The organism is Peribacillus sp. Hz7 (assembly GCF_042136355.1).
GTDB classification, from domain to species: Bacteria; Bacillota; Bacilli; order Bacillales; family DSM-1321; genus Peribacillus; species Peribacillus asahii_A.
This window is the reverse complement of the sequence record NZ_JBHHJV010000004.1, coordinates 1-230,686: the sequence shown is the minus strand read 5'-3', so window position 1 is coordinate 230,686 and position 230,686 is coordinate 1. Positions and strand designations below refer to the sequence as shown.

The 230,686-nt window shown below is 37.9% G+C and carries 243 protein-coding genes, 1 tRNA gene, 4 pseudogenes and 1 riboswitch; of the genes and pseudogenes, 162 read left to right on the top strand and 86 right to left on the bottom strand.

What is annotated here, in order from left to right; all coding sequences use genetic code 11:
* Nucleotides 1-205 precede the first annotated feature (205 nt).
* A complete protein-coding gene (locus tag ACE199_RS08680) occupies nt 206-1,030 on the top strand; it encodes an MBL fold metallo-hydrolase (RefSeq protein WP_375349392.1) in 825 nt (274 codons plus the stop codon).
* 51 nt (nt 1,031-1,081) lie between these two features.
* On the opposite strand, the gene ACE199_RS08675 is transcribed toward ACE199_RS08680, so the two are convergent.
* From ACE199_RS08675 to ACE199_RS08650, 6 genes are all read right to left on the bottom strand, one after another.
* On the bottom strand, nt 1,082-1,279 hold the full coding sequence (locus ACE199_RS08675) for a hypothetical protein (RefSeq protein ID WP_375349391.1): 198 nt from the start codon (nt 1,277-1,279) through the stop codon (nt 1,082-1,084).
* Between the two features lie 163 nt (nt 1,280-1,442).
* The gene (locus ACE199_RS08670) at nt 1,443-1,652 is read right to left on the bottom strand and encodes a YheE family protein (protein ID WP_375349390.1); all 210 of its coding nucleotides are present in this window, start codon (nt 1,650-1,652) and stop codon (nt 1,443-1,445) included.
* 64 nt (nt 1,653-1,716) lie between these two features.
* Nucleotides 1,717-2,919, bottom strand: coding sequence for a YheC/YheD family endospore coat-associated protein (locus tag ACE199_RS08665; RefSeq protein WP_375349388.1), 1,203 nt, complete (start codon nt 2,917-2,919; stop codon nt 1,717-1,719).
* A complete protein-coding gene (locus tag ACE199_RS08660; protein ID WP_375349387.1) occupies nt 2,916-4,280 on the bottom strand; it encodes a YheC/YheD family endospore coat-associated protein in 1,365 nt (454 codons plus the stop codon). Before ACE199_RS08660 ends, ACE199_RS08665 begins: the two co-directional genes overlap by 4 nt.
* 7 nt (nt 4,281-4,287) lie before the next feature.
* Nucleotides 4,288-5,358 (bottom strand): YheC/YheD family endospore coat-associated protein, encoded by a 1,071-nt coding sequence (locus tag ACE199_RS08655; protein WP_375349386.1) that lies wholly within the window; start codon nt 5,356-5,358, stop codon nt 4,288-4,290.
* A 21-nt stretch (nt 5,359-5,379) separates the two neighbouring features.
* On the bottom strand, nt 5,380-6,738 hold the full coding sequence (locus ACE199_RS08650) for a YheC/YheD family endospore coat-associated protein (RefSeq protein WP_375349385.1): 1,359 nt from the start codon (nt 6,736-6,738) through the stop codon (nt 5,380-5,382).
* 137 nt (nt 6,739-6,875) lie between these two features.
* On the opposite strand from ACE199_RS08650, the gene ACE199_RS08645 reads away from it, so the two are divergent.
* The 3 genes from ACE199_RS08645 (at nt 6,876) to ACE199_RS08635 (ending at nt 9,471) form a co-directional block, all read left to right on the top strand.
* Nucleotides 6,876-8,009 (top strand): DUF445 domain-containing protein, encoded by a 1,134-nt coding sequence (locus ACE199_RS08645; protein WP_375349384.1) that lies wholly within the window; start codon nt 6,876-6,878, stop codon nt 8,007-8,009.
* A gap of 126 nt (nt 8,010-8,135) precedes the next feature.
* Nucleotides 8,136-8,492 carry a YlbF/YmcA family competence regulator gene (locus ACE199_RS08640; RefSeq protein ID WP_127759233.1) on the top strand — a complete coding sequence of 119 codons (357 nt, stop codon included), beginning with the start codon at nt 8,136-8,138 and terminating at the stop codon, nt 8,490-8,492.
* A gap of 112 nt (nt 8,493-8,604) precedes the next feature.
* Nucleotides 8,605-9,471, top strand: coding sequence for a Cof-type HAD-IIB family hydrolase (locus ACE199_RS08635; protein WP_375349383.1), 867 nt, complete (start codon nt 8,605-8,607; stop codon nt 9,469-9,471).
* A gap of 112 nt (nt 9,472-9,583) precedes the next feature.
* Here the strand turns inward: ACE199_RS08635 and ACE199_RS08630 are convergent, their stop codons facing one another.
* Nucleotides 9,584-10,039: a DinB family protein gene (locus ACE199_RS08630; protein ID WP_375349382.1), complete on the bottom strand. Its 456-nt coding sequence runs from the start codon at nt 10,037-10,039 to the stop codon at nt 9,584-9,586.
* Between the two features lie 357 nt (nt 10,040-10,396).
* Here ACE199_RS08630 and ACE199_RS08625 point away from each other — a divergent pair, with 357 nt between their 5' ends.
* From ACE199_RS08625 to ACE199_RS08565, 13 genes and pseudogenes are all read left to right on the top strand, one after another.
* Nucleotides 10,397-10,699, top strand: coding sequence for an urease subunit gamma (locus tag ACE199_RS08625; protein ID WP_252289104.1), 303 nt, complete (start codon nt 10,397-10,399; stop codon nt 10,697-10,699).
* Between the two features lie 12 nt (nt 10,700-10,711).
* Nucleotides 10,712-11,035, top strand: coding sequence for an urease subunit beta (locus ACE199_RS08620; RefSeq protein WP_375349381.1), 324 nt, complete (start codon nt 10,712-10,714; stop codon nt 11,033-11,035).
* Complete coding sequence (gene ureC / locus ACE199_RS08615) at nt 11,032-12,741, top strand: urease subunit alpha (protein ID WP_375349379.1); 1,710 nt, start codon at nt 11,032-11,034, stop codon at nt 12,739-12,741. Before ACE199_RS08620 ends, ureC begins: the two co-directional genes overlap by 4 nt.
* 10 nt (nt 12,742-12,751) lie before the next feature.
* Nucleotides 12,752-13,198 carry an urease accessory protein UreE gene (gene ureE / locus ACE199_RS08610; RefSeq protein WP_252289107.1) on the top strand — a complete coding sequence of 149 codons (447 nt, stop codon included), beginning with the start codon at nt 12,752-12,754 and terminating at the stop codon, nt 13,196-13,198.
* Entirely contained in the window at nt 13,191-13,877 is a 687-nt protein-coding gene (locus tag ACE199_RS08605) for an urease accessory protein UreF (RefSeq protein ID WP_252291332.1), read from the top strand. Before ureE ends, ACE199_RS08605 begins: the two co-directional genes overlap by 8 nt.
* Before the next feature lie 54 nt (nt 13,878-13,931).
* Nucleotides 13,932-14,549 carry an urease accessory protein UreG gene (gene ureG / locus ACE199_RS08600; protein ID WP_127762446.1) on the top strand — a complete coding sequence of 206 codons (618 nt, stop codon included), beginning with the start codon at nt 13,932-13,934 and terminating at the stop codon, nt 14,547-14,549.
* Entirely contained in the window at nt 14,546-15,361 is an 816-nt protein-coding gene (locus ACE199_RS08595) for an urease accessory protein UreD (RefSeq protein ID WP_375349377.1), read from the top strand. The genes ureG and ACE199_RS08595 overlap by 4 nt, the downstream gene beginning before the upstream one ends.
* A 24-nt stretch (nt 15,362-15,385) precedes the next feature.
* Nucleotides 15,386-16,030, top strand: a complete 645-nt coding sequence (locus tag ACE199_RS08590) for a HoxN/HupN/NixA family nickel/cobalt transporter (RefSeq protein WP_375349376.1) — start codon at nt 15,386-15,388, stop codon at nt 16,028-16,030.
* Between the two features lie 319 nt (nt 16,031-16,349).
* Entirely contained in the window at nt 16,350-17,864 is a 1,515-nt protein-coding gene (locus ACE199_RS08585) for a coproporphyrinogen III oxidase (protein ID WP_375349375.1), read from the top strand.
* 411 nt (nt 17,865-18,275) lie between these two features.
* Nucleotides 18,276-18,647 (top strand): annotated as a pseudogene (locus ACE199_RS08580) (CBO0543 family protein); the annotation flags it as partial.
* A 601-nt stretch (nt 18,648-19,248) separates the two neighbouring features.
* Nucleotides 19,249-19,707, top strand: a complete 459-nt coding sequence (locus ACE199_RS08575) for a CBO0543 family protein (RefSeq protein ID WP_375349373.1) — start codon at nt 19,249-19,251, stop codon at nt 19,705-19,707.
* 647 nt (nt 19,708-20,354) lie between these two features.
* Nucleotides 20,355-20,864 carry a YfiT family bacillithiol transferase gene (locus ACE199_RS08570; protein ID WP_375349372.1) on the top strand — a complete coding sequence of 170 codons (510 nt, stop codon included), beginning with the start codon at nt 20,355-20,357 and terminating at the stop codon, nt 20,862-20,864.
* A gap of 266 nt (nt 20,865-21,130) precedes the next feature.
* The gene (locus ACE199_RS08565) at nt 21,131-21,571 is read left to right on the top strand and encodes an SRPBCC family protein (protein ID WP_127759244.1); all 441 of its coding nucleotides are present in this window, start codon (nt 21,131-21,133) and stop codon (nt 21,569-21,571) included.
* A 338-nt stretch (nt 21,572-21,909) separates the two neighbouring features.
* Here the strand turns inward: ACE199_RS08565 and ACE199_RS08560 are convergent, their stop codons facing one another.
* Entirely contained in the window at nt 21,910-22,425 is a 516-nt protein-coding gene (locus ACE199_RS08560) for a tyrosine-type recombinase/integrase (RefSeq protein ID WP_375349370.1), read from the bottom strand.
* 206 nt (nt 22,426-22,631) lie between these two features.
* On the opposite strand from ACE199_RS08560, the gene ACE199_RS08555 reads away from it, so the two are divergent.
* Nucleotides 22,632-22,760, top strand: a complete 129-nt coding sequence (locus ACE199_RS08555; protein ID WP_281271575.1) for a hypothetical protein — start codon at nt 22,632-22,634, stop codon at nt 22,758-22,760.
* Between the two features lie 220 nt (nt 22,761-22,980).
* Here the strand turns inward: ACE199_RS08555 and ACE199_RS08550 are convergent, their stop codons facing one another.
* A complete protein-coding gene (locus tag ACE199_RS08550) occupies nt 22,981-24,204 on the bottom strand; it encodes an IS110 family RNA-guided transposase (protein WP_375349369.1) in 1,224 nt (407 codons plus the stop codon).
* A 397-nt stretch (nt 24,205-24,601) separates the two neighbouring features.
* On the opposite strand from ACE199_RS08550, the gene ACE199_RS08545 reads away from it, so the two are divergent.
* Entirely contained in the window at nt 24,602-25,711 is a 1,110-nt protein-coding gene (locus ACE199_RS08545; RefSeq protein ID WP_375349368.1) for a GerAB/ArcD/ProY family transporter, read from the top strand.
* 676 nt (nt 25,712-26,387) lie between these two features.
* Here the strand turns inward: ACE199_RS08545 and ACE199_RS08540 are convergent.
* Entirely contained in the window at nt 26,388-26,879 is a 492-nt protein-coding gene (locus tag ACE199_RS08540) for an RrF2 family transcriptional regulator (protein ID WP_375349367.1), read from the bottom strand.
* A 234-nt stretch (nt 26,880-27,113) separates the two neighbouring features.
* Here ACE199_RS08540 and ACE199_RS08535 point away from each other — a divergent pair, with 234 nt between their 5' ends.
* The gene (locus tag ACE199_RS08535) at nt 27,114-27,557 is read left to right on the top strand and encodes a carboxymuconolactone decarboxylase family protein (protein WP_375349366.1); all 444 of its coding nucleotides are present in this window, start codon (nt 27,114-27,116) and stop codon (nt 27,555-27,557) included.
* Between the two features lie 450 nt (nt 27,558-28,007).
* Here the strand turns inward: ACE199_RS08535 and ACE199_RS08530 are convergent, their stop codons facing one another.
* On the bottom strand, nt 28,008-28,490 hold the full coding sequence (locus ACE199_RS08530) for a CBO0543 family protein (RefSeq protein ID WP_375349364.1): 483 nt from the start codon (nt 28,488-28,490) through the stop codon (nt 28,008-28,010).
* A 509-nt stretch (nt 28,491-28,999) separates the two neighbouring features.
* Between ACE199_RS08530 and ACE199_RS08525 the strand changes: the two genes are divergently transcribed.
* The 7 genes from ACE199_RS08525 (at nt 29,000) to ACE199_RS08495 (ending at nt 35,450) form a co-directional block, all read left to right on the top strand.
* Complete coding sequence (locus tag ACE199_RS08525; protein WP_375349363.1) at nt 29,000-29,575, top strand: hypothetical protein; 576 nt, start codon at nt 29,000-29,002, stop codon at nt 29,573-29,575.
* Nucleotides 29,576-29,870: 295 nt separating this feature from the next.
* On the top strand, nt 29,871-30,923 hold the full coding sequence (locus ACE199_RS08520) for an NHL repeat-containing protein (protein ID WP_375349362.1): 1,053 nt from the start codon (nt 29,871-29,873) through the stop codon (nt 30,921-30,923).
* A gap of 379 nt (nt 30,924-31,302) precedes the next feature.
* Nucleotides 31,303-31,635, top strand: coding sequence for an ABC transporter (locus ACE199_RS08515; RefSeq protein ID WP_375349360.1), 333 nt, complete (start codon nt 31,303-31,305; stop codon nt 31,633-31,635).
* A 75-nt stretch (nt 31,636-31,710) separates the two neighbouring features.
* On the top strand, nt 31,711-31,938 hold the full coding sequence (locus ACE199_RS08510; protein ID WP_375349359.1) for a hypothetical protein: 228 nt from the start codon (nt 31,711-31,713) through the stop codon (nt 31,936-31,938).
* Between the two features lie 60 nt (nt 31,939-31,998).
* Nucleotides 31,999-32,514, top strand: a complete 516-nt coding sequence (locus ACE199_RS08505; RefSeq protein ID WP_375349358.1) for a hypothetical protein — start codon at nt 31,999-32,001, stop codon at nt 32,512-32,514.
* Nucleotides 32,515-32,858: 344 nt separating this feature from the next.
* Complete coding sequence (locus tag ACE199_RS08500; protein WP_375349357.1) at nt 32,859-33,524, top strand: HAD family hydrolase; 666 nt, start codon at nt 32,859-32,861, stop codon at nt 33,522-33,524.
* A gap of 309 nt (nt 33,525-33,833) precedes the next feature.
* A complete protein-coding gene (locus tag ACE199_RS08495; RefSeq protein ID WP_375349427.1) occupies nt 33,834-35,450 on the top strand; it encodes a long-chain fatty acid--CoA ligase in 1,617 nt (538 codons plus the stop codon).
* A 93-nt stretch (nt 35,451-35,543) separates the two neighbouring features.
* Here ACE199_RS08495 and ACE199_RS08490 read toward each other — a convergent pair whose 3' ends face one another.
* Entirely contained in the window at nt 35,544-35,732 is a 189-nt protein-coding gene (locus tag ACE199_RS08490) for a YhzD family protein (RefSeq protein ID WP_127759252.1), read from the bottom strand.
* Between the two features lie 153 nt (nt 35,733-35,885).
* On the opposite strand from ACE199_RS08490, the gene ACE199_RS08485 reads away from it, so the two are divergent.
* The 5 genes from ACE199_RS08485 (at nt 35,886) to ACE199_RS08465 (ending at nt 40,354) form a co-directional block, all read left to right on the top strand.
* Nucleotides 35,886-36,785 (top strand): ABC transporter ATP-binding protein, encoded by a 900-nt coding sequence (locus ACE199_RS08485; RefSeq protein WP_375349356.1) that lies wholly within the window; start codon nt 35,886-35,888, stop codon nt 36,783-36,785.
* A complete protein-coding gene (locus ACE199_RS08480) occupies nt 36,778-38,022 on the top strand; it encodes an ABC transporter permease (protein ID WP_375349355.1) in 1,245 nt (414 codons plus the stop codon). The genes ACE199_RS08485 and ACE199_RS08480 overlap by 8 nt, the downstream gene beginning before the upstream one ends.
* 69 nt (nt 38,023-38,091) lie before the next feature.
* Complete coding sequence (gene cysK / locus ACE199_RS08475; RefSeq protein WP_375349353.1) at nt 38,092-39,012, top strand: cysteine synthase A; 921 nt, start codon at nt 38,092-38,094, stop codon at nt 39,010-39,012.
* A gap of 125 nt (nt 39,013-39,137) precedes the next feature.
* A complete protein-coding gene (yhaM, locus tag ACE199_RS08470) occupies nt 39,138-40,076 on the top strand; it encodes a 3'-5' exoribonuclease YhaM (RefSeq protein ID WP_252283087.1) in 939 nt (312 codons plus the stop codon).
* Between the two features lie 95 nt (nt 40,077-40,171).
* Complete coding sequence (locus tag ACE199_RS08465) at nt 40,172-40,354, top strand: sporulation YhaL family protein (protein ID WP_127759256.1); 183 nt, start codon at nt 40,172-40,174, stop codon at nt 40,352-40,354.
* A gap of 59 nt (nt 40,355-40,413) precedes the next feature.
* Here the strand turns inward: ACE199_RS08465 and ACE199_RS08460 are convergent, their stop codons facing one another.
* The gene (locus ACE199_RS08460; protein ID WP_252283088.1) at nt 40,414-41,271 is read right to left on the bottom strand and encodes a peptidylprolyl isomerase; all 858 of its coding nucleotides are present in this window, start codon (nt 41,269-41,271) and stop codon (nt 40,414-40,416) included.
* 195 nt (nt 41,272-41,466) lie between these two features.
* Between ACE199_RS08460 and ACE199_RS08455 the strand changes: the two genes are divergently transcribed.
* Together ACE199_RS08455 and ACE199_RS08450 are read left to right on the top strand one after the other, a co-directional pair.
* Nucleotides 41,467-41,553 carry a YjcZ family sporulation protein gene (locus ACE199_RS08455; RefSeq protein ID WP_127762448.1) on the top strand — a complete coding sequence of 29 codons (87 nt, stop codon included), beginning with the start codon at nt 41,467-41,469 and terminating at the stop codon, nt 41,551-41,553.
* Between the two features lie 171 nt (nt 41,554-41,724).
* The gene (locus ACE199_RS08450) at nt 41,725-41,817 is read left to right on the top strand and encodes a YjcZ family sporulation protein (protein WP_127759258.1); all 93 of its coding nucleotides are present in this window, start codon (nt 41,725-41,727) and stop codon (nt 41,815-41,817) included.
* Nucleotides 41,818-41,860: 43 nt separating this feature from the next.
* Here ACE199_RS08450 and ACE199_RS08445 read toward each other — a convergent pair whose 3' ends face one another.
* Nucleotides 41,861-42,043, bottom strand: coding sequence for a hypothetical protein (locus tag ACE199_RS08445; RefSeq protein ID WP_119117098.1), 183 nt, complete (start codon nt 42,041-42,043; stop codon nt 41,861-41,863).
* 361 nt (nt 42,044-42,404) lie between these two features.
* Between ACE199_RS08445 and ACE199_RS08440 the strand changes: the two genes are divergently transcribed.
* Nucleotides 42,405-42,737 (top strand): DUF1878 family protein, encoded by a 333-nt coding sequence (locus ACE199_RS08440; RefSeq protein WP_119117099.1) that lies wholly within the window; start codon nt 42,405-42,407, stop codon nt 42,735-42,737.
* On the opposite strand, the gene ACE199_RS08435 is transcribed toward ACE199_RS08440, so the two are convergent.
* The gene (locus tag ACE199_RS08435; RefSeq protein ID WP_127759259.1) at nt 42,731-43,312 is read right to left on the bottom strand and encodes an HTH-type transcriptional regulator Hpr; all 582 of its coding nucleotides are present in this window, start codon (nt 43,310-43,312) and stop codon (nt 42,731-42,733) included. The genes ACE199_RS08440 and ACE199_RS08435 overlap by 7 nt on opposite strands.
* A gap of 193 nt (nt 43,313-43,505) precedes the next feature.
* Nucleotides 43,506-43,874, bottom strand: coding sequence for a YtxH domain-containing protein (locus tag ACE199_RS08430; RefSeq protein ID WP_127759260.1), 369 nt, complete (start codon nt 43,872-43,874; stop codon nt 43,506-43,508).
* Between the two features lie 327 nt (nt 43,875-44,201).
* On the opposite strand from ACE199_RS08430, the gene yhzF reads away from it, so the two are divergent.
* A complete protein-coding gene (yhzF, locus tag ACE199_RS08425) occupies nt 44,202-44,381 on the top strand; it encodes a membrane protein YhzF (RefSeq protein ID WP_127759261.1) in 180 nt (59 codons plus the stop codon).
* An 82-nt stretch (nt 44,382-44,463) separates the two neighbouring features.
* On the opposite strand, the gene ACE199_RS08420 is transcribed toward yhzF, so the two are convergent.
* From ACE199_RS08420 to ACE199_RS08410, 3 genes are all read right to left on the bottom strand, one after another.
* Nucleotides 44,464-44,988, bottom strand: a complete 525-nt coding sequence (locus ACE199_RS08420; protein WP_252289147.1) for a tryptophan transporter — start codon at nt 44,986-44,988, stop codon at nt 44,464-44,466.
* A gap of 138 nt (nt 44,989-45,126) precedes the next feature.
* On the bottom strand, nt 45,127-46,212 hold the full coding sequence (gene serC / locus ACE199_RS08415; RefSeq protein WP_127759263.1) for a 3-phosphoserine/phosphohydroxythreonine transaminase: 1,086 nt from the start codon (nt 46,210-46,212) through the stop codon (nt 45,127-45,129).
* 294 nt (nt 46,213-46,506) lie between these two features.
* Nucleotides 46,507-46,929: an HIT family protein gene (locus ACE199_RS08410; RefSeq protein ID WP_127759264.1), complete on the bottom strand. Its 423-nt coding sequence runs from the start codon at nt 46,927-46,929 to the stop codon at nt 46,507-46,509.
* 720 nt (nt 46,930-47,649) lie between these two features.
* Between ACE199_RS08410 and ACE199_RS08405 the strand changes: the two genes are divergently transcribed.
* From ACE199_RS08405 to ACE199_RS08390, 4 genes are all read left to right on the top strand, one after another.
* On the top strand, nt 47,650-48,393 hold the full coding sequence (locus ACE199_RS08405; RefSeq protein ID WP_375349352.1) for an ABC transporter ATP-binding protein: 744 nt from the start codon (nt 47,650-47,652) through the stop codon (nt 48,391-48,393).
* The gene (locus ACE199_RS08400; RefSeq protein WP_375349351.1) at nt 48,386-49,594 is read left to right on the top strand and encodes an ABC transporter permease; all 1,209 of its coding nucleotides are present in this window, start codon (nt 48,386-48,388) and stop codon (nt 49,592-49,594) included. Before ACE199_RS08405 ends, ACE199_RS08400 begins: the two co-directional genes overlap by 8 nt.
* A gap of 126 nt (nt 49,595-49,720) precedes the next feature.
* Nucleotides 49,721-50,926, top strand: a complete 1,206-nt coding sequence (locus ACE199_RS08395; protein WP_375349350.1) for an MFS transporter — start codon at nt 49,721-49,723, stop codon at nt 50,924-50,926.
* Nucleotides 50,927-51,148: 222 nt separating this feature from the next.
* Nucleotides 51,149-51,853 (top strand): EcsC family protein, encoded by a 705-nt coding sequence (locus ACE199_RS08390; RefSeq protein WP_375349349.1) that lies wholly within the window; start codon nt 51,149-51,151, stop codon nt 51,851-51,853.
* Nucleotides 51,854-52,081: 228 nt separating this feature from the next.
* Here the strand turns inward: ACE199_RS08390 and ACE199_RS08385 are convergent, their stop codons facing one another.
* On the bottom strand, nt 52,082-52,591 hold the full coding sequence (locus ACE199_RS08385; protein ID WP_375349348.1) for an antibiotic biosynthesis monooxygenase family protein: 510 nt from the start codon (nt 52,589-52,591) through the stop codon (nt 52,082-52,084).
* Between the two features lie 214 nt (nt 52,592-52,805).
* Between ACE199_RS08385 and hemE the strand changes: the two genes are divergently transcribed.
* The 4 genes from hemE to ACE199_RS08365 all read left to right on the top strand — a co-directional run bounded on the left by hemE (nt 52,806) and on the right by ACE199_RS08365 (nt 57,995).
* Complete coding sequence (hemE, locus tag ACE199_RS08380; RefSeq protein WP_375349346.1) at nt 52,806-53,849, top strand: uroporphyrinogen decarboxylase; 1,044 nt, start codon at nt 52,806-52,808, stop codon at nt 53,847-53,849.
* Between the two features lie 37 nt (nt 53,850-53,886).
* Nucleotides 53,887-54,816 carry a ferrochelatase gene (hemH, locus tag ACE199_RS08375; RefSeq protein ID WP_375349345.1) on the top strand — a complete coding sequence of 310 codons (930 nt, stop codon included), beginning with the start codon at nt 53,887-53,889 and terminating at the stop codon, nt 54,814-54,816.
* A 322-nt stretch (nt 54,817-55,138) separates the two neighbouring features.
* Nucleotides 55,139-55,717 (top strand): TetR/AcrR family transcriptional regulator, encoded by a 579-nt coding sequence (locus tag ACE199_RS08370; protein WP_127759273.1) that lies wholly within the window; start codon nt 55,139-55,141, stop codon nt 55,715-55,717.
* A 70-nt stretch (nt 55,718-55,787) separates the two neighbouring features.
* Entirely contained in the window at nt 55,788-57,995 is a 2,208-nt protein-coding gene (locus ACE199_RS08365; RefSeq protein WP_375349344.1) for a YhgE/Pip family protein, read from the top strand.
* Between the two features lie 291 nt (nt 57,996-58,286).
* On the opposite strand, the gene yhfH is transcribed toward ACE199_RS08365, so the two are convergent.
* Nucleotides 58,287-58,415 (bottom strand): protein YhfH, encoded by a 129-nt coding sequence (yhfH, locus tag ACE199_RS08360; RefSeq protein ID WP_127759275.1) that lies wholly within the window; start codon nt 58,413-58,415, stop codon nt 58,287-58,289.
* Between the two features lie 308 nt (nt 58,416-58,723).
* Between yhfH and ACE199_RS08355 the strand changes: the two genes are divergently transcribed.
* From ACE199_RS08355 to ACE199_RS08345, 3 genes are read left to right on the top strand one after another with little or no spacing between them, the layout of a single operon-like run.
* Nucleotides 58,724-59,464, top strand: a complete 741-nt coding sequence (locus ACE199_RS08355) for an MBL fold metallo-hydrolase (protein ID WP_375349343.1) — start codon at nt 58,724-58,726, stop codon at nt 59,462-59,464.
* 25 nt (nt 59,465-59,489) lie between these two features.
* Nucleotides 59,490-60,479 carry a lipoate--protein ligase gene (gene lplA / locus ACE199_RS08350; protein WP_375349342.1) on the top strand — a complete coding sequence of 330 codons (990 nt, stop codon included), beginning with the start codon at nt 59,490-59,492 and terminating at the stop codon, nt 60,477-60,479.
* A 36-nt stretch (nt 60,480-60,515) separates the two neighbouring features.
* On the top strand, nt 60,516-61,013 hold the full coding sequence (locus ACE199_RS08345) for an SDR family NAD(P)-dependent oxidoreductase (RefSeq protein WP_375349341.1): 498 nt from the start codon (nt 60,516-60,518) through the stop codon (nt 61,011-61,013).
* Nucleotides 61,014-61,272: 259 nt separating this feature from the next.
* Here ACE199_RS08345 and ACE199_RS08340 read toward each other — a convergent pair whose 3' ends face one another.
* A complete protein-coding gene (locus ACE199_RS08340) occupies nt 61,273-62,484 on the bottom strand; it encodes a CynX/NimT family MFS transporter (RefSeq protein ID WP_375349340.1) in 1,212 nt (403 codons plus the stop codon).
* A 321-nt stretch (nt 62,485-62,805) separates the two neighbouring features.
* On the opposite strand from ACE199_RS08340, the gene ACE199_RS08335 reads away from it, so the two are divergent.
* From ACE199_RS08335 to ACE199_RS08320, 4 genes are all read left to right on the top strand, one after another.
* Nucleotides 62,806-64,353 (top strand): fatty acid--CoA ligase family protein, encoded by a 1,548-nt coding sequence (locus ACE199_RS08335; RefSeq protein ID WP_375349339.1) that lies wholly within the window; start codon nt 62,806-62,808, stop codon nt 64,351-64,353.
* A gap of 170 nt (nt 64,354-64,523) precedes the next feature.
* Nucleotides 64,524-65,051 (top strand): HD domain-containing protein, encoded by a 528-nt coding sequence (locus tag ACE199_RS08330; RefSeq protein WP_127759281.1) that lies wholly within the window; start codon nt 64,524-64,526, stop codon nt 65,049-65,051.
* Between the two features lie 332 nt (nt 65,052-65,383).
* On the top strand, nt 65,384-66,646 hold the full coding sequence (locus ACE199_RS08325) for a M48 family metallopeptidase (RefSeq protein ID WP_375349338.1): 1,263 nt from the start codon (nt 65,384-65,386) through the stop codon (nt 66,644-66,646).
* Between the two features lie 178 nt (nt 66,647-66,824).
* Nucleotides 66,825-67,634 (top strand): YitT family protein, encoded by an 810-nt coding sequence (locus ACE199_RS08320; protein WP_375349337.1) that lies wholly within the window; start codon nt 66,825-66,827, stop codon nt 67,632-67,634.
* A gap of 163 nt (nt 67,635-67,797) precedes the next feature.
* Here ACE199_RS08320 and ACE199_RS08315 read toward each other — a convergent pair whose 3' ends face one another.
* Nucleotides 67,798-68,034, bottom strand: a complete 237-nt coding sequence (locus ACE199_RS08315) for an IDEAL domain-containing protein (protein ID WP_375349336.1) — start codon at nt 68,032-68,034, stop codon at nt 67,798-67,800.
* 303 nt (nt 68,035-68,337) lie between these two features.
* On the opposite strand from ACE199_RS08315, the gene ACE199_RS08310 reads away from it, so the two are divergent.
* Entirely contained in the window at nt 68,338-68,910 is a 573-nt protein-coding gene (locus ACE199_RS08310) for a competence protein ComK (protein ID WP_375349335.1), read from the top strand.
* Here ACE199_RS08310 and ACE199_RS08305 read toward each other — a convergent pair.
* On the bottom strand, nt 68,893-69,291 hold the full coding sequence (locus tag ACE199_RS08305; RefSeq protein WP_375349334.1) for a YhjD family protein: 399 nt from the start codon (nt 69,289-69,291) through the stop codon (nt 68,893-68,895). The genes ACE199_RS08310 and ACE199_RS08305 overlap by 18 nt on opposite strands.
* A gap of 246 nt (nt 69,292-69,537) precedes the next feature.
* On the opposite strand from ACE199_RS08305, the gene ACE199_RS08300 reads away from it, so the two are divergent.
* The 4 genes from ACE199_RS08300 (at nt 69,538) to ACE199_RS08285 (ending at nt 78,470) form a co-directional block, all read left to right on the top strand.
* Nucleotides 69,538-70,152 (top strand): TVP38/TMEM64 family protein, encoded by a 615-nt coding sequence (locus ACE199_RS08300; protein WP_375349333.1) that lies wholly within the window; start codon nt 69,538-69,540, stop codon nt 70,150-70,152.
* A 256-nt stretch (nt 70,153-70,408) separates the two neighbouring features.
* Nucleotides 70,409-73,900 carry a helicase-exonuclease AddAB subunit AddB gene (gene addB, locus ACE199_RS08295; protein WP_375349332.1) on the top strand — a complete coding sequence of 1,164 codons (3,492 nt, stop codon included), beginning with the start codon at nt 70,409-70,411 and terminating at the stop codon, nt 73,898-73,900.
* Nucleotides 73,897-77,655, top strand: a complete 3,759-nt coding sequence (gene addA, locus ACE199_RS08290; RefSeq protein ID WP_375349331.1) for a helicase-exonuclease AddAB subunit AddA — start codon at nt 73,897-73,899, stop codon at nt 77,653-77,655. Before addB ends, addA begins: the two co-directional genes overlap by 4 nt.
* Before the next feature lie 161 nt (nt 77,656-77,816).
* Nucleotides 77,817-78,470 carry an MOSC domain-containing protein gene (locus ACE199_RS08285; protein WP_375349330.1) on the top strand — a complete coding sequence of 218 codons (654 nt, stop codon included), beginning with the start codon at nt 77,817-77,819 and terminating at the stop codon, nt 78,468-78,470.
* Nucleotides 78,471-78,618: 148 nt separating this feature from the next.
* Here ACE199_RS08285 and ACE199_RS08280 read toward each other — a convergent pair whose 3' ends face one another.
* From ACE199_RS08280 to ACE199_RS08255, 6 genes are all read right to left on the bottom strand, one after another.
* The gene (locus ACE199_RS08280) at nt 78,619-78,834 is read right to left on the bottom strand and encodes a spore germination protein (RefSeq protein WP_252289200.1); all 216 of its coding nucleotides are present in this window, start codon (nt 78,832-78,834) and stop codon (nt 78,619-78,621) included.
* Between the two features lie 25 nt (nt 78,835-78,859).
* On the bottom strand, nt 78,860-79,264 hold the full coding sequence (locus tag ACE199_RS08275; protein ID WP_375349328.1) for a spore germination protein GerPE: 405 nt from the start codon (nt 79,262-79,264) through the stop codon (nt 78,860-78,862).
* 5 nt (nt 79,265-79,269) lie between these two features.
* Nucleotides 79,270-79,446 carry a spore gernimation protein GerPD gene (locus tag ACE199_RS08270; RefSeq protein WP_252289202.1) on the bottom strand — a complete coding sequence of 59 codons (177 nt, stop codon included), beginning with the start codon at nt 79,444-79,446 and terminating at the stop codon, nt 79,270-79,272.
* Complete coding sequence (gerPC, locus tag ACE199_RS08265) at nt 79,436-80,050, bottom strand: spore germination protein GerPC (protein WP_375349327.1); 615 nt, start codon at nt 80,048-80,050, stop codon at nt 79,436-79,438. The genes ACE199_RS08270 and gerPC overlap by 11 nt, the downstream gene beginning before the upstream one ends.
* A 97-nt stretch (nt 80,051-80,147) precedes the next feature.
* Nucleotides 80,148-80,339: a spore germination protein GerPB gene (locus ACE199_RS08260; protein ID WP_252289206.1), complete on the bottom strand. Its 192-nt coding sequence runs from the start codon at nt 80,337-80,339 to the stop codon at nt 80,148-80,150.
* A 17-nt stretch (nt 80,340-80,356) separates the two neighbouring features.
* On the bottom strand, nt 80,357-80,578 hold the full coding sequence (locus tag ACE199_RS08255; protein WP_252289208.1) for a spore germination protein: 222 nt from the start codon (nt 80,576-80,578) through the stop codon (nt 80,357-80,359).
* Nucleotides 80,579-80,837: 259 nt separating this feature from the next.
* On the opposite strand from ACE199_RS08255, the gene ACE199_RS08250 reads away from it, so the two are divergent.
* Together ACE199_RS08250 and ACE199_RS08245 are read left to right on the top strand one after the other, a co-directional pair.
* Nucleotides 80,838-82,040 carry a DUF418 domain-containing protein gene (locus tag ACE199_RS08250; RefSeq protein ID WP_375349325.1) on the top strand — a complete coding sequence of 401 codons (1,203 nt, stop codon included), beginning with the start codon at nt 80,838-80,840 and terminating at the stop codon, nt 82,038-82,040.
* 115 nt (nt 82,041-82,155) lie between these two features.
* Nucleotides 82,156-82,506 (top strand): YisL family protein, encoded by a 351-nt coding sequence (locus ACE199_RS08245; protein WP_127759298.1) that lies wholly within the window; start codon nt 82,156-82,158, stop codon nt 82,504-82,506.
* Between the two features lie 39 nt (nt 82,507-82,545).
* On the opposite strand, the gene ACE199_RS08240 is transcribed toward ACE199_RS08245, so the two are convergent.
* Nucleotides 82,546-83,115, bottom strand: a complete 570-nt coding sequence (locus tag ACE199_RS08240; RefSeq protein WP_127759299.1) for a DUF2777 domain-containing protein — start codon at nt 83,113-83,115, stop codon at nt 82,546-82,548.
* A gap of 186 nt (nt 83,116-83,301) precedes the next feature.
* Here ACE199_RS08240 and asnB point away from each other — a divergent pair, with 186 nt between their 5' ends.
* The 5 genes from asnB to ACE199_RS08215 all read left to right on the top strand — a co-directional run bounded on the left by asnB (nt 83,302) and on the right by ACE199_RS08215 (nt 90,769).
* Nucleotides 83,302-85,149, top strand: coding sequence for an asparagine synthase (glutamine-hydrolyzing) (asnB, locus tag ACE199_RS08235; RefSeq protein ID WP_375349324.1), 1,848 nt, complete (start codon nt 83,302-83,304; stop codon nt 85,147-85,149).
* 232 nt (nt 85,150-85,381) lie between these two features.
* Nucleotides 85,382-86,902: an alpha-amylase family glycosyl hydrolase gene (locus tag ACE199_RS08230; RefSeq protein ID WP_375349323.1), complete on the top strand. Its 1,521-nt coding sequence runs from the start codon at nt 85,382-85,384 to the stop codon at nt 86,900-86,902.
* A gap of 99 nt (nt 86,903-87,001) precedes the next feature.
* A complete protein-coding gene (locus ACE199_RS08225) occupies nt 87,002-88,663 on the top strand; it encodes a glycoside hydrolase family 13 protein (RefSeq protein WP_375349321.1) in 1,662 nt (553 codons plus the stop codon).
* Nucleotides 88,664-88,761: 98 nt separating this feature from the next.
* On the top strand, nt 88,762-89,139 hold the full coding sequence (locus tag ACE199_RS08220) for a VOC family protein (protein WP_127762450.1): 378 nt from the start codon (nt 88,762-88,764) through the stop codon (nt 89,137-89,139).
* Nucleotides 89,140-89,731: 592 nt separating this feature from the next.
* A complete protein-coding gene (locus tag ACE199_RS08215; protein WP_375349320.1) occupies nt 89,732-90,769 on the top strand; it encodes a LacI family DNA-binding transcriptional regulator in 1,038 nt (345 codons plus the stop codon).
* A 50-nt stretch (nt 90,770-90,819) separates the two neighbouring features.
* Here the strand turns inward: ACE199_RS08215 and ACE199_RS08210 are convergent, their stop codons facing one another.
* The gene (locus ACE199_RS08210) at nt 90,820-91,695 is read right to left on the bottom strand and encodes an SDR family oxidoreductase (protein WP_375349319.1); all 876 of its coding nucleotides are present in this window, start codon (nt 91,693-91,695) and stop codon (nt 90,820-90,822) included.
* Between the two features lie 263 nt (nt 91,696-91,958).
* Here ACE199_RS08210 and ACE199_RS08205 point away from each other — a divergent pair, with 263 nt between their 5' ends.
* On the top strand, nt 91,959-92,306 hold the full coding sequence (locus ACE199_RS08205; protein ID WP_252293332.1) for a PadR family transcriptional regulator: 348 nt from the start codon (nt 91,959-91,961) through the stop codon (nt 92,304-92,306).
* Complete coding sequence (locus tag ACE199_RS08200; RefSeq protein ID WP_375349318.1) at nt 92,293-93,276, top strand: HAAS signaling domain-containing protein; 984 nt, start codon at nt 92,293-92,295, stop codon at nt 93,274-93,276. Before ACE199_RS08205 ends, ACE199_RS08200 begins: the two co-directional genes overlap by 14 nt.
* Nucleotides 93,277-93,317: 41 nt before the next feature.
* Here ACE199_RS08200 and ACE199_RS08195 read toward each other — a convergent pair whose 3' ends face one another.
* From ACE199_RS08195 to ACE199_RS08185, 3 genes are all read right to left on the bottom strand, one after another.
* Nucleotides 93,318-93,809 (bottom strand): YajQ family cyclic di-GMP-binding protein, encoded by a 492-nt coding sequence (locus ACE199_RS08195; RefSeq protein WP_375349317.1) that lies wholly within the window; start codon nt 93,807-93,809, stop codon nt 93,318-93,320.
* Between the two features lie 70 nt (nt 93,810-93,879).
* Nucleotides 93,880-94,011: a DUF3941 domain-containing protein gene (locus tag ACE199_RS08190; protein WP_375349316.1), complete on the bottom strand. Its 132-nt coding sequence runs from the start codon at nt 94,009-94,011 to the stop codon at nt 93,880-93,882.
* Between the two features lie 69 nt (nt 94,012-94,080).
* On the bottom strand, nt 94,081-94,938 hold the full coding sequence (locus ACE199_RS08185) for a DegV family protein (RefSeq protein ID WP_375349315.1): 858 nt from the start codon (nt 94,936-94,938) through the stop codon (nt 94,081-94,083).
* A 550-nt stretch (nt 94,939-95,488) separates the two neighbouring features.
* Here ACE199_RS08185 and ACE199_RS08180 point away from each other — a divergent pair.
* The 4 genes from ACE199_RS08180 to ACE199_RS08165 all read left to right on the top strand — a co-directional run bounded on the left by ACE199_RS08180 (nt 95,489) and on the right by ACE199_RS08165 (nt 100,158).
* On the top strand, nt 95,489-95,821 hold the full coding sequence (locus ACE199_RS08180) for a DUF485 domain-containing protein (RefSeq protein ID WP_127762451.1): 333 nt from the start codon (nt 95,489-95,491) through the stop codon (nt 95,819-95,821).
* 14 nt (nt 95,822-95,835) lie between these two features.
* Nucleotides 95,836-97,413, top strand: coding sequence for a solute symporter family protein (locus ACE199_RS08175; RefSeq protein WP_127759310.1), 1,578 nt, complete (start codon nt 95,836-95,838; stop codon nt 97,411-97,413).
* 138 nt (nt 97,414-97,551) lie between these two features.
* Nucleotides 97,552-99,468: a DUF294 nucleotidyltransferase-like domain-containing protein gene (locus tag ACE199_RS08170; RefSeq protein ID WP_375349314.1), complete on the top strand. Its 1,917-nt coding sequence runs from the start codon at nt 97,552-97,554 to the stop codon at nt 99,466-99,468.
* Nucleotides 99,469-99,492: 24 nt separating this feature from the next.
* Nucleotides 99,493-100,158 carry a 3'-5' exonuclease gene (locus ACE199_RS08165; RefSeq protein WP_375349313.1) on the top strand — a complete coding sequence of 222 codons (666 nt, stop codon included), beginning with the start codon at nt 99,493-99,495 and terminating at the stop codon, nt 100,156-100,158.
* 144 nt (nt 100,159-100,302) lie between these two features.
* Here ACE199_RS08165 and ACE199_RS08160 read toward each other — a convergent pair whose 3' ends face one another.
* From ACE199_RS08160 to ACE199_RS08150, 3 genes are all read right to left on the bottom strand, one after another.
* Complete coding sequence (locus tag ACE199_RS08160; RefSeq protein WP_252283099.1) at nt 100,303-100,548, bottom strand: DUF3813 domain-containing protein; 246 nt, start codon at nt 100,546-100,548, stop codon at nt 100,303-100,305.
* Nucleotides 100,548-100,691, bottom strand: a complete 144-nt coding sequence (locus ACE199_RS08155; RefSeq protein ID WP_164853128.1) for a hypothetical protein — start codon at nt 100,689-100,691, stop codon at nt 100,548-100,550. The genes ACE199_RS08160 and ACE199_RS08155 overlap by 1 nt, the downstream gene beginning before the upstream one ends.
* 97 nt (nt 100,692-100,788) lie before the next feature.
* A complete protein-coding gene (locus tag ACE199_RS08150; RefSeq protein ID WP_375349312.1) occupies nt 100,789-101,607 on the bottom strand; it encodes a Cof-type HAD-IIB family hydrolase in 819 nt (272 codons plus the stop codon).
* 188 nt (nt 101,608-101,795) lie between these two features.
* Here ACE199_RS08150 and ACE199_RS08145 point away from each other — a divergent pair, with 188 nt between their 5' ends.
* Both ACE199_RS08145 and ACE199_RS08140 read left to right on the top strand, forming a co-directional pair.
* Nucleotides 101,796-102,584, top strand: a complete 789-nt coding sequence (locus ACE199_RS08145) for an alpha/beta fold hydrolase (protein ID WP_375349311.1) — start codon at nt 101,796-101,798, stop codon at nt 102,582-102,584.
* Between the two features lie 97 nt (nt 102,585-102,681).
* The gene (locus tag ACE199_RS08140) at nt 102,682-102,963 is read left to right on the top strand and encodes a metal-sulfur cluster assembly factor (protein ID WP_373995333.1); all 282 of its coding nucleotides are present in this window, start codon (nt 102,682-102,684) and stop codon (nt 102,961-102,963) included.
* A 503-nt stretch (nt 102,964-103,466) separates the two neighbouring features.
* Here ACE199_RS08140 and ACE199_RS08135 read toward each other — a convergent pair.
* Nucleotides 103,467-104,156 (bottom strand): Crp/Fnr family transcriptional regulator, encoded by a 690-nt coding sequence (locus ACE199_RS08135; protein WP_375349310.1) that lies wholly within the window; start codon nt 104,154-104,156, stop codon nt 103,467-103,469.
* A 220-nt stretch (nt 104,157-104,376) separates the two neighbouring features.
* Here ACE199_RS08135 and argC point away from each other — a divergent pair, with 220 nt between their 5' ends.
* The 7 genes from argC (at nt 104,377) to argF (ending at nt 113,826) form a co-directional block, all read left to right on the top strand.
* Nucleotides 104,377-105,411: an N-acetyl-gamma-glutamyl-phosphate reductase gene (gene argC, locus ACE199_RS08130; RefSeq protein ID WP_375349309.1), complete on the top strand. Its 1,035-nt coding sequence runs from the start codon at nt 104,377-104,379 to the stop codon at nt 105,409-105,411.
* Nucleotides 105,412-105,429: 18 nt separating this feature from the next.
* Nucleotides 105,430-106,662 carry a bifunctional ornithine acetyltransferase/N-acetylglutamate synthase gene (argJ, locus tag ACE199_RS08125; RefSeq protein WP_127759318.1) on the top strand — a complete coding sequence of 411 codons (1,233 nt, stop codon included), beginning with the start codon at nt 105,430-105,432 and terminating at the stop codon, nt 106,660-106,662.
* Between the two features lie 14 nt (nt 106,663-106,676).
* Nucleotides 106,677-107,450, top strand: a complete 774-nt coding sequence (gene argB / locus ACE199_RS08120) for an acetylglutamate kinase (RefSeq protein WP_252293348.1) — start codon at nt 106,677-106,679, stop codon at nt 107,448-107,450.
* On the top strand, nt 107,447-108,586 hold the full coding sequence (locus ACE199_RS08115; RefSeq protein ID WP_375349308.1) for an acetylornithine transaminase: 1,140 nt from the start codon (nt 107,447-107,449) through the stop codon (nt 108,584-108,586). The genes argB and ACE199_RS08115 overlap by 4 nt, the downstream gene beginning before the upstream one ends.
* Nucleotides 108,587-108,678: 92 nt before the next feature.
* Complete coding sequence (locus ACE199_RS08110; protein WP_375349307.1) at nt 108,679-109,761, top strand: carbamoyl phosphate synthase small subunit; 1,083 nt, start codon at nt 108,679-108,681, stop codon at nt 109,759-109,761.
* The gene (locus ACE199_RS08105) at nt 109,754-112,867 is read left to right on the top strand and encodes a carbamoyl-phosphate synthase (glutamine-hydrolyzing) large subunit (protein WP_375349306.1); all 3,114 of its coding nucleotides are present in this window, start codon (nt 109,754-109,756) and stop codon (nt 112,865-112,867) included. Before ACE199_RS08110 ends, ACE199_RS08105 begins: the two co-directional genes overlap by 8 nt.
* Entirely contained in the window at nt 112,864-113,826 is a 963-nt protein-coding gene (gene argF, locus ACE199_RS08100; RefSeq protein ID WP_375349305.1) for an ornithine carbamoyltransferase, read from the top strand. Before ACE199_RS08105 ends, argF begins: the two co-directional genes overlap by 4 nt.
* A 122-nt stretch (nt 113,827-113,948) precedes the next feature.
* Here the strand turns inward: argF and ACE199_RS08095 are convergent, their stop codons facing one another.
* Nucleotides 113,949-114,335, bottom strand: a complete 387-nt coding sequence (locus tag ACE199_RS08095) for an MFS transporter permease (RefSeq protein ID WP_375349304.1) — start codon at nt 114,333-114,335, stop codon at nt 113,949-113,951.
* Nucleotides 114,336-114,467: 132 nt separating this feature from the next.
* Here ACE199_RS08095 and ACE199_RS08090 point away from each other — a divergent pair, with 132 nt between their 5' ends.
* Complete coding sequence (locus tag ACE199_RS08090) at nt 114,468-115,055, top strand: TetR/AcrR family transcriptional regulator (RefSeq protein ID WP_375349303.1); 588 nt, start codon at nt 114,468-114,470, stop codon at nt 115,053-115,055.
* A 69-nt stretch (nt 115,056-115,124) separates the two neighbouring features.
* On the opposite strand, the gene ACE199_RS08085 is transcribed toward ACE199_RS08090, so the two are convergent.
* Nucleotides 115,125-115,283 carry a hypothetical protein gene (locus ACE199_RS08085; RefSeq protein ID WP_375349302.1) on the bottom strand — a complete coding sequence of 53 codons (159 nt, stop codon included), beginning with the start codon at nt 115,281-115,283 and terminating at the stop codon, nt 115,125-115,127.
* Nucleotides 115,284-115,529: 246 nt separating this feature from the next.
* Between ACE199_RS08085 and ACE199_RS08080 the strand changes: the two genes are divergently transcribed.
* Entirely contained in the window at nt 115,530-115,976 is a 447-nt protein-coding gene (locus ACE199_RS08080) for a DNA mismatch repair protein (protein ID WP_375349301.1), read from the top strand.
* Between the two features lie 103 nt (nt 115,977-116,079).
* Here ACE199_RS08080 and ACE199_RS08075 read toward each other — a convergent pair whose 3' ends face one another.
* Both ACE199_RS08075 and ACE199_RS08070 read right to left on the bottom strand, forming a co-directional pair.
* Complete coding sequence (locus ACE199_RS08075) at nt 116,080-116,292, bottom strand: hypothetical protein (protein ID WP_119117163.1); 213 nt, start codon at nt 116,290-116,292, stop codon at nt 116,080-116,082.
* A 159-nt stretch (nt 116,293-116,451) separates the two neighbouring features.
* Nucleotides 116,452-116,835, bottom strand: coding sequence for an SET domain-containing protein (locus ACE199_RS08070; protein ID WP_127759328.1), 384 nt, complete (start codon nt 116,833-116,835; stop codon nt 116,452-116,454).
* 246 nt (nt 116,836-117,081) lie between these two features.
* Here ACE199_RS08070 and ACE199_RS08065 point away from each other — a divergent pair, with 246 nt between their 5' ends.
* The 3 genes from ACE199_RS08065 to ACE199_RS08055 all read left to right on the top strand — a co-directional run bounded on the left by ACE199_RS08065 (nt 117,082) and on the right by ACE199_RS08055 (nt 119,399).
* Nucleotides 117,082-117,837 carry a YqjF family protein gene (locus ACE199_RS08065; RefSeq protein WP_375349300.1) on the top strand — a complete coding sequence of 252 codons (756 nt, stop codon included), beginning with the start codon at nt 117,082-117,084 and terminating at the stop codon, nt 117,835-117,837.
* 93 nt (nt 117,838-117,930) lie between these two features.
* On the top strand, nt 117,931-118,791 hold the full coding sequence (locus tag ACE199_RS08060; RefSeq protein ID WP_375349299.1) for an amidohydrolase family protein: 861 nt from the start codon (nt 117,931-117,933) through the stop codon (nt 118,789-118,791).
* Between the two features lie 44 nt (nt 118,792-118,835).
* Nucleotides 118,836-119,399 carry a maltose acetyltransferase domain-containing protein gene (locus ACE199_RS08055; protein WP_375349298.1) on the top strand — a complete coding sequence of 188 codons (564 nt, stop codon included), beginning with the start codon at nt 118,836-118,838 and terminating at the stop codon, nt 119,397-119,399.
* Nucleotides 119,400-119,486: 87 nt separating this feature from the next.
* Here ACE199_RS08055 and ACE199_RS08050 read toward each other — a convergent pair whose 3' ends face one another.
* Nucleotides 119,487-120,404, bottom strand: coding sequence for a DMT family transporter (locus tag ACE199_RS08050; RefSeq protein WP_375349297.1), 918 nt, complete (start codon nt 120,402-120,404; stop codon nt 119,487-119,489).
* Nucleotides 120,405-120,610: 206 nt separating this feature from the next.
* Between ACE199_RS08050 and ACE199_RS08045 the strand changes: the two genes are divergently transcribed.
* Nucleotides 120,611-120,757 carry a hypothetical protein gene (locus tag ACE199_RS08045; RefSeq protein WP_375349296.1) on the top strand — a complete coding sequence of 49 codons (147 nt, stop codon included), beginning with the start codon at nt 120,611-120,613 and terminating at the stop codon, nt 120,755-120,757.
* Nucleotides 120,758-120,828: 71 nt separating this feature from the next.
* Here ACE199_RS08045 and ACE199_RS08040 read toward each other — a convergent pair whose 3' ends face one another.
* The 4 genes from ACE199_RS08040 to ACE199_RS08025 form a co-directional block, all read right to left on the bottom strand.
* Nucleotides 120,829-122,091 (bottom strand): MFS transporter, encoded by a 1,263-nt coding sequence (locus ACE199_RS08040; RefSeq protein ID WP_375349295.1) that lies wholly within the window; start codon nt 122,089-122,091, stop codon nt 120,829-120,831.
* A 359-nt stretch (nt 122,092-122,450) separates the two neighbouring features.
* Nucleotides 122,451-123,842 carry a sensor histidine kinase gene (locus ACE199_RS08035; protein WP_375349294.1) on the bottom strand — a complete coding sequence of 464 codons (1,392 nt, stop codon included), beginning with the start codon at nt 123,840-123,842 and terminating at the stop codon, nt 122,451-122,453.
* Nucleotides 123,839-124,510, bottom strand: coding sequence for a response regulator transcription factor (locus ACE199_RS08030; protein WP_375349293.1), 672 nt, complete (start codon nt 124,508-124,510; stop codon nt 123,839-123,841). Before ACE199_RS08030 ends, ACE199_RS08035 begins: the two co-directional genes overlap by 4 nt.
* A 51-nt stretch (nt 124,511-124,561) precedes the next feature.
* Complete coding sequence (locus ACE199_RS08025) at nt 124,562-126,682, bottom strand: MMPL family transporter (protein ID WP_375349292.1); 2,121 nt, start codon at nt 126,680-126,682, stop codon at nt 124,562-124,564.
* 146 nt (nt 126,683-126,828) lie between these two features.
* On the opposite strand from ACE199_RS08025, the gene ACE199_RS08020 reads away from it, so the two are divergent.
* The gene (locus tag ACE199_RS08020) at nt 126,829-127,272 is read left to right on the top strand and encodes an SgcJ/EcaC family oxidoreductase (RefSeq protein WP_375349291.1); all 444 of its coding nucleotides are present in this window, start codon (nt 126,829-126,831) and stop codon (nt 127,270-127,272) included.
* Between the two features lie 50 nt (nt 127,273-127,322).
* Here ACE199_RS08020 and ACE199_RS08015 read toward each other — a convergent pair whose 3' ends face one another.
* The 4 genes from ACE199_RS08015 to ACE199_RS08000 form a co-directional block, all read right to left on the bottom strand.
* Nucleotides 127,323-127,607 carry a hypothetical protein gene (locus ACE199_RS08015; RefSeq protein ID WP_375349290.1) on the bottom strand — a complete coding sequence of 95 codons (285 nt, stop codon included), beginning with the start codon at nt 127,605-127,607 and terminating at the stop codon, nt 127,323-127,325.
* A 183-nt stretch (nt 127,608-127,790) separates the two neighbouring features.
* A complete protein-coding gene (locus ACE199_RS08010; protein ID WP_375349289.1) occupies nt 127,791-127,934 on the bottom strand; it encodes a hypothetical protein in 144 nt (47 codons plus the stop codon).
* A gap of 261 nt (nt 127,935-128,195) precedes the next feature.
* Complete coding sequence (locus tag ACE199_RS08005) at nt 128,196-128,705, bottom strand: ferritin (protein ID WP_375349287.1); 510 nt, start codon at nt 128,703-128,705, stop codon at nt 128,196-128,198.
* Nucleotides 128,706-129,151: 446 nt separating this feature from the next.
* A complete protein-coding gene (locus tag ACE199_RS08000) occupies nt 129,152-129,316 on the bottom strand; it encodes a Spo0E family sporulation regulatory protein-aspartic acid phosphatase (protein WP_375349286.1) in 165 nt (54 codons plus the stop codon).
* A gap of 446 nt (nt 129,317-129,762) precedes the next feature.
* Between ACE199_RS08000 and ACE199_RS07995 the strand changes: the two genes are divergently transcribed.
* The gene (locus ACE199_RS07995) at nt 129,763-131,958 is read left to right on the top strand and encodes a transglycosylase domain-containing protein (protein WP_375349426.1); all 2,196 of its coding nucleotides are present in this window, start codon (nt 129,763-129,765) and stop codon (nt 131,956-131,958) included.
* Between the two features lie 163 nt (nt 131,959-132,121).
* On the opposite strand, the gene ACE199_RS07990 is transcribed toward ACE199_RS07995, so the two are convergent.
* Nucleotides 132,122-132,397 carry a hypothetical protein gene (locus tag ACE199_RS07990; RefSeq protein WP_375349285.1) on the bottom strand — a complete coding sequence of 92 codons (276 nt, stop codon included), beginning with the start codon at nt 132,395-132,397 and terminating at the stop codon, nt 132,122-132,124.
* Between the two features lie 388 nt (nt 132,398-132,785).
* On the opposite strand from ACE199_RS07990, the gene ACE199_RS07985 reads away from it, so the two are divergent.
* Both ACE199_RS07985 and ACE199_RS07980 read left to right on the top strand, forming a co-directional pair.
* On the top strand, nt 132,786-133,232 hold the full coding sequence (locus tag ACE199_RS07985) for a hypothetical protein (protein ID WP_375349284.1): 447 nt from the start codon (nt 132,786-132,788) through the stop codon (nt 133,230-133,232).
* Nucleotides 133,233-134,310: 1,078 nt separating this feature from the next.
* Complete coding sequence (locus ACE199_RS07980; protein ID WP_483878200.1) at nt 134,311-135,990, top strand: putative bifunctional diguanylate cyclase/phosphodiesterase; 1,680 nt, start codon at nt 134,311-134,313, stop codon at nt 135,988-135,990.
* A gap of 138 nt (nt 135,991-136,128) precedes the next feature.
* Here the strand turns inward: ACE199_RS07980 and ACE199_RS07975 are convergent, their stop codons facing one another.
* Nucleotides 136,129-136,401, bottom strand: coding sequence for a hypothetical protein (locus tag ACE199_RS07975; RefSeq protein ID WP_375349282.1), 273 nt, complete (start codon nt 136,399-136,401; stop codon nt 136,129-136,131).
* Between the two features lie 806 nt (nt 136,402-137,207).
* Here ACE199_RS07975 and ACE199_RS07970 point away from each other — a divergent pair.
* From ACE199_RS07970 to ACE199_RS07950, 5 genes are all read left to right on the top strand, one after another.
* Nucleotides 137,208-138,473, top strand: coding sequence for a hypothetical protein (locus ACE199_RS07970; protein ID WP_375349281.1), 1,266 nt, complete (start codon nt 137,208-137,210; stop codon nt 138,471-138,473).
* Nucleotides 138,474-138,802: 329 nt separating this feature from the next.
* Nucleotides 138,803-139,684 (top strand): mechanosensitive ion channel family protein, encoded by an 882-nt coding sequence (locus ACE199_RS07965; RefSeq protein ID WP_375349280.1) that lies wholly within the window; start codon nt 138,803-138,805, stop codon nt 139,682-139,684.
* A 276-nt stretch (nt 139,685-139,960) separates the two neighbouring features.
* Nucleotides 139,961-140,290 (top strand): phosphoribosyl-ATP pyrophosphohydrolase, encoded by a 330-nt coding sequence (locus ACE199_RS07960; protein WP_375349425.1) that lies wholly within the window; start codon nt 139,961-139,963, stop codon nt 140,288-140,290.
* A gap of 50 nt (nt 140,291-140,340) precedes the next feature.
* Entirely contained in the window at nt 140,341-141,339 is a 999-nt protein-coding gene (locus tag ACE199_RS07955) for an HNH endonuclease (RefSeq protein ID WP_375349279.1), read from the top strand.
* A 43-nt stretch (nt 141,340-141,382) separates the two neighbouring features.
* Nucleotides 141,383-144,193 carry a DEAD/DEAH box helicase gene (locus ACE199_RS07950; RefSeq protein WP_375349278.1) on the top strand — a complete coding sequence of 937 codons (2,811 nt, stop codon included), beginning with the start codon at nt 141,383-141,385 and terminating at the stop codon, nt 144,191-144,193.
* A 29-nt stretch (nt 144,194-144,222) separates the two neighbouring features.
* Here the strand turns inward: ACE199_RS07950 and ACE199_RS07945 are convergent, their stop codons facing one another.
* Nucleotides 144,223-144,618, bottom strand: coding sequence for a (deoxy)nucleoside triphosphate pyrophosphohydrolase (locus ACE199_RS07945; RefSeq protein WP_375349276.1), 396 nt, complete (start codon nt 144,616-144,618; stop codon nt 144,223-144,225).
* A 215-nt stretch (nt 144,619-144,833) separates the two neighbouring features.
* Between ACE199_RS07945 and ACE199_RS07940 the strand changes: the two genes are divergently transcribed.
* From ACE199_RS07940 to ACE199_RS07895, 10 genes and pseudogenes are all read left to right on the top strand, one after another.
* Entirely contained in the window at nt 144,834-145,028 is a 195-nt protein-coding gene (locus ACE199_RS07940; protein ID WP_375349275.1) for a hypothetical protein, read from the top strand.
* A gap of 93 nt (nt 145,029-145,121) precedes the next feature.
* Nucleotides 145,122-145,958, top strand: a complete 837-nt coding sequence (locus ACE199_RS07935; protein WP_375349274.1) for a protein-glutamine gamma-glutamyltransferase — start codon at nt 145,122-145,124, stop codon at nt 145,956-145,958.
* A gap of 206 nt (nt 145,959-146,164) precedes the next feature.
* Nucleotides 146,165-146,307: riboswitch (cyclic di-AMP (ydaO/yuaA leader) on the top strand.
* Nucleotides 146,308-146,609: 302 nt separating this feature from the next.
* Nucleotides 146,610-147,944, top strand: coding sequence for a TrkH family potassium uptake protein (locus tag ACE199_RS07930; protein WP_375349273.1), 1,335 nt, complete (start codon nt 146,610-146,612; stop codon nt 147,942-147,944).
* Nucleotides 147,945-147,969: 25 nt separating this feature from the next.
* Nucleotides 147,970-148,629 carry a potassium channel family protein gene (locus ACE199_RS07925; protein WP_375349272.1) on the top strand — a complete coding sequence of 220 codons (660 nt, stop codon included), beginning with the start codon at nt 147,970-147,972 and terminating at the stop codon, nt 148,627-148,629.
* 205 nt (nt 148,630-148,834) lie between these two features.
* Nucleotides 148,835-149,671, top strand: coding sequence for a hypothetical protein (locus ACE199_RS07920; RefSeq protein WP_375349271.1), 837 nt, complete (start codon nt 148,835-148,837; stop codon nt 149,669-149,671).
* 109 nt (nt 149,672-149,780) lie between these two features.
* Nucleotides 149,781-150,470, top strand: a complete 690-nt coding sequence (locus ACE199_RS07915; protein ID WP_375349270.1) for a DUF421 domain-containing protein — start codon at nt 149,781-149,783, stop codon at nt 150,468-150,470.
* Nucleotides 150,471-150,650: 180 nt separating this feature from the next.
* Nucleotides 150,651-150,793: pseudogene (locus ACE199_RS07910) on the top strand (integrase); the annotation flags it as partial.
* Between the two features lie 112 nt (nt 150,794-150,905).
* Entirely contained in the window at nt 150,906-151,454 is a 549-nt protein-coding gene (locus ACE199_RS07905; protein ID WP_375349269.1) for a hypothetical protein, read from the top strand.
* Between the two features lie 319 nt (nt 151,455-151,773).
* The gene (locus ACE199_RS07900; RefSeq protein ID WP_375349268.1) at nt 151,774-151,911 is read left to right on the top strand and encodes a hypothetical protein; all 138 of its coding nucleotides are present in this window, start codon (nt 151,774-151,776) and stop codon (nt 151,909-151,911) included.
* Nucleotides 151,912-151,927: 16 nt separating this feature from the next.
* Complete coding sequence (locus tag ACE199_RS07895) at nt 151,928-152,194, top strand: phosphoheptose isomerase family protein (RefSeq protein WP_375349267.1); 267 nt, start codon at nt 151,928-151,930, stop codon at nt 152,192-152,194.
* 128 nt (nt 152,195-152,322) lie between these two features.
* On the opposite strand, the pseudogene ACE199_RS07890 reads toward ACE199_RS07895, so the two are convergent.
* Nucleotides 152,323-152,594, bottom strand: a pseudogene (locus ACE199_RS07890) (Tn3 family transposase); the annotation flags it as partial.
* Nucleotides 152,595-152,807: 213 nt separating this feature from the next.
* On the opposite strand from ACE199_RS07890, the gene ACE199_RS07885 reads away from it, so the two are divergent.
* A complete protein-coding gene (locus ACE199_RS07885) occupies nt 152,808-153,596 on the top strand; it encodes an enoyl-CoA hydratase/isomerase family protein (protein WP_375349266.1) in 789 nt (262 codons plus the stop codon).
* 128 nt (nt 153,597-153,724) lie between these two features.
* Here the strand turns inward: ACE199_RS07885 and ACE199_RS07880 are convergent, their stop codons facing one another.
* A complete protein-coding gene (locus tag ACE199_RS07880; protein ID WP_375349265.1) occupies nt 153,725-154,423 on the bottom strand; it encodes a pirin family protein in 699 nt (232 codons plus the stop codon).
* Between the two features lie 283 nt (nt 154,424-154,706).
* On the opposite strand from ACE199_RS07880, the gene ACE199_RS07875 reads away from it, so the two are divergent.
* The 3 genes from ACE199_RS07875 to ACE199_RS07865 all read left to right on the top strand — a co-directional run bounded on the left by ACE199_RS07875 (nt 154,707) and on the right by ACE199_RS07865 (nt 157,151).
* Entirely contained in the window at nt 154,707-155,123 is a 417-nt protein-coding gene (locus ACE199_RS07875; protein WP_375349264.1) for a PH domain-containing protein, read from the top strand.
* 33 nt (nt 155,124-155,156) lie between these two features.
* Entirely contained in the window at nt 155,157-156,122 is a 966-nt protein-coding gene (locus ACE199_RS07870; RefSeq protein WP_375349263.1) for a 2-hydroxyacid dehydrogenase, read from the top strand.
* 213 nt (nt 156,123-156,335) lie between these two features.
* Nucleotides 156,336-157,151 carry a glycerophosphodiester phosphodiesterase gene (locus tag ACE199_RS07865; protein WP_375349424.1) on the top strand — a complete coding sequence of 272 codons (816 nt, stop codon included), beginning with the start codon at nt 156,336-156,338 and terminating at the stop codon, nt 157,149-157,151.
* A 245-nt stretch (nt 157,152-157,396) separates the two neighbouring features.
* On the opposite strand, the gene ACE199_RS07860 is transcribed toward ACE199_RS07865, so the two are convergent.
* Nucleotides 157,397-158,014: a TetR/AcrR family transcriptional regulator gene (locus ACE199_RS07860; protein WP_375349262.1), complete on the bottom strand. Its 618-nt coding sequence runs from the start codon at nt 158,012-158,014 to the stop codon at nt 157,397-157,399.
* A gap of 166 nt (nt 158,015-158,180) precedes the next feature.
* Between ACE199_RS07860 and ACE199_RS07855 the strand changes: the two genes are divergently transcribed.
* Entirely contained in the window at nt 158,181-159,362 is a 1,182-nt protein-coding gene (locus ACE199_RS07855; protein WP_375349260.1) for a YhgE/Pip domain-containing protein, read from the top strand.
* A gap of 196 nt (nt 159,363-159,558) precedes the next feature.
* Here the strand turns inward: ACE199_RS07855 and ACE199_RS07850 are convergent, their stop codons facing one another.
* Nucleotides 159,559-159,717 carry a hypothetical protein gene (locus ACE199_RS07850; protein WP_164853133.1) on the bottom strand — a complete coding sequence of 53 codons (159 nt, stop codon included), beginning with the start codon at nt 159,715-159,717 and terminating at the stop codon, nt 159,559-159,561.
* Between the two features lie 380 nt (nt 159,718-160,097).
* Between ACE199_RS07850 and ACE199_RS07845 the strand changes: the two genes are divergently transcribed.
* Complete coding sequence (locus ACE199_RS07845) at nt 160,098-161,576, top strand: RNA-guided endonuclease InsQ/TnpB family protein (protein WP_375349259.1); 1,479 nt, start codon at nt 160,098-160,100, stop codon at nt 161,574-161,576.
* On the opposite strand, the gene ACE199_RS07840 is transcribed toward ACE199_RS07845, so the two are convergent.
* Nucleotides 161,559-161,735 carry a XapX domain-containing protein gene (locus ACE199_RS07840; protein ID WP_375349258.1) on the bottom strand — a complete coding sequence of 59 codons (177 nt, stop codon included), beginning with the start codon at nt 161,733-161,735 and terminating at the stop codon, nt 161,559-161,561. The genes ACE199_RS07845 and ACE199_RS07840 overlap by 18 nt on opposite strands.
* A 254-nt stretch (nt 161,736-161,989) precedes the next feature.
* Nucleotides 161,990-162,436, bottom strand: coding sequence for an Lrp/AsnC family transcriptional regulator (locus ACE199_RS07835; protein WP_375349257.1), 447 nt, complete (start codon nt 162,434-162,436; stop codon nt 161,990-161,992).
* Between the two features lie 120 nt (nt 162,437-162,556).
* On the opposite strand from ACE199_RS07835, the gene ACE199_RS07830 reads away from it, so the two are divergent.
* Nucleotides 162,557-163,111 (top strand): cysteine hydrolase family protein, encoded by a 555-nt coding sequence (locus tag ACE199_RS07830; protein ID WP_375349256.1) that lies wholly within the window; start codon nt 162,557-162,559, stop codon nt 163,109-163,111.
* A gap of 444 nt (nt 163,112-163,555) precedes the next feature.
* The gene (locus tag ACE199_RS07825; RefSeq protein WP_127759372.1) at nt 163,556-163,801 is read left to right on the top strand and encodes a DUF2164 domain-containing protein; all 246 of its coding nucleotides are present in this window, start codon (nt 163,556-163,558) and stop codon (nt 163,799-163,801) included.
* Between the two features lie 152 nt (nt 163,802-163,953).
* Here the strand turns inward: ACE199_RS07825 and ACE199_RS07820 are convergent, their stop codons facing one another.
* On the bottom strand, nt 163,954-164,739 hold the full coding sequence (locus ACE199_RS07820) for a TrmB family transcriptional regulator (RefSeq protein WP_375349255.1): 786 nt from the start codon (nt 164,737-164,739) through the stop codon (nt 163,954-163,956).
* Between the two features lie 110 nt (nt 164,740-164,849).
* Between ACE199_RS07820 and ACE199_RS07815 the strand changes: the two genes are divergently transcribed.
* The gene (locus tag ACE199_RS07815; protein WP_252283144.1) at nt 164,850-165,617 is read left to right on the top strand and encodes a TSUP family transporter; all 768 of its coding nucleotides are present in this window, start codon (nt 164,850-164,852) and stop codon (nt 165,615-165,617) included.
* Between the two features lie 544 nt (nt 165,618-166,161).
* On the opposite strand, the gene ACE199_RS07810 is transcribed toward ACE199_RS07815, so the two are convergent.
* Nucleotides 166,162-166,929 carry an SH3 domain-containing protein gene (locus tag ACE199_RS07810; protein WP_375349254.1) on the bottom strand — a complete coding sequence of 256 codons (768 nt, stop codon included), beginning with the start codon at nt 166,927-166,929 and terminating at the stop codon, nt 166,162-166,164.
* Nucleotides 166,930-167,080: 151 nt separating this feature from the next.
* On the opposite strand from ACE199_RS07810, the gene ACE199_RS07805 reads away from it, so the two are divergent.
* The 5 genes from ACE199_RS07805 (at nt 167,081) to clpB (ending at nt 172,771) form a co-directional block, all read left to right on the top strand.
* Entirely contained in the window at nt 167,081-168,133 is a 1,053-nt protein-coding gene (locus tag ACE199_RS07805) for an XdhC family protein (RefSeq protein ID WP_375349253.1), read from the top strand.
* Complete coding sequence (locus tag ACE199_RS07800; RefSeq protein ID WP_375349252.1) at nt 168,126-168,740, top strand: nucleotidyltransferase family protein; 615 nt, start codon at nt 168,126-168,128, stop codon at nt 168,738-168,740. Before ACE199_RS07805 ends, ACE199_RS07800 begins: the two co-directional genes overlap by 8 nt.
* 82 nt (nt 168,741-168,822) lie before the next feature.
* Nucleotides 168,823-169,680, top strand: a complete 858-nt coding sequence (locus ACE199_RS07795; RefSeq protein ID WP_375349251.1) for a hypothetical protein — start codon at nt 168,823-168,825, stop codon at nt 169,678-169,680.
* A gap of 81 nt (nt 169,681-169,761) precedes the next feature.
* Complete coding sequence (locus ACE199_RS07790) at nt 169,762-169,941, top strand: YjzC family protein (RefSeq protein WP_127759379.1); 180 nt, start codon at nt 169,762-169,764, stop codon at nt 169,939-169,941.
* A gap of 238 nt (nt 169,942-170,179) precedes the next feature.
* The gene (clpB, locus tag ACE199_RS07785) at nt 170,180-172,771 is read left to right on the top strand and encodes an ATP-dependent chaperone ClpB (RefSeq protein ID WP_375349250.1); all 2,592 of its coding nucleotides are present in this window, start codon (nt 170,180-170,182) and stop codon (nt 172,769-172,771) included.
* Between the two features lie 48 nt (nt 172,772-172,819).
* Here clpB and ACE199_RS07780 read toward each other — a convergent pair whose 3' ends face one another.
* Entirely contained in the window at nt 172,820-173,008 is a 189-nt protein-coding gene (locus tag ACE199_RS07780; protein WP_127759381.1) for a YjzD family protein, read from the bottom strand.
* A gap of 229 nt (nt 173,009-173,237) precedes the next feature.
* On the opposite strand from ACE199_RS07780, the gene ACE199_RS07775 reads away from it, so the two are divergent.
* The 8 genes from ACE199_RS07775 (at nt 173,238) to ACE199_RS07740 (ending at nt 179,773) form a co-directional block, all read left to right on the top strand.
* Nucleotides 173,238-173,957, top strand: coding sequence for a hydrolase (locus ACE199_RS07775; RefSeq protein WP_375349249.1), 720 nt, complete (start codon nt 173,238-173,240; stop codon nt 173,955-173,957).
* 71 nt (nt 173,958-174,028) lie between these two features.
* A complete protein-coding gene (locus ACE199_RS07770; protein WP_375349248.1) occupies nt 174,029-174,847 on the top strand; it encodes a Rossmann-fold NAD(P)-binding domain-containing protein in 819 nt (272 codons plus the stop codon).
* A gap of 74 nt (nt 174,848-174,921) precedes the next feature.
* The gene (locus ACE199_RS07765; RefSeq protein ID WP_375349247.1) at nt 174,922-175,104 is read left to right on the top strand and encodes a ComZ family protein; all 183 of its coding nucleotides are present in this window, start codon (nt 174,922-174,924) and stop codon (nt 175,102-175,104) included.
* A gap of 191 nt (nt 175,105-175,295) precedes the next feature.
* Nucleotides 175,296-176,231, top strand: a complete 936-nt coding sequence (locus tag ACE199_RS07760) for a beta-ketoacyl-ACP synthase III (RefSeq protein ID WP_375349246.1) — start codon at nt 175,296-175,298, stop codon at nt 176,229-176,231.
* 50 nt (nt 176,232-176,281) lie between these two features.
* Nucleotides 176,282-177,520, top strand: coding sequence for a beta-ketoacyl-ACP synthase II (gene fabF, locus ACE199_RS07755; RefSeq protein ID WP_375349245.1), 1,239 nt, complete (start codon nt 176,282-176,284; stop codon nt 177,518-177,520).
* A gap of 327 nt (nt 177,521-177,847) precedes the next feature.
* Nucleotides 177,848-178,612 (top strand): DUF2268 domain-containing putative Zn-dependent protease, encoded by a 765-nt coding sequence (locus ACE199_RS07750; RefSeq protein ID WP_375349244.1) that lies wholly within the window; start codon nt 177,848-177,850, stop codon nt 178,610-178,612.
* Nucleotides 178,613-178,723: 111 nt separating this feature from the next.
* The gene (locus ACE199_RS07745; RefSeq protein WP_375349242.1) at nt 178,724-179,479 is read left to right on the top strand and encodes a YjbA family protein; all 756 of its coding nucleotides are present in this window, start codon (nt 178,724-178,726) and stop codon (nt 179,477-179,479) included.
* Between the two features lie 141 nt (nt 179,480-179,620).
* Entirely contained in the window at nt 179,621-179,773 is a 153-nt protein-coding gene (locus ACE199_RS07740; protein ID WP_164853136.1) for a YfhD family protein, read from the top strand.
* Nucleotides 179,774-179,844: 71 nt separating this feature from the next.
* Here ACE199_RS07740 and trpS read toward each other — a convergent pair whose 3' ends face one another.
* Entirely contained in the window at nt 179,845-180,834 is a 990-nt protein-coding gene (gene trpS, locus ACE199_RS07735; RefSeq protein ID WP_252289398.1) for a tryptophan--tRNA ligase, read from the bottom strand.
* 601 nt (nt 180,835-181,435) lie between these two features.
* The gene (locus ACE199_RS07730; RefSeq protein WP_127759389.1) at nt 181,436-181,630 is read right to left on the bottom strand and encodes a hypothetical protein; all 195 of its coding nucleotides are present in this window, start codon (nt 181,628-181,630) and stop codon (nt 181,436-181,438) included.
* A gap of 497 nt (nt 181,631-182,127) precedes the next feature.
* Here ACE199_RS07730 and spxA point away from each other — a divergent pair, with 497 nt between their 5' ends.
* Nucleotides 182,128-182,523, top strand: a complete 396-nt coding sequence (spxA, locus tag ACE199_RS07725) for a transcriptional regulator SpxA (RefSeq protein WP_119118144.1) — start codon at nt 182,128-182,130, stop codon at nt 182,521-182,523.
* A gap of 396 nt (nt 182,524-182,919) precedes the next feature.
* A complete protein-coding gene (gene mecA / locus ACE199_RS07720; RefSeq protein WP_375349239.1) occupies nt 182,920-183,588 on the top strand; it encodes an adaptor protein MecA in 669 nt (222 codons plus the stop codon).
* Nucleotides 183,589-183,658: 70 nt separating this feature from the next.
* Here the strand turns inward: mecA and ACE199_RS07715 are convergent, their stop codons facing one another.
* The 3 genes from ACE199_RS07715 to ACE199_RS07705 all read right to left on the bottom strand — a co-directional run bounded on the left by ACE199_RS07715 (nt 183,659) and on the right by ACE199_RS07705 (nt 187,524).
* Nucleotides 183,659-184,789: an iron-containing alcohol dehydrogenase family protein gene (locus ACE199_RS07715; RefSeq protein WP_375349237.1), complete on the bottom strand. Its 1,131-nt coding sequence runs from the start codon at nt 184,787-184,789 to the stop codon at nt 183,659-183,661.
* An 81-nt stretch (nt 184,790-184,870) separates the two neighbouring features.
* A complete protein-coding gene (locus ACE199_RS07710; RefSeq protein ID WP_375349236.1) occupies nt 184,871-186,238 on the bottom strand; it encodes an aminotransferase class III-fold pyridoxal phosphate-dependent enzyme in 1,368 nt (455 codons plus the stop codon).
* Nucleotides 186,239-186,357: 119 nt separating this feature from the next.
* Nucleotides 186,358-187,524, bottom strand: a complete 1,167-nt coding sequence (locus ACE199_RS07705; RefSeq protein ID WP_375349235.1) for a PucR family transcriptional regulator — start codon at nt 187,522-187,524, stop codon at nt 186,358-186,360.
* A 147-nt stretch (nt 187,525-187,671) separates the two neighbouring features.
* Between ACE199_RS07705 and ACE199_RS07700 the strand changes: the two genes are divergently transcribed.
* The 8 genes from ACE199_RS07700 (at nt 187,672) to pepF (ending at nt 198,292) form a co-directional block, all read left to right on the top strand.
* The gene (locus ACE199_RS07700) at nt 187,672-188,916 is read left to right on the top strand and encodes a Zn-dependent hydrolase (RefSeq protein ID WP_375349234.1); all 1,245 of its coding nucleotides are present in this window, start codon (nt 187,672-187,674) and stop codon (nt 188,914-188,916) included.
* 54 nt (nt 188,917-188,970) lie between these two features.
* Nucleotides 188,971-190,389 carry a dihydropyrimidinase gene (hydA, locus tag ACE199_RS07695; RefSeq protein ID WP_375349232.1) on the top strand — a complete coding sequence of 473 codons (1,419 nt, stop codon included), beginning with the start codon at nt 188,971-188,973 and terminating at the stop codon, nt 190,387-190,389.
* Between the two features lie 52 nt (nt 190,390-190,441).
* Complete coding sequence (locus tag ACE199_RS07690; RefSeq protein ID WP_375349231.1) at nt 190,442-191,815, top strand: NAD(P)-dependent oxidoreductase; 1,374 nt, start codon at nt 190,442-190,444, stop codon at nt 191,813-191,815.
* A gap of 27 nt (nt 191,816-191,842) precedes the next feature.
* On the top strand, nt 191,843-193,129 hold the full coding sequence (preA, locus tag ACE199_RS07685; protein WP_375349230.1) for an NAD-dependent dihydropyrimidine dehydrogenase subunit PreA: 1,287 nt from the start codon (nt 191,843-191,845) through the stop codon (nt 193,127-193,129).
* A gap of 128 nt (nt 193,130-193,257) precedes the next feature.
* Nucleotides 193,258-194,730 carry an NCS1 family transporter gene (locus tag ACE199_RS07680; protein WP_375349229.1) on the top strand — a complete coding sequence of 491 codons (1,473 nt, stop codon included), beginning with the start codon at nt 193,258-193,260 and terminating at the stop codon, nt 194,728-194,730.
* 22 nt (nt 194,731-194,752) lie between these two features.
* Nucleotides 194,753-194,989, top strand: coding sequence for a hypothetical protein (locus tag ACE199_RS07675; RefSeq protein WP_375349228.1), 237 nt, complete (start codon nt 194,753-194,755; stop codon nt 194,987-194,989).
* A gap of 146 nt (nt 194,990-195,135) precedes the next feature.
* A complete protein-coding gene (locus tag ACE199_RS07670; protein ID WP_375349227.1) occupies nt 195,136-196,347 on the top strand; it encodes a competence protein CoiA in 1,212 nt (403 codons plus the stop codon).
* A gap of 127 nt (nt 196,348-196,474) precedes the next feature.
* Complete coding sequence (gene pepF, locus ACE199_RS07665) at nt 196,475-198,292, top strand: oligoendopeptidase F (protein WP_375349226.1); 1,818 nt, start codon at nt 196,475-196,477, stop codon at nt 198,290-198,292.
* Nucleotides 198,293-198,343: 51 nt separating this feature from the next.
* Here pepF and ACE199_RS07660 read toward each other — a convergent pair whose 3' ends face one another.
* The 5 genes from ACE199_RS07660 to ACE199_RS07640 form a co-directional block, all read right to left on the bottom strand.
* Entirely contained in the window at nt 198,344-198,511 is a 168-nt protein-coding gene (locus ACE199_RS07660) for a hypothetical protein (RefSeq protein WP_375349225.1), read from the bottom strand.
* 579 nt (nt 198,512-199,090) lie between these two features.
* Nucleotides 199,091-199,990, bottom strand: a complete 900-nt coding sequence (locus ACE199_RS07655; protein WP_375349224.1) for a ClpXP adapter SpxH family protein — start codon at nt 199,988-199,990, stop codon at nt 199,091-199,093.
* A complete protein-coding gene (locus ACE199_RS07650; RefSeq protein WP_375349223.1) occupies nt 199,987-200,391 on the bottom strand; it encodes a globin domain-containing protein in 405 nt (134 codons plus the stop codon). The genes ACE199_RS07655 and ACE199_RS07650 overlap by 4 nt, the downstream gene beginning before the upstream one ends.
* Nucleotides 200,392-200,651: 260 nt before the next feature.
* Nucleotides 200,652-201,275, bottom strand: a complete 624-nt coding sequence (locus ACE199_RS07645) for a lytic transglycosylase domain-containing protein (RefSeq protein ID WP_375349222.1) — start codon at nt 201,273-201,275, stop codon at nt 200,652-200,654.
* A 28-nt stretch (nt 201,276-201,303) separates the two neighbouring features.
* The gene (locus tag ACE199_RS07640; RefSeq protein ID WP_375349221.1) at nt 201,304-201,882 is read right to left on the bottom strand and encodes a CYTH domain-containing protein; all 579 of its coding nucleotides are present in this window, start codon (nt 201,880-201,882) and stop codon (nt 201,304-201,306) included.
* Between the two features lie 324 nt (nt 201,883-202,206).
* Between ACE199_RS07640 and yjbM the strand changes: the two genes are divergently transcribed.
* Genes yjbM through ACE199_RS07625 form a run of 3 tightly spaced genes read left to right on the top strand, consistent with a single transcriptional unit; the run spans nt 202,207 to nt 204,589 of the window.
* On the top strand, nt 202,207-202,836 hold the full coding sequence (gene yjbM, locus ACE199_RS07635; protein WP_127759400.1) for a GTP diphosphokinase: 630 nt from the start codon (nt 202,207-202,209) through the stop codon (nt 202,834-202,836).
* Nucleotides 202,837-202,876: 40 nt separating this feature from the next.
* Nucleotides 202,877-203,671, top strand: coding sequence for an NAD kinase (locus ACE199_RS07630; protein ID WP_127759401.1), 795 nt, complete (start codon nt 202,877-202,879; stop codon nt 203,669-203,671).
* A 15-nt stretch (nt 203,672-203,686) separates the two neighbouring features.
* The gene (locus tag ACE199_RS07625; RefSeq protein ID WP_375349220.1) at nt 203,687-204,589 is read left to right on the top strand and encodes an RluA family pseudouridine synthase; all 903 of its coding nucleotides are present in this window, start codon (nt 203,687-203,689) and stop codon (nt 204,587-204,589) included.
* Between the two features lie 86 nt (nt 204,590-204,675).
* Here ACE199_RS07625 and prpE read toward each other — a convergent pair whose 3' ends face one another.
* Nucleotides 204,676-205,419, bottom strand: a complete 744-nt coding sequence (gene prpE, locus ACE199_RS07620; RefSeq protein ID WP_375349219.1) for a bis(5'-nucleosyl)-tetraphosphatase PrpE — start codon at nt 205,417-205,419, stop codon at nt 204,676-204,678.
* Nucleotides 205,420-205,527: 108 nt separating this feature from the next.
* On the opposite strand from prpE, the gene mgtE reads away from it, so the two are divergent.
* On the top strand, nt 205,528-206,904 hold the full coding sequence (gene mgtE, locus ACE199_RS07615; RefSeq protein WP_375349218.1) for a magnesium transporter: 1,377 nt from the start codon (nt 205,528-205,530) through the stop codon (nt 206,902-206,904).
* A 182-nt stretch (nt 206,905-207,086) separates the two neighbouring features.
* The gene (gene fabI, locus ACE199_RS07610) at nt 207,087-207,860 is read left to right on the top strand and encodes an enoyl-ACP reductase FabI (RefSeq protein WP_252293563.1); all 774 of its coding nucleotides are present in this window, start codon (nt 207,087-207,089) and stop codon (nt 207,858-207,860) included.
* Nucleotides 207,861-208,119: 259 nt separating this feature from the next.
* Here fabI and ACE199_RS07605 read toward each other — a convergent pair whose 3' ends face one another.
* The 3 genes from ACE199_RS07605 to ACE199_RS07595 are packed head-to-tail and all read right to left on the bottom strand — an operon-like array spanning nt 208,120 to nt 211,941.
* A complete protein-coding gene (locus ACE199_RS07605) occupies nt 208,120-209,301 on the bottom strand; it encodes a Ger(x)C family spore germination protein (protein ID WP_375349217.1) in 1,182 nt (393 codons plus the stop codon).
* The gene (locus ACE199_RS07600; RefSeq protein WP_375349216.1) at nt 209,298-210,851 is read right to left on the bottom strand and encodes a spore germination protein; all 1,554 of its coding nucleotides are present in this window, start codon (nt 210,849-210,851) and stop codon (nt 209,298-209,300) included. Before ACE199_RS07600 ends, ACE199_RS07605 begins: the two co-directional genes overlap by 4 nt.
* The gene (locus ACE199_RS07595; protein ID WP_375349215.1) at nt 210,820-211,941 is read right to left on the bottom strand and encodes a GerAB/ArcD/ProY family transporter; all 1,122 of its coding nucleotides are present in this window, start codon (nt 211,939-211,941) and stop codon (nt 210,820-210,822) included. The genes ACE199_RS07600 and ACE199_RS07595 overlap by 32 nt, the downstream gene beginning before the upstream one ends.
* Nucleotides 211,942-212,112: 171 nt before the next feature.
* Here ACE199_RS07595 and ACE199_RS07590 point away from each other — a divergent pair, with 171 nt between their 5' ends.
* From ACE199_RS07590 to spoVIF, 12 genes are all read left to right on the top strand, one after another.
* Complete coding sequence (locus ACE199_RS07590; protein ID WP_375349214.1) at nt 212,113-212,391, top strand: hypothetical protein; 279 nt, start codon at nt 212,113-212,115, stop codon at nt 212,389-212,391.
* A gap of 11 nt (nt 212,392-212,402) precedes the next feature.
* Nucleotides 212,403-212,960 (top strand): hypothetical protein, encoded by a 558-nt coding sequence (locus ACE199_RS07585; protein ID WP_375349213.1) that lies wholly within the window; start codon nt 212,403-212,405, stop codon nt 212,958-212,960.
* Between the two features lie 4 nt (nt 212,961-212,964).
* Complete coding sequence (locus ACE199_RS07580; RefSeq protein ID WP_375349212.1) at nt 212,965-213,330, top strand: DUF1360 domain-containing protein; 366 nt, start codon at nt 212,965-212,967, stop codon at nt 213,328-213,330.
* A gap of 64 nt (nt 213,331-213,394) precedes the next feature.
* Nucleotides 213,395-213,529, top strand: a complete 135-nt coding sequence (locus ACE199_RS07575) for a hypothetical protein (RefSeq protein WP_375349211.1) — start codon at nt 213,395-213,397, stop codon at nt 213,527-213,529.
* A gap of 222 nt (nt 213,530-213,751) precedes the next feature.
* Nucleotides 213,752-214,246 (top strand): YhcN/YlaJ family sporulation lipoprotein, encoded by a 495-nt coding sequence (locus tag ACE199_RS07570; protein WP_375349210.1) that lies wholly within the window; start codon nt 213,752-213,754, stop codon nt 214,244-214,246.
* Nucleotides 214,247-214,268: 22 nt separating this feature from the next.
* Nucleotides 214,269-214,736, top strand: a complete 468-nt coding sequence (gene spoVAC, locus ACE199_RS07565; protein WP_375349209.1) for a stage V sporulation protein AC — start codon at nt 214,269-214,271, stop codon at nt 214,734-214,736.
* 3 nt (nt 214,737-214,739) lie between these two features.
* On the top strand, nt 214,740-215,765 hold the full coding sequence (gene spoVAD, locus ACE199_RS07560) for a stage V sporulation protein AD (protein ID WP_375349208.1): 1,026 nt from the start codon (nt 214,740-214,742) through the stop codon (nt 215,763-215,765).
* Nucleotides 215,766-215,783: 18 nt separating this feature from the next.
* Entirely contained in the window at nt 215,784-216,140 is a 357-nt protein-coding gene (gene spoVAE / locus ACE199_RS07555; protein WP_127759415.1) for a stage V sporulation protein AE, read from the top strand.
* A gap of 98 nt (nt 216,141-216,238) precedes the next feature.
* Nucleotides 216,239-216,376, top strand: coding sequence for a YjcZ family sporulation protein (locus ACE199_RS07550; protein WP_375349423.1), 138 nt, complete (start codon nt 216,239-216,241; stop codon nt 216,374-216,376).
* A gap of 195 nt (nt 216,377-216,571) precedes the next feature.
* Nucleotides 216,572-217,642 carry a transposase gene (locus ACE199_RS07545; protein WP_375349207.1) on the top strand — a complete coding sequence of 357 codons (1,071 nt, stop codon included), beginning with the start codon at nt 216,572-216,574 and terminating at the stop codon, nt 217,640-217,642.
* Nucleotides 217,585-217,938, top strand: coding sequence for a zinc ribbon domain-containing protein (locus ACE199_RS07540; protein ID WP_375349206.1), 354 nt, complete (start codon nt 217,585-217,587; stop codon nt 217,936-217,938). The genes ACE199_RS07545 and ACE199_RS07540 overlap by 58 nt, the downstream gene beginning before the upstream one ends.
* A gap of 212 nt (nt 217,939-218,150) precedes the next feature.
* Entirely contained in the window at nt 218,151-218,405 is a 255-nt protein-coding gene (spoVIF, locus tag ACE199_RS07535; protein WP_375349205.1) for a sporulation-specific transcription regulator SpoVIF, read from the top strand.
* 312 nt (nt 218,406-218,717) lie between these two features.
* On the opposite strand, the gene ACE199_RS07530 is transcribed toward spoVIF, so the two are convergent.
* Nucleotides 218,718-220,988: a UvrD-helicase domain-containing protein gene (locus tag ACE199_RS07530; RefSeq protein WP_375349204.1), complete on the bottom strand. Its 2,271-nt coding sequence runs from the start codon at nt 220,986-220,988 to the stop codon at nt 218,718-218,720.
* Nucleotides 220,989-221,179: 191 nt separating this feature from the next.
* Between ACE199_RS07530 and ACE199_RS07525 the strand changes: the two genes are divergently transcribed.
* The gene (locus ACE199_RS07525; RefSeq protein WP_375349202.1) at nt 221,180-221,479 is read left to right on the top strand and encodes a hypothetical protein; all 300 of its coding nucleotides are present in this window, start codon (nt 221,180-221,182) and stop codon (nt 221,477-221,479) included.
* A 46-nt stretch (nt 221,480-221,525) separates the two neighbouring features.
* On the opposite strand, the gene ACE199_RS07520 is transcribed toward ACE199_RS07525, so the two are convergent.
* From ACE199_RS07520 to ACE199_RS07500, 5 genes are all read right to left on the bottom strand, one after another.
* Entirely contained in the window at nt 221,526-222,014 is a 489-nt protein-coding gene (locus tag ACE199_RS07520) for a spore coat protein (RefSeq protein ID WP_375349201.1), read from the bottom strand.
* 85 nt (nt 222,015-222,099) lie between these two features.
* Nucleotides 222,100-222,348: a hypothetical protein gene (locus ACE199_RS07515; protein ID WP_375349200.1), complete on the bottom strand. Its 249-nt coding sequence runs from the start codon at nt 222,346-222,348 to the stop codon at nt 222,100-222,102.
* Between the two features lie 194 nt (nt 222,349-222,542).
* Nucleotides 222,543-222,968, bottom strand: coding sequence for a GNAT family N-acetyltransferase (locus tag ACE199_RS07510; RefSeq protein WP_375349199.1), 426 nt, complete (start codon nt 222,966-222,968; stop codon nt 222,543-222,545).
* A gap of 4 nt (nt 222,969-222,972) precedes the next feature.
* The gene (locus ACE199_RS07505) at nt 222,973-223,488 is read right to left on the bottom strand and encodes a 2'-5' RNA ligase family protein (RefSeq protein ID WP_375349198.1); all 516 of its coding nucleotides are present in this window, start codon (nt 223,486-223,488) and stop codon (nt 222,973-222,975) included.
* A gap of 80 nt (nt 223,489-223,568) precedes the next feature.
* Nucleotides 223,569-224,291, bottom strand: coding sequence for an alpha/beta hydrolase (locus ACE199_RS07500; protein WP_375349197.1), 723 nt, complete (start codon nt 224,289-224,291; stop codon nt 223,569-223,571).
* Between the two features lie 172 nt (nt 224,292-224,463).
* On the opposite strand from ACE199_RS07500, the gene ACE199_RS07495 reads away from it, so the two are divergent.
* A complete protein-coding gene (locus tag ACE199_RS07495) occupies nt 224,464-225,021 on the top strand; it encodes a phosphatidylglycerophosphatase A family protein (RefSeq protein ID WP_375349196.1) in 558 nt (185 codons plus the stop codon).
* Nucleotides 225,022-225,172: 151 nt separating this feature from the next.
* Nucleotides 225,173-225,245 (top strand) — tRNA-Val (locus ACE199_RS07490).
* Nucleotides 225,246-225,432: 187 nt separating this feature from the next.
* On the opposite strand, the gene ACE199_RS07485 is transcribed toward ACE199_RS07490, so the two are convergent.
* A complete protein-coding gene (locus ACE199_RS07485; protein ID WP_375349195.1) occupies nt 225,433-226,521 on the bottom strand; it encodes a site-specific integrase in 1,089 nt (362 codons plus the stop codon).
* A 116-nt stretch (nt 226,522-226,637) separates the two neighbouring features.
* Nucleotides 226,638-227,069, bottom strand: a complete 432-nt coding sequence (locus tag ACE199_RS07480) for a hypothetical protein (RefSeq protein ID WP_375349194.1) — start codon at nt 227,067-227,069, stop codon at nt 226,638-226,640.
* 59 nt (nt 227,070-227,128) lie between these two features.
* Between ACE199_RS07480 and ACE199_RS07475 the strand changes: the two are divergent.
* From ACE199_RS07475 to ACE199_RS07445, 7 genes and pseudogenes are all read left to right on the top strand, one after another.
* Nucleotides 227,129-227,278, top strand: a pseudogene (locus tag ACE199_RS07475) (HXXEE domain-containing protein); the annotation flags it as partial.
* A 44-nt stretch (nt 227,279-227,322) separates the two neighbouring features.
* Complete coding sequence (locus tag ACE199_RS07470) at nt 227,323-227,541, top strand: tautomerase family protein (RefSeq protein WP_375349193.1); 219 nt, start codon at nt 227,323-227,325, stop codon at nt 227,539-227,541.
* 179 nt (nt 227,542-227,720) lie between these two features.
* Nucleotides 227,721-227,912 (top strand): hypothetical protein, encoded by a 192-nt coding sequence (locus tag ACE199_RS07465; protein WP_375349192.1) that lies wholly within the window; start codon nt 227,721-227,723, stop codon nt 227,910-227,912.
* Nucleotides 227,913-228,049: 137 nt separating this feature from the next.
* Complete coding sequence (gene dfr / locus ACE199_RS07460) at nt 228,050-228,547, top strand: DfrD/DfrG/DfrK family trimethoprim-resistant dihydrofolate reductase (protein WP_375349191.1); 498 nt, start codon at nt 228,050-228,052, stop codon at nt 228,545-228,547.
* A 96-nt stretch (nt 228,548-228,643) separates the two neighbouring features.
* A complete protein-coding gene (locus tag ACE199_RS07455) occupies nt 228,644-229,171 on the top strand; it encodes a GrpB family protein (RefSeq protein WP_375349190.1) in 528 nt (175 codons plus the stop codon).
* 39 nt (nt 229,172-229,210) lie between these two features.
* Complete coding sequence (locus ACE199_RS07450) at nt 229,211-229,723, top strand: GrpB family protein (protein WP_375349189.1); 513 nt, start codon at nt 229,211-229,213, stop codon at nt 229,721-229,723.
* Nucleotides 229,724-230,066: 343 nt separating this feature from the next.
* Nucleotides 230,067-230,654, top strand: coding sequence for a histidine phosphatase family protein (locus tag ACE199_RS07445; protein ID WP_375349188.1), 588 nt, complete (start codon nt 230,067-230,069; stop codon nt 230,652-230,654).
* Nucleotides 230,655-230,686: the final 32 nt, after the last annotated feature.

Below are 230,686 nucleotides of genomic sequence, written 5' to 3'. Positions count from 1 at the left end.
CTATCTGAAAATTGTTAGTTGAAGCTTAGGTGTATTTGTTATTTTTAGATAAGAAATAGATCTGTGATTTTGATGAATTTATTATTAGTTATGGAAGTGTGCCTTTCCATTCTTAATATTTTCCATATATTCCTTGTAAGTGTTATGTGTCTTATATACAGTTAATAGTAATAAGGCTTCATCTGATAGACATCAATAAAAACGAATGGGGGATAAGGATATAGAAAGGAAACGGGTAGGAGATGTAGAATGGGTACATGGAAAAGTAGAATCTGCGCAATCTAAGATGGGTGTAAATGTCTTTGTAACAGATGGTCTAATGATTGATACAGGGTCAGAGTCTTTACTGTCTGACTTGATTCCTTTTTTTCAGTCGGTCGATTTTGATCAAGTAGTGCTTACGCATTATCACGAAGATCATACAGGTGGTTGCGCTTGGATTCAAAAACATAAACAAGTACCATTATTTATTCATTCGATGTCGCTTGATGTTTGTTCAAAACAGGGAGAATATCCGGATTATCGTAAACGGATTTGGGGAGTGCGAGAAGGGTTTCAAGCACGCCCAATTGGAGAAACGATACAATCTCATCATCATACATGGAAGGCTATTTTTACACCGGGACATGCAAGGGATCATATGTCTTATTTGAATCAAAGCAACGGTGTACTTTTCTCAGGAGACTTATTTGTTACGCCAAAAACAAAAGTGATTTTGCAGGAGGAGTCTATTCCGACAATTATACATTCTATTAAGAAGGTATTGCGATATGATTTTCAAGAAGTTTTCTGTTGTCATGCAGGCTATCTTCCAAATGGAAGGGAACTATTTCAAGTTAAGCTTGACTATTTAGAAAATTTACAGGGAGAAATTATTCGACTGCATCAACAAGGGTTAACCGTTGAGGAGATTCAACAGAAGGTTTTCCCGAAGCAGTATCCGATTATAGAGTACTCGGACTATGAATGGGATTCGAAACATATTATTACGTCCATTCTTAGAAAGGCGCAATTCACTAGTGTAAGATGAATAGGTAGTAAATAAATGTGAGCTGACCTTATAGGGCCAGCTCACATTTAATTAATCTAAACTATTTACATTAGGAGGCGCTTCATCATAGAATTCATGAGCTTCTTCGATGTTTTGGTTATTACCTGATGTATAGACATTTCCTCCAGCCATTCCTTCATTGATAATACGGTCAACGTCTAAATAAACAGAGTCCTTTTTATCGTATTCTGAATCTTTCAAAAACGTATATTTTTCTTTGTCGTCCAAAATAATTCCCTCCTTAGCTTCTGTATTTTGCAACATACAGTGCTATCTTTAATTCAACTAGCCATCAGGGCAATGAAATACTGACGGAAGTTGTCATTATAGTTTGAGCAAGGAAGGGTCTTTTTTATTCAGCGTATATTTATAACGCAGAGGACCAGTTGTATCACTCATATACATGAAATAGCATGAGCTCATGTATAGCTTGTTTTAATTCAGCTTCTAAATTATCCGAAGGCTGTATGTTCTTCCATTCAATTTGTCCATCTTTATGGTAAATGGCTTGATAATGTTGTTTGTTTACATAAAAAGAAATTTTCCAGCCAGGTAAAGTATTGTCTTTGAACAACGGTTTCCATTGAAAATGAGTAATCATGAAAAAACCTCCTCTATAGCTATTTCCATTTGTTTCATTATACTGGAAAAAAGAATAGAAGAGGTTATTTTTTATCATCATTTGGGTATTTTAATTCAATAAATAAATTTTTTAATTGATGCAGTCGAGTTGTTTCAATATCGGTTTCATCGAATTGCATCGGTTTTGAATTAACTTCATAAATAAAGAGCTCTCCTGCTTCATTTTCACCAAGATCAATTGAAAATTCACCGATAAAGCCTAATTGATTAGATAGAACGGCACCGCAAGTTTGAGCAATTTCTGTTAATTGTTGATCTAAAGCTGGTGTTGTCACTTCATCGTAAGGAATGATTTTCCCTCCCGTTGGCACATGAGTTGTGATTTCTTGTGTTTGTGACATCCTGACACCTTTCCCGCTTAGCTTGAAACGGCCTTGTTCGTAATGAACAAGCAGACGGTAATCATAGCGGTGTCCATTTTTCCTCTTAGGAACAATCGCTTGTTGAGCTAAATATTTCTTCGATTGAAGCTGCTGTTTGTAAACATCCCAATAGGCTTGAAGAGTAGGGAATGTTTCTACTTCTGTCGGACTTACTAATTGGATGGATTTATCTCGTTTACGAGTTAAGGTATGAATCCCTTTGCCCCGATTTCCATCTCTAGGTTTTAAATAAATGGTTGAATAGATGCGAAGAAAAGAAGCTAATTGATTTACATTGTCGACAACGATAGTTTTCGGTAGAAGCTGCTTAAGCCTTTCGTGTTGTTGAAAGGTTGTATACATCTCATATTTATCAATAAAACAAGGGTTGAACATCTTAATGTGCTTGTTGGAGAATAGAGTTTTTAGTTGTTGAAAGGAGTCAGATGCTTCAAAGGGACGTGATGGAATTCGGTTATAGACAATATGAGGGAGAGGGATGTTAATTTTTTTCCAGGTGTTCAGTTCGGAACAGTATATAAATCCATAAGGTTGTTCCTGCAGGATATCGTTTGCTGTGAAAACATAACATAAAATACCGTGCTGTAATAAATAAGAATGCAAGGATTGGAACAAGGGAAGGTTCCCGCCCAATCCTATTTTGTTCTTTCCGTTTGTTGTTGTTAAAATGCCAACTGTTAATATTTCGTTCCTATGAAAGGGTTTTACGTCAAAGCTTTGAACGTCTTGAAGAAATAAGGGATGTTGATAAGGGATTTCTATTTGATCAGCTCCGAACGTAATGGTTAATCCGTTTTGCCCGTGCCACCACTGTTTAGTTGATGAGTTATAAAAGATTTTCATTTTATAACACCGATAGCGTGCGTGATCGATTGTTCGGCGAGATAAACAGCATAATCTAAGCTCATTTTCCTTGTTAAAAGTTCAAACTCTTGAAGTTCAGGGTGGGAGAAGATAGAGCGGCCAGGTTTGGAATTAGCTTCAAACATCCATACTTGACCGTGTTTATCAAGCCCTAGGTCAAAGCCGATTTCTGCGATAATTCCATCAAGATGATTTTCAATGCTTTCACTTAAAGTAAGTGCAGCTTTTGTTAGCTTTTGTTCTATCTCTAGTGTCGTTTTGCGATCTTCGAATAGTTCTTGGATGGTTTTAATGACTCCGCCGTTTTTTACATGAGTCGTAATGCTGCCGGATCCTGCTACTTTTGCTGCAATAGCCGTGACTTGCCACTCGTCTTGGTTGTTTTTATTCGTATGAACTCGAAAATCGACAGGGCGTTTTTCGGAACGCATAAGAGGAATTCCTTGTTGAACAATTAGATTTTCCAACGGGCGATTTCGAAAAACATGATTCATTAGAGCTTCTAAAGATGAAAAACGTTGTAGTTTAGTTTCTTCTTTTTCGTTTGTATATCGGCAATAATACATATGTTCATGCTTATCATACAAAATTTGATGAATGCCAAGTCCGAGGCTTCCATGGACGGGTTTAATAAACACTTGTCGGTAGTTTGAAAGTAAATGCTCGATTGTAGAAAAAGAAGAAAGAGGATATGTTTCTGGTAAGTAAGGGAGTGCTTTTTTATCATCACTTAATCGTTCATAGACATCCCATTTATTAAAAAAACCTGGATTATACCATGGAATCCTATATATTTTTTGGAATTTGCGTTTGACTTCTTTGGGACCGCCTTGGTTCTCTGTTCTTCGATTCGGAAGCCGGTCGTAGATAACATTTGGAAGTGGGAAATCATTCATTTTCCATTCATTCTCTTCGTATATAAGCCCATGAATCGTTTCATCATCCCAATTAATATGCTGCTCACCGAAAACAAAGGGAATACAACCTGTTTCTGTATTAAGTGAAAGTAACTTAGAGAAAAAATGAGACCGTTCGCCCAGCGGTTTATTATGAAATCCAGTAAATCCAGATGAAAAGATACCAACGAGCGGTCCAATATGAAGTCGGTTTTTATCTGCAAATAGATGAAGCGGTGTATTTGTTTCGGTAAATCGTAAAGAGTTTGCTAAGCTTTCTGATAGGACAATCTTCTGTGTATTAGCAGGATTTCGTTTTACAGCAGCGGGACAGGAATGCTGCCCAAAACAAACGATGTCAATGGCAGCAAATTCTAGCTCTGAAGGATAGAAAAGTATATCGTTCGGAAGCTTTGTAATCTCAACAGGATACACGTTCTTCATAAAGTAATTATTCACCTGCTTTCAAGAGAGAGTGAGCTAAATATTGACTGTATAAAATAGGGGAGTGATAGAGCTGATCGTATTGGTCAGGATAGAGTACTTCAATCATTTTTCTTCCTGGCTTTGAATTAATATCTAAAATCCACACCTGACCACTTCGGTCGACTCCAAGATCAATGCCAAGTTCGAATAATCGGTGGAAGGTTGCTTCTACTTGTTCAGGCAGTATCCGTAAAATATGGTGAATCGTTTGTTCGGCGGCTAGTGGAAGGACGTCACGGTATTGCTGTAAGAAGGCTGTAATTGGAAGAAAGAGTCCGCCTGTAGCAATGTTAGCGGTAATATGATCTTTTTGTCCGAGGCGAATGCCGCGCCCTTTTTCCACCCATTGATTTCGTTTGTCTTTTTGCATCAGAATGCGGAAATCGAATGGTTCATTTTGAGCAGTGGCCAGTTCTAAATAAGGCTGACAAAGGTAACTGTAGCGTTGTAGTAAGCGATCGACCCATTTATTTAATTGTGATTTCGATTGAAAGAGGCGTTTGTAAGTTTCTGTTTTCTTCGTCATTGTGACGTTTGTGCCGGTATCTGTTCTCTCGAGTAAGTAAATGCCTGTTCCGCGTGCACCGAAAGAGGGTTTTAAAACGATTCGTTCGTGCTCCTCTAGCTGTGTCCACATATCTTCCGCTGTTTCAATTTGTACGGTTTTTGGTAAAAATGCTTGCAAAAGAGGATGGTCTTTCAGCGCTTTATAGACATCCCATTTACTAGGGAGACCGTACCCTAAAAAGACGCTCTGTTTTTTGAGCCAATTTACTTTTTCTGTGATTTCAGTTGTTTCACGAGTTAAACCATAGAAACTGCGATCATAAACAAAATCGGGCAGAGGGACCGTTTTGTTCATCCAGCTTTCCTTTTCGGAGTCCCATATCTCTGCTTGGATCTCCTTTGTTTTTATATCAATTTGAAGAGGCGAGAAACGACAAACCTCCACTTGATGCTGCTGGGCAGCTTTGGCTAATTCCGTTACATACTGCTGTTCATTTGAGAAATTTGTCGTCATAATTCCAAATAGCATATAGAGACAAACTCCTTTCTATCATCCTTCATTTTTTAAAGTATGATGAAGCGTACTCATGTAATCAATAAGTGCTTTTACTGATGGTCGTAATTTATCCCTTGTACCATCAAATCGTTTAGAAGGTTTAGAGTTTACTTCAATAATCCATGGATGGAATTGTTCATCAAGTGCCAAATCAATTCCTAACTCTCCTAGTAATCCTTCATGTTGTTTATCTAGGGAGTGAGCTGTCTTTTTAGCAAGGTGGGTAAGGGTGTGATAAAGGTGAATGGCCTGCTGGCGATCGAAGAGCTCTTTTAAAAACTGAATGCCATTCTTCATTTCTGCTCCGCGTGCTATATTGGAGACGATATGTCCAGTATCGCCGATTCGTGCAATCGCAGAGGTTACCTTCCAAACGTCTTCTTTCGTTTGATGAAGGAGTATACGAAAATCGACTTTCTTCTGTTTGCATTCAAGCAAGGGGATCCCTTTTTGAATAATAAAGGAGCGTTGCTTGCAAAATTTCTTTAGGTAAAAGAACAGTTCCGCTTCCGATTGAACAAAGTGAGTATCCTGAGTGTTACCTGAATGTTCAAATAGCCAGCCTTTCTCAAGTTTGGTCGCTTTGCCAATATGTTTGCCTTGACTTCCAAAAATCGGCTTTACATAAATAACAGCATGATGTTGGAGAAAAGAATAGAAGGCTTCTTGCGCTCTGAGTAAAATGGTATCTGGTAAGTGCGGCTGCAGGCTTTCGTCTTGTACGAGCATTTCATGGACATCCCATTTAGAAAGAAAGCACGAGTTAAAGAGTGGGATTTTTTTTGCTTGTAAATGGGCTGTGAATTGTTCAAAACGATCGGTCCTTTCTAAACGGCGTGAATGAATCCGATTGTATAGTGCACTGGGAAATGGAAGAACACAGGGCTCCCAACTGTTTTCATGGAACCAATAACCCGTAATGACTTCACTTTCAAGCGACTGTAACGTTGTTAAATAAAAGGGGATGCCTAGAGTAGTAGAGTAGGTATGCATCTCTTGAAAAAAAACGTCCATCTCACCGAATGTTCCATCTGTAAGAAGAGATTGGTTGGTTAATAGGGCAAGAAATGGGCCGATGATAACGGTTTTAGTGGATGGTAAGAACGTGACGGAGATTGGGTGAGTGAATGGTGGAAGAGTTAAGTATTGTGAAGCGAAACTTGATAATTTGCATTCCCTGCTTGTTGAAGAAAAGGACTCCACTGCTATTTCTATAGAACGTTGACCAGCCTTGAGCGAAAGAGTTTCCCCGTATTGAAGCTGCCATTTTGTAAAGGTAGTTTCATCGATATACATCAATGCTTTTTTTTCTTGAATAGTAGATATCAATAATTTAGAAGATTGACCGTTCATGTATATTCCCCGTTTGCACTTAGTTTCGGATGCTTTATAATAAGACAATGGGCAAATGTGGATAACGTATTCTATGTTTTGTGGAAATAGAGTGTGTCTAGAAATCAATACATTTAGCAATAAAAGGAGAAATCATCATGGATTTATGGATGAAACTTGTATTCATGGTTGTGGTAGGTGCAATCATTGGAGGAATTACGAATTTAATTGCCATTAAAATGTTGTTCCGTCCGTATAAAGCGGTGTATATTTTGGGGAAACAACTACCGTTTACTCCTGGTTTAATGCCGAAACGTCAAGGAGAATTGGCACATCAGCTTGGGAAGGTTGTAGTGGAATATTTAATTACTCCTGAGAGTCTGCAACAACGTATTGTTAATGATACCTCTAAACAAAATATGAAAGAGTTTGTTGGGGCAGAAGTGAAGAAAGTGTTAACGACTGAAAAAAGTATTGCAGAGTTATTAGAACAATATGGGTTAAGTCGTGTGGGGGAGACGGTAGAGCAGCGTGTACAAGCTTTTGTGCTTGACAAATATGAAGAGTGGATGGCAGCGAATCGCGGCAAAAACCTTCGCCAAATTATCTCACCTGAGCTGCATGAAAAAGTGACGGAACAAATCCCCGAACTTTCTGCTTACATTGTTACGAAGGGGAAAGAATACTTCCGAAGTAAGGAAGGGAAAGCTCGCTTAGAGGCGATGTTGGATGATTTTTTTAAAGAGCGTGGAAAGCTAATTAATTTAATTCAAATGTTTATTGGAAATGATGCTTTAATTGATAAAATACAACCAGAAATTTTGAAATTTTTGGAGCAACGACGTACAACCAATTTTGTAGAAGAACTGTTGCAAAAAGAGTGGGGTCAGATTAGTGAGTGGGAGATTCAAAAAGTTGAAAATCTAGTTGGTTCGCATGAGATAAAACGAGTAGTTATCGAAAAAACATCTGAATGGATTTCAGTGGATGCTGTTATGAACAAGCCGGTAAAAGACGTAGCAGGTCCATTTGTTGATTCAATTGTTGATAAAGCTGTGCCGGCTATGCTGGATCAGTTGGTAGACCGTGTAAGTGAACATATGCCAGCGTTAGTTAAAAGGCTTCGTTTAGACGAAATTGTTGAAGAACAAGTAGCGGCTTTTTCAGTTCAAAAATTAGAAGAAGTAGTTATAGCAATTGCAAAGCGCGAGCTGGCAATGATTACGTATTTAGGAGCGCTTTTAGGCGGGATTATTGGGTTGTTTCAAGGATTATTCGTTACGCTTTTATAGACTAATATGATTCAATACTATTTCCTTCTGAAAAAAATAGAGACGACGATTAGTTCGGCTTTATTGGGATGATTATGTTATAGTGGGGAAGATGTAATAATATAATGGACAGGAGGAGGGAGAAACATGAGTAACTCATATGATGCAGCTTATGCAATGGAGCGAGCGATTCGTTCTAGTAATGAATATGTAGAATTAAAACGATTATATGATCTTGTGAACGCTGATCCGGCTTCAAAGGGAATGTTTGATAACTTTCGTAACATCCAAATGATGCTTCAGCAAAAACAAATGATGGGTCAAGAAATTACGCCCGAAGAAATTGAGCAAGCGCAAAAAACGGTTCAACTTGTTCAACAGCATCCAACAATTGCTCAATTGATGGAAGCGGAACAAAGAATGAGTGTAGTGATTGCAGATTTAAATAAGATTATTATGAAGCCTCTTGAAGAACTATACGGTCTTCCTGGTCAAGGATCATAAGCTTGTACTCCCTGCTTTGAATAGTGGGGAGTTTTTTATGGTCTCTGTTTTGTTCTACTTAGCGTAGTTCATTCATAAATTAGGGTAGACATTACAGATGGGAGAGATCAACATGGTGTATCGTCTATTAGCGGTTAATATTGACGGAACGTTACTGCAGTCAAATGGCCGTTTAAATAAAGTTACGAAAGAGGCCGTTGAATACGTATCCCAAAAAGGTGTGCACATTGCACTTGTAACGAATAGAAATTATTACTCTGCTAAAAAAGTAGCGAAGGCGCTCAAGGTAAATCCAATGATGGTCGCTCATCAAGGGGCTTTTGTTGGGGAGACGATTGAAAAGCCTTTATTTGTAAAGAGGTTGACAGAGGAGCTTACGTTAGAAATCGTCCGATTGCTAGAAACGACATCGTGTCAGATTCAGCTTATTCATGAAAAAGGATCGTTAGGAAATAGAATTCATCTTCCGGAAAAACTAGTAAGTCGAGCTAAAATGACGTTAAATGAACCAAGTATGTTTGCGCAGCAGTATGTAGAAGTGCTTAGTGAAGAGCTTCAAAAAAAGCCGTGTGAACCAATAAAAATTGATATTCAATTTGTAAAAGGAATGGACCAACGAGATATAAAGAGATTGATTGGAGAGTTGTTTCCGGAAGTAGAAGTGATTGATCAATCCGATCAAAGGCTGATACTTGTACCAAAAGGTGTGTCAAAATGGAGCGGGCTGCTATATTTAGTCGACTATTTAGGAATCAAGAGGCAGGATATTGTCGCCATTGGTGATGGTCTAGATGATATAGATATGATTAATGGAGTTGGTCTCGGTGTGGCGATGGGAAATGCTGCACCAGAAGTGAAGCGAGTAGCTAAATGGGTAACCCGTTCTAATGATGAGAACGGTGTAGCGTACATGTTGAAAGAGTTTTTCCGTAAACAGCCGCCTATTGAATTTTTACAAAAAATGAATATGTTGAAATAACAACAAGCCCTTCACTTAATGAGTGAAGGGCTTGTTGTTTTATGGTTTCGCTTTATAAGATCTTTTGGTTCAGGTATGTGTGACTGTAGTCTCACATACCTTTCAGCTTATCTTAGTTAGCTGCATCAATCACACGTTTCATCGCGTGAATTTGTCCAAGGTGATTAGACTCATGGAATAAAGCAAACGTAAATATTTCCCCCACTGTTTCAAGGCCTAAAAAAGGCTGTGGCAATTTTTCGCTATAACGTTCTTCTGGAATGGCAAGAATGCGGTTCACTTGCTCTTGCAATTGTTGTACTAATACTTCGACGCTTGGTACGTCCCCTTTCCAATCCGCTGGTTTTGATCCATATCCAAATAATTCGCCATAATTAGCAGGCAAGTGATTTGTGTGAGGATAGCCAAGTAAAAATTGCTCAGTGACAGTTAAGATATGGCCGATATGCCAATGAAGTGTGTTATTGAAGCCCTTCGGTTGGATATCGAACAGCTCCGGATTGATTCCTTCGATTTCACTTAATATTTTTTGACGTGTCAATTGAAGTTGACTGTTTAAATAGTTCATGTGGAAAGTCTCCTTAATTATAATTATTTGAATTAAAACGATTACATAAGTGAAATTATAGCAAGTAGTTTCCTATAGAAGCAAATATTGAGATTGTGAATAATAAAATTCCACTTGAAGTTGTCAGAAAATTAATTATAAGGATATTGAACAGTTTTTGGTTGTTTAAATAAGTTTCATACTTTGTGAGTCCCTTTGAAAATGGAAGGGGCTTTTATTTGATTGGAGGTATATTCCATTTTGATTATTGTAAATTTCACTTGAAAATGTCAGAAAATTGATTATAATGAAGTTATTGATGTAAGGAAATGTAACGTGAGTGAGTTATATTATTGTGGGTTTTGAAGGGAGGATTCTATGCGCTTAACATCTCGGGAGCAGGAGAAATTGTTAGTTGTAGTCGCTGCTGATTTAGCAAGACGACGTAAGGATCGTGGTTTGAAGTTGAATTACCCTGAAGCGGTTGCTCTGATTACATACGAAATTATGGAGGGGGCCCGCGACGGAAAAACTGTAGCTGAGCTGATGCAGTTTGGAAAAACGATATTAACAAGTGAAGACGTAATGGAAGGAATTCCCGATATGATTCATGATATTCAAGTTGAGGCGACGTTTCCGGACGGGACGAAGCTTGTGACGGTTCATAATCCGATTCAGTAAGGAGAGGAACAGATGATACCTGGTGAATATAGATTGAAAAAAACGCCGATTGTGTGCAATGAAGGCAAAGAAGTAACAAAATTAACCGTAATTAACCGTGGTGATCGTCCAATTCAAGTGGGCTCTCATTTTCATTTTTTTGAAGTGAACAGAGGGGTGGAATTTGAACGCAGCCAGGCGTTTGGTATGAGGTTGAATATTCCAGCAGGAACGGCTGTCCGCTTTGAACCAGGGGATGCGAAGGAAATTGAGCTCGTGGCTTTTAGCGGAAAACGAGAAGTGTACGGCTTAAATAATCAGACCGATAGAAAATTAGATGGGGAGGGGAAAGTGTGAGCCTTGAAATGTCACGTAAGCAATATGCTGATATGTTCGGTCCGACAAAGGGAGATTTAATACGACTCGCTGATACAGAGCTATTTATCGAAATTGAACAAGATTATGCGGTGTATGGTGATGAAGTGAAATTTGGCGGAGGAAAAGTCATTCGTGATGGCATGGGTCAGCACCCGCTTGCATCTAGAAGTGAAGTAATGGATTTAGTTTTGACGAACGCGATTATTCTTGACTATACCGGGATTATTAAAGCGGATATCGGGGTGAAAGATGGGAGAATTGCTGCCATTGGGAAAGCGGGGAACCCGCTGCTCATGGATGATGTGACAATGGTGATTGGAGCCGCTACAGAGATTATTGCTGCTGAAGGGATGATTGTTACAGCTGGCGGCATTGATGCCCATATTCATTTTATTTGCCCCGATCAAATCGAAACGGCACTTTCGAGCGGAGTTACAACGATGATTGGAGGTGGGACGGGACCAGCAACGGGAACGAATGCCACGACATGTACACCAGGTGCTTGGAATATTCACCGTATGCTTCAAGCTGCTGAACACTTCCCTATGAATCTGGGATTTTTAGGAAAAGGAAATGCCTCGGCAAAAGAGCCTCTAATTGAACAAATTGAAGCTGGCGCTATTGGTCTGAAGCTGCACGAAGACTGGGGAACGACGTCTGCAGCGATTGATACGAGCCTTACGGTTGCGGATGAATATGATATTCAAATTGCCATCCATACCGATACGCTCAATGAAGCAGGGTTTGTAGAAGACACGATTAAAGCAATTGGCGGTCGTGTTATTCATACATATCATACAGAGGGAGCAGGCGGCGGTCATGCACCCGATATTATTAAAGTAGCCAGTTTTCCTAATATTTTACCATCCTCAACAAATCCAACGAGACCTTATACGATTAATACTCTTGAAGAACATTTAGATATGCTGATGGTTTGTCATCATTTAGACCCTTCTGTCCCAGAAGACATTGCTTTTGCTGATTCGCGTATTCGAAAAGAAACGATTGCGGCTGAAGATATTTTACATGATTTAGGTGTATTCAGCATGATCAGCTCGGATTCCCAAGCGATGGGTCGAGTTGGAGAAGTCATTATGCGCACATGGCAAACGGCAGATAAAATGAAAAAACAACGTGGACGTTTAAGCGAAGAAACGTGTGAAGGCGATAACTTTCGCGTGAAACGATATGTGGCCAAGTACACAATCAATCCTGCGCTCGCACATGGCATAGCGGATGAAGTTGGTTCAATAGAAGTCGGGAAATTCGCTGATTTAGTTGTGTGGGACCCCGCCTTTTTTGGAGTGAAGCCGGATTTAGTTTTAAAAGGCGGAATGATTGCTGCTAGCATCATGGGAGACCCGAACGCGTCTATTCCCACTCCGCAGCCTGTCACATATCGCCCGATGTTTGCCAGCTTTGGCAAGGCCACTGCTGCAACATCCATCACTTTTCTTTCTAAGGCAGCCTATGAAGCAGGCGTTCATCATGAATTAGGGTTAAACAAACTGATTAAACCAGTGAGTAATGTTCGTCAGCTTCAAAAGAAGGATATGAAGTTTAATGGAGAAACTCCTGTCATAGAAGTGGATCCGCAAACATATGAAGTTACAGTGGATCAGCAATTGATTACATGTGAGCCAGCTGAAATTTTACCAATGGCACAACGATATTTCTTATTCTGAGGTGAAATCGATGATTATTGAAAAAGTAATTGGAAACTTACGTGAGATTGATCGAGCAGGAAGACATCTTGAACGTATCTATTTAGAAAGTGATGCACTTCGTAAAAGAATTCAGCGCGTTAAAACCGATCATGGAAAAGAGTTAGGGATTCGTTTAAAAGGAAATAAAGATTTAGCAGATGGCGACATTCTATATATGGATGAAAAGAATATCATTGCCATTCAAACATTGGCTGATGATGTATTAGCTATTCAGCCTGCATCTATTGGTCAAATGGGAGAAGTTGCACATCAATTAGGCAATCGCCATTTACCAGCGCAGTTTGAAGGAGACGAAATGCTCGTTCAATATGATTATCTCGTTGAAAAGCTATTGACTGATATGAAGGTTCAATATCGTCGTGAAAAAAGAAAGGTTAAAGAAGCATTTCGTCATATCGGACATGCGCATGATTAAAGAAATCCTTCCGTTAATTCAGCTTTGTGATTCGAACTTTCCATCTGGAGCGTTTTCCCATTCCTTTGGATTGGAAACGTATATTCAAGAAGACTATGTAACTACTGTTGAGGAGTTTAAACAGTTTTTACATGTATATATTTTGAAATCATTAACGTATACAGATGGGCTTGGCTGCCGGATTGCCTATGATTTAGCGGCGGAACAGAAGCTTGAAGAGTTGTGGGCGTTAGATGAAGTCTTATATGCAAGCTGTTCTTCTGCAGAATCACGCGAAGCATCGCGGCGGATTGGCCAGCAAATGGCACGTATTTGTTTAGTGTTATATCCATCTGATACATTGGCGGATTATCAACAGAGGATTAAGAAAAAGCAATGTTACGGCCATCCAGCACTTGTATTTGCGCTTGTATGTTATGAGCTTACTATTTCAAGAGAGTTAGCAGTTATGAGTTGTTTATATGCAGGAGTATCTTCTCTTATCCAAAATGCTGTGCGTGGTATTCCTTTAGGGCAAACAGACGGACAATTATTATTATTATGGGCGCATGAAGTTATCCAATCGGCTGTTGAAGTGGTCGAAGGGCTATCTGAATCAGCACTTGGCCGAACTCAACCAGGTCTCGAAATTGCGCAAATGAGACATGAACAATTACATGTAAGACTATTTATGAGCTAATAGGAAAAGAGGTGAAGAGGTTTGTCTCTGGAGAAAGAGGCAGGCCCATAGTTGATGAAAGATGTTATTAAAATTGGTGTAGGTGGTCCGGTTGGAGCTGGAAAAACGATGCTTGTGGAAAAATTAACGAGAGCGATGGCGAATGATTTTAGTATGGCCGTTGTAACAAATGATATTTACACAAAGGAAGATGCGCTCTTTTTAATGAGAAACGGGGTGCTTCCTGAAACGAGAATTATTGGAGTGGAGACAGGAGGTTGTCCGCATACAGCCATTCGAGAAGATGCTTCCATGAATTTTGCAGCAATTGATGAATTGATGGAATATCACCCTGATTTGGATCTTATTTTTGTTGAGAGCGGCGGTGATAATTTAGCAGCTACATTTAGTCCAGAGCTTGTTGATTTCTCGATTTATATTATCGATGTAGCACAAGGAGAGAAAATCCCGCGTAAGGGCGGACAAGGTATGATTAAATCTGATCTTTTTATTATTAATAAAACAGATTTGGCTCCTTATGTTGGTGCAAGCTTAGAAATCATGGAGCGAGATACGTTAATGACTCGTGGAGATAAGCCGTTCTTCTTTACTAATTTAAAAGATGAACAAGGCTTAGACGATGTTGTGAATTGGATTAAATCAGAGGTTTTCTTAATAGGTTTAGAGCAATGAATTGGACGGGACAATTACATTTAACGGCTTCATTAAAAAATGGGAAGACCATTTTATGTGATAGCTATTATGAAGGGGCGTTTAAAGTATCTCGTCCCGTTTTTTTAGAAGAGGACTCCCCAACTTATTTTTTGATTCATGTCGGCGGCGGCTATGTAGGTGGAGACCGATACAATCAATGCTTTCATTTAGAAGAAGGGGCTGTGCTAACATTAACGACTCAGTCAGCGACGAAAGTCTATAAAACGACAGCGTTACCTGCTAAGCAGCAAACAACGATTTTTCTTGAAAAAGGTAGTTTTCTAACGTATTTACAAGATCCTGTTATTGCTTATGAACAGGCAAAGTATATACAAGAAACGACCATTGAAATGGAAGCAGGCTCTAGCTTATTACTAACAGATATGTACACTCCAGGCTGGTCAGCGACGCAACAGAGCTTTACCTATGATTGGATTCACTCCGATATGACAGTCATTTATGATCGAAGAAAAATAGTAATCGATCACCTCTTATTACAGCCTAAGGATCAACTAGATTCCATCCTCTTATTAGAAGGTTATACCCATTTTGGTTCTCTGCTTTTTATTCATGAAAAGTTGAATGATGCTGCTTTTCATGAATTAGTAGAGGCACTACATATATTTGAAAATGAGGCAAGAATCGGCCTCTCCCGCTTACCGGTTGCCGGCCTGCTTTTACGGGTTTTAGCCAATCAAACACAAATAATCGAGAAAATTTTTGCGATTTGTGAAACGATTTTACGAAGCGAAGTGTTGCAAAAAGAAGCTGTTTTTTATCGGAAATATTAAGGAGATAAGTGTGAGGAGGATTATATGGAAGCTAGTTTATTAATGATTTTAGCAATGGGGTTTATACTAGGTATTAAGCATGCGTTAGAGCCTGATCACATAATTGCTGTATCTACCATTGCCAGTCAAAGTAAGAAGTTATGGCGTTCATCTCTTGCTGGAGTATTTTGGGGTATCGGACATACGCTCACTTTATTTATAATTGGTATAGCGTTAATCGTATTAAAAAATGAAATTCCAGAAGTATGGGCGATGTCTCTTGAATTTTTAGTAGGAATTATGCTCGTATATTTAGGCTTGACGACGATTTTTTCATGGAAAAAAGCGCAGGAGCATAAGCATTTTGAACGGGCTACGTATGTAAAATCTATTTTTGTTGGATTTGTACACGGTCTTGCCGGTAGTGCAGCGATGGTGTTACTAACAATGAGTACTATTAATGAAACGTGGCAAGGAGCGGTATATATTTTGATTTTTGGAGCAGGTACATGCATAGGTATGCTATTATTTACCACTCTATTAAGCATTCCTTTTGTGACGAGTGCTCGTTCCGTAAAACTAAATCAGTCACTTATTGGTTTAACAGGAGCAATTAGTGCGGTATTTGGATTGTATTATATGTACAATTTAGGGGTAAACGAACAATTGTTTACGATGTGGTTTCATTAAATAAATCGACAAGCAGTGAATTTCCTCAGTGGAAATAATACTGCTTTTTTTATTGATTCGTAGAGCTGCTTTCGCTCAAGTGCTTTCATCCTTATTGGCGGCGGGATGTATGCCTTCCCAGTTTCTCCTATGTTGACCGTGTTATCTTCATTAGGTACACTTATCATGGATAGTTACTAGAAAAAGACGATATATCGTCTCTTGTAACGAAAGTTGATATTTTTTCTTATACTCCAATCCTTTAAAGAAGGTGAATTTTCTTAAAGGATAGGCTATGTTAATAGAACTAAAGGATAAAAAAATTAGATAGGTGATTAATTTGCAAATTGCGATACATGGTATTACAGATGAGCGGTTTCGACGACCGCTTCAAAATATAGCTAATTTATTTTTTGAAGAAACAACAATTCAGTTTGGGGAAGAAGAAGCCGCGGAACTCGTTGTTCATTTAGAGTGGCGTGTTACAGAGCGAATTACCGTTTCCGCTGTACTGATAGAGCAATCAACGAACAAACGCTTTGAAGCAGCACATGAAGAAGCGCTTATATTACCCGCTACAGAAAAAGAACAATTCATGCAAGTGAAGCGTGCGGTGTCACATGCGTATTTACAAGTGCTGCAGCAGCTTACGGGTACGATTCAAAAGTGGGGGATTTTAACAGGAATTCGTCCGACAAAGCTGCTTCATAAAAAGCTTCAGCAAGGGTTATCTATGGAAGACGCGCATGCGGAGTTAAAGGAAGATTATTTAATTTCGGATGAGAAAATTGACTTAATGCAAAAAATTACCGAACGTCAATTAGCGGCTGTTCCAGATTTGTATGATTTAAGAAGAGAAGTGAGCATTTATATTGGGATTCCGTTTTGTCCAACGAAATGTGCGTATTGTACATTTCCTGCTTATGCGATTAATGGACGTCAAGGTTCAGTTAATTCTTTCCTTGGCGGTCTTCATTATGAAATACGAGAAATGGGTCGTTATTTAAAAGAAAAAGGCATTAAAATTACGACGATTTATTATGGCGGTGGTACACCGACAAGTATTACAGCCGAAGAAATGGATATGCTGTATGAAGAAATGTACGCTTCCTTCCCTGATGTTGCCAATGTTCGTGAAGTTACGGTTGAAGCGGGAAGACCAGACACCATTACACCTGAGAAGCTGGAAGTGTTGAAGAAATGGAATATCGACCGAATTAGTGTCAATCCGCAATCGTACATTCAAGAAACATTGAAAGCGATTGGCCGACATCATACTGTGCAAGAAACGATTGATAAATTCCACTTATCACGCAGCATGGGGATGAATAACATCAATATGGATTTAATTATCGGTCTCCCTGGTGAAGAATTACCGGAGTTTGAAACAACGCTGGCTGAAACGGAAAAATTGATGCCGGAATCCTTAACCGTTCATACACTTTCTTTTAAACGTGCTTCAGAAATGACGAAGAATAAACAAAAATATAAAGTCGCATCTCGTGATGAAGTAGAAAGAATGATGCATGTAGCAGAGAAGTGGACAGCCGATCATGGATATGTTCCTTATTATTTATATCGTCAGAAAAACATCCTTGGTAATTTAGAAAATGTCGGCTACTCATTGCCAGGTCAGGAAAGTATTTATAACATTATGATTATGGAAGAGCAGCAAACGATTCTCGGGCTTGGCTGCGGTGCAGCGAGTAAATTTATTGACCCAGTGACAGGGAAAATTACTCACTTTGCAAATCCGAAAGACCCAAAATCGTACAATGATCATTTCGAGCATTATACACAAAAGAAAATTGAAATGTTGGAAGAGTTATTGGATAATGAGAAATCCCAAGCCTAATGCTTGGGGTTTTTTGTACGTTAAGAAGTTTAATTTCTTTGAAGGATTAAAGGAAGTATTTTACACCGACTTTCGCCATTAGGGCGATAAGTTTTGTTTTTGTTGATTTAAAATAAAGTTTGATAAAAAGATCTATTTTGTAGAATATTTCTTTGTTCAACACTCGGGGCAGATTGTGAAAATTTGTGCTGAACAAAGCAGGTTACTTCAAGAAAAATTATTATAGGCAGTTTTGGTATTTAGTATTTTTCAGAAACGGATTAGAGAATCCAATAAATGTAGAAGATATAAGATATATAGTCCACAAACTACATTAGGAATGATACATCGATGCACATCATCTATAACTTTTTATTTTTATTAGCTGGTTGGCGATGGGGTGATTGGAGGAATTAGGGAAAGTATTATCCAACAATACTCTTCTTTATTGTAAATGACCTTCTACATAACTTTTTAACCTATAATCACCCATTTTGGCACTTTAAAGAAACCGCATTTTCATTGCTATTCTTTAACCATACAATTATTTCGCTAATGATTATGTTTGTTCGTTATCCTGTGACCATTTTGATTTATCTAAAATATTTCTTCGGAACGAACAAATGGAGAGTAAGAATATTTCACTTCATATTTTGGGTTGTTCTATATGTTGCAGTTGAATATATCAACCTACAAATTGGTTTAATATCTCATCATAATGGTTGGAGTATGTGGAATTCGGTTCTATTCGTTATTGCTATGTTTATTGTATTTCCTATTCATTTTGAACTACTCACCACTTAATTTTCTAACGAAAATTTGAAGTGGAAGATTCCTGCGAACACCAGTGTATCCACTAGTTTTTTAGCAGGCTCTACCCGTAGTCCCTACGGTGATTGCAAAAATATCTTGTATGTTGAACTCGCCACACGCCCTACTCTGCTTGGTTTTCGCTACTTCGGTGCGTGTGGAGGCGATTAGAACGTTGAAGATTTTACCTAGCAGACGATTTTCCTGCTAGAACCTCATATCTTCAGTTTTCAAAGAACAACTTACAAGTATATTATAGTACACTTGTTCGTGTTGTTCAACAATTTAGGCTACCGCCTACCGACATTCATCTCCCACCTACTCATTGGGCTACGCCTTTCACACTCCTTGAGGTGGGAGTCTTCTGTCGGGAAACGATAAAAAACCACTGTTAGCATGGCTGATAGTATTAGGAATATTTATAGTACTTATCATTGGATTTGATTTTCTTTTAAATAAAATGAAATAATTTTTGAAGTTACGGGTGAATTCCTTTAGTAAGAAAAAGTGGTATATTCATAAGGTGTTCGGCAACTCCTGACTTTGGTTGCAATGATTGTTGAGCAAATTAACAATTTTTGAAGGATTGATTATCATGGAAAGAATAATTTTATGGTCAATGCTCATAATAGGAATCGCCCTACTATTTTTTAGTTTAAGAAAACCACCAACTAAAGATTTGATTTTAATTTTCTTATTAACCTCTTTTTTCTCAACATTTCTTGGTGTTATTGTTGTAGAAGAAAAAATGCTCGAATATCCTATAAGCTTTTTAAGTAACTATTTCAGTTCTAGCATTCTGTATGAACATCTTATACTTCCAGTTGTCTGTATTTACTTTTATCAAGCAACTTATTATTCAAGATATCCCAGCATTATTCTGAAATGTACATTGTATACCGCTTTTTTAACGATCATTGAGGTTATTTTTGAAAGGTATACAGATTTAATTAAATATCATACATGGACATGGATACACACGTTTATCAGTATCTTTTTTTTATTCATGTTTATCCGTATCCTGATGCAATTAATTAACAAGCAGGAAAGATAAAGTGGTAAATATTACATGTAAGTCTATAAGAAGGATATATGTATAAGCTTTAAACGTTTATAAAACAGGGACTAAATTCCTTTTCAACTTTTAGCAGCGATATAGCATTCATAATGTTGATTAACAATTAAGATGTTTAAGCCCTAGTTCTGTCATTCCATTAAACTGCGCAATTCTGCAGTAAGAATTGTACTTTTTCTATCTGCTCAAGGTTTATCATTTTAGCCAAGAAGACTCTCATCTTCAAGCCATAGCAATGCGATAGCGAGTGAAGGGTAAGTGGGAGATGAATTGACTTCTTTTTTGTTTCCAGTCGCGTTACCTTCTTTACCATTTTAAGAATGCTTAATTTGATATTCTTCATTTCGGCACATTCTCTTTTTATGTGTAGATAGATTATGAGTTTCACATCGAGTCTATAAATTTTAAAGGGATAATAGCCTGTGGAACGTCGTATGAGGTGAAAGTCTCACGTACGGTGTGAAGTGAGAGAAAAGATGACGATAACTTCAAAAGCGTATCTATTACTATAAATTGAATAAGCTTTTCAATTACGATACAGTTTATTGAAGTGATATAATTAAATAAAATTAAACGTTAATACCGAAATATAATGAAATAAAGAATAAGGAAAAGGGGGATTGAAAATGGATGTAAGATACCCAATTGGGAAACTGCAAGTTCCTGAAAAAGTAACATTAGAAAATATTCAAGAATGGCTAAAGGAAATCGAAACTTACACGATTCGATTAAGAGAAACTGTCGACTCATTAAGTGATGAGGAATTAGGTAGAACTTATCGTGAAGGTAGCTGGACAGTTCGTCAACTTGTTCATCACATTGCAGATTCTCAGTTGAACATGTATCAACGTTTGAAGCTGGCTTTAACAGATGAGAATCCAACAGTACCAGCTTTTGATGAAGAAAAGTGGGCTATTCAACCGGATACAAAGCTTCCTGTAGAAAGTTCTATTAAAATGTTAGAAGGTATAAATGAGCGCATCGTATCTTTAGGACATAGTTTAACTGAAGAGCAATTAAATCGAGCTTTTACTCACCAGATAAATGGGATAATAACAGTCGCAACAAAAGTTGCAAAATTAGCTTGGCACGAAGAGCATCATTTAGCCCATATAAAAATCGCATTATCAAAATAATACAATATGTATAAAAGTGGCTTATCGAACCTCGATAAGCCACTTTTAAAATTAAAATAAGGAATAATTATAGAAGTTTTATTCAACTAAAGGGCACTATCCTGTAGCAAGGATTAGCGTTTATTTTCATTTTAGTACCAGGTTGTGGAGGATTGGAAGAAGGAAAGCTATATATAATTAATGATGTAAGTTTATGCTTTTTATGTAATAATTATTTTGTAGAGATGTAAAGTTACAATTCATACATAGTGAAGGTGGGGATCATAATGGCAACGGGAACGCATACTGTAGTAGTTCCAGCAGATGTACAAGCAGTTTGGGATTATGTCAGTGATCTTGAAAAATGGGCAACGACAGTACCAGCCTATAAAGAACATGAAATCATAAATGACAAGCAATCTATTTGGACATTTGAAGGCAGTGTGAAAGGTATTAAAAAAACAATACAAGCGCAGGTAGATATTACCGAATGGAATGAACCTTCAAATATTAAGTTTGAACTAAAAGGTTTATCAGATAATTTTACAGGAAGCGGTCACTTTACTGCAGAAGATGTTAATGGTGAAACAATAATGACTTGTACGGTAGAAGTCCGTGCAGGTGGATTATCTGGTGCCGTATTAACACCAATTATTAAATGGGCTGTTCCGAAAGTAGCCTCTCGTTTAACAGAATCTATCGCACGTAAAATTGCAGTATTCTCATAGTTTTCAAAGATTGAAAGTCGATTCATTTTGGAGATACCTTATCTGAAGTATAGATGGTAACATTCTGAAGTGACTAATCTAATGATATAGAAGTTCTACTAGAAATTTTATAATTAGCGGAAAGGGGGCTGTCCCAAAAAGGATGGCCTCTTTTTTTCAATATTCCAGAATTGGGAGCATACCAGAACAAGGATAAGCACTCATTTTTCATTTTAGGGCCGGATTGTGGCACAACATCTTTTAGGAAAATGGATATCTATGTTAAAGTTTAGAAGAGATTGTGAAGGTTTGTACTTAAACTCACGAGGCAGGTTAGCGGGAAAAGGAAAATATATCCTTTATATAGAGGTAAAGTAAGGAGAAGCTATTTTGCCCCTCCTTACTTTATTTTTTACATCTTTTTTATACTCTAATAATTCTAAGGAAACAATTTCTCCTATTCGGCATCCGGTGGAGAACATGAATTCAAACAAAGCTTTTTCCATAGGGCTGTAGCAGGCTTCACACAAATGTTCAATTTCCATTTCGTTCAAAAACTTAGGGATTCGTTTTCCGGATTTGGGCTCTTTTATTTTAGCAGCAGGGTTTTTCGAGATATGTCCTTCTTCATGTGACCATCGAAAAAATGATTTGATAAACCGAATGCGATGAGCCAAACTGGCAGGTTTGAGGCTTTCGCTTGATTTTGCCAAGTAAGCCTTTAACTCGTTGGTCGTAATCGAATCAAGTTGTACATCCTTATAAAATCGTAAAAGTAAGATGGATTGCAGTTTATATGCTTTTAATGTCTGTGGAGAAAAGCCTTCAATTCTTTTATCAGCTTCATACATTTCCCATGCTCTAGATAATAACAATTTCATCTCTCCCAATAATTATCTTTTTACAGGAATTATTGACCGGATTGACGAAATTGAAACGGCAGTTCTTATTAAGCTAAAGAAGCAGTTTCCCAAAAGAATGTCTGCCAATACGGCAGACATTTTCTTCCTTGTCTGAGGACGGCGGCTACTAGCATACTAATGATTAATGATATACCATAATCATCAGCAAGGGGGAAATCATGAGCAAAACAGAGGAATTAAAAAAGGAATTGCAGGTCTTGACCAGTCGGCGTGATCGGATGCAACAGAACCTTTATGAAGTAGAAAAACGCATTAACGAAATTGTTAATGAATTGAAAAAAAAATAAAAGAATGAAAGCGCCCCCGATGGTGTTTTTGACTTATTTATTTGTAAAGGTAAATTTTTTAACTGGGTTGCTACGGCAGCCTTTTTTTCTTTAACTACCATGAAAATAAACTTCTGTAATTTAGTGAAAAAGGCAATACTTAATAAGACGCAGCTTATTCATTTTTAAAAAAGGGGAGAGCGCCTAATTTAATTGATCTATTGTAGGAATATGGACTGGATTAAGATGCTTCGGGTTCTTGTAACGTTACTGTGTATCCTAAACTTTCAAGTCTTCGGAGTGAATGTCGTACAATAGATTGCTGTCTCTGTTTATCAAAGTAGTCTTCGCCTAAGTCTACATACATTTCTTTTCGTGTTAAGAGATAATAAGCTATTCTCATCATGGCATGAGCGACGACAATTCCTGCTCGTTTCTTCCCTTTCCGTGATGCTGTACGCCTATACAGTGCTCCAAGGTAATTTTTTGATCCTCTTATGGAATGAGCTGCCTCTGTTAATGCTGACCTCAAATATTTGTTTCCTTTTTTGGTTTTAGCTGATTTTCTTTTTCCAGCACTTTCGTTATGTCCAGGAACCAAACCTGCCCAAGAACACATATGAGCTGCACTTGGAAACTGTTTTTTAATATCAGTCCCAATTTCGGATAAAATTTGCTCAGCCATTCTTGTAGCTATACCAGGAATAGAGTCTAATCGTTCCACATCCTCTTGATAGGGGCTTACCCTTTTCTCGACCTCTTGGTCGAGCATCTCGATTTGCTCTGTTAAAAAATCAATATGCTTTAAAATGGTTTTTAACATGAGGCGTTGATGCGAATTGATATAACCTTTAAGGGCAAGCTGCAGTTCATCTTTCTTCTTTTTCATTGTACGTCGAGCGAAGTTTGCTAGTTTTTCAGGATCTTCTTCGCCTTCGACAATAGCGTTAAGCATATCTCGAGCTGAAACGCCCATGATATCCGAAACCACAGAACCCAGCTTAATGTTGGCGCCCTCTAACACTTTTTGAATGCGGTTATGTTGTCTAGCACGTTCTTCAATAATACTCCTGCGATATTGAACTAGTTCGCGTAGTTCCCGTTGATTTCGATCTGGAATGTAACTAGCTTTTAGGAGTCCATGACGAAGAAGTTTGGCAATCCATTCTGCATCTTTCACATCTGTTTTACGTCCTGGCACTGCTTTCATATGTTGGGCATTCACAACCAAAAACTCAATATCTTCAGACTCTAATAAATTAACAATAGGTTTCCAATATACACTGGTACTCTCCATTGCAACATGAGTACAGTTATGCTGTTTAATCCAGTCCACCAATTGTATTAGAAAAATAGTTTTTGTTGAAAACGTTTGAATCTCCTTTCCTTCTGGTGCCATAATACATGCAGTAATATTGTCCTTATGGACATCCATACCACATGCTCTTTCAATGACTACTTCCATTGAAAACATCCTTTCTACGGCTCTCAATATAATTGGAGGCTGGTGCATCAACCAGAATAGGATTAATCTACCATGTGTGCTTCCCGTAGGGGAGCGACAGTCAGTGGTGCACCTTGGTCGTTGGAGTCAGACTAACGGATGGGCTCTAACGCACCATAGTTCATCGACCTTCCTCTCCCAGCCGTAGAATCAGTATTGACGGTTCTGAACCATTTTCATTCTCTGTGGTGAAGCGCTGATTTTTGCGCTTCATGAATGGCTAACAGGTGTTTAGTTCTATAAGAAGAAGTAAAAAAAGGCGATTCCTTAACGTTGAACAGCACTCCTAAAGCTAGAGTTTATTTTTACAAAACAAGGGCAACAATAGGGATTATAATCATTGATGGGATGTTGAACTATGGTAAAAGATATTAAAATTAGTGCTCGGCAATTTGCAATATTAGTTATTTTATTTTCTATAGGTACGACCATCTTAGTGATTCCTAAAAGTCTGGCTCAAGAGGTAAAACAAGATGCTTGGATTGCAGCTGTAATCGGTATAGGCATAGGTTTATTGCTAGTGGCTTTATATATTGCTATAGGTAGGATGTTCCCTACTATGACACTCGTTGAAATCAATGAAACTCTTCTCGGCAAATGGTTAGGTAAGGCAGTTTCTCTTATGTTTATTTTCTTTTCACTTTACTCCACTGCAACACTATTGTTTTTTGTTGGAAATTTCCTTACGACGCAGATCCTTCCGGATACGCCAATTGAAGCGATCCAGATTCTTTTCACATGCATCTTAATTATGGGAATTCGCCTTGGTCTTGAACCGTTGGCTCGTTCTGCAGAATTGTTATTTCCTATCTTTGTTTTTTTATTCATAGTTCTAGTGGCCTCAATATTTTTACCTCCTGTTCAATTTAAGTTTGAAAATATACAACCCGTATTTGAAACAGGAATAAAACCGATGATTCATGCTGTTTTTCTTTTTACAAGTATTTTTTCTTTACCATTGATTGTTTTATTAATGGTTTTTCCTGTTTCAGTGAATCAACCAAAAGCAGCTGAAAAAAACTTTTTTATTGGAATACTAATCGGCGGAATCTATTTACTTATCATTATTTCTTTAACTATTCTTGTTTTAGGCGCAGATAGTAGTGCCAGATACACATATCCAAGTTATGCTGTGGCCAGAAAAATAAACGTTGGTGATTTTTTTCAAAGGATTGAAGCAATAATGGCTATCATGTGGATTATCACGATTTATTTTAAATCGGCTTTTTACTTTTACGCGTCCGTTATCGGTCTTGCACAAACATTGAATATGAAAGATTATCGGCCACTTACGCTACCTTTAGGGATGATCTTGATTTCGTTTTCCTTGATTGCAAATCCTAATATTGTCTATGTAGGCACATTTGATAAAGAAATTTGGCCGCTATACGTTTCAACGTACGGACTTGTTCTTCCATTACTCTTATTAGCAGTCAATGCAATCCGAAAAAAAATACATCAAAAATAAAAAACATTCCTTTGATTACTCCCGATTTTCAGAGTATAGATCATTAACGTCTTTCATTTTTTTATAGGATTTTGGATAGGAAGGGCTTGGGGACTAAAAGCATTCATTCTAACAATCAATTTCGAACAATAGGAAAATTCCCTCTAATGGTCGTTTCTGGGGAAAATCTGATTATACAAAAATTGGTAAATGCTGTATCGCTATGACCCTTTAAACGTATCCCGTCTGAACCCCAGGATAGCAGGATTTTCGGCTTTATTTCCTACGAATCGATTGTTGGAGAAGTGAAATTTCGATTTTATCCATTACAAGAAATCGGCATACCTAAATAGTTGCCAAGGTAATCTTTTCTTATAGAACTACCATGAAAATAAACTTCTCTTATTACAAAAAAAGACAACACCAAAGAAGGCCCTTCTAATTCGTAAAAAAGAGAGCTGCAATTCATTGATCTATAGATTGGTTGACTGGATTAAGAACCATTATAGACATCTTAGTATTTTTTCATTCTCTGTGGTGAAGCGCTGATTTTTGCGTTTCATGGATAACTAACGGGCAGAATAGTTGGGGATGGGTTGTAGTTATTAATAGACAATTTAAAGATATACATTTTCTTTGAACAAAGAAAAACCTCTCTAAATTCCTCTTAATTTAGGAATTACATGAGAGGTTTGTTTTATATGTTGCTCTTCGAAAAGTGTTTTCGAGTTTCTTCACGTATTTGATTGGGCAAGACGCGCTCAAGCTCTTCATTTAACCATGAAAGTTTTTTACTACGCAAAAAATCACGCATTTTTTCTTCTGCGGAGAGCATAACTAAATTGATAGTGCAGGAAGCACTTGGAGAGCAGCCTTTTTCTCTATATAAATAACTATTATCTTTAATATTTTTACATTGAAATATGGGCTTGGGACCTTCAACTGCTTCAATTACATCCCAAAAAGAAATTTCTTCTGGAGATTTAGCAAGTTTAAAACCACCCTTAACCCCAGGAACTGAACTTACAATCCCAGCCTTAGATAATTTACTAAAAATCTTTGAGAGATATGTATCTGAAACGCCTTGAAAAAAGGATAGTTCCTTTATTCCAATGGGAGAATCTTCAGGATTATCAATTAAATAGACGAGGCAGTGAAGTGCATACTCGACTCCAACGCTATACTGCATTAAAACACCTTCTTCATAAATGAGATTATTTTAATTAATCTTAGAAATGTTTTATTTCTTTGTCAAACATGTACCTTTGGTATCAATTAACAGTTAATAGAGGTTTGACATAATAAAATACATAACATATTATAGACAATATTAATCGACGATTAATATTGTCGCCAATTAGTGTTTAAAGTTCTATCTTTAATTCAATTATCTTTTGAATAAACTTTTTTAGGAGGAAATTAAATGGAACAACGAGTTGATTATTACAATGTAGCCCCAGAAGCACTTAAAATAATGATGGAAATGGAGAAGTATACGAAAACCACAGATATAGACCGTAAACTTCGTGAACTTATAAAAATTCGGGCTTCTCAAATAAATGGTTGTGCATATTGTATTAACATGCATACAGCTGATGCTAGAAAAATGGGAGAAACGGAACAACGTTTATATTGTATTAGTGCTTGGAGAGAGTGTACTTTTTACACAGATGCAGAAAAAGTAGCTCTTGAGTTGACAGAGTACGTGACATTAATCCCGACAAAACGTGTTCCAAATGAGCTTTATCAACGAGTGCGTGAACACTATGACGAGAAACAGTATGTTGACCTTGTTCTAACAATCAATCAAATCAACAGCTGGAATAGAATATCTATTGCAATGGGGAATACAGCAACTGAAAAATAATAACTCTCAACGAACATCATATAAGATCTTCAACAATCGGGTGCTATCCTTGAACAAGGATAAGTGCTCATTTTTCATTTTAGGGCTGGATTGTGGAGGAATATATTTAAAGTCACTGGCAGTTTAGTTAAGGAAGAGAAAAGGTTCTTTTATGTCTCTTTTAACACATACTGTGACACAAGGAGAGAACGCAATAAAATAATATTTTTGCTGCCGAAATTAATTTTTGTTTTTTTTGAAATCAGGATAAAGCAGAATTCCCAATATTAAAGGGGGAGTAATAAAGATGCTGAAAAAAATAAAAGAAGTAGTGTTAATGATGTGGTCATAAATCCATTCGTACACTTGAATCACCTCGATGTTTGCTAATTAATATGTACAAAACAAAAAAGATGATACGGAATGGGGAATGGACACAAACTGTGTATCAAGATATAAAAACAATCAGGATTAACCCGATTGTTTCTCTGTTGATTTTCTAATTAATGTTATCAAAAATCTAACAATTAAAAATGTGGAAGCTATTGAAATAAAACTATGTATTCCAGTCCAAGATTTTTTATAGGTAATTAATTTTGTATTTTTTTCAAGCCAAAGTTCAGCGACTACAGCTGGAAAAGTAAATATGAAACACTTGGTGAGTATTCCTAAGATATTTGACTTTTTGGTTACTTGATTAAAATAAATACACATTACAGGAAAAATTACATAACTAAACAAAACGCTTATGTCAAAGCTTTTAAATAAATTTACTGGGTACTTTAAATACCCTTTTTTCACCAAAATGTTATCTAGAATTGAAGCAATGTAACCTTTTAATAAGAAGATAATTAACCAATCTTTTAGTGGAGGTTTTCTAATTAAATTTAAAAAAGAAACGATTCCTATGAAAAATGATAATCTTATTGTATTTTTTTCAAACTGATTAGCCATACGTCTCCTCCGTTGGAAGTTTCCATTAGTTTAACCAAAAAAAGATGAAAAACAGTTTTTTCTTTTTTTACTTGTTGCACAGTACGAAGATTATATGCAATAGAAGAGAAGCTGTGAATTCAACAATCGTGCGCAAGAATTGAACAATGATGGACTGTTTCAGCAGTCCATTTTTCTTGGTCTTTATTCAGTTAAAGGGCGCTTTCCTGTAATAAGGATCAGTGCTTTTTTCATTTTAGGGCTAGAGTGTGAAGGAATGTACTTAAAGTAATGTGGCAGATTAGTGGAATACATACTTATAACACAATACAATATTTCCAATGGGCAAGTAGTAATAATAAGAGGTGAAACTGGTAACTAGGAGGAGCCGTGTGCGTTAATTGCACAAGCACAGTTCTGTGAGGGGGGAGGAGTACAATCTACCGCGAGGTAGAGAGATTCCCTTCTACTCGACTAGTGCAATAAGATGATAAAATATTATTAGAACAAATTAACAACGGGGTAAAATTATGAAGTTAACATTGGCAACAAACGAAGAGATTAATATGCTACATTCAAAGTTTAAAAAATTTAATACCGATCTTCTTGAAGAACCAAGAAAGGTGTATCCTTTTCTTGGTATTATGGATGTATTTAATCGTGTTCTTACTGAAGAAGAGGCAAATGAGCTATTGGGAAGAAGTCATAATTTAAAGTACGGTTCAAAATTTGTTAGTACCTTTACAAATCTTTTTCATATGGAAGAGAATGAGGTGTATGTACACGTTTATAAAAAAGGGTTTATACAAAACAAAAAAGTGTTCAAATTTATATTGGCTTCCTTAAATCGAGCAGAGGCAAGTCTTTTCCGAAAACTGTTTTCTACCAGTAAGGGAGTTTATAAAATAGGTGATGTGGAAGCCCTTATCTTTTTAGCGAAACTTTCAGTAAATGAACTGCATTTTTCAAATTTTTTCTTTCCTTCTCTTGAAACAGTTGTTATAGGAAATTATGAGTTATGTTTTCCTGTGTATAGCAAGACAAAAGAAGGATTTGAGAAATGCCGAGAGATTATTGAACGAAATGGTTTATTTATACGAGAGTAATCATAAAAAGTGCAAATTTGACAGGCTAGATACTGATACAGCTAGTGCTGTTCTTGTTGAACTAACTGGCAGTTTAATTGAAGTAGGTATCTCACATCTACCTCATCTCATTAACAATGAAAGGAGCAAGGTAAGAGTTAGTTGACCATTAGGCGTGACTACCTGAAGTTAAAATTGTGTTTTTTATCAAAGGGTTTGTCCCATACAAAAAGCTCTCAAACGAATAGATTAATAATAGATTTAAGTATATTTTTAAAATCTAAAACAATATTAATAGAAGGGAGTTTTATCTAGAATGAAACGACATCACTATCTCTACATTGGAGATGGCTTCGACAATACCGTAAAGACATTTGATGCAGAATCGGGCAGGTTCCTTGGAAGATTTGTTCCATCAGGTGACAACGGCTTAGATGGTCCCCGAGGGCTTATCTTTGACCATAATGGTAATCTCCTTGTTACTAACCAAAACGTAGAGCGTCCTCCTCAAGTACCTCAAAATGGAAGCATTTTAAAGTACGATGGACACACTGGAAAGTTTCTAGGATATCTCGTCAGTCCCAACGATCCTAACGCCCCGTTCGCCCCGCGTGGTATCATTCTTTCGAAACAAAATATTCTGTTTGTGGCAGACCTTATTGTACAGAGCGGACTGAATGGAGAAGTGCGGACATATGATGGTACCACTGGACTGTTTCAGGGGAATCTTGAACACCCACCTGCAGTACAGTTTTTCCCCCGAAGTGTAGTAATTGGTCCGGACGGCTTGTTATATGTATCTGTCAGCAACAACATTACTACTCCAGAAGGTCAGCTCGGTGGACGGGTAGTGCGCTATAATCCGAAAACCCGGGAATTCATTGATGTGTTCATTGAAGGCGATTCCAACCCCGATTTTAATCGTCCGGAAGGTTTGGTCTTCGGTCCTGATGGTAACCTTTATATCACAAGTTTCAGAAGGGACCCAAATGACACAGATAAAATTCTTATCTTCGACCGTAAGGGCAGGTTTCTTGACAAGATTGATCTCTATGCCGTCGGACAGCCCCGCGCCTTTGCGCAGGCAATCCTGTTTGGTCCAAACGGTAAACTGTTTGTCCCTATTACAGGACCGGGTCCCGGTAATGGTCAGCCTTTGGGACCTGATACAGGTTCTGTACGTCGCTACAACGTTAAGAACAAAACATTTGATGTGTTTGTACGTCCGGCTCTTCTGGGAGGACCGTTAACGGAGCCGTGGTATCTGACATTTGGCAAAACGGACCCCGCAACACTAGCTTACGGGCATGACAAGGAAGAAAGCAGCGACCATGATCACCACCACCATGATGATGAAAGCAGTGACTAGAATAGTAGTTGAAATTTGAATATATAAGGAAAGACCGCTACTTGTGTTTAGATAGCGGTCTTTCTTTGGACAAGGTGTAACTTTTCTAAAAGGTCTTTGATTTGTTTTAAAATATTCCTTACAGCGAGGTGAGTTCGCCAAGTTTCTAACATCATACAGGTCAAGGTGGTTCTCACGATACAGGTATTACGTCTTTATTTTCTTCATGGAGAGTGTGAAGAAATGTACTTACGCTAACGGGCGCTTATGTTAAAGAAGGGATGGCTGCGGCGATCCCGTTTTCTTATTGTGCTAACGGGCAGATTAGTTGAAAAAGAAATGATAATATATGTGTAGCTAAATTGCTTATTGGGACGTGATTAAAACGGATAAAAGGTTATTGGAGATACATGATGAATGGGAAGATAAATTAGATAAGGACGAGTGGTATTTTAGTAATTCATTCGAATCAATAACCAAGGGTATGTCGTCTGAAGAAGCTTATAACTACATTCCAAATGTTTTAGATCTATTGTTGAAATTAGACAATGACTTTTTAATATGGGAAACTATTTATTTCTTAATTGAACTGTATAGTATTGCTGACACCACTCAGATACATCCATACTTTGAAAGTAATTGGTCTGTTTTAACACAATATTTGAAGAATTATCAAGACTCGTATGCTACACCATTTAAAGAACTTAAGATACAGTTAAGAATAAAAGATTGATTGGTTACCTTCTTCAACTATCGGAGTGCGTTAACTAGTCCAGACCTTTTGAATAATAATTGGAGAAAATAAATTATGACATTTTTATATGTAGGAATTAGTTGCGTTATTGTTGGATTTGGTTTAAGTTCACTTAGTTTTTATGAAGTTAAAGATGGTTTGAAAATTCTATTTGAAGAGCCGAATAAGATAAGGAAGGCAGCTTTTTTCTTTACTATATTTGAATATGTTACAGGGATATTTTTGTTTGGAATTCTGATGATTTTGTTTGGCATATTTGCAATTATATATACATTTTTATGAAATTGCTTACTTCACTAACGGGTGCAATCGTTAAATATAATCCAATATAGGGAGACGTGTATGAAAGAAGTAATTATTTCTGAATTAGGCAAATTAGTGGGATTAACATTACAGGATGCAGGAAGAGCTTCTAACCTATTCTGGCTGGGTTTTGGGGATATAATTCAAATCATTAGGAGAGGAAAAAACCAAGAATCAGCAGAATACGCACTACATATTCAATGTTCATGGAGAATTACCTTGAATAACAAAATTGTTCTAGCTTCACGAGATTTCTATTCTCCAAGCTTGGAATGGGATGGAGACTTTGAGGACTTCGATTGGGATATACAAGGTAATAATAGATTTGATGAACGAATCAAATCTATTATAAAGGACCAAGGACAATTAAAGGTAGACAAAATTGAATCTGATGAGGTTGGTGGATTAAAGGTCTTTTTATCAGATGGTTATAAATTAGAAGCATTCCCCGATAGTTCAGAAGACGATGAACAAAGTGAACACTGGAGGTTCTTTAACCGAAAAGATAATAATCCTCATTTTGTTGTTACTGGGCTGGGAGTTGAAAAGGTTTGAACTTCAACATTGTGAAGAAATGTACTTAAACAAACGGGAGCTATAGTTCAAGATGTGGGCCTGCCACCATCATTATTAAATGAATTGAGGATGCAAATTGAAGTGAAGAAAGATATGTTTAGTTTTACGTCAGCTATAGTTGGAGTTATGGCTCCATTATTTTTATTTGTTGGATTTGAAATAATTAATTTATGATTAAAATCCTATTTAGTTCTTCCATTAACAGGTCTATTTAATGGAAGAAGGAGTGTTGAGCGAACTGGACAGTTTAATAAGAATTTGAAATTACGCTGAATTTTATATGGTAAAATGAGGAGTCATTAGATGTAGAAGGGAATCTTAATATGAAAAAATATAAAGTAATTTTATTTGATTTAGATGGAACTCTTTCAGATCCAAAAATAGGTATAACTAAATCTGTTCAATATGCGTTACAAAAAATGGGCATTGATGAGCCTAATATTGATAAACTTGAATGTTTTATTGGTCCGCCTCTTCAAGCTTCATTCGCAGAATATTACGATTTTGATGAGGGTAACGCACAAAGAGCAATTGATTATTACAGGGAAAGGTTCAAAGATAAGGGTATGTTTGAGAATAAGCTATATTCCAATATTCCTTTACTATTAAAATCATTAAAAGAGCAACAATATACTTTAGTTGTTGCAACTTCAAAGCCTACTGTATTTTCTGAACAAATACTTAAGTACTTTAATATTGACCAGTATTTTGACCTTGTTGTTGGAAGTAACCTTGATGGAACAAGAACAGCAAAAACTGAAATTATTCAATACATACTTGATAAGTATAATAAGTATAAGTTAGATGATTTCATTATGATTGGTGATAGAAAATACGATATGATTGGTGCAAAAAATACTGGTATTGACTCTATTGGAGTAACTTATGGATATGGTTCATTTGAAGAATTAAGTGATTCTCACCCTACACATATTGTCAATAGTGTTGAAGAGATAAAAGAGATTTTAATAGCAAGTAAAGTTGAATAAATGACGACATGTTATTATTCAGCTAAAGGACGCTTTAATGGCATAAGGATTACAGAAATTATCAAATTTTTTTATAAAAATAAGATTTAAATCTACTAGATAAGAATCCATTTTGATTACTCTTTTTCAAAATGGATTCTTTTTATTTATCGTAAAATACGAGTTTGTGAGGTGTTTTTGATCAACCTTTATTTCAAAGTCACATTTTTCCTAGAAAATAAAAAAGCCTAAGGTATATTAACAGGATTTACCAAAAGGTGAGCGAATACTATAAAATGAGAGCGTTTTCTATAAAAGGAGGAGATTATGATGATGAATACCCCTTTGATTTTGACGCAAATGATTGAAAGAGTGGAGAAATATTTTCCGAAGAAAGAAGTTGTATCGAGAACAGATGGAGGAATCCATACACTTACGTATGCACAAATTGCGGAGCGAACAAGACGATTAGCAAGCAGCTTTGAGAAGCTAGGGATTCAAGAGGGAGACCGGATTGGTACACTTGCTTGGAATCATCACCGGCATCTTGAAGCTTATTTTGCGATTCCTTGTTATGGTGCTGTATTGCATACGATTAATATTCGATTGTCTCCTGAGCATGTAGCCTATATCATTAATCATGCGGAAGACCGGTTATTGCTTCTCGATGCGGATTTGATTCCACTTATTGAGGCTATTTCTCCACAATTAAAGTCAGTTGAAGGGTACATCATCATGACAGATCAAGCCGAGCTTCCCAAAACTTCTCTTTCTCCTGTGTACCATTATGAAACATTAGTAGCACAAGGAAATCCAAAGCAAGCTTTGAGACAGGATTTAGACGAAAATGCTCCAGCGGGCATGTGTTATACATCGGCCACAACAGGTAATCCAAAAGGTGTCATCTATTCACATCGAGGTATTGTTCTTCACAGTATGGCGCTTGGATTAGTGGATACAGGCGCAGTGAGCGAGCGGGATGTCGCGATGCCGGTTGTCCCAATGTTTCATGTGAATGCGTGGGGCTTGCCTTTTGCCTGCCTATGGTTTGGGACGAAACAAGTGTTACCAGGTCCTTATTTTACACCGAAAATTCTGGCTGAGCTTATTCAGTCGGAACAAGTGACGATTTCCGCCGGTGTGCCAACGATTTGGCTCGGATTATTACAAGAGCTAGAGACTGGAAACTATGATACAAGCAGTTTACGTGCTCTGCTATGCGGAGGTGCAGCTGCTCCGAAAAGTTTAATTAAGACGTTTGAACAGAAGTATTCGATCCCGTTTTTGCATGCTTACGGAATGACGGAAACAAGTCCTCTTGTTGTCATCTCTAAGCCAAAAAGCTACCAAGATGATTTGTCGGACGAAGAATTGCTAGATTTAAAAGCAAAACAAGGCATTGTCGTTCCAATGATTGATATAAAAGTAGTCGGACAAGATGGTGAAGTGAAGCAGGATGGAAAAGAGATGGGGGAACTGTTGATTCGCGGTCCTTGGATTGCTAGCGAATATTACCGAAATGAAAAAACGGAAGAAGCCTTTAAAGATGGCTGGCTGCATACAGGAGATGTCGTGACAATTGATGAAGAAGGATATGTGAAAATTGTCGATCGTACGAAGGATTTAATTAAAAGCGGGGGAGAGTGGATTTCATCCGTTGATTTAGAAAACGCGTTAATGGCGCATGAAGCGATTTTTGAAGCGGCGGTTATTGCTGTGCCGCATGAAAAATGGCAGGAACGTCCTCTTGCTTGTGTCGTGCTGAAGGAAGGGTACGTTGGAAAAGTAACACCGGAAGACATTCTTGAATTTTTAACGCCGCAATTTGCTAAATGGTGGCTGCCGGATGAAGTATTGTTTGTGAAAGATATTCCGAAAACATCTGTCGGCAAATTTTTAAAACGGGCGTTACGAGAGCAGCTGCAGAATCAATACTTAAAGAAGTGATTAAAGGCGTTCGTTGAAAAAAGAAAACCGAATTTTATTGGGGAATAAAGAAGCAAAAAGGCCTTCCACATGTAAATGGAACGGCCTTTTTACTTAGATATGAAATAAAACTAATTTCCCTGCTGATGATGTACAACGATGAGTAAATTGAGAGTAGTTTTTTTCTTTTAATAGCCTTTCGCCAATTTCTTTCGCTTGCTTATCATGTTCTGCTGTAAACGCTTCGTCTAATAGTTTTTCTCCAGAAGGTTCAAACACTGTTAATTTATAAGTTTTACTCATATGAAACGCCTCTCTTTTATCATAAATTTACATAAAATATAACTATTGTAAAATATTTTATCATTTTTTTCATGTTTTGCCAATTATATTGTAAAGGGTAATGTCTTTCGATACTATTAAACTATCAAGGTGATAGGAGGCGTGGAAACTTATATGGTCTTACATGTTCACAATGTAACGAAACGTTTTGGAGATTATACGGCTGTGAATGAATTAGATTTTACGATACCCGAGCAAGAAATGTTTGGTCTGTTAGGGGCAAATGGAGCGGGAAAAACGACAACGTTTCGAATGATTATTGGATTGCTTCAGCCTACAAAAGGGGAAATTACATGGGAGGGTAAGCGGATTGATCAATCGATGAGTTCGTTAATTGGTTATTTACCGGAAGAGCGGGGGTTATATCCAAAACTAAAGGTAAGTGAGCAGCTATTGTATTTTGCGAGATTAAGAGGAATGAGTAAGGCGGATGCCAATAAAGAAATGGATATTTGGCTTGAACGTTTTAAAGTACCTGAATATAAGAATAAGCGCGTTGAGGAGCTATCAAAGGGGAATCAGCAAAAAATTCAATTAATCTCTTCGGTGCTGCATAAGCCGAAGTTACTTATCCTGGATGAACCGTTTAGCGGGTTAGATCCGGTGAACGTGGAAATGTTGAAGGAAGCAGTCATTGACTTGCGAAATCAAGGAACGACGATTGTATTTTCCAGTCATCGGATGGAGCATGTCGAGGAATTATGTGAAAATCTATGCATTTTACAAAAAGGTTCTCCTGTAGTTGCCGGTCATTTAAAAGAAATTAAGCGCTCTTTTGGAAAGAAAAATGTCGTTGTACATGCCGACTTTAATTTAGATTTTCTTGAAACATTTTCTGGTGTAACGAAAGTCAAAACGACAATGGAAGGGAAAGTGTTACAAGTAGTAGATGAGACGGTTGCGGAAAAAATGCTGCAAGCACTTGTACCGCGAGGGTTTGTTCGGAAGTTTGAATTACAGGAGCCATCATTAAACGATATCTTTATTGAAAAGGTAGGGGCTGCTTATGAATAAGTTCTGGATTGTACTGTTTCATACATACTTGATGAAGCTAAAGACGAAATCATTTCTCATTACAACAGCTATTATGCTTCTTCTTGTAATCGGTTTGAGCAATATTACAAAAATTATTGCCTTATTTGATGATTCAGAAGAGAAGATTGGGATCATCGATCAAACGGGAACCATGTTTGTTGATGTACAACTTGGAATGAAGGCTATTGATGAGGATGTAGAGTTAATCGAACTTAAAACGGAAGAAGAGGCAGAGAAACTTATCGATTCAGAAGAATTAACTGCTTATTTAATGATTAAAAGCGATGAACAAGAGATAATAAAAGGGACGTATAAGGCCAATACGTTAGCTGATACAACGGTTAGCTCAGAGCTTGCTGTTGTGCTGTCACAACTAAAAACAAAAATAATTGCCAATGAACTGCAATTAACGGATAAGCAAATCGCGGCATTACATTCCCCTGTTGTATTAGATACGGTTGCTTTTGAAGAAAATGCTAAGACAGAAGAAGAATTGAATCAAGCCAGGGGGCTTGTCTATATTATTTTATTTGTCATTTACATGGCCGTAATTATGTATTCGAACATGATTGCGATGGAAGTAGCGACTGAGAAAACATCGCGCGTAATGGAAATTTTAATTTCCAGCGTATCACCAGTTCAACAGATGTTTGCCAAAATCCTGGGAATTGCATTGCTAAGTTTAACGCAAATGCTTCTTTTCTTTGGGGTCGGATATTGGAGTATTAAGAGAAATTTATCCGATATGAATGAAGGTATTTTTTCGTTTATGGGCTTTGGAAGTACGAGTATGTCGACGATTGTGTATGCGATTATTTTTACGTTACTCGGTTACTTCCTGTATGCCACATTAGCTGCTTGTTTAGGCTCGATTGTCAGCCGAATTGAGGATGTTCAGCAAATGATTACACCGATGATCATGCTTGTGGTCGCTGCTTTTATGCTAGCGATGTTTGGGTTAAATAATCCATCGGCTACATATATTACCGTGACCTCTTTTATTCCTTTCTTTGCACCAATGATTATGTTCCTTCGGGTAGGGATGCTCGATGTCCCATTTTGGGAGATTAGTTTAAGTATCGGCCTACTAGTTGCGAGTATCGTCATTTTAGCTATATTCGGTGCAAGAGTATATAAAGGCGGCGTTTTAATGTATGGTAGTGCTAAATCGTTAAAAAATATAAAAAAAGCGCTGCAATTAACAAAAAAAGATTAAGTGGTATAATAAAGAGTGGATAACTTAGTGATATATAGTTAATAGGCAAGATGGAAGGGGCATCAAGACGTGACTGTACGAATTGTTAATAATGTTACAGAATTAATTGGTAATACTCCTGTTGTTAAGTTAAATCGTTTAACAGCAGAAGGAGACGCGGAAGTGTATGTGAAATTGGAATATTTCAATCCGAGCCGCAGTGTAAAGGACCGTGCTGCATACAATTTAATTAAGCAGGCGGAAGAAGATGGAGTATTAAAGCCGGGGGCGACGATTATCGAGCCAACGAGCGGGAATACAGGCATTGGTCTAGCTATGAATGCAGCAGCAAAAGGATATCGCGCTATTATGGTGATGCCAGATAATATGTCAAAAGAGCGCATTAATATTTTAAAAGCATATGGAGCAGAAGTGGTGCTCACACCTGCTGATGAGAAAATGCCAGGTGCGATTCGTAAAGCACAGAGCTTACTTGAAGAAATTCCGGGAAGCTTCATGCCGCAGCAGTTTGAAAACCATGCCAATCCGGATATTCACCGTGTAACGACAGCAGTAGAAATATTGGAACAAATGGACCGCAATTTAGATGTGTTTGTGGCAACAGCTGGTACGGGGGGCACGGTTACAGGAACGGGTGAAGCGTTAAAAGCTGAGCTTTCTAATGTAAAGGTCGTGGTTGTAGAGCCTAAAGGTTCACCTGTATTATCAGGTGGACAACCAGGGCCTCACAAGCTTGTTGGAACGAGTCCTGGCTTTATTCCAAGCATCTTAAATATGGAGATATTGGATGAAATTGTTCAAGTAGCTGATGATGATGCTATTAATACGATGAAAGCTTTAGCTGCTAAGGAAGGGATTCTAGTAGGACCATCGGCTGGAGCGGCTGTATGGACTGCGCTTCAAGAAGCACGCCGTTTAGGAGCAGGCAAACGCGTCCTTTGTATTGCCCCGGATAATGGTGAACGCTACTTAAGTATGAATATTTTTTAATTACATCACTTAACCCGAATTTCACGCATATGCTAAGGAATTCGGGTTTTCTTTATCAACAATACGGCGTGGACGTGTTGGCTATGGTATAATGTTGATATTTCCTTGAACGGAGGCAATCGCGAATGAAAAAAGGAATTGTTCATTATGGGTTTGGCGAGACTGTAGATACATATATGTATATAAAAACAAGCACGAAGGCAGTCGCAAGTAACGGTAAACCGTTTTTAACATTAATATTAGCAGATAAAACAGGTGAAATTGAAGCGAAGTTATGGGATGTTTCAGACAACGATGAGAAAGCGTATGCGGCTGAAGCGACGGTCAAGGTACAAGGCGAGGTTCAAAACTTTCGCGGACGCAGTCAGTTAAAAATTCGTCAGATTCGCTTAACAACAGATAATGATGGTGTGAAGAAAAGTGATCTAATTCAAACAGCTCCATTAAGCCAAGAAGAGATGTTGGAGAAAGTTACACAATATATTTTTGAAATGAGAAATCCTAATATTCAAAGAGTAACACGTCACCTTCTTAAGAAGTATCAAGAGGATTTCTTAGTTTTTCCTGCAGCGACAAAAAACCATCATGAATTCATGTCAGGCCTTGCGTATCATGTTGTGTCTATGCTGGATTTGGCCAAAGGAATTGCAGCGCTATATCCATCGCTCGATAAAGACTTATTGTATGCGGGGATTATTCTTCATGACCTTGGAAAAGTTTTCGAGCTATCAGGTCCCGTGTCAACGGTGTATACGGTAGAAGGTAACTTGCTTGGACATATTACCATTATGGTAAATGAAATTGGTAAAGCAGCGGAGGAATTAGAGATTAAGGCAGAAGAAATTATGATTTTGCAGCACCTTGTACTAAGTCATCATGGTAAGGCTGAGTGGGGGAGTCCGAAGCCGCCATTAGTTCGTGAAGCAGAAGTGCTGCACTATATCGATAATTTGGATGCTAAAATTAATATGATGGATCGTGCGTTAGAAAAAGTTAGACCAGGTGAATTTACGGAAAGAGTATTTGCACTAGATAATCGTTCATTTTATAAACCAAACTTTTAAAAAGTATGCTTTCTCTTCTCATGAAGAGGAAGCATATTTTTTGTTTACTTGCATATTGTCTAATACGATTGAAATTTTTGGAAGGGGGAAGGGACATGCCTATTTGGATTTGGTTCGTTTTTATTGGAATAGTAGTCAGTGCCATTATGGCGATTCGAGCAGCTAGACAAGAACGAATGACGGAAAACGCCTGGATTGAGGAGGAAGGACAAAAGTATATAGAACGGATGAAGCTCGAACAGGAAAAGCGGAAGAGTGAAGCGGAACATGGCATATAAAAAAGCGACCATTACGGTCGCTTTTTTATATGCTATAGATAGGGGCAGCATGGAAGTAATTATTTCTCTTCACCTGTAGGAATGGCAGATGACAAGTCTTTATCTTTGATCTCTACCTTAGCATCTTTAACCGCTTTATCTAAAATGCTTTGTGCTTTCGCTTGATCGATTTTGGATACTTTTAAATCGTATTCCAGTTTGTCTTTCATTTTCTCGTATGATTCTTTTTTCTTTTTATCCAACAATTGAATGATGTGATAGCCATGTTCAGATTTAACAGGTTCACTGATTTCATTTTTCTTTAAAGCATATGTTGCTTCTTCGAATTCAGGTACCATTTTCCCTGCTCCAAACCAGCCAAGGTCGCCTCCATTTGCAGCAGAGCCAGTATCTTTAGAGTACTCTTTTGCTAATTTTGCAAAATCTTCCCCTTTATCAAGTTTAGCTTTGACTTCTTTAGCTGTTTTTTCGTCTTCAACAAGAATATGTCTCGCTTTTACTTCTGGCTTAACATTTTTGTAAGCTTCTTTTAGTTCTTTTTCGGTTACCTTAATATCTGCAGTTGCTGCTTTTTCTTGAAGGAGCCCTATTTTTAAGTCGCGTTTTAAATCTTCTTCTGAGCTATATCCAGAAGATGCTAACGCCATTTGGAAATTATCACCCATTTGTTCTTTGAGCTCGTCCAATTTTGCGTTAATTTCTTTATCCGTTACTTCATACTTATCAGACAATACTTTTTCATAAACTAGTTGTTGAATAACTTGTTCGCCGTACTTATCCTTCATAGCTGTGTAAAATTCTTCTTTTGTAATATCGCCTGCTTTTGTTTCAACGACTGTTTCCGAATCTCCACCGCTACAAGCTGTTAGCCCCATTAATCCAGCTGTAACAGCAGCAGTTAATACCCATTTCTTCATGAGAAAACACTCCTAGTTTAAAATTCTGGTTTGTGTGAGTAAATCCATAAATATTACTATAACATATAATGAATTTTTTCAAAAAAAAATTGTACAAAAATTAGAAGTTATTTCATAAAAAATGGGTAATGGTCTACCCCATTTTAGAACCCAAACATAGTATAGAACGAAGACAGCAAAGGGGAGGTACAGAAAATGGGTCATACATGCGGTGGCGGTTTCGCTTTGCTAGTAGTCCTTTTCATCTTGTTAATTATTGTAGGGGCAGCATTCTTCTGTTGATTCACGCAATAAATAAAATGCCCAGTCCCTTTATTGGAATGATGAATAGGATAAAGTAGCCGCTCAATTATTGTTGGACGCTATGTACAAGTGAGATCATTAAATGAAGTTGAACGTGTTAAATATGAGTGTGCCTATAGCTTGAATGGTTATTTGAAAGGAGGAGATTCCATGTCTGGTGGTGGTTTTGGATTCGGCGGCGGTTTTGCTTTAATTGTCGTTCTGTTCATTTTGTTAATTATTATCGGGGCTTCATGGTTCTAACAAAATAAAAGGTGAAGCATAATGCTTCACCCTTTTTATTTGGCTATGTATACAGTATTTCTACATAAGAAGATAGGAGCATAATGGTAATTAAAATATTAATCGTTCTGAATACCTTAGGTTGTCGGTCTTCAGGAATCTCCTTTTGTACACATAAAGAATCTGTCATTCTATTAATATTGTATAAAATAATGAGCGAAAACAAGATAAACCAAAATGAGACCAAGCCTGAATCCCTCCTTGCAAAACATTCATGTATTATAACGATACCAAATAATGACGAAAAAAGATACTGAAAAATGTTGCTTGTTTATGTGTGTTCAACTTGTTAACGAGACATAACAATGTTTATTTGAATACTCTGTTGATGTTTGACTCCCTTTCAGCATAGCTAAAAGGAAGCCAGACATCGTTCCGCCAACTAGATGGGAAATCAATTTAGATTAATTCATTCCTATTAAATTAGTATTCGACCTGGAGAGAAAAAGACATGTATAATGAAAAGATAGCTATATAAAAGGTCAAACTTGAGGTCATAATGTAAAATAGACAGTAGATTCATTTAGACTGACGGGGGATTAGAAGGTATGCGACATTTAGAGAAAGAAATTGAAACACTGCGTTATCATCAACAATTATTGCTAAAGATTATTCAAAATCCGAAGGCGAAGCTGGATTTATTAATTGTTGAAAAAAACATGACAAAAGAGGAGGCTCAACAATTATTAGAACTTTGTGAATCGTTGAGCAAAAAGTTTGTAACAGAAAAAGCGGAGGGGTACATGAACTTTCAACCGCTTTTTAATGACTTACAGAAGCATTTAACGCCTAAGCTTACTGTAAAAGAAGTTATTGAAGCTTTTCTTGCTCAAGGTTTACATAAATCATTCATGCAAGAAATGTCTAAGTTTTATTATTGAACAGACTCAATTTCCTGTTCATTTTCCTTCTTAGTAATTTTTCCATCTACATCTGTAAATTCCTGATCGATATTTGCAAATGAACGCTCGAAGATTTGCATAAAGTCTTCTCCGTAAATATTGCGAATAATGGCCATCATTTCAATTAAATCAGGGAATTTTCCGTAAAGTTCACGAAGGGGAAGTGCACCTGAAAAAGCCGAATTTTTGCCAGGGTCATAGGTTTCCATTAAATCTAGTAACACCTTTTCCCCCTCGGGTGTAATTTCGATGTACGTATTTCGCTTGTCATTTTCCTTTTTGGAGAATCTTAGCAGTCCGCGCTCTTCTAACTTTTTTGAAAAGTTAAATGCTGTAGATACATGCATGACTCCGAACTTCGCAACATCGGAAATAGAGGAGCCATTTAAGTGATACGAAATCCAAAGAATATGATGTTCATTAATGTTTAAATCATGTGGTTTAATCCATTGCTGCCAATCCTTCTCAACAGCTTTCCACAATGCTTTACTTAGCTGAGCAACTCTTTGACTAAAAATCATTGCTTCTTTCATAGAATAATTTTTATCTTGCATGATTTAAGATCACCTACTTATCAGAGTGTGTACATTTATTATGACAATAAAATAAAAATTAATAAAGTAAAAGTTTGCGAAATTTTTAGAAATTTTATTCCGATAGTCCTGAAAAAATGGGAAATTTCCAATTTTATATAGGGATTATGAAAATTTTGTAAAAAAAAGAATAAATAACTGGGCTTCTTAACGCTTACTCTTTGTTCGAACGCGCAGGAATGATTTCTTCCAATTCTTTTAAAGATTGCTCGATTTCTTCGATATTTTTAAATAATTCGGTTTTATTCGGTTCAATATCTCGTTTCCAATCCTCTATAAGCAATTGGACGTCAGAAACGAACAATTTTAATGAATCTTTACTTGTTTGAGCGGCTTCTATTGCTTCACTTTTTATGTCTTGAATTTTGGTTAATACTTCCTCAATCGATGCACTTAGGTTTTGTTTACTAGTTTGTAAGCGAATTCGTAAGTCTTTACCAGAATTGGGGGCAGAGAGGAGGGTTGCAGCTCCTGCTACGACTGCTCCTGTTACAAATCCAATAAGCAATGATTTGATCTTCATTGTATTATCACCTCATGTTTTATTTATTTCGCTCTGAAATAGCAAAATCCCTTCCAAATATCAAAGTTTAATTGGAAAAAGAATATAGGTTATGTAATAAGACTAACGATTACAAAATATCATAATTTGCTTTAATGGGGAAGAGTATCTGTTATTTTATCTTTATATTGATAAAATAATTAAGAGGATGTAACAATTTTTTGATAAGATATTTGACGATAACAAGATATGGGAATGGACATATTATAAGCAGAGAACACATATACATAGTACAGTGAAACTTGCGTCAGTGTGGGATAAAAATTCAGCTAATCTGGTGGGGCATAGATGAACATGCTATTAATGATATGGGTCGTCTGTTTATGTGTGACGGGGTACTATGCAGCTCTTTTACGCAAATCGGGGATTTATCCGCCTAAAAGGGTCGTGCAATCACGTGCAAGAAAATGGGGAATGGCTAGTGGATGTTGTTTTTTTATTTGGTTTGTTATGCTCTTTATTCGTTAGGGATGTCATATAGTTGATGAATATAATAATTTAGTAAAAAAGCACCGGAGAAAAACCGGCGCTTTTTTACTGTATGCTGATGCTAGGCTTCTACAGAAGCAGAAGGAATGGACGTCTTTTTCAAGATTTTTGCAATGATTGGATAAATAATTGCCATAACGATTGCATTTGCTGCCATAGCTGGTACAACCACGCCTCCGACTAAAAGAACGAAGCTTTTTGGTAAGCCAACGATTAGGTAGGCAGATCCAAGAAAAACGACTCCAGAAATAAGCGTTCCAATGACTGTTAAGCCAACTAAACCAGCAACGTTTGTTGAAAGCTTTTTAAAAGTAACGATTAAGAAATAAAACAAGAACGCAGTAACAAATTTATCAATGATGTTTGGAATATAACCTCCAGGGAAGGATGTTGTCATAGCTGAAAGTAATCCGCATCCTAGAGCAATGACGAATACATTTTTCTTCTCAGGAAATAAAGCAATCGCTAAAAACATCATCAATAGCATCATATCCGGCTTCATTAATAAATATCCTGGAATGATAAAATGTAGTGCCGTTCCAATTCCGAGTAACATGGCAATTGATACAAGTGTTTTTGTGTTCATATAAATCTCTCCTCTTCTCTTCTCAACTAAAAAATGTATACTTTTCCGGCAGTGCACTTGTTGCCTGCCGCGAAAAGTATACATCAGTATATCATGCGCTTCGTTTTTTTAGAAGTGGTTTCTAATTAGTATAGAAGCTTATTTTTGGTAGTTTTTTTGGAACTCTTTCATGAAGTCAGCAAGCTCTTGGCAGTGAGCTGTTGGTACCGCATTATAAATAGATGCACGGCAACCACCGATAGAACGGTGACCGTTAAGACCAACAAAGCCGGCAGCTTTTGCTTCAGCTAAAAATTGTTTTTCTGCTTCTTCTGTTTGTAGGTTAAATGTTACATTCATGTGTGAACGGCTGTCTGGACGTGCATGTCCTTTATAGAAACCATTGCTTTCATCAATCGCATCATAAATGATTTTTGATTTTTGGTGATTGATTTCTGCTATTTTTTCCACGCCGCCTTGTTCTTTTGCCCAGTCTAATACTAGAGATAATAAATAAATCGCTAATGTTGGCGGTGTGTTGTATAAAGAATTATTTTTTGCATGAGTTGCGTAATTTAACACCGTTGGTAATTGGTCGTTATCTTCGATTAAATCTTTGCGGATAATCACAACCGTTACACCAGATGGTCCAAGGTTTTTCTGTGCACCTGCATAGATGATGCCGAATTTACTTACGTCCACTTTTTCACTTAGGATGTCGCTTGACATATCAGCGATTAATGGAACATTTCCTGTTTCAGGGAACTGTTTCCATTGTGTTCCGTAAATTGTGTTATTGCTTGTAATATGTAGATAAGCAGCATCTTCATTTACTTTAATGTCTTCTAATGAAGGGATGAATGAATATTTTTCCTCTTTTGAAGAAGCAACAACAGCTGTTTCGCCAACTTTTTTCGCTTCTTTTAATGCTTTATCTGACCAAGCTCCAGTTAAAACATAATCTGCGCGTTTACCTTCTTTCAATAAGTTCATTGGAACCATTGAGAATTGCAGGCTCGCACCGCCTTGAAGTAGAAGCACTTCATAATTTTCTGGAATCGACATTAATTCTTTAAGTGTTGCGATTGCATGGTTATGAATTTTTTCAAATTGAGCACTGCGGTGGCTAAGCTCCATAACAGACATGCCTGAGTCCTCTATATTTAACCATTCATTTTGAGCTCGTTTTAATACTTCTTCTGGAAGGGCTGCTGGCCCAGCGTTAAAATTCCGTGCACGTTTCACTTTTTCTTCCTCCTAAAAAATAAATGTAGTTACGGTACTAAGTCTATTATATCCTAACAGAAAAATAAATTTAATTGGAGAGGAAATTCGATTTTTTATTTTGTATTTTAAGAAAATTTCACTTTTTTTAGACAAATAAAGACGGAATCTTTCGACATTTTTCGATATTTAGCTTCATCAGATTTATTTTAGCTAATCGCTTCGGAAGGCAGGGAATGCTTTCCGACAGCGATTCATCTATACTTTTCGTATCAAGAAAAAGATTCTCCACATATGTGAAGAATCAGATATACATTATTGAATATGCTGTGCAATGGCGTTTGCAATGTTTTGTAAATCTTCTGGTGTGTATTCGCTGTCATGCGTTTTCCAAACTGCTCCGAAGCCATCACCTTCACCATAGCGAGGGATGATGTGCATATGGTAGTGGAAAACAGATTGTCCAGCCGCTTCTCCATTATTATTGACTAGATTTAAGCCGATTGGATTGAATTCTTGTTTAATGGCACGAGAAATTTCAGGGACAACGGCGAATATTTCTTTTGCAATTTCCGGCGTTAATTCAAACACATTTTCTTTATGTACTTTTGGAATAACGAGTGTATGGCCTTTCGTTACTTGGCTAATATCGAGAAACGCTACGACCTGCTCATTTTCAAATACTTTTGTACTTGGAATATCTCCCTTAATGATTTTGCAAAAAATACAATCGCTCATCGTTTAACTTCCTTTCTAATTTATGAAATTATTGTTAATCGTACCACAAGATGACTGCCTTAGAAAAGTGAAATGAAAAACAGGATGCAACTTTACGTTGCACCCTGTCGTTTGAAAAAGGGGGTATGCTTTTCTTGGCGTATCAACGAGAATAACCTTTGATCAACACCTCATTTACTTTTTGGTAAATTACGGTTATTGGATAAAAGATTTTGTATTCAATGCAAACATCTCCTATAATCTTTATCGTTTTATGAACGAATCAGGTATATTCGATAACTGTTGAATTGAATCTCTTCTACGTGCAAGCGAACCATCTCCTGGTGAAATGACTTCGTAAGCAAATTTCTCTGGGTCTTTCAGTTAGTAGTCTGCAACTGACACCTCATTTACAACATGATATGATTCATTTGTAAGGAAGTTTCTTTTAGAAAGCAGTTATAGTTTCTTTAACTGACACCTCATTTTACAATATGATGTGAATCACTTGTAATGAAGAACCCCTTCTTCCTTATTTATCATGGCCAGTAATGGAAAGTTATATACCCCTGTTTTATATTTTTTTGATTAAATGTTTTTCGGACTTGCTTATTTAGGAAGTAAAAGAGGGCGTCACTATATAATCAAACGGAATTTTGTTACACTATAAACATATTTTATTTAACGCTTTGTTCAATAACAGTGTCACAAAGCTTATAAAGAAAAGAAGGGATCGTTATTATGTCCTTATTAGATATTAAAGACCTTGTCGGGGGCTATACAAAGACGCCTGTATTAAAAGGCATCAGCTTTACGATTCAGCCGAATGAATTAGTCGGTTTAATTGGATTGAATGGAGCTGGGAAAAGTACGACGATTAAACATATTATCGGTTTAATGGAGCCAAAGGGCGGCAGCATTTCGATTGCCGGGAGAACTTTCTCAGAAGATCCCGATGGCTATCGTAAGAAATTTACGTATATTCCGGAAACGCCGATTCTTTATGATGAATTAACACTTGAGGAGCATTTACGTTTAACGGCAATGGCTCATGGAATTGAGGAAACGGTCTATGAAAAGCGAATCGGTGTATTGTTGAAGGAATTTCGGATGGAAAAGCGGATGAAATGGTTTCCTGCTCATTTTTCCAAAGGGATGAAACAAAAGGTGATGATTATGTGTGCCTTTTTAGTTCAGCCCTCGCTTTATATTGTTGATGAGCCGTTTTTAGGGCTGGATCCATTAGGGATCCAATCTTTGCTTGATTTAATGATGAAAATGAAAGAGAGTGGGGCAGGAATTTTAATGTCTACTCATATTTTAGCAACAGCGGAGCGCTATTGTGATTCCTTTGTTATTCTACATAATGGTGAAATTCGAGCGAAAGGGAATTTGGAACAGCTTCGTACTCAATTTGCGATGCCGGGAGCAACGCTTGATGATATTTATATTCAATTGACGAAAGAAGATCATCGTCATGAATAGCGGGCAGTTTTGGAAAGAGCGATTTGTCAGCTACAGCAAAGAAATGCAAAAGTATTTGCGTTATATTTTCAATGGTCATCTAGTATTCGTAATGGTGATAGCCTTTGGGGGAGCAGCGTATTATTATAGCAACTGGGTGAAAACGTTACATAGTGATTTTCCTGCTGTGCCGATTATGGCTGTTATTTTGGCGCTTCTTGTGACACGAAGTCCGATTCATACGTTTTTAAGAGAAGCGGATACCGTGTTTATTTTACCTGTTGAAACGCAGTTAAAGCCTTATTTTACACGTTCTATTTTATTAAGCTGGTTTTTGCAAAGCTATATGTTGCTGCTTGTATTAGCGGCTTTAATGCCAATGTATGCGAAAGTGACAGGCGCAAGCGTGAACGACTTTGTAACCGTGCTGATTGTGCTATTGCTTGTAAAAATGATCAACTTGAATATTCAGTGGTATGTGTTGAAGTATCAAGAGGTTTCCACAAGTCGTATCGATTTATTGCTTCGTTTTGTCATTAATGTAGTATTGCTGTATGTTGTATTGGATAAAGCGTCCATTTGGGTGTCAGTCCTTATCCTATGTATTTTGCTTGGCTTGTTTGCTTATTATCGCGGAGCTACTCGCCAAAAAGCTTTGCAATGGGAGCGGTTAGTGGCACTTGAAAGCAAACGGCTTCAAGCTTTTTACAGGCTGGCCAATTTGTTTACCGATGTACCAAGCTTAGGAAGCAAAGTGGCGAGAAGAAAGTGGTTGGACTTTCTTTTATCCTTTATTCCATATAAACAATCCTCAACATATATGTACTTATATGGGCGTACATTTTTACGGGCGAATGATTATGCAGGTTTGTTAGTTCGTTTAACCCTAATCGGTTCAGTTATTTTAGCTGTACTGTCCAATCAATGGGCCTATTTATTTGTCGTTGCTTTATTCTTATTTATAACAGCGATTCAATTGTTACCAGTATGGAAAGTACATGAATGGAAAATTTGGGTTTCGTTGTATCCGTTACCGGCTAATATGCGTGAGGCAGCGGTTATTCGGTGGATTTCTTACTTTTTATCACTAGAAGCTGTGGTATTTGTTGTTGTGTTGCTTTGTAAAGGTGAATGGATGAGTGGGGGACTTGCGCTAATAGTCGGTATTCTGTTCATTGTTGGCTTTAAAAGCTATGCGGTGAAAAAAATAAGAACGTTTTAAGAGCACAAGAGGTCACCCAAAAGTTTACTTTTGGGTGGCTCTTTTAATTATAGTTATTACTATATATACTGTGGAAATGAATGAATTAGGTCTATAATAGCCTTATAGACAAAAAGGGGAATTTTTATGAATTATACAAACGCATCAAAAATCTGGACGATGCCTTTCTTTGTGGCCCTAATAAACAATTTTTTTCTTTTTATTGTTTATTATTCTCTTATAACTATTTTACCTGTTTATGTAATAAGGGAGTTAAAAGGGTCAGAGGTACAGGCTGGTCTTATGATGACTATATTTATGCTATCAGCGATTTTTGTTCGTCCATTCTCTGGAAAGATTATTGATGTGCTAGGGAAGCGGAAAACACTAATTGTTGCTGAATTGTTTTTTGGTCTTTCTACTTTTTTATATTTATGGGTGGATGACCTGTATTTATTGTTGGCCTTACGCTTTTTTCATGGAATATGGTTTAGTATTGTAACGACTGTATTAATTGCCATTGCTAATGATATTGTGCCAGATAAACGAAAAGGGGAAGGCCTTGGTTATTTTGCTATGTCTATGAACCTAGCTGTCGTAGTAGGTCCATTTATTGCTTTAACGGCCGTTCAATTTTTTCCATATCAATCGTTATTTTTAGGCCTGGCTGTTGCTATAGTGATTGGCTTTCTAGGTTCGTTTAGTATAAAAATTTCAGAAAATCGACCAATCATTCTAGAACGCAAACCCTTATCTATTCATGATTTATTTGAAGTACGGGCTATTCCGATTGCCATTGTTGGGTGTTTAACTGCCTTTTCTTATTCAAGTATTATGTCTTTTATTTCTGTTTATGCAGAAGGTGAGGGTGTATTTGAATATGTAAGTTTATTCTTTGTTGTCTTTGCTTCAGCAATGATTCTTGTTCGTCCGTTCACCGGTCGACTCTATGATCGACGAGGACCAAACTATGTGATCTACCCTTCCTTCATTTTCTTTGCAATCGGCTTATTCGTATTAAGTAGTATGCATTCAGTAACAATGTTGCTTATAGCCGGAGCGCTGATAGGGATGGGCTATGGATCAATCGTACCTTGTTTTCAAACGCTGGCAATCCAATCTGCTGAGAAACATCGAAGCAGTCATGCTACATCGACCTTCTTCACATTGTTTGATTCTGGGATGGCTGCAGGTGCATTCGTGTTAGGGATTATTTCATCCTATCTTGGCTATTCGATGCTTTATATCATTTGTGGCATCATAGTCGTCATAACCATTCCAGTGTACAAACAACTGTCTAGTCGCAAATATAAGAATGAAAGAATAGTTGACTCACAAAGAGAAGGGGCATAATCTCGTTGAGTTTGCTTGCAAATTAGCTTTAAAGAGTAAAGTATTAAGCCTTTTGGAGAAGAGTTATATAGGCTGATATGTTAGGATGTTAATAAGGGAAACACATAATTTATCCATAAGAGATATAGATTTAGGAAATAAGGTTCTTTATGCCTTCGCTGCCAGGCGAGGGCTTTTTTTAACTCTGCAAATTTAAAGCGGGAATGAACGGAGGGAGTAACAATGGAACGCTATGAGCAAGAAGTCTGGCAAGAAGTAATCGCTTGGAAAAAGAAAATGTTTCATAAGCCGAGTACATTTGAACGCATTTCGAAAAAAACACAAGGAAAAATTAATCAATATATCCCCGAAAAAGTACATCGAGCTATAACGGAAAGTATCAAAGGACTTGTTGAAGGGGTGCTATCAGGCTCTTCTTATATTTCAAAAGAGAAACAGGTAGACCTGTTGTCTCTGCAACAAAAAGAAGAATGGGTGAAGGAGACGATTTCGACGTACCGGAAAACAGCGGTAGTAGAGGGGGCTGGAACGGGAGCTGGCGGTTTGTTCCTAGGCTTAGCCGATTTCCCTTTGCTGCTCAGTATTAAAATGAAATTATTATTTGAAATCGCTTGTTTATACGGTTTTGATGCGAAACAATATGAAGAACGGTTATTTATTTTATATGTATTTCAGCTTGCTTTTTGCAGCGATGAAAAAAGAGTCGAAACGCTGCAGGTTATTGAGCGATGGGGCGAAGCAACCGATATTGATTGGCAAGTGCTGCAGCAGGAATATCGGGATCATATTGATTTAGTGAAGATGTTTCAGCTCATTCCAGGAATCGGAGCGGTAGTAGGAGCATATGCGAATCGTCAACTCATTGACCAGTTAGGGGAAACGGCGATGAATTGCTATCGTATTCGATTGATTGCTCAAGAAAGGTAAAACGAAACTATCGTACAGGGTTCTACCGAATCGACATCTTACATGAGGAAAATCTGATAGCAACCATGGAGGCAGTGTCCTATCGGAAGGATCACTATTTTATTGAACTTGATGAACAAGTTCAAGTGTAGAATACGATATTATTTTTTGCTCTATTTAAAAAATAAGGTATTTATAGATTAGTCGTGTCCAATCTGTAAATACCTTTATTTAGATGGAAGTTTTACTTTATTCTTTATCTTTTGAAACCATGGAATACTTTGTAATGTACGGTGCGCCAGAAAAGAGGTGCCCAGTAGAAGTTGGTTTTGGTTTTTCGATATTATGTGCTTCTTTAAAGGACTGAGAACGTGTCCACTTATCGAAATCGCTTTCCTTTTCCCATACTGTTAAAATGACATACGTATCTGATTTAATAGGACGTAAAACTCGCATAGCCATAAAGCCTGGTTCTTTCTCAATTAAGCCTGCTCGGTTTTTAAACTGATATTCTAAGTTCGGCCGCCCTTCTTCGGTAACAGGAATATTATTCATGACAACAAAACCTCGGTCCTGTAATTCCCCTTTTCCTTCCACGACCTCATAGCGGCGCGGTGATGCAAAAACCGTTTTGCCGGATGTTTCATGCAATAGCAAAGTATTCTGAGGATTTTGCATTAAAAAGATTTTTTCATTTGGATGTTTGTTCTTTTTCATCTTTAAAAAATCATACGTTCCAGTTGTCATATATATATTCATACATTCACCTCAAGTCATTATTCTTTGCTATATATTATCAAGAAATTCCATAATAATGAAAGCATTTCAGGATGTTCACAAGTTGTCTATATTTATCTTTATGAAATGTCTAGCCTCAATGTGTTACGATTTGAAATTCTCTTTTCATCTGATATTCTATGTAGGTGACTATAAAAAATATAAATACTTTGACATGCTTGAAAGGTGGATTTGAATGTCTAAGGAAATTACGAATGATACATTTTTAAGAGCGGCACGCGGGGAAAAGACAGATCATGTACCGGTTTGGTATATGCGTCAAGCAGGTCGTTCGCAGCCTGAATATCGAAAAATAAAAGAGAAATACTCTCTATTTGAAATTACGCATCAGCCGGAACTAGCAGCTTATGTAACTAGATTACCAGTTGAACAGTATGGTGTAGATGCGGCGATTCTTTATAAAGATATTATGACACCGCTTCCAGCAATCGGTGTAGATGTAGATATAAAAGCGGGAATCGGCCCTGTCATTGAAAATCCGATTCGTTCACTGCAAGATGTAGAAAGATTAGGCGAATTGCATCCTGAGCAAGATGTTCCTTATGTTTTAGATACGATTAAACTATTAACAACGGAGCAGTTATCCGTTCCGTTAATCGGTTTCTCTGGTGCTCCTTTTACGATTGCTTCTTACATGATTGAAGGCGGCCCATCGAAAAACTACAATAAAACAAAAGCGTTTATGTATGCAGAACCTAAAGCTTGGTTCGCATTGATGGATAAATTAGCTGATACGATTATCGTATATGTGAAGGCTCAAATTCAAGCAGGCGCAAAAGCTGTGCAAATTTTTGACTCTTGGGTAGGGGCATTAAATGTAGCGGATTACCGCGTATTTATTAAACCTGTGATGGAGCGAATTTTCTCCTCTTTACGAGAAGAAAATGTCCCGTTAATTATGTTTGGAGTCGGTGCGAGTCATCTAGCACTAGAGTGGAACGATTTACCTCTTGATGTAGTCGGCTTAGATTGGCGTTTACCAATCTCGCAAGCAAGAAACATGGGGATAAACAAAACCGTACAAGGAAACCTAGATCCAGCTATTCTACTAGCTCCTTGGGAAGTCATTGAGGAGCGGGCAAAAGCAATCCTTGATGAAGGTATGGCACAAGACGGATACATCTTTAATCTTGGACACGGTGTGTTCCCTTCTGTGAATCCGGATGTTTTAAAACGATTAACGAATTTTATCCATGAATATTCTGCTAGTCAAAAATAAATAATGGAATGTAGATGAAGCTAAAGAGGTGACATGTGTGGCAAGGAAGAAAATGGGGCTTTTAGTTATGGCCTATGGAACACCGAATAAAGAAGAGGATATTGAAAGATATTATACACATATTAGACATGGCAGAAGACCATCGGATGAATTACTGGAAGATTTAAAAGGAAGATATAAAGCGATTGGCGGTTTGTCTCCGCTTGCACGTATTACAGAAGGGCAGGCAGAAGGGCTTGAAAAACGCTTAAATGAGATTCAAGAGGAGATTGAATTTAAAGCGTATTTAGGCTTGAAACATATCGAGCCGTTTGTTGAAGACGCAGTGAAACAAATGGCGGATGATGGAATTACAGAAGCCGTAAGTATTGTATTAGCACCGCATTTTTCAACGTTTAGTGTCAAATCTTATAATGGACGTGCTCAAGATGAAGCAGCAAAGTACGGTCTAAAAATTACTTCTGTTGAAAGCTGGTATGACGAGCCGAAATTTATTCAGTTTTGGGTGGATGAGCTAAACGATGTCATTAATCGCATGACAGCAGAAGAACGTGACAATTATGCATTAATTGTTTCTGCTCATAGCTTACCAGAAAAGATTATACAATTGGGAGACCCGTATCCAAAGCAGCTAGAAGAAACCGCTCAACTGATTGCTGACGGTGCAGGCGTTTCAAATTATGCAGTCGGCTGGCAAAGCGCTGGACAAACACCGGAACCTTGGCTTGGCCCGGATGTTCAAGATTTAACGAGAGATTTATATGAGGAAAAAGGATATAAAGCGTTTATCTATATCCCAGTTGGATTTGTATCGACGCATTTAGAAGTTCTCTATGATAATGATTATGAATGTAAAGTCGTAACGGATGAAATTGGGGCGAGCTATTATAGACCTGCTATGCCGGATGTACAGCCAGTGTTTATTGATGCTTTAGCAACCATTGTGTTAAATAAATTACAAGGATAAAAAAGGAATGACTGTCCAATATATTGTGGGATGGTCATTCTTTTTTTGAGGATAAAGTCTTTGATGTGTTTTTGTTGTCTGGTTTTAGCGTCTTGTGCTTTTTTAGGGTGTTGATGTTAGAGAAGATTGCAAACGATTTTTGGCTCATTTCGTGTGAGACCGCGGTCTCACACGCCTTTCAGCTCCGCTGAATTAAATGAGCCAAAAATCAGTAGTACTTTATCAAGTCTTTTGAAAAGTGCTTGCTATGAAAAATAAAATTTGTTACTATCATAAAGAACCGAATGACCAATTTTGAAAAATGGTCAGTGAGAGGTGAGATATGTCTATTGATCGTAAACAACTCATTTTAGAAGCGGCTACGAAGTCTTTTTCGTTGTTTGGATATAAGGCGACTACAATGGATCAAGTGGCGAAAATTGCGAATGTTGGAAAAGGGACGATTTATACTTTTTATGCGAATAAAGAGCAGTTATTTAAAGAGATTGTACTGCAGATGATTGAGGAAATGAAGCAGGAGGCGGACCAAGCCATCCAGCCTGAATTAAGCTTCAAAGAGAATTTACATCGAGCTGTATATCGCATTCTTGAATTTAGAAAAGAGCATCAATTATCGCTTAAATTAGTTCAAGAAGAAAAGGAAATGGGAACACCAGCTGTTCAAGAGATGCTCAATGAGGTGGAGCTTGCTATCGTTTCGTATTTGAAGGAAAAAATTTCGATAGCGATAGAGAAAGCGTATATACGCCCATGTGACCCTGAAATCACCGCTTTTTTAATGTTCAAGCTATATTTAGCGTTCATTTCTGATTGGGAACGAAATCATAAGCCTCTTGAAAAAAAAGAAATAGCTGAACTATTTGAGTTATATTTATTTACTGGATTGTCGATTGCTCCATGATAATCCATATTTTTTTGCAACATTATGACCGATTGAACAAAATGGTCAATCGTGTTTAGGAGGGAATACTTTGAAACCGAGTTTATTAAAACAGCAAGTAGTCGAACTGTTTAAAAATAAAAAAATGCTCGTCTCGATTATTGCTATTTTGTTTATTCCAATTTTATATAGCGGGACGTTTTTATGGGCCTTTTGGGATCCATACAGCCATTTAGAAGATTTACCTGTGGCGATTGTGAATAACGATAAAGGGGCTGAAATGGAAGGAGAAAAGTTACAGCTTGGAGATGAATTTGTTGATAAGTTAAAGGAAAGCAAAGATTTTGATTTTCAGTTTGTGAATCGAGAAACCGGTTATCGAAACTTAGAGAATCAAAAATATTACTTATTAGTCGAAATTCCCGAGAACTTTTCAGAAAATGCAACAACATTGATGGATGAAGATCCGCAAAAGTTACAGTTAAAGTACGTGCCGAATGAGAGCTTTAACTTTTTATCAGCTCAAATTGGCGAGACAGCGGTTGCTAAAATTCAAAAGGCGCTATCAGAAAAAGTAACAGAGACTTATGCCGAAACGATGTTTGATATTATGACGAAACTGGCCGATGGATATGAGTCTACAGACGAAGCAGCTGGAAAATTGAAAGATGGCATTATGGATCTTGATGAAGGAGCGAAAACACTAGAAGAGAAATTAACCTTATTAGCTGAAAAGCAGGTCGAGTTTACAGGCGGTACGAAAAAAGTACATGATGGGACTGTTGAGCTGCAAAAAGGAGCAGCAACACTTGCAGATGGTTTAGGTCAGTTAGCCAATGCTCAAAATCAGTTGATTGAAGGAGCTCAAAAAGCAGAAGAGGGAGCAGGAAGCCTTCAAGCTGGAATTGACCAAGCTCATACTGGCATAGGTACAGTTGAAGAGAAAATGAATGAAGTTGTATCAGGAACGGCTCAAATTCATCAGGGCAGCGAGCAATTGGAGGGTTCGTTACAAAAATTTCAAACAGGAGCGAACAGTGCGGCTCAAGGGGCAAAGGAATTAGAAGAGGGAGTTGCTGCACTGCAATCACAATTAGAGCCTGTTATGCCCGCGTTGCCTGAAGAACAACAGGCTGCCTTGAAGCAAGCACTAGCACAGTTGTCAGCAGGAGCAACAAAACTTGGAGAAGGCAATGAAACATTAGCAAGCTCTGCAGGCCAAATAGAGTCGGGAGCATCCACGTTATCTGAGAAAATCGCAACACTAAATAACGGACAAAAAGCACTTCAAACAGGGATTTCTGAACTGAGCGACGGGACAGAGCAGTTGAAAAACGGTGCCGCTCAATTAACAGAAGGGCAAACTCAATTACGGGTGGGCTTAGTGACGTTTGGTGAGAAGCTGTCTGAAGCATCGGCCGGCAGTCAAAATCTTGCTAAAGGTTCGACAACACTTGTTGATGGGGTCAATCAGTTACAAACAGGTTCAACAGCATTAGCAGATGGGTCTAGTCAACTAGTAGAAGGCTCTAGTCAAATCGTGAATGGAACTAATAAGTTAGCAGAAGGTTCTACAGAATTTAAAGATGAAATCAATGAAGCAGCAACAGAGGCATCCGAGATTCAGGCAAACGACAAAACGTATAATATGGTCGCAGAGCCAGTAACCGTTGAAAAAGAAAGCATAAATAAAGTTCCAAACTACGGAACAGGTATTGCTCCTTATTTCTTATCGTTAGGATTGTTTGTTGGAGCGCTAATACTTTCTATTGTATTTCCGTATAAAGATCCGGTTGATATTCCGCGCAGCGGGTTTAGCTGGTTTACTAGTAAACTAGGTGTTATCACGGTTATTGGAACAATCCAAGCTTTAATCGCTTCAGGAGTCACATTATGGGTATTAGATATGGATGTTCAAAGTGTACCATTATTTATTCTATATTCTATTTTAACAAGCTTAGTCTTTATTACATTGGTTCAATTATTAGTGACAACATTAGGAGACCCAGGCCGTTTTATAGCGATTCTTATCTTAATTTTACAATTAACAACAAGTGCGGGAACATTCCCAATTGAATTAGTTCCGCAGCCACTACAAGATTTCAATGGCTTGCTGCCAATGGCATATACCGTTCGAGGCTATAAAGAAGTCATTTCTAGTGGGAACTTTAGTTTAATGTGGCAAAATGGATATGTGCTTATCGGCTTTATGATAAGCTTTATGGTGTTGACATTGTTGTATTTTGTGATTAGCCATAAAAAGAAATATTCCGGTGTGAATGAATTAGCAGAAGAATAAGAAGAGCGGAACTAGCTCGTTTAGATTAGATAGAAAATAATAAGAGTCACCAAAAGATTGTTTGTTGTCTTTTGGTGACTCTTATTTTGTTATAGAACAATGTCGATGTTTGGCTCTTGCTCGTGTGAGACCCGATCCTTATACACCTTGTAGTAAAGCCAATAAATAAAAAAAACGATTCCCATTAAAAAGAACCGTCTTACAATTTGGGGATAGGGCCAGTGGTGAACTAGCCCTTATATAGAAGCATCTACTTTAAAAAAGTGGATGATGGAACCAATTTTAAAAAAGTTATTTTGTAGACAAGCAATGGTCACATTTGTTTCCGTAACATTCATGTTGTTCTTCGATTTTTTTTCCACATTCTACGCATTGCTTCGGTGGTAGGTTTTTGAAGAATTCAACGCTACTTTTAATCATGAAATCCATCCTCCTGTTCAACTTATCGGTTATCTGTGACTCAATTGTATTATAACAGTTTTATTATGTCAATACATGTTTTATAACATTCTTGAAAAGATGCAAAACGTAAGCAAATAGTTTATATTTGTGGTAGGCTTCGTTGCTCAATATTTTTTCATAAAATAATGGGTAGCTCATTGCGTCTGAAGCCGCAGTTTCAGCTCAAATCATCAACAGTCAAAAGTACCTCCATTGATAGAAGTTTCACTTTATTGTCCATTCGATATGGACTAAATGCAGAAGCGATAAAAGGAGTGACAATAAGAATGAAGATTACCGTTATTGGTTTTTGGGGTGGATACCCAGCGAAAAATGAAGCAAGTTCAGGATACTTATTGGAATATGAGGATTATCGCGTATTGCTTGATTGTGGCAGCGGTGTGTTAGCTCAATTGCAAAACCATTTGAAACCAGAAGAATTAGATGCGGTTGTGTTAAGTCATTATCACCCAGATCATGTTGCGGATATTGGGGTATTACAGCATGCTCTTTTAATTCAACAAATGCTGGGGAGTAAGCAGAAAACACTTCCAATCTATGGACATTCTTTAGATCAGATTGAATTTAATAAACTTTCATATAAAAACATTACAAAGGGAATCGCTTATTCAACTGAAAAGCCCGTACAAATCGGCCCCTTTACGTTTCAATTTATGAAAACGAATCACCCGGCTCCATGCTTTGCAATGAGAATTGAAGCAGGAGGAGATACGCTCGTATATACGGGAGACACTACATATATGGATGAATTGGCGGAATTTGCGAGCGAGGCTAACGTATTGTTGTGCGAGAGTAACTTTTACAGCGATACAAATACAGACGCTTCGAAAGCAGGGCATATGACAGCGCGAGAAGCAGGAATGATTGCGGAGAAGGCGAATGTACAGCTCTTAATTTTAACTCATTTACCGCATTACGGAGATCACCAGCAGTTAAAGAAAGAAGCCGGTGAAGTATTTATGCGTGAAATTGCACTGGCGAAAAGCTGCTTAGAGTTTCAGCTTTGACGAATGAACACAAGGAGGAGCAAGGATGCTTTTTATTGATAACAAAGGAATTACCGACCCAAGAATTAACTTGGCAATTGAGGAATACGCGTTAAAACATTTAGATATTAATGAATCGTACTTATTATTTTATATTAATAAAAATGCAATTATTATCGGGAAAAATCAAAATACGGTTGAAGAGATTAATCAGGACTATGTAGATGAGCAGGGCATTACGGTTGTTCGTCGTCTTTCCGGTGGTGGAGCTGTTTATCACGATTTAGGCAACTTGAATTTTAGCTTTATTACGAAAGATGATGGAGATAGCTTTCATAATTTTAAAAAATTCACTGAACCTGTTGTGAAAGCGCTTGGGAAGCTGGGCGTTCAAGCCGAGCTAAGCGGGCGTAACGATATTATGGCGGAAGGGAAGAAGATTTCCGGCAATGCGATGTTTGCGACAAGAGGACGGATGTTCAGTCACGGTACGTTATTGTTTAACTCTGAAATGGAGCATATCGTATCGGCATTGAAGGTAAAGAAAGATAAAATCGAATCCAAAGGCATTAAGTCTATTAGAAGCCGTGTCGGTAATATTGCAGACTTCTTAAAAGAACCAATGACAATTGAAGAATTTCGCAGCTTCTTATTAAAAAATATTTTTGAAGGAACTGAGGAAATTCCAGAATACGTGTTAACGGAAGAGGATTGGAAGGAGATTCATAAAATCTCGGAAAAACGATATCAGCAATGGGATTGGAATTATGGTCGATCTCCAAAGTTTAATTTACAACATTCTCATCGTTTTCCAGTTGGTTCGATTGATATAAGACTAGAAGTGAATAAAGGGATAATTGAAAACTGTAAAATTTATGGTGATTTCTTTGGTGTAGGAGAAGTAACAGACATTGAACAAAAATTAACGAGCGTTCGTTATGAAAAACAAGCGATTGATGCGGTATTAGAAGAGGTTGATGTACAACATTATTTTGGCAATGTAACAAAAGAAGATATATTGAAATTGATTTTTTAATTGGAAAATCCGTTCTAGCTTAGTTAGGGCGGATTTTTGTGTGTAGAGGTTCTGTTAAATAACGTTGAAGATTTTCGAGCCGTTCTAGATGACAATTTAACAAGTACATTCCTATGCATTAAAGCTGTCGTTCCAAACATGATGGAAAACCAATCAGGTCGTATCATTAACTTATCTTCTGTTTCAGGAAAGCGAGCTCTTCCATATCGAGTAGGATATTGTGCGGCTAAAATGGGAGTTATAGGTTTAACAAGAACACTAGCAGCCGAACTAGGTGAACATAACATTACCGTTAACGCAATTTGTCCTGGATTTGTCGAGGGTGATCGAATTGATAGTGTTATTTCAAACCAAGGAAAAGTAAGAGGAATTGATAAAGAGAAAGTGGAACGTGAACTAAAAAGTTCATCTCCATTAAAACGTTTTGTCAAACCAGAAGAAATTGCCAAGACGGCCGTATTTTTATCGACCGACGCGGCAATTGGAATCACTGGAGAAGATGTAAATGTGAGTTCTGGCGTAGTTATGTATTAAACAATTAATGATGTTGGTATTACCTCACATTTCGGACCCTAAAGAAAAATTTCTGATGCATTTTTAAGCCTTGATATAACGGGCTTTTCAATGAATGATAGACATTGGATAATCCATCTAAACGGAAGAGATTCATAGATACCAAGAGATTAAAATACATTGAAATTGAAATTTTCAAGGGAGTGCGAAATGTGAGATTGAGTTATTTATTTTTCATTCAATTTGAATACGTATGCAAATTACTCACTCTAAATAAAAATTATTGTACATACTGATTTCGTCCAGAGGCCGTAGCGAATGTCATAACTACTACAGAAACAATGATTAGGGTGATGAGTGGAACAGTCCACACATGAGTGACATCATACAAATATCCAATAAACATAGGACCTACAGCCGCAAGCAGGTAGCCTGTTGATTGTACCATCGCAGATAACTCTGCAGCCTGACTTGTATTCCGAGTACGAAGCCCTATGTAGCTTAGAGCCAATGGGAAGCACCCGCCTAATGCAATGCCAATTAAAATAATACTTGCTATTAAAACGGGATATGATGAACCTAGCAGTAATCCTCCATAGCCAACAATCGGGAACATACCTAATATGAAGGCAAGCCATACTTGAGAACGGAAACGTGCTGCCAGAACAGGGACGAAGAAACTAGCAGGCAATCCCATTAGTTGAGTAAACGAAAGTAACCAGCCGGCTGTCTCTATAGTTATTCCATGACTATGTAATATTTCAGGTAACCAAGCAACTGTTACATAAAATAAAAAGGATTGAAACCCCATAAAAATAGCTATTTGCCAGGCAAGCGGCGAACGCCAAATTCGATTAGAGTTAGAACGGACATTCCTCACTGCTTGATGATTTTTACGATTAAACTTGAGCAGAAAAAACCAAATCAGGATAGCGACCAATGCTGGTATCCCCCATACGATTAAGGCTCCTTGCCATCCTAAATTCAACCCAGTGGCTAAAGGAACACTCACCCCCGATGCTAACGATGCAATCAATCCCATTGAAGTGGAATAAACACTTGTCATTAGACCGAATTTTGTTGGAAATTTATCCTTTACAACCACTGGCAAAAGAACATTTCCAATGGCAATGCCCATACCGACAAATAGAGTCCCGATAAAGAGAAAAAACGCCATTGGAATGAATCGAATACATATACCGATTAAAAGAAAAAGCAAACCTAATAGTAAGGTCCTTTCATTGCTTAAACGAGCAGCTATTTTGGGAATGATGGGTGACATCACGGCAAAAACAATTAATGGCAAGCTCATTAATAAGCCTGCACTCCAATGAGCTAACCCAATATCTTCCTGAATCATCCCAACTAATGGTCCTAATGATGTAATAGCTGGCCGCAAATTAAATGCTACTAGCACAATACCAGCAATGAGCAAGAAAGTATAAAAGGAGTTCGTATTAGCATGTTCCTCTTGTACCTTTTGTAATTCCATTAAAATAATCTCCTCCTAGATGAACAAACTTCCTACAATATATTACAGTAATTTAAGGTAGAGATAAAATGAATTTCGCATCTGCTTCATCGATTGGTGGAATTTAGAAAAAAAGAAACGCAGGTAAGCAGAAGGTCTGTGAGATTTGGCCAATAATACTAGTATGTAAAGCGAACTTAACTTTAGTGATAAAACTCATTTGACTTTTCTTGTATAAAAAACATTGCTGGAATTAAATTCATTTATTATAATGAAATTGTAATTAATTTACAGATTTGGTGAATGATTGTTCATTCATTGTGTCTAAATGGAGGGAGAAGAATGAATTTATCTGAACAGCTTCATAAAACCGCCATAGAAAATGCACAAAAACCTGCTTATTATTTTTTAGACCAATCTACTTCGTACGGTGAATTAGATGCTGCGGTGACCAAATTCGCAGATGGTTTACATAAGCTAGGTGTTTCAAAGGGTGATCATGTTGCTATGCTTTTAGGGAATTCTCCACATTTTATTATTGGGATGTACGGTGCATTGCGAGCAGGTGCAACAGTTATTCCAATCAATCCAATTTATACTCCAGATGAAATTAGTTACATTGTCAATAATGGGGATGTGAAGGCAGTCATTGCCCTCGATCTTCTTATTCCGATGCTAGAGAAAATCGATCCGCTCCTAACAACTGTTGAGCAATATATTATTTGTGAAACAGATTCAAGCAACGAACAGTCAAGTAACAGTCCAGTTTCTATTTATTCAAAAATGAAATCGTTTGCAGAGGTTATTGCTTCTGGGGATTTGCAATTTCAGGGCCCTGTGCCAGATGAAGAGGAGACAGCTCTTATCTTGTATACGTCAGGAACGACAGGAAAGCCGAAAGGGGCGATGCTGACACATCGGAACCTTTATTCCAACGCGCGAGATGTTGCAGACTATTTAAAAATAGGTGCCAACGACCGTGTCATTACAACGCTGCCGATGTTTCATGTTTTTAGTTTAACCGTCACTTTAAATGCACCGCTGATAAGTGGAGGAACGCTGTTGATTGTACCTCAGTTTAGTCCAAAGGAAATTTTTAGACTAAGTCAGGAATATGAAGCAACCGTTTTTGCCGGTGTACCAACTATGTATAATTTCTTGTATCAGTACCCGGAAGGAACGGCCGCTCATGTACAGTCTGTTAAACGTTGGATTTCAGGTGGCTCTCCTATGCCGGTGGCTCTTTTAACATCATTCGAACGGAAGTTTCATGTTACGGTTTCAGAAGGATATGGGTTATCTGAGGCGTCACCAGTAACATGCTTCAACCCATTAGATCGCCCGGCTAAACCAGGCTCTATTGGCACATCGATTCTGAATGTTGAAAACAAAATTGTTAATGCACTTGGAGAAGAAGTACCAGTGGGTCAAGTCGGGGAATTGATTGTCCGCGGTCCAAATGTGATGAAAGGCTATTATAAAATGCCAGAGGAATCAAACGCTGTATTGAAAGATGGCTGGCTATATACCGGTGATTTAGCGCGCATGGATGAGGACGGCTATTTTTATATTGTCGATCGTAAGAAAGAACTCATTATTGTTGGGGGATACAATGTGTATCCGCGTGAAGTAGAGGAAGTGTTATTCGCTCACTCGGATGTTATAGAAGCGGCTGCCATTGGCGTGCCTAATTCTAATCAAGGTGAAGTGGTTCATTGTTTTGTAGTGAAAAAAGATCCAGCTTTAACAGAGGAAGAATTAAAAGCTTACTGTGCTAAGCATTTAGCGAAATACAAAGTTCCAGCTTGTATTACATTTATAGAGGAGCTTCCCAAAAATACAACAGGCAAGATTTTACGGCGTGCATTAAAGACTAAAATGACACAATAATCATATAGCTGCCTTTCCTTTAGAGATTATCGCGATTTTCTTCGCTATAGTCTCTTTTGTACAAACATTTTTATGTGTGAAATCATAAACTAATGTAAAAAATTAGGGACTTGATTTCTTGGATAATCCGCGATAAGATAGTAAAAATTTAGTAGTAGGAGGTAGATTAGATGAGAGAAGTTACTTTATTGCAACTTTACGAACATCCTATTACACAAAAGTATTTGAACCGTTCTGGAATGGCACATGCTATTGCTGTTGCCTACCACGCTTTCCATTTAGCAAAGGAGCATAATGTGGATCCGGACATCGCTGCGAAAGCTGGGTTTCTTCATGATATGGGTCACTTTACTTGGTACCGTAATGGAAATTGGGATTATGACCTATATCGTCAAAATGATATTCACCCGATTAAAGGAGCCGAAAGAGCGCACAAGCTTCTTATTCGACTTGGTGAAAATCCTATTAAAGCAAAAACGATTTCCCTTGCTATTTTATTTCACACCGATTCATTTTTACCTTCCAATGATATTATGCGTACCCCATTACAACAGATTGTAAAATGGGCTGATGAGAAAGACGAAGAAGAAGGCGGCAAACATCATTATCGTACAATCGATTCACTTCGAGCAAAAGATATGATTATCCGCTTAGACCAATTGATTGATAAAGAAGCAAACAATAAGTTATCATCCTAGGCGAATAGGATGGTAGCTTATTTTTTATGTACAGGCTTTATTATATGACGCTGTTGGTTTTTTGCTCCTGCTTGTCACACGTCTTTTAGTTTATCCAAAAATGAATGCGGCGAATCGTCCAGAGTTAATGGTCCTGTTACATCCATTTACGAAACATGATGATAAACTGAATAGAATGTTTATCCATCTTCTTGAGAGGTTAAAGGTTCTAACTTGTCTAATTTTGCTTACAATATAGTAAATATATTGTTTTTTACGTGGAAAGTATAAGGGCAACTGGGCGTCTAGCTAGAAGGCAGTTAGAGGTAGTTTTCAACTAAGGGGGAAGGGCGATGGCTAGAAAATGGGCAGGCTATGCTATTATCATTTATTTAGTCTATGTGGCTTGTATGTATGGCTACATTTTTTGGTTTGCGGATACATCGATTCCACAAGTTTTAAAAGGTACGGCGGCAGATCCGCAAACCTTTTTAAACGCAAGAGAGCTTGTGTTAAGTGAGGAATATTCCAACATTCGCAACTTTATCTTTCTAGTTAATACTCCATTTGAATGGCTGATTTATTTTTTCATTTTGCTGTGTGGAGTATCAAGGGTATTTGAGAGATGGTCGATGTCGATGTCTAAATGGAGAGTTGCCCAAACGGGAATTTATTTATTTTGGTTATCGTTGCTTACTTATGTCGCTGTATTCCCTATACAATATATTAGCTATACATTTAGTCGAGCGTATAATATTAATACGCAATCCTTTAGTGCTTGGATGAAGGATGAGATTATTGGATTTTGGGTTAACTTTGCTCTCATGTTTCTTATTGTTTCCGTATTATATTGGTTAATGAAAAAAAGCTCCAAAAAATGGTGGTTATACGCATGGCTTCTCTCGGTTCCGTTTTCCTTTTTACTTATGTTTGTACAACCTGTTTTGATTGATCCGCTTTATAATGACTTTTATCCATTAAAAAATAAACAATTAGAGGAAAAGATTTTAATGCTCGCTGATCGAGCGAATATCCCAGCAGAGCATGTGTATGAAGTGAACAAGTCAGAGGAAACGAATGCTTTAAATGCTTATGTGACAGGCGTTGGGGCGAATTCAAGAATTGTTCTGTGGGATACGACGTTAAACAAATTACAGGAAGATGAAATTTTATTTATTATGGCGCATGAAATGGCTCATTATGTTGAGAAGCATATTTATATTGGAATTGCAGGCTATTTAGCTCTAACGTTTGTGGGGCTTTGGCTCATTTCACGACTGATGAATTACATTGTGGAGCGCTGGGGAAAACTATTAAAGATTTCTGCTGTTGACACTATTAGCTCGCTGCCATTATTTCTATTACTAACTGGTGTCTTACTATTCGCTTCTAATCCTCTTTCAAATTATGTGTCGCGTTATCAGGAAACAAGAGCGGACCGCTATGCGATTGAAATGACTGGAGATCAAGAAGCGGCTATTCATGCTTTTCAAGACTTGACACGTACAGGACTTAGTCAAGTCCATCCGCCTTTACTGATTAAATGGCTTCGTTATACACATCCTTCTATGCTTGAGCGAATTTCTACTATTGAGAAGTATGATAAGGATGAATAAGAGTCGGCTGCTAACGCAGCTGGCTTTTTCGGTTTCAATATCTAAAAAGTGTAAATATTTAGAAAAAACTTTTATTTTTGGCAACATATGATTCTTGACTATAATGAATACAACTTTTACCGCAGATTAACAGTAAGGAAAGAACTTGATTGTTAGAAAGAAATAAAGGAGAAGGAGTATGCGTAATATAGTATCGATTATTGTAGGTTCAGTCATTGTGGCGTTGGCATTTAATTTATTTTTAATTCCTCATCAAATATTGAGCAGCGGCTTGGGCGGAATTGCTATGATGTTGGGAATCGTCACACCTATTAACACAGGAATTTTGAACTTTTTATTAAATTTACCTTTATTAATTATTGGCGTTTTAAAATTAGGAAAACAATTTATTTGCTACACTATTCTATCGGTTGTTGTATTATCCGTTAGCTTATATGTGATTCCTGTTGAAGCGATTTCAACAGACCAGTTTCTATCTTGTTTATTTGGCGGCGTGATATCAGGCCTTGGAGTTGCCATTATTTTTAGAGCATCGGGTTCTTCTGGCGGTTTTGATATTTTGGCCATGTTACTTACAAAAAAACGGGATTTCCCGCTTGGAACGTTACTTTCCGTGATGAATGCGGTGGTGGTGGTGATTTCCGGTTTTATTTTTGACTGGAATTCTGCTTTACTCACATTAGTAGGGATTTATGCTGCTGGTAAGGTTATTGATACGATTCATACGAGTCATATTAAATTAACGTTACTGATTGTGACGAAAAAAGGCGATGAAGTGAAGGAACAGCTATTAGCTAATTTATACCGGGGAATTACAATCATGGATGGGGAAGGAGCTTATTCTGGCAACAAACAAAAAATATTAATGACTGTTATTACACGTTATCAATTAGCAGAGGTGAAGGCAATCCTGAATAAAGTGGATGCAGATGCGTTTGTTAATATTACACAAACAACAGAAGTAATTGGATTTTTCCATCGAGGGTGAAAGGAAATGTTTCTCTTCGACAGAGTTAATCTGTCATAAGTAAAGCCTCCCAAAATAATGGGAGGCTTTGTAAAAAAACATTTTCAACCTGTGTTGCTGTCTAGTTCCACCGGATAGATGACTGTGAGAAAGGTTCGTAATCTGAACGATTGGTTCGCTTTTTTTAATTGCCAAATAGTTTCATTAATTGTTTCATTTCAGCGCTTAATTGTAAAAATAACGGTTTGTCTTTATTGTCAAGGGCATTGTCAATTTGCTGAGCCAGCTTGTTTCGTTTCCTCTTAAGGATGGATTCACGAATAATCATCTCAATGAGTATTTCCTGCATCGTTTCATTTTTCTTGGCTTTTTTCGTCGAGTGAGCCTTTACCAATTCTGAATAGGATTTGTCATTTTTCATTGGAAATCACCCCTGCCCTTTTTATTAATATATGAGTGCTTATGCGATAAAAGTAGTATGATTTTTTAAAAAATTAAATTAGTTTTAACGTATGTATATAAATCAACAGTGCATGTAAATAAACATTCTTATGTCGGTTTAACAAGTTGAATATATATAGTTATGGAATTGTGTCGATAGGTGAAGTATTCCATAGTAGTAGTTAATTTTTTTGAATATTTTGTGAAATTAATACTTTATGCCTATGTATGTGGTATGATTAGGGCAAGTTTTGGATTTATTCATTAAGAAGGGAGAAATGATATGGAACACAATCAAAACAATTTAAGGGCAGAATATACAGTGACGCCTTATACGCTTGCTCTGTTACCTGTTCAAGATGGAAGTAAAGTATATTCGCGAATTATTGAATTAGAAGGTGAATTTATTTGTCCCCTTAAGCCAACGGAGATTATTAAGAAAAGTTGTGAATATTTAGGGGTGAGTTATGAAGGCAGGAGGTCAGGAACAAAGAAAATAACAGGTTTTACACATAAAGCTCCGATTACGATTGATCCTTCTGGCTCGCTTTTCTTCTTTCCAACTGCCTCTCCTTTACGTCCTCAATGTATTTGGTTGGCACATGACCATATCCTGTCATCTACTCGCCTAGACTCTAAACAAACTACAGTTGTTCTTCGTAATAAACAAAGTATAGTTGTTAATATGTCAATCAGCTCATTTAAGACGCAACTGCATCGAACAGCCTTTTTGAAAACGAGGCTCCTTCCACGACTGGAGGAAATACAAAGAATGCTGCAAGATTTAGCTAATCAGTTAGACTGGGCACAAACTGCCGAAGTACCATCCAAGTATACTTTATTGCGCCGAACTTGAGTCAGCGGATGGGCTAACGGAATAAGGATTTTTTTGAAAGAAGTAATACGTCAGTAAGTTTTCCGTTTGTTTTTTTAGGCGGGGGTTAAAATAATTATGGCGTTCTTCCTGCCCTTTATAGGTGAAGCAGTACATCGTAAACGTTTCATCTCGCTCTACTTCGTTAACTGTAATCTCCTCATGCTGTAAATAGGTAAGAACGGCTGCTAAGTCTCGTTCTACTTTTTTGAAAACGTCTTTTATGAGATCCTGATAAGGTCTTTTTAACTTCAATTCGCTTGTTTCGATGATTTGTAAATCCCTTTTTAGAATCTTTAGTACCATTGGCAAATAAATGGCTTGTTCAATCATTGTTTGAGCCTGTTTTGTCATACGAGTCATTGTTCAATCTCCTTTCTCTATATAATATTTGGTTATTTTTGGAACGTTTGTTCTATTTTAAATGATGAAGTTTTATTATGCAAGGCCTCGTTCCGGATTACATACATAGATTATGGAATCTGAAAAAAAGGAATGTTATGATAAAGAAAAAGGAACGATATTTGCCTTTTAAGAAGAATGTTATATATGTGAAATAATGAGAGTACATAGAGAATGGCTACGTAACTTAACATGAGGGAGATTGTTATGGATTTTGAAGCATTACGGGAATGGCTGACGCTTGAAAACATATTAGACATTATGCAGCAATATCAATCGTTAGGACCCATTGCGGGAATTGTATTGCCATTGTTAGAAGCTTTTTTACCTTTTTTACCTTTGTTTATTTTTGTTATGGCCAATGCAACGGCCTTTGGGCTGTGGTGGGGATTTTTATTTTCTTGGCTTGGGGCGGTCATAGGTGCTTTTCTTGTTTTTTTAGTTGTTCGGAAATTTGGACAAGCAAGGTTTTTTCATTTTTTGCAACAACATAAGCAAGTTCAAAAACTTATGAACTGGGTTGAAAATCATGGATTTAGTCCATTGTTTTTAATGCTTTGTTTTCCTTTTACACCGTCAGCGGTCGTGAATATTGTTGCGGGCCTTTCGAAAGTAAGTTTATGGCAATATGCTTTAGCGGTTATATCGGGAAAGATGGTCATGATTTTTACCATTAGTTTCATTGGGTATGACATTCCCTCCCTGATTCATCAACCGGTTCGAACCGTGATTGTATTGATTGTTATTTTTATTCTTTGGTATGTCGGGAAAAGGATTGAGCGTCATTTAGATAAAAATATGAAACAAGAAAGAGGATATTAGAAAAGAGTCGTTCGGTTAGATATACATAAAACCGAACGACTTATTTTTTGCGTTGTTAAACAATATTGTTGATAACATCAACAGCGTTATATAACCAAACTAGTTTTAAAAGGCGAACGTATGATTGTATTCTGGGGTGTGGATGCACTATAATACAAGTAGAAAAAATGGAAAATGAAATCGACATAAGCAAGTCGGTTTTTCTGTTATCATAGATAGTACATTGAAATTTTTGTAGAAAAAGGAGGGACAGCAGGTGACGCTTCGTTTTTTATTGGGGAGATCCGGGACCGGGAAGACGTCTTTTATGTTAGACGAAATCCGAAGTACATTAGCTCATCATCCAGAAGGGAACCCTATCATCTATCTTGTTCCCGATCAGATGACATTTTTGTCTGAATATAAATTAATTAAGACACCAGGACTTGAAGGAATGATTCGGGCTCAGGTGTTCAGCTTTAGTCGACTTGCTTGGCGCGTCCTTCAAGAAACAGGAGGGATGAGCCGTATTCACTTAGATAGCGTAGGGGTGAATATGCTTATTCGTAAAATTATGGAGGAAAAGCAAGAAGAGCTGAAGGTATTTCGACGCTCTGCAGACAAGCAAGGGTTTGTTACGCAAATGGAGCAGATGCTCGTTGAGTTTAAGCGCTGTTGTATACAGCCGGAACAATTGCAAAGTTTTTTAGAACAGTCAGCCGCAACAAGCGGTGTCATTCAAGATAAATTACACGATTTAGAATTAATTTATCAATCGTTTGAAGAGAAATTGATGGGCAAATACCTTCAATCCGAGGATTACTTTACGCTATTGATTGAAAAACTAGCAGATTCTTCTTATATCGCGAATGCACAAATTTATGTCGATGGCTTTTATAGTTTGACTCAACAAGAGCTGCTTATTCTTGAAGAAATGATGAAAAGAGGTTGCTCTGTTACGGTCGCTTTAACGCTAGATCGACCTTATTCATCGATGCCGCCGGATCCTCTAGAACTGTTTAGACAAACCGGGACAACGTATTATGAGATTTATCAAACAGCGCTTCGATTAGGCGTGCCGATTGAAGAAGATAAGGTCTTCACAGAAGTTGGTCGCTTTAGTGAAAATCCTGCATTGAAACATTTAGAGCAGCATTTTGCAGTGCGGCCTGTTCGTCCATATGAGAGCCCAGCGAACGTAATGGTATCGCAGGCGGTAAATCGACGTGCCGAAGTGGAGGGGGTTGCGAGAACAATTGTGAAGCTCGTTCGGGATGAGGAGTACCGCTTTAGAGATATCGCCGTTTTAATGCGAAATGGCGAGGCTTATCGAGATATTATTCAAACCATTTTTCGAGACTATGAGATTCCGCTTTTTATAGATTCTAAACGCAAGATGTTACATCACCCTCTTATTGAACTCATTCGTTCGACATTAGATATTTTGACAAGCAACTGGCGTTATGAACCGGTATTTCAGGCGATTAAGACGGAATTGCTTTTTCCATTAGAGAAGAATAGCGACTTGATGCGTGAACAGGTCGATCGTCTGGAGAATTATGTGTTATCCCGAGGGATTAAAGGGGAGAAATGGACATCAAAAGAGAGATGGACTTATCGTCGTTTTCGTGGCTTAGAGCTTGAAGAACGATCTCAGACGGATAAAGAAAGGCAAATAGAAGAAGAACTAAATGAGCTGAAGCAATGGTTTACCGCACCGATTCTAACGTTATCACGCCGGATAAATCGAGCGGAAACTGCAAAAGAATTATCCGAAGCGCTTTATTTATATTTAGAGGATATCCGTGCCGCAGAGCAATTAGAAAAATTAAGACAAGCAGCTGAAGAAGCTGGCGATTTAGTCGCAGCACGAGAACATGAACAAGCATGGAATGCGGTCATCGATTTACTCGATCAATTTGTAGAGCTGTTAAGTGAAGAGCAGATGTCATTAAAAGCATTTGCCCTCATTATTGAATCAGGGCTTGATTCATTGAATTTTTCATTAGTTCCGCAGGCGATGGATCAAGTGATTATCGCCAACTTAGATTTATCTCGTTTGGATGATGTAAAAGCAGCCTTTATTATTGGATTAAATGATGGAGTGTTACCAGGGAAGGCACCTGCGGAAGGGATTTTTTCAGATCAAGACAGAGAGACGCTGCTTGCAAACGGTCTGGAAGTGGCGCCAAGCTCAAAGATTCGGTTATTAGATGAGGAGTTTATTGCGTATAAGGCTTTTAGTACCCCTTCTCATTTGCTTTACGTATCTTATCCGTTAGCGGATGAGGAAGGGAAAGCATTATTACCGTCTTCTTATATAAAACGTATTTCTGATGTTATTCCTCATATTCATGCTAACTTGTACAGCAACGATCCTTTTGATGGATCTCCAACTGAGCAAGCTGATTTTATTGTGAATATGGAAGTTGCTTTATCTCATCTAACGTCACAATTACAGCTTAAGAAACGGAATTATCCGATGCACCCGCTATGGTGGGATGTTTATAATGCATTGATGGATGACGAATATATGAAAAACGAGACATCGCGTGTCCTATCGAGTATCTTCTATGAAAATCAAGCTAAGAAGCTATCGGCAGAAACAACGAAACAATTATATGGCGAAAGTATTATGACGAGTGTTTCTCGAATGGAGATGTTTAATAGCTGCCCATTTTCTCATTTTGCGGCACATGGATTAAAGCTGCGTGAGCGGCAAGTTTTTAGACTGGATGCACCTGATATTGGGGAAATGTTCCATGGAGCGTTGAAGATCATTTCTGATTATCTATATGAACATGCTATTTCATGGGCAGCATTGACGAAAGATCAATGCTTAACGCTAGCGAGAAAAGCTGTGGAGACGCTCGCTCCTAAATTGCAAAATCAAATTTTGCTTAGTTCTAATCGTCATCATTATTTAAAACGAAAATTAGAACAGGTTATTGGCCGAGCTTCCATTGTGTTAAGTGAACAAGCGAAATTAAGCGGCTTTGCTCCAATTGGTTTAGAGCTAGGATTTGGGAAAAATGAAACGTTGCCGCCCCTTTCATTTTCATTACAGAACGGGACACAGATGGAATTGATCGGTCGAATTGACCGCGTCGATAAAGCCGAAGAGAGTAACGGCATTTTCTTACGTGTATTGGATTATAAGTCTAGTGAGAAAGATTTGAGCTTAACGGAAGTGTATTACGGTTTAGCGTTGCAAATGTTAACGTACCTTGATATCGTTGTCACGCATTCTCGTTCTCTAATTGGAACAGAAGCGCTTCCTGCTGGGGTTCTGTATTTCCATATGCATAATCCGGTCATTAAATCTAAAGGAATGTTAAGTCTTGATCAAATAGAAGAAGAAATGTTTAAAAGCTTTAAAATGAAGGGTCTTATTTTAGGAGATACCAATGTGATTCAACTAATGGACCAATCCCTTGAAGTAGGGGCATCTAGTAAATCTCATATCATTCCAGCTAGCCTTAAAAAGGATGGAACGGTGTCCGCTACGTCCAAAATTGCAAGTCGTGATGAATTTTCTCTCCTGCAAAAGCATGTTCGTCACATTTATGAAAATGCGGGTAATAAAATGGTAAACGGAGATGTCGGAATCGCTCCTTATAAATTGAAAGACCGTACACCATGTAAATATTGTTCATTTAAAACAGTTTGTCAGTTTGATTCATCATTAGAAGACAATGAATACCGAACGTTAACAGATAAGAAGCAAAAAGATGTCTTAGCGTTGCTGAGAGAGGGGGTAGAGGTATGAGTAAAACAATCATTCCTGAAAAGCCAGTGGATGTGACGTGGACAGACGATCAATGGAAGGCGATCTGGGCGAAAGATCAGGACATATTAGTCGCGGCTGCAGCTGGGTCCGGAAAAACAGCTGTACTAGTCAATCGGATTATCCAAAAAATCCTTTCTGAAGACGATCCAATGGATGTGGATGAATTACTAGTCGTGACATTTACGAACGCGTCCGCTGCTGAAATGCGTCATCGTATTAGTGAAGCGCTTGAACAAGCCATTGCTCAAAATCCTAGTTCGCAGCACCTTCGTAAACAGCTAAGCTTAATCAATAGAGCATCTATTTCTACACTACATTCCTTTTGTTTAGAAGTGATTCGTCAATATTATTACGAAATTGATATTGACCCAGGGTTCCGGATTGCCGATTCTACAGAGATAGAATTGCTTCGGGATGAAGTGATGGAAGAGCTATTTGAAGAGCATTATGGCCACAGTGATAATGAGGAATTTTTCCGATTAGTCGATGCGTTTACGAGCGATCGAAGCGATGCGGATTTGCAACAAATTGTACGCTCTTTACATGATTTCTCCCGTTCGCATCCGAATCCAAATCAATGGCTGGATGAAGCCACTGAGATGTATGACCTTTCAGATGATGCGACAATTGAAGATTTACCATTTATCCATGCGTTACGATTTGATATCGCGTTACAATTGGATAAAGCGAAAGATTTATTGGAAAGAGCGTTAGATTTAACAAAGGTGCCAGGGGGTCCGGCACCACGCGTGGAAAATTATCGAGCAGATTTAGAAATGATTGCAGCGTTATCTCAGGCGAATGAAACATCGTGGCATACATTACATGAGGCGATTCAAAACGTTTCTTTTACAACGGCTAAGCGCTGTTCAGGAGCGGACTTTATAAAAGAAATTGTCGATGAAGCGACGAAGCATCGTGATAAAGCGAAAAAAATCGTGAAAACATTACAAGAAGAATTGTTTGTTCGAAAACCGGAAAGTTATCTTCGTGATATACGAGAACTGAAGAGCTATGTCGAAACATTAGTGTTACTGGTTAAGCAGTTTGATGCTCGTTTTTTTGCAGCGAAAACGGAAAAAAATCTGGTGGATTTCTCCGATTTAGAGCATTTTTGTTTAGAGATTTTAACGAAAGAGCTTGAACATAGTGAAAGAAAACCGTCAGACGTTGCGTTAACTTATCGTAAGCAATTTAAAGAAGTGCTTGTCGATGAGTACCAAGATGTCAACCTCGTTCAAGAATCGATTTTATCGTTAGTGACAGCGGACGGTGAGCACAGTGGAAATATGTTCATGGTGGGCGATGTTAAGCAATCTATCTATCGTTTCCGGTTAGCCGAACCAAATTTATTTCTCGGCAAATACACTCGCTTTACTCATGATGGTCAAGAGTCAGGACTGCGGATTGATTTAAATCAGAATTTCCGCAGCCGTACGGAAGTATTAGATGGGACAAACTTTTTATTTCAACAGTTGATGGGAATCAAGGTCGGAGAGATTGAGTATGATGAAGACGCACAATTGAAAAAAGGAGCACCATATCCTGAGGATCAATCGTTTCCTATTGAGTTATATGTTGTAGATGGTGCGCCAAGTGAGGACGAGAGTTTATCAGATTCTTCTGAGTCAACAGCTGAATTTGAGTCGGAAGAATTAGAAAAGGCGCAATTAGAAGCACGTATGATGGCAAAGTTGATTAAACAAGCTATCCATGAAAAACAATCAATCTATGATCCGAAAACGAAGCAGCATCGTGCGATACAATATCGAGATATTGTCATTTTGCTGCGCTCTATGCCATGGGCCCCGCAAATTATGGAGGAATTTAAGAAGCAGGGAATTCCGGTTTATGCGAATTTATCGACCGGCTATTTTGAGGCGACAGAAGTGGCGATTATGCTTTCGTTATTAAAAGTGATTGATAATCCGCAGCAAGATATTCCGCTCGCTTCTGTACTGCGTTCACCGATTGTTGGACTAGATGAAGAGCAAATGGCCAAAATCCGCACGTTCCATTCAGGAAGTTATTATGAAGCACTAGCTGCTTTTTATCGTCAAGGCGATGTGAATGAACAGACAGGCTTATATGAACAAGTGGCTGCCTTTTATCAGAAGCTTGTGAAGTGGAGAAAGCTTGCCAAGCAAGAATCATTGTCAGATTTAATTTGGCTTTTGTATCGCGAAACGAGATTTTATGATTTTGTTGGAGGCATGCCAGGTGGAAAGCAGCGTCAAGCCAATTTGAGAGCCTTTTATGATCGAGCTAGACAATATGAGTCCAGTTCATTCCGTGGTTTATTCCGCTTTTTACGTTTTATTGAAAGAATGCAAGAGCGCGGTGATGATTTAGGAGCTGCCAGGGCACTTGGAGAACAAGAGGATGTCGTTCGACTGATGACGATTCATTCTTCAAAAGGTTTAGAGTTCCCTGTTGTGTTTATTGCTGGTCTTTCGAAGCAATTTAATATGATGGACTTACGCAAATCCTACTTGTTGGATAAGGAGTTCGGGTTTGCAGCGAAATATGTAAATCCAGAGCTTCGAATTACGTATCCATCGTTACCGCAGCTTGCTTTCAAGAAGAAAAAACAATTAGAACTGATTGCCGAGGAAATGCGCGTCTTGTATGTTGCTTTAACAAGGGCAAAGGAGAAGCTGTATTTAATTGCAAGCGTGAATAATGCAGGGAAGAGCTTGAACAGTTGGTGGAGCAACGCCTCTCATGCTGACTGGCTTTTAAAGGATTATACTCGTGCAGGGGCGAAAAGCTATCTCGATTGGATTGGACCAGCTCTCATTCGCCATCAAGATGGTCAAAGATTAATGGAGGATCATGTTCCTAACCGTTTGAATGAAGACATTACTTTCCATACGTCCCAATGGATGATCTCCATCGTTCGAAGTGAAGAACTGATGGGAGTGGACGAAGAGGAGCAAGCGGAAGATTCATGGCTAGAACAAGTGAAGCAATCTAAGAAAGTAGATAGTACGTCGGAATATACGAGATTGATTGAGGACAATCTACATTGGAGCTATCCGCAAATAAATGCAGCCACTCATCGCTCTAAGCAATCTGTTTCGGAATTGAAACGCAGATTTGAATTAGCTGATGATCATAGTGCGACAGAGTTGATTGAGTCGTTTAGTCGACCGATTACAAAGCGGCCAGCTTTTATGCAAGAAAAGTCATTAACACCAGCTGAAAAAGGAACGATTGTTCATTTAGTCATGCAGCATCTCGATATAACAGCTGACATAACCGTCGACTATATTGAACAATTATTGACGGATTTAATTCAGCGTGAGCTGTTAACCGAAGAACAGCGAGTGGCGGTCGATTCACACATTATTATTCAGTTCTTTCAAACGGAAATTGGTCAGCGATTGAAAAAGGCGGCTACTGTACGTCGAGAAGTGCCTTTTATGATGTCGTTACCTGCTCATATTGCGTATCCTGATTGGGATGAAGGAGAAGAAGAGGTACTCGTCCAAGGTGTCATTGATTGTTTATTTGAAGATGAACAAGGGCTTGTGCTGTTAGATTATAAAACAGATGCCATTACCGGCCGTTTTTCAAATGGATTTGAGGGAGCTAAAGACATTCTTGCCGAACGCTATCAAACACAGCTTCAATTATATAAAAGGGCAGTCGAAGGAATTTTGCATAAAAAAGTAACAAAGTGTTATTTATTTTTCTTTGATGGTGCACATTTATTAGAGATGGAAGAGTGAGTGTTCTGAAGCAGAAGATGTTCTGGTAAAATAAAAAGAAACTTGCATTAATGAACGGTTTATAGCTTATAAAACAGGACGTAAACAAAGCAATTGAAGGAGAGTGCTTCAATTGCTTTGTACTTGTGCTAAGAGTTAAATAAGGAGGGATTTGGATATCGATGAAAGTTGTTGCACTCAATATTGGGAAACCAATAACGGTAGAATATGACGGGAAAGCATTAACAACAGGCATATTTAAAACGCCAAGCCTTGAACCAGTTTTTCTTAGGAAGCTCAATTTTGAAGGAGATGGACAGGCTGATTTGGTGAATCACGGCGGAGAAGATAAAGCTGTTTGTGCTTATCCGTACGAGCATTATGCTTATTGGGAACAAACAATAAACAAGGACCTGGGAAGTAGCGCGTTTGGAGAAAACCTTACGCTGCAAGGGATGTTAGAACCGGATATACATATAGGAGATATTTATCAAGTAGGAGAAGCAGTTGTTCAGGTGAGTCAGCCGAGAGAACCTTGCTTTAAAATCGCGAAGAAACATGGGGTGTCTGATTTAGCTCTACAAGTTCAAAATACGGGTTACACAGGGTATTATTTTAGAGTGTTACAAGAAGGATGGGTTCAACCAAATTCCGAAGTTGAATTAATCGAGAAAGATGGTAATCAAATATCGATTCAGTTTGCTAATAACATTATGCACCATGATAAAAGCAATAAAGAAGCGATACAACAAATTTTAGTGGTTGAGGCACTTTCCGACAGCTGGAGAAAGACGTTTCATAAACGTTTAGCAAGGATAGAAACAGATATAAAGTGAAACTTCCATCAGTGGGGGGCTTCCATCCCGTTAAGTGTGGGATAAAAGCAAGACTGGAAGGAACGCGTTAAAACATTGTAAAAACGCTTGGTTCATCAGGGGAACCAAGCGTTTTTACGTAGTACTAATATGAGTTAGTTAAAATTTTTTAATTATTTCCGGCAATTGGTTGGTCAACACCGTTAACATCGAGAACGTTGCTGCCGTTTATAGCACTAGCTGTGAAAACGATAGCACCAGTGTTACCAGAACCAGAGCCGTTTACGGATTTTGCGGCTGATTTTGGAGAAATAACGGCAGCATCTCCGAATTGAAGAGTTCCGTCCATATTAAAAATTTGAACAGGACCTGTGATAGCAGGCATAATAAGCCTCCTTTTTATTTGCTAATTATTTTCTATTTAAAGCGGGATTAGTTGCATGCTTTAGGTTTGAGTCCAGAAGCCGAGTATGATGAATTCTTGAAGTCATTCGTATATGTCCAACGTTGCCGATAGTGGCTATGGATCCAGTAGACATGGCATTTATAATAATGTTTCCTGTTTCAATAAAGGGACATAGGTTATTAACTCTCATTTGAAGCTGTTCACTAATCACCGGAAAAATGGAGGGTTGAGAAAAAATTTTGTAATCGCTAAACTGGTCGTCTCGTTTGTAGAGAATCTCACTTCTTCGTTGAACAGCGATTGCATGAGACGTTCCGTCGATATAAGAACAATCGCCGAGTTGCAGGGTTGAACTAAAAATAATAGAAGTAACCCTCAATGATTTGGTTTTAGATATTCGTTCAAACATATATCTTATGCTTTCGGTACTAGTGATAGTGGCTGTATAATGAGAGATTCCGGTGGTGTATCAAAGGCGGAAGAGAGTTGAACGGTTTGTACATCTCCAATAAGAAATAAGGAAGAAGCTGCTACCCCATTAATATAAATATTGTCTACACATAATTGATGATTAACCACATTAAATTCCATTAGGCTGATTTCCTCCTGTCTGTCCTTGTGAATGTGTAATAAAATTCATAAGGGCTACCTGAATGTCTGATTTTACTTTTTCGAACACTTTTTCTTTTAAATGTTCAAATTGGTGCGGAGCGCGTTCGTTTGGCAAACTGTGATCAAAATACATATGAATTCGTTGCTCGAGTTGGCGTTCGACATCTTGTTTGATGAAATCATGATACGTAGAATCAAGCGTAATACCAACTTGAGCTTCTGTTTCTCGAATCATTTCATCTAAATGTGTTATCAATTCTTTCGCCATTTCTTTAACAACCTGCTCCCGATGTGGAAACGGAAAAGGTGAAGGGGATACAGGCTGGTGATTGACGGCTAATTCATCGATATTATTTAAGTCATTTGGGTTTAATCCTATATTTAATGTGCCATCAAGAGATTCAACTTTTAATTGATCGAATTTATATTCGATTCGATCGACATGAATCGGTGGTTTATTTTTTAGCACAGAGATTTCTTCAGTTAGGCGTTTTACCTCTTGCTCAAGTTGCTGAATTCGTTTCTCTTGAGCTTCTAAGTAATGCTGCATTTGTTTAGAATAGGTATATAAGTCATTGTTCAAGAGAGATTCCCTCCTAACTTTCACCGAAGATTTTAATCTATTGATACTATATGCAAAAGTTTGATGTAGGTGAAAGCCTAGAGGAAATCCTAAAGTTTTACAATGGGACTAAACTAATCTCACTAGTGGGTTCTAATTGTGGTGCTGGTTCTGTGAAGCCTCCCGTATTGGATAATGTAGCAGACGGTTTAATAATGCCAGCACTCCCGATTTGAAAAACAGAAGAGTTACTTATCCCGCCAATTTTAATCATATTAATTTGAATCGTTTGTTGAATATGAAAAATCATTGTAAACTCCTTTCTGATTAGACGTTAAATGCAACAGGTTGGTCGATTACATCGGTATCATTTATATTGGTTGCGCTGTATGCATTATATAGAGAAATCGATTGACCAGTGTTAAATGAGCCTGCACCGGCAAATGTTTTTGCTGTTGAATAAGGAGACATTTTAAAGACGTCGCCGATATGAACAATGCCGCTACTAGACACATTAATGACTTGAATGACTCCGACGATTGCAGGCATATCATCCATCCTTTGACTTATTGATAAAATGTTAAATCACTAGGCAGGAAACTACTTGATGCTATAGTATGTATGTGAACGATTAATGTGAGTAGGGTACTTATGCAATAAGGAAAATATACAATTTGATTTTCCGACATCTTCCCATCTAGTTGGAGGAATGATTTTGGCTCCAGCTTTCTCTTTCGTTTTATGGAGCCAAGAATCAACAGCGGATAATCTGAATCTGTCCTATCATACTAAAAAAAGGAGTGAGAGCGTGAAGGAAGCGATAAATCCGATTGAGGAGAAAAAGCGTCTTGTTCATGTTGATATTTTAAGAGGAATAGCTATTCTAGGAATCTTTTTAGTGAACATGTCGTCTTTTCATATGCCGGTTTTATACATCGATGGATATGATGTTTGGACGACAGGGTCGAACCGCTTGCTGTATATGTTTAGTGATATTTTTGCACAAACAAGTTTTTATCCATTGTTTGCTTTTTTGTTTGGGTTTGGGGCTAGTATTCTGTATGAACGAAGTGCGGAAAAGAGGATGTCATTTCCCATTCTTTTTAGTCGTAGAATGCTTTTCTTGCTCTTTATCGGTTGTATCCATGCTTTTTTTATTTGGCATGGCGATATTTTGATTACATATGCAGTACTAGGATTTGTATTTTTATTGTTTTATAAAGTAAAAGGCAAGACATTATTAATTGTCGGCTCGCTGCTGTATATGATTCCAGCCGTAATTCTAAGCTTGCTTATGGTGTTTACGAGCTTGTTTTTTTCGGAAGAATTAGAAACAGAAGCGACAGCCAATTATGAGTTAGTAGAACAGTCGCAGGACGTTTATCAACATGGTTCATTTATTGAGGTTACGAAGCAAAGAATGCAAGATTGGTATTATGTGAATAATATTGTAGGACTCATCATGTATCTCTTCTTCATTTTTCCTTTCTTTTTACTTGGAGCGGGTTTTGCTAAGCTGCGTTGGCTGCATGAGCCGTCTCTTCATAAACGAAAGCTTATCGTTATCGCGATTGTCTGCTTCATTGTCGGTTTAGCTATTAAATGGCTTCCGTATGTAACGGTCTATCATACCGGAACGACTCTCATTCAAGATGAACTAGGTGGTCCGCTGCTTACTTTTGCTTACATAACAGGTATTACCTTGCTTGTGCAAAAGGACAGCGTACGTCGATTATTACATCCACTCTCCTATATTGGGAAAATGTCCATGAGCAATTATTTGTTCCAATCAATTGTGTGCACCTTACTGTTTTACTCCTATGGCTTCGGTTTATATGGACAAGTTTCGTATACCACAAGCTTTATTCTAATCTTTGTTATTTATGGAGTGCAATGGTTAGCAAGCTATATTTGGCTGAAACACTATCGCTTTGGGCCGATGGAATATGTATGGAGATGTTTTACGTATGGCAAACGATCTGTAATGAAAAGGAAGAGCGAAAAGGGATAGGTACATGCTTATTTCTGCATGCAAAGGGGAAATAAGGACAGAATGCTTAATTTTGTTTTTTAACTCTTGTCTGTGATATGATGTAGGAGAATTTGTACTAGGGGGCATTAAACTTATGATGGATACAACGCATTTACACATCACAACTTGGGTGATTGGTCTTATCCTCTTTTTCGTAACGTATTCAATGTTAAAAGGTGGAAATCCCAAAGCGAAAATGATGCATATGATTACCCGCTTGTTTTACATTCTTATTTTCCTTTCAGGCGGTATGCTAATCTCTGATTTCGGCGTATATGCAACGAAGATGATTGTTGGCTTATTAGTCATTGCTTTTATGGAAATGGTATTAGTACGTACGGCTAAAAGAAAAAGTACAGGAGTTATGTGGACATTATTTATATTAAGTTTACTCTTTGTACTATATTTAGGTTTCTCTTTACCGTTAGGAATCACTATTTTTTAATAAGTAATAAAGAAGCGGACGCTAAGAGCGTCCGCTTCTTTATTTAGAGTTTACCTTTTCAATGATGATTCTTTTTCCCGTGTTAATCGTAAATTCAAATCGGTCATTTTTATTTTCTCCATAAGAGAAATGATGCTGAACGGAACAGATTTCTAAATTGTTATCGAAAGTGAAAAAATTCACACCTGACTGAGTACTTGTATTTTCTAAAAAGGTAAGCTGATTATAGCTATAAATGCAATCATATGCGGAGAAACCGAGAGAATTCAATGTTGTTACAAATTGAAAAAAGGAATCATCGGTTAGTTTCTCTAATAATTCTTCAAACGAGTAGATTAACTTCTTCCGGATATGAATGGTTTCATTTTGTTTGAGGAAGACGATTTCATGATTAGTAAGCTGAATGGCTCCTTCTTCTAAGATGATTCCTTGTCTCCAACGGCCTGACCGGTATACCTCTACTTCGTTGTGCATATAGTCTTCAATGGAGGAGGCCTCATCTGTTTCGTCATCAAAGAAAATCCATTGAAAATTAATATATTCTACTTTTCCTTCTGTAAATGCTCTCGTTTGTTGTTTAATTAATTTTACTCGTTGCTGCTGCCTCATTTACAATTACCTCCAATTTGGGATGCCTCACCTACTTTTTTGACAAAATTCATTGAAAATATAATCGTAACTGGACAAATAACCATCTTTTTATTTTTGCATAGGCTATGTTATACACTTACGACCTTGCTCACAACTTCCTAATCTCCTAAAGAGTATTGTTCGAGTTAGAAAGGATGAAGAATTATGTGTGGGATAACTGGATGGGTACATTTTCAAAAAGATTTACGCGCGGAAACGGATACTGTAGCCAAAATGACAAGTACGTTAGCGAAACGCGGACCAGATGATGAAAATGTGTGGAACGATACCCATGTTGTATTTGGCCATCGTCGTTTAACAGTTGTAGACCCTGTCGGAGGAAAACAACCGATGACGAAGGCTCATGAAAGTGGAGTTTATACACTTTGTTATAACGGTGAGTTGTATAATACAGAAGATTTGCGTAAAGAGCTATTATTAAAAGGATATTCCTTTAAAGGTCATTCTGATACAGAAGTTTTGCTAACTTCTTATATAGAATGGAAAGAAAAATGTGTGGATTTGTTTAATGGGATTTTTGCGTTTGCGATTTGGGATAGTGCGGAGCAAAAACTATTTGTTGGACGTGATCGTTTAGGCGTAAAGCCGTTGTTTTATGCGGAAAGAAATGGCGGACTTTTATTCGGATCGGAATTAAAAGCGCTGCTTGCTCATCCAGATGTTAAAGCAGAAATCAGCTATGAGGGATTAGCAGAAGTATTCGGAGTAGGGCCTTCACGTAAGCCGGGTTCAGGAGTGTTTCATCATATTCAAGAGCTGCGTCCGGCTCATGCGATGACATTGACACGTAATGGACTAAAGATTTGGCGTTATTGGAATGTGAAAAGTGAAGAGCATACGGATAGCCTAGAAGAAACGGTAGATAAAGTTCGTTTCCTTGTTGAAGATGCCGTAACTCGTCAGTTGGTTTCGGATGTACCGCTTTGTACATTCTTATCAGGCGGTGTTGATTCAAGTGCGATTACAGCAATTGCAGCGAATGCCTATCGCCGTGAAGGGAAAGGACCGCTTCATACGTATTCCATCGATTATGAAGATAACGCGAAGTTTTTTAAAGCAAATGATTTTCAACCAAATGCGGACGGTCCATGGATTGAAAAAATGTCGAATGCATTCCAGACGAGGCATCATTCGTCCGTCATTACACAAGAGCTGTTGACAGACTACTTAACGGAAGCCGTTCATGTTCGCGATTTACCGGGAATGGCGGATGTAGATTCCTCTTTACTCTGGTTTTGTAAAGAGATTAAGCGAGACTTTGTGGTCGGCTTGTCTGGAGAATGTGCGGATGAAATTTTTGGCGGATATCCATGGTTCCATCGGGAAGATGACTTGAATCGTTCTGGTTTTCCATGGATGCGTTCAACGGAAGAGCGAGTGTCTTTATTGAAACAGGGATGGCGTGACAAGTTGAAATTAGAGGAATATGCGGAGGAAGCCTATTTAACGACGATTCGTGAAATGCCAAAGCTTCCTGGTGAAACAGGTATAGCAGCCAAGCGAAGAGAACTGTTTTATTTAAATATTCTTTGGTTTATGACGACGCTGTTAGATCGAAAGGACCGAATGAGTATGGGAGCGAGTCTTGAAGTGCGGGTTCCTTTTGCAGATCATCGTCTTGTCGAATATGTATGGAATATTCCTTGGGAAATGAAAATGACAGGCAATCGTGAAAAAGGGATTTTACGTAAAGCACTCGAAGGATTGCTGCCAACGGAAGTACTTTATCGCAAGAAAAGTCCTTATCCGAAAACGCACAATCCAGTTTACACAGAGCGTGTACAAAGCTGGTTAAAAGAGATTTTAGAGGATTCGAATTCGATGCTCTATGAATTTTTTGATAAACAGAGGTTGAATGAGCTTGTCGAATCAAAGGGAGAGGCATTTAGAGTGCCTTGGTTTGGGCAATTGATGTCCGGTCCGCAATTGCTGGCTCATTTAGCACAAATGCATGTATGGTTTAGCGATTATAAGATTGAGATTGTAGATTGAATAAGGGAATCGAGAGGATTCGGTATAAAATCATGCGCAATTCGGGAATAATCGGGCGAATTCAGTATAAAATCATGCCAAATTCGAAGATAATCGAGCGAAAAGGCTGCATAATCATGCCAAATGACTTGTTTACTAATTAATTAGAATATTTTGGTATTTAAGTTTGACCTTGGAAGAATAAGAAGCTAATCTTAAAGGCGTAAGGATGTTTAGGGAGGAGGAGCGGAATATGCGCAGAGTGTTATCACTCGTTTTACTTCCGTTTCTTCTTTTTTACGCCATTCCAGTAGGAGCAGCTGAAAAAGAAGAACGAACGTTGGAAGATGAAATCATTTATTCTATCATGATTGACAGGTTTTTGGATGGAAATCCAGAAAATAATGGAGATGCGGATGTTACAAATCCGAATACGTTTAATGGCGGCGATTTTGCCGGTGTGACAAAAAAACTAGATTATTTAAAAGAGATGGGGTTCACAACCATTTTACTTTCCCCTGTTTTTACGAATGATAAAGAGGGGTATCACGGATATTGGGTGGAGGACTTTTACAATACAGATTCGCATTTTGGCACACTAGATGAATTGAAAACATTAGTACAGGAGGCTCATAGTCGAGATATAAAAGTGATGGTAGAATTTGTAGCTAATTCTGTCGGTCCTAATCATCCATGGTTACAGGATCCAAAGAAAGAGGATTGGTTTCATGAAAAGGACAGCAATGATGAACAGCTGGAAAAAAGCTGGATTGATGGTCTGCCGGATTTAAATCAAGAAAATCCTGAGGTGAAAGATTATTTATTAGATGCAGCTAAATGGTGGATTGAGGAAACGAATATTGATGGCTATCGTCTTCATCAAGTTGAGTATGTAAACCGAGATTTTTGGAAGGATTTTGTGCGGGTTGTTAAATCAGAAAAATCTGATTTCTATCTGATTGGTGATGTTTTAGAGGGGACTCCGAAAACGATTTCCAGCTATGAAGAGACTGGGGTGAATGCTTTTATGGATTACACCGAAAATGAAGCATTACGTCAGGCCTTTGCTGCTCCAGATGAAAGCTTAACAAACCTTTTTTCCGTTAAGAGAAAAAACGAGAACTTACTTAAGGCTGACACACAGCTTGTGAACTTTATGGATACAAGTCAATCACCACGCTTTACCTTTGACGCGGCTAGTCATAACCAGCATCCAGGTACACGCTGGAAAATAGCTCTATCCTATTTGTATACGACACCCGGTGTGCCTGTTATTTTCTATGGCTCCGAAATTGCGTTAAACGGTAATGAAGCCCCTGAAAACCACCAGCTGATGAATTTTAAAACTGAACAAGATTTAGTGGACTATATAACGGATCTTGCGGAAATTCGTGCTGCACATCCTGCTTTATCGCGAGGAGAATTAGATGTTTTATATGAAAAAGACGGTGTCGTTGTGTACAAGCGGACGCTGGCTGAAGAAACGAATGTTGTGGTCATTAATAATACGTCGAAAACACAAAAGGTTGTATTGAATCAATCCCAGCTAGAGGAGAATAAGGAATTGAGAGGGTTATTGAACGGCGACCTCGTTCGCAGTCAAGATGGCACGTATTCTATCGTTATTGACCGAGAGCTGGCAGAAGTATACACGCTTGTTCATAAGTCGATTATTAACATTCCTTACTTTGCTGTGTTATTTGCGGTACTTGCTTTATTTGCTCTGTTTATTGCCTTAGTTATGAAACGCTCGAAAAGAAATTCAATAGATTAATGGCAGACCTCTCGATTATTCTGTGTACAAGTTACTGTCTAGATGTTGGTTCGTTGTCGGATATGGATGAATAGAGATAGATAATCGGGAGGGTATGAGATGAAAAAAAGATGGTGGAAAGAAGCGGTTTGTTATCAAATTTATCCTAGAAGCTTTCAAGACAGCAATGGGGATGGAATTGGTGATCTGCAAGGTGTCATTTCTCGTCTCGATTATCTTCATGAACTAGGCATCGATGTTCTTTGGATTTGTCCTTTTTTTCAATCGCCTAATGCTGATAATGGATATGATATTAGTGATTATCAAGCAGTTGCTCAAGAATTTGGGACGATGGACGATCTAGAAGTGTTAGTAGAAGAAGTGCATCGGCGCGGTATGAAAATTATCTTGGATCTTGTGCTGAATCACACAAGCGATGAACATCCATGGTTTATTGATTCTCGTTCTTCACAAGATCATCCAAAGCGAGATTGGTATATTTGGCGCGATGGTAAGAATGGAAAAGAGCCGAACAATTGGGAAAGCATTTTCTCAGGAAGTGCGTGGACATACGATGAACAGACGAAGCAATATTACTTGCATCTGTTTGCTGAAAAACAACCCGATTTAAACTGGAAAAATGCCAATATGCGTCGTGCATTATATGACATGGTTAATTGGTGGCTTGAAAAAGGAATCGATGGTTTCCGAGTGGATGCGATTACACATATTTATAAGCGAGACGGCTTGCCGAATATGCCGAATCCAGATGGAAAAGAGTACGTTCCAGCTTTTGATATGCATACAAATCAGGATGGAATCCTCGATTATTTGAAAGAATTAAAGACAGAAACGTTTGCTAACTATGATATTATGACCGTGGGTGAAGCAAATGGTGTTCGAATTGAACAAGCCGATGACTGGGTCGGGGAAGAGAATGGAAAGTTTAATATGATTTTTCAATTCGAACATTTAGGACTGTGGAATCGAGGTCATCACGAAACGGTGAATGTCCCGGCTTTAAAACAGGCGCTGTCAAAGTGGCAATATGGTTTGCATAATAAAGGCTGGAATGCCTTATTTTTTGAAAATCACGATCAGCCTAGAATTGTTTCTACATGGGGCGATGATACACAATACTGGCTGGAAAGTGCGAAAATGATTGGTGCTTTATACTTTCTAATGCAGGGGACACCGTTTATTTATCAAGGGCAGGAAATCGGGATGACCAATGTTCAGTTTGCTTCGATTGATGATTATGATGATGTTGGGATGAAAAATTATTATCGCATTGAGACAGCAAAAGGCCGGACTCATGAGGAAATGATGCAGATTATTTGGAAAAGCGGAAGAGATAACTCGCGAACGCCGATGCAATGGGATAGCAGCGCAAATGCAGGATTTACCAAGGGAACACCGTGGATGAAGATGAATAAAAACTATCCGTCTATTAATGTTGCCAATCAAATAACGGATAGTCATTCTATCTATACTTTTTATAAGAGGCTGATTCGGCTGCGCAAGCAATATGAAGTATTTATTTATGGTGCCTATGAATTAGTGTTAGAGGACGATCCACAGATTTATGCTTATATTCGAAGAAGTGAAGGTCAAGCGGCTCTAGTTGTTTGTAATTTTAGTAAACAGAAGCAGTCTATTGATTTATCTTCGTGGCGTACGGAACGAACGCAGCTTCTGTTAGCCAATTATAAGGATGGTTTTGTAAGTCTAGAGAAGAATACCACTCTAAGACCTTATGAAGTCCTTGTATATCTTCTATAAACTAAGTTAGTAAAGTAGGTCAATGAACGAAATTGCTTTTGTTTTTTTTGATTGATAGAATCATGTTAGATGATTAAACAATCCTAAGGAGATTTATGATGATTAATAAAATTGGCAAAATTACTGTGTATGTACAAGATCAAGAACAGGCAAAGGACTTTTGGTTAAATAAAGTGGGCTTTGTATTGAAATTTGAACAACCGATGGGACCAAACATGTCCTGGATAGAAGTTGGACCTAGTGAAGACGAATTTACTACGTTAGTTCTGTATTCTAAATCTGCAATGGAACAACATCAACCTGCTAAAGTTGCCCATCCATCGATTCTTTTTAGCACAACGGATATTGAATCAGCTTATGAGAAGATGAAACAAAATGGAGTAGAAGTAGGGGACATGTTAAGAATGCCGTTTGGAACAATGTTCTCATTTAAAGATCAAGATGGAAATGAGTATTTATTAAGGGAAGATAAATAAGTCGGAGGAAAAACTGTTTTCACTTGGATGTATTAAACAGTATGGCTGATTATACGATTTTTGGCTAAGGTGTGTGAAACTTCGGTTTCACACACCTTTTTAGCTATGTTGAAAGCTTCCTCAAGTATGTAATAAAGGTATGTTACTCCTTGCGTGTTCCACTAGTTTGAATGCATTGTTTATATAATATGTGAGGTGTTTTAGGGGTGAAATCACGAATAATTCCAAGGCTCATACTCTCTACCTATCATTTTATTTGATATATACGAGCAATCTGTTTCTAGCACGAAAAAGGGGTTACTTATTTTTAAACAACAGAGTTTATTTCATACATATTAAAATTTTTGTAAAAACTTGTCATATGAAAGTTGCGAATTTTCTATTATTTAACAGAATTTTAGGGAAAATTAACGTTTTAACGCGTTAATTGCTTAAAAATTTTGAATTTAGACACAAATAGAGAGAAAGGGATTGTATAATAAGTGTATGATAAAAGATATATCTAAAAAATGAAGAGGCTTTGGATTATCCTTTGCATCTTTTTAAAATATATAAAGGGCTTAATGTCTACAGAGGGGAGAGGGAAAAAGTAATGGCCGTTACGATAAAAGACGTGGCACAATTGGCAAACGTTGCTCCTTCGACGGTTTCACGAGTTATTGCAAATAATCCTAGAATTAGTGAAAAAACAAAGGTACGTGTTCGTGAGGCGATGGAAAAGTTAGGGTATCATCCAAACTTTATTGCACGTAGTTTAGCCAATCAATCAACACAGATTTTGGGCTTAGTACTGCCCAGTTCATCAGAAACGTTTTTTAATAGTCCGACATTCGCTACGATATTACGTGGTTTAAGTGAATGTGCTCGAGAAAGAAAATATTCATTGCTCATGAATACGGGGAATTCCGATGAGGAAATTTTTGAGGGAGTAGTTGAAATGGTGCAAGGAGGTATGGTAGACGGGATTGTTCTGATGTATTCGCGTATGAATGATCACACGATTACCTATTTGCAATCACGCAATTTTCCTTTTGTTTTGATTGGAAAACCGTATGAATTTGCTGAAGAAATTACATATGTCGATAACGATAATTATTTAGCAGCGAAGGAAGCAACGAATTATTTATTAGAGTTAGGACATAAGAAGGTTGGATTCATTGGGGGCCATTCGAAACTTGTTATGACGCATGAGCGTTTATTAGGGTACGAAGGTGCTTTGAAGGAACATGGAATCGTACCTAGAAACGACTATATTTTTTATGAAGAGGCATTAAGAGAAGAGATGCAAGAAGAGATGCAAAACCTTTTAGCTTTATCAGAAGTACCTACCGCTTTAATCGTCCACGATGATTTAATGGCGCTGAGTATTATGAATAGTTTAAGGTCTTTAGGATGCTTTACTCCAGAGCATATGTCTATTGTGAGCTTGAACAATACTTTATTTTCAGAAATTTCACTTTCTTCATTCACTTCCATTGATACAAATATGTATGATATCGGATATCAAGCAACAAGATGCTTAGTTCAAAAGCTAGCGTCTCCAGAAGAACGAATACAAGGTGCTATTATCCCGCATCATTTTGTCGAGCGCGACTCGTGTCAACGAGTGCAAACAGCCGTGTTAGTTTAGTACAAGACTAAAGGCTTCCTGCTATTATTGGAAAGGAAGCCTTTATCGTATTATCCATTTACAACCGTACCGCCATTGATATGGAGTACTTGTCCGCTCATATAGGAGGAATCTTCGCTTGCTAAATATACATAAGCAGGAGCGAGTTCCTCTGGCTGTCCAGCGCGCCCGATTGGCGTATCGCTGCCAAACTTGGAGACATCTTGTTCATTGAACGAAGCGGGAATGAGCGGTGTCCAAATAGGGCCAGGTGCTACAGCATTCACACGAATACCATCTGTAATAATCGAATTGGAGAGCGCTCTTGTAAAGGAAACGATGGCTCCCTTTGTAGCTGAATAATCGATTAATTTAGGATGGCCTTTATAGGCTGTAATAGAAGCGGTGTTGATAATGCTGCTTCCTTGTTTTAAGTGAGGAAGAGCAGCTTGTGTTAAATAGAACATCGAAAAAATATTGGTGCGGAACGTTTTTTCTAGCTGCGCGGCTGTAATATCTAGAAAGTTCGTTTGCACATGCTGTTCAGCCGCATTGTTGACTAAAATATCAAGTCCCCCAAATGCTTCCATTGTTTGTGCAACGATGCTTTGGCAAAAGGATTCATTGCCGATATCCCCCTGTAGGATCAGGCATTTTTGGCCTTCTTTCTCTACTAATTGCTTCGTTGTTTTTGCATCCTCAACTTCATCTAAATAGACAATCGCCACGTTCGCGCCTTCTTTAGCAAAATAAATGCTTACAGACTTACCAATTCCGCTATCGCCACCGGTAATAATCGCTGTTTTACCAGCTAATTTACCGCTTCCTTTATAGTTTTCATTTACGGATTTTGGGTTAGGTGTCATCTTTGTTTCTACACCCGGCTGGTGTGTTTGATGCTGCGGCGGAAAGGTTTGCTTCGTTTGATTATTATTTGATGAACTCATAAAATCCCTCCTGCTTTTCATATCTACTTCTTCTTATTTGCAAGTGAGGGAGTAATAAAACGTGGGAAATATTAGGAAGGTAGGTACAGTAAACGACGTATGAATGGCATACGTCGTTTTTTCTTTTTCATTATCTTTTGTAATTTCCCTAATTTAAAAAAATTAGTAAAATGTAGATTAGTGTTGTAACAACAATACTGTATGATGAATAGTATAAATCATATAGTGTATAACATATATTAATTAAAAATTGAGGTGGGTGAATGAGTACTTTACTGAATTCATTAACGACAGAGCTTAGAAGAGGAACGTTGACATTGGCGGTTTTAAGTCAATTGCGAACACCACAGTACGGATATTCACTTGTTCAGTTATTGGAGGAATCAGGTATTAATATTGATCAAAGTACCTTATATCCGTTGCTTCGCCGTTTAGAAAAACAGGAGTTAGTAACAAGCAGTTGGGACACATCTGAAAGTAGACCCCGTAAGTACTATGTGTTAAGTGAATATGGTGTAGAAATCTTTTTGCAGTTAAAAGGGGAATGGCTGAAGAATTCGAAAGAACTGTATGGGCTATTAACAAAGGGGGAAGACGATGAATCTAATTGATATTTATATACAAGAAGTCACGCGGAGACTGCCGGAAAAAAGCCGTGAGGATATTGCCCTCGAATTACGGTCGACGATTGAGGATATGCTGTCCGATGATTACAGCGAGGAAGAGGTGAAGGAAGTCCTTGAAAAACTGGGTAATCCAGCAACATTGGCTAGCGGTTATCGAGATCAGCCCATGCACTTAATTGGTCCGCGCTATTTTGATGTATATGTCACATTATTAAAGATGATTTTACCAATTGCAGCGGTCATTTCGTTAATCTCAATGATTGCCACATATTTTATGAATTACGGTGGAGAAGAAGCCGTTATTAATGTTGCACTCCATATTATGGGGGAAGGAATATGGAGAATCATCGAGGTAAGCATGCAAGTATTCTTTTGGGTAACGCTTGTTTTCGCCATTCTCGAACGAACGGATAAAGGAAAAGACCAGGATCCGCTAACAACAAGTTTGAGCAAATGGACACCGGATGATTTAAAAAACATTTCGTATATTCCTAAGAAAAAAGCGATTACGAAGTTTGAAGTATTTGGAGGATTAATGTGGACGGCAATTTGGGCAACCCTTTATTTTTATGCTGAGCATCTTGTAGGGGTATATAGAGGCGGCGAAACAGGTCTTGAATTCGTGGTTCCCGTTTTAAACCATGAAGTGTTACTTCACTATTGGCCCATTGTGGTTGTGATTATCGGGCTTGAGGTTGCATTCTCTCTTTACAAATTGATGAAGGGGCAATGGACGAAGAGCATAGCTATTTTTAATACGGTTGTTCAGGTTGTAGGCACAATTGTATTTATTGTCATATTCAGCAATCCCGACTTGCTTCATCCAAAATTCCTTGCCTATATCACAGACTTTAAACAATTAGAAACGTGGGCGGTTGGCGGAGTAATCAGTATATTTATTATATCTGCCGCAATTGCTGTATTTGACGGTTTTCGTAAGGCCAAAATTAGTTAAAGAATGTTAAAAAACTCGCCAAAATTGGCGAGTTTTTTGTGTTAGCGGTAATTTAAAAATTGTACATCGATTGATAAATCTGCATTACGAATAGCATTGATAATCGCTTGCAGGTCATCGCGGCTTTTTCCTGTTACGCGGATTTGATCATCTTGGATTTGGCTTTTTACCTTTAAGCCGCTATTTTTAATAATCGTATTAATTTTCTTTGCTTGCTCTTTGTCAATCCCTTGAATAAGCTTTGCACGTTGGCGTACCGTTCCGCCTGAAGCACCTTCAATTTTCCCATACTCCAAGTTTCTAATGGGCACGTTACGTTTTACAAGTTTACTAAGAAGTACATCCTTTAATTGGTCCAGCTTATATTCATCGTCGGAAACGAGTACAAGCTCTTCTTTTTCTAGCGTAATGTTACTTTTGCTTCCTTTGAAATCATAGCGGGTTGCAATTTCTTTCATCGCCATTGTGACCGCATTTGTTACTTCTGGAAACTCTACTTTTGATACAATATCAAATGAACTTTCTTTTGCCATGTCTTACCTCCAGCAAGATTTATTTCCTTTATTATATGGAATGATGGGAGGGAAGACAACTAATCGGATTCTATTTATGGTCAGTTTGTTTAGAATAGGAGTGTTTACCCGCTCTAAGGTTTTCTGTATATTGCACATTTTTTTCAGCATTGTAAGCTTGATTATCTTTTGCTTTTTTATTGTTATCTTTTGTTGTAGACATAATAAAACTCCCTTTCGTTTATGGTCAGTTCTTAGTGTTGACGCAAATGAAAGGGAGTATGTATTCGTTTTATTTCGTTTTATTTAAGAAGAAAATGGCGATTGTACCTGGACCAGCATGAGCACCGATTGTTGCTCCAACCGTATTAATGAAAACATCTTTTGTACCGAACTCTGCTTGAATGGCTGCTTTATATTCTAAAGCCGCTTCTTCATCGTCACCGTGACTGATTGCAATCGATTGCTCATGCAAATTTTGTCCACGTTCATGCATTAATTCCAGAATTCGTTTCATTAATTTCTTTTTGCCGCGTACTTTTTCAAGCGGAACTAGTTTCCCATCTTCAACATGCAGTAAGGGCTTAATGTTTAATAAACCGCCGACAAAGGCTGAAGCTTTAGAAATTCGTCCGCCGCGAGCTAAATATTCAAGATCGTCAACGGTGAAGAGGTGTTCCATATGATTAATATGAAACTGAATGTCTTCCAGAATCTCTTCCTTAGAAGCGCCGTTTGCTGCTAATTGGACGGCGCTTTTTACGACGAGTCCCGCACCAAGGGAGGCACATTTCGTATCGATAATTTCAAGATCTAATTCTGGATATTGATCTTTCACTTGATCGCGGCACATAACAGCTGTTTGATAAGTTCCAGACAACTGAGAAGAAAAAGCAATATAAATACCTTGTCGTTTTTCTTTCGCAAATTGTGTGAATAATTCTATTACATATTCCGGAGAAGGTTGGGATGTTTTAGGAGCTTTTCCTTCACGCATCGCATCATAAACTTCTTTTGGAGTAATCGTTTGTAGGTCTGCGTAATTTTTCCCTTCAAGATTTACTAGGAGAGGGATAAATGAGACATTGTTTTCTGTGTAGAAAGACAATGGCAAATCACATGCACTGTCTGCCAAAATTGTGATAGCCACGCTTACACCTGCTTTCTTCATTATTTAATTATGTATGTTTAGTGTAGCATGATAAGCGAAAAAAACCATCTATTCTGCTCGTTCTAACTTATCCGATATTGTAATTTTTTTGAGAAAGCAGTAGGGAATAGAGGAATTAATGAATTCTAGTGGGGGGAGTTCAACCGCTTATTCCCTGGTATAAAATGCTAATATTAATATGGAAGATTTAAATGTTAATCTATGAGAAAAATTTAGAAAACTATTGAATAAATTGAAAAAATTTGAAATAATAAACCTATATCTACCAAACAGTCTTGGATTCTGTCTGCATACTTAGGAAGACGCTTTGAACTTTCTTTTACTCGGGAAGAGAATGAAAGAATAGGTATAAAGTGATAGGAATAAGGGAGATTGTAAGAATGGTAGATATGTTTTTTTAAAGGGTATGAAAGCGGTTACAATAGTTGGGAGGGATAAGAGGAGCAAACGTGCTAAAGTGAAGGGAATCACGTGCGAATCAAAGACTGAAAACTCTGTATTTTGAAAAAAGAACAAAGGAGTTGAAATGATGGATAACAATGCACAAAATAGCCAAGAAGTTCAGGCTGTAGATTTTGAAAAAATTATTGAAACACCGGAATTTAAAGCTTTGACTAGCCGAAAAACTAAGTTTATGACGCCTTATATTATTGTGTTCTTAGTAGCCTTTTTTATGCTGCCTATTCTAACAGGATATACAAAGGTTCTTAATTCAAATGCGATTGGGTTGATTAATTGGACTTGGATATACGCTTTTAGCATGTTCGTATTGACATGGGTTTTTTCAACAATTTATACGAAAAAAGCTTCTAGCTTTGATAAAGAAGCAGAAGAGATTATTGAAAAACACATTTTGAAGTAGGGGAGGTCTTTGGTTTGAACGCTATCACATTAATCATCTTTTTTGGTGTAATAGGGATCACGCTTTATGTTACATATTTGGCAGCAAAGCGTACGTCTACAGCAAGTGAATTTTATACAGCTGGCGGCTCTTTGACCGGCTGGCAAAATGGACTGGCGATTGCGGGAGATTACTTATCTGCTGCTTCCTTCCTAGGAATTGCCGGAGCGATTTCATTAAATGGTTTTGATGGTTTTTATTATAGTGTTGGGTGGCTTGTGGCATACCTAGTCGTTTTATTCCTAATTGCAGAACCACTTCGTAATCTTGGGAAATATACGATGGCTGATATGATTGGTGCCCGCTTTTCGGCGACGAAAGTTCGCGGTGCAGCAGCTTTAAATACAATTACAATCGTTATTTTCTATATGATTGCTCAGCTTGTTGGGGCAGGAGCACTTATTAAATTACTTTTCGGACTTGAGTACTGGATGGCCGTAATTCTTGTTGGGATTATGATGTCGATTTATGTATTATTCGGAGGAATGGGAGCTACGAGTTGGGTACAAATCATCAAAGCCGGCCTTCTTATGGCAGGAACAGTCGTTATTTCTTTCCTTGTCCTTTTAAAATTTGATTTTAGCATGGTTGCCATGTTTGAGAAGGTATCGACAGCTACTGCTCACGGTGAAAGCTTCTTACTTTCAGGTACCGTTTATAAAAACCCATTAGAATTAATTTCCGTTCTTATTGCACTTTTATTAGGTACTGCTGGTCTTCCACATATCTTAATGCGTTTCTTTACGGTAAAAGATGCAAAAACAGCTCGTTCCTCTGTTATTTACGCCGTTTGGATTATTGGTATTTTTTATGTTTTAACAATCTTCCTAGGTTTCGGTGCGGCGGCCTTCGTTGGTACTGATGCGATTGTAGCTGAAAATGCGGCTGGTAATATGGCTGCTCCGATGCTTGCCGGTATACTAGGTGGAAATGCACTAGAATCATTCGTAGCAGCAGTTGCATTTGCGACAATTCTAGCGGTTGTTGCTGGTCTTGTACTATCTGGAGCTTCAGCTCTTGCACATGATCTTTACGGACAAATTATTAAAAAAGGTAAAGTAACAGAAAAGCAGCAAGTAGCTGCTGCACGTTGGGCCGCTCTTGGTGTTGCTGTATTCTCTATCCTTCTTGCACTTGGTTCAGAAAAGTTGAATGTTGCGTTCCTTGTTTCGATTGCCTTTTGTATTGCGGCATCTGCGAACGTACCGACGCTTCTTTTTACAATCTATTGGAAACGATTTAATACGACAGGTGCAGTTGCTTCGATGTTGACTGGATTAATTGTAGCGGTTGTCCTAGTAATTCTCGGTCCTAACGTTATTAATCCTGTTGAAGGAAAAGCATTTTTCGTTGGCGAGCCGCTGTTCCCATGGACAAATCCTGCAATTATCTCCGTTCCAGCTGGATTCCTTGCAGCTATTATCGGAAGCCTTCTATCATCTAAGAGCGAAGGTGAGAAGAGTTACGCTGAAGTTAAATTCCAAGCTGAAACAGGTTATAGAGGACTTGAAGATACTGGAACTGACGGTGGCTATAATCCACATGCGCATTAATCCTTAGTTTAGGGATACGTCAAGAAGCGGTAGAAAGCGCCGCTTGATTGAATAATCTTTTCAAACCGTCATCCCCCGTCCTTAAAAGACGGGGGATTTTTCTTATAAGCAAATAATAGGTATCGTGGGGTAGGAGAGATGAACGTTCATGAACAAAAAGAGCTGATGGAGAAAGTTCACAATCAGCCTTTATTTAAAGGTGTATCGAATGAAACGTTTTTACAGCTTATGGACGATTGTGAGCTGCAGTATTATCGGAAATCTGAAAAAATCCCTTACTCTAAACATCCGCATGAAGGTTTACTTCTCATATTGAAAGGGTCTGCTGAAGTATTGGTTGAAGCGGAAAATGGGAGATGGGAAGTTCTCGAAGTGCTTCAGGAAGGGGAACTCTTTGGCTTTTCCACCCTCGCTTATTTCTTAGGTGAGCCTGATGAGCCCGTTGGCCAACATGAAGTTGAAGTAGAAGCGGTAAACCATTCATACTGTTTACAAATTCCTTATTCGGTCATTAGGCGAAGATGGGAAGATGAGTTTGTACGTGATTATATGCTAAGACAAGTAGCTCTCCGACTGCGAGAAATTTATTCATCACTTGCGGAACAGGTAAAGTTGACAGGGGAATGGGGAGAAAGTGAGCCGTTTGTTCGCCGAGCACAAGACTTGATGCAAGCACCTGCTTTTACAGTAGATGAAGATGAAACAGTGCAAAATATCGCACGGAAAATGGTGGATCACTCCATTGGTACGATGCTTGTTGTGGATAAAAAGGAGCATTTACTTGGGATTGTTACGGAAAAAGACATTGTTGAGCGAGTTGTAGCGGGAACCTTTACGATCCCTCCAAAAGCAAAAGATATTATGACAAACAAGGTATATACGGTTTCCCGTCATGATTACTATTACGAAGTACTATCAATGTTTTATACAACTGGAGTGAAGAATTTACCCGTTGTTGAAGGGGAGAAAGTAGTAGGGATTGTGACGCTTTCTAATTTGATTGCGAAAAGAAATAGAGGTGCAATGGGAGTCATCAAGAAGATTGAAGACTCTTCATTTGAAAATTTACCACAGGTGAAACATGCAATCTATGATGTGTTATCCAGTTTAATTCATGATGAAATCTCAACGATTCAAACTTTGAAAATTATTACTAAATTATATGACCGACTTGCCTATCATTGTGTTAATCTAGCCGTTAAATCGTTGGAACAGAAAGGAAAAGGCACACCGCCTGTTCCGTTTTGTTTATATCAAATGGGCAGTGGTGCACGTGGAGAACAGTTTATGTTAACGGATCAAGATCATTTCCTCGTTTATGCTGATAGTGAGAAAGATAACAAAGGGAAGATAAAACAATATTTCTTATTGCTCGGTCAAGAGATTGTTCATCATCTTGAACAGGCAGGGTATGCATTATGTAAAGGAAAGATGATGTCAAGCGAGCAAGTTTGGCGCGGTTCGCTTTTGGAATGGAAGCGGCGTCTTCATCTTTGGGCACTAAAGTTAAAGGATGAGCATATTTTATTGGGCCATAATTTTTTGTCGTTTCGGTTTTTATACGGAAATCATTCATTGAATGGACAATTTGTGGATCTCGTTCAAGGTCAATTGGAAAAGTCGCGCACGTTCATCTATTACATGGCACAGCAGGAGCGGGAAAAGCTAGTACCACAGTTTGACCAGCCTTTTGGCATTCTCTTCAAAGGGAAAAGGCAAATTATTGATATAAAAAAGCATGCATTATTTCCCCTTCATCACTGTCTGCAAATTTTAGGGGTACATAATGGCTTGATTGAAGGGACTACAATCGAACTGTTGAATGAATTAGTGAAAAAAGGAGAACTATCGGAAGGGTTTGCAGATGATTTACACCATGCATATGAAGTAGCGCTCCGAACACGCATTCAAATGTCGTGGAGAAAACATCTTCGTAACGAAGAAATTACAACGGAAATTAAACTGTCTTCCATTCGTACTTGGGAAAAAGATGAATTAATTACGATGTTAAAAACAGTCAGGTCACTGCAGTTTTATCTCCTCTCGAAATTGTGAATTTAAAATAAGGGGTGAAGGAGAATGTTCTGGGGGAAAAAGCGATTCAACCACTGTTTGGATCAATCACTATATTTGGACACATCATTTCGCGATTTATCATTTACTGTTTTTGATACAGAAACGACGGGTTTTTCGATTGGTGCCAAAGATCGAGTCATTGAAATAGGAGCTGTCCAAGTAGCTAATATGGAAGTAACAGACAAGACGTTTCAATCTTTTGTTAATCCGATGCGGAAAATTCCAGTTCATATTATAGAATTAACATCCATTGAACAACAACAAGTGAATGAAGCACCTTTAGCTCTTGAAGTGATTGAACAATACTTCCGTTTTATGGAGAATCATGATAGTAAGGGATGGGTGGGGCACTGTATTAGCTTCGATGTAATGGTTATAAAAAAAGAATTGAATCGTATGAAATATACGTTTCAACAACCACTAGCGCTTGATACGATTGACTTAATTCATCGTTTATTTCCTTCCTGGGATATGCGCGATCTTGAGGAGTATGCTGCTTCGTTTGGTACAAAGGTATTTACACGTCACAGAGCTCTCGGGGATGCATTAACAACCGCATATTTATTTGTGGAACTATTAAAGCGTTTCGAGGAAAAAGGAATGACGACATTAGGTGATTTAGTGAAGCTATCCAGTAGAAAAAAACGTCAAAACGCATTGCTATTTTGAGTAGAAAGACGGCTTGCTTTGTCGAAAGACAAGCATAATGTATACTTGCTTTTTCTTTAGAGAGGGCTTACTTACCCATTACATCATAAAAGAAAATTCAAAGGCCAGACTTTTATGAGTCTGGCCTTTGCTTAGGGTAGAGGCTTATTTCAGGTGATTTTCTAATCTCTGTTGCAGCTCCCGAAGCTGTTCTTTTTCCGCTTCTGTTGAATTAGCAAAGGCTGAAGAAAGTGCATTCTTGGCTACGTCCACCGCATTTGCATCGCTTGCATGATTTTGAGGATTCTCATGACTTTGAAGATTTTCATGATTCTCATTACTTTCATGACGCTCAGACTGCAGAACATTCTCAACAAACTCACGCGCTTCTTGAAATAGTCTATTTGCCATTACAAGCCTCCATAAAATTGGTTTGACTTTTGACGTTGTTCGGCTTCTTCAAACGTAGAATGATAAGGAATCTTTTGAGCATGCAAGGCAACCGAGTCTTTACCTTGCTGAACAAATCGTTTCGATTTACTGCGTTTACCCATACTTATCTCCTCCGATTGTGAGCGTTTGACACAAAAGTTACGGTGTCAAATATAGTTTGACCGTTTCGGTGGATTTTATAGAGGAAATAAAGGGCATTTAGGCAAGTTTAATATTGAATTTATCTTCCAGGAATACAGCAATACCGTCTTCTTCATTTGTTAAGGTAGTTGTGTTTGCTAATGACTTAAGCTCGGAGATGGCATTGCCCATTGCAACGCCAGTGCCTGCATAATCGATCATTTCTAAGTCATTATCTTCATCGCCAAAAGCGATAATTCGTTCTTTCGGTATATCTAAATAATTTGAAACTTTTTGAATACCGACTGCCTTATTTAACCCGGTCTTCACAATTTCAATAACATGAAAAGGAGCAGCCCAACTGCGATGATCAATCACTTCAGCATGAACAGATGTTAAATGTTCGCGAATTTCTGTAACTTGGTGTTCTTCAGCATGAATGAGCATACTTGTAGGAGACTGTTCTAAAAAGTTACGTAAATCGCCTGTTGTTACTTTTGGATTACCCATTTTTAAAAGGTCAATGAGCTTTTCATCATGATAATGAAAATATACGTCATCGCGAACTTCAGCGATAATATTATGATAGTCGAATTCGTCACATGCTTCGACGATATCCTTCGCCACGTTGATATCTAATGGTGAATGGTACATTCCCCAGCTTGTTTGTAATGGATGATGCACAAAAGCACCATTAAAATTGACGATTGGTGTTGTTAATCCGAGTTGACGATAATACAATTCGCTGGCACGATATGGTCTTCCAGTAGCAATCATGATTTGATGACCATCTTCTTTAAGCTTTGTTAAAACTTGCTTTGTACGAGATGAAATTTGTTTTTCATTATTCAGTAATGTTCCGTCAAGATCTAACACGATTAAATGTTTATCAGCCATCAATGAGCACCTTCGTTTCTGTTTTGTATTTTTAGTATACTGTACGACAACCGAATTACTATGAAGTTTATGCAAATATTTGTAAAGTTTATTGTAATGCAAATTCAAATCTTTTTCATTGAATTTGCATTGATGTATGATGAAGTCGATTGGGGTTTATTAATTTCCATACATGGAGGCGTTCCAAATTGATTACCATCAAGAATGAAAAAGTTGGCAATATCCCAGTTTTACATATGAGCAAGGAAGAGTTGTTTGAAAAAAAGCAGCCGCTTATTTTCTTTATTCATGGTTTTATGAGTGCAAAGGAACATAATCTACATTATGCATACTTGCTAGCGGAAAAGGGATTTCGCGTTATTTTACCGGATGTGATTCATCATGGTGAAAGAGAATCGGAATACAGTGAAAAAGAATTATCGTCCCGCTTTTGGAAAATGATTGTTCAGACGATTCATGAGTTGAACATACTAAAGGAAGAACTTGTGTCTAGACATTTAGTTCAAGCGGACAAAATTGGAGTTGTCGGAACTTCAATGGGCGGCATTGTCACGAATGGGGCACTTGCTGCATATGACTGGATTTCCGCAGCTGTGAGTTTGATGGGCAACCCCGCCTATGTTAGGTTTGCTGAATATCAAGTAGAGCAAATGAAAAAGATACTACCAGAATTGGATCTAAAGGAAAAGGATATTCAAGAACAATTGCAGTTGTTAAAACCTTATGATTTAAGCTTAAATCCGGATAAACTGCAAAACAGACCGCTTATGTTTTGGCATGGAGCAAAAGATCAAGTCGTGCCTTATAAGTTTGCTTATGATCTTTATCAGCATATTAAATCGAATTATGACAGCAAGCCGGATCATTTGATGTTTATTTTAGATGAAAAGGCTGGACATAAAGTGTCGCGATTTGGAGTATTACAAACGGTGGCATGGTTCGATAAGCACTTGCAGCCAACGATACAAAAAGTTTAAGAATTTAGTGTAAATCTGTTATGATGCTCATGTGGAGATAATTTTTCCATATGAAAAAGGAGTGAACAACGTGGATCAAGATGTAAAAGATAGTATTATGGGAGCGTTAGAGCGCGTAATCGACCCAGAATTAGGGGTAGATATTGTGAATCTAGGGCTTGTATATGATGTTGATATGGATGAAGAAGGCTATACAACGATTACAATGACGCTAACGGCTATGGGCTGTCCGCTTGCTGGAGTTATTGTGGATCAAGTGAAATATGCACTTGAAGATCTGCCAGAAGTAAAAGAAACAGAAGTGAACATTGTCTGGACGCCAGCATGGACGAAAGATAAAATGTCTCGATATGCAAAAATTGCACTTGGCATTAAATAATGGAGAAAAGGTCAGATCATGATGATTTGGCCTTTTTTATTTGGGCATGCTAAAAAGGCGTATGAAACATACCCTTCCTATTAATAATTATGTTGGTAAAGAAAGAATGTTGAGGGAAATGTGAAAATAATTTGAACAACTTATCAAATTATAGATTTATTAATTAAGAAAAAGTTCAAAAAAGATGTGAGAAAAGTCACCGCTGAATATCTCTCGATTTGATAATGTGGCAGAGGGGTTAAGTTTTTATATGTATGAATGCAGTCGAGATGAATGAATATGTCTCAATCTATTCACCTGTTTGTTCTTGCTGCTATAAGGGATTCCAAGGGGATGGGATTGTTACAAAAGAAGCTTGGGGTGAATAGTTTATACATCGATTCACTTACTGGGGGGTAGGTTGAATCGATGGTAACCATGAGATTATGGATGTAGTTCTTCTCGAAACTGCGTATATACTTTAATCCGATATCCATGAAAAAAGTCGGTTATTTAAACCGACTTTAATCAATTCTACAAATATCAATTGGACAGTTTTCACAGTCAATTTCAGTACGTAAAAAGTCTACATTGTGAATCGTAATAAATCCTCTGTCCAATGAGATTACATTCTGTTTGCGTAAATCCGCTAACATCCGATTAATGACTTCGCGGGATGTGCCGCAAAAATTTGCAAGTTCTTGATTGGTAAAGGCCATTGTAATGATCGTGCCATTCTCCGTTTCAACGCCGTAGCTATTCATGATTCGAATTAACGTGGAGTATAAAGCTCCTTTTTTGCCATGCAAGAGTAAGTCTCGAAACATCGTTTGAGTTTTGCGGTGTTGAGCGGATAACCAGGAGAGACAATCAATAGCGAGTTGACTATTTTTATAAATTTGTTGTTCGAACTGTTCTTTATTAATGAAGATTACTTCTCCACCTTCAATCATCTTAGCATTCATCATATGTTTAGGTAATTCAGAGAAAAGGATTGTTTCACCGATTAATTCATTACCCGAGCATAGTCGCAATGTTAGTTCACGTCCATCAGGGACGATTTTGCTAATTTGAACTTTCCCATTTAAAATATAAAATAATTCACTTGAGGGCGTACTTTCTTGAAAAAGATAGCGTCCTTTTTCTATATATTTTACAGGATAATTTTCAAGAACTAGTTCATTTAATTTTTGGGGCAAGGAAGAATATTCCATATTAAACCACCTTTATACTGCCTTCTTTACTATTCCTACCATTGATTTAAGCGGAAAAAAGATACATAGTCAACTACCTGTTATAATTTCTTCATTAAATTTATGTATTCGAAATCATTTATACAATTTTATAAAAATACATTTGATTTTATTTTTATTCAGTCATATAATAATAGAATCAAAGAATGACAGGGATTTATGAGTATAGGAGTTGATCTTTTTGAACGTGTCAATAGTAGGTGCCACTGGATACGGTGGTCTTGAGTTAATCCGGTTTTTAGGGAACCATCCTCATTTGGAAATTGCTTCATTGCATACTTCTTCCCAGTTTGGCCGAAATATATATGAAGAGAATGCACATTTAATGCATATGAATTATAAATTAGAAGAGATTGACGCCGAAGCGATTGCTAAAAAATCGGATATTGTATTTCTAGCCACTCCTTCTGGTGTATCCTCTAAATTAATTTCCGAATTTTGCGATTTGAATATAAAAGTAATCGATTTATCCGGTGATTTGAGGTTACAAACACCAGGAGAATATGCACAATGGTACAAGAAAGAACCGGCACCACAGCATATAATTGAAAAATCAGTATACGGTTTGGCTGAATGGAATAAAGAACAAATCGAGCAGGCAGATATCATTGCGAATCCAGGTTGTTATCCAACAGCGACGCTTTTAGGCTTAGCTCCTTTATTCACAGAAGGCTGGGCAACGGGTGAAGATGTAATTGTTGATGCTAAGTCCGGCGTATCTGGTGCTGGGAAGTCGCCAACAGCGGTAACACATTATAGCGAAATGAATGAGAATTTTAAAATTTATAAAGTAAATCAACATCAGCATATTCCGGAAGTCGAGCAGCAGCTTGGGCGTTGGTTTGCAGATATAAAGCCGATTACATTTAATACGCATCTTGTGCCAATGACGCGAGGAATTATGGCAACGATGTATGTGAAAGTGAATCGACAAACAACGAAAGCAGAAGTGAGAGACCTATTTGAAACGGTGTATGCAAATCATCCATTCGTACGAATCCAGCCGTTAGGTCAATTCCCTTCAACGAAACAAGTATACGGCTCTAATTTCTGTGATATTGGTGTCGATTATGATGAGAGAACCGGCAGAGTGACGATTGTCTCTGTAATCGATAATTTAGTAAAAGGTGCTGCAGGTCAGGCCATTCAAAATGCAAATATTTTAATGGGATTAAAAGAAACAGCGGGATTATGGAGTGCTCCATTATATCCGTAATAATTTCGGAGGCAAACAATGAAAACATTACAACCAGTTGAAGTAGTAAAACAAGTAAATGAAGGAAATATTTTAACGCCTAAAGGGTTTAAAGCGGACGGTGCTCATGCGGGATTACGTTATGAGAAGAAGGATGTCGGTGTGATTTATACAGAAACACCAGCTTCAAGCGCAGCTGTGTATACAAAAAATATTGTTCAAGCAGCTCCAATTGCGGTAACGAAAGATAGTATTTCTCAAGAAGGAAAGCTTCATGGAATTATCGTAAACAGTGCTTGTGCCAATGCTTGTACTGGAGAGCAAGGGTTAAAGGATGCTTATGAAATGAGAAAGCTTGCAGCTGAAAAATTTGGTGTATCTGAGCATTTATTTGCAGTTGCTTCAACTGGAGTTATTGGTGAATTATTAGATATGGAAAAAATAGCGAACGGCATTCAAGCGTTGAATCCAACAACGGAGCGCGTATCAGCAGAGAGCTTTGAAACAGCTATTTTAACAACGGACTTAGTATCGAAGCATTGCGGATATGAGGCAATCATTGATGGCAAAAAAGTATCGATGGGCGGAGCGGCTAAAGGATCGGGAATGATTCATCCGAATATGGCTACAATGCTAGGGTTCATTACAACGGATGCGGTGATTGAATCAGCAGATTTACATGCAGCGTTACGAGAAGTAACGAACGATACATTCAATCAAATTACAGTCGATGGAGATTGTTCAACAAATGATATGGTTCTTGTTTTAGCTAATGGAGAGGCTGGAAATGAGCCATTATCGAGCACACATCCTGAATGGCCTGTATTTATCGAAATGTTAAAACAAACGGCGGAAACATTAGCGAAGAAGATTGCTAAAGACGGTGAAGGTGCGACAAAGTTAATCGAAGTAAACGTTCATGGAATGAAAACGAAACCTGAAGCACAAATGATGGGAAAAACGATTGTTGGTTCGAATTTAGTGAAGACGGCTGCTTACGGTGCTGATGCAAACTGGGGTCGAATTATTGCAGCTATGGGACGCAGCGGTGTGACATTTAATCCAAGTGAAGCAACGATTGCTTTTGGCGACATTGTTGTGCTAAAAGACGGGGAACCAGTTGCATTTTCAGAAGAAGAGGCAAAAGTGTATCTAGAGCAAGATAGTTTTACGATTAATGTGTATTTAAAAGAAGGAACAGCATCAGGAACGGCATGGGGCTGTGACTTGACATATGAATATGTGAAAATTAATGGAAGTTATCGATCATAAGGAGTGTCTGAAGAATGAGCGTGTTGGTCATAAAATGCGGCGGAAGCATTATTGATGAGTTATCGGAATCTTTTTTTACAAGTGTAAAAAAACTACAAAGTGAAGGGTATCAAATTGTCTTTGTTCATGGTGGTGGACCAGATATTAATTCGATGCTTGAAAAGTGTGAGATTGAACCAGTTTTCGAAAAAGGCTTGCGAAAAACAACTGATGAAGTATTAGAAATCGTTGAGCTTATGCTGGCTGGTAAGTCTAATAGAATACTAGTTCATAAACTTGAACAGCATGGAATTAAGGCGGTCGGCTTAAATGGTTCTGATGCAGGAATGCTGACTGGCAACTTTATTGATCAAGCCGCTCTAGGCGCTGTAGGAGAAATTGAACACGTAAATCCAGAATTAATGGAAATGCTATTTGAAAAAGGATTTTGCCCAGTCGTAACACCGATTTCAACAACAACAAGCGGACAAAAGCTAAATGTCAATGCAGATATGGCCGCTGGTGCAGTAGCTAAGGCATTAAATGCTGAGATGTGTTTATTCGTAACAGACGTAAAAGGCGTTCTGAAAGACGGGCAAGTTATTGAAGAGTTAACAGAAGATGAAACGAATGCTTTAATCGAGGATGGAAGTATTTATGGCGGGATGATTCCGAAAGTAAATACAGCATTATCGGTTTTAAATAAAGGAATTAAAGAAGTGATGATTGTGAGCGGAAAAGAAGCTTTCTATGAACACAATCAATTCATTGGAACGAAATTTAGTCAAAAAGAGAGGGTACAAAAGTGAGCTCATTATTTCCAACTTATGCAAGATGGGGGATTGAACCAGAAAAGGCAAAAGGTTCTTGGTTGATCAGTACAGAAGGAACACAATATTTAGATTTTACATCCGGAATCGCCGTTTTAAACCTTGGCCATGGTCATGAAAAAGTAAAAAGTGCTGTAGCGAATCAATTGGAGAAATATTGGCATGTTTCCAATATGTTTAAAAGCTCTGCACAAGAACGTACAGCAAAAGTGTTAACAGATGTAACGGGACTTGGACGTGTATTCTTTTCAAACAGCGGAGCAGAAGCAAATGAAGGAGCGATTAAACTAGCTCGTAAAGCGACAGGCAAATCAAAAGTAGTCACTTGCTTGCAGTCTTTCCACGGACGCACCTTTGCCACAATGGCTGCGACAGGACAGGAGAAGGTTCGAGTAGGTTTTGGTGAAATGTTATCAACATTTGATTATGTTCCTTACAATGATTGCGAAGCATTAGCGAAGGCTGTAGACAGTGAAACAGCGGCTGTTATGCTTGAAGTCGTTCAAGGTGAAGGCGGTATCCACGTTGTAGAGCAAGCATTTTTAGATGCTATTAAAGAACAATGTGAAAAGCATGGAGCCCTTCTCATTATTGATGAAATTCAAACAGGAATCGGCCGAACTGGAAAACCGTTTGCATTCCAACATTTCGATGTGAAGCCTGATATTATCACAGCAGCAAAAGGACTAGGAAATGGTCTTCCAATTGGAGCGATAATCGGAAAAGAAGAGCTAGCTGAATGTTTTGGACCAGGAAGCCACGGTTCAACTTTTGGTGGAAATCCAGTTTGTATCGCTGCTGCAGAAGCTGTAGTAAACGAAATTTTCACACTAGAATTTTTACAAGAAACAAATGAGAAAGCACACTATTTAATGAGTGAGTTAACAAAAAGACTGCAAGGCAACAAGCAAGTAGTGGAAGTACGCGGACTTGGAATGCTGATCGGCATTGAGCTAACACACGAAGCACAGTCTACGTTAGAAGCATTGCAGCAAGACGGATTGCTTGTGTTGACTGCGGGACCGAATGTTCTTCGCTTATTGCCAGCTTTAACAGTAAGCAAAGAAGAGATCGATTTAGCTGTAGAGAAAATCAGCAAAGTATTGTCAGTATAAGAAACATTCAAAATTGTATGAATTTTTATAGATAAAAATGAATAAAAATGCTATTCTGTATATAAATATGCATCATCTATAGAGGTGAAAAGATGAAAAACTATCTTCATTTAGCAAATGGCTCCACCTTTGAAGGTGAGCTACTAACAAAATCTAATACAAAAGCAATCACAGGTGAGATTGTCTTTTTTACAGGTATGACAGGTTATCAAGAAGTATTAACCGACCCTTCTTATAAGGACCAAATTATTGTATTTACGTACCCATTAGTCGGAAACTATGGGATTAATGAATATGATTTTGAAAGCAAAAAGCCGCATGTGGCAGGAGTTATTGTATACGAAGGCAATATGCATCACTCTCATTATCAAGCGGAGTATTCATTGAAAGAGTACTTAGATAAATGGAATATTCCACTTCTAAGTCATGTGGATACAAGAGCGGTCGTTAAAAATATTCGTAAAGAAGGATCGATGGAAGCAGCCATCACCTCTGAAGCAGCGTATACGTTTGAGTCATGTACAACAGACCTTGATGCATATGTAGCAGAAGTATCAACAAAAGAAATCGTTAGCTATGGAAATGGCGAAAAACATGTGGTCATGATGGACTTCGGCTATAAAAAATCGATTTTAGATTCATTGCTTAATCAAGGCTGCCGCGTGACGGTTGTTCCGTTTGATACAACATATGAACAAGTAAAAGGGTTAAACCCAGACGGTATTTTATTATCGAATGGCCCTGGAGACCCGAAACAGTTAACTCACTTACTAGGGAATATTAAAAAAGTGATTTCGAGCTATCCAACATTGGGAATTTGTCTCGGTCATCAATTAACATCCTTAGCTTTTGGCGGAGATACGAAGAAAATGCTATTCGGACATCGTGGTGCGAATCAACCGGTTGTAGATTTACAAACGAACCGAGTGTATATGAGTTCACAAAATCATAGCTATGAAGTGGATGAAGTGAGCCTTGAAGAAACATCGCTGCAAGTTCGTTTTAAAAATGTAAACGACGGAACGGTAGAAGGCGTTATGCATAAAGAACTTCCAATCTTTACGACTCAATTCCATCCAGAAGCAAACCCAGGACCGGCTGAAAGCTCTGTACATTTTAATGAATTTTTGCAACTAATCAATGAATATAGCGGGAGAGAGAAAGTATATGCCTAAAGACAACACGATACAAACGATTTTAGTCATCGGTTCAGGGCCAATTGTCATTGGGCAAGCTGCAGAATTTGATTATGCAGGTACTCAAGCTTGTCTAGCCCTGAAAGAAGAAGGATACAAAGTTATTCTTGTTAATAATAATCCAGCAACAATTATGACAGATGAAATTAATGCAGATGCTGTTTATTTCGAACCACTGACAGTTGACACATTAGAGAAGATTATCGCAAAGGAAAAGCCGGACGGTCTGCTTGCGACACTCGGTGGTCAAACAGGTTTGAATTTAGCTTATCAATTAGATGAAGCGGGCATTTTAGAAAAATATAATGTGAGATTACTTGGAACGCCGATTGATTCTATCAAAAAAGGGGAAGACCGTGAATTATTCCGCCAATTGATGTTTGAAATCAATGAGCCTGTTCCAGATAGCACGATTGTTCACACGATGGAAGAAGCGATTGCTTTTGCTGAAGAAATTGGTTTTCCGATTATCGTTCGTCCTGCTTATACACTTGGCGGGTCAGGCGGCGGAATTTCCGATAATATGGATGCATTTAAAGAGCTTGTTCGCGGCGGTTTACAAGAAAGCCCAATTACGCAATGTTTAATTGAAAAAAGCATTGCTGGATATAAAGAAGTAGAATATGAAGTAATGCGTGATGGAAACAATACATGTATTACAATTTGTAATATGGAAAACATCGACCCTGTCGGCATTCATACAGGAGATTCGATTGTTGTGGCACCTTCACAAACTCTTTCGGATGATGAGTTCCAAATGTTGCGATCGGCTTCTATTAAAATTATTTCGGCTCTTGGGATTATCGGCGGCTGTAACATTCAGTTTGCGCTTGATCCAAACAGCAAACAATATTATTTAATCGAAGTGAATCCACGAGTTAGCCGTTCATCAGCACTTGCTTCTAAAGCGACAGGCTATCCAATTGCTAGAATCGCAGCAAAACTTGCGGTAGGCTATAACTTAAATGAGCTAATCAACCCAGTTACAAAGAGCACGTACTCAAGCTTTGAGCCAGCTCTTGATTATGTCGCTGTGAAATTCCCGCGCTGGCCGTTTGATAAATTTGTAACAGCAGAGCGTAAACTAGGTACTCAAATGAAAGCAACTGGAGAAGTTATGGCATTGCATCGTAACTTTGAAGGCGGCGTTCAAAAGGCAGTTGATTCTCTAGAGTTAAAAACATTAGGTCTACAACTGAAATCCCTTGCTGATGTACCAGTATCAGAGCTATGGGAAAAACTCGCTGAGAAATCAGACGAACGAATTTTTGTTATTTTTGAGATGCTTAGAAAAGGTGTCACAATGGAAGAAATTCATGAAGCAACGAAGATTGATTATTTCTTCTTACACTCCTTTGCATCGTTAATTGCAACTGAAAAACAAATTAGCGCTCAGTCACTGCAAGATGTGACGAAGGCTGAGATGCAAGTGTATAAAGAAAAAGGTTTCTCTGACCGTTACCTTGCCTCTGTATGGAATATGTCCGAACAAGAAGTGAGAGCGTATCGTAAAGAGCTTGGTGTAACAGCTGTTTATAAAACAGTTGATACATGTGCAGCGGAATTTGAATCACATACAAATTATCATTATTCTACTTATTTCGGTGAAAACGAACAAGTAAAAACGGATAAGAAAAAAGTGTTAATGATCGGCAGCGGTCCAATTCGTATTGGGCAAGGAATTGAATTCGATTATTGTTCGGTTCATGGGGTATATGCACTTCAAAGTGAAGATATTGAAACAATTATGATTAATAACAACCCTGAAACAGTAAGTACGGACTTTGCTACAGCAGATCGTTTATACTTTGAGCCTTTAACGCTGGAATATGTCATGAATGTCATTGAAGCAGAAGGTATTGAAGATGTTATTGTTCAATTCGGCGGTCAAACCGCAATAAATTTAGCTCAAGGGCTTGAAGAATACGGCGTGAACCTGCTTGGTACATCGTTTGATACGTTGGATCAATTAGAAGACCGCGATCGTTTCTATCAATTGCTTCAAAAGCTGGATATTCCTCACGTTCCTGGTACGATGGCCAACAACGTTGATGAATTAATCGAAAGCGCTCTAGAAATTGGTTTCCCAGTTTTATTAAGACCATCTTACGTAATCGGTGGTCAAGGAATGGAAATCATTCGTTCAAAAGAAAGCTTATTGAATCGCATTGAGAACGGTGTGGCTCTTGTTTATCCTGTGTTAATTGATTCTTATATTCCTGCGAAAGAAGCTGAAATTGATTTAATTGCAGATGGCTCTGATATTTATGTGCCAATCGTTGCGGAGCATGTAGAAAAAGCCGGTGTCCATTCAGGAGACAGTATGGCGTTCTTACCAGCTCAAACATTATCACAAGCTACGAAAGAAAAAATGGTCGATTATGCGAAGCGTATCGTGAATGAGCTTAACTATAATGGGTTAATGAACATTCAGTTTGTGATTGATGGAGAGCAAGTATATGTACTGGAAGTAAATCCACGTGCAAGCCGGACTATTCCAATCATCAGTAAAGTGACAGGTGTTTCATTAGTTCAAGTAGCAACGAAAGTATTGCTTGGTACGTATAAGCTTTCAGATGTATTTGAGAAAACAGGATTAATGGAAGACATTCCGTATTCTGTTGTGAAATATCCAGTATTCTCAACGTTTGCTTTAAGCGGCTTGGATTCAAAAGTAGGACCAGAAATGAAGTCCACTGGTGAAGGAATCGCGATTGCAAGCTCGATGCCAGAATCTTTAGCGAAAGTATTCCACGCTCAAAAAGCGAAGCATAAAACAGGTGTATTCCAAGCAGCATCGGCACAATTAAGCCAAGAGCTAATTGATGCGACGGTAAAAGCTGGTCTTACGATTACCGATGCAGACTTTGAAGCATGGATCAAAGAGGAAGAAGCTGGAGTCGTATTAGCATACGGATCAACAGAAGAAGATAAAAAGATGCGATTAATGGCAGCGAAATATCGCTTGCTTGCTTTTACTCAAGAAGAAACATACAAAGCGTATCTTCAATCATTAACGAATTTAGACTTTGATGTTACACCACTTCAAGAATGGCTGAAAAAGGAAGGGGTATCACACGTATGAACACGCTAGAAATTAATCAAGAAGCAAAAATTATTGATGGCAAAGATTTTTTAGCGATTGCTGATGTATCTTCGTCAACAATTTCTGGGCTATTACAATTAGCACAAGACATTAAGGCGAAATTACAAGCTGGTGAAGAATACGCGCCATTAAAAGGGAAAACACTTGGTATGATCTTCGAGAAATCTTCCACGCGTACACGGGTTTCTTTCGAAGTAGGGATGTTGCAATTAGGCGGTCATGCTCTATTTTTAAGCAGCAATGACATTCAAATTGGCCGTGGTGAAACGATTTCTGATACAGCAAAAGTTCTTTCACAATATGTAGATGGCATCATGATTCGTACATTTGAACATGAGAAAATCGAAGAGCTAGCTGGGGCAGCTACAATTCCGGTTATTAACGGTCTTACAGATTTGGCTCATCCATGCCAAGTGCTTGCTGACTTATTAACGATTGTGGAACTTAAAGGTGAGCTAAAAGGATTAAAAATGAGCTATATTGGGGACGGAAACAATATGGCCCATTCCTTAATGGTCGCTTGTGCGAAAATGGGCATGGACTTCTCAATCGGCTGTCCAGATGGCTATAAACCAGATGAGAAAATCGTCGCTCTTGCTCAAAAAGAAGCAGCAGCAAATGGCTGTCAAATCGTTGTGACAAGCTCAGCGGAAGAAGCAATCCAAGATGCAGATATTATCTACTCTGATGTTTGGACTTCTATGGGGCAAGAAAAAGAAAACAGCATTCGCTTAGAAGCATTCAAAGACTATCAAATTAATGCAGAATTAGTGAAACATGCAAAACCAGATTACTTATTCATGCATTGCTTACCGGCACACCGCGAGGAAGAAGTAACAACAGAGGTGATTGATGGACCAAACTCTGTTATCTTCCACCAAGCTGGAAACCGACTTCATGCACAAAAAGCGGTACTTGTTGATTTAATGTCTAAATAAAATAAACTAGAAGCTGCTCATTCGGAGCAGCTTCTTTTTGTACGACGGAATCTCGCCAAAATTGGTGATAATCTGGCCAATTCATGCAATAATCTCGCCAATTTGCCTCATAATTTCGCCAATTATTCTGATACGCTCTTTACAGTTAGTTTCTTTGTGATATAGCCGAAGAAAGTTGTCATAAATAGGACGCCTACAACCATAATAATTAAGCTGCTTGTTAAATAAGACGGATTCATACTTAATAAAACGTCGTTTCTAAACCAAGATTGGAACGGTAGTCCTAAGCCAAGTAAAACACTAAAGAACAATACTTTAGTCTTCCAGCCTTTCCCTTTCATCTTCTTAATTGAGCTGTTAACGAACAAACGTAATAATCCTAAACCTGTACCAACTGCAAAGAAGATTAGTAAAAACACTTTAACATCTTCATTTAGTATAAACGCTTTGGCAATCATTCCAACAGCAATTAAAAACGTTATCATCATAATCGTATTCGACTTTTTCATTTGAATCACCTTCCGTTTTATTGTACGCCATTCAACACAGTGTTGAATGCTATGCTTTTAGTTTATTTTATTGATAGAATGAAGGCAATAAACAAAAAATGTGTAACTGTTCATTAGTACGGAGGAAGTAGCATGAAGTCAATTTACGATGAAATGATTGAAAAGACGAAAGAGAAAATTCAAAAAAGCTTTTTGCAGTTACTAAAGGAAAAGCATTTCATGAAAGTATCTGTTCGAGACATTACAACAGCTGCAGCGATTAACAGGGGAACTTTTTACTTACATTATCAGGACAAATATGATCTTCTTAACCAGATGGAGGAAAACTTATTAGGGGGACTTGAATTACATTTACAGCGTCTAAAACCAGATATCTTGCTGCAACAAGCAGAAAAAGGACAAATTTCTATGCTTGCTGTTGAAGTATTCCGCTATATTCAAATTAATGTAGAACTCTTTCAAGTGTTTTTAGGGGAAAATAATCACTTTGGCTTTCATAAAAGGCTTAAACAATTTTTTGTTCATCACTTTGGTGAAAAAATGATGCAAAACGAGGCGTTTTTCCGGGACTTGGCTATTCCAAATGAGTATTTATCTTCATTTGCTACCTCAGCTTTTTTAGGATTGATTGAGCAATGGCTTACTAATCACTTAGCCGAATCGCCTGAGGAAATGGCCGATATGTATATTCAGATCATCTTTTTTATAAGGAGATTGTAATTAAGTTGGTTAAATGAGAGTAGGAAGGGTATTGTTCGATATATTAAAAAAATAACCTCGAAGATGAGGTTATTTTTTATTTGCTTGACGTCCGCTTTTTTTCTGGCTTTGTGAATTTGTGTTTCCAATTTGATATTCACTGCCTAGTTCAACATCATTTCTTTTATCATGTTTTTCGATTTGTTCTCTCATTTGATTGCTATTTTGCACACCTTGTTGTTTAGACATTGCTTATTTCATCTCGCTTTCAAATAATATGGTTTTTAATATGCTCAAGTATTAGAAAGAAATTCACAACAAACATAATTAATGACAATCTGTGTAAGCAATTTAAAAACGCAGGAAATCAACGGCTTTAAATTAGGTTAGTAGAGGGTGGGATTGTTAAATTTAGTATCAAACTAATATAAAGGGGAAGTTGACGGATACTACATATTGAATCTCTTTATCAACTAAGTAAAGTGGGAGAAAATAATGAGTATTGAAATGAAAAAAGAGCATCTCATCCAGTACGGGTTAAAAGTGTTTGAAGAAATTGGAGCTAATGAAATTTGCAGCGTCTGTATTAGAAGTGGAAATTCCTGTTGTCAGGGGTGTGAATTTTTAAAGGATGGGGAAGGGTGTCAGAAGCGGAACATTTCTTGTATCGCGTGGTTATGCGGCTTGCAAAAACATTATTTTGATGAAATGGGTTTATTAGATGATTGGGGAAAAATGTGGGCGAAAATTCCAGGTAAATCACATCGTAGGGATGTAACTCCTGATATTGTGAAGGTGAATACTCTGCTAAAAGTTAAACACATTAACAAAAACTCTGGAAAGTTAATGGCTGATAAATTCAATACTTTTATAGAAAATGGAGGGAACTTAGAAAAGCTAGAGGAACGTTTACAATATGATTTTGTTATGGGAAAACTATAAAAAATCTACTGTTTGTAAGATCATATTAGGATGAAAGGCTGTTGTAACAGCCTTTCTTATTTGTTAAAGATGAAGGAACTCACATGTCGTAAAAAGTAACCAATTATTCGGATGCATACTTAATTATGCCATGTAAATAAACGGAGTATTCTCGCTGTATACATTCTCTTAACTTGATTTTTCCTTCGCTTGCTAATTCTGCAAGCAATTCTTCAATCTTTTTTTCATCTTCTTTTGTAGCCTTTGGAATCTCTGTTGCAAAAAAATTACCTCGACTGGAATTACGTAAAGCTTTTAATAAATCAACTTTATTCATTTGGGTCCATCCCCTTTATTTAATTAATTTCGACATAAAGGATGTTTTTCCTTTAAATACCAATCATTTCTCGAATTTTCTTATTCGAGGGCTTCCCTTAATAAAATTAAATAAACAAATCAGGCGCCTTCTCTTTTTAAAAGGGAAGGCGCCTGGTGTTCAATCTTGTTCTTCATTAAACCATAGGGGATCTTTGTTATCGACATCGCCATTATAATTAATGAGAATTTCATCCCCTGCTTTTATATCTGTGAATGCATAGTAGTCAAACGTGTGATTGTCAAAATTAATCTCATACGTTGCATTCGGTTCATACGAATGGTTAAAAAGCATTCCATAGCCAAGAAGAATCGCAGTATGATTGATCCCATACTCAAAAACGTAATCAGCGAGCAGTGTTTGCTCGACGTGTTCATGTTGGTCGTTAGGGTAAGGAAGGACTGGTGCTTCATGTATAAGCTCGCCTTTTTTTATATCGCGAGTAGCGAATACCCCTCTATTCAATTCTCCATCACTTAGTGGAGAGGTTTTTACTTCAATCATGGATTTCACCTGCTCACTTTTAAAGTTTCTTTCTAACTGTAACATTGTTATCGAAATTAAGTAATGAAAAGTTTCAATATTAACGCCATTATGCTTTATTTTTTAAAAAATAATGAGTTCTATTGGTATTGAGAAGAACTTCTATTTTTCATAACAATTATTGTACAAAGGACAGAAAACTATACTAGCACTCATGGTATACTTAAAGGGAAAAAATGTAATTAAAAATATGGAGGTAGCAAAGTCATGGAAGAACACATGGAAAAAGCTTCATGGGACGAAGGGCATCGTCTATGGCCGCTTCCTAATTTGCCTTGGATTATGAAGCAGACATGGAACGATCTTTTGTTTGCTCATTATCCGATTAAACTTGAAGTTTTACAAATGCTGGTACCTAATGTGCTGCCTTTGGATTCTTTTAACGGTATGGGCTGGATTGGTGTTGTTCCGTTTCATATGACGGGTATTCGAATGCGAGGCTTGCCGCCTGTTCCTGGAACGGATCGATTTCCTGAGCTCAACGTTCGGACGTATGTAACCATTGATGGCAAGCCCGGGGTGTACTTCTTTAGTCTCGATGCTGCCAACCAGCTTGCGGTGTGGGGGGCCAAAGCGTTCTACCACTTGCCATATGTGTATGCTGATATGACAGTGAGGCGTAACGGGTCTAGCATAGGCTATGAAAGCAAGAGGCGAAGTGGCGATGATGTGCAATTTGTATGTAGCTATAGGCCAATCTCAGAGCCATATCACGCAGCTAAAGGCTCTTTCGATGAGTGGATGTCTGAGCGCTATTGCCTTTATACCCTAAACAAAAAGGGGGTACCGCTTCGCTGCGATATTCTGCATCAGCCTTGGTCACTGCAGAACGCAGAGGCGGAATTTAGTCAGAATACGATGCTATCCAAGCAGGGGATTCAGGTTGAAAGTGACCAGCCTATCTTGCATTTTTCAAAAAAGATAGAGGTTCGTATATGGCCTTTAGTTCATGCATCTGACTAATCGTTTGGGATCTCGCCAAGTGAAGAAGGAAGAGCTGAAGACGGTGCATTCACGAAATCACGCGGATAAAGGAATTCGAAGGAGCGGATAAAAATGATTGTGGATTGCCATTTTCATGTAGATGAAACGATGTTGACTCTAGAAAAAATGATAGAGGGTATGGATAAAAATAATGTAGCTAAAACAGCGCTAATTGCCCCCATGAACGAAACCATGTTTGAAGTAAATAGCACTTTTCAACATAATATACAACAATTATTCCGTTCTCTCATACTGCATGCACCTCAAATTGGACTCAAAATTTATGACGGTTTAGTAAAGGATGGCTATTTGAACCTTTACGGAAGTTCATACAAGATTCTCACTAAGCCGAATAATGACCTTGTTGCTGCTGCAATTGATCGATTTCCAGATCGATTTCTAGGCTGGGTAACAGTAAACCCCATGATTCCCGTATCCATGGAAGAAGTAGAATTATATCTTCATAAACCTAATTTTATTGGAATAAAGGTGCATCCGTTCATGCATCAATATAGTATTAAGGCACTTGATCCAATTGCGGCCATGTGTGAATCAACAGGCCTCCCCATGATTATTCATCTATCTTCAGAACGAGACTCTTATAAATATTTACCTGAACATTATCCTAAACTTAAATTAATTTATGCTCACGCCGGTCTTCCCTTTTGGAAAAAACTATGGAAATACGTTAAGGATCAACCCAATGTATTTGTCGATACATCGAGTGATTATCTTAATTCATCTCTTGTAAAGAAAGCTGTGGAATCTTTAGGATATCGTAAAGTTCTTTATGGCTGCGACGGGCCATATGGAATGAAGGAATTTAATGAATATGACTATTCGGCAAAGAAAGGTTGGATTGCTTCACTTCCAATTCCTGATAACGAAAAGGAATATATACTCGGAAAAAACTTTTTAGAATTGATTGGTTAATGCAAAATTCGATCTGCACAATTTGATAAGGAGGTTTGAAAACAATGAAAACGGAAAAAGAGAAAATGTTGAATGGTGAACTTTATCATGCAGCCGATCAAGAATTACTACAAGACAGATTCAATGCTCGAAGATTAACTAGATTATACAATCAAACAATCGAAACAGACGATAATAAAAGAACGAAACTATTAAAAGAACTGTTTGGTTCAACTGGGGAAAATCTATATATAGAACCAACATTTCGATGTGACTATGGTTACAACATCCATGTTGGAGAGAATTTCTATGCTAATTTTGATTGCGTCTTTTTGGATGTTTGTGAAATTCGGATAGGCGATAACTGTATGATTGCACCAGGTGTACACATATATACAGCGACGCATCCGCTAGATCCAACTGAAAGAATATCAGGTGCAGAATACGGGTTGCCCGTACATATTGGCCATAATGTCTGGATTGGCGGGAGAGCTGTTATTAATCCTGGAGTTAAAATAGGGAATAATGTCGTTATCGCTTCAGGTGCAGTTGTAACAAAAGATGTGCCAGATAGTGTGGTAGCGGGTGGAAATCCTGCAAAAATCATTAAACAAATGGGACGGGGATAAAGAGTTTGAAGAAGTGAACCGGACTCTTAGCGGCGATGTTGATGCCCCCGAATTGTTAGGTGGATCTAACAATTCGGGGCTTTTTTATTAGGTCGATAAATTTTTATTTTTCCTCTGAAGCATCCACATTTCTACTGTCCCTGAGCCAAGCAATACTCCTGCAACAATGAAGAATAGACCGATGAAATGTGCTGGTACAATCGTTTCATTAAGAAAAACAGCGGCCCAAACTAAAGAAAAAAAGGTATTTAAATTCAAAAATATAGAGGCTTCTGCCGCTCCAACTTGACCGATGGAGTAATTATAAATCATATGCCCTAGTCCTGTGGCAATCACAGCTGAGAAAAAGAAGCCTGCCCAGATAGTAGGTGGAGCAGAAGCAAGTGATGCTAAACCTTCTGGCTCCTTCCATAAGCTAATGGCGAAAAGAAGAAAAGAGCCAATCAGCAGCATATAACCTGTTAAAAGGCGTGGATCCATCGTTTTGGATGCCTGATTAATCAAAATAAAACTTAACGCCTGTGAAAGAATACAGAGTAGAATCTCCACATCTCCTAGATTAATAGAATGAATCCCATTGCCTCCAGCGAGAACGGTAAAACTAACACCCACACCACCACAAATAAAACCAAGCAAGCGAATGAAAGTCGGTTTTTTACGAAAAAATAACAGAGATAAAATAACTGTCAAAAGCGGTCCCATACCTAAAATTAATCCGGTATTCGTAGCTGAAGTTTTTGTTAACCCTTCCGCTAAAAAGTAATGATGTAAAACGACGCTCAAAAGAGCTCCTCCGAAAACATAGAAAAGTTCGGATTTTTTAGGGAGACGAATTTTACCAAGGAAGTAAAGGACAATAAAAACAACCAAGGAAGCTGTGAAGATTCTTAAGGAAGTAACGGTTACAGGCTCAGTATGCGCTACTAACATTTTAATAATAGATACGTTTAGTCCCCAAGAAGCCATGATTCCAATAAGTATTAGATGGATTTTCGAATAGCCCATTACAAACAACCTTTCAAATATATTTAATGATTGATTGATTATACAACTTTACCCAATAATTAACAGCTAAAAAGCTCAATTTTCTATGTTAAGTTTTTCTCGATGTTATACATGACTTGCAGCTCTAGGATTGGTCTAGAGCAATCTTAGAATATTACTGATGAATTGGAAAATGATAATAGTAATGATAAGAGGGAGGTTGCGTGATGAAAGATAATGATGAACAAACTAGCGAGGGATTAAATCAACTATTTGAAATCATTAATGCAAAAGGGGATACAGGGGAATTGAATCAAATAGTAGAAAGGTCCAATACGGATTCCGATAAGGAAAAAGGACCTGCGAAACCTTAACAATGGCTCGACAGTTAATCCGCAACTAAAAAAGCTGACAATCGCTATACAAATGATTGTCAGCTTACTGGTTATTTGGTTAAAGCACGCTGTTTATCCAGCTCTAGCTGCTTAGGGAAGGATAGATGTTGAGGCAGTGTAATAGATGCGAAGCTGGCGATAATCCCAAGCAGTCCAGCAATGCCAAATGAAAATAAATGAGTACCGAACACTTCATATCCCCAGCCGCCAAGGAATGAACCTAATGCTGCTCCAATTTGATGTCCGATAAAAAAAGCCCAACCATTTAAGATTCCAAGTAAACGTACTCCATATAAATCACTTAAAATGGCTGTCGACATGGCAATGGACCCCGCCCATACTAATCCGCCAGTAATGGCGACAAAAAAGAGCTGCCAGTTCGTAGCTGCCAAAACTAAACCGAGGAACCCTAGTCCGCGCACAAAATAGACTAAAAATAAAATATTTTTCCGAGGGAAACGGTCAGCAAGCTGTGCTAAAAACAGGGAACTGAATATTGCGACAATTCCGATCATCCCAACACCAAATGAAGCCACCATTGGTTCATAATGATGATCCATTAACATAGGAACTCCATGGGAACCTAAAAGATTCATTCCAAATCCACAGGCGAATAATCCGAGTACGATCTGCCAATAAGCCCGTGTCTTCACGGCATCTTTCCATGTAATATCTGGAGGTGCCTCCTGTCTCCCTTTATTGCCCGCAGCTCCTGCACCATCCGCCTCTTTAGGAACATCTTCATGCATAATAAAGATGGCTGAAGGAAGAACGATACAAATGAACACTCCGGCGAATATAAGGAGAGTTTGCTGCCAGCCGACAAGGTGGATTAACCACGTTTCAAGGGGTGTCATAACAGCGATGCCAGCCATTCCGCCTGTTGTTAAATAAAACAGCGCTTTCCCTCTTTGGCGAACAAACCACTTACTGACGATAGGCGATAAGGATATATTGCTTAAAAAAGCAAGTCCAAGTGAGAGGAAAACACCAAAAGAAAGCAGAAAAGAGACGCTCCCTGTTGAATTAACCGTCCACACAATGGATAAACATACGACGGTTAATCCTGCTAACATTACGAAACGGGTACTAAAGGTTTTCAAAAGCATTCCTGCTAGGGGCATCCCGATTCCATAAACAATCATCCCAATGGCAACAATGATGGAAAGATTCGTTCGAGACAACCCTAAATCAACCATAACTGGCTCCATAAAAGGTCCAATTCCCATCCGCATTCCCATCGTCAGCAAAACAATGACTGAAGCAGATAAAACAATATACCAACCGTAATAAGGACGTTTGCTGTTATCCATGGTGTATACGTCCATCTTGGCCGCTGAAGAAAGTGAATAATGTATGCGTTTCCATCATTTCGAATAGCCTCCCATATTTGAAAAAGTAATTTCCATAATAAGTATAAACCATATCTAGGTGCTTCAGATAATGAAAAGCTTATCGCTCTCCTCATTTATCTTTTTAGAAAAGAAAACTCCCACTTCCATTTTGGGCAGGGTATAGCCCGAAAAGAAGTGGGAGTCTTGTGGTATTTCCTGTAAATGGTTCAACGCTCAATTGCCTCCATACGTATCGAGGAAGCGAAAACCAAGCGTACAGTAAGAGCTAACTTACAAGATTCTATCTCTGCAGGAGACCGAACAGGTCACTTTCAAATTTAAGCGGGGGAGTTCGAAGAAGAGAGCAAGATTGTAAAGGTTGTTCCTTCACCCACCTTACTGTCGACCATAATTTCCCCTCCATGTAAGGTGATAATTTGCTTAACGATGGCCAAGCCAAGCCCTGTTCCATCTTTTTTTCGGGCCGAGTCGACACGGTAAAATCGATCGAAAATTTGAGGGAGGGCCTCTTCGGTTATCCCAATTCCGGTATCTTTAAAAATAAGCTTAATACCAGATTCAGTTTGGGCTAGACTAATCCAAATACTGCCCCTATAAGAGTTATATTTTATTGCATTTGTCAGCAAATTGTCCCAGACGTTAACCATAAGCTCAGGATCAGCCTTGAAACGGACAGGGGGAAGTTTATAGGAGACCTCGATTTCCTTTTCCTCCAGCCGCCATTGATATCTGCGTATCGTTTCTTTGATTTGTTCATCCATTTTGACGTCTGAGAGCTTCATCGGATAGGCTTTTTGATCAAGAGACGTTAAGAGCAAGAGCTGTTTTGTAAGATTTGAAAGTCGCTTTGATTCATCGTCGATAATTTGTACATATTCGCTGTGTTCACTTTTTGTTAATTCCTGTGTCTTTAGCAGTTCGGCATATCCTTGAATATTCATCAGTGGCGACTGAAAGTCATGAGACACATTACTGATAAAGGATTTGCGGGCTTCGTCATTATGCTGTAATTGTCTTTGCATCGTGTTGAAGCTTTCTACCAGCTCGCCAATCTCATCCTTGCGCTCGATTTTTAAAGGGTAATTAAAGTTCTCGCGCGTAATCTCTTTGGTCGCTTCCGTTAACTTTGTAATCGGCCGGATGAGGTGCTTGGCAAACAAGATTACTCCGCCGATGCTAACAGCGGTAATTGCGACAAGAAATCCTAAGAGAATCATATGCATATCTGAAAAAAGCAGTTTGTTATTTGGACGCAGGAACAGGCCGTATTGCTGTCCATTCATGGTGATTGGAACGCCGACAGTATTTTTTAAGTCGTTTGAGAAATGTCCCATCAACAGAAGCTCATCGGAAAAATTATTCATTCCATGATAGATTTCTTTTTCTTCAAGCACCTTCATTGCTTCTTTTGGAAGCTCTTTTTTCGTAAAAGGCTGGCCAAAATAAGCTTCTTCACCTGATTCATTTACCAGATAAAGTTGATAGCCAAGATTGCCCATGGATTCTAAATAGGAACTAAAAGAAGAACTAGATGAATGCATTTTCTCAAGACCTAAGGCGATTTCCTGGGCAATCGCTACATGTTGCCGATCAATTTTTTCCTTTGTAAAAGTCGCGTAGACGAAATTAGCTAATGTAAAACCAATGGTGCTACTGATAATTAAAATAGCAAGTGTTGCAACGATGAATTTCCGATAAAGAGTCTTCATTTCATTTCCTCGAGCTTATAGCCGATTCCACGTATAGTTTGAATTTCTACCGTTGCTTCATATTTTTTTAAGCGTTCCCGGACGCGGTTGATATGTGTATTAAGCGTTTGTTCGCCGCCTTCATAATCGACTCCCCATGCTTGCTCAACCAATGCAGTACGAGGTGTAATTTTATTCACACGTGCAGCAAGAAGACTTAGCAATTCGAACTCTTTTAGAGGGAGAAGGATAGTTTCCTGATTAATTACCACTTCAAAGCTTTTGCGGTCCATCATAAGATTTCCAGCTTTGATTACGGTGTCCATTGCTCGTTCAACACGTCTTAAAACGACGGCTACACGGAATAGCAGTTCTTTCACTTCGAACGGTTTCACAATATAGTCTTCCGAACCGGATAAAAATCCTCGTTCTTTATCGTCAAGCTGTCCCTTAGCGGTAAGCAGAATGACGGGTATTTGGAAGTCATTTGACAATAGTCTGGTCAATTCAAATCCATCCATCCCAGGCATCATCACATCGACAATGGCTAAATCGACGGTTTGCTCTTCTAAAAAGGCTAATGCTTCTTCAGCATTATTAGCGCGGTATACTTGATAGCCTTCACGGCTTAAATGAATAAATATAAGCTGCTGAATGTAAACATCATCATCTACAACGAGTATTTTCATTAACGGACCTCCTCACAAGTAGAAATACAGAGGGGAGACCCCTCTGTATTTCTATAGACTATTATGAGAGGTCTCCTTATCTTTTTCAAATAACAATATTAATGAAGGGAGAAGCATTCCGCGGACAAGGAATGTATCGAGCAGGATGCCTACAGCTACCATGAATCCAAAGACGAACAGGTCGGCAATCGGCATCGTTGTCAAAGCTGCAAATGTAGCGGCCAAAATGACACCAGCCGATGAAATAACCCCGCCGGTATTGCGGATTGCAATTTCAAGAGCTTCCTTAACCTTACGTGTTTTCCTCTCCTCCATGAATCGTGAAACAAGGATAATGTTATAATCGATACCTAATGCCACAAGGAAGATGAAGGCATAGACTGGCACACGGGTACTGAGTGCATCATAGCCGAACAAGATATCGACGAGAAAAATGCCAAGACCTAAGGCGGATACATAGGACAGCAAAATTGTCGCCATCATATAAATCGGCATCTTAAACGAGCGGGTAAGAGCGAATAACAGCCCCAGAATCAGAAGGGTTTCCAATATTACAATCGTAACGATATCGCGGTTATTTACATCACGCTCGTCGACTAACTTGGCAGTGACTCCGCTGTAATAAGCTTCACCATCTATTGAAAGCTCGTCCAGCATCGCTGGTGTTTCTTCACGCAATTCCTGCATGAAGTCAATTGCTTCTGTAGAATATGGATTCATTGTCAAGGCTACGCTCATTTTCGCTGCCTTTGAATCCTCGGATTTTGCTGTCAGGCGGGCAGATGCAATTTCATCAAAGCCTTGCAGTTTTTCGATCACCGTTACTGTATCGTCTTCTGTCATAGCTTTATCGCTGACGATAAGCAGGGTAGACGGTGCAAGCTCCCCTTTATCATATCCCGCTTCGACAATTTCATAGCCTACACGAGATGGCAGGTCTTCAGGGAATTTTTTCACTGTGTCGAATTCATAATCAAGGTTCAGGACATTAAAAGCGGTTATCACCATGAAGATTGCAACGATTCCACCTGATAATCCCGGCTTGTTCACAACGAGCTTAGCAATCGGCCCCCAGATACCATGCTTGACTTCTTTTTCCTGTCCGTACTTCGGAACTTTAGGCCAGAATGCTTTTCGGCCGAACAGTGTAAATAACGCAGGTACCAAAGTGATGGAAGCCAGCATGATAAAGAACATGGCCATTCCGAAGATTGGCGCGAAGTTTTGATAATCACGAAAATCGGCGAAGAATAAGATAAGCATCGCAGCGAGTACAGTTCCTCCTGCAAATAATACAGGTTCTCCAGTAGCACGCATCGCATATTTCATGGCTTCGTATTTGCTTTCGTAACGGTTAAGTTCCTCGCGGTAACGGGAGAAAACAAACAAGGAGTAATCAATTACGGCTGCGAACAATAGGATGCTCATGATCGAGGTCGTTGAGTTATTAATCTCAAGTCCGCCAGCACCCATTAAGGCCGCACTTTGATTCACAACTTGGTAAACGATGACCGTTGCAAGCAGTGGTATGAAGGCAAGTAATGGTGAGCGGTAGATAGCGATAAGCAATACTAAAATAATGACAACCGTTGCAAGCAGCAGAACAAAGTCCGCTTGTTCAAACAGTTTAATAGTATCTCCCGCAATTCCTGCCGGGCCAGTTATATAAAAGTTAGTGCTATCGAGCGTTTCGGCAATCTCGTTACCAATCTCGGAAACTCGGTCATTGATTTCGGCATATACGTTATTGCCAAGTCCAGCTTCCAGCACCATCGGCACAATCATTGTTGTTCCGTCTTCAGAGATAAAGCTTTCCACGGCTTTCGGGGGAAGCTTGCTGATATCGACAATCGATTCAATTTCTTTAATATCTTCAGCTAGAATCCCGTCCAATATCTGTTTAGCTTCTTCGATATTGACATCACCATTTTCATTATGGAAAACAAGGATTCCGGGTGTGCCTTGATCATTTGGGAATAATTCTTCCGTTTTTTGTTCAGCTATTATGGATTTCGCCTCATCGGGAAGCGACTGGAAGTTGGTTACTTTATAGTCGCCAAGCTTTGGACCGGCACTTAAGCCAATCATCAGGAGAAGCCAGACGATTATCGTGATCCACATTCCACGCTTTGTTGAAACCCAGTCTGTAATTGGATATAGCAGTTTTTTCACAATGAAACCTCCTTAAAGTATTCAATTGCCATGATACTGAATGAACATAAATTTAATATCAACTTTTGTTTACAATATCGTCATGAGATTGGTTATGATGATAGTAGTCGTAAGTATCTAGCAGAGGATTTAAGGAGGGAAGCGTTATGGACAAAGCATTTGAAGTAAAAGCTATTTATAAAAAGCTTTTAGATGCATGGAACAATCGCAGTGCTTGCGGAATGGCAGATTTATTTATGGATGACGGCGAGAGTATTGGGTTTGATGGAAGTCAATCTATTGGTAAGGAAGAAATATTTTTGCATCTCAAACCAATCTTTGAAGACCATCCAACCGCTCGATTCATTAGCAAAGTGAAAGATGTACATTTTTTGAGTTCGGACATAGCTATTTTGAGAGCCATTGCTGGAATGGTACCGCCACAACAATCAGACATCAATCCTAAAGTAAACACACATCATACTCTTGTTCTAGTAAACATTAATGGAGAATGGCGTATTAAACTGTTTCAAAATACACCTGCTCAGTTTCATGGAAGACCTGAGTTAGTAGAACAAATGACAGATGAATTAAGAAAGGAATCTCATTGAATAAAGTGAAAATCCCGCCAATTCGCCCTAAGTAGGATTTTGAGCTTGTACTAAGATGATTTATTTTTTTTTCTGAAATTGATAATAGTAGTTTTTAAAGCAGCGTAATTTCCAATCGCTGCATAGCCATAAAACCATCCCATGAAAATGCCAGCAAGTAAATTATGCCTATGACTAATGAAAACGGAAATGATTAAACCAAGGGCTAAGGCTAGAGTTGGAACAAATTTTGAAGGAATATGTAAAAAGATTTTTAAAAGTTGAGTAATAATAATTATAACTGGAATAGCTATAACAGCATCCCAAAAATTCGTATGGATTGTTGGAAAATCCATTTTTTCACCTCTTATGAAAAAGTCTAAATAAATCATCGTTGTTTTCACTGATTTAAAATGATGATTGCACGGTTTTGATAGAAGGAATGTTTTGTTGAACTAACAGGAGGGCTTATAATGTATGAATGAACCGCATTTTAATATGCGGTTCAAGCTCGCTCAAGGGTGTAATTAACATTTAGATTAGACGTCTGAAGAATCATCGTAATCATAACGAAATCCATCTTTTGAGGCAGAGACACTCTCTTTTAACTGGTCAGTTTTATTTTGTACAACCTGTTCCTTACTGTTTATTTTATTATTTTGCTGGTTTTTGTTTGACTTCACCTAGGTTATCCTCCTAATATCCATTTTTCATCACCTATTATCTCTAGAAAGTCTTCGTATTATTCAGTCTGTGATGTTGTGAAGATTTTTATATAAACGAAGCAGAGGTGTTCATATATAACGATTGCTTAATTTAATTGAGAGGAGGAATCTCGCTAATTAAGCGGAAGAGTGAGTGCGCTTCTAAAATCAGTTCGCACATAAAAAAAGACCCCTAAATGGAGGTCCTTTTTATGTAAACTCTTGATGTTCCTAGTTTTTTCAACCAGCTGCAGGTGCCCCTGGTGCATTGGTTCTTCTTCCTAATTCTTGATCTAATAATAAGAGGGCAGACGGGTTATTTTCAGCAAGTTTTAGACGATTAACAATCGTTAGACTTTGCGCTTCTTCATCTATTTGCTCTCTTAAAAAGTCTTGTATAATAACAGAAGCTTGAGGATCCACTTTATTTACATAATTATACGCTTGGCGGTAAGCGTTTGTAACGAATTGTTCATGAGCTAACACCTTTTGGAACGTTTCCAGTGGTGTCCCAAAGTCAGTAGGTTGGGCAGGAATATTATTGAGTTGTACAGTTCCATCTTTATCAACAACATAATCAATCAGTTTTAGCATATGAGTTCGTTCTTCTTCTGATTGTAAACGCAACCAGTGTGCCATGCCGGTTAAGTTCAGCCTGCCCATATACGCAGACATGGCAAGATATAGTGTTGTTGAAACATGTTCAATTTGAATTAAATTGTTCATTAATTTTTGAAGTTCTTCATTCATGTTAATCCCCCTATATATTTCATACTCTAGTGTATAAAAAAGGAAAATAAATGTACCTTGTATATATAAAGTTCAAAAAAGCTTTACTCATAACTTAATTTCTTCCTTAAAGAATTAGCGGAGAAGATTATGGCAGTTTTAAATATTGCCCAAAAGAACAAAATCCCTATTAACATTGTTGAACTTTTGAGAAGAAGAATAGTAGATGAGCAAAATGGGGGAGTAACTGTATAAAATTTAGTATGTATCGCTTCTCGCATGTATGTTAAACCCGAAGTCACTTGAACAGTGGCTTTTTTAAAATTTTAAAGAAGGGGGGAATCTCGCCAATTCACATTATAGTTATTAAAGGCATTCAAACAAGGAAGTTTAGTGGAATGAGAGGGGACGAAATCTATCTTTCTTCTATGTCACACTCGATAAAAACGATTGCACAGAAGAATGGATTATTTCAATTTGTTTTTTTGATATACGTTTAATAAACTATCTAACTCTTGACTGAATTTAATTGTATTAGGATGGTTAAGTCCTTTTGATTTTCCTATAGCAATCATATGGGTTCTTAACACGTCAATTCTATACTCTAGCTCTTGAAGGGATAAAACGTTCACCTTTGTAACTTACCTCCTATTTATTTTTAAAAACTACAATTATGTAAATTACTGTAGAATATTTTATACCAAATAAAAACAATTTTGTTATTTAGTTCATTTTGTTCATAAATAAAGGTGATTCAAAAGAGTGAAGTAAAGATGCGGGCCTTCGTTGAACAAGAAAGGGCGTTACATATTAGTCAGATAAAATATGTAATGTCCTTTTGTTTATTGATTTTTTTAATCTAGGTCTTGAGAATAATTGAATGGTTAGGTGTTATGTTTGGTATCCCCTATAAAAATTCTTATATAACTTTTGATATATAGTTTACATTCTATGGAGAAAAATTAGGTTACTTATTCCCTATTGACCTACATATCTTTTATATTTAACAATAACCTTTATGCAGCAGTTGTTTGCTAAACATCATCAGATTAGAAGGTAGGAATAAAACGTGGGAAGAATGGAAAGAAGGAAGCAAAGAAAATCATCTAATAGGATTTGGAGTAAGTTGAATTCTAAAAGTATGAAGGTGAAGATTTTAATAGCGGGTTTAACAATGGCCTTATGTTGTTTTCTCATACTGAATATGTTCATTTGGAGAAGTGATGTTAGTAAACTGGAAAATCCGGCTCCACAGCCAACTATTATTTATGATCAAAATGGAGATGTGGCTAGTAAAATTGCTGTTTCTAATATTGAAGGAGTTAGTATAAAAAAGATTCCAAAAGACGTTATTCATGCTGTTATTGCAACAGAGGACCAGCGTTTTTACAAGCATGATGGAATTAATTATATAGCAATTATTCGGGCATTGACTCGAAACACACTAAGCGGTGAAATTGTGGCAGGTGGAAGTACGGTTACTCAGCAGTTAGCCAAAAATGCTTTTTTAACACAAGAACGTACGTATACACGAAAGTTTAAAGAACTTATTTTTACGAAAAAAATTGAACGAACATACTCGAAAGATCAAATTATGGAACGGTACTTAAATCAGATTTATTTTGGTGAAGGAGCGTGGGGCATTCAGCGTGCTGCACAAACATACTTTGGCAAGGATGTTAGTGAATTAACGTTAGGCGAGTCGGCTATGATTGCCGGGTTGATTAAAGCCCCTTCCATTCTATCACCATTTAAAGATATGGAACGGTCCGTTGAACGGAGAGATGTCATATTATCGTTAATGAAAAAGGAAGGGTATATCAGTCAAAACGATGTGGAACAGGCAAAGGATCAGCCGATTGTCTTAGCGGGTAAAAAGATTGACGATTATAAAGGGAAATATCCTTATTATGTAGACCATATTATTGAGGAAGCTATAAAAAAATACGATCTTACAGAAAATGAGGTTCTTTCGGGTGGACTACATATTTTTACAGAATTAAATCCTACGATACAAAGTGCAGCTGAACAGGTGTATAAGGATGAAGAGATGTTTCCTGAAAGCCAATCAGACCAGCTGATTCAAAGTGGAGCCATCTTCATCAACCCCTCAACAGGCGGAATCAATGCACTTGTTGGAGGGAGAGGGGAACATACTTTTCGAGGGTTTAATCATGCTACTCAATTAAAACGACAACCGGGATCTACGATGAAACCGCTGGCTGCCTATACTCCTGCTTTAGAACAAGGATACGAAATCTTTGATAGATTACAAGATTCACCTATTAATATCGATGGCTATCAACCAATGAACGCGGATAAACAATTCCATGGAGAAGTGACCATGTATGAGGCGCTGGTACATTCCTATAACATCCCGCCTGTATGGTTATTAGACAGAATGGGATTGAAATATGGTACGAATGCATTGGAGCGCTTCGGTATTCCATTAAAAGAAGAGGATTATACTCCAGGTATCGCACTTGGAGGTATGAGCGAAGGGGTATCTCCTTTATTGATGGCTCAAGCATTTTCTACTTTCCCTAATAATGGTGTACGAGTAGAAGCACATTCTATTCAAAAAATTGAAGATGCAGATGGAGAGGTCATTGGAAAATGGCACAATAATGCTACAAAGGTTACAGATCCTTCAGTTGCTCAGAAAATAACCTATATGCTCAAAGGGGTTGTGGAAGAAGGCACAGGAGTAAAGGCGCAAGTGGAGGGCTGGGAAGTTGCCGGTAAAACGGGTACAACAGAGCTGCCTTTTGCTAATTCAGACGGCGGATCAAAAGATCACTGGTTTGTAGGATATACCCCAGAAATTGTTGGAGCAGTTTGGATGGGATATGATAAAACGGATGAAAATCATTATTTGCTAGAATCAAGCGGCGCTACTGTCACAAAAGTTTTTAAAGAAATACTCTCTAAGTCTACTACGGAATTTTCCCAAAAAGAATTTGGTTTAGCAGCGATAGAAAAACAGCTTAGTGAACAGCAGAAGAAAGAGGAACAGCAGAAGAAAGAGGAAGAGAAGAAGAGAGAAGCAGAAGAGAAGAAGAGAGAAGCAGAAGAGAAGAAGAGAGAAGCAGAGGAGAAGAAGAAAGAAGCAGAGGAGAAGAAGAAAGAAGCAGAGGAGAAGAAGAAAGAAGCAGAGGAGAAGAAGAAAGAAGCAGAGGAGAAGAAGAAAGAGAAGGAAGAGGAGAAAGAAGAAAGAAAAGGAAGAAAAGAAAGAAGAGAAGAAGAAAGAGAAAGAAGAATAGAAGCTGTGTAATCAGTGATGTATCGAGGCTGCCGAAGTCATACTTGTGGAAAGTGCCAAGTACTGTTGAAGAGATTAAAGTATCGTATGAATGTCAGGAACAGGTTAACTTGATGTTAAACATAATAAAAGGGAAGCAGGCTAAAGAGACAACGCTCAACGTTGTCTCTTTAGTTTACTTGTTTCGCTGTTTTAATTTGTCGATATAATCTGAAACTGTACCGTATATAAATCCAACAGTAAGTAAAGCAAATACCACCCCTACACTATATAGACCAATTCCTGTTAACGTTGCTCCTTCATTCATATAATCCCGACCGCTGATAAAGATTACTATCGTAACTAATGGGAAAAGGATAAATATAAAAAATAACCAAAACAGTTCACGACTGGCACGATACATTTTTTCTATAAAATGAAAGATGCTGCTAAAAACCTTCAACTTACTCATTTCCCCTTTTTCTATGATGAACATTTTCCCTCTATATCACTATAGATAATACTAGATGCTGCTATGTATTTAATGAGCAATTGGTTTTATCAAAAAAATAGGCGAGAATACCCCTTCCTCAAGGAATGCGAAGGGTGATAGCCCAATGAGTAGGGAGGGCAATTCCGCCAATTAGCTGCATCAAAAAAGAACAATCCATCTTCCTAAAGAACCCAAACCATATAAGGTAATGTATGTATTCATGCTTTAGAGGTATAGACCCTTACCTAATTTCGGAGTTTGATTCAGCAAAATTAACTAGTATAAGCCCGTATTTAATATAGATAAGCTCTTTAAAAACTAACTTCCATAAGCTGTAAAGAATAAATGAAAAGAAGAGGTGAATTTAATGCAACCTGGTCAATCGCCTTCTACATCTGTACCTTGGGAACAGTGGCATCAGCAGAATCCTCACGGTACTTGGCAGCAATGGAATCAACAGCACCAATCACATCAACCACATCAACAACATCACCATCAACCTCAGCACCATCATCCTTACGTACCTTGGCAGCAATGGCACCAGCACCATCCTCATGGTACTTGGCAACAATGGCATCAGCAATATCAACAACATCACCATCAACCTCAGCACCATCATCCTTACGTACCTTGGCAGCAGTGGCACCAGCACCATCCTCATGGTACTTGGCAACAATGGCATCAGCAATATCAACAACATCACCATCAACCTCAGCACCATCATCCTTACGTACCTTGGCAGCAGTGGCATCAACAACACCCTCACGGTACTTGGCAACAGTGGCACCAAATGTATCCGAATAGAGAGTGGTAACTGATACAGGGTAGAAGTTGAGGTGAAATACTTATCTCTTCTTTAATTAAAGGCTATGTTAAACAATATTGTTAATAAAACGATAGGGCTCATTTCGAGGCTGTCCCAAAAGTCATGAAGAATCGCTTTCGGGGCAGCCTTCCCTATTCTCATCAGATAATTCCTTTTTTGCCATCCCAAAAAAGTGTGTTAGAGGACAAAATCGGGCAATTGGATAAGGGAAAAGTCCTTCATCGGGGTCATGAAGGACAAACTGTAGCAAATAGACAGGGGAAATGTCCCTCATCAGGGTTATGAAGGACAAACAGGAGCAATTGGACAAGGAAAATGTCTTTCATCAGGGACATGAAGGACAAACTGGAGTAAACAGGCAAGGGAAAAGTCCTTCATCGGGGTCATGAGGGACAAACAGGGGCAATTGGACAAGAGAAATGTCCTTCATCAGGGACATGAAGGACAAAATTGAGCAAATAGACAGAGGAAAAGTCCTTCATCAGGGTTATGAAGGACAAACAGGAGCAATTGGACAAGAAAAATGTCCTTCATCAGGGACATGAAGGACAAAATTGAGCAAATAGACAGAGGAAAAGTCCTTCATCAGGGTTATGAAGGACAAACAGGGGCAATTGGATAAGGGAAAGGTCCTTCATCGGGGCCAAACAGTAAAGAAAAAATGATTGGACGCTTACTCTTAGAACGACAGCAATAAAAAAGGATTGAGCAATTTTGATCTCAATCCTTTTTTGTGCGCTAAAAGGAAGTGCATATGACATATGTATTTATTTTTTAAAATCAGAGATGCGCATTCTTGTAGTTTGTTATTTTATAGAGTTAATACTTTTTCTGGGTAATTAAGTTTGAATTTGTAGTATTATTTACCTTATTGTAGGATTAAATTCATAATTGATTTACAGTATACAACAAAAGATATTGTAATATATAATGGGGCAATGTAATTCTAGAAAATAGATTAAATTAGCTTTGGATTTATTCATTTAAAGGATGGCACAGTAAGTTAAGATTTATCATTTTGAGTTTAAGATAAAACGTGAGGCACCATAGAGGAGAGTCTAGTATCATGGTTCAACTATTAAATAGCTTGACAATGTTGTCAGTGCATATACATACGAAAGAGATTTTTTCAGTAAACGCTATTGCTGACATCTTAACGAGTCTTGCTTATTTCTCGATACCTATAACTATGTTAGTTTTCGTGAAGAAAAGGAAAAACTTTGAGTTTAGGTGGATGTTTATTTGTTTCATATTATTTATTATGCTATGTGGAACGGGGCATTTGATGTATGTTATCCAGTACCTGGATCCACCTAAACCTTTCTATATAGTGAAGGATATAATAACCTTGTTAACCGCTGCAGTATCGATATCAACAGCTATATTACTTTGGAGAATAATCCCTAAACTACTGACGATACCAAGCCCAGCGGAATTGGAGGAAGCAAATGAAGAAATTCTTCATTTAGCTCATCATGATACGTTGACTGGCTTAGTTAATCGAAATTATTTTAATATCATGATAGAGAAAGCTATTACCGAAGCGAAGAAAAATCAGTATCAGTTAGCCGTAGTATTTATGGATCTTGATCGTTTTAAAGTAATCAATGATACATATGGTCATGGAATTGGGGATCTTCTTCTTCAACAAGTTTCTAAAAGAATCGTAAGCAGCGTTAGAGAAGGAGATATCGTCTCTAGACAAGGCGGCGATGAATTTATTTTGTTACTTCGAGATATTTCTTGTGTTGAAATGGAAAAAGTAATGAAGCGAATCATTCAGTCTCTATCTTCCTCTTTTATATTAGAGGGAAATGAAATTCATTGTACTCCGAGTATAGGAATCAGTTGTTTTCCATCGGATGGAATGGATGCGGAAACATTAATTAAGTACGCGGATCTGGCCATGTACAAAGCAAAGGAAAAAGGGAAAAATAATTATCAATTTTTTACTAGAAAAATGAATGAAGAAATTTTAAAAAAGTTAGTATTAGAAAATCAATTAAGAAAGGCAATTGAGGAAAAACAATTCCAAATATATTATCAACCACTGTTAGATTTGAGAACCAATCGAATCGTATCAACGGAAGCATTAATCCGCTGGGAGCATCCGGAAAAAGGATTTATTTCCCCTGCGGACTTTATTCCTTTAGCTGAGGAAACCGGTTTAATTTTACCTATCGGTGAATGGGTTTTAAATGAAGCGTGTAAGCAAACTAGCATATGGCGAGATCAAGGGTTTGACCTTTCGATTTCCGTTAATTTATCCAATCGACAGCTTATGAATGAAAATATTGTGGAAACGATTAAAAAAGCGCTGCTTCATCACCAACTTGACCCTAAACATTTAACTTTAGAAATTACGGAAAGCATGGCCATCATAAACTTGACAGATACCCTTCATAAACTAAAGCAGTTACAAGATTTTGGGGTACATATAGCGTTAGATGATTTTGGAACAGGATACTCTTCGCTTAGTTATTTAAGTATGCTTCCCATCACATCTGTTAAGATTGATAAATCCTTTATCGATGACATTAACAACGGAATGAAAAAGGAAATTGTTAAATCCATCACGAACATTGCCCACAGTATAGGTCTAAAAGTAGTAGCTGAAGGGGTTGAAGATGAACAACAATTTACTACCATTCGTTCTCTTGGCTTGGAAAGGGTACAAGGTTATTATTTGAGTCCGCCGCTTCCTGCAGATGAGGTGGAAGCAAAGGTTTTAGCAGTGAAAGCTTAGATAAAAGAATGTTGTTGTTTTTTCTCATGACGACGGGGAGAGCGCATGTAGAAAAGCAGGATAAAATACGAAAGAGAACTTTTCTTTTTACTTTTAATTAGTAGAAAGGAAAGTTCTCTTCTTATATAATTCCCTTATTTATACACATTGGAGGATATTATGCTCCTTTAAATGATTTTTTAATTTAAACATAATCGTGTTATAAGCCTCATGCTTGTAGCTGTATAAAAGAGCCTTTTTTAAATTATAGGTGTTGAAGAAGAAGTCGATTTGTTTTTTTACATAGCGTGCAATTTGTTCTTGGTAAAATAACTTTCTGTATTGAATTTTCTCAAGAATGTCATCTGTTAGGGAAAAGATAAAATCCAGAATGGAGGATTCCATGCTACCGCAATATTCGTTCACTGTCATAATATATACCCCCTCTTTTGTCAATGATTTAATGTGAAATTCACATAAACTTTACATTAAATTAATAATATTATTATAATCCAGAAGCCATGAAAGTCAATGTTTTCGGCAAAAGTAGTCAATTTTAGATAAAAAACAACGCAGTTGCTTAATCTCTATAGAAAAGTGCAAGATGACTTTCTCACATCCATGATAAAGAGGAATATTATTCCCCTATTAAGAAAATATATAGTTTCTGTTAATTCCCTCCTTTAAAGTTTTTTTATGCTACTATGTTTGATGACATCATAGAAGAAAAGCATATTAAAAGAGGGGATGTACATGTTTTTTCCTACTATATTATTAAAGGGATCCAATGTAAGGCATATTGTAAAAGATAAAAATTATTGTGAATGTGGAGAAAAATATCACGTTTACGTCACTTTCACGAGATATGATCTAAAACAAATAACATTTAAACCGGATAACGAGATCACTTGTCCAACTTGCAAACAGCTCATTCATTAAGGGTGGGGGCCCCCCATCCTTACAACTCCTTCGTTTTAACTTCTTTTTTCCCGCAATTAGATAAACGTCTTGCCTTCCTTTTTTGATACAAGAGTACCTATTTTTGATACAGGAGTACCCATATGGAGAGAATAATTCCGCCAATTCATGCAATAATTTCGCCAAATGATGCGATAATCTATCCAAATTAATCTATAATCTCGCCAATTCTGATCCTGTTCTCTGTTATAATAAGCTCACATGTTTATCCACTATTGCCTACAATTGCAATAATAGTGTAAGAGATTAAGGAGGACAAAATGAAGAAATATGTTGTTATATTACTGTTAGGTTTATTCTTTTTAGCGAATGTGTCAACGATAAACGCAGCAACAATTGTACCAACTATAAAAATTACTTCTCCTGTTGAAACAGGAGAAACGCAGGTAGACGTAGAGGTTACTAATTTTAACACTGACATGGATGGAGATTTAGTTATCGAAATAGGTGACTATAGGGATCAATGGTGGATTAGTGATACAGTTTCTTTCAACGTTCCTGAGTTGAAAAAAGGAGACCAAATCAATATTTCTTACATAGATGAGAGTGGAGAAGAGACACTGCTTCAAAGCGCAACAGTAGCAGATCCACTACTTCCAAAGTTATCTTTATCCACAGTTTCTAATAAAAATGATTATTTAGAGTACACAATTACAAACTACAATGAGCGTTTCTTAAATGGTAGATTAATTGCAAAGGTTAAAGGAGAAACTTTTGAAAGCTACATAGATGCGAAAACAGGGTTAATTATATTCTATGAACCTTTCAAGGCGGGAACAAAGGTAGAATTATATTATGTGGATCAAAATTATAGGGAATGGTATTTAAAAACGGTAACTGTAGTTGATAAGACGCCGCCAAAAATATCTGTACTATCTATCACTAATCGAACAACAACTTTTAAGGTAACCTCAGAGAAAAACAGCACGGTTTCTTTAAAAATTGGCAAAAAGACGTACAAAGGAAAAGATTTGAAAAATGGTCAATATCAATTTACGATTTCCAAACAAAAAGTTGGTACGAAAATTTTAATTACAGCTGCCGATAAACTTGGAAATAAGCAAACGAAGACAATTACCGTCAAGCTAAAATCAGGTACAACGATTAGTATGAAAGATGTAACAACAAAATCGACTAAAGTAACTGGAACCGTAAAGAAGTGGGAAAAAGGCGATAAAGTAATTGTCCTAATTGGCAAAAAGACATACAAAGGCAGCATAAAGTCGGGCGGTTCCTACTCTGTGAACATCCCAAAACAAAAAGCAAATACTACAGTAAAAGTTCGGGTCATCGATAGCATTGGCAATGTTCTAGATACTGATTCTACAAGAGTGTACACAACCAAATATGTTGAAATTGGTATGACGAAGAAAGAAGTATTAAACACACAATGGGGAGCACCAGACGATAAAAATATCACGATTGATAGCTGGGGCACATGGGAACAGTGGATTTACTACTACGGTGAATATGATGCACAGTATTTATATTTTTCAAATGGTAAGTTAGTTTCGATTGATTTGTAGAAGAAGGTGAAAAGTGTATTTTCGAGTGATTTTACTTGGAAATGCACTTTTTTTGAAGAATTTGAACTCGTCTATTTTCTAAACTAATTCACCTTTATATAACAGCTAAGGTACCACTTCCTAGTTTCCGGCATGTTTATATTCATTGGAAGCTTGATTTCTCTCTGAATAGTGGATTTTGTTTATCCTTTTTAGGTGCGAAGGTTAAGTTAAATATATAATTCCATTTAGGTATTGGTTTGATTTTGGAGGAATAAGGGGTATGTTAAGTATACGAAATGTGAAATATGGGTCAAAAACTTTAGTAATCAGTTAACTGAGGTGAATTTGTGAATTTTTTAACGTTTAGCGAAAATATTTTAGAATACATCAACGAATTTTTACTTGTAAGAATCATCATCTTAGCATTTGTTTTTTGGGTGATTTCTTACATTATAAATAAAACTGTAGATTTGTTTTTTCGAAAATTCCATTTTTGGGATGAAGAAGTAGAGAAAACTATTCAAGGGGTAATACGTTCTTCTTTAAAGTATATGTCTATAACACTCCTTGTTCTATATTTAATCGGGCAATTTATTGATATCAAAGCGATACTTGCTGGAGCAGGAATCCTAGGGGTCGTCATCGGATTTGCAGCACAGCAGCTGTTAAAAGATATTTTATTGGGCACTGTTCGGCTAACGGATAATGAATTTCGTGTTGGCAACTTTGTAACATTTAACGGAACTAGTTCAGGAACAATTGAGGAAATCGGCATTCGCTTTATGCAAATTAGGGAATGGTCAGGTAAATTGCTGACTATTCCCCATGGAGAAATTAGGACCATTCAGAATTTTAACAAAGGAAGAATGCGTGTAATTGAGCGAATCACAGTCGGCTATCAAGAAGATCCACGCCGGATTAAGGAATTGTTAGAAGCAGTATGTAAAGTTTGTAATGAAAAATATAGCGAGAGTTTATTGTTGCTGGAAGACGGAACACCTGAAGAAGCATTTCAATATGTCGGCATTACGGATTTGAATCCGAATTTTAAATACGTTGGATATGAATTTTGTGTGGTGGGTCTTGTAAAGCCTGAAGAATACTTCGAAATTTCACGAAAAGTTAGATTTGAAATGATGTCTTTGTTTTATGATCATGGTGTACACATGCCGGCATCTAACTTGTTATTTCAAGGTGAGACAGGAACTGTCCAAGCTTCAGACAGCTGAACAAAAATCAGTGAATTTTTTAGCGAACAGTTCCTACTGTTCGCTAATATAATCTTGAATGAATGGAATGAGCAGGAAGTTGAGAAGTTTTTGGAGGAGATAGTTAGGGTGTAGAGCTACTTTTAGAAAAAGCGTTGAGTCACTTTGGAATTTCGTATTCGGTGGGAGCCATTCTTAAGTATAGATACTTGGGGATGGCTTTTTTGTTTGTCCTTCCGTTTTCTATAATTTTCATGTTTGATATAGTATGAATATAACTTGAAGGAGGTTTTTCTAATACCAATCCACAATAAACTAGTCCGAGACCGAATTCCTGAAATTATCGAGTCAACAGGTAAAAAGTTTTCAACGCGTATTTTAAATGAAAAAGAATACATAACAGAATTAAAAAAGAAGAGCTTTGAAGAGCTGCAAGAGTATATGAAAGTGACTAATAATAGTGAGGCTATTGAGGAGTTAGCGGATTTATTAGAAATTATGCATGCTTTAGCAGAATTTCATGGTTCGTCGATTGAAGAAGTGGAAAGAGTCCGCCAAGAGAAAGCAGTTAAACGCGGTGGATTTAAAGAAAAAGTGTTTTTGATTGAAGTTGAAGATAGTAAATAAATGGGATAGTCTTAAAAGAGACTGTAATCTTACATATAAGGTGAAGTGCCATGAGCCATAAACTGCAAGTAGGGGAAATGAAGGTTGAATATTTAACAGATCAAGAAATTTGGAGTCATTTTAATTTTATTTTCTCTAGTAAATCAAAAAATTCGACTACATATAAGTTTGTGTTAATCAAGTCATTGCTTGAAAATTTGTATAACGTAAATGAAAAGCTAGAGTTGTCTTATGATATCTTGTTTAGCAGTTTCTCAAAAATTTATTGGAACTTAGTTATTCATCATAATCTTAATCAAATTAATATGATAGGGAAGAAAGCGGAAGTTCAAAATGTACTTGGGGCTATTCAATCGAGTTATCAGATTCCTAATACATTCGTTTTTGATAAGCTTTCTTCAGAAATTCAAGTGCAGGTCATTACTAAAGTGAAACGAAAGTGCAAAATCAATGTGATGGGTGCATTATACGGTGATACGGATTCTACGCTTTATGATTTCGATAATAAAAAGGAATATATACGAATCAATCCGTCTTATTATTCTTTTATGCAAAGATTTCAGAGAGTGCTTTACTATTTAACAAACTATCAGCTTGCCCTTTTCTTAGAGAAATTCAATAACGAAGGGGATACAACAAATTTGCTATTGAAAGTAGAGAATGTTTCCAAAAGGTCTTCCTTAGATCAATTTTATCAGGTGTTGGAATCGTTTTATGATGGGAAATGTTTTTATTGTGAAAAAGTAATTAAGAAAAAAGCAGCAGCGCATGTGGATCACTTCATTCCGTGGAGTTTTGTGCAAAACGATCAGTTATGGAATTTAGTCATTGCCTGTAGCACCTGTAATCTCTCGAAAAATGATAAGTTAGCCTCTGACTATTTCTTGAAAGCTTTAATTGATCGAAATGAAGAATTTTTGGTGCAGTCCAATCTTTTTCAAAGAGAGGATATGCAGGTATATAGTGAAAAGAAGTTAACGGAGCTTTATAAATATTCGGTTGATAATGGTTTTACGGATATTTGGTTGCCGAAGAGGATTATAGTATAGATATTAAAGAAAATTAAAATGAACTTTAATTTAGGAGTACATAATGAACGTTACAAAAAAACTAATTGTTAATTCTCAAAAAGGAAATTTATTAAATGAGCTTACAAAAGCGATTGATGAGTGTGAGCGATTTTATTTTAGTGTAGCTTTTATCAATTTTAGTGGACTTCAACTATTATTAGATGCATTTAAGGAAGCAGAGAAAAAAGAGGTAAAAGGGCAAATCATTACTTCTACGTATCTCAATTTCACTGAAGGTAAAGCGCTTAAGAAAATTAAGAACTTTAATAATATTGATTTAAAGGTATTTGTTACAGATAAAGAGATTGGATTTCATACGAAAGCTTATATATTTGAATTTAAGGATTATTATAAGGTGATTATTGGTTCGTCTAATATTACTCAAAGCGCTCTTAAGAGTAATATTGAATGGAATGTAGAGCTGATTACGAAGGACGATGCATTGTTTATTCAAGATGTTTTAAAGGAGTATGATTATCTTTGGAATAGTAGCGTAGAAGCGGATGATGAGTTTATTCGGAGATATGAAGAATTTATACAAAGCTTATCTGCTTTTCAACCGAAGAAACAGATGATTTATGAAAACGCGGAATATATCGTTCCAAACAGAATGCAAAAACAAGCTGTGGAAAATTTAGAACGAATTCGCTCGTTTGGTGAAAAGAAAGCGTTAGTTGTGGCAGCGACTGGTACGGGTAAAACGTATATGTCAGCCTTTGATGTAAAGAGTTACAATCCAAAAAGAGTCCTGTTTATTGTACATAGGGAAGAAATATTAAAGAAGGCAAAAGAGACCTTTGAGAAATTAATTCCAAATAGAGGGCTTACATTCGGTTTGCTTACTGGTAATCATAAGCAAGGTCATGCCGATTATGTATTTGCGACGATTCAAACCATATCTAAGTGTTACCTTGAATTTAAGCAAGAGGAATTTGATTATTTAATTATTGATGAGGCTCATCATGCAACAAGCCCAAGCTATCAATCTGTTTTAGACTATTTTCAACCGAAGTTCACTTTGGGAATGACTGCGACTCCTGAGCGTAGTGATCATTCTAATGTATTCGATTTATTTGATAATAATGTGGCACTAGAAGTTCGCTTACATGAAGCTTTAGAGGATGATTTAGTAATACCCTTTCATTATTTTGGAATTACAGATATTGAAGGTATTGATTTAAGTGACGTTAATATAGATGATGTAGCTGAAATTACAAAGAGGTTAAAAGTCAATGAGCGCGTAGATTATATTATTAGCCAAATGAATTTTTATGGTCATGATGGGAAGAAGAGAAAAGCTTTGGGCTTCTGTGCTTCTATAGAACATGCTAAATATATGGCTGAAGAATTTAATAACCGAGGATATAAAAGTGTATGCTTATTTGGTGGAGATTCAGTAGATCAACGCGCTTATTATGTAAATAAATTAGAAGACGATCAGGATGAACTACAATGTATCTTTACGGTGGATATTTTTAACGAAGGTGTAGATATTCCTTCTGTAAATACAGTGTTAATGCTAAGACCAACAAATTCTCCGATTGTATTTATTCAACAATTAGGACGGGGACTTAGAAAACATGATAGTAAGACTTTTTTAACAGTGCTTGATTTTATCGGCAACCATAATAAGACGTTCTTGATTGCTATCGCACTAAATGGAAGTAGATACTATGACAAAGAAAGCTTGAAAGTTGCTATTGCTACTAAATTTGCGAATATTCCTGGAAGTACACATATTCAAATGGATAAGATTGCCCAGGAAAGAATTTTGGAGCAAATTGATAAAGAAAACTTTAAATCATTAAAATATTTAAAGGAAGAGTATTTTGAATTCAAGAAACTGAATTCGGGAAAAACACCGTACTTTTTAATGGATTATATGAAGTATGATGGGGCTCCTGACCCTATTAAATATATTGATTTAAAGAAAACTTACTTAGAATTTGTTGCCTCAGTAGAGAAAGAGGATGAGTTGAAAAAATTACTCGAAAATGAATTATTTGAAGGAGTACTAAAAGAACTATCAAGTAAGTTACCAATTAAAAGGATTTATGAATTTGTTATTGCTAAATATTTATTAGAACATCAGGAAATTTCTCTCACAACGGCTAGAAGCGAAATTTTGAAGCTTGTTCAAGACATTCAAGAAGATAGTGTGGTACATGCTTTTGAATGTTTAAATCAAGATTATTATGATAGCGGTCAGCTAAAACGTAATCTTAAATTATTCACGTATAGTAATGGGAAGCTAGAGAAGACACAAGCACTCATAAATGTACTTGAGAACGAAGAGTACAGAATGTATATCGAAGACTTATTAAATTACGGCATTTCACGTTATAAAAAAGAATTTAAAGAAAAAGACTATGGTTTACCACATTTTAAATTGTATGAGCAATATCAAATGGCAGATGCTGCTTTACTATCTAATTATCGAAAAAGTCATAGTTCCTTTAGGGGATCAGGTTTATTGTCGAACGAAAATGACTATTTCTTATTTATTGATTTGCATAAGGAAGCAGATATCAAAGAAAGCATTAATTATCAAGATGAATTCATTAATGAGCGATTCTTTCAATGGCAAACCCCAAACAGTACAGCACAAAGTTCTGAACGAGGGAAGAATATTATATATAATAAAGCTCGAAATATTAATTTACATTTGTTTATCAGAAAGTATAAACAAATTGATGGGAAAACGGAGCCTTACATTTATATTGGCAAAGGGAATACCGTGTCATTTGAAGGAGAAAAGCCCATCACAGTAAAAATAGAGTTGGAACATGAAGTACCTGCAAACTTGTATAAAGAGTTTACAATCAGAGTTTAAACAAAAAATAGTCTTCTCAGAAGAGAGGACTATTTTTTTATTATTAATTCCTCCACCGCCGGAACATCCGCAGGAGCCCATTTAAGCGAGCTTAAGTTCTCGCGTTTCAGCCAAATCAGTTTTGAATGCTCTTTTGGAATAGGTGTGCCTTCTACAATTGTACATTTCATGCAAATTAACGTAATGATAAACGTATCATATTCATGCGTATTTTCATTAAATACATCATTCGCTTTAATGTTGCACCCTAGTTCCTCAGCTATTTCTCTTTCGATAGCAGAATAAAGGTCTTCTCCTTGTTCTACTTTTCCACCTGGGAATTCCCACATGTTAGGAAGGCTCATATCAGGCGACCTTAGAGCGCAAAGAATTTCATTTTCATTATTTTCAATAACAGCTGCTACTACTTTGACAACTTTTTTCATACGAATCCTCCTCGGGTTAAAAATAACATCCTTATCATATCATTTTTAGTTGTTAGTAGTTTAGAGAGAAATTATCTTTAGAAAAGTGCCACTGTTTGCTTAGAGGGAATTGCACAACGTGATTAGAACGAGGATAGGTTTTTAAACAAACGACAATATAAAGAATAATATTTCTCATATAAATAGTTCAACTTTTCTGAAGGAGGGGAATCTACATGAGTGTAGAACATTGTGCCACTATTGAAAAGTATGAAGTGGAATATAAAGGGGATAAGTTTGTCGTACTAGAGGTGTTTAGGACTGGGTGGTCTGGAGATACGCAAATCATTGATGAGGAAGGAAACGAGATAGATGATGCGTTATCAAATGCTGTGTATGAATATTTCATGGAGATGAAAAGTTTAATCTAAATATGTTTTTCTGCTTAAATACACCTTAAAACGAATCCCTTAATACAATAGGTAATAAGAAGAATGATACTTAAGATTGGAATGAGGGATAGTATGATACAAATATCGGGGATGAATGTTCAACAAAGTAGTATGTGGCCGTCTGGTAGTATTGAAAGGGTAATTGTTCAACAAATGAATGAACATCCGGTCGTTTATTCGTATCAGTCTCTCGATGAGTTATCGTTTGAACTCAAATTACGCAAAAACATCATAGTAAGTGCAAGAGCCATGAATCAAGGGTATGCTCAGTTCCAACCCTTTTCCCATTCTCGTTGTAATCCCGAATACTGGTATTTGACAAATGCCGGCGGATTCCAGCTGAAGCCTGGTGTAGTGCCATCTGATGCGATTCAAGACATTTACAACAACAGTTCGCTGTATGCGTTTGAATGTGCCACGGCAAAGGTAATTATCTATTATCATGCCGTTTTAAACAGTCTGGGCGAATATGTATTTAATCAGATATTCCAAGACCTCTATTTATACAGCTGGCATGCTGATCCTGAACTCGGTATACAACTGATTAATACGGATTATTTCTTACCCGGAGATGTTGTTTATTTTAATAATCCAGAATTTCATCCAGAAACCCCTTGGTGGAGAGGAGAAAATGCGGTTGTTCTCGAAGACGGTGCATATTTTGCACATGGAGTAGGAATAGGGACTGCTGAACAAATGATTGAAGCGCTAAATAAAGCGAGAATACCAGGGAGTACTCAATCAGCCTACCTGACAAATTCAGTCGTAAGACCCTCTTTTAAACATTTAGCGAAATTTTCGACGCTGCCACGAAATGATATGGCTTATAAAATCCAACATGTCGTCATACACCATAACGAAAGTTCGATTTCAGGTGATCGGTATCGGTTCTATTTCCATTACAAATGATTAGATTTCATTTTAAATCTACTAATATAATCTTTTTATAAATTATTGAATATCTAAAAACATCTAGAAATATCACGAGAAACAGTGTTTTAGTGTTGTTTTTGGCCAATAATGAACGTATATGGTTTATTTTGGCCATTTTTTGTCTATTTAAGGGATTTACAATAGGGAGATGACAGGCGTAGAATAATCGCATTAAATCACAAATTTTATATCGGCCTAATCTCAGAATCATTTGAGAACGGAGGACCCATTATTTTGGGGTTAATTCTGCTATTGCAGAAGGGATGAGAAACTCTTTCGCCATCCTACCCGTCAGCTAACTTCGTCGGCTAAAGCGAAAGGGGGTATAAGACCGCCTTAATTCAGGATGCTTTTTTGTTGTGTTTAAAACAAAATGGCAGCCTGATATATTTGTAGGTCTTTTTATTATGCCTATAATTAAAGGCTTCTTTGGAAACATATATGTATAGCCTGCTAGGCGTTAAATAGAGCAACGAATACTAAAGGCTTGTTCAATAAGTATACATTGGTCTTTTTCTATGTTCAGCCCATCTTTATCTTAATAACTATGGGACAAATATTTAGATACAATAATGGAAAAAGTAAACTGGATACTAAATTTTTTATGAGGTCAGTTAGGAGATCACGATGAAAAAAATAAAAGAGGTTAATCCTCCAAAAGCCCTTGTATTAGGTTTTGCAACGGTCATCCTTATCGGAGCCTTTTTATTGACTCTTCCCATTGCCACTGAGGATGGAAAAGGTCTCTCATTTTTAAATGCTTTATTTACCGCTACATCTGCTACATGTGTAACAGGGCTTGTCGTTGTAGATACTGGGGACACCTTTTCTTTATTCGGTGAATTGGTCATTTTATCGCTCATTCAAGTCGGCGGATTAGGGTTTATGACATTTGCAACTTTTTTATTTTTGCTGTTAGGTAAAAAAATTTCTTTAAAAGAAAGGCTGCTACTAAAGGAGGCTTTCAATAATGTATCCTTTGCAGGAATTGTCAGGTTAGTCAAAAGAATTTTGATATTTACTGCAGTGATTGAACTTGTCGGCGGCATCATTTTATCGATTCGTTTTTCTTACGATATGCCAATAGGTAAAGCCATCTATTTTGGATTTTTTCATGCTATATCTAACTTTAATAATGCTGGTTTTGATTTAATGGGAGAATTTCGGGGTCTAACTCCTTATGTAGATGATCCTATTGTCGTCTTAACCGTATGCGCTCTCATCACACTTGGTGGATTAGGATTTATTGTGATGAACGAACTATATGAATACCGTGATACTCGCCGCTTATCTGTGCATACGAAGGTAGTATTACTGGCAACCGTCATTCTAACAGTAGGGGCAACCCTGTTAATCTTCATGTTTGAATATGGAAATGATAAAACATTAGGCCCTTTATCTGAAACTGGAAAAGTATTGGGTGCATTGTATCAAGCGGTTACTCCAAGGACGGCAGGTTCTAATACATTACCAATTGGAGATTTAACACATTCTACTTTGTTCCTCATCATTTTTCTTATGTTTATTGGAGCAGGTTCAGGATCCACAGCTGGAGGAATTAAAATAACGACCTTTGCTGTTTTAGTAGCTACCGTATGGTCTCAAATTAAAGGGAAAGAAGACGTTGTCTTATTTAGGCGCAGAATTGTGACTGAAACGATATTAAAAGCACTGACCGTTGCTTTGTGTGGATTGAGCATTGTTGTATTCATGACTATGGCGCTTAGCATTACAGAACCCGGTCACGATTTTATGATGTATTTATTTGAAGCTACTTCTGCGTTTGGTACAGTGGGACTGTCTATGGGATTAACTCCAGAGCTATCTTCTGTGGGGCGTATACTTATCATTTTCACGATGTTTGCAGGAAGATTAGGTCCTTTAACAGTTGCTTTTGCTATTACAAAGAGACGTAAATCAGATACTTTCCGTCATATTAAAGGAAATATAATGATCGGTTAATTAAATTCAGGGAGTGTAGATGGAAATGGCTATAAAACAATATGCTGTGATTGGTTTAGGGAGATTTGGAACAAGTGTAGCTCGAAGACTATATGAGGCTGGACAAGAGGTGCTAGGAATTGATGCAAATGAGGAACGAGTCGAAGATGCTGAATTATTCGTTACTCATGCAGTAGTCGCTGATACGACAGAAGCGAAGGCACTTACATCTATTGGAATAAGCAATTTTGATTGTGTAATCGTAGCCATTGGAAATGATATGCAATCCAGCATTTTAACGGTTTCTCTGCTTAAAGAGCTAGGGGTTAAAAAAGTCATTGCAAAGGCTCTTGGAAAGCGACATGGGCAGGTTTTAGACAAAGTAGGGGCTGATTGGATTATCTATCCTGAGAGAGACATGGGAGAACGTGTGGCCAATCAGCTCCTGTCACCCAATATGTTGAACTATATTGAGTTATCAAAAGAACACAGTATAGAGGAGATTATGATTCCTTCCAAAATGGCTGAAAAAAGTTTGCGTGACCTTGACATTCGTGCCCAATATAATGTCAGTGTTATTGCTATCGTTAGAGAAGGAGATATTATTATTTCTCCTTCTCCCGATCGTATTATTCACAAGGAAGATTTATTAGTGATGATTGGGAAGAGAGAAGATATTGCTAAATTTGCGAATATAGGACAATAAGCGAACAGTGCCGGGCACTGTTCGCTAAAATAGAGGTTGATACATATTATTCATGTATGGTATGTATCAATCTCTTATTTCTTTTCCATAATAGTGCCTTCGTTGAAAATCGTTATGGAAGTAAAGTACCAGTTAATTTAATAAATATCTCCTTTCAAATGAACAATAATAAAACTAGATGTCAAAAAGTAAAACGGTGTAAAGAATGGGAAAAAAGAAAAAACGTTTCAATAAGAACTCAATTCCTTTTTGGTTGTTAGCAGTTATTCACTTAGGTATGTTTTTGCTAGTGTTAAAACGTAAAAAACAAAAGGATACATGGATTTTACTATTATCAAATATGGGTTTTGCTTATTTATTTGAGTATCTGGTTCTCAATTTATTTCATGGTTATAGATACAGACCGTCAATTATGAAAAAGCGTACTTTTGATTCAGTCTTAGGAGCCATCTTCTCTCAAGCGATTTATGTACCAATTACAGCTACTTTTCTAACTTTACTGAACAAAAAATGGAGTTGGAAAGTCGGTTTCAGCCTTTTTTATTATTGTATTGAGAACTTATTTTTACGACTAAATATTTATAAAGTATATTGGTGGAGGCCTATATACACGTTAGTCTTATTAAATGTATATTTTAATATTAGTGATGCTTTTTATAAGGCGCTTTCAACCCAAAAACGATGGGCAATGGTTATTGCTCATTACTTGGCTATTGAAGTAGTTTCGATTACTTTAGCGTATATTTTTGCAGTGAATCGTTATATTCGATTTGGGCGTGGATATTTCCATACGTGGACTGAACATTTTAAAATAGTACCTTTATACAGTTTGATACTCTCTTTTATCGCTCTCATTACGTCTTCAAAGGCTGGATTGTTTTATAGAATGCTCCTACCATTAAGTCATATTATTATCGATATAACCTTGGTAAAAATGGGTATCTTAAAAGTGAATATCAACCAATTTTTAGGTACCTGTTCTCGATACTTACCAATGACATTTATTTCGAGATTTTTTTATAAAATAATTTACAAAGAATAGCGAACGGTGCCTGGCACTATTCGCTATTTTTCTGGCGGAATAAAGAGCTCTCCACAAGAACATACTATCACAAACGAACTGTCTGGATTGTTGTAAGGGGGAAATCGCGATGCAGCTATCTGTTGAAATCATCTTTCGAACCTTTACCGCCTTTATTTTGTTATGGATATTTGTTCATTTGCTTGGTAAACAGACGATTACTCAAAGGTCCTATCACCTTTATATCGCTTCAATCACGATGGGGACCATTGCAGGAAATCTAGCATTCAATATTAGAATTGAATTCCCGTATTTTATCGTCGCATTCATGATTATGGGGATCATCGTGTTTATACTGAATTTTGTTGCGGTTCGAAATGCGCGATTCCGGAAATGGATTGCAGGGAAACCTACTACTTTAATTGAAAAAGGGCAAATTCTCGAACAATCAATGAAACGAATGGGGTATTCAATTGATTCTCTGAAACAGGCTTTGCGGGCCAAAGATATCTTCAACATAGAAGAGGTAGAGTGCGCCATTTTAGAGACAAGTGGCGCACTCTCTGTATTAAAAAAACCTCAGTACCAACATACAACCAAGCAGGATTTAAATTTATCTCCCTCAGCAGAAACCATACCGGTAGAGCTCGTCTATAATGGGAAAATCTTATATGAGAACTTATCAGAAAACACCTACGACGAAGAATGGTTAAAGGCGGAGCTTAAAAAAAGAAATCTCGCTGTTTCTGACATTTCGTATGCGGTCGTAGGGACTAAAGGGAATTTATATATTGATTTGTTTAGTGATGAATTACGTTAATGATTCTTGTTTTATCCCTAAGAACAGTTAGATTCCTTCTCGCTCGATGAATTAATCAGCTTCATCAATTCGAAGTATCTAGGACTACGATCTTTCTCCGGAACAGGAGAGAGGTCTTGATAGGGATCAACATAGTTTTCCCTCAGCCAATGCGGTACGATTTCTTTACTTGCTGCCTTTTTAGGCAAAAGAGTTCCAAAATTCCTTTCTGAATTAGAAATTGAACATATTAGAGAGGTTTGTATACAACGATGGAGAATGTGCTATTTGAATTTATGTGTTCGACTAGATGCCGTATTGGGGAAGTTGTAAAATTAAATCGAATAGAAGATAGGAGTTCGATGACAATGACCAAGTTAAGAATCTAAAAGTTATTTTTAAATTTAAAAATACAGAAAGTATATAATCTACTCTTGTTTATAGGAGGACAAACCAATGAATGCACAGGAAAACAAGGTCCAAAAACAAGGATGGATTCCTAAAAAGGAACGAATATGGTTAATCGTGGCGGTCATTATCGCTGCTTTGATAATGCTTTGGGAACTTAAGGGACTATTACAGCTTTCATTAACCACTCTGCACAGCGAGCAGTTCGAACATACATTTGAAAGTTTTGGCTCCATTGCAAGAATTATCTTATTTTTTGTACTTGCTTATTATGTGCTTCTTCGTGTTATTAGGCTTCGTATGCTGAAAGGTCAAGGCAAGGTGAAACAATGGTTGTCCACTTTGCTGCGCTTTGCCCGAAGATGGCATACTCCGGCAGCGATTATTGCCATGGCTTTTATTATCCTACATGCGGTAGCTGTCTTCATGTACGGCTTCAAATTTGATTTTGATAATATAAGTGGATTGCTTTCCTTGCTGGTCTTGCTTCCAGTTCCTATCTCAGGACTATTTCGATATCAGAGGATGGACCGGAAATGGCATTTGCGGTCTGGTGTTGCTTTTGCAATTCTATTTTTAATTCATTCTTTTTTATAATCAACATGCTATAAACCGTATTCCTAATTTAGTATGTGAAGCAGAGTGGAATCATTTTGTTGTGCAAAATGTATATTTTAGAAAAAAGCCGTATATTTAATGAGTTTTCACGCTGTAAGCCCCTAAATAAAAAAGCAAATTCTCATTCGAATTTGCTTTCTCCACAAAGTGCTTAATAGTTATTTAATGGTTAGCGTATTTTGTATAAGAACTAAATCAACTTTCTCATTTTTGTATTTGACTTATCGTTTATCCTGAAACCGCTCCTTCACTAGTTCCTTTTCTATATCGAAATTCATACTATTCGCTGGAATGAGCTGTGGCAGGTGGCATTACGATAGATTCAATTAAGAATATGATAGAATCACGTCCTCATATTGTCATTATCGGATCAGCCATCACGAAAGCAGATCACCCTGGAAAGATAGCAGCAGCATTTAAAGAAATAATCGGATAAGGGAGGTAGGAAAGCGATGAATCAATTAGAAACGATACTATCGGAGATTTCGATTGTTATGAAAAGAATAAACGTTCAGGACATTGAAGCGCTATCCCTTATCATCCATGTTCCAGCAGCTACAAAATACCGAAAAGCGGGGGAACATACAACGATTCAGCCACTCGGATCATTATTCGATCAATGCACTCACATCCTGTTCGACGGAATTTGTCTTGAATATGCTTCCAGAAAACAAGTCAGCCACGAACAAGCTTTTCAAAAGCACAGTAATATGGAATAGAGAACTGTGGATGTACTCTATCTCAATCAGGCCGGATTGTGGAGTAACTGTACTAGGGGTACCGTCAAGAAAATGTGGATTTACAATGCTAGCCCATTTCCAAGACGATTCCCCCAATTTTAACAACGTTAAGGTATTCTTAATGGTCTCAAAGAATCTATAGATACCTTTTTATCAAAATTAAAATGGTATTCTCCTAGTAAATTGATATGTTCCCAGCCTAAGGGGGACATATGGTGCAACAGGTCTTCATTAAAATCTCCTAATCCTTTTTGCATTTTCCTTCTCAAAGATTCATTTGAAATGTAATTAGAATAAAGATCGTTTTTTCAATTCTTCCCATCTCACGTAAAGCTGTAGCAAGGCTGTTCTGCCTAGAGTAAGAACCTAATTTCCCCATAGGTTCCTAAGCTGCTCTATCAAATAACTTGTGTACTAATTACTTGTTTACAAAACATATTTAATAGATTACAATCTGAATAATTGGTAAATTAAGGATATATAATAGAGGATGATTCATGGGAAAATCCGATATCTGTATTCATTTTTTTCTAACTAGGCTTTGCAAAGAGTAAATCGAATTCAAAATCAAATTATTTAGGAGAGATAAAAGATGGAACATATTATTGTCGAAACGAAAGATGGGGTCCGTAAACTGACACTAAACAGACCTGAACGTCTTAATGCTGTAAATGATACACTTAGTAATGAGATTATCCAGGCAATTTCAGAGGCTTCTGCTGACGATGAAGTCCGTGTCATTGTTATTACCGGCAGTGGACGAGGATTCTGTGCAGGTCTTGATTTGACCGATCGTGCGAAGACAAATCCAGACGCTAAATCTCGTCATCAAAAATTAGATGAATTGGGTTGGGTTGGTCATCAAGCATTGGGCATTGTTCATTGTGACAAGCCAGTGATTGCCGCAATCAATGGGATTGCGGCTGGTGCAGGACTCGCGTTAGCTCTGGCTTGCGACATCCGCTTCATGTCTGCTGATGCAAGGGTAACGACTGGATACATTCGCCGTGGTCTCAGTCCTGATGCGGGAATGAGTTATTTTTTACCGCGGTTGGTCGGGCAGGCAAAGGCTGCCGAATTGATTTTAACGGGTAGGGACATTTACCCTGAGGAAGCAGAACGAATTGGATTGGTGAACCGGATATTCTCTGATGAAGAATTGCAGGAACAGGTGATGAACTTTGCACGGGAATTAGCTGCAGGACCGCCGGTAGCGATGACGCTTTCTAAAAGATTGCTTGCTGCAAGCCCTGACACGGATCTTGTAACGATTCTTAAACAAGAGTATGCATTTATTAAACAATGTTTTGGAACCAAAGATGTCCAGGAAGGGATTCAAGCCTTTGCTGAGAAAAGAAAGCCCGTGTTCCAAGGGGAATAGGTAAAAAAAAGCATGCGGGAATAGAGGAGTATCTTACATCAAAGATTAAATAAGCATAGCCCCTTTCTACATGTAGAACGGGATTATGCTTATTTGATTTTAAAAATTAAATAACTGTTTCATCACAACTATAGTTTCACCATTTCAATCACTAATACATGCGACGTTTCATTGGCTTTAATGTGAATATCTTCTTCAACGATTTCTAAAGCATCTCTAGCGTTTAACGTTAGCTCATTAATAGTTGAACTTCCTTCGATTTGAACGAGATATGCTTGTCTGCCTTCTTTGACAGGGAAGCTGATTTCTTTACTTGAATCGAGTTCTAGAGCGTAAAGGTTAGCGTCTTGATTAATTTGAATCGGTGCAGAACCTTCTTTACCCGATACCATATGAAGCCACTTGTTATGTCTTGCTTCCATATCAAAACGAAAATCGCCATAGTGAGGAGTATGGCCCGCTCGATCGGGAATAATCCAAATTTGCAGCATTCTTAATGTGTTGTCACCCATATTATGCTCGCTATGATACACGCCTGTTCCAGCACTCATATATTGAACTTGTCCGCGAGTAATCGTACTTTTATTGCCCATGCTGTCTTGGTGAGTAAGCTCGCCATCTACAACATAAGAAATAATCTCCATATCTTGATGAGGATGCATGTTGAATCCTGTTTGAGCAGCGATTAAATCGTCGTTAATCACTCGCAAAGCGCCGAAGTGGATGTTTTCTGGATTATAGTACTCGGCAAAAGAGAAGTGGAATAAGCTTTGCAGCCAACCGAGATTGCTTTTGCCCATATTGTTGTGGTCTAGTTTTCTTAGCATCGTAAAACTTCCTTTTATATTTTATTTAAGTATCTTTAATTCGAGATAAATTATATACCTTATTTTAGTACAGGTCAATTAAAGATAGTATGTGCAGTTCGTGAATAGTTATTTCCTGCATTTGTACAATTAGGTATAATTTATAGTGTGAATAAGTTTATCAAAGAACAGCGGAAAGATTGGAAATAGAACGTTAATATGTTTGAGGGAGCTGAATGCTCTTTTTTGTCAAGCTTACAAAGGTTTTGAAAAAATCTATATATGCAGTATAGAGGGTGAGGCTATGGAATTTTCATCCAAAAAAGATATGTGGATGGGACTGATTATTTGGGCTTTAATGGGAGTATTTATTTGGATTTTCTATGAATCCACATTTATTGAATTTAATCTTGTAGGAATCATTGTGATGACAATAATGGTTGGGCTGTTGCTATCGATTTGGTTTTGTACACACTACAAAATTGAACAAGGTATACTGAAAATTTCCTATGGACCGATAAAAAAGAGTATCGCTATCGAAGACATTCAATCGATTCGTCCAACAGTCAATCCATTTACCGCTCCAGCACTTTCAATGTATAGAATTGAAATTAATTATCGGAAGTATAAGACCATTTCCATTTCTCCTATCAATCAAGAACGATTTATAAAAGAATTGCAAAAGTTGAATCCCAAAATTCGAATTATGAGTAATGAATAGAGCCTTGCTTCAAGTAAAGAGAGGGAGATTTCCATGAAACAAAAAGTGTTGGTTACGAGAAAACCACCAGAGCATATTTTACAATTACTGAATGATTGTTTTGAAGTAACGCTTTGGGATTGTGAGGAAGAACAGATTCCGCGTGAATTTTTGTTAGAACAGATTGCAGAAGTAGATGGAGTTCTTTGTCTGTTAACGGAACATATCGACGAAGAAGTGATCAACAAAGGAAAAGGGTTAAAGGTCATTAGCAATTTAGCTGTCGGCTATAACAATATTAATGTGGAATATGCTTCGTCAAAGGGAATGATGGTGACGAACACGCCAGGTGTCTTAACGGAGACGACGGCTGATCTAACCTTTGCTCTGTTAATGGCGACTTCTAGAAGATTAGTAGAAGCTTCCGATGTGCTAAGAGAAGGGAAATGGAAAACGTGGTCACCGATGTTTTTAACGGGAATGGATGTGTATGGAGCAACAATTGGCATTATCGGTTTAGGGGAAATTGGAGCGGCAGTTGCTAGGAGAGCAAAAGGCTTTGGAATGGAGTTATTGTATTATAGTCGTACGCAGAAGCCTGCATTAGAACAAGAGTTAGGCATCCAATATGTTTCTCAAGAAGAGTTGCTTAGAAGGTCTGATTTTGTTTGCCTATTAACTCCGTATACGAAAGACACGGAGAATTTGATTACGTTAGAAGAGTTAAAAATGATGAAGAAAACGGCCATTCTGATTAATACAGCAAGAGGCGGCATTGTAAATGAGGATGATTTGGTCACGGCCTTAACAGAAGGAATCATTTGGGGAGCGGGCTTAGATGTATTTGCAGAAGAGCCCATTCCAGTGGAACATCCATTATTAACAGCACCAAATGTAGTGGCTCTTCCGCATATCGGCAGTGCAAGTGTGCAAACAAGAACGAAAATGTGGGAACTGGCAGCACGAAATCTAATTGAAGCTTTGGAGGGGAGAACTCCGCCTCATTTAGTGAATAAGTGAATGGTCAGCTAGTTTAGACGGGTCTTTAGGATGGTTGGTAGAACTTATATACCACTATTTTACAATCCTTAATATATTCTTTATCAATCTTCACGTTCTCCTAAATGAAAATTAATAGTTTACTGGTATTTTTAAGAAGTAATCTATTAGACAAAGAGATAGGAGATGTGTAGAGTGAAAAGAAAATGGTTAGCAGCTTGTGGTGCTCTTGTAATGGCAATTGGTGTGACGACAGGAGGAGGAGAGGCTTTGGCTAAGGAAAAACATAAAGATATCGTAAATGTTTCCCATCGAGGTGCTTCAGGTTATGCACCGGAACATACTCTTGTATCCTATCAAATGGGAGAAAAAATGCATGGCGACTATATTGAAATAGATTTGCAAATGACAAAGGACGGACAGTTAATCGCAATGCATGATGAGAAATTGGACCGGACGACAAACGGGACAGGCCTGGTTAAAGATTATACATTAGCTGAAATTAAAAAACTTGATGCAGGCAGCTGGTTTAATGAAAAATATCCAGAGAGTGCTAATCCAAATTATGAAGGATTACAAGTACCAACTCTTGAAGAAGTGTTTAAAAAGTTCGGAAAAAATGCTAGCTACTATATTGAAACAAAATCACCAGAAACATATCCAGGCATGGAAAAAGAACTTTTACGCTTAATCGATAAATATGACATTAATAAAAAGAGCCTTCTTATTCAGTCTTTTAGCCCTCAAAGTTTAAAAATTATGAATGAACTAGATCCATCCGTTAAGCTTGTTCAATTAATCTCGTATAAAAATTATGCGGTCATTACAGATGATGAAATTGCAGCGATTAAAGAATATGCGATGGGAGTTGGGCCTAATCATACATATTTGAACGAAGAATATGTACAAAAGGTCGTTAACAGCGGCCTTGAACTCCATCCATACACTGTGAATGATAAGGACAGAATGAAGCAGCTTATTGATTGGGGAGTAACGGGAATGTTTACGAATTTCCCAGACAAGCTGCATGAAGTGAAGAAAGGGAAATAAAGCAACCGATCATAATGTTATCGAAAAGGGGATTACATCTGAACAATATGTAGTCTCCTTTTCCTACTGTTAGCAGTACTTTCCCTTCGAATACTGGACAGCATATAGAAAGGATAGATGATATACAAAATAATTTGAGGAAGGTCATTAATTTATATAAAGCAAAACCTTATTTTCCCGTTCCAGGGAGAACTCTTCTCCGTCCTTCAAACATTTAAGAAGGAGCTTAATCAAAATAAACCGTTTTATTTTTTTAAACCAGCTGCAAAGAAGGGACCATTAGCTGTAATGGTCGATAGGATACGAGCCATTTCTTGAGGAGATTCTTTCCTGCCGCTATTCAACCATTGTTGAATGACCCCTATATGTGCCGATGAAATATAAGAAGCTAAATATTGTCCTGGAACAAGTAAATTTTCCTCCTTAACAAGTGCCTCTGGATTATTTCCAAACAGTGTTTTCCACATAAAGTCTTTCAGTCTTGTTTGAAATGTTAAATCTCCTTTGGGACCTAACACAGCTTTCATAAATCCACTATTTTCATTTAGATACTCAAATATTGAAACTACAAGAGGAAATGGTGTTACAGTCGGTGAGTTCGTTTCAAGTGCGGCAATAACACTTGGGAAGTTCTGTTTTGCAATTCTGGACATTTCCAGCATAATTTCTTCTTCGCATTTAGTCATTAAATCGAATTTATCTTGATAATGTGCATAAAATGTACCTCGATTAATTTTCGCTCTAGTTGTTATATCTTTAACGGATATTGCTTCAAAACCTTTTTCTTCTATTAATTCTACTAGTGCATTCCGGATTGATTCTCTTGTCCGAATGACCCTTAAATCGGTATTACTATCTCGCAAGCTACGCCCTCCTTATTATTATCCAACACATTTGTAAAAGGTGTCTTATAACCGACACATCTATGATTTTTGATTATTGAACAGAGAAGGATTCAATTTTATAATTTGAAATAAAATAAACAACAGGTTGTTCGTTATTATAACTCGAAATCAAGGAGGATGAAATATGTTTAAAAACAAACTCGTATTGTTATCACCGATCATCGCATTAGCAGTTATTTTTATTTTTTCACTAACATTATTTCCATCGGTTCAACCACAACCGAAAAATTTGCCTATTGCAATCGTAAATGAGGATGAGGGAGTGGCAATTCCTAATCAACCAAAGTTGAATATGGGGCAAACGATTGTTGACATGATGCAAAAAGATTCAAAAGCAACAACAGATGAAGACCCTGCTGTGAAATGGATTAAAGTAAAAACAGCAGAAGATGCACAAAAAGGAATGGATAACCAAAAATATTATGCAACATTGGTCATTCCGAAAGATTTCAGTGCTAAACAGGCATCATTAAGGACACCAGCACCTTCTTCACCTGAAGTTCAAATATATATCAATCAGGGAATGAATACAGCAGCTTCAACAATGGCAGGACAGATATTGAATGGGATAGTTGACAATCTAAACAACAATGTCCGTAAACAACTGCTTGATGGTTTTGAAAAACAAGGAGCAACTTTAACAACAAAACAAGCTGCAAGCTTAGCAACTCCTATTACAAAAACCGTTACGAATGTGAATGAAATTGGTTCTAATAGTGCAAACGGCAACTCTCCTGTCTCCTTATTCCAACCACTATGGATGGGAAGCTTAGCGAGTGCAGCTATTATCTTTATTGCTGTTAGCAAACTATCAATTACTAATCGAAAAGAGAACTTTGCTGCAAAATCTGCACAAATTTTAATGGGAGCAATTGTTGCTCTTTTCATTGGATTTGGATTAACGTGGTTGGCAGATGGATTGGTAGGATTCAATATTCCACAATTTACGGATACAGCTTTATTTCTAACGATTACTGCCTTTAGCTTTTTCCTAATGATATTAGCTGTGCTTTCATTATTAGGTTTTAAAGGTATACCTATCTTTGTTTTAATGCTTTTCTTTGGTGCACCATTGCTTGCAGTCGCTCCAGAAATGCTGTCTCCATTTTACCGAGATTGGATTTACTCTTGGTTGCCGATGCGATTCATGGTGGAAGGTCTTCGAGAATTATTCTTCTTTGGGGAAGGATTAACCTGGAACGCTCCTGTTTCTGTTCTTGTTTGGATTGGAGTAGTAAGCATCATGGTCATACTGGGTACTGCTTTAAAACGTAATAGAGCGAAGGAAGTAGCACCCGATTCTTGAAACAAGTAAAAAGTAATTACATGGAGATAACATTGAACTATTTGTTGCCATGTTTACCAAAAGAGTCGTTTCTTTTATAAGAAAACGACTCTTTTTACTAAGTATGCGAAAAAATGTATTTAAACAAACATCTCCATCAAATCGAAATGAGAGATAATTTTAAAACAGAAAAATAAAAACCACTCAGAGTGGTTTTTTAATCGTGCATTGCTCCTGCCTCTCGGGAAGTCATTGCACCTTGTCCTTCGCTTACATCTTTTTGAATTTGTTGTTTTACTTTTTGTGCATCCGTTCCGGCAAATTCTGGTTTCATAATAGAACCCAAATTCTCTTTTGCTTGTTGATTCTGTTGCATACAAATCCTCCTCAATTTCTTGTTTAACAATCTTATTATTTACAAAAAAACACTCGGTATATCCCGAGGATTTGAGCGAATTTGACTTAAAGCAAGGGGGCATTAGTACAATAACTAAAGCGCAATTTTTTAAGTCCTTTTTAATTATTTAAAATAGTTCATGATCCATTCTCCAACTAACCCGCCAAGGTAGACTCCGACGATACCTAACACTCCTGCTAAAACAGGGGCTAAAAAACAGCTTCTTTAAATATAGTTAAACTTGCTCAATTTTATTTTTCATTGAGCAAGTTTTTTTGAATTATAGGCATTGAACTGTTGGTAAGCTTATCGTAAAATATAAATAGGATCATTTGTTCGTATGGAAGGGGGTGAAAATAGTGAGTTTGGTATTTAATCGTAAGATTGAAATGTTTTTTAAAAAAGAAGATGAACATTCATTGGACGGACAAAGCAAAATCTGCAATTGGTTGTATAATCAACTCGTACAAGCTGCGAGAGACGATTATGAAAAAGGGTCCCCTTTAGAGCTATTAAAAGGTAGAAATTTACGTGATTATGCAACTAATATGAAAGAAAGTCATCCGTTCCTTCGGACGGTTCATTCGTCTCCGTTAAAGAATACGGCTTTACGTTTAAAAGACGCATATGACCGTTTTTTTACGAAACAAAATGCTTATCCTAAGTTTCGAAGTTGGAAAGAAAAATGGTTCTCTCTTTATTTTGACGAACCAAACAAAGGATTTAAGTTATTAGATTCAAAGACGATTCAAATTTCATTTGGCAAAAATGATAAAGGTCAACAAATCAGAATATCCGGTTCTTTAAAAGAATCCTTTTCTCTTAGAGAATGCGAAGAGATTAAAACTTTTCGCGTATGCAAGCAGCAAGGAAATCGATTCTACGGCATTTTCACGATTGAACGATATGCAAATGGAGAAAAAGCGTTCATTCTAGCTAAAAAACAAGAAGAGAAAGAATGCAAACAACAAGAAAAAGAAGAACGCGAGCGTTTAAAAGCGTTGGGATTAGAAATTCCTAAGCCTAAAAAGCAGAAAAAGAAAAAAGCTAAAACAGAATATCCTGCGTTCCCGGAGGGAACAAGATGGGTAAGTTTAGATCCCAATCATAAAAACTTCTTTGTAGCTGTAGATTATCAAGGTATTTCTTACGAAATGAACAAATTATATCAAACAAAGTATTGGGATAGAAAAATCGATGAAATCAAAAGCAAAAGAGATGTATGTAATCGAAAATCGAGGAAAGGCATAACGACACACGGAAATTCATATTGGGAGCCAAGCATACGATGGAATCGCTATAATCGAGCTTTGAATAAAGCCTATCATACACGACGAGAACAGATTAAAGTCGCGTTATATAGTATGTCTCATTGGTTGTTTGATCAATATGATGTGGTTCTCATTGGCGATTATACGCCAACCAATGATACAGCCTCCTTAGATAATATGAAACGAAGTATGTTGAATCAAGACCACATTGGCGAGCTTCGTAAAATCTTAAAATGGGTCGCTGCTAAACGTGGGAAACAATGTGTAATCGTGGATGAAAAAAACACAACCAAAGAATGTTGTGTTTGCGGTCATAAAGAAAAGAAAGAACCGGACGTTCGTTCTTTTACGTGTGTAATTTGCGAACATACTATCGTTCGCGATGTAAATAGCGCCATTAATATCGCTAAAAAAACATCTATATTGTCTGGCTCAGACTGGGTGGCAGAGTGGATTCTCGATACAACCACCTATGCGGTAAGGTATGATTTGTTTACAATAAGTCACAAGAAACCGATTGTACGCATTAGAAATAATGGTACAAAGAAATTAAATCCTGCGGCTTGACCAAAGGAGCAAAACGTTTATCGGAAATCTACTTATGAGTAATTTATAAGGAAGATTAGGTAAGTTTTGTAGAGCGGGAGCTGGAATCGGAAGTTTTAAACATTTAAATAGAATACCGACTGCTAAACCAGCTACAATACTTAAAATAATTTCTTTCATAAAGCACCACCTTTAAGATATGTGACATCTTAATAGTGGCCCAATTTTGCCATTCTTATTAATTGTCATTTATTTTGTGTTCCCTCTTTTTAAATTTGACTCATTAGTGCATTAAAAAAAGCCTCCTGAAATGGAAGCTCAATCTTGAAGGGCGGCCCCTGCTAGTTTAACGAGAAAAGGCTGTCTTAACGATAACAGCCGGATTTTTATGTATCACATTCATTCGATTACTATCCTTCTAGGAAAACAATCATTTATTGCAATGTTGCAGTCAAAGGGTTATGTTGTTTAATCTCTTGTATGGATAGATTTAAACTATAGTTCGCATGATTGAGAAGTTTATTAAGAAAAAGATTCAATTGTTCTTGCGATTGAACTTTTATTTTTAAATGATAACATCCTTCTCCGGATATTCGGTGAGCTTCAATTACCTCATTTTGATCATTAATAAAACGAATAAATGAATCATGGTTGGCTGTTTTCATGTGAGTAATGACAAATGCTGTAAAGGTCAGCCCTAATTTCATTTCATCGATGATTAGAGAGTAGGCTTTAATTACACCATTTTCCTCAAGTTTTTTAATACGATTCCCAACTGCTTGTCCAGTCATATGAATTTGTTCACCTAAGTCTTTCCATTGAATACGTGAATTTTCAGTTAATACCCTAAGGATTTGAAAATCAATGTTATCAAGTTCCATATAAAATTCCTTTCACCATGAAATGATTTCATATAAAAGTGTTTCATCAAAGTATCGATAAAAATTAAGATATTATTTATGATTTTATTGTAATCTATTTTTGGGATGAGGTGGAAAAAAATGAGTACAGTGTTGATTTTAGTTGATATTCAAAATGACTATTTTCCAAATGGAAAGATGGAATTAAGCAATCCTGTAAAAGCAGCCGCTAATGCTGCTAAAGTTCTTGAATGGTTTAGACAGAATAACAAAGATCATATTTTTCATGTTCAGCATATCGCAAGTGATCCAGGGTTAGGTTTCTTTCTACCGGATACGGAGGGAGTTAAACTAAATGAGGCTGTTCTACCATTAGAACACGAAAGCATTATCAAAAAACATTTTCCTAACAGCTTTTTAAAGACTGAATTAGAAAACAAATTAAGAGAAATTGGAGCGACCAAGCTAGTGATTGTAGGTATGATGACGCATATGTGTATTGATGCCACAGTTAGAGCTGCAGTCGATTTAGGCTTTGAAACCACACTTATCGAAGATGCATGTGCGACAAGAGAATTATCTTATCAAGATAAGGTCATCCCAGCTGAGCAGGTTCATTATGCGTTTGTCAGTGCACTTAATGGAATGTATGCAAATGTTGTTTCGACAGAGGATTTCTTGAAGACACAAAGCTAACGCAGTCTTGAAAAACAACTGATTAAATAGAAATAGGGGAGATTGTTTAAAAAACAGTCTCCTTTCTTGTTGATGTTTAAATTCATAAACATACTATCCTTATTTAGTATAGTGTAGTGCTTTAATTTAAAATATTAAAATTATGTATGAAGAAAAACCCTAACTTTCCATAAGAAAGCAGGGATTTTTGGCGTTTTAATAGACTTAGGGATTTGAACAACTAAGTGGACCTTATTAAAGAAAAGCCCCCGATCGTTGAATAAGCAGATACGCTTTTATGGCATATTCTCTTTGAACTATGCGATTATTTTGTTACTAATAACCTTAATTAAGAAGGTTATACTACTCCTTTGTGTACATAAAAATTCATCAAAATATAGCCTGTAATTTTCTAAATTTCGCTTGTATAGTTACGGTATTATATTTTTTAAGGGAGTGTTTTATTTGTTTTTTAAGCTTACAAAAGAGCAACAACAATTAATGATTTCTGACATTCAATATTTCTTTTCACAAGAAAGAGATGAAGAAATAACTGAATTTGCTGCAGAAAGAGTATTAGACTTCGTTAAGGAGTCCCTTGCTCCTCATTTCTATAACGCTGCTGTGCTAGATGCTAAACAAGTAGTTGAACAGCAAATTTCTTCACTTGAAGATGAACTATTAACGCTTGAACGTCCAATAAAAAGATAAATAACTTTTTCAAGAGTGAATTTGATCATAGTTCACTCTTTTTATTTTGTGGAATCATTTAATCAAACTGAACCTTCTTCAACCTGCTCCGTTTATCTTTTAAACTATTTCTTGAAGAGGCAGCTGTACAAGGAAGTCGTCTTATACAGCTTTTAGTTTTCCATAAAAAAAGCTTTTCTCTCTGTAGTAATCCATTGCTGTAAATCGTCCTGACTGCGTTGGACGAGTCGATTGACTAATACATCATGCCATACATAATCCTCTAATAAATAAATATGAATCGGATCATCTGTATAAAAGGCCATACAGCGCTCTTTAAAGGAAGGCCCATAAATCATTTCTTTCGCATCTATTGAAAGAATAAACCAGTGCTCACTAGAAGTGGCTTCCGTAAAAGGGGTGATGCGATGAACGTCTACATGTTTGACTGGATTTTCAACATGCAGGGTGATGCCTTGCACGGTAACTCGAGCAGCCGCCTCTTTCAAATCCTCCTTCAACACATCGTACATATCGTCCCACATTGAAATAACAACGCGTTTTTCTGCTTTTTTGAGCAATACCTGACAGTAGCTAATAATTGTTTCACGATCCTTTAATGTCATGACACGATTGTCGGGCTTTTTGTCTGTTAGTTCGAGCTGCTTCAATGAATCGCTTACAATTTCATAATTAGATTGCCAGTCTGATTGAGCCTTCTTTAAAAAGATCTCAACAGGCAGCGGTGAATATTGCGTATTATTATTTATTTCCTCCTTCAAGACAATTCCCTTTTCAACAAGATTGCCTAAGACGTCATACACTCGTGCACGTGGAATGCCCGAATCTTTGCTAACTTGATAGGCGGTAACCGTTCCTTGTTTAACAAGAGAAACATAGGATTTAGCTTCATATTCGTTAAAGCCTAGTTTTTTTAGCTGCTGTACTATGTTTTCCACTTCTTTTCCTCCAATAGTTATTTATCTTTATCATATCAAAATATAGCTATTTACAATAATAAATATCTTAGTTACTATTAGGGTAGTAACTAAGAAGAGGACTGAGTTAGATGCTATTTGAATTGGATCCATCGTTATTAATAATTTTGCTTGTCTTTGGTTTTTTAGCCGCATTTATTGATTCAGTTGTCGGCGGGGGCGGGCTAATTGCCTTACCTGCATTGTTATTTACCGGTTTGACACCAGCGGGCGCTGTAGCAACGAATAAATTAGCAGGGACAATAGGTTCCTTAACAAGTACCATTATGTTTTATCGTTCAGGGAAGCTTGATTTAAAATCGGTTTATAAGTTCTTTCCGCTTGTTTTTATTGGTTCGATGATTGGAGCTTGGACGGTTCATTTGATGAACCCTGAAGTACTAAAGCCATTGATGCTTGTCATGCTTGCAGCTGTTGCAATTTATACGATTTTCAAGAAAGATTGGGGCAATAATTCTACCTATAAAAAATTATCCATTCGCGACTTTATTATTTTTATGATTTTGCTCGCCGCTATCGGTTTCTACGATGGATTTCTAGGTCCTGGAACAGGTTCATTTTTAATCTTTGCTTTTTTAATGATGGGCTTTGATTTTTTAAAGGCGGCAGGGAATGCGAAGTTTTTAAACTTTGGCAGTAATATTGCGGCCTTGTTAATGTTTATGTATTTAGGACAAATTAATTATGCCTATGGTTTAGTGATGGGGCTTGCGCAAATTGCTGGAGCGATCTGCGGTTCAAAATTTGCGATTAAACGAGGAAGCGGCTATGTACGTGCACTGTTTATCGTAGTAACTTTTTTATTGTTAGCCAAAAATGTTTATGATTATCTTAAATGAGGGATATGTTATAGGATGATCCAAAAATTGTTGTGTGATCGACAACGTTATTTAACGAACCTAAGAAGGCTGTCCCAAAAGTCATGAAAAATGGCTTTTGGGGCAGCTTTCCTTTTTTGCGGAGGTATGAAGGCCGAAAGAGAGAAATCCAGCTAGTAAAAAGTCCTTCATCAGGGTTATGAAGGCCGAAAGAGAGAAATCCAGCTAGTAAAAAGTCCTTCATCAGGGTTATGAAGGCCGAAAGAGAGAAATCCAGCTAGTAAAAAGTCCTTCATCAGGGTTATGAAGGCCGAAAGAGAGAAATCCAGCTAGTAAAAAGTCCTTCATCAGAGTAATGAAGACCCAAAAAGAGAGAGTCAGCCAGGGAAATGTCCTTCAACGGAGTCGTGAAGGCCCAAAAAGAGAAATTCAGCCAGAGAAAAGTCCTTCATCAGAGTAATGAAGGCCCAAAAAGAGAAATTCAGTCAGTAAAAAGTCCTTCATCGGAGCAATGAAGGACCAAAACGAGAAATCTATAATTAGCATACAATCATGCTAAATCCCTTTACTTTTTCTTCAACTGATACAACTCACCAGTCGTTTTTCCTTTGTAAGTCGTTTTGATTAGTCCGACGTTTTTAGCGTAATACATTTTCACGCCTTCTTCAGCCGTTACTTCGACTACTTGTTTGAACGTACCAGCATGCGTTTTAACCGTTTTATTCACGGCCGTAATTTTATACGTATTTAGTACGTCGCCTTCATAGATAATTTTCCAAGAGTAACCTACTTTGACCGGATATTTAATGAGCGCGTTATGAGTGTGTGGATCATCGGGATGAACGGTATATAGTCCATCTTTTGTTTCCCTTAAATACCATTGATACGTTGTTTTATCAGGCATTGTCGTTGTCCAGAGAAACCAGCCTTTTCCGAAGTATTCGTGAGTATATTTCTTGCCGTTGCTTTTGTCGGTATACAATCCGTCCTCATACTTATACACATAAATTTTGTTTGAATCTTGTTGATAACTAGCTTGCGTGGAGGTGAATTTTAAATATTTAGTCGCTACAAACGCTTTTTTCTTATTGTAACGAATTTCAGACCAGCCGCTTTTCGTCTTGGCATAAACGGTCACTTTGGCTCCTTTTTTCAGGGAACCGACCTTTTTGGATGAGGTTGATGGTTTTTCCCGAACATTTAATGTACCAGATTTAATATTAACTGTTGCAGTCAGTGTTTGTGCCGCTTCTGCTTGTTTGGATAGTGGGATATACACTGTAAAGATGAGAGCGAATGCGATAAGCCATTTTACTAGTTTGTTTGTCTTCATTACTACCTCCTTATAGATCATTGAATTTATTTTACATAATTTACTATTATATGAGAATCCTCCTTTTGTTATGACTAAAAAATTGAATTCATACATGTTTATATAGTTTTTGAATAACTATGTAACAACATAGTCAATTAGGAGGGGAAGTATGTCACGGTTACAAGAGTTCAAGGAGTTGTTTCAACAAATGAAACAAGCATGGGAACGGAATGAGCAGGCCGCTCTCGTGATGCTGATTAGTGCGAACGGTTCTGCTTATAGACTTCCGGGGGCGAAAATGATGATGACAAGAGCTGGAGAGATGTTTGGCACCATCAGCGGGGGCTGTTTGGAAAGTGATTTATACGGATGGGCTGAACAGGCGATGGACCGGAAGACCCCACATGTGCAAACGTATAATTTAAGCGAGCAGGACATTTGGGGATTAGGAATCGGTTGCAAAGGAGTGCTGAATATACTCATATTGCCGATTGAACGTGAGGATGAATTTTGGCTGAAAACAAATGAAGTGCTCGAAAGAAATCAAGCTTTCTCACTTGTGTTGGAGATTCCGACTGGAAGACGGTTAATCGTTCAAGAAGATGGAAAGAAGCTAGGGGATACGGCAAGTGTGCCAAATGAAGTAGTTGAACGGGCGAGAAGCGTCATGGAGAAGCAAACGCGTGCTGAAGTATTTGTGTATAAAGGCCATCCATATTGGATTGATGCTGTAAAACCTAGTGAATCGCTCATCGTCGCGGGTGCTGGACGAGATTCGATTCCGGTTGTGGAGCTTGCGACTAAAGCAGGCTTTACGGTGACGGTATTAGACCCGCGTGAAGAGTTGAATAATCCTCGCTTTTTTCCTAGTGCTGCACATCATATCGTTAAACATTCTACAGCACTCTCCTCCAATGAAATGATGGATTGTTGGTGGGTCATTATGAATCATCATCAGCGGCACGATGAAGATGCCTTACAGCTTGCGCTTAACAGTCATCCGCGCTTTGTCGGTGTGCTTGGACCGGTGTCTCGAACGGAAGAGATGCTTTCCAACATTGGGCGGAATTTTTCTAGTGGTCCGATTCGTTCCCCATTAGGCTTAGACTTAGGAGCGGAAACGATGGAGGAAGTGGCTGTTAGTATTGTTTCTGAATTAATGGCTGTAAGAAGCGGGCGAAATCCAATGCCGCTCCACGGAAAGGCGAAAATTCATGAGTAAGATTGGAGCTGTTATCCTCGCTGCTGGTATGTCCAAACGAATGGGCAAGCCTAAACTTTTATTGCCATTGCACGGTACACCTCTTTTTCATTATGTGCTTAAAGCGTCTATTTATCATTCCCTAGATCCAATTGTTTTAATTGCAGGCCCATATATAGAGGAAATGCGTAAGCTGCCTCACGAACTCCGTCAAATTGAAGTCTTATACAATCCAAACTACGCAACGGGAATGGCTTCTTCTTTAAAACTAGGGATGGAAGCGATGAAAGGCCGCGTCGATGCGGCGATTATTTTTTTAGCGGATCAGCCTTTTGTTCCGGCTGAGGTTGTTCAAACGTTAATCAAACAATATAAGAAAACGAGAAAAGAGGGAATTCGGATTGTACGCTCTGCTTATGAAGGGGTAGTAGGCCATCCAATTTTGTTTGATGCCGAATTATTCTCAGCATTCGATTCCATAGATGGTGATCAGGGGGGAAAACCAATTATTCAAGCACATCAGGATCGAATGAAAATCGTTTCTTTCGATTACTCTATGTGGGGGAGAGATATAGATACTCCTGAAGACTTAATGCAAATGGAAGTGTATTTGAAACAAAAGAAGTAAACGGGCAAGCAGTTTCCAAATATTAAAGGCTATTCAATTCATCATATCTTGAAATAATAAGGAAAAACATAGGAGAAGTGAAATGAGCAGCCAGAAAAATTACTTACTGTTATTGATTGTTTTCATGTTAACTTTCGCGTGTACTCCCTCCGTTTATGCGATGAAATGGGAGGACGAAGATACTCCAATTAGCTTCAAAATTGAAATGCTGCCTTGGAAAGAAGTGAATAAACTAATCCCTAATAAAGAAAAATTCACCATTATTGATGTTGAAACTGGACAAAGATTTAATGTTCAACGAAGAGCAGGGAGCCAGCATGCTGATGTACAGCCATTAACGAGGAAAGATACTCGGATTATGAAGGAGATTTATCATAATCAATGGAGTTGGAAAAGAAGAGCGATTGTGATTGTCATAAAAGATCAAGTGATTGCGGCTTCGATGCACGGCATGCCGCATGGTGCTGGTGCGCTTGATAATGGCTTTTCCGGCCACTTTTGTGTTCATTTCTCAGGAAGTATCACACATCGTTTAAGAAATGAAGACCTTGCTCATAAATTAATGATTTTGAAAGCGGCCGGTAAGCTGGATGACTATGCAGCGACGGTTAGTCCTTCCGAATTAATTGATATGTTTGCTATGGCCGTCAATCAAGGAGATTCCACAATATTAGCACAGACGGTATCAAATGCGCACCGTATGAAATATTTGAATAGTATTGTTAAAGATATTACATACTTGAACCTTTCGAAGGAACGTCGTGAAGGTGAAGATGAGTTATTGCTCATTGATATACCAGCTCAGGTGGCTATTTATACGGAGAAGAAGGGCAACGTAAAAGATACGATTCACTTTATTATTCGAAGAGAAGGCGTAACAGATCGCTGGTTTATTGACCAAGATGCTCTTTATCAGCAATTAGCTTCGATATTGGGTTAAACTCCTAAAATTAAAAGACATGATGAGTCGATTATCGGAAATAATAAAAAATGCAACATATTAAAGAAAGAGGGGTTACGGATGGGACAAAATCGTCAGTTTAAACCAGGGCAAAAAGCGCCTAATAATGGATTTTATGTCGAGATTGGTGAAACAGGAAGCACAGTGAATAACCCAAAACAAATTAAATTAGAGGCTGGGGATCATTTTCCTGAAAACTCTAATCATAATCGAGTGTGGACATATAAACGTAAGCCGTGAGTAGAGAATAGGGTGTGAAATCATGAATGATTTCGTGCCCTGTTTTTATGTGAAAATCGATAAATGAAGAAAAGTCGTGGATAAACAGCCAATTTTCGTTGATAAATGGAAAAAGTCGTCGATAAATAAGGAAAAGTTGTCGATAATAATAATTCCAAACTTTACATAATCCATAAAGCGAGTATAATAAAAATATAAAGGTCAAAGATGGTCAAATTCTTATTTGGGAGGGATTAGAATGGATCTAAATAAGATGACGGAAAGAACACAGCAAGCGTTAATACAAGGTCAGGAGTTAGCGAAAAAGCGCCGTAATCCTGAATTAACAGAGTTGCATGTACTGCACGCTTTAGCTGAGCAAGATGAAAGCATGCTGCTGCGCATATTATCGGAGTCCAATGAGCCTTTTTCTACATTTGAGTCAGCGTTAGCGAAGGAATTGAATGGACTTCCTGAAGTGGGCGGGACTGTGAGTCAAGTCTATATGTCGGCCTCTCTTCAGCAAATCTTAACAGCAGCCGAGCAAGAAATGGCTGCATGGGAAGATGAATATCTTTCGGTTGAGCATTTATTGTTAGCGATGTTGAAAGAAAATAAACCAAATGTGAAGCGGTTGTTTAACGCCTTTCAAATAGATTATCGTCAAGCAAAGGAAATCATTCAAGGAATAAGGGGGAACCAGCGCGTGACAAGTCAAAATCCTGAGAGCACATATGAAGTATTAAAGAAATACGGCCGCGATCTCGTTGCGGAAGTACGAAATGGCAAAATGGATCCTGTTATTGGTCGTGACGCTGAGATTCGGAATGTGATTCGTATTTTGTCTCGAAAAACGAAAAACAACCCTGTGTTAATTGGAGAACCGGGTGTTGGGAAAACAGCCATTGTTGAAGGGCTTGCCCAACGAATTGTGCGTAAAGATGTTCCAGAAGGGTTAAAAGACAAAATTGTGTTTGCTCTTGATATGAGTGCGCTTGTAGCAGGTGCAAAATTCCGCGGTGAGTTTGAAGAGCGCTTAAAAGCCGTATTAAATGAAGTGAAAAAAAGTGAAGGAAATATTCTATTATTTATTGATGAACTGCATACGATTGTTGGGGCAGGACGTACGGATGGGGCTCTTGACGCAGGAAATATGTTAAAGCCTATGCTTGCGCGCGGAGAGCTGCATTGTATTGGCGCTACAACATTAGATGAGTACCGTCAATATATTGAGAAAGACCCAGCGCTTGAACGACGTTTTCAACAAGTGCTTGTGCCTGAGCCAGATGTAGAAGATACGATTTCTATTTTACGAGGATTGAAGGAACGCTTTGAAGTCCATCATGGTGTGCGCATTCATGACCGAGCGCTTGTAGCTGCTTCTGTTCTGTCTAACCGTTATATTACCGAGCGTTTTTTACCAGACAAAGCAATTGACTTAGTCGATGAAGCTTGTGCGATGATTCGAATGGAAATTGACTCTATGCCATCAGAGCTTGATGAAATTACACGAAAAGTGATGCAGTTAGAAATTGAAGAAGCTGCGTTAAAAAATGAGTCAGATGAGCAAAGCCAGGCACGTCTTGAAGCGCTGCAAAAAGAGTTATCTGAACTGCAAGATAAAGCGAATAGTATGAAAGCGAAATGGCAAATGGAAAAAGCTTCGCTGCAGCAAGTACAAGATATGCGCGAACAGTTGGAGAAGCTCCGCCGTGAATTAGAGCAAGCGGAAAATGACTATGACTTAAATCGTGCTGCGGAATTACGTCATGGCAAAATTCCTGAGCTCGAGAAGGAACTGGCCAAGCTTGAAGATGATGTTGTAAAAGAAAAACAGGAGTCAAGGCTTCTTCGTGAAGAAGTAACAGAGGAAGAGATTGCGAGCATCGTTGCTCGTTGGACAGGTATCCCAGTCAGCAAGCTTGTCGAAGGAGAACGCGAGAAATTACTGCGCTTATCACAAATTCTTCATGAGCGCGTTGTCGGACAAGAAGAAGCAGTCGACCTAGTATCGGATGCAGTATTACGAGCTAGAGCAGGCATTAAAGATCCAAACCGACCAATTGGTTCGTTCATTTTCCTTGGGCCAACAGGGGTAGGGAAAACCGAGCTTGTAAAAGCATTAGCAGAAACATTATTTGATAGTGAAGAGCATATGATTCGCATTGATATGTCGGAGTATATGGAAAAACATGCGGTTTCCCGCTTAATTGGAGCACCTCCAGGATATGTCGGTTTTGAGGAAGGCGGACAATTAACAGAAGCGATTCGCCGAAACCCGTATTCCGTTGTTCTATTAGATGAAATTGAAAAAGCTCATCCTGAAGTGTTTAATATTTTACTGCAAATGTTGGATGATGGTCGCATCACTGATTCACAAGGGCGAACAATTAACTGTAAAAATACCGTCATTATTATGACATCGAATATCGGCTCTCATTTCCTATTGCAATCAGCGGCAGCAGATGGAGGATTAGAAGAGGAGATTAAAGACCAAGTATTTGCGGAACTGCGCGGTCATTTCCGTCCGGAATTTTTAAACCGAGTTGATGATATTGTTCTCTTTAAACCGTTAACAAAAGCAGACCTTGTGAAAATTGTAGAGAAAATGATGAAGCAATTACAAAGCCGATTAGCGGAGCAAGGCTTTACTCTACAATTAACAGAGGCTGCGAAAGAGCAGCTTGCTGAACAAGGCTATGATCCAGTATACGGAGCAAGACCATTAAAACGATTTATTCAAAAACATATCGAAACGAAAATTGCTCGTGAAATTATTGCGGGTACGCTAGCTGGTCAATCAACGATTACGATTGATTTCGTTGATCAACAATTTACGTTACGGTCCTAACTATACAAAAAAGGTATCCGAATATAACATGGATACCTTTTTGTGCTCTTAATGATGACTCTTTTCCACAGGGTCGTTTGGAAGGATGCTTGCTACGATGATAACAAGAACTGTAACAATTACGCTTAAAATCGTTGCAACAGTAAAATCGTACGCAACTCCTGACATAGAAGAAACTACATATGTAGTCATATGAATTAACAAAAATGACCAAAAGAATGTCCACGTATAACTCATTGAATTTCACCTCACTCTAGTACAATCATTTTCATCTTATCATAATTAATATACAGTTAAAACGAGTTTTTTATAAGACTGTTAAAAAGTTGCGTGTATGGAGGGAGATGGGGGATAAAAATCGAATGTATTCTAATATAAATTTTATGTAAATAGGCACTCCCCCTTACATTTCTTATATGTTCACATACATTAATAGAAGTAATTTTCCTGCAAAGGAGTAGACAAAATGGAACAGCGAACTTTTCAAATTGATGACCAATGGTGCATGATTCATTACGCTGAGCAGCCGAGTGGTTTTGCTGTACTTATAATCGGTGACCGTGGTCATTTTGTTGAACAAGGAAGCAGCTTTTGGCTCCAGCACCCCGGGAGGTTACGTATTTTAGAACATTTGAAAGGCTACGGATATACGTTATTTTCATCGAATTTTTACGGAGCTAATTGGGGAAGTGTAAAGTCGGTTGAACTTGCAACGAAGCTGTATGATAAGTTTATGAAAAGTGAGATTGCCAACGATAAAATACACATATTAGCCGAAGGGACAGGAGCGCTTGTTGCTTTTGAATTAATGAAAAAACTTGGTTCAAAAATTCGTTCGGTTGTCTTGAAGAACCCGTGTTTATCATTAAAATGGCAGCTGGAAAAAGAGAAAGAAAACAAATTGTTTTATAAGAAAGTATTATATGAAGTGGCAGAAGCGTTTGAAATTGATTATACAGAGAGTGAGTCCTTTATAAGCAATTCAGAAGCGATGCCGAATTTAACGGACACACCTGTACAGATTATTCATGTGTTAAATAGTTTTCAAAAAGGTCAAGCTGCTCTTTATCGTCGATTGCAGCGATATAATAAAAATGTGCGGCTGGCCTATTTGCTTCCGGAGAAACGCTATAAAATTCCGTATATTATAAATAAGTTTTATAAAGAACATGAAACATATTTATAATGTAAAAATATTCTCTCTGTTTGCCGCATACGATATAGGATACATGGGGGCTGACGGGGAGGAGTTGAAATATGCAAACATCCGTTGTGATTGGGGCTTATCAGTTTGTTGGGTTTCATCTTGCCAAGTACTTGCTTGATCAAGGAGAGGAAGTACTTGGTGTAGATTGGGAAGACGTATCCGGAGAAAGTATAGAAGACAAGGAAATGGAAATAGGGAGAAATAGTAACTTCTTATATATACCGATACATAAGCTAAAGCATTTATCACTGGAAAAGCAAAAGACGATTTATGTGTCTTGTTATGATTTAAGTAAAAGCAAACGAGACAATCAAGCTGAAATTATTGAGGTGATTGCGGCTTTTTTGAAAGACTTACACCTGAATAAGGAGTCACACATCCACATCATTATGCTTATGCCAATTGAAGAGGAGCGTTCGATGTATCAAGCTCTTTTGCAGAAAGCGGAGGAAATGTGTGCAGTCAAAGTAGTGTTTTTACCGACTGTTTATGGACCTTGGCAGCCAGAAACAATGAGTTTTGAAGCAGCGATTCGCAAGAAAGCTCCGTCAGAAGTAAAGAAGGCGATTGAAGCGGAGAATCGATTGGATGCTCTGTTTGTTGCCGATCTTCCAGAAGTGTTAGTCGAACTCGCAGCTCGAGATGAAAAGAACATTCAAATGCAAAGTGAAGCAAGCAATCAGTGGCTGGAGTGTGCTCAATTAGTATTAGAAGACGAATATACGGGCATATATAAGGAATGCTTAAGGAAGCAGCGAGGAATGATTTATACCATACAAAACAAAACAGCCCCAGCTGATGGAATAGCTATGCAGCAAAAGCATTTTCGCCGCTGGCAGCTGTTGAAAAAATGGCGAGAGCTTGAATAACTCTTTTCTTTCAAATATAGAACGGCTAAAATGAATAATGAAAGAAAAGTGTCAAATGAGTAGGAGGAATTGAGATGAGTGAGGATAAAACGCTTGAATTTATGGCCATTGCGATGAAGTACTTCCCAGAAGCGAAAGCGCAGTTAGAGGCAAACGGCATGCCTTTTTCAATGGAAATGGCGGCCCCGTTTATGGATTTATTTAAAAAAGTCATGCAAGAAGCATATGAGCTAGGGAAAAGCGACGCTCAGCAGTAAGAAAATGAAGAGCTGTTCTAAAAGGGACAGCTTTTTTTTAGATACATATCATATGCTCAAGATGGTTTTTATAGTAATCTTTAGATACCTTTTGCTTTTATTGTTGCATATCGGGCATTTTTTATATAAAATTAGTACCAGGTAATAATATTTGATATTAATTTTTTGAGAATTAATAAGGGGTTGGCATAATGAATGCTGGAATTATAGGAATTGGTCGTTATTTACCTGAAAAAATAGTAACGAACAGTGATTTGGAAAAAGTAATGGATACTTCTGATGAGTGGATTCGAACACGAACAGGAATTGAAGCAAGAAGAATAGCAAGTGATGATGTAAACACGTCGGACATGGCATATAAAGCAGCTGCACAAGCAATTGAAAGCGCTGGCATTACTGCAGAAGATATTGATTTAATTCTCGTTTCAACGGTAACACCGGATCAATCTTTCCCATCCGTTGCCTGCACGATTCAAGAGCAGTTAGGTGCAAAAAAAGCAGCTGCGATGGATCTAAGCGCGGCTTGTGCTGGGTTTATGTATGGGGTAGTAACGGGAGAACAGTTTATTAAAAATGGTGTGTATAAAAACGTCCTTATTGTTGGTGTTGAAAAGTTATCTAAAATTACCAATTGGGAAGATCGAAATACAGCTGTTTTATTTGGCGATGGAGCCGGAGCTGTTGTTTTGGGTCCTGTATCAGAAGGTAGAGGGATTTTATCCTTTGAGCTAGGTGCTGATGGTTCAGGTGGCAAGTACTTATTACAAGAAGGCGACTTTATTGCGATGAATGGTCGCGAAGTGTTTAAGTTTGCGGTTCGTCAAATGGGAGAGTCCAGCTTAAATGTACTAACAAAGGCTGGTTTAACTCGCGAAGATGTTGATTTACTAATCCCGCATCAAGCGAATATTCGCATTATGGAGTCCGCTCGTGAACGACTAAATCTACCTGTAGAAAAGATGACGAAAACAATTCATAAGTATGGAAATACTTCGGCTTCATCTATTCCAATTGCGCTTGCAGAGGAGTTAGAAGCGGGGCGAATTAAAGATGATGATGTATTAGTCATGGTCGGATTTGGCGGCGGCTTAACATGGGGAGCCATTGCCTTAAGATGGGGTAAATAAAACAAATAACATGACATGATCGTGAGGCTTGAAAGGAGTTAAGTGTTAGTATGACAAATCGTCGAGTAGTTGTGACTGGAATTGGTTCTTTATCTTCATTAGGAAATGATGCACATACAGCATGGGAAAATATTAAAGCAGGTAAGTCGGGTGTAGGCCCGTTAACTCGCTTAAATGCGGATGAATATCCGGTAAAAGTTGCTGCAGAAATTAAAGATTTTGATATTGAGACATACGTAGATCGAAAAGAAGCACGAAAAATGGATCGCTTCACACATTATGCAGTTGCTGCTGCATCTATGGCTGTTGAGGATTCAAAGCTTGATATTAATGAATCAAATGCTGACCGTGTTGGAGTATGGATTGGTTCAGGAATTGGCGGCCTTGAAACGTTAGAAATTCAACATGAAACATTTTTAAAACGAGGCTATAAACGAGTAAGTCCATTCTTTGTACCGATGATGATTCCTGATATGGCTACAGGTCAAGTATCGATTTTATTAGGTGCAAAAGGAGTTAACTCTTGTACGGTAACAGCTTGTGCGACAGGTACGAATTCAATTGGGGATGCGTTTAAAGTAATTCAGCGCGGCGATGCAGATGTCATGATTTCAGGTGGAGCAGAAGCGCCGATTACGAAAATGTCCGTTGCAGGATTCTGTGCGAATACAGCACTTTCAACAAATCCAGATCCAAATACAGCAAGCAGACCGTTTGATATCAATCGCGATGGATTTGTTATTGGTGAAGGCGCAGGAATTGTTGTTTTAGAAGAGCTAGAGCACGCTCTAAAACGCGGTGCAAAAATTTACGCTGAAATTGCTGGATATGGTGCAACAGGTGATGCTTATCATATTACAGCTCCAGCTCCTGGCGGTGAAGGCGGAGCGCGTGCGATGAAGGCTGCGATTGCAGATGCAGGATTACAACCTGCAGATATTCAATATATTAACGCACACGGAACAAGTACGCCATATAATGATAAATATGAAACGATGGCCATTAAAGAAGTGTTCGGTGACCACGCTTATAAACTAGCGGTTAGTTCAACTAAGTCAATGACTGGTCATTTACTAGGCGCGGCAGGTGGAATTGAAGCGATTTTCACGGTTCAAGCCATTCAAGAGGGAATTATCCCGCCAACGATTCATATTGAAACACAAGATCCAGAATGTGATTTAGACTATGTACCAAATGAGGCACGCAAGGCTGATATTCAAGCTGCTATCAGTAACTCATTAGGCTTTGGCGGACATAACGCAACGATTTTATTTAAGAAATATCAATAAGAAAAGCGGAGCCGGCTCGTTCAAATCACGTAGAAAATAGGAAGAGGCCCTAAAGGCGTTCTTTGCCTTTAGGTGACTCTTATCTTTTTCATAGTGATCTAGCCGGTGGAGCTAGACACCAAAACATGTCGCAAATTTTATAATTTCTTATTTTTTAAAGATACATGAGGCTGTCTCGAGGTTGAGACAGCCTTTATTTTGCTTTGTAAATAGATTATCCCGCCAATTCGTTACATAATCCCGCTAATTTCATGAAAAAACCCGCCAATTCACTTACTAGCAGCCGCACGCATAAAATGACATACCTAAATGTGTGAGGTGAAGGATATGGGAATCATTCAAACAGATGAATGGATGGCTTCGAAGTTTGACCGCCCGTTAACGATGATGAACAATCTAGATATCATCGATGTCAAACCGGAACAACTGTATCGTCATTTACAAGCAAATGGAATGTACACACCAAATGAGAAAGCGAGAAAGGTCTATCATCATTTAGTGAAGCAAGACGTCTGGACAAAAGCTAGGCAGTTATTTACTACGTATCATGAGTTGTGGGCCGGTCCTGATGTTCCCGTTTATATTTTTCCACTGCAGGCACCGGGTTTTTTGCAAAAGGCAAAGGAAGCGAAGTCCGGCCTTGCGTTTCAACATGCCGTATTTCTTTTTTTAGATAGTCATATTACTGATCAAGAGCTAGAAGCGGTGTTGATTCATGAATATCATCATGTTTGCCGCTTGCATCGTACTAAGAAAGAAGCGAAGGACTATACGCTGTTAGATGCAATGGTTATGGAGGGGTTAGCAGAAAGAACGGTCGCCAAATATTTAGGAAGTAAATATTTAGCCCATTGGACTGCGTTATATCCTCAGTCCGACTATAAACGATTATGGAATCGGTATATAGAAGGGAAGTTAAACATTAATCGTTCCAATCCTCTGCACGATTCGATTATGCTTGGAAAAAAGGGGTATCCGCAGATGATTGGGTATTGGACTGGATATCAGCTTGTTAAACATGCTTCTCCATTGTCCGTTCGCCAATCGCTCGTTATTTCTGCAGAAGATATTTTAAAGAAACAAGTGCTATAGCCTAGTTTCTTCATCCAGTTTTGGAAAATTCCTTATTACCAATAGGAATAAATTTCATGCATTTTGCCTATACTGATGGACAAACAGAATTTTGTAAGTGAGGGATAGAATATGCTATATCTTCATGATGTATGGGTGAATTGGTTTGAAGGAGAAGAAAATGGCTACAACGTTTGTCATTTTCATGAATGGAGAAAAGACGATGGAATTGAACTGTTAGATCAAGTTCCGCTTTTGAAAGTCTCCTCCTCTATGTTTCATTACATAGAAAATGACTTATCAGATTTACCGAAATCTTTGCTCGATGATGTATATCAAAAAGCATATGCTAGAAAAAATCATGAACGAATTCAATTAGAATACTGCTTTGTTGTGACAGACGGCAACGGAATATTAGCAGTCGATACGATTGGGTATCATATTCCGATTCGTAAAAGTCGCCTGATTCCACGCCAAGAACAAATTGTCTATGAGATGGTTGAAAACCATGAAGCGTCCGACTATACATTTACTGAAAAACCGACATCTGAGAAGGAATATCATATTTTGTCGCCAGCTCCTTCATTTATGAATGGGTTAACGCGAAAAGAGCGTCAATTAAAACAATTATTGTTCATGGCAATGGATCAATTATTTAATGCGAAGAATGTAGCTGAAATTCGTTATTGGTATACGGAGTGGGCTCCAGAAAAGTATGCGATGATTCAAGGATTAAACTTCGATTTGGCATGGCTTCAGCTGTATGAAGAAATTAAAGAAGGATGGTCCGATAAACATTTGCAGCTTTGTGAAAACTTAGTAAAAGGACAGCCGTTCTTCGAGAAGTTATGGGAAATGGAAGTTGGAGACAGTCCATCGATGTTATAAAAAACAGTGCCAGGTCAGTCTGGCGCTGTTTTTTATGCTGAATGGAAAGGATTTTCTATAAAAACTGCTCGTGTAAAGGAGATAGAAACGTAATTCCTAGCCATACTAAGAAAGATTAAAATTCCGTTAGGAGGCAATAGTATGGGAAGAGCAGATACTCCAGCAACATCCAGTAAGAAACGTTCATTACCTCAAACTCCGAAGAACTTAAAAATAGCGCCAGACTGTGTAGACGAAGAGTTTGCTCGGGAGCTTGGTGAACTTCCAAAAATAAGACCTACAAGACCTAAGTGAAACCTTTCCTTAGTATTAAAAAACCCACGAATAATTTTTTCGTGGGTTTTCTGCATGCAACGAGGCTTGTCTTATTTTCTTTTTCGACCAAGTCCCATGCCATTATACATTTTCTTAAGCATTTTATTGGCTTCTCTGTTTGCTTTCTCAGCACCGCGATCCAGAATTTCATCCAGCTCTTCTGAGTCAATTAAGCTGTAGAAACGTTCTTGAATCGGAACAAGTTCAGCAAGAACAACTTGAGCTAAATCGCTTTTGAAGTCGCCGTAGCCTTTGCCTTCGTACATCGCTTCAATTTCATCGTAACTCTTGCCGCTGAAGATAGAGTAAATCGCCATTAAGTTAGAGACACCTGGCTTATTCTCTTTATCATAGCGAACAATTCCTTCAGAATCAGTGACAGCGCTTTTAATATTCTTCTCGATTTGCTTTGGATCGTCTAAGATGGCAATCGTCGACTTTTTATTCGGATCCGATTTACTCATTTTCTTAGTCGGCTCTTGCAGCGACATAATACGCGCTCCTGCTTTTGGTAAGCTGATTTCAGGAATTTTGAAGATGTCATTATATTTTTTATTAAATCGTTCAGCTAAATCACGAGTTAACTCAATATGCTGCTTCTGGTCCTCACCTACAGGAACAAGGTCTGTATTGTACAGAAGAATGTCACCAACCATTAATGGCGGGTAAGTAAGAAGGGCAGCTAAAACGCTTTCTTTTCCTTGTGATTTGTCTTTAAATTGTGTCATTCTTTCTAATTCTCCAATTGTTGAAACGCATTGGAAAATCCATCCTGCTTGTGCGTGAGCAGGAACTTCAGATTGAATGAAAATCGTCGCTTTTTCTGGATCCAAACCGACCGCTAAGTATAGTGCCGCAAGTGTTTTAATGTTTTTTCGTAACTCTAAACGATCTTGGGGAACGGTAATAGCGTGTTGGTCAACAATACAGAAAAAACAGTCGTATTCATTTTGTAATTCTACAAATTGCTTCATTGCTCCGAGATAATTTCCTAGTGTCACAGAGCCAGATGGCTGAATGCCGGAGAAAATCCTTTTCAAGTACTAGTCACTCCTCTAATTAAACGTCAATAATAAATTCTGCTTCTACTTTATTATTGTAGAGATAAATGGCTGATGAATCCAGCTTTTTGCGAAAAAAACGTTTGCTTAATAAGAGAAGGGCTATTCAGTTTCTTAGGATAGGCTTTGTTTAACAATTATTCTCCTCGAATCAGTCCTTTTTTGCCGTTCTCAAAGTGTGTTAAAGGACAAGATCTAGGAGTCTAGGAAGGGGAAAGTCCTTCATCCGCGTTAGGAAGGACAAAGTCCAGGAGTCCAGGAAGGAAAATGTCTTTCATCCGGGTTATGAAGGACAAAGTCCGGAAATCTAGAAAGGGAAAAGTCCTTCATCCGGGTTATGGAGGACAAAGTCCGGAAATCTAGAAAGGGAAAAGTCCTTCATCCGGGTTATGAAGGACAAAATCCAGGAGTCCAGAAAGGAAAAGCTCTTCATCCAGGCTATGCAGGACAAGATCCAGAAATCAGACAAGGGAATGGGGCTGTCCATTAGATTTTCGTTGATGCTGTTTATCTTGGGGCTTTTTAGACAGCCGCGGGCAGGGGTCAAAAATCAGCAGCGTCCTATAAGAGAGCCTTAGAATCAGGAAGTTTTCTCTGTATTTCCGCCTACTTGATTCCAATTTGTTTGAATCTTTTGGGAATGCTGATAAATATCTGCATGACGTTTGCCTCCAAATAGTTTCTCCGCAATGCCGTTTGTCAGTACACCATTTACAGCTGTAATCCCAATAATTAAACTAGCGACAATAAGGAAATCGATGAAAAAAAGAGCCATTTAAACAACTCCTTATATGGTGATTTCGTTCAATTAGTTCATTATATGTTCGGGTTATATTATATAGGTAATAAAAGAACATATTTTATAAAAACAAAAGGATTTCCCATTTTTTTGAAGAATATGTATAGTACAAGATAAGCAGCTGTTTACCTTGAAAGTTTAGGTAGATGTATTTTTTAAAAACTTATTATATTCATTCCAACATAATTGCAATTACATAGGGGTTAATTGAGAATATGAATGTATTTTTTCAATTAGTAGAAGTCTGTCGTAGTGTATTTAAAGAACATGAAATTGTACTATAGTACAGAAAAACCAACGTAATAAAAGGACTTTTGCAATTTTTAAAAAGGGTGTTCATTTTTAAGTAATTAGTGTATAATTTAAAATAAGAATTATTTAATTAAAGTTATTTCAAATTAGAATGGTAAATATGAAAATATATTAGTCCCATCATAGATCGCCGATTCTATACCTAGGGAGTGTGAGTGAATATGGTAACATTATATACATCACCAAGTTGTACTTCATGTAGAAAAGCAAAAGCATGGTTAGAAGAACATGAAATTTCATATAAAGAGCGGAACATTTTCTCGGAACCGCTTACAATTGAAGAGATTAAGGAAATTCTGCGTATGACAGAAGATGGTACGGATGAGGTTATCTCAACTAGATCAAAAACATTCCAAAAGCTGAATGTGAATCTAGAAACATTACCACTTCAAGAGTTGTATAAATTAATTAAAGAAAATCCTGGATTATTAAGAAGACCTATTATTCTTGATGAAAAGCGACTTCAAGTTGGGTACAATGAAGATGAGATTCGTCGCTTCTTACCGCGTAAAGTTCGTACGTTCCATCTTCGAGAAGCACAACGATTAGTTAATTAATAATGTATTTGATTGCTCTGCTAGAGATTGTCTGCAGAGCTTTTTCTTTACTTAGTTTTGAGAATCTTTATTTTTTTAAGAGTACAATGTATGGGTAAGGGAAATTTTGAGTATATAATAGATAATGAATTTAAATATTTGTCTAAAATATTTGTCGCCGAATATGTCATAAAGTTGCAGAATGAGGAATTTTTCTATAAAATAAATGGCATATTAGGCAAACAATTGTTTTTTAATTAATGAAGTTTTTTATTTCCCTTCTTGTAAGTTTTATCATAAAATAGAGTAACACTTATATTCCTATCAAGTCCTCATTGACTAAAGCTGGTTCTAGAGTAATTTTTGCTTGGGGGTTTTTTATCCCTTCAAAATGTGAAAGGAAGGGAGAGGAGATTTATGGAAATCGAACGTATTAATGATGATACAGTGAAATTTTATATTTCCTATATAGATATTGAGGAACGAGGTTTCGATCGCGAAGAAATTTGGTATAGTCGTGAACGAAGTGAAGAACTTTTCTGGGAAATGATGGATGAGGTTCATCAAGAAGAGGAATTTATTATTGAAGGTCCATTGTGGATTCAAGTTCAAGCTCTTGAAAAAGGTCTAGAAATTCTTGTGACGCGAGCACAATTAGGAAAAGATGGACAAAAGCTGGATTTAGCTTTTTCAGATGAAAAACTGAAAAACTTCCAGATGGATGATAAAGTCGAAAGTCTCCTTGAAGAGCATTTCCAAGGAAAAGAAGATTATAGCGGCGTGGCCTTTGAAGACGGTATGATTGAATTTATTACGGAGTTCCCTGACTTCGAGGATGTAATTTCTCTCAGTAAGCGTTCTGGCTTAGATCAATGGACGACTAAACTGTATGCGTATGAGGGTAAATATTTTCTATATATTGAATTTGCTGAAGATAGTATTGAAGAAGAAGATATCGATAATGTATTGAGTGTGCTGTTGGAGTACAGTCATGAATCTCCGGTGACAGTTCATGTTCTTGAAGAGTATGGCAAACTGGTGATTGACGGCAATGTGTTTGAAACAGTCTCCAATTATTTTTCATAAAATTAGGCCGATTTCAAATAGAAATCGGTTTTTTGGTACATAGAGAAAAGCACCCAATTGGGTGCTTTTCTTATTTTAACCCGCTATATAAAGCTTTCAGTGATTCTTTCGTGATCGTAACAGGGTTATTCATCATATTAGGTGCGAAGCTATTGGTAACAAGATGATCTAAATCGTCTTCTGTTTTGACACCGACTTCTTCTAGTGTTGTTCGTAATCCCATTTCCTTTTTCATTTCGTCAATGCGGTCGGCTAATTCTTCCGCATCCTTAAATCCTAGACGCTGACTAAAAGCGTGTAGACGTTCTGCTTCAGGTCCTGATTGGCTATTTAACTTCCAAAATGAAGGAAGCGTAAAGGCGCAAGCTTCGCCATGTGGAATATCGAAATCTTGTGTTAATGGATAAGAACAAGCATGAGCTGCTGCTGTTTGAGTGAGATTAAACGCCATGCCAGCTGTAACAGATGCTTCACTCATTTTTGCTCTTGCTTCTAAATTATCAGGTTCGTGATAGGCGGTTAACAAGTACTCGAACACGAGAGATGCCGCTCTTTCCGCTGCTAAATCTGTAAGCGGCTGATGTTTCTTGCCGTAGTATGCTTCAAGGGAATGAGCTAGGACATCAATACCGCTTGTCGCTGTAACGGATGGCGGGCAAGTGATGGTTAATTCAGGGTCTACAAGTGCATACGTTGGATAGAAGTAATCACTGCCAATGGGCGCTTTTATATCATTTTCAGTATCCGTTAGCACTGAAACAGTAGTGATTTCACTAGCTGTTCCTGATGTGGTTGGAATGGCGATCATCGGAATACCTGGTTTGTTAATTGGGCGTTTCTTAGAGAAGAAATCAGCTGTCGGGTATGGTGTTTTAGCAACAAAGCAGGCTACCTTCGCACAATCTATAATGCTGCCGCCTCCAAGCGCAATGGCAAATTCACATTGATGTTCACGAATCATATCTGCGCAGGCATCTGTATTGTGAACGGTTGGATTTGGTTGAATATCAGAAAAGAGGGTAGTAATTCTTCCTTCTGATTGATCGATAATCTTTTGCGCGATTCCATTTCGAACCATGGAAGGGGCGCTGATTAATATACCGTTTTTTAGATTAGAGTCTTTTAAAATATCAGGTAATGTGTTCAGTTTGCCTGCTCCGAAATCAATCGGGACAGGTTGTACATAGAAAAAGTTCTCCATTGTTGTTTCTCCCCCTTTGGTTTATGCGATTATGTTAATATAATGGTTGGAACTAAAATTTAACATTTATTATAACACGGTTTATTTTGTAAGTAATGTTTGATCTGGGAAAAGATATTGCTGTTCGAATTGAATTAATGCTTTCTCGAATAAATCCATCGCTTCATTCAATTGTTGTTCTGTAATGATGAGAGGGGGAGCGATAATAACGCTGGATTCGTGGGAATACGTATAGAAGCCGTTTTCACTTAATAAGCTAATAAATTTACTCATCAAACCTACTTTGTCTTTTCCATAATCCATTCCGTATTCGATAATAGGTTGTTTCGTTGTTTTGTCCTTCACAAGTTCTACGGCTGCAAATAGTCCAATATGACGGACATTGCCGACGGAATTAAATGAAAGAAGCTGCTCTAAGCGTTTTGCTAATTGCTCGCCGACTTTTGCCGCGTGTTCAATTAAATTTTCTTCTTGATAAATATCAAGAGTCGTACTGCCGATTTGAGTACAAACGGTATGTCCGCTATAAGTTAAACCTGTCATGAGTACGTGGTCATCGAAATAGTTCGCGACCTTGTCACTTACGATCACGCCGCCGAGCGGAGCATAACCAGATGTAACTCCTTTGGCAAAGGTAATCATGTCCGGCTCGAAGTTAAAATGATCGACTGCAAACATTTTTCCTGTGCGTCCAAACCCTGTCATTACTTCATCGCAAATCATCAGAATATCGAATTCATCGCATAGTGCCCGCACTCCTTCGAGATACCCTTTTGGTGGAATAAGAACGCCGTTGCTTCCGGGAATCGGTTCAATAAAGACAGCCGCAATAGATTGTGGTCCTTCGTATAACAGTTGGTTCTTTAATCGAGCTAAGTAAAATTGAGTCGCTTCCTCCTCGCTAGGGAAATCGACGACTTCGCGATATAAATAGGGGGTATCAAACTTGATGAATCCGGGGATTCCTGGTTCTACCTCGAAACGGCGGCTCTCTCCAGTTAAATTACCAGCGCCGAATGTAGCTCCATGGTAGGAACGATAGCGAGAGAAAATTTTGTAGCGCCCTGTAACCATGCGGGCCATTTTAATAGCGTGATCATTCGATTCGGCTCCTCCGCTTGTAAAGAAAACTTTGGCCATGTTAGCGGGAGCTGCTTCAATGATTTTGCGTGCAAGAGCAGCTTTGGAAGCAGTAGCGAAGCCAGGAGCAGCTAATGGAATTTCTCCGATGTGTTTAAATTCTTCGAGCAGTTTTGGGTGCTGATGTCCAACATTTAAATAAACAAGTTGTGAGCACATATCGATATATTTTTTATCGGTTTCATCCCAGAAAAAAACTCCTTCTGCTTTTGAGATTGTTTTAGGATTTACATTTTTCTGTTTAGACCATGAGTGTAAAACATATTGCTTATTCTCTTGTTTAATTTGTGAAACGTCCATTGATTTCATAAAATAACCACTCCGTTTCTTTAATGATGTTAATTAATGTAACGTCATCATACCTGTTTATTTATGGGAAAACAATGAATATTCAAACAAAAAAAGTTGTGCATATGCACAACTTTTTATTATTCCTTCAGAATATCCTCGATCATAAATGCGAGTGAGATATTCGTTTTCGTAAAAGAGTTGCTCAAATCAACGTCTAATAACGATTCGATTTTCTTAATTTTATAGAGAACGGTGTTGCGGTGAATAAACTCCCGGCGTCCAATATGTGATGTGCTTCCATCTTCTTCGAGAAAAACACGGAGAAAATGAACAAAATCTGTATCGTGCAGCTTGTCATAACGATAAAGACGTCCTAGCATATCGTGATGGAATGTTTCTATAATATCTCGATCTTGTACCCCCATAATGATTTTATAGGCCCCGATATCTTTATATTTACACAGGGATGGATTTTGATGTTGTTGAGATAGATGAATGACGGTAAGTGCTTCGTGGTAACTTTTTGATAGATTGGTAATGTGTTTATAAAAGTTTCCCATGCCGATGACTAGCTTTGTTTTCGAATTCTCTTTATTGACTCGCATATAAATACTTTCTACTGTTTTTAAGAAAGGGATATTAGGTGTTTGTACATTTGAACGGCTGACCATATAAATCATTTGGTTTTGATACACGGTTGATAAGAAATGCTTATATCTATTGGTGAATGCACTTTCAATCGCATCTGTAAATTTTGTAATGGGACGCTTCGTATTAGTAACAGTGCAAACGATAATTCCTAATTCCACATCCTTTTTGTAGCCTAGCTGTGCTAGTTCATGTGCAATCTTTTCTTCATTCTGTTCTGCGTGAAATAAAATGTTCGATAGAAGTTGTTCTGTTTTCGATTGGGTGTGCTGATGAGAAGATAAAAACTGGACGGTTGTTGTTAAAAAATCAGCTACGCGATAGGTCCAGGGCATTTGAAAGACTGGAAATTGATTTTCAGCAGCGAAGTGCAGTACTTGTTTAGGGATGTTAGGGATATAAGGACCGATGTTGAGCACGATACCAGATGCTTGATGATGAAACGCCGATTCAACTAAATGAATTAACTTATTTGTATCGCCCTCCATATTGATGCCTGTAGAGACAAGAAGTTCGTTAGGTCTATAAAATTCAGCTAAATCCACACTTTCTGTAATATTAATACCGGTAATCTCGCGGGCCAGTCCTTCTTCGCCGGCCACTAATGTGAGGGCAGTGAATTCAGGCGAGTCGATCATTTTTTTTAATGTAATCATAATATGAATCTCCTTTCTACATCGGATGATGAAGTTCTATGTGCGACTGCACAATGTTTTTTAGACTAATGAATATATACAATTTAATTTATTAATAGTAAGATAATTACACGTTACATTATATCACCATTTGAGGGAGGAAATGTCATGATAAGTTGCGATGAAGAAAGATTACGTAAGAGCATTGAAACATTCAGCACATTTGGAACTACTGAAAATGGCGGTATTACAAGGCTTTCTATGTCGGATGAAGATATCATCGCCAGAAATTATTTTTGTGAATGCTGTAAAGAATTGAATATGGATGTAAGATTTGATGACATTGGTAATATTTATGCCATATTACCAGGAAAGAACGATGTACCGCCTATTGTAATGGGATCGCATCTTGATTCTGTAGAGAAAGGTGGGAGATTTGACGGAGTATTAGGAGTGTTAACTGCGCTGGAAGTAGTCAGAACATTCAGACACCATAATATAGAACCAGAGATTCCACTTATGATTGTTAACTTTACGAATGAAGAAGGGGCGCGATTTGACCCGGCCATGATGAGCTCTGGGGTGCTGGCGAATAAGTTTGAGAAAAGTAAGATGTTGCAATCGTTAGATAAGGAAGGCATTTCTTTTGGAGAAGCTCTAAAGGAAAGCGGCTATGAAGGCAGTGTGGAAAATCGTTTAACAGAAGCTGCCGCCTACTTAGAATTACATATTGAGCAAGGACCTGTATTGGAAAGGCAGCAAATCGATATTGGGGTTGTCGAGGGTGTGTTAGGGATGATTTGTTATGAGATTACGATTAATGGAGAATCAGATCATGCCGGAACAACACCGATGTCAATGAGAAAAGACCCCCTATTTCTAGCAGCCTCTGTTATTACTAATCTGCGTCAAAATCTTAGTCAGATTGATGAAGAACTGGTGTACACAATAGGAAGAATGAATGTGACACCGAATATCCATACCGTTATCCCGAACAAAGTGGTGTTCACCTTAGAAGCTAGACATAAAGATCCGAGCAAAATAGAACAAGTCGTCGATGTGATTCAGACGATTCAAAAAGAGGTAGAAGGCTGTATGATACAATCTGCGAAACTTTGGGGAAGAGACACGGTCGTATTCGATTCAGAGATTTGTAATCAATTGGAGGTATCTTGTAAGAATCATCATTATTCTTATCATCGCATGTACAGCGGCGCTGGTCATGACGCCCAATTTATCGCTAGTTATATTCCGTCGGCTATGATTTTTGTTCCAAGTGTGAATGGAAAAAGTCACTGTGAAGAGGAAGAAACAAGCTACGCAGATTGCGCAAAAGGGGCAAATGTGCTGCTAGAAACTGTGTTGGCCCTTCAAAGTAACTATTCCATGAAGAAAGAAGAAGAATGCATTTGAATGGTGAACCGTCCATGTCAAGCCCCTAACTAAATGAAAAAGGGGAGAAACGAAATGAAAAAATTAATTACAGGTGGAATGATTGCAACAGCTACGGATGTATTTGAAGCGGATATTCTTATTGAAGATGAAAAAATCGTTCGAATCGGTGTAGATCTTTCAGTACCAAATGCTGAAGTCATTGACGCCACTGGAAAATACGTTTTTCCTGGAGGAATTGACCCTCATACTCATTTAGATATGCCTTTTAACAATACTGTCACAGATGATGATTGGGAAACAGGCACAATCGCCGCTGCTTTTGGCGGAACGACGACCATCTTAGATTTTTGTTTAACTTCAGGTGAAAAAACGTTAGCAGATGCCGTGAAAAAATGGCATGAAAAGGCGGAGGGGAAAGCGGTCATTGACTATGGATTTCATCTGATGGTAACGGAGTTGAAGGATGACACTTTAGCGCAATTGCCGGCAATCCTGGAGAAAGAAGGCATCACTTCTCTCAAAATCTTTTTAGCATATGCAAAGGAATTTCAAGCGACTGACCGCACGCTCTTTCAAGCTTTTAAAGTAGGAAAAGAAACCGGTGCGGTAGTGATGGTTCATTGTGAAAATGGTTCGGTCATCGATGAATTAGTAGAAGAAGCTAAAGCATTAGGGCACACAGAGCCTATTTATCACGCATTAACAAGACCGCCTGAATTAGAAGGAGAAGCAACGAAACGGGCGATTGAACTGGCTCATATTGCAGGTGCTAAGCTATATGTCGTTCATGTGACCTGTAAAGAAGCTGTCGATGAAATTATTCGAGCGAGAGAAAAAGGATATGATGTCTACGGGGAAACTTGTCCTCCTTACTTAACACTTGACCAAACTGCACTCGAAAAGCCGAACTTTGAGGGAGCTAAATATGTCTGGTCACCTCCACTTCGACCTAAAGAACATCAAGAACCTCTATGGAATGCCCTCAAAGCAAAACAGTTACAAACGATTGGTTCCGACCAATGCTCATTTAACTTCAATGGAAAAAAACAGCTAGGTAAAGATGACTTTTCAAAAATCCCAAATGGCGGACCATTTATTGAAGACCGCTTTAGTGTTTTATACTCTGAAGGTGTTCATAAAGGGCGTATTACAATCAATGAATTCGTAGAAAGTATTTCAACGAATGCGGCGAAAATATTCGGCTTGTTCCCTCAAAAAGGTACGATTGCCGTTGGTTCAGATGCTGATATCGTTATATTTGATCCAAATATTGAACGAGAAATTTCAGCTGAAACACACCATATGAATGTGGATTACAGTGCCTTTGAAGGAATGAAAGTCATGGGTGAACCTGTTAGCGTTCTTTCTCGCGGGAAATATGTCATTAAAGATAAACAATTTGTAGGACAGTTAGGAAGCGGTAAGTACTTGAAGCGATCAGTAAACTCTGATCCTCTAAAAAAAGTAAGTGAAACAGTCGTATCTAAGTAATGAGTCAAACATCGACAATAATAAAGGCTAATTTAAAAGGGGGTTCGTTCAATTGAGTTCTGTCAATCAATTAAGAGTTTCATTAGATCATTTACATGAAAATTTTCAAGAAGCATATCCAGGATTAATAAAGCAGGAGGCCATTGAAGAAGCGAACCGATGCCTTTATTGTTATGACGCTCCGTGTATCAATGCGTGTCCTACGGGAATCAATATCCCAAGCTTCATCAAAAAAATTGCTTCCGGCAACTTGAAAGGATCCGCTAAGGCCATTATGGAGGCCAATCCGATTGGAGCAAGCTGTGCGCGTGTTTGTCCGACGGAGGAATTATGTGAAGGAGCCTGTGTTCTGAATCATTCTACTAAACCGATTATGATTGGAAATCTACAGCGTTATGCAACAGATTGGGCGATAAAGAACGAGCAGGTGTTATTTGAAGCAGGGAAGAAGAACGGAAAGACCGTTGCAATCGTTGGAGGAGGTCCAGCTGGTTTAGCTGCAGCTAGGGAACTTGCCCGGTTAGGATATGAGATTACGATTTTTGAAGCGGAAGAAAAGGCTGGGGGATTAAATACGTATGGGATTGTCTCCTTCAGACTTCCGAAAGAAGTTTCCTATTGGGAAGTGGATCAAGTTAAAAGCTTACATGTGAATATTCGAACAAATACAAGGGTTGGTCAAGATATTTCCGTAGCTGAAATTATGAACGAACATGATATTGTTCTCTTGGCAATTGGCATGTCGAAGGTGCCGGATATCGGGATAAGTGGAGAAGAGCTATCGGGAGTTTACGATGCGATCGAATTTGTGAAAGAAACGAAAACAAAGCCTATTTCCAATCGATTGCTTGGGAAGCGGGTTGCGGTAATCGGAGCAGGAAATACAGCGATTGATGCAGCGACATGTTCCGTCCGTTTAGGTGCAGGCAATGTAAAAATTTTATACCGACGTACAATGGATGAGATGACAGCCTATGAGTTTGAGTATGAATTTGCGAAACAAGATGGCGTGGAGTTTAGATGGCTGACCGCTCCGAAACGAATCATAGGTGATGAAGAAGGAAATGTGAAAGCAATCGAATGCATCAAAATGGCATTAGGTGAACAAGGAGAAGATGGCCGCTGCCGTCCTGTAGCGGTTAAAGGGTCCGAATTTACACTGGAAGTCGATGCGGTCATCAAAGCTATCGGTCAATCCAGATATGTCGAGCTCATTGAACAATTTGAATTAGAACATATGGATGGAGTTGTGAAAATTGATCCGACTACTTTTCAAACATCCAACAAAAAAGTATTTGCCTGCGGGGATGTGATTTTTGGAAAAGGTCAGGGAGAGGCGATGGTCGTATCTGCTGCACAGCAAGGAAAAGAGAGTGCTTACGCCATTCATCAAGTATTGTCAAATCCAGTATCTGAACTTGCATAAGAAAAGAAAATAAGGGAGGGAACAGTCATGGCAGATTTACGTATTAATTTAGCGGGAATTGAATCACCGAATCCATTTTGGTTAGCTTCTGCTCCTCCAACAAATTCAGGGTATCAAGTTCAACGTGCCTTTGAAGCTGGTTGGGGCGGCGCTGTTTGGAAAACGTTAGGGGATCCAATCTTAAATGTTTCATCCAGATTTGCTGCCGTTCATTTTAACGGTCAAAAGGTGGCTGGATTTAACAATATTGAATTAATCACGGATCGTCCGCTAGAAGTGAATTTAAAGGAGATATACGAAACAAAGAAGCGATTTCCGAATCATGCAATCATTGCTTCTTTGATGGTCGAACCGAAGCAAGAGAAATGGCATGAAATTGTCAAACGAGTAGAAGATGTAGGTGTGGATGGTCTTGAATTGAATTTTGGATGTCCACATGGAATGGCAGAAAGAGGAATGGGAGCCGCCTCGGGTCAAGTGCCGGAATTAGTAGAAAAACAAACCTATTGGGCAAAGGAAGTGGCGAAAACGCCAGTAATCGTCAAGCTGACACCTAATATAACGGATATTACCGTTACAGCTGAAGCTGCGGTAAATGGCGGCGCAGATGCGATTAGTATGATTAATACTATTAACAGTTTGGCCGGTGTGGATATTGATAGTTGGAATACCATTCCTCATGTTGCCGGTAAAGGAGCTCATGGAGGCTACTGCGGACCAGCCGTTAAACCGATTGCCTTGAATATGGTAGGCGAATGTGCTCGAAATTCGAGAATTAACGTTCCGATTTCTGGAATTGGCGGAATCTCTAATTGGAAAGATGCCGTTGAATTTATGCTAATGGGTGCAACCGGCGTGCAAGTTTGTACAGCGGCTATGCATCATGGATTTAGAATTGTGGAGGATATGATTGACGGATTGAATAATTACTTAGATGAAAAAGGATTAACTTCCGTCATGGATTTAGTTGGGAAATCTGTTCCTAAATATTCGGATTGGGGCGAACTTGATCTCAACTATAAAGTCGTAGCTAGAATTAACAATGACGTATGTATTAAGTGTAATAAATGCCATATTTCATGTGAAGATACGTCGCATCAATGTATCGATCTATTAAAGGATGCGAATGGAAACAGTCAGTTAAAGGTACGAGAAGAGGACTGCGTTGGCTGTAATTTATGTTCCATCGTATGTCCAGTTGAAGGGGCAATTGAAATGGTAGAAGTTCCGAGTGAACTCCCACCGATGACATGGAACGAACATCAAGCTGTAATTGGAGCTGCTTCCAGTGCTATCGATCCCGTAGCTAAATAAACAGTGTTGGAAGAGGTGTTGAGTTTACCTACCTCTTCCTGTCATCTATAGATTGAAAGAATTTGAGTTTCCTATATAAATTATAAATATAAAACTGAAAATTCAAAAAGTAAAGGAGAGATGTCGTCATGAAAAAGAATAGTAATTATTTAAAATCTCCTGATTTGCTTCCTATTTCTTATAGGGACAGAAGTATAAGTGCATTTGGATTTTCAGTGATTTGGGTCGGAATGGCTATTGTGTTAGCGGCCTTTGCTATTGGCGGTGCTGCCATAATCAATTTGCCACTTCCAATCGTTATCCTTGCCACTCTCGTTGGATCTGTTACAATCGGAATTTTTATGACGATTATCGGTGATATAGGAGTTGAACATGGTCTTTCCTTCCCTGTTTATATGAGGGCTCCATTTGGAACGATTGGTACACATATTCCATCTATTATACGTGGAGTAACGGCCGCTTGTTGGTTTGGGATTAACACCTATTTCGGATCAACGGCTATCAATGGAATTTTAAACTTACTATTCGGTTTTGATAATTGGTTTATTTGCTTCCTGCTTTTTGCAGCTGCTCAGTTGATTAATACATCGCTAGGGATTAAATCAATCGAACGTTTTGCCGATTTGGCTGCACCCGTCATCATTATCATTTCTTGCTGGATGTATATTGCTTTAGCTGATAATGCAGCAGGGCAAGGGAAAGATATTTGGACATGGGTGGAAAGCCCAGTAACAGGTGCTGCTGCGTTTACAGCATTTATGGTAGTCGTGATGGCGAATATGGGATTCTGGGCTACGCTAGCAGCGGATATGCCTTCCTTATCTAGATTTTTTAAAGCACCTAAAAATGAAAGAAACTGGTTTAAACGAAATAAAACGCAACTAGTTGGTTCGATTATTGTTATGCCAATTGTGAACACATTTATGGTTGTCATTGGTGCCGTTTGTTATATTGCGGTATCAACTGCTGATCCTGTCGTCGCTCTACAAGAAGCTGCAAATGGATTTATACTAGGAATCTTGCTTCTTATGATTGTGTTAGCACAATGGTCGACAAATACTTCAGCCAATGTCATTCCTGCCGCAACGATCTTCTCCAATGTAGGCGGGCCAAAGGTTCCATTTTGGGTAGGTGTTATCATTGCTGGAATTATCGGTATACTTGCTCAGCCTTGGAGCTTATTCGATATTCTTAATTCTGCTTTACTCGTTATTGGAGGCATCTTAACGGCTATTGTGGGTATTTTATTTGCAGACTATTATTTGCTTCGAAAAAGACGTGTGAATGTGCACGATCTTTATGAAGTAGATGGCCAGTTTAAATATATGAAAGGATTTAACTGGGCCGGAATGATTGCATGGATTATCGGAGGAGTTACCGCTAATTTATTACCAGCTTATTCTTCTTTAGTTGGGTTTGCTGTTGGGGCTATTGTTTATTATGTTTTAGCAAAGTATTGGTGGTTTAAAAAATATCCGCAAGCTGAGATTGAGGAGCCTAATGATGAAAAATATTTAGGCATAACGGTTGGGCGTGATTGGGAAATTGAAGTGGAGCCAGAAACGGTGACAGCACCTAAAGTGGTGAATGAAAAATTGTAGATGTACGGAAGGGGGAGGCTGTATGTCAGAGTATCAAGAGTATGTAAAAGAACGAGATCAAATAGATTTCCTTATCCAAAATGGGTATAGGGTTAAGTACATTACCGAGAATCTGGATGGTGCTTTAGTAGAGTTCGAAAAAAGTGATGAATTATCTGAAAAGAAAAAAGAGATTCTAAACATTTTAACTCCTAATGCAAGAAAATATCTTTCTGCTAAGTTACTAGAACAACAAAAAACAACGAACAGCGTTTTATAACAAAGCTTTAAACATAAAGAGAGGGGGACTATATTATATAATATGGGCTCCCTTTTCTTTGATTTTATTGTACGGAACTAATAAACAGGAAAATGGAGGATGATAAATGTTATAGTATGTATATATCCTATATAAGGAGGTAAAGTATGCTAACTGCCAAAAGCCGTGATGGGACGCTGATCACTTTGCCGGAAATACTTACAGCAAACATGCTCGCTTTGATTAAAGCGTCCGCTCCCTACTATTGTCCTTGCTGTGCGACGGAGCTTGTCATTAAAGCAGGAGCTATGAAAATTCCCCATTTTGCCCACAAAAGTAATACCTCTTGTCATGCCTCATCAGAACCTGAGTCACCCTATCATTTACTTGCGAAACGACAAATTTTTGCTTGGGTGAAGGACCATGGTTATCAAGCAGAATTAGAAGCTTATTTACCAGTTATTAAGAAGCGGGCGGATATTCTAGTAAAGGTTGAAGAACAAACATACGCCTTTGAATTTCAGTGCTCGACGATTAGTGAAGCCGTATTTATCGAACGAACAGAATCCTATAAAAGCCTCGATATTACACCAATTTGGATTTTAGCTGAGAAAAATATAAAAAGAGTGGACGCTCAAGAGTATAGATTATCCGCTTTTCAATGGCTGTTTGTAACAGGGGTCAGTGCCTATCCTTTTTTGTGGACGTATTGTCCAGAGCGCAATCAAGTATTTGCCCTTAAAGGCATTACGCCTTTTTCTCCTGCAACCGTGTTTGCCGAAAGGACCGCTGCTTCATTACAGCTTCTTTCACCTAAACACCTTCTTCCTCGAATCCAGGAACAGTTCCCATTTATTACACTATGGCGTTATAAACGGAAAAGCTGGTGCCTTCATCGCGTGAAAACAGCTAATCTACATAACCCATTTTTTCTCGCTTTATATAGACATCGCTTAACCGCAGCGACATTGCCTATTGAAGTCGGAATTCCAGTCAAAGGCATGACGCTGATTAAGACGGCTGCGATTGAGTGGCAAGCCTGGCTTTATTTAGATGTTTTACATAAAAGGGAGCTAGGGCAATTTGTGCAATTACGAACGTTTTTGCAGTCTTTTCAAAAAAGAGTCGCTAAAGGTGTGATTACATTAAGGACATTACCGCTATTAAAGCGTGATGCGTTTCATCCTGTTTATGAATATATTGCCTTTTTAGTACAAGCAGGTTATTTAACAGAGACGACAGCAGGCTGTTATAAGCTAACGAAAGAAATCACCATTCCCAAAACGATGATGGAACAGGAAGAACTGGAAAAGATGTTCTACCATGAGTATAAATGGATGCTTGAGAAGAACAATATCATTTATAATGAAAAAGCTTGATCTACTTCGTGTCATAGAGGAATAAGAGCAGGAGTTTCCTAGTGAATGAAGAAATAGTTAGTATGGAGAAGCTATACATGATCAAGGATCCATATCGAGGAAGTACTTTTGAATGGAGGAATGTTAAATGACAAAGGAAACATCGGTGAATACATTACCATCACGCCAAGATATTGCGGTTGAGGATACATGGAGACTTGAGGATATTTTTGCATCAGATCAGGCTTGGGAAGCTGCTTACCAGGAAGTAAAAGAAGAGCTGAAGAAAGCGAATCAATTCCAAGGCAAGTTAGGAGAAAGTGCAGATCAATTATATAATGCGCTGCAATTTCAAGATAATGTGTTAGAGAAGTTAGGGAAAGTCTATGCGTACTCTCATATGCGTTATGATCAAGATACAACGAACTCTCTTTATCAAGGGTTCGATGACCGAGCGAAGAATTTATATGCACAAGCATCCAGTGCATTTGCTTATATTGTTCCTGAACTGTTAAGCATTGAGGAAAGCACAATTTCTCAGTTTATGACTGAAAAGAGTGAATTGAAATTATATGAACATGCGATTGAAGAAATTAATTTACAGCGTCCGCATGTGTTATCTGCGACAGAGGAGGCATTGTTAGCTCAAGCTTCAGAAGTGTTTGATGCCTCTAGTAATACGTTTGGAATGTTAAATAATGCGGATTTGAAATTCCCGACGATTAAAGATGAAGACGGCAATGATGCAGAGATTACGCATGGCCGCTATATTCGCTTTTTAGAAAGTACGGATCGTCGTGTTCGTCAGGAAGCTTTTGAAGGAGTATATAGTACGTATGGCAAGTTCCGTAATACATTTGCAAGCACGCTGGCCGGACAAGTGAAGAGCCAAAACTTTAATGCATCTGTTCGTAAATATGATAATGCCCGTCAAGCTGCTCTAAGCAATAATAATATTCCAGAAGCGGTTTATGATAATTTAGTGGAAACAGTGAATGAGCATCTTCCTTTACTACACCGCTATTTAGATTTACGCAAGAAAGTTCTAAAGCTTGATGAACTTCATATGTACGATTTATTTACACCGCTTGTACAAGAAGTGAAGATGGAAGTAACGTATGAAGAAGCGAAAGACTATGTTTTAAAAGGCCTTGCGCCGCTTGGTGAAGATTATTTACAAGTTCTAAAAGAAGGATTTGAAAATCGTTGGGTCGATGTGCATGAGAATAAAGGAAAACGCAGCGGTGCGTATTCTTCAGGTACATATGGCACAAATCCATATATTTTAATGAACTGGCAAAATAACGTGAACAACTTATTTACGCTTATTCATGAATTCGGTCATTCTGTTCATAGTTACTACACGCGTAAATATCAGCCATATCCGTATGGAAACTACTCGATTTTTGTAGCGGAAGTAGCCTCGACATGTAATGAGAACTTATTAAATGATTATTTATTAAATACAATTGAGGACGAGAAGAAGCGAATTTATTTATTAAATCATTATTTAGAAGGCTTCCGAGGCACGTTATTCCGTCAAACGATGTTTGCAGAGTTTGAGCATACAATTCACGTAAAAGCTCAAAATGGTGAGGCATTAACAGCGGATATGCTTACGGAAGAGTACTATGCGTTAAATAAGAAGTATTTTGGTGATAACATGGTGATTGATGAAGAAATCGGCTTAGAATGGGCGAGAATTCCGCATTTCTATTACAATTATTATGTGTATCAATATGCGACAGGTATTAGCGCGGCTACAGCATTAAGTAAACAAATTCTTGAAGAAGGAGAGCCAGCGGTTAACAGATATATTGAATTCTTAAAATCAGGCAGCTCCGATTATCCGATTGAAGTATTGAAAAAAGCTGGAGTCGATATGACACAAGCCGAGCCAGTTCGTGAAGCATTAAAAGTGTTTGAAGAGAAATTAAATGAATTAGAATCACTTCTATTAAAGTAAAAACATAAAGCGAGGCCCTCCAGAACAAAAGGAGGGCTTCGCTTATTTTAGTTAAAACCCTTTAAAACGCTTACGTTCGTTCGCACTATGTAAAAAGAGAAACAGAACAAAAAATAAAATAGGGGAGGTAATAGATAAAGGCATTAATTTCATAAATCCTAGCAGTTGGAAAAAAATAGAGAGGAATAGAAGGGCAAGTAAAATAATAAACTTAAGCATTGTATTTCTCTCCTTTGTCATATTAAAATAATATTTAACTTTATCTTCATATATAGTTAAATATTGGATTTGGGAAGTTTTGTTTTACAGTTTATGCAGATTGTAAAAAAATATGATTATGACAAATATGTGAAGTCTCGCACATACTTATTGAAAAAACAGCATTTATCTGATATAGTACAGATATGAAATAAATCACTACAAACTTATACCCCTTTGTTTGCATGTGAAATTTCTCCCATCCCCTTTGTTCGTATGAATAGATAAAAAGCCATGTAAATCATAGATTTACATGGCTTTTTCGTTAAATATAGCGTTTGTAAAATAGGAAATAGAGAAGGAGAAATACTGTTATACAATATATAAGTATAATAAGTGAACGTTTTGTAATTTTTTTGTGAAATTATGCACAAGCTACTTGATAAACGGTCTCGTTTTCTGTTATATTTATTGTGAAATGAATCACAAACAAACCCATACCTTTTTGTTTAATTGTGAAAGATTTCTCCTACCCCTTATTTTCTATACAATGGCCATGCATATAAGATGTATGGCTCTTTATTTGTGAAAAAAAAGCAGTCATTCAGCTGACTGCTTTTTTGTATATTTCCAAAACGTTCCGTATTTAGCGGGGATTTTTTTTACGACTTGTTTGAGAACAAGTTTTTTCATTTCTCGTTCGACTGTACTTTTATTCATATTATAGACAGCTTCAATTTCTTTTGTAGCGACCAATGTAAAGCAACTCATAAATTGTTCAAGAGAAGGGGGAGCACTCGGTTCGGGCAGACCTTTTAACATGTCATCCAAAATTTGAACATATACTTCATAAGGATACACGCCCGATAGCTTAATGCCTTCTTCTTCGATATTTTGGTTGAAGAAGACTAATGATGGAATTTCTTGAACATCCATTTCTGTTGTGATTTTTAGATCGCATTGAAATCCTTTCGAAGCGCTTGATGAAGTGATATCATGCATGAATTCATCGACATCTAGTCCCACGCTTTTGGCACACTCCGTTAACACATCGATATTGGATATATTCTTCTTTTGAATAAAAATGTATTCCTGTAATTTTCTTAAAAAATGAATAGCCAATTTTCTTCCTTGAAGTTCGGCTGCTTTTATCGCGATGGATACGATATGCGGAGAGGTGATAGGATCTTCCAACCATAAATCACCATCACAAGACATACCGGAACGGCTCGCTGTTTTTTCCCAAGCTTGAGCGATCTGTTCAAAACTTTTATTTTTCCCGACATTAAGAGAGGCTAGTTTTCCGCTTACTACATGTCGTAAGCTAAATAATTGACCGTATTCAATTTGCAGTTTTCGAATAACTGGTTCCAATCCCCAGCATTCAGGACAAAGAGGGTCAATAAACACATAAATCTCAATTGGCTTTTTTCCAATATCATAACAATGTTGTCGTTTACTCCAATCGGAAATGTTGAAAACGGATTTATGAACGCTCAACTGTCTTCTCCTTTCCCATCAGTGGAAGCTGTATTAACCATATGTTGTGCTGTCAAGAAGAGGCGATGATAGAAAAAGTCACGAATTTCACCTTCAAGACCGATTTCATCCATGGCTTCATACATACAGGAAAGCCATGCTTTTGCTCGTTCTGGTGTAATTTCAAATGGAAGATGTCGAGCTCTTAGCATTGGATGACCATGTTCATCTGTATAAAGGGAAGGACCTCCCAAGTATTGAGTCATAAATTGTTTTTGTTTTCGAATGGTTTCAGTTAAGTCATCAGGAAAGATTGGATGCAAATCGGGATGCTTTTGAACTTTGGAGTAAAATGCATCAATTAACCTGTGTAATTGCCCTTCTCCAATGGCTTCATATGGTGTAGGGTTCCCTTGCGTCATGCTGATTACTCCTTTTATGAAAAGATAATCCGACGTTGTTTTAGTTTAGCCGGATATTTAATCATTATTTTAACAATGGACACTTAATATCACAAATTTCTAGCTTGATGAAAATTTTATACAGACATGTGTGATCGATTCAATTCAAACGACCATAAGTTTATAAGATTATTTCATATGAATGAGCCTAAAATCAATAACAGAATTTAACAGAAATAACGATAAAAAAGTCGACTCATTTCATAGTCGACTGTAAAAGCTTAGCTTAAATATGTATCCATGATTTTAGCTACATAATTTTGCGTTTCTTTAAAAGGAGGGATGCCACCGTATTTATCAACATTTCCAGGGCCAGCATTGTAGGCTGCTAAAGCTTTTTCAAGGTCCCCATCATACTTAGTGAGCATATTGCTTAAATATTTACTGCCTCCCATAATATTCTCTGCGGGGTCAAAGATGTTTTGTACTCCTAAACTTCTCGCTGTGGCAGGCATTAATTGCATTAATCCGCTAGCACCTGCATAGCTTTTGGCATCTGAATTAAAATTAGACTCTTGTTGAATCACAGATTTAATTAATTTCTCAGGCAGTTTATATAAAGCAGCAGCTTCTGTAATAATCGCATCATAATCTGTTCTTTTGTCTGAAGTTGAACTCTCTTGCGGGATTGCGTGAGATTGTGACGGCATGTGTATATTGTTAGAAAGCATGCTCCATACAGAACCTAATGATTGAGCGGTCTTGTCTCCTAGTGTGTCACTTGACAGCACTTCTGTCAGCATATCTTGAAAAAGGGAATTAGAATGACTGCTTGTAGAATTCGTGCTTGAAAGTGATTGAAGAGCTTGTAGCTCAATAAGCGTTTTAATAGTATGGACATTCATCCATTTCACCTCCATTTATGAAGCGAAATTATTCGCCAAAAGTTGCTTCGTAAAAGCGCTTAACTTTATTTTCGGTTTCTTGAAGCGGAATTTGAAGTGTTTCCAGCAGTTCCCCGAAAATCTTTTCTCCACTTTCTGCATCTTGCACTTCATATTCCAGTTCATAATCTTCTTTCCCAGCATAAAAGCTATGGTCAACGACGAGCAATCCATCTTGAAAGGGGAGCTCAGCGCGATCTGTCCGCAATGAACCGAAGCATATGAAATCCGACGGGTTCAGCTTAGCTTGAATCAGAAGTGCTTGTATAGGACCTTCGGGGAATAGTCCGTTATGTAGAAAAGCTTCGGCTTCTTGTTTAGATAATGCTTGGTTAGATTCTAATAAGCCTTCTTTTGCCGGCTGTTTTAAAGTGAGCTCATATGCTTCGTTTTTCTCGCGAATCCGTAGAGCGGAATATTGTTTTTTTAAATCAAAATCTTTCGTATCGAAGTAATGGTTTTGTTGCGTGATGAAAGAATCAGGTGCGATTTGGAAATAGTGTACGAGCCTCTCAAATGCTTCTTTAGAGAGCAGGTTTTTAAATTCAATTTCAATATGCTGGTCCATCTGTAATTCCTTTCTTTGAGCCTTTTTATTTTAATGATATAAGAACGAACTCTTCTGTCAAATGTTCTTCAATTATTTTTCCAGATAATTTTTCAATATTTAGGCATGGCCTGCAGGATATGATAAAATATAATCGTTAAGTGGAGAAATAATGTCTAAGATTATGCAGAATTATGTTCTCCCGAAAAAGATTCTAGAAAAGTAGGATAAATATACATATATATTTGCAGGCTTAAAAGTATTAGGCTGTTTGTGAGCGAATGATAGGGGAAACTGCTATAACAAATAGTAGATTTTGTTTAGAGGGAATTAGGTGGTGCAGCAATGGAACAATGGGATGATTTTTTGGCGCCTTATAAACAGGCTGTTGAGGAACTGAAGGTTAAATTAAAGGGATTGAGAGTACAATTTGAACGTGCACAAGTTCATTCTCCAATTGAATTTGTGACAGGTCGGGTTAAGCCAATTTCTAGTATATTAGATAAGGCTAGTCAAAAAAATATTCCGCTCGATAAGTTAGATACAGAAATACAAGATATTGCAGGCATTAGAATGATGTGCCAGTTTGTTGATGATATTAAGCAAGTTGTCGAGTTGCTGAGAAATAGAAATGATTTTGAGATTATAGAAGAGCGAGATTATATTTCGCATCAAAAAAATAGCGGCTATCGTTCATATCATGTTGTCATTTGTTATCCAGTTCAAACGATTAATGGAGAGAAAAAAATCTTAGCAGAGATTCAAATTCGGACATTAGCTATGAATTTCTGGGCAACGATTGAACATTCTTTAAATTATAAATATAAAGGCGATTTCCCGAAAGACATTCAAATTCGTTTGAAGCGCGCAGCAGAAGCGGCCTTTTTATTAGATGAGGAAATGTCTCAAATTCGATTAGAAATTCAAGAAGCACAACGGCTTTTTTCTAGAAAAAAAGACTCAAAGGACCATTGATAGTTTAGTTAAACAAATATAACTAGTAGGGTGTGGGTGTATGAAATTTGCAATTACTTCAAAAGGAGATACAAAATCGAATAATTTAATGCAACGGATGAGAACGTATCTTCAAGATTTTAATTTGAAATATGATGAAGATCAACCAGACATCGTGATATCCGTTGGAGGGGATGGGACATTATTATATGCGTTTCATCGCTATAAAAACCGTCTGGATAAAACGGCTTTTGTCGGTGTTCATACAGGTCATCTTGGATTCTATGCGGACTGGACTCCTGATGAGATTGAAAAATTAGTGATTGCCTTGGCAAAAACACCATTTCAAGTTGTTGAATATCCATTGCTTGAAACGATTGTGCGTTATCAGCATGGCGGACGTGAAGCAAGATTTCTTGCTTTAAATGAATCAACGGTAAAGAGCGTGGAAGGGACGCTTGTTATGGATGTAGAAATTCGCGGTCAGCATTTCGAAAGATTCCGCGGCGATGGCTTATGTATTGCAACGCCTTCGGGAAGTACGGCGTATAACAAGGCATTAGGAGGGGCGATTATCCATCCTTCTATTGATGCCATTCAAGTAACGGAACTCGCCTCGATTAACAATCGGGTGTTTAGAACGATCGGTTCCCCATTATTGCTTCCTGCACATCATACATGTACGCTGCGTCCGGTCAATGATGTGAATTTCCAAATTACGGTCGACCATTTAACATTGCTTCAGGAAGATGTTAAATCGATTCAATGTCGCGTAGCGGATGAAAAAATTCGTTTTGCAAGATTTAGACCATTTCCGTTTTGGAAAAGGGTACATGATTCATTTATTGCAAACTAAAGGAGTTTACAACCGATGTCTAGTCAGTCATGTTTCTCCTTAAGCTGGACGGTCACAGAAGAAGAGGCAGCAAGTCTATTACGAGAATTTTTGGTGAAGCAGGAGATTTCAAAAGCGGCTTTAACAGATATTAAATTTAAGGGCGGTAGAATCGAGGTAAACGGGATAGAAGTGACGGTAAGAGAAAAGCTTAAAGCGGGCGATCAAGTTGTTGTCACGTTTCCGAAAGAAGAACCGAGTTCAGGCTTGTGTGCCGAATCACTGCCGCTCGATATAATCTATGAGGATGAGTATCTTTTAGTTGTGAAAAAACCAGCTGGCATGAATACGATTCCTTCAAGAGAACATCCATATGGAAGTCTAGCAAATGCTTTAGCAGGCTATTATAAAGAACAAAATATAGCGGCAACGATTCATATCGCAACGCGTCTGGACCGTGATACATCGGGTTTGGTTCTAATTGCTAAACATCGTCACATTCATCACTTGTTAAGTAAACAACAGAAGCAAGGGGATGTTAAACGACGTTATCAAGCTGTTGCGGAAGGGACACTTGCTCTTGATCAAGGCAGAATTGAGGAACCAATTGGTCGGAAAACAACGAGCATTATGGAACGGGAAGTGCGCGAAGATGGACAATATGCGTGTACGTTGTATCGTGTTTTAGAGCGATTGCCTAACTATACATTTGTAGAACTTCAGCTGCTCACTGGCCGAACGCATCAAATTCGTGTTCATATGGCGTATATCGGTCATCCGCTGGCAGGGGATGATTTATACGGCGGGACGCGGGATAAAATCTCTCGTCAAGCACTGCATTGCTATGCCTTAATGTTTACACATCCAGTAACAAGGCGTACGATGAGCTTCACGGAAGACCTTCCAGAAGATATGAAAACTTTAGTAGTAAAGAAATAAGTTCAACATAAAAACTCGCTTGTGCGAGTTTTTTATGTTGAATGGCGATTGATAGTCATGGGAAATTCCTATACTAACAGAGACTCTCAATCAAAGGATGTTCTGAATTTTTCCGGTACATAAGGCATGGTGGACGGTACGGAAAATAACTGAAACTCTGGATAGCGAAGGGCTGTTAATTTACCGCCAAAGACGCATCCTGTATCAATATTATACGTATGATTCACTTGACGGGCTTCTGGAACAGGTGTATGACCATAGATAATCCATGCGTCTCCTTTGTACTGCTTTGCCCAGTCCCGTCTAACAGGAGAGCCATCCGGATGCTTAGCTCCAGATATATCGCCGTAAAGAACAAAGGTTTTTACTTTATGATGAGTCTGCCCGATATAATCTTGGCGGATGCCAGCGTGGGCAATGACAAGTTTCCCTCCATCGGTTACTTGATAGAGGGGAGCGTGTTCATATAAATCCATAAACTTTTTGCGAATCTTTTTTTGTTCCCGAGTGGATAAAGCTTCATATTCTGCAACGGTCGTTTCTAAGCCGTGAGAAATGGTTACTTTATTTCCTAAGAAATATCGGTATAGTTTATTGCAATGATTTCCAGGAGCATATAAGGCTACCTGTTGAACGACGACTAACTGATGAATAACGTCAATTACTTTTAGCGAATCGGGGCCGCGGTCTGTTAAATCACCGACAAACCCTAGAATTCGACCATCCGGATGAATCGGTACACCGCTTTCCCAAGAATACCCTAATTCTTTCGTTAATTGTTGAAGTTCTGTAAAACAGCCATGAATGTCACCAATTATATCAATTTTCATAATTCACATCCTTTGTTTCATTTGTATAATGTATATGGTATTAGTATAGTGTTTTTTCATGAATATAAAACATAGATTGATTTTTACAGCATGAAAGGAGGGCAAAGCATGCTAGTGGAGTTAGAGGAGAAAGAAGCGACATTAATTAACGTAGGTTTATTAATAGAGGCTTTAAAAACGGAAAATCTCGATCAATTTCGAGCGGAGTTTACCGAGCTTCATCCATATGATCAAGCCCAGTTTTATACGCATATTTCTGAAGAGTTACGTGCAGTTTTATATCGCTATGTTGCACCGAAGGAAATGGCCGAGTTATTTGAGAATATTGAGATTGATGAAGAAGATTATGAAAAGTTTTTAGCCGAAATGGATCCTGTCTATGTAGCGGATATGCTCTCGCATATGTATGCGGATGATGCGGCTGATGTTCTGCATGAGCTTAATGAAGAACAAGCTAGTAATTATTTAACGATGATGGATGATGAAGCGGCTCAAGAGGTTCAAGAGCTGCTTGGTTATAAAGAGTATACAGCTGGCAGTTTGATGACACCAGAGTTTATCTCTGTTGAAGCGAATGATACCGTATCATTTGCGATGAAAACTTTAAAGCAGGAAGCTCCAAATGCAGAGACGATTTACTATGTATTTGTAACAGATACTAACAAGAAGTTACTAGGCGTACTATCTCTTCGTACCCTTATCGTTGCTCCTGATGATGCCGTAATTGAAGACTTAATGGATGATCGGGTTGTATCGGTTCTAGTAACAGAAGATCAGGAAGAAGTCGCTCATAAGATGCGAGATTATAATCTTCTTGCTGTTCCTGTTGTCGATGAAAAACACCATTTGCTCGGTATTATTACAGTCGATGATATTATTGATGTAATGGATGAAGAAGCATCGGATGATTATTCTAAATTAGCGGGTGTGAGCGATTTAGATAGTGTGGATAAAAGTCCGCTTTCTGCAGCAAAAAAAAGATTGCCATGGCTTATTATTTTGCTATTTCTCGGGATGATGACTGCAAGCTTAATCGGTCAGTTTGAAGAAACGCTCAGTCAAAAAGCGATTTTAGCCGTGTTTATTCCGTTAATTGGAGGGATGGCAGGAAATACAGGTACACAAGCCTTGGCTGTTGCGGTTCGCGGGATTGCGACAGGTGATTTAATACATGAAAACAAGTGGAAACTAGTTATGCGTGAAGCAGGAACAGGGCTGATTACAGGTGCTATTTGTGGTGTGGTTGTAACAGGCATTGTCTATGTGTGGCAACAAGATTTGCTGCTTGGAGCATTAGTAGGAGCTTCTATTTTTATTACATTAATTGTTGCGACACTGGCAGGTTCGCTCGTTCCTTTATTCATGCATAAAATGAAGATTGATCCAGCCGTAGCCTCAGGACCTTTTATTACGACAATTAACGATATTATTAGCATTTTAATTTACTTCGGACTAGCGACAACGTTTATGCATTATTTATTATAGCGATGAAAGAACGAAGCAGGCTTACCCCAGAAGAGAAGGTAGGTCTGTTTGTCATGTTGTCAGCAGATTGTTTAACAAAGCTAAAATATATAAAATAGTTTGTTTCTAGCGCGGCATTTGTTATACTGAGTTTAGTATCAGGTACTAATAACTTGTATTAGAATATAGGAGGTCATCAATCCATGACTTTTTCATTAAAAGGAAAAACATATATCGTAATGGGAGTTGCAAATAAGCGAAGCATTGCTTGGGGAGTGGCACGCTCTTTACACAATGCTGGTGCGCAATTGATTTTTACTTATGGCCAAGAGCGTACAGAAAAAAGCGTGCGAGAATTAGCAGCAACTCTCGAAGGAGCAGAGCCTTTAATTTTACAATGTGATGTTACACAGGATGAAAGCATTGCTCGTTGTTTCCAAACGATTAAAGAACAATATAGTGTGATTCACGGAATTGCTCACAGTGTGGCATTTGCGAATAGAGAAGAACTTGATGGAGAGTTTGTTGATACAAGCCGTGAAGGGTTCTTACTTGCTCATAATATTAGCTCTTATTCTTTAACAGCAGTGGCTAAGGCTGCTCAAGATATGATGACAGAAGGCGGAAGCATCGTTACGATGACCTACTTAGGCGGTGAGCGAGTGCTGCCGAATTATAATATCATGGGTGTTGCAAAAGCTTCTCTTGAAGCGAGCGTTCGTTATTTAGCTAGTTCTCTTGGTAAGCACAATATTCGCGTAAATGCGATTTCAGCTGGTCCAATTCGAACACTATCAGCAAAAGGAATTCGTGACTTCAATACAATTTTAAAGAAAATTGAAGAAGAAGCACCGCTAAGAAGAACGACAACGCCAGAAGAAGTAGGCGATACAGCGCTATTTTTATTTAGTGAATTATCACGTGGAATTACAGGAGAAAACATTCACGTTGATTCTGGTTATCATATTCTGGGGTAATAAAGATAGTAGTGAAAAGAAAAAAGGGCCAAATAGGTCCTTTTTTCTTTTCGCTTATGTAACATTCCTGTTCCTTCAGGAGTAAATGAAGGAGCTCATTTTCGATTAATCCACTGGCTCCCGGAAAATAAGTGCTGTTTTTCCCTTCATAAGCTAATTTCTCCCTTACGTTCAATCTTATTTCAATGCTAACTTAAACAATGTCCCTTATTTCATTAAAAGAGCTTTTAAAAAGAGCGGGAGATTCGGATCTCTGCTTTTATTTTTGATCTCCTCGATCTTGTTGCTGCCCAATTATTGGTCCCAATTCCATTTTACCGGAATTTTTCAATTGAACGTTTATGGAAAGCGATTTAATTGTATCTTCCTCTAAAGGAACAAGTCCGTTTTTCTGCACCTTTTTCCATGTTTTATTGTCATCCCGATAAAGGGTTTCAGAAAGCCTAAATATGTCAATCTTTTGTTTGCGTGTAAAATGATAGGTTCTATAGACTTCAGCACGCATTGCTTGGCTAATTTCTTTTTTCAATGCGTTTACTGTTTCTTGTTCTTTCACCATTTGAATATTCGCGTTAATTTTCAATTTTATATCAAAGCGTACCTTTCCAGCTTTGTCCACTACAGGTTTGATTTTTAATTTTTTATCATAAATAAGAACAGAGACGTCGGCGTTCCTCCTCTTAGACAGGTATAGACTATCACGAATAAATTCTTCATTAGTGAGTCTTGCTCCGTTCATAATCTCCTTAGGTAAGATGCTTATTAAGGTATTATCTGAGATGATGGCAGCCTTTTCAATGAGCAGCTCCTTTTTCGGTCCATCTTGAGCGGTCCACTTTTTTGAAATTTGAAGAAGAGGTAACTGCGCTTGATGAGGAGGTTCATCAAAATTAATAATAAGCTCTCTTAAGTCAATCGGTGGGATAAAGGAGCTTTGACGATAATTGTCATGCGGGTCACTTAACTTAGAAAATGCGAGTGAAATATTTTCAATCGGACTTACTAACATAATATCTTTAATCGAATCCTTTGTTGCAAAGAAATACATTCGATATCGGGTTTCACGATAACGATCGAGAAAATCGGCTATATGTTCAAGCATGCCTGCTTTTATAGCCTGTTCAGAGAAAACAACAAAGGAAAGATGACCTAAATACATTCGACGATCCGATGTGTGATATAAACTAAATATCGCTTCTTCAAATGTATGTCCTTCAGCTCTCCCAACATCTGCTTTACTCGTTGAACCGCCTGCACCACTTTCTGCTTTGGCAAGGCTGCCTAAATTGATGATTTGTACATAGACAATCACTTTTCCATCTTTATAATCCACCCCAAATCCATTGGCATAGACAAGCCGTTCCGGTTCATTCGCATCCCAACAGCCTGATAACAACAAACTACATACAATCAAAAGCAAACATAGTTTCTTTTTTTTCATTGTTGTCCATCATTCCTTTGTTTAGTTGCATCTTTTGAAAAAAAAGTTCGAGCCCTTGTTGTGTCAAGTTTACTAGGTATTCGAAGCAGCCCTTTGACAATCGTTTTAATATTTAAGTTCGCTGTTATGTCTAAAAATGGCGTCCCAAGAATACGGATATTTGCAATAAACGTGATATAAAAATGGAGCGCATAGAGAAATCCAAATAAACCGAAAAAAGCTGACAATAGAATACAGCCAAGTCGGAAAAGGCTGATGACTCCGATTAATGATTGATTAACTAGTGTAAAGGTGGCAATGGAAGATCCGGCAATGACGACAAGCATCGCCGGGCTTGTTAAGCCTGAACGAATGGCCGCATCCCCGATAATGAGTCCTCCTAGAACACTTAGCGTTGTCCCAATCGCTGAAGGCATTCTCATTCCGGCCTCCTTAAATAGTTCAAAGAGCAGAAGCATAATAACCGCTTCTAATGCGGTAGGCAATGGGAGCCCGCGCCTTGCTTCAACGACTGTTGCTAGTAAAATTAAAGGAAGCTGGTCTTGATGAAACGTTGTAAGGGCAACCCAAAAACCTGGTAATAAAGTAGCCATTAAAATCCCTGTTAGACGAATTAATCTTTCAAAAGAAGTAAACGCATTTGCATATTCTACATCTTCACTGGTTTTAAGAAGAAACAAGATGTTAATCGGTGTAATATTTGCATAAGCGACTCCATCAATAATGATTATGATTCGTCCTTTTAGTAAACATTGAACAGCAAAGTCAGGTCTTCCTGTGTAATGATGACGAGGCACGAAAGGAGAGGTTTTCTCAATCAACTCCATTAATTGATTGCCGGAATAAATTCCATCTACATCGATTGCCTTAATTTCTTTTATAAGCGAAGCTACCATATCCATATTCGCAATCTCATCCATATAGAGGACGGAAACTCTTGTTAAGGTCCGCTTCCCTACTTCAAAATTTTTGATATGTAATGAATTGGTACGTAATCTTTTTCTAATTAACGCAATATTAACCGATGCATCTTCAATAAAATTATCTCTAGGACCTTTAACGGTTACCTCTGTTGCCGTTTCTTCTGGGTTTCGTTGTGGACGCTTGGCGATATTTATGGAGTACAAAAACTGATACTCGTGAAAGAAAATCAGTAATTTACCGGAATAAATATCAGCAAACATCATTTCTTTATCTTTAACTTCCATGAGCTGTGGCAAGTAAAGAGATTCACAAATCATGTCTTTTGTTAAATCTTCCGTTGGATGTTTGTCGAAAAATAAGTTTAAACGTTCAAATACTAAAGCATTTAATAATGTGCTATCGACCATTCCCTCACAGCCAATTAAAGTGATTTTAATCGGCGCTGTAGGACGATAGGTGTTAGGATTTAAAAACACATCTTCTGTTTGTTCAAAGGTTTTTCGCAACTCTTCTTCTGTTATTGAAAAGTTGGATGAATTTGTTTTCTTTGTCTCTTTAGTTTTCTCTGTTTCTTTTTTCTTTATTTCTTTCAGTTTAAGTGGTTGTTTTTTCTTGATCTTGTACATAATTCATCCTCCTTTTTGTTCGATTTTTCATGAAGACGAACAAACCGATAAGAATGGATAAAGCGAAGAGGAAATAAAAGGTTAATGGCATAAAAACCCTTCCAATAAGATGACGAAGCACAATATCATTAGTTGGAATTAAATTAGCAGCGATGATGATCACTGAATAAATAATCATGACCCATTTCCTTTTTGTGGAATCTTTTAATGCTAGAACCTCTATTGCAAGAAATAAAAAGAACGTAATTCGAATGAAGGAACCGGTAATCCATTGATAGATGGATAAAAAGTCAACATGCTCAATAAATCTTCCAAGGGAGACAAGTCCCCATTCCTCAAAGGCAGGATATTTTTGCCGTGCCGCTTCTAATGGTCCAAACTCAATAATTGCGCCTATTAGTGGACCAAGGATTAACCAAGCAAGAATGAAAACATTAATCACAAATGTTTTATATGTTACTTTTCCATGGAGTTTATGTTGAAGAAATAGGAACGCAATTAATTCGATGAGACCAGATAATGGAAAAATCATCCCGTGTATAACGGGTTCAAACCCATGTTCCAGAACAGGTTTTAAAAGGGTGAAATCTTTGTGTTGAAGGTTTGCAAAGCCTACAAAGAAACCAAAGACGATGACAGCCATAAGAACAAGTGTATTCACCATGACGATTGTTTGTAAACTCGTTAAAGCGAGAAATAAACATAGAACAACGAGTGAAGTGATGAGAGCAAAACTAGGTGTAAAAGGGAGATAGGTAACAGCTGTCCATGCAACTAGTTCTTTCAAAGATATAGCAGCTAAGAAAATACAGAAAAGGCTAGTGAGTATAGATATTATCCTGCCAACTTTTTTATTGGTCTGTTCTCCAATCCACTCAAAAACGTTCTGTGGTGCGGTTGCTTTATAAATATATCTGAGTAGAAATCCCCAAATCAGGATACATAGGACAGAGAATACGACAGACATCCAAGCGTCTCTTTTACCTGCACTTACTAAATGGGGGATGACGGTCACATGATTTTTTAAACCAATAGCGGTCATAAATAAAAAGGAAACTTGGAGGATTGAAATGGTATCATATCTTTTCATTGCTAAAATACTCCCTTGTTCATCATTATTTTCTAGCCTATCCAAAGCGAGCATGATTATCCAATTTTGTCATGAAGGAAAGAAATGGAGCATACATTTGATACATAGTACAGAGAAATAAGAAATCTGTTTGCTTCTGACTTGATTTCACATCATCTGAGGAGGGGCATCATGGACGGTAATAAGGAAAGTTCTTCTGTTACCGATGGAGTGCAAACAGTGAATACGAAACAGCAGCGCTTTAGTAATGAAGAGATGATTGAGTTGTTACTACGACTATCCAAATATGCACGACAACCGGTATGTAAATTCACGATTGAAGGTCAAGTACTCGTTGGCAGGCTTGTTCATAAGCAGCAATCGATACTTTTTATTAAACACCGTTTTGGGAAAAAGGCCATACCATATAAGATGGAGGAGTTGCAGGCAATTGATATTCTACACTTATAGGGGTTGGTCATATGTTAAATAACGAGAAAGGTAATAATCAGGCGAAGCCGCGTATTTATGATGTGCGGCCAGAGAGTACAAAACAAGTATTTTCAACTCGAGACAGTCGTTTGCAGGAGCAAGAACAACGAGAAGAGAGTGAGCAAGAGCAGACGTTAGATAAAGAGGAAAAAATCGAAAAAATTAAACGTGAATTCGGTGTATATGAAGCGATGGCGGAAATAGAAAGGGAAATTCACACCGCTTCACAATGGATCGAACCTTATCGTGAACAAAAAAGACCCGAGCCACAGGTGATACAGGAAGAACAGCCTGTTGTAGAAGAAGTAGTAATTAAAAAGAAGAAGAGAAGACCAAAACAAAAACAAGAGTCGGTCGTTGAGACAATTACCCGGCTGGCTCATTCAAAGGAAGAACCAAGGCCGACATGCGTGGCTCATTTATTCGGTGAAGAAAGAGAGTTTGAAGTATTAGGGATACGCGGAGAAATGATCAAAATTAGAATCGGCCGCCGCGTGCGCATTATTAGGCTATCGGATCTGGAATCAGTCAAAGTCATAAAGAGGTGAATGGATGCTTTTGCATGAGATAGGGATTACAGTTCTTCTTATATTAGGGTTAGCAGCATTTCGATTGACACGATTAATCGTGTTTGACAAAATCACAGAGCCTATGCGGCGCCCTTTCTTTAATGAAGTGGAGGAAAAAGATGAAGGAGGGAACGTTACCGTTTATTTAGTTCCTAAAGATCGGGGAATTAGAGGCTGGATAGGTGAATTATTAGCTTGCTATTGGTGCACAGGTGTATGGATGAGCTTATTGCTATTTGGTTTGTATATGAGTAAGTGGCCGGCTGGGGAATTTATCATTTTAATTCTAGCCATAGCTGCTATTGCTTCGATTCTCGAAGTTCTCGTTACGAAATGGCTAGGTGATTGACGAGACCAACTTGTCTCCTTTTTCATAGTATGAGGGTATAGGTAAAGAAAAGGAGGGGTTTTTGTTGAACACAAATAGACCGGAAGTGTGGACCTATAGACCGGAAGTGTGGGCCTATGCAAAACCAGTAAAAAAAGCAGAACCGACAAAGATTAAGAAAGATTGCGGATGTAATAAAAATAAAAGACAAACGTACTAAATAATAATAAAAGGTTGTTCCAACAATAAATTTTGGAACAGCCTTTTTTATTTTTGGCTTTGTTAAACCCTATCGTTGATTATACAATTTTTGTCTCAAAGCAGTTCTTCTCATTTGCTCAATGCTTCTGCTAGACTGTTCTAATTACCGAATCCTACCATTCATAAAATGCGCTATAAACAAGAAAATAATAGATAGAATGATGATTTAGGAAGTGACAGGATGAAGAAGATAGTCATGGTTTGGATTGCTGTTTTATTAATGATAACGGGATGTGCCAATAAGGAGGGAGGAAAGAAGGACGATTTAGTCTTAATGGAGCGAACAAATCCAAAGCCGATGGACGTTATTTATGGGATGGACAACGACGACTATGGGAAAGAAAATCCTAATGAAGGACTAATTACGGATGTTAAGAAGACCGTAGCAAAGGATGAAGAAATCTATGATGTAATCGTTGTGAAAAAGGACAAAGACATTTTAGTAGCGTATAAAGTGAAGCATATGAAACGATTTCATATGAAAAAGATTGAAAAGAAAGTGAAAAAACAGTTAAACGATAAGTATCCAGATTTTCATTTTATTGTGTCTAGTGACTATAAAATCTTCTTAGAATTATTTCGTTTAAATGAAATGTTGAAAGCGAAAGATGTTCCTGAGAAAAAAGCGAAGCAAAAATATGAAGAAATTATTAAGTTGCATGAAGAATTAACATAAGTGTAAGAAGGAAGGCGTTACTGTGTCAAAAGATCAAACAGCTAAACAGGAAGCCTATCAAAAATTGCAAAGCAAGCATGAGCTGAAGCGACCTGTTTTTAAAAACTGTGTGAAGGCATTCCTAGTAGGTGGTATGTTTTGTCTAATTGGACAGGCGATTACGTATTTCTACATTTATTATTTTGATTTTACTGAGCAGACAGCTGGAAATCCTACTGTTGCAACGATGGTCTTCCTTTCTCTTTTATTAACAGGATTTGGTGTATATGATCATATCGGTCAATTTGGTGGTGCAGGCAGTGCTGTTCCGGTTACAGGGTTTGGAAATGCTGTTATATCAGCCGCAATTGAGCATCGTACCGAGGGCTTTGTATTAGGCGTTGGGGGGAATATGTTTAAGTTAGCCGGCTCCGTTATTTTATTTGGGGTTTTTTCAGCCTTTGTCGTTGCGCTTATTAAAACGATTTATCTAAAGATAGTTGGAGGGTAAACGATGCTAATTGGAAAGCAGTCATGGGCGTTTCAGAATAAACCCGTTATTCTTGAAACAGGCGTGACGGGGGGACCGTTTGAATCCAATGGTGCCCTTCCTGAAGATTTCGATCTTTTATATGATGATTTATGGATGGAGCAAGAGTCTTATGAGAAAGCACATCGGCTCTTAATGGAAAAGGCAGTTGAGATTGCTTTGCAAAAAGGAAACGTACAAAAAGAAGATATCCAATTCTTTCTTGCGGGTGATTTAACGAATCAAATTACGCCGACAAGTTTTGCAGCAAGAACGAATGCGATTCCATATTTCGGATTATATGGAGCTTGTTCAACGTCGATGGAAGGGCTGGCACTAGCATCATTTATTGTTAATTATGGAGGAGCCCATCATGTATTAACTGGTGCATCCAGTCATAATGCAGCGGCTGAAAGACAGTTTCGTTACCCGACTGAATATGGAGGGCAAAAGCCGCCGACAGCTCAATGGACGATTACAGGAGCGGGAGTTGCCCTTGTCACTCGTTCAGAGGGGCTTACCGGTCAGTTTCCCTATGCCGTATCAGCGACGATTGGAAAAGTCATCGATATGGGGTTGAAAGATCCCTTTAATATGGGGGGAGCAATGGCTCCAGCTGCTGTGGATACAATCTTGGCTCATTTTGAGGATACAGGCCTAACACCAGATGATTACGATTTAATTGTAACGGGAGATTTAGGGGAAATAGGAAGAGAGACAGCGTATGACTTATTGCAGCAAAGAGGATGTCAGATGGATAAGGAAAAGTTTCAAGATTGCGGATTGCTTATTTTTAAGCCTGATCAGCCTGTGTTAGCCGGTGGAAGCGGTGCTGGCTGCTCTGCCGTTGTTTTGTATGGTCATCTTTTAAATGAGATGAAAAAAGGCAAGTATCAGAAAATATTAGTTGTGGCCACGGGAGCGCTTTTATCGCCGCTGTCCGTTCAGCAAAAAGAGAGCATTCCGTGCATCGCGCATGCAGTCGCCATTGAATATGGAACAGTTTGTTAAACGAAAGGAGCTACATAGATGCTAGCAATGTTTTTTTGGGCGTTTGTCGTTGGTGGACTTATTTGCGTTATTGGGCAATTGCTTTTTGATGTAGCCAAGTTAACTCCTGCCCATACCTTAAGTTTGTTCGTTGTTATCGGGGCTATATTAGATGGAGTCGGTTTATATGAACCATTCATTGATTTTGCCGGAGCTGGTGCAACGATTCCGATTACCTCGTTCGGTAACTCCCTCGTACATGGAGCGCTGCAAGAGGCGGAGCAGCATGGGCTTATCGGCGTATTAACAGGTATGTTTGAAGTAACAAGTTCAGGAATCTCAGCGGCCATTGTTTTTGGTTTTATTGGCGCATTATTGTTTAGACCAAAAGGTTGAAGCGAAATAGGCCTGCTTCATTAGTGACTAAGCCTATACATACTTTTATTCTCCTCATATGTTATGAGTAAGCTACGCTAGAAGCGAGGTGAATGAATATGTTCGGTTACGGTTGGGGCGGTGCTGGATATGGATGCCAAGGTTATGGATATGGCGGCTTCAGCGGGGGCTCTACATTTGTTTTAATCGTTGTGTTGTTTATCCTTTTAATCATTGTTGGTGCATCATTTTGTTAACACCAAAGGGAATAGGTAGATAGCCTATTCCTTTTTGCGATTACCGATTTTCCGAATGAGAAAGCCCATTACGGTGTGAGTCACACCCCCTTTAGGGATGGGATGAGAGTGAGGTCGAACCGGCGTGTTGGATGACACGTCAAAGGTTCGATTTTTTATAGGATATACTCTTGTTTTAGGAACAAATGTTCTATTATGATAAGTGTAGGTCAAAGAAAAAGGAGGCAAATCAATCTGTTTGTGACTCATTCCTTTCAAATTCCCTATGATTCCAGCTTATATGAAGAGTTAAGAACGATGCAACGAGAAGCGGCCTCCGTTTGGAATGATATCGTTCGAGAATCCACTTCCTATTATTTCGCTTATAAAAAGTGGTTAAGTAAAACCGAGATTCAAGCCATTCGAAAACAAACCTACAATCTTCATTCGCAAACGGTTCAGGCCATCGCGGATAAATATGCGGCCAACCGTGAAACGATTCGTCAGTTACGAAAAACGGATCAAAAAGCCAAGTATCCGTGGCGAAGAAAATATTATTATTGTATCCCCTTAAAAAAAGCTTCTATGGACATTTCAACAAACACCATCACGATTAAAAAAGTAGACTATGGATTCTCCCTCTCTGACCTTTTAACGAAGAAGAAAAAGAAAAACTGGAACGAAAAGGTTCCGAAGCACCATTGCTCGGTTGTCATTCCTAATCGATCAGAAGAACACTTAGACGCATGTAACTATGCGGAAATTGTCTGGCGGAACGGAGCGTATTGGTTTTGTTATGCGGTTCAAGTTCCTGAACAAGATCTGTCTGCGTATGAGAAGAAGGTGGCAGGTGGAGATTTAGGAGAAATTCATGCGGTCACGGTGGCCACCGAAGATCGAGCGCTTGTCTTGTCAGGACGTGCGATGCGCAGTATCTCTCAATTCCGTACCAAAGCTTTAGCGGACTTAAGCAAGAAAATGTCCCGTTGTAAAAAAGGATCTCGTCGATGGAAAAAGTACCAATACGCCAGAAATCGCCTACGCCAAACAAGCAACAACCAACTCGAAGCCCTGGAACATAAAACGACGAAAGAGATTGTCGCCTTTTTGGAAGTAGAAAAAGTAACACACTTGGTGATTGGAAACGTGTCAGGCATCGAAAAGGGGACCAAGAAGAACGAACAAAAGAAACGAAAACAGAACAAAGTGAGAAGACAACAACTGTCCCTGTGGAATCAAGGGAAAATCAAACAAAACTCACCTATAAAGCGAAAATTAGAGGCATAGTCGTAACAGAAACCGAGGAAAGCTATACGTCTCAAGACTGTCCGTTTTGCGGAGGAAGACATCGGGCAAAGGGAAGAACGTTTAGTTGTTCTGTTCACAAAACAGAAATCCATCGTGATGTAAATGGTGCTCAAAATATTGCGCGTAAACACCATCACATGGCCGTCCAACCACTTGTTTCCGTGGTGTTCAAACAGCCTGTTTGGTATCAACGGTTTTTGTCTAAAAAACAAGGAGATTCCTCTCTTAAGGACAAACCTCCAACAGGAAAAAGTATCGCCGGTCGAACGGCGTAGTCGGCACAGACCTTGCCCTCTTGAAAGACTGTTTTTCTCTCAAGTGTTGCTCACCCAAGTCTCGCCTCTGCCTCTTCTTATGGAAGGTGGTAAGTGGGATGTTTGTGAGAAAGAACCCCATGGCTTAAGCCATGGGAGTGGTCAGATAAGAAGTTCAAGCACCTTTTTTTCTGAATGTCATAGGATAGGTACAGAAAAGGAGGTCTTAAAGAATGGATCAAAATCTCTTTAAGAACATTGAAAGCAAAACGGGTGTGAACATGAAGGATATCTTTGAATTAGCCAGCTCTCTTCAAGGTGCAAATTTCAAGGATGAAGCCACGGTACGAAATGTCATTAAACGTGTTTCTAAAATAGCGAATAAACCGGTTAGTCAAGACATGGAAGACAAAATTGTTCAATCTATTATCGCAGACGGAAAACAACTGGATTTCAGCACGATTTCGCAAATGATTAATAAAAAATAAGAAAAGCGGAAGGCGCCCGTTTATCGGCGGAAAAATATATAGCAAATTTTATAGTTCGTCCACAAAAACGGGGCTATCCTAAAAGTCATGAAAAATGACTTTCAGGATAGCCCCTCCGTTCAGTTGAATAATCGCTTTCGTTAGATAATGCCTTTTTAGCGGTCTTTAAAGAGTGTTGAAGGACAAAATGGAGGAATCCAGCCAGGAAAAAGTCCTTCATCCGGGAATTAAAGGATAAAATCGGGGAAACAAGCAAAGGAAGGGGCTGTCCCAAGTCAGGATAACAGACTTAGGACAGCCCCGTTTCACGAGTTAAATTTTTAAAAAGCGCGAAGGATAGGCTGTTTTACCGCGCCGAGTTTGGGGAACGGAGATGGATAACTGTTGTTTCGCCCGAGTTGCAGCAACATATAGCAACCTTCGTTCTTCCTCTAATGGAGCAAGCTCTCCTTTGCGATAGGCTTCAAGGGAGAAGTCATGCGGTAAGCTGCCGTCCACAGCGGCTAATAAATACACGGATTCATATTCGAGCCCTTTCGCACGATGAATGGTCGTTAATTGAATCGCATCGATGTCTTGCTTCGACCATTGCTTTACTTCTTGAATCATCGCTGTCATATGGTCGACATGTTCTAGTAACGCTTCCACCGTATCGAAGCGTTTAGCGGCAACGCGTAAATCCCGAATATCATCAGAGCCCTTCTCAATGCCCGCTTCATTCCCGCGCTTCTTGATAAAATCTTGATAGCCTAAGTCCTTTTCGATGATTTCTAACGCAGCAAGCGGAGATAAGTTCTTTAAACTGCGAATTTGAGCTGGAATCTTTTTTAATTTGCGTTCTTGAAAAGCATGTTTTGTTTTGACAAAGCCAAAAGCATCAATATAATCGCAGTCTTGAAGAATGGTTTGAGCTTTTAATTCCTGCAGCACACTTTGCTTTAAAAAGAGCGCAGACAGTACATCGCCTGCTGCTTTTGTATCATCTGGATTTACACTTAAACGTAAAAACGCTAAAATTCCGCGAATCACTCGCCGTTGATAAAAGGATTCTGCGTCTTTTTCAATGATAAAGGGGATATTTGAAGCAGCGAGCCGTTCAAAAATAGCACGTGACATCGAATGCGTGCGATACAGAATGGCGAAGTCGCTAGGCCTTGCTCCTTTTGCGAGCTTTTCTTGGATATCCGTTAAAATCATCGTCGCTTCTGCTTCTTCATCATATGGATAAAATAAAATGGGAGCTGCACCGTTATTATGCTGGGCATGCATTGTTTTACTAAGGCGCTTCTGGTTACGACTAATAATTCGATTCGCAGTCGAAACAATTTCGTGCGAAGAGCGGTAGTTTTCGGTTAATTTAATCGTTTTTGTTCCCGGGAAATCGTGGGCGAAGTTTAAAATATATTGCGGATCACTTCCACGGAATGAATAAATCGCTTGATCATCATCGCCGACGACAAAAACATTTTTTTCCAAAATGGAAAGGATTTTAATTAATTCATATTGAATTTTATTAATATCTTGAAATTCATCAATAAGAAAATAGCGAAATCGTTGTTGATATTTCAAAAGTAAGTCAGGATGATTTTGAAGGAATTGATAGCAGCCGACAAGCATATCATCGAAATCATAGTATCCGTTTTGCGCTTTATATTCCTCATATTTTTGATATAAAAATAAGCAAGATTTCTCCCAATCATCTTCAGCTCTCACATCACGAGGGAAAACGAGTGAGTTTTTCCATAAGCCAATTTGACCGAGCGCTTGGTCATAGGCAAACTCTTTCTCATCTAACTCAAGTTCTCGACCTGCTTGCTTCAAAATCTTTTCCTTCTCCCAGTCCCATTTAAGCAGTAAATCTCGTCGCCATTTTTGAGGTTCATGAAACAGTAGAATTTTATAAAAAATACTATGAAAGGTGCCGCTCACGATTTGGGAGACGAGGGAAGGACTCATGTTTGGATAGGTAAGTAAACGCTGTTGCATTTCTTTCGCTGACTTTGCTGTAAACGTAACGAGCATAATCGATCTTGGGTTAATTTGCTGCTCCATTAGCATATAAGCTGTACGCACTGTTAAAACGCGGGTTTTCCCACTGCCGGCACCAGATAAGACGAGAACGGGTCCATCCACAGTTGTAGCGGCCAGCAATTGTTCCTGATCGAGCTGTATACCTATTGTTTGTAAAGCATTCAAGTACGTACTAGTAATGGTTGATGGCACGGAAGTCGTTTCCACAAACGCGGGATTTTTTGAAATCGGCCGAGCTTTTAGAAAAGGAGCAGGCTCCACTTTTTCTTCTGTAATTGTTCTTGATGTTGGAAGCTTAAAACCATTCAGCTCCATACTACTTTCCGTTTTGGGAACACTTTTGGCCTCAACTACCGCTCCTGGACAGGGATTTGTTGTTCGTTGGTGATAAAAATAAGGCGGTTCATGGATACCTAAGTAAAGTTTCACTTGTTCAAGGCAGGCTGGACAAATAAGTTCATTACGCTTTCCTTGATCAAATAAGGTTTGCAGCTGACTTGCTGAAATATATTGTAGGTTAATGAGTTCATCTCCTGATTTTGCTAGCTTCATTCTATATAAACCTCAAATCTTTTAAAAATATCCGTATATCTCATCATAGCAAAACATACTAGAAACAAAAAGACTAGATAAATTCAAAAGGATGTTCTGACATCAGCGCATTTCATCTAGCAGGAGCCAAAAATCAACATTCTTATATCGGTGAATATATTAAAAATAATGAAAGGAAGAGGTGGAGGGAAATGGGATATATTGCACCTGTCACACCCTATGATTATATTCAATATGCGAATCGTACTTTTGGAGCCGTTCGAAGAGATAAGGTGGTGAATCGTACTATTGCCGCTCCGCCGATAAAGCCTTATGTACGCGAAGAAATAGAGGGAGTGCAATTTATGAAGCACCAATGGAATCGTCAGCAACATGACCGTCGTCAAAAGTACGAAAATTCTCTGTATGTAAATAGAGTCCATCCAAAAATGATTGAGAATACGAAAGCGAGAATTACTGGTAAAGGGCTGTATATTAATGAATTAATTTAGAAGCAAGGAAAAAGGACACATGATGTGTCCTTTTTTGTGGAGCAGCTTATAGAATGTCTAGTTCTACGATAAGAGCTAGCAATAATTGAAGAAGCAGTTGAATGTTTAGAGCAACTTGAGCGTCTGTTGTTGTGATATCGATGTCACGGCTATTTTCAACGATTGTTTTTTGGCGAGTGATTTGTCTTGTGCGAGAAGATTGGATTAAGTCTTGTGTGATGCGGTTTGCGTCGCTGCTGTCAGCAATAGAGATGCTTACGACAACAGCAATTGCAGCTTGTAGAGCAGCTTGAAGGGAAAGAGCAGCCTTTACATCTGTTGAAGTTACGTTTACATCGCAAGAATCTTTAATATAGATAAGCTCTTCAGAAACTTGAACTTGAGAATTTAGTTGTGCCGCTTCTTGTTCAATCACATTGTCATCATTATGGCAATCAAGTGGATGACGTGTATCACGATCTAATGCAGACCATCTTCTGTCGTCAGAATGATCATTATGATCTTGACAGCTGCTGCGAAATACATTTTGGTTCATATAGTTTTTCCTCCTTAGGTTTTATTCCTTACTAAAATATGCGGTACTAGTCAATCTGGTTGGACGAAAGCCACGATTTATTTAGCTATTTTTTATCCTTTATTTCATATGTGTTTGTTACTGGGTTTACATCATTTTCAGTGACGCTCTTTTGACTGTTGATAAGAAGGTCAGCCTGTTTTTGTAAACTTTGGATGGTTGCTTTTAAATTTTCTTTTTCTCTTTCCGATAAATTCTGGCTACCACGCTTTACTCCATATTTGTTTAATGTTCTAGAAACGAGAAGCTCCATCAATCTCTTTTGTGATTCATCCAAATTGAAGTCATCATTCATTGGATCTTTCCCTCCTTACTTATGGTTCTTAAGTAGACTATGTACATTGGCGGAGATTGGTTTCAGACAGATGTGGATTTTTTAGAGGGATTTTGTTAAATAACGTTATGAATGGTTAGCAGAGCTGAGAGGTGTGTGCTAACACTTTTGTAAGGCAAAGAAAAAACCCGCTGAATCATCAGCGGGTGAGAACATTATAAATCTTTTATCATCGTTTTATGAGGAATATTTTGATCCATATATTCTTCAGAAATCGTATGATAACCGAGCTTTTCATAAAAGGGAATCGCGTGAACTTGGGACGATAGCTTGATTTGCGATACATGACGCTCGGCGGCATCCTGTTCAATCGCTTTCATAATAAGAGCTCCTGAACCTTTGCCGCGGCCATTCGCAAGCACACAAATACGTTCCGCTTTCGCTATTCCATCGACGACACGATAGCGGCCAGCCCCAATTGGTTGTTCTTGCCCATTGTATAGTACGAAATGAACGGCATCTTCCTCGAATTGATCGATTTCAGCTTCTGCCGGTACATGTTGTTCGTCAACGAATACCGTTCTTCTGACATAGTAGGCATCGTTACGTTCTTCGGGTGTTTTTGCAATTTTTACAAACACTAACTTATTCAGCTCCTAATCGGAAAGTTTCGTATACGGTCCAAACACCGTCCTCTAATTGATATAGCAGGTGAATACGATCTACTTTTTCTTGGTGGTCTACATTTAAATTAGTTAGCTGTCCCATGACATCTAAATGTTCATCATTGGATAATTCTTGAGCAATCGTAACATGCGGACTGAATGCATACTCCACATCTGTTTTATGAGTGCCTTCACCATGAAGCGCTTGATAGAGCGTATCTAGTTCTGGTGCAGCCTCTACTTTTAGATAAATCGTATTGTTAGCTGGTTGAAACGATTTTGCTTTTGTTACGTTAATTAAAAATGGCTGCACTTTACTTGCAGCTTGTCGTACACGACCTACAATCGTTGTCAGCTCTTCCTCAGTCGCCTCAAATGAGCTTTTGAGTGTAATATGCGGAGGAATAAAGGAATATTTCGTATCGTAACGTTTACGGTAGGAGTTTGCGATATCCTGTAATTTTTTCGAAGGGAAAATAACAACACCATATTTCATAGATCGTAACCTCCAATATATTATTTTTAAGACTGATGATGAATGGTAAAAAGGCGTTTGGATTTATTTTACATGAATCATTAAAACATTTCCAATAATGCTCTTTTTAAATCTGCTTGCCAATACTTCCAAGTGTGTGTGCCTTTAAATTCTTCATAAAAATAAGGAAAGCCTTTTTTATTCAATAATTGATGCAGCTCTCGATTCGGTTCAATAAAATTCGCACGCTTTCCATCTGTCGTTGGCACATCGGTTTCTTCTGTCCCAATTACATGATACAGCTCTAACAGATGAGGCTCTTCGAAATTTTGTACAGCTTTCATAACCGTTTCGTCGACAAGGGGCGACTGCATAATGACTTTGCCAAACGTATGTGGATACTTCAATGCCGTTAATAAAGAAACCGTTCCCCCAAGTGAATCACCGATAAGCGCGCGACCGTATCCCATTTGATAAGTAGGAAACTCTGCATCTAAAAATGGAACAAGTTCATGTGCTAAGAAGCGAACATATGCCTCATGCTGCTCTCCATCTGGATGATATTTACGTCTGCGGTCAAAGCGATCTTGATAAGGGATTCCGACAATAATAATCTGTTCAATCTCATCATTGGATAAAAGCTCATCGGCTACGCGTCCAATTTTCCCCATTTGAAAATAATCGCGTCCGTCCTGTGCGATAACGAGCGTATACTTATATAATGGAGAGAAATTGAAAGGCAAGTAGACGAGCAGTTCGATTTCTTCCGATAATGCCTCGCTTTTGAATCTATATTCTTTAATCGTTCCTCGCTGTGTACTCATATGCCAGCACTCCTATAATGAAAAATAATCGACCAACGTACGAGGCTATTTTAGCATAAAAGAGCTTGTCATTTCTCGTTAAATGATTAAGAACCATGCTCAGAAAAAGTAAAGCAGTTCTTCATATAGTGATATAATGGAAGGGCATAACTCAAGTTGGGAGCGGAATAACATGACAGCAAAACGCGTACATAGTAGAGAAGTAACGAAAGCAGCAAGAGAGGCGTTACTAGAACGAGGGGTAAGCATTGAGGCGATTGCTGAAATTGTCTACGAAATGCAGATACCATATAACCATGATTTAACATTAGCAGATTGTATAGATAGCGTGGAACGCGTGCTTTTAAAAAGAGAAATGCAGCATGCCATTCTCGTTGGCATTGAGCTGGATCGACTGGCAGAACAAAAGAAATTATCGGAGCCGCTGCAATCGATTATTGAATCGGATGAAGGGTTATTCGGAGTGGATGAAACACTTGCCTTTGGAGCAGCCCTTTCGTACGGGAGTATTGCCGTGACAACATTCGGCCATTTAGACAAAAAGAAATTAGGCCTTATTAAAGAGCTCGATACGAAAGCGGAAGGTAAGGTTCATACGTTCTTAGATGATTTAATCGGGAGCATTGCTGCTAACGCTGCCTCTAGACTCGCTCACCGCATTAGAGATGAGGAAGATGGCATATTGAAAGGTGAGAGAGCGGTTCGTGCAGAAGCGGAATTAGTAAGGTAGAAGGAGGAGGCTGTTTGAAAGTTCTACTTTTAGGCAGCTTCTTCTTAAATAGTGACGAATAATTATGCTAAACCTTAAGCAAATAGGTAGAGTTCATTTAGTTGACTTTTGATTAATTGTTTATATAATAGAAGATAGATAGTATACATACGATCTGTTAGCTCAGTTGGGAGAGCATCACCTTGACAGGGTGGGGGTCGGGGGTTCAAGTCCCTCACAGGTCATCATTTAAACAAGGCTCAAATCCTTATGTATCAAGGGTTTGGGCTTTTTCTTTATTTGCTGGCATATCCATTTTATCCCTGAATTTTTATGCATTGCACAAATACTGCACAGAAGCTGCACGAGGCTGTCACTTTGTCTTACAGTCATAAGGATTCCATTATTTGTTTTTATGTGCTTTTTTGTCCGTTATGTCCAGAAGCGATCATCAAACCGATTGGCTGTTTTCTTCTGCATTTCTTCATTTGTGTGTGAGTAGATATCAAGCGTAATTCCGACTCTAGCATGTCCTAACCGTTCACTAACGACTTTTGGATTTTCACCCATTCGCATTAAAATCGTCGCATGAGTATGTCTCAAATTGTGAAACGGAATGTCAGGAACGTTTGCTTTCTTCGTAAGAGCTTTAAACTTACGAATAAGATTTCGTGGTTCGAGGTAGCCGCCAGCTTTTGATGAAATGACTAAACCTAGTTTATTGGGTGCTTGTTTCTCTCTATATCTAACCAAAGCCTCTTGTACGCTAGCTGATAAATACACGTCACGCCGTGAATGAGAAGTTTTTACTTCTTTTACGAATAAACCTTTTGCTTTTATACGGGCTAAGGATTCTTCTACGTGTATAACTCCTTTGTCTAAGTCGACGTTTTTCCATCTTAAAGCGAGAATTTCTCCTCGCCTCATGCCTGTAAAGATGGCTAATAGGAAAGGTATAAGCTCATTTTCTTGCTCACAAACTTCTAGAAAAGCCCTCGCTTCTCCCAATGTCCATATTTGTTTAGGCGTTTTATGGATAGAGGGAGGGGAAGCATCTTTAGCTGGATTATTCTTGATTAATCCCCACTTCACAGCCTTCTGCAACGCTTTAGATAAAAGATTGTGTATTTTCTTTACAGTCGCATTAGCCAGTCCGTCATGTAATTTTTGAGCGTACAATTGATCAATATCATACGTTGTAATTTTCGCCAAAGGGATAGATTGAAAGTAAGGGATTAAATGAACACGTACAATCGTTTCTCCGACTTCAAAAGAAGGATGTTGTACTTCATGCCTATGAGTATCGTAAAGCCAGCTTTGAATATAATCCTTAAATAAAGTCTTTGAAGGCTCGCTATATTCTCCATTCATAATCTCTGCTTTTAGCCTATTCATTTCCGCTATAGCTTCGCGCTTCGTCTTAAAACCACTACGATATACTTGTTTTCGTTTGCCGGTTCGATCATCAATTCCAGCGTCGATTCGAAATGACCATACTTTACCTGTTTTTTTAACTGACATTAAGAAACCTCCATGTTGAGATGGAGGTAGGGTGTGGTAAATAGTATGGGTATGTAACATTATTTTCATGCATAATGTAGCGTAGTTGATAATCACAAGTATCTATCTATTCGTTACTATTTACTGTGATGTTTACTTGTAAATTCAATTTCTATTCCGTCCTTAGTTTTTACTATTTTAAAACTATAGCCTTGATAAATTGTATAAACTAATAATACTCCACCTACAGAAATTGCAGCGATAATAGTGCCTGTCCCTACAGCAGAAGCTGCTGCCGTTGTAGCAAATGCAGTTATGCCGAAAGAAGTGCCAGCTGTAAATGGTGCAGCTGCAGCTCCAACGCCAACAGCTCCAGCTAATGCAACTGCGGCTTTTTTACTTAATTTACTGATTTTTTGTGCTTTATATAATTTTTCAGCAAGGTCTCCTACTACAGTAAATTCCTTTACTTTATTTTCTTTAGCTTGTTTTAATTGTTCCTTCGTCTTAACTATTAACATTTTATCACCTTTGTATTTAGGATTAATTTCATAGGTAAATGATACCATAATTTTAGGCTTTTAATTTAAAAAGAGCAGTATATTATTCTTTAATACTTAAATAGATAATAATTATTTATCAAATGTTTGAAGGCGATTTGATTTTATGGAAAGAGTTAATAATTTCAACGTTAGTTATAGGAATTAGTTTATTAGCACTTATTCCATTAATGTTTAAAATCGGTGGAAAAATATCGCCTTTTACATATATCGATTAAATATTAAGGAGCTTTGAATGATTAGAAAGAGAGGATAAAAGAATATGCCTATAATTACTGTTAAGTTGGCCAAAGGTAGAACATGTGAGCAAAAACAACAATTTGTTGAAGTAATTACAAAAGAAGCAGTAAATAGTTTAAATGTAAAACAAGAATGGTTAACAGTAATATTTGATGAATATGAACGAGAAAATTGGGCTTCTAATGGACAACTACATTCACTAAAATTTGGTGACGGTTTCGGCAAAAAAGGAATAGAATAAGGATTTCATATTAAAGCAACGGATGCTTTTCCTTTAATAACGATCTTCCGCAATCGGGCGCGATTGTTCAATTAGAGCAATGGCCTCTTATGCGAACGGGCAGGATTGTTGAATAAGGTTGAAGGTTTTGATGGTAAAATACAAGGAAGATATTGGTTGTTCGTTTGGGGGAGTAATAAGTGGTTTTCGGTTCCTTAGTTTTTTCTATAATTCTTTGGATTGTTGGTCTATTTATTCTGTATATAGTAATTTCGGCAGCAGTCAAAGATGGTATTAACAAGTCTGTGGTTGGTCAATTTATCGAAAAGAAGTATGGGGTTAAAGGTGATAAAAAATCATTTCTTGATAGTGATTTGGATAATGACACATAAAACGCTTATTAAGCTAAAGGGCGCATTTCTGTAGCAAGAAATGTGCTCTTCTTAATGAATCGGGCCATTTTATTGAGTAAAAGATTGAAATAAAAAATTACATGGTAAAATAGTCAAAAAAGGCTGTGTTATATATTATGAAAGTTTCTTTAATCGTTGCGATGGATATGAATAGAGTAATTGGCAAAGAGAATGACATCCCTTGGAGAATTCCAAAGGATTGGGAGTATGTTAAAGACACTACAAAGGGACGTCCAATTATATTAGGTAGAAAGAACTTTGAGTCAATCGGAAGAGCTTTACCTGACAGAAGGAATATTATTCTGACTAGAGATAAGGATTTTAACTTTGATGGTTGTGAAATTGTCCATTCAATCGAAGATGTTTTTGAGTTATGTAAAGATGAAGAAGAGATTTTCATTTTCGGGGGAGAACAGATTTATAATATGTTCTTACCTTATGTAGAAAAAATGCACATTACAAAAATTTATCATGAATTCGAAGGAGATACATTTTTTCCTGAAGTTAATTTTAATGAGTGGAAAGAAGTATCTGTTGAAAAAGGGGTCAAGAATGACAAAAACCCTTATAACTACTACTTTTATGTTTATGAAAGAAAAACTTTATTCAACTAAAGGGCGCATTTCTGTAGCAAGAAATGTGCTCTTCTTAATGAATCGGGCCATTTAATGGAGATGTACTTAAACAAAAGAGGCATTTAGGGGGCGCCAATGAGAAAAACTAAAATACTTCCTTGGACAGAAGATTGGATAAAACAATACTATAAAGAAGAAAAAATACTTAAAAATATTTTTAAAGATGAGATACTTGGAATTTACCATATAGGGAGTACTTCTATACCATCAATAGGTTTTGCAAAACCTATTGTAGATATATTGATAGTTGTAAAAGATATTGAAAAAGTTGATTTATATAACGAAAATATGTTGTCACTAGGGTATGACCCAAGAGGAGAAAATGGAATTTCAGGTAGAAGGTATTTCCCAAAGGGTAAGGAAAAAAGAACTCATCACGTACATATCTATCAAGAGGGAAATGAAAACATAAGGATACATTTAGATTTCAAGGATTACTTAATTAAATTTCCAGAGGACGCAAAAAGTTATGGAGAGTTAAAAATAAAATTGGCTAGGCAGTTCCCAAATGATATTCATAAGTATCAAGATTATAAACAGGATTTTGTTAATGAATTAGTGAAAAAAGCAATGAACTGGAGTTCTCTAAGACAAAGAACTTAAGATTTTCAACAAACGGGCGCGCATGGGGAGGTATAGAAAGTGCTTGGATTACCAAAAGGTGAGGTATTTTTAGTTCCTTGGACAACTGAATGGGAAACGGAATTTATATTAGAGAAAAAGAGGATACAAGATGTAATTGGTATTTATATAGTAGATGTTCATCATATTGGAAGTACAGCAGTAAAGAATTTAAGTGCAAAGCCCATTATAGATATTGCTATTGAGGTGAAGGATTTTCAGGATGGGGAAAAATGTGTAAAGTCTCTAGAAGAACTAGGGTACTCTTACAAAGGGACAAATGTATTACCAGATAGACATTACTTTAACAAAGGTGAGCCAAGAACACATCAAATACATATGTATCAAAGTGGAAGTAGATATTTACTTGAGCAGTTAAGGTTTAGAGATTATTTGAGAGAAAATGAAACGGTAAGAAATCAATATGAAAAACTTAAACAGGATCTATCATCAGTAAGCCAAGGTAATAAACATAAATATGCTGAAGATAAAACTGATTTCGTTAAGTCTATCTTAAATCGAATGATCAAATAATATCAGTTTGTTATTCAACTATAGGGCGCTATTTTTTGAATAAAACTTAGATTTTCAAACGACTTTATTGTTATATTTTTTAGTATAGTGAAGTATCTTACATCAAAAATTAAACAACTATATTTTTAACCCCGTCCTAAATTTAGAACGGGGTTATGCTGGTTTGAGCTTTTAAAAGTAAATAACTTTATTGTCATTTTATAAGTAACGGAGAGTTTAGTTTAATATGAGTTTTTCTTCATCTGGAATAAGTATCATTTTTTGAAGATAACTTAGATATAGGATGCTTAAACAAAGTATTACATTTTTATCACTTATCTTAAATAGAGTAGTGGAGGTTGACATGACAATTGAGAAGCTCCAGAACGGTGGTTATATTATCTATTTCAGGCATGGTGAAGCAACAGTAGGAAAAGATGAGCCAACTGTGATATTTGAAAATTGTGAGACCCAGAGGAATTTAAGTGAGACTGGTAAACAACAAGCAATCTTGATTGGAAAAGTTTTTAGAGAGAAAGGAATACCAATCGAACCCTTTGTAATTTCCAGTCCTTTTTGTAGAGCTCTTGACACTGCAAAATTAGCTTTTAGCAATAACCCTATCCGTATTGAACGTTCATTGGCTAAAATTGTTGATTTAAGTGAAGTACCAACACTTACTGATGCTGAGAGAAAAGTAATAATAGATGATTTTATACGATTGTTAGAGCGTCCACCCTCTTCAGGACAAAATAAGGTAATAATTGGTCATAGTTTCCCAAAAGAATTAGAGCTTGGTAATATAGATTATATGACTGGTATTGTAATTAAACCCAAAGGTCGGGGAAATGGATATGAAGTTGTTTTTGTCAATATTGATTTGAGCCAGAGCGATCACTTCAAAAGCGAGCCACTTCATTCTGAGTTATTTCCATATTTAGGGGAGGATTAGGAGTTTAGGGTATCTGGCCCGAGGGGCCAGAT

Bases quoted from the DNA above. Each gene is read 5' to 3' on its own strand.
- ACE199_RS08405 (WP_375349352.1), top strand. From the start codon at position 47,650: ATGTCCTTATTAGATATTAAAGACCTTGTCGGGGGCTATACAAAGACG.
- ACE199_RS07705 (WP_375349235.1), bottom strand. From the start codon at position 187,524: ATGATTACATTAAAAAAAATGATCGACTCGCCTGAATTCACTGCCCTC.
- ACE199_RS07745 (WP_375349242.1), top strand. From the start codon at position 178,724: ATGCTATATCTTCATGATGTATGGGTGAATTGGTTTGAAGGAGAAGAA.
- addA (WP_375349331.1), top strand. From the start codon at position 73,897: ATGAGTAAAACAATCATTCCTGAAAAGCCAGTGGATGTGACGTGGACA.
- ACE199_RS08495 (WP_375349427.1), top strand. From the start codon at position 33,834: ATGATGAATACCCCTTTGATTTTGACGCAAATGATTGAAAGAGTGGAG.
- ACE199_RS08410 (WP_127759264.1), bottom strand. From the start codon at position 46,929: ATGAGCGATTGTATTTTTTGCAAAATCATTAAGGGAGATATTCCAAGT.
- ACE199_RS07940 (WP_375349275.1), top strand. From the start codon at position 144,834: ATGAGTGTAGAACATTGTGCCACTATTGAAAAGTATGAAGTGGAATAT.
- yhzF (WP_127759261.1), top strand. From the start codon at position 44,202: ATGAACATGCTATTAATGATATGGGTCGTCTGTTTATGTGTGACGGGG.
- ACE199_RS08240 (WP_127759299.1), bottom strand. From the start codon at position 83,115: ATGAGGCAGCAGCAACGAGTAAAATTAATTAAACAACAAACGAGAGCA.
- ACE199_RS08150 (WP_375349312.1), bottom strand. From the start codon at position 101,607: ATGGCTGATAAACATTTAATCGTGTTAGATCTTGACGGAACATTACTG.
- ACE199_RS08205 (WP_252293332.1), top strand. From the start codon at position 91,959: ATGAGTACTTTACTGAATTCATTAACGACAGAGCTTAGAAGAGGAACG.
- ACE199_RS08030 (WP_375349293.1), bottom strand. From the start codon at position 124,510: ATGAAAATACTCGTTGTAGATGATGATGTTTACATTCAGCAGCTTATA.
- ACE199_RS08555 (WP_281271575.1), top strand. From the start codon at position 22,632: ATGAGCAAAACAGAGGAATTAAAAAAGGAATTGCAGGTCTTGACCAGT.
- ACE199_RS08165 (WP_375349313.1), top strand. From the start codon at position 99,493: ATGTTCTGGGGGAAAAAGCGATTCAACCACTGTTTGGATCAATCACTA.
- ACE199_RS08140 (WP_373995333.1), top strand. From the start codon at position 102,682: ATGGGAGCGTTAGAGCGCGTAATCGACCCAGAATTAGGGGTAGATATT.
- ACE199_RS07925 (WP_375349272.1), top strand. From the start codon at position 147,970: ATGGCTATAAAACAATATGCTGTGATTGGTTTAGGGAGATTTGGAACA.
- ACE199_RS07805 (WP_375349253.1), top strand. From the start codon at position 167,081: ATGTCACGGTTACAAGAGTTCAAGGAGTTGTTTCAACAAATGAAACAA.
- ACE199_RS07680 (WP_375349229.1), top strand. From the start codon at position 193,258: ATGAAAAAGAATAGTAATTATTTAAAATCTCCTGATTTGCTTCCTATT.
- ACE199_RS08180 (WP_127762451.1), top strand. From the start codon at position 95,489: ATGGATAACAATGCACAAAATAGCCAAGAAGTTCAGGCTGTAGATTTT.
- ACE199_RS08275 (WP_375349328.1), bottom strand. From the start codon at position 79,264: ATGTTTGAACGAATATCTAAAACCAAATCATTGAGGGTTACTTCTATT.
- ACE199_RS08440 (WP_119117099.1), top strand. From the start codon at position 42,405: ATGCGACATTTAGAGAAAGAAATTGAAACACTGCGTTATCATCAACAA.
- yhfH (WP_127759275.1), bottom strand. From the start codon at position 58,415: ATGATTAAAAGTAGCGTTGAATTCTTCAAAAACCTACCACCGAAGCAA.
- ACE199_RS08270 (WP_252289202.1), bottom strand. From the start codon at position 79,446: ATGGAATTTAATGTGGTTAATCATCAATTATGTGTAGACAATATTTAT.
- ACE199_RS08370 (WP_127759273.1), top strand. From the start codon at position 55,139: ATGTCTATTGATCGTAAACAACTCATTTTAGAAGCGGCTACGAAGTCT.
- ACE199_RS08635 (WP_375349383.1), top strand. From the start codon at position 8,605: ATGGTGTATCGTCTATTAGCGGTTAATATTGACGGAACGTTACTGCAG.
- ACE199_RS08260 (WP_252289206.1), bottom strand. From the start codon at position 80,339: ATGATTTTTCATATTCAACAAACGATTCAAATTAATATGATTAAAATT.
- pepF (WP_375349226.1), top strand. From the start codon at position 196,475: ATGACAAAGGAAACATCGGTGAATACATTACCATCACGCCAAGATATT.
- ACE199_RS08520 (WP_375349362.1), top strand. From the start codon at position 29,871: ATGAAACGACATCACTATCTCTACATTGGAGATGGCTTCGACAATACC.
- ACE199_RS07670 (WP_375349227.1), top strand. From the start codon at position 195,136: ATGCTAACTGCCAAAAGCCGTGATGGGACGCTGATCACTTTGCCGGAA.
- hydA (WP_375349232.1), top strand. From the start codon at position 188,971: ATGAAAAAATTAATTACAGGTGGAATGATTGCAACAGCTACGGATGTA.
- ACE199_RS08500 (WP_375349357.1), top strand. From the start codon at position 32,859: ATGAAAAAATATAAAGTAATTTTATTTGATTTAGATGGAACTCTTTCA.
- ACE199_RS08300 (WP_375349333.1), top strand. From the start codon at position 69,538: ATGGATTTTGAAGCATTACGGGAATGGCTGACGCTTGAAAACATATTA.
- ACE199_RS08170 (WP_375349314.1), top strand. From the start codon at position 97,552: ATGAACGTTCATGAACAAAAAGAGCTGATGGAGAAAGTTCACAATCAG.
- ACE199_RS07445 (WP_375349188.1), top strand. From the start codon at position 230,067: ATGACAATTGAGAAGCTCCAGAACGGTGGTTATATTATCTATTTCAGG.
- ACE199_RS08090 (WP_375349303.1), top strand. From the start codon at position 114,468: ATGAAGTCAATTTACGATGAAATGATTGAAAAGACGAAAGAGAAAATT.
- ACE199_RS08225 (WP_375349321.1), top strand. From the start codon at position 87,002: ATGAAAAAAAGATGGTGGAAAGAAGCGGTTTGTTATCAAATTTATCCT.
- ACE199_RS07935 (WP_375349274.1), top strand. From the start codon at position 145,122: ATGATACAAATATCGGGGATGAATGTTCAACAAAGTAGTATGTGGCCG.
- ACE199_RS07850 (WP_164853133.1), bottom strand. From the start codon at position 159,717: ATGCAACAGAATCAACAAGCAAAAGAGAATTTGGGTTCTATTATGAAA.
- yjbM (WP_127759400.1), top strand. From the start codon at position 202,207: ATGGAACAATGGGATGATTTTTTGGCGCCTTATAAACAGGCTGTTGAG.
- spoVAE (WP_127759415.1), top strand. From the start codon at position 215,784: ATGCTAGCAATGTTTTTTTGGGCGTTTGTCGTTGGTGGACTTATTTGC.
- ACE199_RS07775 (WP_375349249.1), top strand. From the start codon at position 173,238: ATGGAACAGCGAACTTTTCAAATTGATGACCAATGGTGCATGATTCAT.
- ACE199_RS08040 (WP_375349295.1), bottom strand. From the start codon at position 122,091: ATGGATAACAGCAAACGTCCTTATTACGGTTGGTATATTGTTTTATCT.
- ACE199_RS07645 (WP_375349222.1), bottom strand. From the start codon at position 201,275: ATGAATGTCCATACTATTAAAACGCTTATTGAGCTACAAGCTCTTCAA.
- ACE199_RS08245 (WP_127759298.1), top strand. From the start codon at position 82,156: ATGATGGATACAACGCATTTACACATCACAACTTGGGTGATTGGTCTT.
- dfr (WP_375349191.1), top strand. From the start codon at position 228,050: ATGAAAGTTTCTTTAATCGTTGCGATGGATATGAATAGAGTAATTGGC.
- ACE199_RS07740 (WP_164853136.1), top strand. From the start codon at position 179,621: ATGGGAAGAGCAGATACTCCAGCAACATCCAGTAAGAAACGTTCATTA.
- ACE199_RS07675 (WP_375349228.1), top strand. From the start codon at position 194,753: ATGTCAGAGTATCAAGAGTATGTAAAAGAACGAGATCAAATAGATTTC.
- ACE199_RS08075 (WP_119117163.1), bottom strand. From the start codon at position 116,292: ATGAATAAAGTTGATTTATTAAAAGCTTTACGTAATTCCAGTCGAGGT.
- argB (WP_252293348.1), top strand. From the start codon at position 106,677: ATGAGCGTGTTGGTCATAAAATGCGGCGGAAGCATTATTGATGAGTTA.
- ACE199_RS08400 (WP_375349351.1), top strand. From the start codon at position 48,386: ATGAATAGCGGGCAGTTTTGGAAAGAGCGATTTGTCAGCTACAGCAAA.
- ACE199_RS08605 (WP_252291332.1), top strand. From the start codon at position 13,191: ATGATTAAAGAAATCCTTCCGTTAATTCAGCTTTGTGATTCGAACTTT.
- ACE199_RS08320 (WP_375349337.1), top strand. From the start codon at position 66,825: ATGCGTAATATAGTATCGATTATTGTAGGTTCAGTCATTGTGGCGTTG.
- ACE199_RS07730 (WP_127759389.1), bottom strand. From the start codon at position 181,630: ATGGCTCTTTTTTTCATCGATTTCCTTATTGTCGCTAGTTTAATTATT.
- ACE199_RS07630 (WP_127759401.1), top strand. From the start codon at position 202,877: ATGAAATTTGCAATTACTTCAAAAGGAGATACAAAATCGAATAATTTA.
- ACE199_RS08450 (WP_127759258.1), top strand. From the start codon at position 41,725: ATGTCTGGTGGTGGTTTTGGATTCGGCGGCGGTTTTGCTTTAATTGTC.
- ACE199_RS07710 (WP_375349236.1), bottom strand. From the start codon at position 186,238: ATGAAATCAATGGACGTTTCACAAATTAAACAAGAGAATAAGCAATAT.
- ACE199_RS08625 (WP_252289104.1), top strand. From the start codon at position 10,397: ATGCGCTTAACATCTCGGGAGCAGGAGAAATTGTTAGTTGTAGTCGCT.
- ACE199_RS08570 (WP_375349372.1), top strand. From the start codon at position 20,355: ATGGATGTAAGATACCCAATTGGGAAACTGCAAGTTCCTGAAAAAGTA.
- ACE199_RS08060 (WP_375349299.1), top strand. From the start codon at position 117,931: ATGATTGTGGATTGCCATTTTCATGTAGATGAAACGATGTTGACTCTA.
- ACE199_RS08565 (WP_127759244.1), top strand. From the start codon at position 21,131: ATGGCAACGGGAACGCATACTGTAGTAGTTCCAGCAGATGTACAAGCA.
- ACE199_RS08550 (WP_375349369.1), bottom strand. From the start codon at position 24,204: ATGGAAGTAGTCATTGAAAGAGCATGTGGTATGGATGTCCATAAGGAC.
- ACE199_RS07920 (WP_375349271.1), top strand. From the start codon at position 148,835: ATGGGAAAAAAGAAAAAACGTTTCAATAAGAACTCAATTCCTTTTTGG.
- ureE (WP_252289107.1), top strand. From the start codon at position 12,752: ATGATTATTGAAAAAGTAATTGGAAACTTACGTGAGATTGATCGAGCA.
- ACE199_RS08190 (WP_375349316.1), bottom strand. From the start codon at position 94,011: ATGTCTACAACAAAAGATAACAATAAAAAAGCAAAAGATAATCAAGCT.
- ACE199_RS08390 (WP_375349349.1), top strand. From the start codon at position 51,149: ATGGAACGCTATGAGCAAGAAGTCTGGCAAGAAGTAATCGCTTGGAAA.
- ACE199_RS08230 (WP_375349323.1), top strand. From the start codon at position 85,382: ATGCGCAGAGTGTTATCACTCGTTTTACTTCCGTTTCTTCTTTTTTAC.
- ACE199_RS07955 (WP_375349279.1), top strand. From the start codon at position 140,341: ATGAGCCATAAACTGCAAGTAGGGGAAATGAAGGTTGAATATTTAACA.
- ACE199_RS08385 (WP_375349348.1), bottom strand. From the start codon at position 52,591: ATGAATATATATATGACAACTGGAACGTATGATTTTTTAAAGATGAAA.
- yhaM (WP_252283087.1), top strand. From the start codon at position 39,138: ATGAAAAAAGGAATTGTTCATTATGGGTTTGGCGAGACTGTAGATACA.
- ACE199_RS08455 (WP_127762448.1), top strand. From the start codon at position 41,467: ATGGGTCATACATGCGGTGGCGGTTTCGCTTTGCTAGTAGTCCTTTTC.
- fabF (WP_375349245.1), top strand. From the start codon at position 176,282: ATGACAAATCGTCGAGTAGTTGTGACTGGAATTGGTTCTTTATCTTCA.
- ACE199_RS07660 (WP_375349225.1), bottom strand. From the start codon at position 198,511: ATGCTTAAGTTTATTATTTTACTTGCCCTTCTATTCCTCTCTATTTTT.
- ACE199_RS07595 (WP_375349215.1), bottom strand. From the start codon at position 211,941: ATGAAAAGATATGATACCATTTCAATCCTCCAAGTTTCCTTTTTATTT.
- ACE199_RS08105 (WP_375349306.1), top strand. From the start codon at position 109,754: ATGCCTAAAGACAACACGATACAAACGATTTTAGTCATCGGTTCAGGG.
- ACE199_RS08325 (WP_375349338.1), top strand. From the start codon at position 65,384: ATGGCTAGAAAATGGGCAGGCTATGCTATTATCATTTATTTAGTCTAT.
- ACE199_RS08305 (WP_375349334.1), bottom strand. From the start codon at position 69,291: ATGACTCGTATGACAAAACAGGCTCAAACAATGATTGAACAAGCCATT.
- ACE199_RS07480 (WP_375349194.1), bottom strand. From the start codon at position 227,069: ATGGTATCATTTACCTATGAAATTAATCCTAAATACAAAGGTGATAAA.
- ACE199_RS08035 (WP_375349294.1), bottom strand. From the start codon at position 123,842: ATGAAGACTCTTTATCGGAAATTCATCGTTGCAACACTTGCTATTTTA.
- mgtE (WP_375349218.1), top strand. From the start codon at position 205,528: ATGCTAGTGGAGTTAGAGGAGAAAGAAGCGACATTAATTAACGTAGGT.
- ACE199_RS08220 (WP_127762450.1), top strand. From the start codon at position 88,762: ATGATTAATAAAATTGGCAAAATTACTGTGTATGTACAAGATCAAGAA.
- ACE199_RS08645 (WP_375349384.1), top strand. From the start codon at position 6,876: ATGGATTTATGGATGAAACTTGTATTCATGGTTGTGGTAGGTGCAATC.
- ACE199_RS08480 (WP_375349355.1), top strand. From the start codon at position 36,778: ATGAATAAGTTCTGGATTGTACTGTTTCATACATACTTGATGAAGCTA.
- ACE199_RS08285 (WP_375349330.1), top strand. From the start codon at position 77,817: ATGAAAGTTGTTGCACTCAATATTGGGAAACCAATAACGGTAGAATAT.
- ACE199_RS08680 (WP_375349392.1), top strand. From the start codon at position 206: ATGGGGGATAAGGATATAGAAAGGAAACGGGTAGGAGATGTAGAATGG.
- ACE199_RS07950 (WP_375349278.1), top strand. From the start codon at position 141,383: ATGAACGTTACAAAAAAACTAATTGTTAATTCTCAAAAAGGAAATTTA.
- ACE199_RS07880 (WP_375349265.1), bottom strand. From the start codon at position 154,423: ATGCTAAGAAAACTAGACCACAACAATATGGGCAAAAGCAATCTCGGT.
- ACE199_RS07640 (WP_375349221.1), bottom strand. From the start codon at position 201,882: ATGGACCAGCATATTGAAATTGAATTTAAAAACCTGCTCTCTAAAGAA.
- ACE199_RS08210 (WP_375349319.1), bottom strand. From the start codon at position 91,695: ATGAGTTCATCAAATAATAATCAAACGAAGCAAACCTTTCCGCCGCAG.
- ACE199_RS07570 (WP_375349210.1), top strand. From the start codon at position 213,752: ATGAAGAAGATAGTCATGGTTTGGATTGCTGTTTTATTAATGATAACG.
- argJ (WP_127759318.1), top strand. From the start codon at position 105,430: ATGAAAACATTACAACCAGTTGAAGTAGTAAAACAAGTAAATGAAGGA.
- argF (WP_375349305.1), top strand. From the start codon at position 112,864: ATGAACACGCTAGAAATTAATCAAGAAGCAAAAATTATTGATGGCAAA.
- ACE199_RS08660 (WP_375349387.1), bottom strand. From the start codon at position 4,280: ATGAAGAACGTGTATCCTGTTGAGATTACAAAGCTTCCGAACGATATA.
- ACE199_RS07530 (WP_375349204.1), bottom strand. From the start codon at position 220,988: ATGAAGCTAGCAAAATCAGGAGATGAACTCATTAACCTACAATATATT.
- ACE199_RS07580 (WP_375349212.1), top strand. From the start codon at position 212,965: ATGCTTTTGCATGAGATAGGGATTACAGTTCTTCTTATATTAGGGTTA.
- ACE199_RS07500 (WP_375349197.1), bottom strand. From the start codon at position 224,291: ATGAGTACACAGCGAGGAACGATTAAAGAATATAGATTCAAAAGCGAG.
- ACE199_RS07905 (WP_375349269.1), top strand. From the start codon at position 150,906: ATGAATGCACAGGAAAACAAGGTCCAAAAACAAGGATGGATTCCTAAA.
- ACE199_RS08525 (WP_375349363.1), top strand. From the start codon at position 29,000: ATGAAGTTAACATTGGCAACAAACGAAGAGATTAATATGCTACATTCA.
- ACE199_RS07600 (WP_375349216.1), bottom strand. From the start codon at position 210,851: ATGTACAAGATCAAGAAAAAACAACCACTTAAACTGAAAGAAATAAAG.
- ACE199_RS07770 (WP_375349248.1), top strand. From the start codon at position 174,029: ATGCAAACATCCGTTGTGATTGGGGCTTATCAGTTTGTTGGGTTTCAT.
- ACE199_RS07840 (WP_375349258.1), bottom strand. From the start codon at position 161,735: ATGAAAGAAATTATTTTAAGTATTGTAGCTGGTTTAGCAGTCGGTATT.
- ACE199_RS08080 (WP_375349301.1), top strand. From the start codon at position 115,530: ATGAGTATTGAAATGAAAAAAGAGCATCTCATCCAGTACGGGTTAAAA.
- ACE199_RS08200 (WP_375349318.1), top strand. From the start codon at position 92,293: ATGAATCTAATTGATATTTATATACAAGAAGTCACGCGGAGACTGCCG.
- ACE199_RS08395 (WP_375349350.1), top strand. From the start codon at position 49,721: ATGAATTATACAAACGCATCAAAAATCTGGACGATGCCTTTCTTTGTG.
- ACE199_RS08630 (WP_375349382.1), bottom strand. From the start codon at position 10,039: ATGAACTATTTAAACAGTCAACTTCAATTGACACGTCAAAAAATATTA.
- ACE199_RS08310 (WP_375349335.1), top strand. From the start codon at position 68,338: ATGGAACACAATCAAAACAATTTAAGGGCAGAATATACAGTGACGCCT.
- ACE199_RS08465 (WP_127759256.1), top strand. From the start codon at position 40,172: ATGCCTATTTGGATTTGGTTCGTTTTTATTGGAATAGTAGTCAGTGCC.
- spoVAD (WP_375349208.1), top strand. From the start codon at position 214,740: ATGCTAATTGGAAAGCAGTCATGGGCGTTTCAGAATAAACCCGTTATT.
- ACE199_RS08135 (WP_375349310.1), bottom strand. From the start codon at position 104,156: ATGGAATATTCTTCCTTGCCCCAAAAATTAAATGAACTAGTTCTTGAA.
- spoVIF (WP_375349205.1), top strand. From the start codon at position 218,151: ATGGATCAAAATCTCTTTAAGAACATTGAAAGCAAAACGGGTGTGAAC.
- ACE199_RS08590 (WP_375349376.1), top strand. From the start codon at position 15,386: ATGGAAGCTAGTTTATTAATGATTTTAGCAATGGGGTTTATACTAGGT.
- ACE199_RS08530 (WP_375349364.1), bottom strand. From the start codon at position 28,490: ATGGCTAATCAGTTTGAAAAAAATACAATAAGATTATCATTTTTCATA.
- ACE199_RS08335 (WP_375349339.1), top strand. From the start codon at position 62,806: ATGAATTTATCTGAACAGCTTCATAAAACCGCCATAGAAAATGCACAA.
- ACE199_RS08640 (WP_127759233.1), top strand. From the start codon at position 8,136: ATGAGTAACTCATATGATGCAGCTTATGCAATGGAGCGAGCGATTCGT.
- ACE199_RS08095 (WP_375349304.1), bottom strand. From the start codon at position 114,335: ATGAAAAAGTCGAATACGATTATGATGATAACGTTTTTAATTGCTGTT.
- ACE199_RS07855 (WP_375349260.1), top strand. From the start codon at position 158,181: ATGTTTAAAAACAAACTCGTATTGTTATCACCGATCATCGCATTAGCA.
- ACE199_RS08505 (WP_375349358.1), top strand. From the start codon at position 31,999: ATGAAAGAAGTAATTATTTCTGAATTAGGCAAATTAGTGGGATTAACA.
- ACE199_RS08620 (WP_375349381.1), top strand. From the start codon at position 10,712: ATGATACCTGGTGAATATAGATTGAAAAAAACGCCGATTGTGTGCAAT.
- ACE199_RS08340 (WP_375349340.1), bottom strand. From the start codon at position 62,484: ATGGAATTACAAAAGGTACAAGAGGAACATGCTAATACGAACTCCTTT.
- ACE199_RS07505 (WP_375349198.1), bottom strand. From the start codon at position 223,488: ATGAAATATGGTGTTGTTATTTTCCCTTCGAAAAAATTACAGGATATC.
- ACE199_RS08650 (WP_375349385.1), bottom strand. From the start codon at position 6,738: ATGAACGGTCAATCTTCTAAATTATTGATATCTACTATTCAAGAAAAA.
- spxA (WP_119118144.1), top strand. From the start codon at position 182,128: ATGGTAACATTATATACATCACCAAGTTGTACTTCATGTAGAAAAGCA.
- ACE199_RS08005 (WP_375349287.1), bottom strand. From the start codon at position 128,705: ATGAATGAAGAACTTCAAAAATTAATGAACAATTTAATTCAAATTGAA.
- ACE199_RS07815 (WP_252283144.1), top strand. From the start codon at position 164,850: ATGCTATTTGAATTGGATCCATCGTTATTAATAATTTTGCTTGTCTTT.
- ACE199_RS07520 (WP_375349201.1), bottom strand. From the start codon at position 222,014: ATGAACCAAAATGTATTTCGCAGCAGCTGTCAAGATCATAATGATCAT.
- ACE199_RS08460 (WP_252283088.1), bottom strand. From the start codon at position 41,271: ATGAAGAAATGGGTATTAACTGCTGCTGTTACAGCTGGATTAATGGGG.
- ACE199_RS07915 (WP_375349270.1), top strand. From the start codon at position 149,781: ATGCAGCTATCTGTTGAAATCATCTTTCGAACCTTTACCGCCTTTATT.
- ACE199_RS07750 (WP_375349244.1), top strand. From the start codon at position 177,848: ATGGGAATCATTCAAACAGATGAATGGATGGCTTCGAAGTTTGACCGC.
- clpB (WP_375349250.1), top strand. From the start codon at position 170,180: ATGGATCTAAATAAGATGACGGAAAGAACACAGCAAGCGTTAATACAA.
- ACE199_RS08280 (WP_252289200.1), bottom strand. From the start codon at position 78,834: ATGCCTGCTATCACAGGTCCTGTTCAAATTTTTAATATGGACGGAACT.
- ACE199_RS07455 (WP_375349190.1), top strand. From the start codon at position 228,644: ATGAGAAAAACTAAAATACTTCCTTGGACAGAAGATTGGATAAAACAA.
- ACE199_RS07470 (WP_375349193.1), top strand. From the start codon at position 227,323: ATGCCTATAATTACTGTTAAGTTGGCCAAAGGTAGAACATGTGAGCAA.
- ACE199_RS07875 (WP_375349264.1), top strand. From the start codon at position 154,707: ATGGAATTTTCATCCAAAAAAGATATGTGGATGGGACTGATTATTTGG.
- ACE199_RS07795 (WP_375349251.1), top strand. From the start codon at position 168,823: ATGAGCAGCCAGAAAAATTACTTACTGTTATTGATTGTTTTCATGTTA.
- ACE199_RS07625 (WP_375349220.1), top strand. From the start codon at position 203,687: ATGTCTAGTCAGTCATGTTTCTCCTTAAGCTGGACGGTCACAGAAGAA.
- prpE (WP_375349219.1), bottom strand. From the start codon at position 205,419: ATGAAAATTGATATAATTGGTGACATTCATGGCTGTTTTACAGAACTT.
- ACE199_RS08050 (WP_375349297.1), bottom strand. From the start codon at position 120,404: ATGGGCTATTCGAAAATCCATCTAATACTTATTGGAATCATGGCTTCT.
- ACE199_RS07790 (WP_127759379.1), top strand. From the start codon at position 169,762: ATGGGACAAAATCGTCAGTTTAAACCAGGGCAAAAAGCGCCTAATAAT.
- ACE199_RS08490 (WP_127759252.1), bottom strand. From the start codon at position 35,732: ATGAGTAAAACTTATAAATTAACAGTGTTTGAACCTTCTGGAGAAAAA.
- ACE199_RS08355 (WP_375349343.1), top strand. From the start codon at position 58,724: ATGAAGATTACCGTTATTGGTTTTTGGGGTGGATACCCAGCGAAAAAT.
- ACE199_RS08070 (WP_127759328.1), bottom strand. From the start codon at position 116,835: ATGATTGAAGTAAAAACCTCTCCACTAAGTGATGGAGAATTGAATAGA.
- ACE199_RS07650 (WP_375349223.1), bottom strand. From the start codon at position 200,391: ATGACGCAAGGGAACCCTACACCATATGAAGCCATTGGAGAAGGGCAA.
- ACE199_RS08020 (WP_375349291.1), top strand. From the start codon at position 126,829: ATGGACAAAGCATTTGAAGTAAAAGCTATTTATAAAAAGCTTTTAGAT.
- ACE199_RS08540 (WP_375349367.1), bottom strand. From the start codon at position 26,879: ATGCAGTATAGCGTTGGAGTCGAGTATGCACTTCACTGCCTCGTCTAT.
- ACE199_RS07975 (WP_375349282.1), bottom strand. From the start codon at position 136,401: ATGACAGTGAACGAATATTGCGGTAGCATGGAATCCTCCATTCTGGAT.
- ACE199_RS08435 (WP_127759259.1), bottom strand. From the start codon at position 43,312: ATGCAAGATAAAAATTATTCTATGAAAGAAGCAATGATTTTTAGTCAA.
- asnB (WP_375349324.1), top strand. From the start codon at position 83,302: ATGTGTGGGATAACTGGATGGGTACATTTTCAAAAAGATTTACGCGCG.
- ACE199_RS08535 (WP_375349366.1), top strand. From the start codon at position 27,114: ATGGAACAACGAGTTGATTATTACAATGTAGCCCCAGAAGCACTTAAA.
- ACE199_RS07585 (WP_375349213.1), top strand. From the start codon at position 212,403: ATGTTAAATAACGAGAAAGGTAATAATCAGGCGAAGCCGCGTATTTAT.
- ACE199_RS07945 (WP_375349276.1), bottom strand. From the start codon at position 144,618: ATGAAAAAAGTTGTCAAAGTAGTAGCAGCTGTTATTGAAAATAATGAA.
- ACE199_RS07715 (WP_375349237.1), bottom strand. From the start codon at position 184,789: ATGGAGAACTTTTTCTATGTACAACCTGTCCCGATTGATTTCGGAGCA.
- preA (WP_375349230.1), top strand. From the start codon at position 191,843: ATGGCAGATTTACGTATTAATTTAGCGGGAATTGAATCACCGAATCCA.
- ACE199_RS07800 (WP_375349252.1), top strand. From the start codon at position 168,126: ATGAGTAAGATTGGAGCTGTTATCCTCGCTGCTGGTATGTCCAAACGA.
- ACE199_RS07970 (WP_375349281.1), top strand. From the start codon at position 137,208: ATGAAGAAATATGTTGTTATATTACTGTTAGGTTTATTCTTTTTAGCG.
- ACE199_RS07545 (WP_375349207.1), top strand. From the start codon at position 216,572: ATGATAAGTGTAGGTCAAAGAAAAAGGAGGCAAATCAATCTGTTTGTG.
- ACE199_RS08670 (WP_375349390.1), bottom strand. From the start codon at position 1,652: ATGATTACTCATTTTCAATGGAAACCGTTGTTCAAAGACAATACTTTA.
- ACE199_RS08055 (WP_375349298.1), top strand. From the start codon at position 118,836: ATGAAAACGGAAAAAGAGAAAATGTTGAATGGTGAACTTTATCATGCA.
- ACE199_RS07760 (WP_375349246.1), top strand. From the start codon at position 175,296: ATGAATGCTGGAATTATAGGAATTGGTCGTTATTTACCTGAAAAAATA.
- ACE199_RS08085 (WP_375349302.1), bottom strand. From the start codon at position 115,283: ATGTCTAAACAACAAGGTGTGCAAAATAGCAATCAAATGAGAGAACAA.
- ACE199_RS08510 (WP_375349359.1), top strand. From the start codon at position 31,711: ATGACATTTTTATATGTAGGAATTAGTTGCGTTATTGTTGGATTTGGT.
- ACE199_RS08045 (WP_375349296.1), top strand. From the start codon at position 120,611: ATGAAAGATAATGATGAACAAACTAGCGAGGGATTAAATCAACTATTT.
- ACE199_RS07590 (WP_375349214.1), top strand. From the start codon at position 212,113: ATGGACGGTAATAAGGAAAGTTCTTCTGTTACCGATGGAGTGCAAACA.
- ACE199_RS08545 (WP_375349368.1), top strand. From the start codon at position 24,602: ATGGTAAAAGATATTAAAATTAGTGCTCGGCAATTTGCAATATTAGTT.
- ACE199_RS07990 (WP_375349285.1), bottom strand. From the start codon at position 132,397: ATGAGTAAGTTGAAGGTTTTTAGCAGCATCTTTCATTTTATAGAAAAA.
- ACE199_RS08315 (WP_375349336.1), bottom strand. From the start codon at position 68,034: ATGAAAAATGACAAATCCTATTCAGAATTGGTAAAGGCTCACTCGACG.
- ACE199_RS07980 (WP_483878200.1), top strand. From the start codon at position 134,311: ATGGTTCAACTATTAAATAGCTTGACAATGTTGTCAGTGCATATACAT.
- ACE199_RS07865 (WP_375349424.1), top strand. From the start codon at position 156,336: ATGGCAATTGGTGTGACGACAGGAGGAGGAGAGGCTTTGGCTAAGGAA.
- ACE199_RS07525 (WP_375349202.1), top strand. From the start codon at position 221,180: ATGGGATATATTGCACCTGTCACACCCTATGATTATATTCAATATGCG.
- ACE199_RS08015 (WP_375349290.1), bottom strand. From the start codon at position 127,607: ATGGATTTTCCAACAATCCATACGAATTTTTGGGATGCTGTTATAGCT.
- ACE199_RS07885 (WP_375349266.1), top strand. From the start codon at position 152,808: ATGGAACATATTATTGTCGAAACGAAAGATGGGGTCCGTAAACTGACA.
- ACE199_RS08430 (WP_127759260.1), bottom strand. From the start codon at position 43,874: ATGAAGATCAAATCATTGCTTATTGGATTTGTAACAGGAGCAGTCGTA.
- mecA (WP_375349239.1), top strand. From the start codon at position 182,920: ATGGAAATCGAACGTATTAATGATGATACAGTGAAATTTTATATTTCC.
- ACE199_RS07870 (WP_375349263.1), top strand. From the start codon at position 155,157: ATGAAACAAAAAGTGTTGGTTACGAGAAAACCACCAGAGCATATTTTA.
- ACE199_RS08575 (WP_375349373.1), top strand. From the start codon at position 19,249: ATGGAAAGAATAATTTTATGGTCAATGCTCATAATAGGAATCGCCCTA.
- fabI (WP_252293563.1), top strand. From the start codon at position 207,087: ATGACTTTTTCATTAAAAGGAAAAACATATATCGTAATGGGAGTTGCA.
- ACE199_RS08595 (WP_375349377.1), top strand. From the start codon at position 14,546: ATGAATTGGACGGGACAATTACATTTAACGGCTTCATTAAAAAATGGG.
- ACE199_RS08160 (WP_252283099.1), bottom strand. From the start codon at position 100,548: ATGGCAAATAGACTATTTCAAGAAGCGCGTGAGTTTGTTGAGAATGTT.
- ACE199_RS07995 (WP_375349426.1), top strand. From the start codon at position 129,763: ATGGAAAGAAGGAAGCAAAGAAAATCATCTAATAGGATTTGGAGTAAG.
- ACE199_RS07765 (WP_375349247.1), top strand. From the start codon at position 174,922: ATGAGTGAGGATAAAACGCTTGAATTTATGGCCATTGCGATGAAGTAC.
- ACE199_RS07830 (WP_375349256.1), top strand. From the start codon at position 162,557: ATGAGTACAGTGTTGATTTTAGTTGATATTCAAAATGACTATTTTCCA.
- lplA (WP_375349342.1), top strand. From the start codon at position 59,490: ATGCTTTTTATTGATAACAAAGGAATTACCGACCCAAGAATTAACTTG.
- ACE199_RS07835 (WP_375349257.1), bottom strand. From the start codon at position 162,436: ATGGAACTTGATAACATTGATTTTCAAATCCTTAGGGTATTAACTGAA.
- ACE199_RS07895 (WP_375349267.1), top strand. From the start codon at position 151,928: ATGAATCAATTAGAAACGATACTATCGGAGATTTCGATTGTTATGAAA.
- ACE199_RS08655 (WP_375349386.1), bottom strand. From the start codon at position 5,358: ATGCTATTTGGAATTATGACGACAAATTTCTCAAATGAACAGCAGTAT.
- ACE199_RS07515 (WP_375349200.1), bottom strand. From the start codon at position 222,348: ATGAATGATGACTTCAATTTGGATGAATCACAAAAGAGATTGATGGAG.
- ACE199_RS07930 (WP_375349273.1), top strand. From the start codon at position 146,610: ATGAAAAAAATAAAAGAGGTTAATCCTCCAAAAGCCCTTGTATTAGGT.
- hemE (WP_375349346.1), top strand. From the start codon at position 52,806: ATGTCTAAGGAAATTACGAATGATACATTTTTAAGAGCGGCACGCGGG.
- ACE199_RS07485 (WP_375349195.1), bottom strand. From the start codon at position 226,521: ATGTCAGTTAAAAAAACAGGTAAAGTATGGTCATTTCGAATCGACGCT.
- ACE199_RS07810 (WP_375349254.1), bottom strand. From the start codon at position 166,929: ATGAAGACAAACAAACTAGTAAAATGGCTTATCGCATTCGCTCTCATC.
- ACE199_RS07780 (WP_127759381.1), bottom strand. From the start codon at position 173,008: ATGAGTTATACGTGGACATTCTTTTGGTCATTTTTGTTAATTCATATG.
- ACE199_RS07495 (WP_375349196.1), top strand. From the start codon at position 224,464: ATGACAGCAAAACGCGTACATAGTAGAGAAGTAACGAAAGCAGCAAGA.
- ACE199_RS08255 (WP_252289208.1), bottom strand. From the start codon at position 80,578: ATGCCTGCAATCGTCGGAGTCATTCAAGTCATTAATGTGTCTAGTAGC.
- ACE199_RS08330 (WP_127759281.1), top strand. From the start codon at position 64,524: ATGAGAGAAGTTACTTTATTGCAACTTTACGAACATCCTATTACACAA.
- ACE199_RS08195 (WP_375349317.1), bottom strand. From the start codon at position 93,809: ATGGCAAAAGAAAGTTCATTTGATATTGTATCAAAAGTAGAGTTTCCA.
- ACE199_RS07985 (WP_375349284.1), top strand. From the start codon at position 132,786: ATGCAACCTGGTCAATCGCCTTCTACATCTGTACCTTGGGAACAGTGG.
- ureG (WP_127762446.1), top strand. From the start codon at position 13,932: ATGAAAGATGTTATTAAAATTGGTGTAGGTGGTCCGGTTGGAGCTGGA.
- ACE199_RS08215 (WP_375349320.1), top strand. From the start codon at position 89,732: ATGGCCGTTACGATAAAAGACGTGGCACAATTGGCAAACGTTGCTCCT.
- ACE199_RS07700 (WP_375349234.1), top strand. From the start codon at position 187,672: ATGATAAGTTGCGATGAAGAAAGATTACGTAAGAGCATTGAAACATTC.
- ACE199_RS08155 (WP_164853128.1), bottom strand. From the start codon at position 100,691: ATGGGTAAACGCAGTAAATCGAAACGATTTGTTCAGCAAGGTAAAGAC.
- ACE199_RS07605 (WP_375349217.1), bottom strand. From the start codon at position 209,301: ATGAAAAAAAAGAAACTATGTTTGCTTTTGATTGTATGTAGTTTGTTG.
- ACE199_RS08110 (WP_375349307.1), top strand. From the start codon at position 108,679: ATGAAAAACTATCTTCATTTAGCAAATGGCTCCACCTTTGAAGGTGAG.
- ACE199_RS07550 (WP_375349423.1), top strand. From the start codon at position 216,239: ATGTTCGGTTACGGTTGGGGCGGTGCTGGATATGGATGCCAAGGTTAT.
- ACE199_RS08485 (WP_375349356.1), top strand. From the start codon at position 35,886: ATGGTCTTACATGTTCACAATGTAACGAAACGTTTTGGAGATTATACG.
- ACE199_RS08665 (WP_375349388.1), bottom strand. From the start codon at position 2,919: ATGAAAATCTTTTATAACTCATCAACTAAACAGTGGTGGCACGGGCAA.
- ACE199_RS08420 (WP_252289147.1), bottom strand. From the start codon at position 44,988: ATGAACACAAAAACACTTGTATCAATTGCCATGTTACTCGGAATTGGA.
- ACE199_RS08065 (WP_375349300.1), top strand. From the start codon at position 117,082: ATGGAAGAACACATGGAAAAAGCTTCATGGGACGAAGGGCATCGTCTA.